Annotated in this window: 233 protein-coding genes, 7 tRNA genes, 9 pseudogenes and 1 riboswitch (2 of these 250 cut by a window edge); of the genes and pseudogenes, 102 read left to right on the top strand and 147 right to left on the bottom strand. The window is 50.6% G+C overall.

What is annotated here, in order from left to right:
* The 10 genes and pseudogenes from OGX95_RS09840 to cmoB all read left to right on the top strand — a co-directional run.
* Window positions 1-336 carry the final stretch of a DNA adenine methylase gene (locus OGX95_RS09840; RefSeq protein WP_286629286.1) on the top strand. Its footprint begins 528 nt before the window's first position, so 336 of the gene's 864 nt are visible here — the last part of the coding sequence; the start codon falls outside the window, past its left edge; the stop codon is at window positions 334-336.
* Window positions 337-339: 3 nt separating this feature from the next.
* Window positions 340-633 carry a hypothetical protein gene (locus OGX95_RS09835; RefSeq protein ID WP_044701466.1) on the top strand — a complete coding sequence of 98 codons (294 nt, stop codon included), beginning with the start codon at window positions 340-342 and terminating at the stop codon, window positions 631-633.
* Window positions 630-1,235, top strand: a complete 606-nt coding sequence (locus OGX95_RS09830; protein WP_286629285.1) for a molecular chaperone DnaJ — start codon at window positions 630-632, stop codon at window positions 1,233-1,235. Before OGX95_RS09835 ends, OGX95_RS09830 begins: the two co-directional genes overlap by 4 nt.
* Window positions 1,217-1,324, top strand: a pseudogene (locus tag OGX95_RS09825) (3'-5' exoribonuclease domain-containing protein); the annotation flags it as partial. The gene OGX95_RS09830 and the pseudogene OGX95_RS09825, both read left to right, overlap by 19 nt.
* Before the next feature lie 39 nt (window positions 1,325-1,363).
* The gene (locus OGX95_RS09820; protein ID WP_003839185.1) at window positions 1,364-1,600 is read left to right on the top strand and encodes an excisionase family protein; all 237 of its coding nucleotides are present in this window, start codon (window positions 1,364-1,366) and stop codon (window positions 1,598-1,600) included.
* A gap of 58 nt (window positions 1,601-1,658) precedes the next feature.
* Entirely contained in the window at window positions 1,659-2,972 is a 1,314-nt protein-coding gene (locus OGX95_RS09815; protein ID WP_286629284.1) for a tyrosine-type recombinase/integrase, read from the top strand.
* Window positions 2,951-3,724: a DUF72 domain-containing protein gene (locus tag OGX95_RS09810; RefSeq protein ID WP_286629326.1), complete on the top strand. Its 774-nt coding sequence runs from the start codon at window positions 2,951-2,953 to the stop codon at window positions 3,722-3,724. Before OGX95_RS09815 ends, OGX95_RS09810 begins: the two co-directional genes overlap by 22 nt.
* 52 nt (window positions 3,725-3,776) lie before the next feature.
* Window positions 3,777-4,172: an MAPEG family protein gene (locus OGX95_RS09805; protein ID WP_003034689.1), complete on the top strand. Its 396-nt coding sequence runs from the start codon at window positions 3,777-3,779 to the stop codon at window positions 4,170-4,172.
* Between the two features lie 40 nt (window positions 4,173-4,212).
* A complete protein-coding gene (gene cmoA / locus OGX95_RS09800) occupies window positions 4,213-4,956 on the top strand; it encodes a carboxy-S-adenosyl-L-methionine synthase CmoA (protein WP_271441785.1) in 744 nt (247 codons plus the stop codon).
* Entirely contained in the window at window positions 4,953-5,921 is a 969-nt protein-coding gene (gene cmoB / locus OGX95_RS09795; protein ID WP_286629283.1) for a tRNA 5-methoxyuridine(34)/uridine 5-oxyacetic acid(34) synthase CmoB, read from the top strand. Before cmoA ends, cmoB begins: the two co-directional genes overlap by 4 nt.
* A 231-nt stretch (window positions 5,922-6,152) precedes the next feature.
* Here cmoB and cutC read toward each other — a convergent pair whose 3' ends face one another.
* The gene (gene cutC, locus OGX95_RS09790; RefSeq protein WP_286629282.1) at window positions 6,153-6,899 is read right to left on the bottom strand and encodes a copper homeostasis protein CutC; all 747 of its coding nucleotides are present in this window, start codon (window positions 6,897-6,899) and stop codon (window positions 6,153-6,155) included.
* Window positions 6,900-6,902: 3 nt separating this feature from the next.
* Window positions 6,903-7,469: a VOC family protein gene (locus tag OGX95_RS09785; protein ID WP_286629281.1), complete on the bottom strand. Its 567-nt coding sequence runs from the start codon at window positions 7,467-7,469 to the stop codon at window positions 6,903-6,905.
* Window positions 7,470-7,707: 238 nt separating this feature from the next.
* On the opposite strand from OGX95_RS09785, the gene argS reads away from it, so the two are divergent.
* Complete coding sequence (gene argS, locus OGX95_RS09780) at window positions 7,708-9,441, top strand: arginine--tRNA ligase (RefSeq protein ID WP_286629280.1); 1,734 nt, start codon at window positions 7,708-7,710, stop codon at window positions 9,439-9,441.
* Between the two features lie 185 nt (window positions 9,442-9,626).
* Entirely contained in the window at window positions 9,627-11,495 is a 1,869-nt protein-coding gene (gene mrdA2, locus OGX95_RS09775; protein WP_286629279.1) for a peptidoglycan DD-transpeptidase MrdA2, read from the top strand.
* Between the two features lie 12 nt (window positions 11,496-11,507).
* Here mrdA2 and flhE read toward each other — a convergent pair whose 3' ends face one another.
* From flhE to tar, 9 genes are all read right to left on the bottom strand, one after another.
* Complete coding sequence (gene flhE, locus OGX95_RS09770; RefSeq protein WP_286629278.1) at window positions 11,508-11,900, bottom strand: flagellar protein FlhE; 393 nt, start codon at window positions 11,898-11,900, stop codon at window positions 11,508-11,510.
* A complete protein-coding gene (flhA, locus tag OGX95_RS09765) occupies window positions 11,900-13,978 on the bottom strand; it encodes a flagellar biosynthesis protein FlhA (RefSeq protein WP_202038384.1) in 2,079 nt (692 codons plus the stop codon). The genes flhE and flhA overlap by 1 nt, the downstream gene beginning before the upstream one ends.
* Window positions 13,971-15,122: a flagellar biosynthesis protein FlhB gene (gene flhB / locus OGX95_RS09760; protein WP_286629277.1), complete on the bottom strand. Its 1,152-nt coding sequence runs from the start codon at window positions 15,120-15,122 to the stop codon at window positions 13,971-13,973. The genes flhA and flhB overlap by 8 nt, the downstream gene beginning before the upstream one ends.
* 168 nt (window positions 15,123-15,290) lie before the next feature.
* The gene (gene cheZ / locus OGX95_RS09755; RefSeq protein WP_286629325.1) at window positions 15,291-15,935 is read right to left on the bottom strand and encodes a protein phosphatase CheZ; all 645 of its coding nucleotides are present in this window, start codon (window positions 15,933-15,935) and stop codon (window positions 15,291-15,293) included.
* A gap of 10 nt (window positions 15,936-15,945) precedes the next feature.
* Window positions 15,946-16,335 carry a chemotaxis response regulator CheY gene (gene cheY / locus OGX95_RS09750; RefSeq protein ID WP_005127682.1) on the bottom strand — a complete coding sequence of 130 codons (390 nt, stop codon included), beginning with the start codon at window positions 16,333-16,335 and terminating at the stop codon, window positions 15,946-15,948.
* A gap of 17 nt (window positions 16,336-16,352) precedes the next feature.
* On the bottom strand, window positions 16,353-17,402 hold the full coding sequence (locus OGX95_RS09745; protein ID WP_286629276.1) for a protein-glutamate methylesterase/protein-glutamine glutaminase: 1,050 nt from the start codon (window positions 17,400-17,402) through the stop codon (window positions 16,353-16,355).
* Window positions 17,399-18,265 carry a protein-glutamate O-methyltransferase CheR gene (cheR, locus tag OGX95_RS09740; protein WP_286629275.1) on the bottom strand — a complete coding sequence of 289 codons (867 nt, stop codon included), beginning with the start codon at window positions 18,263-18,265 and terminating at the stop codon, window positions 17,399-17,401. The genes OGX95_RS09745 and cheR overlap by 4 nt, the downstream gene beginning before the upstream one ends.
* A 19-nt stretch (window positions 18,266-18,284) precedes the next feature.
* Window positions 18,285-19,886, bottom strand: coding sequence for a methyl-accepting chemotaxis protein IV (gene tap / locus OGX95_RS09735; RefSeq protein ID WP_286629274.1), 1,602 nt, complete (start codon window positions 19,884-19,886; stop codon window positions 18,285-18,287).
* Between the two features lie 43 nt (window positions 19,887-19,929).
* A complete protein-coding gene (gene tar / locus OGX95_RS09730; protein WP_286629273.1) occupies window positions 19,930-21,591 on the bottom strand; it encodes a methyl-accepting chemotaxis protein II in 1,662 nt (553 codons plus the stop codon).
* 406 nt (window positions 21,592-21,997) lie between these two features.
* On the opposite strand from tar, the gene OGX95_RS09725 reads away from it, so the two are divergent.
* Window positions 21,998-23,269, top strand: a complete 1,272-nt coding sequence (locus OGX95_RS09725; protein WP_286629272.1) for a dicarboxylate/amino acid:cation symporter — start codon at window positions 21,998-22,000, stop codon at window positions 23,267-23,269.
* Window positions 23,270-23,378: 109 nt separating this feature from the next.
* Here OGX95_RS09725 and OGX95_RS09720 read toward each other — a convergent pair whose 3' ends face one another.
* From OGX95_RS09720 to flhD, 8 genes are all read right to left on the bottom strand, one after another.
* Window positions 23,379-23,480, bottom strand: coding sequence for an autotransporter outer membrane beta-barrel domain-containing protein (locus OGX95_RS09720; protein WP_286629271.1), 102 nt, complete (start codon window positions 23,478-23,480; stop codon window positions 23,379-23,381).
* A gap of 55 nt (window positions 23,481-23,535) precedes the next feature.
* The gene (locus OGX95_RS09715) at window positions 23,536-23,922 is read right to left on the bottom strand and encodes a hypothetical protein (RefSeq protein ID WP_286629270.1); all 387 of its coding nucleotides are present in this window, start codon (window positions 23,920-23,922) and stop codon (window positions 23,536-23,538) included.
* A 258-nt stretch (window positions 23,923-24,180) separates the two neighbouring features.
* Window positions 24,181-24,684, bottom strand: coding sequence for a chemotaxis protein CheW (cheW, locus tag OGX95_RS09710; protein WP_003839146.1), 504 nt, complete (start codon window positions 24,682-24,684; stop codon window positions 24,181-24,183).
* 21 nt (window positions 24,685-24,705) lie between these two features.
* Window positions 24,706-26,757: a chemotaxis protein CheA gene (cheA, locus tag OGX95_RS09705; RefSeq protein WP_286629269.1), complete on the bottom strand. Its 2,052-nt coding sequence runs from the start codon at window positions 26,755-26,757 to the stop codon at window positions 24,706-24,708.
* A 4-nt stretch (window positions 26,758-26,761) separates the two neighbouring features.
* Window positions 26,762-27,691, bottom strand: coding sequence for a flagellar motor protein MotB (gene motB, locus OGX95_RS09700; RefSeq protein ID WP_271442788.1), 930 nt, complete (start codon window positions 27,689-27,691; stop codon window positions 26,762-26,764).
* Window positions 27,688-28,575 carry a flagellar motor stator protein MotA gene (motA, locus tag OGX95_RS09695; protein WP_005127691.1) on the bottom strand — a complete coding sequence of 296 codons (888 nt, stop codon included), beginning with the start codon at window positions 28,573-28,575 and terminating at the stop codon, window positions 27,688-27,690. Before motA ends, motB begins: the two co-directional genes overlap by 4 nt.
* Window positions 28,576-28,699: 124 nt before the next feature.
* Window positions 28,700-29,278: a flagellar transcriptional regulator FlhC gene (flhC, locus tag OGX95_RS09690; RefSeq protein WP_005127694.1), complete on the bottom strand. Its 579-nt coding sequence runs from the start codon at window positions 29,276-29,278 to the stop codon at window positions 28,700-28,702.
* Between the two features lie 2 nt (window positions 29,279-29,280).
* The gene (gene flhD, locus OGX95_RS09685) at window positions 29,281-29,622 is read right to left on the bottom strand and encodes a flagellar transcriptional regulator FlhD (protein ID WP_040232414.1); all 342 of its coding nucleotides are present in this window, start codon (window positions 29,620-29,622) and stop codon (window positions 29,281-29,283) included.
* 792 nt (window positions 29,623-30,414) lie between these two features.
* On the opposite strand from flhD, the gene uspC reads away from it, so the two are divergent.
* Window positions 30,415-30,843, top strand: a complete 429-nt coding sequence (uspC, locus tag OGX95_RS09680; protein WP_271455731.1) for a universal stress protein UspC — start codon at window positions 30,415-30,417, stop codon at window positions 30,841-30,843.
* Here uspC and otsA read toward each other — a convergent pair whose 3' ends face one another.
* From otsA to OGX95_RS09650, 6 genes and pseudogenes are all read right to left on the bottom strand, one after another.
* A complete protein-coding gene (gene otsA / locus OGX95_RS09675; RefSeq protein ID WP_286629268.1) occupies window positions 30,844-32,265 on the bottom strand; it encodes an alpha,alpha-trehalose-phosphate synthase in 1,422 nt (473 codons plus the stop codon).
* Window positions 32,240-33,043: a trehalose-phosphatase gene (otsB, locus tag OGX95_RS09670; protein WP_286629267.1), complete on the bottom strand. Its 804-nt coding sequence runs from the start codon at window positions 33,041-33,043 to the stop codon at window positions 32,240-32,242. Before otsB ends, otsA begins: the two co-directional genes overlap by 26 nt.
* A gap of 175 nt (window positions 33,044-33,218) precedes the next feature.
* The gene (gene araH / locus OGX95_RS09665) at window positions 33,219-34,205 is read right to left on the bottom strand and encodes an arabinose ABC transporter permease AraH (RefSeq protein ID WP_271442710.1); all 987 of its coding nucleotides are present in this window, start codon (window positions 34,203-34,205) and stop codon (window positions 33,219-33,221) included.
* A 14-nt stretch (window positions 34,206-34,219) separates the two neighbouring features.
* Window positions 34,220-35,734: an L-arabinose ABC transporter ATP-binding protein AraG gene (gene araG / locus OGX95_RS09660; RefSeq protein ID WP_286629266.1), complete on the bottom strand. Its 1,515-nt coding sequence runs from the start codon at window positions 35,732-35,734 to the stop codon at window positions 34,220-34,222.
* A gap of 105 nt (window positions 35,735-35,839) precedes the next feature.
* Window positions 35,840-36,829 (bottom strand): arabinose ABC transporter substrate-binding protein, encoded by a 990-nt coding sequence (locus OGX95_RS09655; protein ID WP_202038375.1) that lies wholly within the window; start codon window positions 36,827-36,829, stop codon window positions 35,840-35,842.
* Window positions 36,830-37,147: 318 nt separating this feature from the next.
* Window positions 37,148-37,416, bottom strand: a pseudogene (locus OGX95_RS09650) (type 1 glutamine amidotransferase family protein).
* Between the two features lie 546 nt (window positions 37,417-37,962).
* Between OGX95_RS09650 and OGX95_RS09645 the strand changes: the two are divergent.
* Window positions 37,963-38,466, top strand: a complete 504-nt coding sequence (locus OGX95_RS09645) for a non-heme ferritin-like protein (protein ID WP_286629264.1) — start codon at window positions 37,963-37,965, stop codon at window positions 38,464-38,466.
* Between the two features lie 80 nt (window positions 38,467-38,546).
* Here the strand turns inward: OGX95_RS09645 and OGX95_RS09640 are convergent, their stop codons facing one another.
* Window positions 38,547-38,798 carry a DUF2766 family protein gene (locus OGX95_RS09640; RefSeq protein WP_005127709.1) on the bottom strand — a complete coding sequence of 84 codons (252 nt, stop codon included), beginning with the start codon at window positions 38,796-38,798 and terminating at the stop codon, window positions 38,547-38,549.
* A gap of 131 nt (window positions 38,799-38,929) precedes the next feature.
* Here OGX95_RS09640 and OGX95_RS09635 point away from each other — a divergent pair, with 131 nt between their 5' ends.
* Entirely contained in the window at window positions 38,930-40,351 is a 1,422-nt protein-coding gene (locus OGX95_RS09635) for an MFS transporter (protein ID WP_286629263.1), read from the top strand.
* Between the two features lie 33 nt (window positions 40,352-40,384).
* Here OGX95_RS09635 and OGX95_RS09630 read toward each other — a convergent pair whose 3' ends face one another.
* A complete protein-coding gene (locus OGX95_RS09630; RefSeq protein ID WP_286629262.1) occupies window positions 40,385-41,023 on the bottom strand; it encodes an RpiB/LacA/LacB family sugar-phosphate isomerase in 639 nt (212 codons plus the stop codon).
* A 269-nt stretch (window positions 41,024-41,292) separates the two neighbouring features.
* Here OGX95_RS09630 and OGX95_RS09625 point away from each other — a divergent pair, with 269 nt between their 5' ends.
* A complete protein-coding gene (locus OGX95_RS09625; protein ID WP_286629261.1) occupies window positions 41,293-41,628 on the top strand; it encodes a YecR-like family lipoprotein in 336 nt (111 codons plus the stop codon).
* 192 nt (window positions 41,629-41,820) lie between these two features.
* Window positions 41,821-42,318: a non-heme ferritin gene (gene ftnA / locus OGX95_RS09620; protein WP_005127719.1), complete on the top strand. Its 498-nt coding sequence runs from the start codon at window positions 41,821-41,823 to the stop codon at window positions 42,316-42,318.
* A gap of 45 nt (window positions 42,319-42,363) precedes the next feature.
* On the opposite strand, the gene OGX95_RS09615 is transcribed toward ftnA, so the two are convergent.
* The gene (locus OGX95_RS09615) at window positions 42,364-42,603 is read right to left on the bottom strand and encodes a YecH family metal-binding protein (protein ID WP_005127720.1); all 240 of its coding nucleotides are present in this window, start codon (window positions 42,601-42,603) and stop codon (window positions 42,364-42,366) included.
* Between the two features lie 234 nt (window positions 42,604-42,837).
* On the opposite strand from OGX95_RS09615, the gene tyrP reads away from it, so the two are divergent.
* Complete coding sequence (tyrP, locus tag OGX95_RS09610) at window positions 42,838-44,049, top strand: tyrosine transporter TyrP (RefSeq protein ID WP_286629260.1); 1,212 nt, start codon at window positions 42,838-42,840, stop codon at window positions 44,047-44,049.
* Between the two features lie 91 nt (window positions 44,050-44,140).
* Here the strand turns inward: tyrP and OGX95_RS09605 are convergent, their stop codons facing one another.
* From OGX95_RS09605 to OGX95_RS09590, 4 genes are all read right to left on the bottom strand, one after another.
* A complete protein-coding gene (locus tag OGX95_RS09605) occupies window positions 44,141-44,806 on the bottom strand; it encodes a YecA/YgfB family protein (RefSeq protein ID WP_286629259.1) in 666 nt (221 codons plus the stop codon).
* Between the two features lie 207 nt (window positions 44,807-45,013).
* Window positions 45,014-45,295, bottom strand: a complete 282-nt coding sequence (locus tag OGX95_RS09600; protein ID WP_286629258.1) for a heavy-metal-associated domain-containing protein — start codon at window positions 45,293-45,295, stop codon at window positions 45,014-45,016.
* Complete coding sequence (locus OGX95_RS09595; protein WP_202038371.1) at window positions 45,292-45,648, bottom strand: mercuric transporter MerT family protein; 357 nt, start codon at window positions 45,646-45,648, stop codon at window positions 45,292-45,294. Before OGX95_RS09595 ends, OGX95_RS09600 begins: the two co-directional genes overlap by 4 nt.
* The gene (locus OGX95_RS09590; protein ID WP_286629257.1) at window positions 45,626-46,768 is read right to left on the bottom strand and encodes a transglutaminase-like domain-containing protein; all 1,143 of its coding nucleotides are present in this window, start codon (window positions 46,766-46,768) and stop codon (window positions 45,626-45,628) included. Before OGX95_RS09590 ends, OGX95_RS09595 begins: the two co-directional genes overlap by 23 nt.
* 323 nt (window positions 46,769-47,091) lie before the next feature.
* Here OGX95_RS09590 and OGX95_RS09585 point away from each other — a divergent pair, with 323 nt between their 5' ends.
* A complete protein-coding gene (locus OGX95_RS09585) occupies window positions 47,092-48,111 on the top strand; it encodes a patatin-like phospholipase family protein (protein ID WP_286629256.1) in 1,020 nt (339 codons plus the stop codon).
* Window positions 48,112-48,233: 122 nt separating this feature from the next.
* Here OGX95_RS09585 and OGX95_RS09580 read toward each other — a convergent pair whose 3' ends face one another.
* Entirely contained in the window at window positions 48,234-48,704 is a 471-nt protein-coding gene (locus OGX95_RS09580) for an SRPBCC family protein (RefSeq protein ID WP_286629255.1), read from the bottom strand.
* A 216-nt stretch (window positions 48,705-48,920) separates the two neighbouring features.
* Between OGX95_RS09580 and OGX95_RS09575 the strand changes: the two genes are divergently transcribed.
* Window positions 48,921-49,265: a hypothetical protein gene (locus tag OGX95_RS09575; RefSeq protein ID WP_286629254.1), complete on the top strand. Its 345-nt coding sequence runs from the start codon at window positions 48,921-48,923 to the stop codon at window positions 49,263-49,265.
* A gap of 168 nt (window positions 49,266-49,433) precedes the next feature.
* Here OGX95_RS09575 and OGX95_RS09570 read toward each other — a convergent pair.
* The 6 genes from OGX95_RS09570 to uvrY all read right to left on the bottom strand — a co-directional run bounded on the left by OGX95_RS09570 (window position 49,434) and on the right by uvrY (window position 52,975).
* Window positions 49,434-49,520 (bottom strand) — tRNA-Leu (locus OGX95_RS09570).
* A gap of 12 nt (window positions 49,521-49,532) precedes the next feature.
* Window positions 49,533-49,606 (bottom strand) — tRNA-Cys (locus OGX95_RS09565).
* A gap of 52 nt (window positions 49,607-49,658) precedes the next feature.
* Window positions 49,659-49,734: transfer RNA gene (locus OGX95_RS09560), tRNA-Gly, on the bottom strand.
* A gap of 151 nt (window positions 49,735-49,885) precedes the next feature.
* Entirely contained in the window at window positions 49,886-50,434 is a 549-nt protein-coding gene (pgsA, locus tag OGX95_RS09555; protein ID WP_003030490.1) for a CDP-diacylglycerol--glycerol-3-phosphate 3-phosphatidyltransferase, read from the bottom strand.
* Between the two features lie 55 nt (window positions 50,435-50,489).
* On the bottom strand, window positions 50,490-52,322 hold the full coding sequence (gene uvrC, locus OGX95_RS09550) for an excinuclease ABC subunit UvrC (protein ID WP_286629253.1): 1,833 nt from the start codon (window positions 52,320-52,322) through the stop codon (window positions 50,490-50,492).
* Entirely contained in the window at window positions 52,319-52,975 is a 657-nt protein-coding gene (uvrY, locus tag OGX95_RS09545) for a UvrY/SirA/GacA family response regulator transcription factor (RefSeq protein WP_137381533.1), read from the bottom strand. Before uvrY ends, uvrC begins: the two co-directional genes overlap by 4 nt.
* Before the next feature lie 297 nt (window positions 52,976-53,272).
* Between uvrY and OGX95_RS23005 the strand changes: the two are divergent.
* The 3 genes and pseudogenes from OGX95_RS23005 to OGX95_RS09535 form a co-directional block, all read left to right on the top strand.
* Window positions 53,273-53,359: pseudogene (locus OGX95_RS23005) on the top strand (hypothetical protein); the annotation flags it as partial.
* Entirely contained in the window at window positions 53,326-53,439 is a 114-nt protein-coding gene (locus OGX95_RS09540) for a hypothetical protein (protein WP_137378369.1), read from the top strand. The pseudogene OGX95_RS23005 and the gene OGX95_RS09540, both read left to right, overlap by 34 nt.
* Complete coding sequence (locus OGX95_RS09535) at window positions 53,436-53,660, top strand: DUF2594 family protein (RefSeq protein ID WP_005127733.1); 225 nt, start codon at window positions 53,436-53,438, stop codon at window positions 53,658-53,660. The genes OGX95_RS09540 and OGX95_RS09535 overlap by 4 nt, the downstream gene beginning before the upstream one ends.
* A 66-nt stretch (window positions 53,661-53,726) precedes the next feature.
* Here OGX95_RS09535 and sdiA read toward each other — a convergent pair whose 3' ends face one another.
* The 8 genes from sdiA to OGX95_RS09495 all read right to left on the bottom strand — a co-directional run bounded on the left by sdiA (window position 53,727) and on the right by OGX95_RS09495 (window position 61,275).
* A complete protein-coding gene (gene sdiA / locus OGX95_RS09530) occupies window positions 53,727-54,449 on the bottom strand; it encodes a quorum-sensing transcriptional regulator SdiA (RefSeq protein WP_286629252.1) in 723 nt (240 codons plus the stop codon).
* 231 nt (window positions 54,450-54,680) lie between these two features.
* Complete coding sequence (gene tcyN / locus OGX95_RS09525; RefSeq protein ID WP_286629251.1) at window positions 54,681-55,433, bottom strand: L-cystine ABC transporter ATP-binding protein TcyN; 753 nt, start codon at window positions 55,431-55,433, stop codon at window positions 54,681-54,683.
* On the bottom strand, window positions 55,430-56,098 hold the full coding sequence (tcyL, locus tag OGX95_RS09520) for a cystine ABC transporter permease (protein ID WP_061068102.1): 669 nt from the start codon (window positions 56,096-56,098) through the stop codon (window positions 55,430-55,432). Before tcyL ends, tcyN begins: the two co-directional genes overlap by 4 nt.
* Window positions 56,099-56,119: 21 nt before the next feature.
* On the bottom strand, window positions 56,120-57,106 hold the full coding sequence (gene dcyD, locus OGX95_RS09515; protein WP_286629250.1) for a D-cysteine desulfhydrase: 987 nt from the start codon (window positions 57,104-57,106) through the stop codon (window positions 56,120-56,122).
* 155 nt (window positions 57,107-57,261) lie between these two features.
* Complete coding sequence (gene tcyJ / locus OGX95_RS09510) at window positions 57,262-58,062, bottom strand: cystine ABC transporter substrate-binding protein (protein ID WP_286629249.1); 801 nt, start codon at window positions 58,060-58,062, stop codon at window positions 57,262-57,264.
* A 225-nt stretch (window positions 58,063-58,287) separates the two neighbouring features.
* A complete protein-coding gene (gene fliZ / locus OGX95_RS09505; protein ID WP_040232441.1) occupies window positions 58,288-58,839 on the bottom strand; it encodes a flagella biosynthesis regulatory protein FliZ in 552 nt (183 codons plus the stop codon).
* A 57-nt stretch (window positions 58,840-58,896) separates the two neighbouring features.
* The gene (gene fliA / locus OGX95_RS09500; protein WP_005127740.1) at window positions 58,897-59,616 is read right to left on the bottom strand and encodes an RNA polymerase sigma factor FliA; all 720 of its coding nucleotides are present in this window, start codon (window positions 59,614-59,616) and stop codon (window positions 58,897-58,899) included.
* Window positions 59,617-59,778: 162 nt separating this feature from the next.
* On the bottom strand, window positions 59,779-61,275 hold the full coding sequence (locus OGX95_RS09495; RefSeq protein ID WP_286629248.1) for a FliC/FljB family flagellin: 1,497 nt from the start codon (window positions 61,273-61,275) through the stop codon (window positions 59,779-59,781).
* Between the two features lie 255 nt (window positions 61,276-61,530).
* Between OGX95_RS09495 and fliD the strand changes: the two genes are divergently transcribed.
* The 4 genes from fliD (at window position 61,531) to amyA (ending at window position 65,284) form a co-directional block, all read left to right on the top strand.
* Window positions 61,531-62,934 carry a flagellar filament capping protein FliD gene (fliD, locus tag OGX95_RS09490; RefSeq protein ID WP_286629247.1) on the top strand — a complete coding sequence of 468 codons (1,404 nt, stop codon included), beginning with the start codon at window positions 61,531-61,533 and terminating at the stop codon, window positions 62,932-62,934.
* A 15-nt stretch (window positions 62,935-62,949) separates the two neighbouring features.
* Window positions 62,950-63,357, top strand: a complete 408-nt coding sequence (fliS, locus tag OGX95_RS09485) for a flagellar export chaperone FliS (RefSeq protein WP_005127744.1) — start codon at window positions 62,950-62,952, stop codon at window positions 63,355-63,357.
* Window positions 63,357-63,728: a flagella biosynthesis regulatory protein FliT gene (gene fliT, locus OGX95_RS09480; RefSeq protein ID WP_005127745.1), complete on the top strand. Its 372-nt coding sequence runs from the start codon at window positions 63,357-63,359 to the stop codon at window positions 63,726-63,728. The genes fliS and fliT overlap by 1 nt, the downstream gene beginning before the upstream one ends.
* 68 nt (window positions 63,729-63,796) lie before the next feature.
* Window positions 63,797-65,284 (top strand): alpha-amylase, encoded by a 1,488-nt coding sequence (gene amyA / locus OGX95_RS09475; protein WP_286629246.1) that lies wholly within the window; start codon window positions 63,797-63,799, stop codon window positions 65,282-65,284.
* Window positions 65,285-65,324: 40 nt separating this feature from the next.
* Here amyA and yedD read toward each other — a convergent pair whose 3' ends face one another.
* Entirely contained in the window at window positions 65,325-65,738 is a 414-nt protein-coding gene (gene yedD, locus OGX95_RS09470) for a lipoprotein YedD (protein WP_271450236.1), read from the bottom strand.
* A gap of 137 nt (window positions 65,739-65,875) precedes the next feature.
* On the opposite strand from yedD, the gene yedE reads away from it, so the two are divergent.
* Complete coding sequence (gene yedE / locus OGX95_RS09465) at window positions 65,876-67,129, top strand: selenium metabolism membrane protein YedE/FdhT (protein ID WP_353655423.1); 1,254 nt, start codon at window positions 65,876-65,878, stop codon at window positions 67,127-67,129.
* On the top strand, window positions 67,126-67,359 hold the full coding sequence (gene yedF, locus OGX95_RS09460; protein WP_000790504.1) for a sulfurtransferase-like selenium metabolism protein YedF: 234 nt from the start codon (window positions 67,126-67,128) through the stop codon (window positions 67,357-67,359). Before yedE ends, yedF begins: the two co-directional genes overlap by 4 nt.
* Window positions 67,360-67,413: 54 nt before the next feature.
* Here the strand turns inward: yedF and fliE are convergent, their stop codons facing one another.
* Window positions 67,414-67,728 (bottom strand): flagellar hook-basal body complex protein FliE, encoded by a 315-nt coding sequence (fliE, locus tag OGX95_RS09455; RefSeq protein WP_286629245.1) that lies wholly within the window; start codon window positions 67,726-67,728, stop codon window positions 67,414-67,416.
* Window positions 67,729-67,944: 216 nt separating this feature from the next.
* On the opposite strand from fliE, the gene fliF reads away from it, so the two are divergent.
* From fliF to rcsA, 14 genes and pseudogenes are all read left to right on the top strand, one after another.
* Window positions 67,945-69,633, top strand: a complete 1,689-nt coding sequence (fliF, locus tag OGX95_RS09450; protein WP_286629244.1) for a flagellar basal-body MS-ring/collar protein FliF — start codon at window positions 67,945-67,947, stop codon at window positions 69,631-69,633.
* Complete coding sequence (gene fliG / locus OGX95_RS09445) at window positions 69,626-70,621, top strand: flagellar motor switch protein FliG (RefSeq protein WP_048211311.1); 996 nt, start codon at window positions 69,626-69,628, stop codon at window positions 70,619-70,621. Before fliF ends, fliG begins: the two co-directional genes overlap by 8 nt.
* Window positions 70,614-71,321: a flagellar assembly protein FliH gene (gene fliH, locus OGX95_RS09440; RefSeq protein ID WP_286629243.1), complete on the top strand. Its 708-nt coding sequence runs from the start codon at window positions 70,614-70,616 to the stop codon at window positions 71,319-71,321. The genes fliG and fliH overlap by 8 nt, the downstream gene beginning before the upstream one ends.
* The gene (fliI, locus tag OGX95_RS09435; protein WP_286629242.1) at window positions 71,321-72,691 is read left to right on the top strand and encodes a flagellar protein export ATPase FliI; all 1,371 of its coding nucleotides are present in this window, start codon (window positions 71,321-71,323) and stop codon (window positions 72,689-72,691) included. The genes fliH and fliI overlap by 1 nt, the downstream gene beginning before the upstream one ends.
* Before the next feature lie 21 nt (window positions 72,692-72,712).
* The gene (gene fliJ / locus OGX95_RS09430; protein ID WP_005127756.1) at window positions 72,713-73,156 is read left to right on the top strand and encodes a flagellar export protein FliJ; all 444 of its coding nucleotides are present in this window, start codon (window positions 72,713-72,715) and stop codon (window positions 73,154-73,156) included.
* Window positions 73,153-74,370, top strand: a complete 1,218-nt coding sequence (fliK, locus tag OGX95_RS09425) for a flagellar hook length control protein FliK (protein ID WP_286629241.1) — start codon at window positions 73,153-73,155, stop codon at window positions 74,368-74,370. The genes fliJ and fliK overlap by 4 nt, the downstream gene beginning before the upstream one ends.
* Window positions 74,371-74,474: 104 nt before the next feature.
* Complete coding sequence (fliL, locus tag OGX95_RS09420; protein ID WP_048211308.1) at window positions 74,475-74,942, top strand: flagellar basal body-associated protein FliL; 468 nt, start codon at window positions 74,475-74,477, stop codon at window positions 74,940-74,942.
* Between the two features lie 4 nt (window positions 74,943-74,946).
* Window positions 74,947-75,951, top strand: a complete 1,005-nt coding sequence (gene fliM, locus OGX95_RS09415; RefSeq protein ID WP_003030434.1) for a flagellar motor switch protein FliM — start codon at window positions 74,947-74,949, stop codon at window positions 75,949-75,951.
* A complete protein-coding gene (fliN, locus tag OGX95_RS09410) occupies window positions 75,948-76,361 on the top strand; it encodes a flagellar motor switch protein FliN (protein ID WP_005127761.1) in 414 nt (137 codons plus the stop codon). Before fliM ends, fliN begins: the two co-directional genes overlap by 4 nt.
* Window positions 76,362-76,363: 2 nt before the next feature.
* A complete protein-coding gene (gene fliO, locus OGX95_RS09405; protein ID WP_286629240.1) occupies window positions 76,364-76,738 on the top strand; it encodes a flagellar biosynthetic protein FliO in 375 nt (124 codons plus the stop codon).
* Window positions 76,738-77,475, top strand: a complete 738-nt coding sequence (gene fliP, locus OGX95_RS09400; RefSeq protein WP_005127763.1) for a flagellar type III secretion system pore protein FliP — start codon at window positions 76,738-76,740, stop codon at window positions 77,473-77,475. The genes fliO and fliP overlap by 1 nt, the downstream gene beginning before the upstream one ends.
* 9 nt (window positions 77,476-77,484) lie before the next feature.
* Window positions 77,485-77,754, top strand: coding sequence for a flagellar biosynthesis protein FliQ (fliQ, locus tag OGX95_RS09395; protein ID WP_003030425.1), 270 nt, complete (start codon window positions 77,485-77,487; stop codon window positions 77,752-77,754).
* An 8-nt stretch (window positions 77,755-77,762) separates the two neighbouring features.
* Window positions 77,763-78,606 (top strand): annotated as a pseudogene (gene fliR, locus OGX95_RS09390) (flagellar biosynthetic protein FliR).
* A 229-nt stretch (window positions 78,607-78,835) separates the two neighbouring features.
* Window positions 78,836-79,459, top strand: a complete 624-nt coding sequence (gene rcsA / locus OGX95_RS09385) for a transcriptional regulator RcsA (RefSeq protein WP_286629238.1) — start codon at window positions 78,836-78,838, stop codon at window positions 79,457-79,459.
* Window positions 79,460-79,506: 47 nt separating this feature from the next.
* On the opposite strand, the gene dsrB is transcribed toward rcsA, so the two are convergent.
* A complete protein-coding gene (gene dsrB / locus OGX95_RS09380; protein WP_005127768.1) occupies window positions 79,507-79,695 on the bottom strand; it encodes a protein DsrB in 189 nt (62 codons plus the stop codon).
* A gap of 162 nt (window positions 79,696-79,857) precedes the next feature.
* Here dsrB and yodD point away from each other — a divergent pair, with 162 nt between their 5' ends.
* Window positions 79,858-80,085: a YodD family peroxide/acid resistance protein gene (yodD, locus tag OGX95_RS09375; protein WP_137381521.1), complete on the top strand. Its 228-nt coding sequence runs from the start codon at window positions 79,858-79,860 to the stop codon at window positions 80,083-80,085.
* A 206-nt stretch (window positions 80,086-80,291) separates the two neighbouring features.
* Here yodD and OGX95_RS09370 read toward each other — a convergent pair whose 3' ends face one another.
* Both OGX95_RS09370 and OGX95_RS09365 read right to left on the bottom strand, forming a co-directional pair.
* Window positions 80,292-80,474, bottom strand: coding sequence for a YodC family protein (locus OGX95_RS09370; protein ID WP_061068109.1), 183 nt, complete (start codon window positions 80,472-80,474; stop codon window positions 80,292-80,294).
* Window positions 80,475-80,551: 77 nt separating this feature from the next.
* Window positions 80,552-81,463, bottom strand: coding sequence for a DUF808 domain-containing protein (locus tag OGX95_RS09365; RefSeq protein ID WP_353655421.1), 912 nt, complete (start codon window positions 81,461-81,463; stop codon window positions 80,552-80,554).
* A gap of 178 nt (window positions 81,464-81,641) precedes the next feature.
* On the opposite strand from OGX95_RS09365, the gene yedA reads away from it, so the two are divergent.
* Window positions 81,642-82,562 carry a drug/metabolite exporter YedA gene (gene yedA / locus OGX95_RS09360; RefSeq protein ID WP_286629237.1) on the top strand — a complete coding sequence of 307 codons (921 nt, stop codon included), beginning with the start codon at window positions 81,642-81,644 and terminating at the stop codon, window positions 82,560-82,562.
* Here the strand turns inward: yedA and OGX95_RS09355 are convergent.
* The 3 genes from OGX95_RS09355 to OGX95_RS09345 form a co-directional block, all read right to left on the bottom strand.
* Window positions 82,554-83,021 (bottom strand): very short patch repair endonuclease, encoded by a 468-nt coding sequence (locus OGX95_RS09355; RefSeq protein WP_286629236.1) that lies wholly within the window; start codon window positions 83,019-83,021, stop codon window positions 82,554-82,556. The genes yedA and OGX95_RS09355 overlap by 9 nt on opposite strands.
* Window positions 83,002-84,432 carry a DNA cytosine methyltransferase gene (locus OGX95_RS09350; RefSeq protein WP_286629235.1) on the bottom strand — a complete coding sequence of 477 codons (1,431 nt, stop codon included), beginning with the start codon at window positions 84,430-84,432 and terminating at the stop codon, window positions 83,002-83,004. Before OGX95_RS09350 ends, OGX95_RS09355 begins: the two co-directional genes overlap by 20 nt.
* Window positions 84,433-84,505: 73 nt before the next feature.
* Window positions 84,506-85,201, bottom strand: coding sequence for a phosphohydrolase (locus OGX95_RS09345; protein WP_286629234.1), 696 nt, complete (start codon window positions 85,199-85,201; stop codon window positions 84,506-84,508).
* Window positions 85,202-85,599: 398 nt separating this feature from the next.
* Between OGX95_RS09345 and ompC the strand changes: the two genes are divergently transcribed.
* Together ompC and OGX95_RS09335 are read left to right on the top strand one after the other, a co-directional pair.
* On the top strand, window positions 85,600-86,775 hold the full coding sequence (ompC, locus tag OGX95_RS09340; protein ID WP_286629233.1) for a porin OmpC: 1,176 nt from the start codon (window positions 85,600-85,602) through the stop codon (window positions 86,773-86,775).
* A 266-nt stretch (window positions 86,776-87,041) separates the two neighbouring features.
* Window positions 87,042-87,509: pseudogene (locus OGX95_RS09335) on the top strand (SOS response-associated peptidase family protein); the annotation flags it as partial.
* On the opposite strand, the gene OGX95_RS09330 reads toward OGX95_RS09335, so the two are convergent.
* From OGX95_RS09330 to OGX95_RS09290, 9 genes and pseudogenes are all read right to left on the bottom strand, one after another.
* The gene (locus OGX95_RS09330) at window positions 87,509-88,504 is read right to left on the bottom strand and encodes a hypothetical protein (RefSeq protein ID WP_286629232.1); all 996 of its coding nucleotides are present in this window, start codon (window positions 88,502-88,504) and stop codon (window positions 87,509-87,511) included. The pseudogene OGX95_RS09335 and the gene OGX95_RS09330 overlap by 1 nt on opposite strands.
* A 119-nt stretch (window positions 88,505-88,623) precedes the next feature.
* Window positions 88,624-88,704 (bottom strand): annotated as a pseudogene (locus tag OGX95_RS09325) (DUF4113 domain-containing protein); the annotation flags it as partial.
* Window positions 88,694-88,816 (bottom strand): annotated as a pseudogene (locus OGX95_RS09320) (S24 family peptidase); the annotation flags it as partial. The pseudogenes OGX95_RS09320 and OGX95_RS09325, both read right to left, overlap by 11 nt.
* A 32-nt stretch (window positions 88,817-88,848) precedes the next feature.
* On the bottom strand, window positions 88,849-89,109 hold the full coding sequence (locus OGX95_RS09315; RefSeq protein WP_286629231.1) for a membrane lipoprotein lipid attachment site-containing protein: 261 nt from the start codon (window positions 89,107-89,109) through the stop codon (window positions 88,849-88,851).
* A gap of 24 nt (window positions 89,110-89,133) precedes the next feature.
* Window positions 89,134-89,514, bottom strand: coding sequence for a hypothetical protein (locus OGX95_RS09310; RefSeq protein ID WP_286629230.1), 381 nt, complete (start codon window positions 89,512-89,514; stop codon window positions 89,134-89,136).
* Between the two features lie 1,059 nt (window positions 89,515-90,573).
* Window positions 90,574-90,780 carry a DinI-like family protein gene (locus OGX95_RS09305; protein ID WP_502872773.1) on the bottom strand — a complete coding sequence of 69 codons (207 nt, stop codon included), beginning with the start codon at window positions 90,778-90,780 and terminating at the stop codon, window positions 90,574-90,576.
* 236 nt (window positions 90,781-91,016) lie between these two features.
* The gene (locus OGX95_RS09300; protein ID WP_286629228.1) at window positions 91,017-92,630 is read right to left on the bottom strand and encodes a mechanosensitive ion channel family protein; all 1,614 of its coding nucleotides are present in this window, start codon (window positions 92,628-92,630) and stop codon (window positions 91,017-91,019) included.
* A gap of 413 nt (window positions 92,631-93,043) precedes the next feature.
* Entirely contained in the window at window positions 93,044-93,400 is a 357-nt protein-coding gene (locus OGX95_RS09295; protein WP_286629227.1) for a hypothetical protein, read from the bottom strand.
* 10 nt (window positions 93,401-93,410) lie between these two features.
* Window positions 93,411-93,701 carry a YdcA family protein gene (locus OGX95_RS09290; RefSeq protein ID WP_286629329.1) on the bottom strand — a complete coding sequence of 97 codons (291 nt, stop codon included), beginning with the start codon at window positions 93,699-93,701 and terminating at the stop codon, window positions 93,411-93,413.
* On the opposite strand from OGX95_RS09290, the pseudogene OGX95_RS09285 reads away from it, so the two are divergent.
* Window positions 93,693-93,884: pseudogene (locus tag OGX95_RS09285) on the top strand (hypothetical protein); the annotation flags it as partial. The gene OGX95_RS09290 and the pseudogene OGX95_RS09285 overlap by 9 nt on opposite strands.
* A 66-nt stretch (window positions 93,885-93,950) precedes the next feature.
* Here the strand turns inward: OGX95_RS09285 and OGX95_RS09280 are convergent.
* Window positions 93,951-94,040, bottom strand: a tRNA-Ser gene (locus OGX95_RS09280).
* Between the two features lie 93 nt (window positions 94,041-94,133).
* Here OGX95_RS09280 and mtfA point away from each other — a divergent pair.
* The gene (gene mtfA, locus OGX95_RS09275) at window positions 94,134-94,931 is read left to right on the top strand and encodes a DgsA anti-repressor MtfA (RefSeq protein ID WP_121584795.1); all 798 of its coding nucleotides are present in this window, start codon (window positions 94,134-94,136) and stop codon (window positions 94,929-94,931) included.
* 99 nt (window positions 94,932-95,030) lie between these two features.
* Window positions 95,031-95,106: transfer RNA gene (locus tag OGX95_RS09270), tRNA-Asn, on the top strand.
* Window positions 95,107-95,148: 42 nt separating this feature from the next.
* Here the strand turns inward: OGX95_RS09270 and cbl are convergent.
* Both cbl and nac read right to left on the bottom strand, forming a co-directional pair.
* Window positions 95,149-96,099 (bottom strand): HTH-type transcriptional regulator Cbl, encoded by a 951-nt coding sequence (gene cbl, locus OGX95_RS09265; protein WP_005127780.1) that lies wholly within the window; start codon window positions 96,097-96,099, stop codon window positions 95,149-95,151.
* A 101-nt stretch (window positions 96,100-96,200) separates the two neighbouring features.
* Window positions 96,201-97,118, bottom strand: coding sequence for a nitrogen assimilation transcriptional regulator NAC (nac, locus tag OGX95_RS09260; protein ID WP_005127781.1), 918 nt, complete (start codon window positions 97,116-97,118; stop codon window positions 96,201-96,203).
* A 326-nt stretch (window positions 97,119-97,444) separates the two neighbouring features.
* Here nac and OGX95_RS09255 point away from each other — a divergent pair.
* The 4 genes from OGX95_RS09255 (at window position 97,445) to OGX95_RS09240 (ending at window position 102,418) form a co-directional block, all read left to right on the top strand.
* Window positions 97,445-97,520: transfer RNA gene (locus tag OGX95_RS09255), tRNA-Asn, on the top strand.
* A 214-nt stretch (window positions 97,521-97,734) separates the two neighbouring features.
* A complete protein-coding gene (gene shiA, locus OGX95_RS09250) occupies window positions 97,735-99,051 on the top strand; it encodes a shikimate transporter (RefSeq protein ID WP_286629226.1) in 1,317 nt (438 codons plus the stop codon).
* Window positions 99,052-99,169: 118 nt separating this feature from the next.
* Window positions 99,170-100,624, top strand: coding sequence for an AMP nucleosidase (locus tag OGX95_RS09245; protein WP_286629225.1), 1,455 nt, complete (start codon window positions 99,170-99,172; stop codon window positions 100,622-100,624).
* Window positions 100,625-100,639: 15 nt separating this feature from the next.
* On the top strand, window positions 100,640-102,418 hold the full coding sequence (locus OGX95_RS09240) for an aminopeptidase P family protein (RefSeq protein ID WP_286629224.1): 1,779 nt from the start codon (window positions 100,640-100,642) through the stop codon (window positions 102,416-102,418).
* Window positions 102,419-102,472: 54 nt separating this feature from the next.
* Here the strand turns inward: OGX95_RS09240 and ptsG are convergent, their stop codons facing one another.
* From ptsG to yceD, 14 genes are all read right to left on the bottom strand, one after another.
* Window positions 102,473-103,906, bottom strand: a complete 1,434-nt coding sequence (ptsG, locus tag OGX95_RS09235) for a PTS glucose transporter subunit IIBC (protein WP_005128998.1) — start codon at window positions 103,904-103,906, stop codon at window positions 102,473-102,475.
* 293 nt (window positions 103,907-104,199) lie between these two features.
* Window positions 104,200-104,997 carry a metal-dependent hydrolase gene (locus OGX95_RS09230; protein WP_286629223.1) on the bottom strand — a complete coding sequence of 266 codons (798 nt, stop codon included), beginning with the start codon at window positions 104,995-104,997 and terminating at the stop codon, window positions 104,200-104,202.
* A gap of 10 nt (window positions 104,998-105,007) precedes the next feature.
* On the bottom strand, window positions 105,008-106,012 hold the full coding sequence (holB, locus tag OGX95_RS09225) for a DNA polymerase III subunit delta' (protein ID WP_286629222.1): 1,005 nt from the start codon (window positions 106,010-106,012) through the stop codon (window positions 105,008-105,010).
* Complete coding sequence (tmk, locus tag OGX95_RS09220) at window positions 106,009-106,650, bottom strand: dTMP kinase (RefSeq protein WP_271441744.1); 642 nt, start codon at window positions 106,648-106,650, stop codon at window positions 106,009-106,011. Before tmk ends, holB begins: the two co-directional genes overlap by 4 nt.
* Window positions 106,640-107,662, bottom strand: coding sequence for a cell division protein YceG (gene yceG, locus OGX95_RS09215; RefSeq protein WP_286629221.1), 1,023 nt, complete (start codon window positions 107,660-107,662; stop codon window positions 106,640-106,642). Before yceG ends, tmk begins: the two co-directional genes overlap by 11 nt.
* A 2-nt stretch (window positions 107,663-107,664) precedes the next feature.
* Window positions 107,665-108,474 carry an aminodeoxychorismate lyase gene (gene pabC, locus OGX95_RS09210; protein WP_286629220.1) on the bottom strand — a complete coding sequence of 270 codons (810 nt, stop codon included), beginning with the start codon at window positions 108,472-108,474 and terminating at the stop codon, window positions 107,665-107,667.
* 130 nt (window positions 108,475-108,604) lie between these two features.
* Window positions 108,605-109,846, bottom strand: a complete 1,242-nt coding sequence (fabF, locus tag OGX95_RS09205; RefSeq protein ID WP_005129014.1) for a beta-ketoacyl-ACP synthase II — start codon at window positions 109,844-109,846, stop codon at window positions 108,605-108,607.
* Window positions 109,847-109,932: 86 nt separating this feature from the next.
* Window positions 109,933-110,169 carry an acyl carrier protein gene (acpP, locus tag OGX95_RS09200; RefSeq protein ID WP_000103754.1) on the bottom strand — a complete coding sequence of 79 codons (237 nt, stop codon included), beginning with the start codon at window positions 110,167-110,169 and terminating at the stop codon, window positions 109,933-109,935.
* Window positions 110,170-110,323: 154 nt separating this feature from the next.
* Window positions 110,324-111,058 (bottom strand): 3-oxoacyl-ACP reductase FabG, encoded by a 735-nt coding sequence (gene fabG, locus OGX95_RS09195; protein ID WP_286629219.1) that lies wholly within the window; start codon window positions 111,056-111,058, stop codon window positions 110,324-110,326.
* A gap of 12 nt (window positions 111,059-111,070) precedes the next feature.
* Window positions 111,071-112,000, bottom strand: a complete 930-nt coding sequence (gene fabD / locus OGX95_RS09190) for an ACP S-malonyltransferase (RefSeq protein ID WP_286629218.1) — start codon at window positions 111,998-112,000, stop codon at window positions 111,071-111,073.
* Window positions 112,001-112,015: 15 nt separating this feature from the next.
* A complete protein-coding gene (gene fabH, locus OGX95_RS09185) occupies window positions 112,016-112,969 on the bottom strand; it encodes a beta-ketoacyl-ACP synthase III (RefSeq protein WP_286629217.1) in 954 nt (317 codons plus the stop codon).
* Window positions 112,970-113,047: 78 nt separating this feature from the next.
* Window positions 113,048-114,127 carry a phosphate acyltransferase PlsX gene (plsX, locus tag OGX95_RS09180; protein ID WP_271441739.1) on the bottom strand — a complete coding sequence of 360 codons (1,080 nt, stop codon included), beginning with the start codon at window positions 114,125-114,127 and terminating at the stop codon, window positions 113,048-113,050.
* 122 nt (window positions 114,128-114,249) lie between these two features.
* Entirely contained in the window at window positions 114,250-114,423 is a 174-nt protein-coding gene (gene rpmF / locus OGX95_RS09175) for a 50S ribosomal protein L32 (protein ID WP_003036242.1), read from the bottom strand.
* A 16-nt stretch (window positions 114,424-114,439) separates the two neighbouring features.
* Window positions 114,440-114,961, bottom strand: a complete 522-nt coding sequence (gene yceD, locus OGX95_RS09170; protein ID WP_003036239.1) for a 23S rRNA accumulation protein YceD — start codon at window positions 114,959-114,961, stop codon at window positions 114,440-114,442.
* A gap of 197 nt (window positions 114,962-115,158) precedes the next feature.
* Here yceD and OGX95_RS09165 point away from each other — a divergent pair, with 197 nt between their 5' ends.
* Window positions 115,159-115,743 (top strand): Maf family protein, encoded by a 585-nt coding sequence (locus OGX95_RS09165; RefSeq protein ID WP_286629216.1) that lies wholly within the window; start codon window positions 115,159-115,161, stop codon window positions 115,741-115,743.
* A gap of 82 nt (window positions 115,744-115,825) precedes the next feature.
* Here the strand turns inward: OGX95_RS09165 and rluC are convergent, their stop codons facing one another.
* The gene (gene rluC / locus OGX95_RS09160; RefSeq protein WP_286629215.1) at window positions 115,826-116,779 is read right to left on the bottom strand and encodes a 23S rRNA pseudouridine(955/2504/2580) synthase RluC; all 954 of its coding nucleotides are present in this window, start codon (window positions 116,777-116,779) and stop codon (window positions 115,826-115,828) included.
* A gap of 698 nt (window positions 116,780-117,477) precedes the next feature.
* On the opposite strand from rluC, the gene rne reads away from it, so the two are divergent.
* On the top strand, window positions 117,478-120,720 hold the full coding sequence (gene rne / locus OGX95_RS09155) for a ribonuclease E (protein WP_286629214.1): 3,243 nt from the start codon (window positions 117,478-117,480) through the stop codon (window positions 120,718-120,720).
* A gap of 41 nt (window positions 120,721-120,761) precedes the next feature.
* On the opposite strand, the gene OGX95_RS09150 is transcribed toward rne, so the two are convergent.
* Complete coding sequence (locus OGX95_RS09150; RefSeq protein ID WP_286629213.1) at window positions 120,762-121,697, bottom strand: LysR family transcriptional regulator; 936 nt, start codon at window positions 121,695-121,697, stop codon at window positions 120,762-120,764.
* Between the two features lie 111 nt (window positions 121,698-121,808).
* Here OGX95_RS09150 and OGX95_RS09145 point away from each other — a divergent pair, with 111 nt between their 5' ends.
* Window positions 121,809-123,008, top strand: coding sequence for an MFS transporter (locus OGX95_RS09145; RefSeq protein ID WP_286629212.1), 1,200 nt, complete (start codon window positions 121,809-121,811; stop codon window positions 123,006-123,008).
* Window positions 123,009-123,086: 78 nt separating this feature from the next.
* Here the strand turns inward: OGX95_RS09145 and flgL are convergent, their stop codons facing one another.
* From flgL to flgB, 11 genes are all read right to left on the bottom strand, one after another.
* Window positions 123,087-124,040 carry a flagellar hook-associated protein FlgL gene (gene flgL, locus OGX95_RS09140; RefSeq protein WP_286629211.1) on the bottom strand — a complete coding sequence of 318 codons (954 nt, stop codon included), beginning with the start codon at window positions 124,038-124,040 and terminating at the stop codon, window positions 123,087-123,089.
* Window positions 124,041-124,054: 14 nt separating this feature from the next.
* Entirely contained in the window at window positions 124,055-125,713 is a 1,659-nt protein-coding gene (flgK, locus tag OGX95_RS09135; protein ID WP_286629210.1) for a flagellar hook-associated protein FlgK, read from the bottom strand.
* Between the two features lie 64 nt (window positions 125,714-125,777).
* Window positions 125,778-126,728, bottom strand: a complete 951-nt coding sequence (gene flgJ / locus OGX95_RS09130; protein ID WP_286629209.1) for a flagellar assembly peptidoglycan hydrolase FlgJ — start codon at window positions 126,726-126,728, stop codon at window positions 125,778-125,780.
* The gene (locus tag OGX95_RS09125; protein WP_137383046.1) at window positions 126,728-127,804 is read right to left on the bottom strand and encodes a flagellar basal body P-ring protein FlgI; all 1,077 of its coding nucleotides are present in this window, start codon (window positions 127,802-127,804) and stop codon (window positions 126,728-126,730) included. The genes flgJ and OGX95_RS09125 overlap by 1 nt, the downstream gene beginning before the upstream one ends.
* 33 nt (window positions 127,805-127,837) lie before the next feature.
* Window positions 127,838-128,536, bottom strand: coding sequence for a flagellar basal body L-ring protein FlgH (gene flgH / locus OGX95_RS09120; protein WP_003836756.1), 699 nt, complete (start codon window positions 128,534-128,536; stop codon window positions 127,838-127,840).
* Between the two features lie 57 nt (window positions 128,537-128,593).
* Window positions 128,594-129,376 (bottom strand): flagellar basal-body rod protein FlgG, encoded by a 783-nt coding sequence (flgG, locus tag OGX95_RS09115; protein ID WP_005129045.1) that lies wholly within the window; start codon window positions 129,374-129,376, stop codon window positions 128,594-128,596.
* Window positions 129,377-129,389: 13 nt separating this feature from the next.
* The gene (locus tag OGX95_RS09110; RefSeq protein WP_045441661.1) at window positions 129,390-130,145 is read right to left on the bottom strand and encodes a flagellar basal body rod protein FlgF; all 756 of its coding nucleotides are present in this window, start codon (window positions 130,143-130,145) and stop codon (window positions 129,390-129,392) included.
* 20 nt (window positions 130,146-130,165) lie between these two features.
* Complete coding sequence (flgE, locus tag OGX95_RS09105; RefSeq protein WP_286629208.1) at window positions 130,166-131,377, bottom strand: flagellar hook protein FlgE; 1,212 nt, start codon at window positions 131,375-131,377, stop codon at window positions 130,166-130,168.
* Between the two features lie 26 nt (window positions 131,378-131,403).
* The gene (gene flgD, locus OGX95_RS09100) at window positions 131,404-132,102 is read right to left on the bottom strand and encodes a flagellar hook assembly protein FlgD (RefSeq protein ID WP_286629207.1); all 699 of its coding nucleotides are present in this window, start codon (window positions 132,100-132,102) and stop codon (window positions 131,404-131,406) included.
* 11 nt (window positions 132,103-132,113) lie between these two features.
* A complete protein-coding gene (flgC, locus tag OGX95_RS09095; RefSeq protein WP_045441655.1) occupies window positions 132,114-132,518 on the bottom strand; it encodes a flagellar basal body rod protein FlgC in 405 nt (134 codons plus the stop codon).
* Window positions 132,519-132,521: 3 nt separating this feature from the next.
* On the bottom strand, window positions 132,522-132,938 hold the full coding sequence (gene flgB, locus OGX95_RS09090) for a flagellar basal body rod protein FlgB (protein ID WP_003036189.1): 417 nt from the start codon (window positions 132,936-132,938) through the stop codon (window positions 132,522-132,524).
* Between the two features lie 157 nt (window positions 132,939-133,095).
* On the opposite strand from flgB, the gene flgA reads away from it, so the two are divergent.
* The 3 genes from flgA to flgN all read left to right on the top strand — a co-directional run bounded on the left by flgA (window position 133,096) and on the right by flgN (window position 134,568).
* Window positions 133,096-133,755, top strand: coding sequence for a flagellar basal body P-ring formation chaperone FlgA (gene flgA / locus OGX95_RS09085; protein ID WP_286629206.1), 660 nt, complete (start codon window positions 133,096-133,098; stop codon window positions 133,753-133,755).
* Window positions 133,756-133,848: 93 nt separating this feature from the next.
* Window positions 133,849-134,142, top strand: coding sequence for a flagellar biosynthesis anti-sigma factor FlgM (gene flgM / locus OGX95_RS09080; protein ID WP_005129057.1), 294 nt, complete (start codon window positions 133,849-133,851; stop codon window positions 134,140-134,142).
* A gap of 3 nt (window positions 134,143-134,145) precedes the next feature.
* Window positions 134,146-134,568 (top strand): flagella biosynthesis chaperone FlgN, encoded by a 423-nt coding sequence (gene flgN / locus OGX95_RS09075; protein WP_286629205.1) that lies wholly within the window; start codon window positions 134,146-134,148, stop codon window positions 134,566-134,568.
* Window positions 134,569-134,656: 88 nt separating this feature from the next.
* Here the strand turns inward: flgN and murJ are convergent, their stop codons facing one another.
* The 4 genes from murJ to rimJ form a co-directional block, all read right to left on the bottom strand.
* Window positions 134,657-136,192, bottom strand: a complete 1,536-nt coding sequence (gene murJ, locus OGX95_RS09070; RefSeq protein ID WP_286629204.1) for a murein biosynthesis integral membrane protein MurJ — start codon at window positions 136,190-136,192, stop codon at window positions 134,657-134,659.
* Window positions 136,193-136,413: 221 nt separating this feature from the next.
* Window positions 136,414-137,337 carry a Gfo/Idh/MocA family protein gene (locus OGX95_RS09065; protein ID WP_286629203.1) on the bottom strand — a complete coding sequence of 308 codons (924 nt, stop codon included), beginning with the start codon at window positions 137,335-137,337 and terminating at the stop codon, window positions 136,414-136,416.
* A gap of 1 nt (window position 137,338) precedes the next feature.
* Complete coding sequence (locus OGX95_RS09060) at window positions 137,339-137,986, bottom strand: YceH family protein (protein WP_286629202.1); 648 nt, start codon at window positions 137,984-137,986, stop codon at window positions 137,339-137,341.
* Window positions 137,987-138,021: 35 nt separating this feature from the next.
* Window positions 138,022-138,606: a ribosomal protein S5-alanine N-acetyltransferase gene (gene rimJ / locus OGX95_RS09055; RefSeq protein ID WP_271450131.1), complete on the bottom strand. Its 585-nt coding sequence runs from the start codon at window positions 138,604-138,606 to the stop codon at window positions 138,022-138,024.
* Between the two features lie 260 nt (window positions 138,607-138,866).
* Between rimJ and mdtH the strand changes: the two genes are divergently transcribed.
* From mdtH to OGX95_RS09010, 9 genes are all read left to right on the top strand, one after another.
* On the top strand, window positions 138,867-140,075 hold the full coding sequence (mdtH, locus tag OGX95_RS09050) for a multidrug efflux MFS transporter MdtH (RefSeq protein ID WP_286629201.1): 1,209 nt from the start codon (window positions 138,867-138,869) through the stop codon (window positions 140,073-140,075).
* A 116-nt stretch (window positions 140,076-140,191) separates the two neighbouring features.
* Window positions 140,192-140,752 (top strand): lipoprotein, encoded by a 561-nt coding sequence (locus tag OGX95_RS09045; RefSeq protein ID WP_137383041.1) that lies wholly within the window; start codon window positions 140,192-140,194, stop codon window positions 140,750-140,752.
* Window positions 140,753-140,857: 105 nt separating this feature from the next.
* Window positions 140,858-141,904, top strand: coding sequence for a dihydroorotase (pyrC, locus tag OGX95_RS09040; RefSeq protein ID WP_286629200.1), 1,047 nt, complete (start codon window positions 140,858-140,860; stop codon window positions 141,902-141,904).
* Window positions 141,905-141,978: 74 nt separating this feature from the next.
* Window positions 141,979-142,224, top strand: coding sequence for a DNA damage-inducible protein I (gene dinI / locus OGX95_RS09035; protein ID WP_006685106.1), 246 nt, complete (start codon window positions 141,979-141,981; stop codon window positions 142,222-142,224).
* A 339-nt stretch (window positions 142,225-142,563) separates the two neighbouring features.
* Window positions 142,564-142,818, top strand: a complete 255-nt coding sequence (gene bssS, locus OGX95_RS09030; RefSeq protein ID WP_003036154.1) for a biofilm formation regulator BssS — start codon at window positions 142,564-142,566, stop codon at window positions 142,816-142,818.
* A 254-nt stretch (window positions 142,819-143,072) separates the two neighbouring features.
* Window positions 143,073-144,188 (top strand): N-methyl-L-tryptophan oxidase, encoded by a 1,116-nt coding sequence (gene solA, locus OGX95_RS09025; protein ID WP_286629199.1) that lies wholly within the window; start codon window positions 143,073-143,075, stop codon window positions 144,186-144,188.
* Between the two features lie 55 nt (window positions 144,189-144,243).
* Complete coding sequence (locus tag OGX95_RS09020; RefSeq protein WP_003846814.1) at window positions 144,244-144,357, top strand: YceO family protein; 114 nt, start codon at window positions 144,244-144,246, stop codon at window positions 144,355-144,357.
* Between the two features lie 261 nt (window positions 144,358-144,618).
* The gene (locus OGX95_RS09015) at window positions 144,619-145,185 is read left to right on the top strand and encodes a cytochrome b (protein ID WP_286629198.1); all 567 of its coding nucleotides are present in this window, start codon (window positions 144,619-144,621) and stop codon (window positions 145,183-145,185) included.
* 1 nt (window position 145,186) lies between these two features.
* On the top strand, window positions 145,187-145,762 hold the full coding sequence (locus tag OGX95_RS09010) for a YceI family protein (protein WP_286629197.1): 576 nt from the start codon (window positions 145,187-145,189) through the stop codon (window positions 145,760-145,762).
* Between the two features lie 47 nt (window positions 145,763-145,809).
* Here the strand turns inward: OGX95_RS09010 and trhO are convergent, their stop codons facing one another.
* Window positions 145,810-146,862, bottom strand: coding sequence for an oxygen-dependent tRNA uridine(34) hydroxylase TrhO (gene trhO / locus OGX95_RS09005; RefSeq protein WP_040230660.1), 1,053 nt, complete (start codon window positions 146,860-146,862; stop codon window positions 145,810-145,812).
* A 219-nt stretch (window positions 146,863-147,081) separates the two neighbouring features.
* Between trhO and OGX95_RS09000 the strand changes: the two genes are divergently transcribed.
* Both OGX95_RS09000 and mdtG read left to right on the top strand, forming a co-directional pair.
* A complete protein-coding gene (locus tag OGX95_RS09000) occupies window positions 147,082-148,002 on the top strand; it encodes a Kdo(2)-lipid IV(A) acyltransferase (protein ID WP_286629196.1) in 921 nt (306 codons plus the stop codon).
* A 154-nt stretch (window positions 148,003-148,156) separates the two neighbouring features.
* Window positions 148,157-149,377, top strand: a complete 1,221-nt coding sequence (gene mdtG, locus OGX95_RS08995) for a multidrug efflux MFS transporter MdtG (RefSeq protein ID WP_286629195.1) — start codon at window positions 148,157-148,159, stop codon at window positions 149,375-149,377.
* 147 nt (window positions 149,378-149,524) lie between these two features.
* On the opposite strand, the gene OGX95_RS08990 is transcribed toward mdtG, so the two are convergent.
* Window positions 149,525-150,856: a sensor domain-containing diguanylate cyclase gene (locus OGX95_RS08990; protein ID WP_286629194.1), complete on the bottom strand. Its 1,332-nt coding sequence runs from the start codon at window positions 150,854-150,856 to the stop codon at window positions 149,525-149,527.
* A 697-nt stretch (window positions 150,857-151,553) separates the two neighbouring features.
* On the opposite strand from OGX95_RS08990, the gene OGX95_RS08985 reads away from it, so the two are divergent.
* Window positions 151,554-151,925 carry a MysB family protein gene (locus OGX95_RS08985; protein WP_410750023.1) on the top strand — a complete coding sequence of 124 codons (372 nt, stop codon included), beginning with the start codon at window positions 151,554-151,556 and terminating at the stop codon, window positions 151,923-151,925.
* On the opposite strand, the gene OGX95_RS08980 is transcribed toward OGX95_RS08985, so the two are convergent.
* The 3 genes from OGX95_RS08980 to mdoG all read right to left on the bottom strand — a co-directional run bounded on the left by OGX95_RS08980 (window position 151,926) and on the right by mdoG (window position 156,284).
* Window positions 151,926-152,153, bottom strand: a complete 228-nt coding sequence (locus tag OGX95_RS08980) for a YceK/YidQ family lipoprotein (protein WP_061068836.1) — start codon at window positions 152,151-152,153, stop codon at window positions 151,926-151,928.
* 74 nt (window positions 152,154-152,227) lie between these two features.
* Window positions 152,228-154,756, bottom strand: a complete 2,529-nt coding sequence (mdoH, locus tag OGX95_RS08975; protein WP_286629192.1) for a glucans biosynthesis glucosyltransferase MdoH — start codon at window positions 154,754-154,756, stop codon at window positions 152,228-152,230.
* Window positions 154,749-156,284 (bottom strand): glucans biosynthesis protein MdoG, encoded by a 1,536-nt coding sequence (gene mdoG, locus OGX95_RS08970; RefSeq protein ID WP_286629322.1) that lies wholly within the window; start codon window positions 156,282-156,284, stop codon window positions 154,749-154,751. The genes mdoH and mdoG overlap by 8 nt, the downstream gene beginning before the upstream one ends.
* 271 nt (window positions 156,285-156,555) lie before the next feature.
* Between mdoG and mdoC the strand changes: the two genes are divergently transcribed.
* Window positions 156,556-157,716 carry a glucans biosynthesis protein MdoC gene (gene mdoC, locus OGX95_RS08965; RefSeq protein WP_286629191.1) on the top strand — a complete coding sequence of 387 codons (1,161 nt, stop codon included), beginning with the start codon at window positions 156,556-156,558 and terminating at the stop codon, window positions 157,714-157,716.
* 20 nt (window positions 157,717-157,736) lie between these two features.
* Here mdoC and OGX95_RS08960 read toward each other — a convergent pair whose 3' ends face one another.
* From OGX95_RS08960 to csgB, 6 genes are all read right to left on the bottom strand, one after another.
* On the bottom strand, window positions 157,737-159,224 hold the full coding sequence (locus tag OGX95_RS08960) for a phospholipase D family protein (RefSeq protein ID WP_286629190.1): 1,488 nt from the start codon (window positions 159,222-159,224) through the stop codon (window positions 157,737-157,739).
* Window positions 159,160-159,702: an O-acetyl-ADP-ribose deacetylase gene (ymdB, locus tag OGX95_RS08955; protein WP_286629189.1), complete on the bottom strand. Its 543-nt coding sequence runs from the start codon at window positions 159,700-159,702 to the stop codon at window positions 159,160-159,162. The genes OGX95_RS08960 and ymdB overlap by 65 nt, the downstream gene beginning before the upstream one ends.
* A 100-nt stretch (window positions 159,703-159,802) precedes the next feature.
* Window positions 159,803-160,123: a YmdA family protein gene (locus OGX95_RS08950; protein ID WP_286629188.1), complete on the bottom strand. Its 321-nt coding sequence runs from the start codon at window positions 160,121-160,123 to the stop codon at window positions 159,803-159,805.
* Between the two features lie 151 nt (window positions 160,124-160,274).
* Window positions 160,275-160,607, bottom strand: a complete 333-nt coding sequence (csgC, locus tag OGX95_RS08945) for a curli assembly chaperone CsgC (RefSeq protein WP_137383204.1) — start codon at window positions 160,605-160,607, stop codon at window positions 160,275-160,277.
* A gap of 60 nt (window positions 160,608-160,667) precedes the next feature.
* Entirely contained in the window at window positions 160,668-161,120 is a 453-nt protein-coding gene (csgA, locus tag OGX95_RS08940) for a curli major subunit CsgA (RefSeq protein WP_286629187.1), read from the bottom strand.
* Window positions 161,121-161,161: 41 nt separating this feature from the next.
* Window positions 161,162-161,617 (bottom strand): curli minor subunit CsgB, encoded by a 456-nt coding sequence (csgB, locus tag OGX95_RS08935; protein WP_048211206.1) that lies wholly within the window; start codon window positions 161,615-161,617, stop codon window positions 161,162-161,164.
* A 760-nt stretch (window positions 161,618-162,377) separates the two neighbouring features.
* Here csgB and csgD point away from each other — a divergent pair.
* Genes csgD through csgG form a run of 4 tightly spaced genes read left to right on the top strand, consistent with a single transcriptional unit; the run spans window position 162,378 to window position 164,729 of the window.
* On the top strand, window positions 162,378-163,028 hold the full coding sequence (csgD, locus tag OGX95_RS08930; RefSeq protein ID WP_005129125.1) for a biofilm master transcriptional regulator CsgD: 651 nt from the start codon (window positions 162,378-162,380) through the stop codon (window positions 163,026-163,028).
* 4 nt (window positions 163,029-163,032) lie between these two features.
* Window positions 163,033-163,431 carry a curli production assembly/transport protein CsgE gene (gene csgE / locus OGX95_RS08925; protein WP_271442620.1) on the top strand — a complete coding sequence of 133 codons (399 nt, stop codon included), beginning with the start codon at window positions 163,033-163,035 and terminating at the stop codon, window positions 163,429-163,431.
* Window positions 163,432-163,456: 25 nt separating this feature from the next.
* Complete coding sequence (gene csgF, locus OGX95_RS08920) at window positions 163,457-163,870, top strand: curli production assembly/transport protein CsgF (protein ID WP_005129126.1); 414 nt, start codon at window positions 163,457-163,459, stop codon at window positions 163,868-163,870.
* Between the two features lie 25 nt (window positions 163,871-163,895).
* Complete coding sequence (gene csgG / locus OGX95_RS08915; protein ID WP_005129128.1) at window positions 163,896-164,729, top strand: curli production assembly/transport protein CsgG; 834 nt, start codon at window positions 163,896-163,898, stop codon at window positions 164,727-164,729.
* A gap of 45 nt (window positions 164,730-164,774) precedes the next feature.
* Here csgG and OGX95_RS08910 read toward each other — a convergent pair whose 3' ends face one another.
* From OGX95_RS08910 to ghrA, 4 genes are all read right to left on the bottom strand, one after another.
* Window positions 164,775-165,257, bottom strand: a complete 483-nt coding sequence (locus tag OGX95_RS08910) for a DUF1097 domain-containing protein (RefSeq protein WP_271450548.1) — start codon at window positions 165,255-165,257, stop codon at window positions 164,775-164,777.
* Window positions 165,258-165,358: 101 nt separating this feature from the next.
* A complete protein-coding gene (locus OGX95_RS08905; RefSeq protein WP_005129133.1) occupies window positions 165,359-165,913 on the bottom strand; it encodes a TorD/DmsD family molecular chaperone in 555 nt (184 codons plus the stop codon).
* Between the two features lie 23 nt (window positions 165,914-165,936).
* A complete protein-coding gene (locus tag OGX95_RS08900; protein WP_286629186.1) occupies window positions 165,937-166,674 on the bottom strand; it encodes a phosphatase in 738 nt (245 codons plus the stop codon).
* A 116-nt stretch (window positions 166,675-166,790) separates the two neighbouring features.
* A complete protein-coding gene (gene ghrA / locus OGX95_RS08895) occupies window positions 166,791-167,729 on the bottom strand; it encodes a glyoxylate/hydroxypyruvate reductase GhrA (protein WP_286629185.1) in 939 nt (312 codons plus the stop codon).
* 236 nt (window positions 167,730-167,965) lie between these two features.
* Between ghrA and OGX95_RS08890 the strand changes: the two genes are divergently transcribed.
* A tRNA-Ser gene (locus tag OGX95_RS08890) sits at window positions 167,966-168,053 on the top strand.
* A gap of 169 nt (window positions 168,054-168,222) precedes the next feature.
* A complete protein-coding gene (yegS, locus tag OGX95_RS08885) occupies window positions 168,223-169,122 on the top strand; it encodes a lipid kinase YegS (RefSeq protein ID WP_286629184.1) in 900 nt (299 codons plus the stop codon).
* Between the two features lie 21 nt (window positions 169,123-169,143).
* Here the strand turns inward: yegS and fbaB are convergent, their stop codons facing one another.
* Window positions 169,144-170,196: a class I fructose-bisphosphate aldolase gene (fbaB, locus tag OGX95_RS08880; RefSeq protein ID WP_286629183.1), complete on the bottom strand. Its 1,053-nt coding sequence runs from the start codon at window positions 170,194-170,196 to the stop codon at window positions 169,144-169,146.
* Between the two features lie 252 nt (window positions 170,197-170,448).
* On the opposite strand from fbaB, the gene OGX95_RS08875 reads away from it, so the two are divergent.
* From OGX95_RS08875 to OGX95_RS08865, 3 genes are read left to right on the top strand one after another with little or no spacing between them, the layout of a single operon-like run.
* Entirely contained in the window at window positions 170,449-171,726 is a 1,278-nt protein-coding gene (locus OGX95_RS08875) for a nucleoside permease (RefSeq protein WP_286629182.1), read from the top strand.
* A complete protein-coding gene (locus OGX95_RS08870; protein WP_286629181.1) occupies window positions 171,723-172,727 on the top strand; it encodes an ADP-ribosylglycohydrolase family protein in 1,005 nt (334 codons plus the stop codon). The genes OGX95_RS08875 and OGX95_RS08870 overlap by 4 nt, the downstream gene beginning before the upstream one ends.
* Window positions 172,724-173,689: a PfkB family carbohydrate kinase gene (locus OGX95_RS08865; RefSeq protein WP_286629180.1), complete on the top strand. Its 966-nt coding sequence runs from the start codon at window positions 172,724-172,726 to the stop codon at window positions 173,687-173,689. The genes OGX95_RS08870 and OGX95_RS08865 overlap by 4 nt, the downstream gene beginning before the upstream one ends.
* Here OGX95_RS08865 and OGX95_RS08860 read toward each other — a convergent pair.
* Genes OGX95_RS08860 through thiM form a run of 3 tightly spaced genes read right to left on the bottom strand, consistent with a single transcriptional unit; the run spans window position 173,663 to window position 176,046 of the window.
* Complete coding sequence (locus OGX95_RS08860) at window positions 173,663-174,409, bottom strand: GntR family transcriptional regulator (protein ID WP_286629179.1); 747 nt, start codon at window positions 174,407-174,409, stop codon at window positions 173,663-173,665. The two genes, OGX95_RS08865 and OGX95_RS08860, sit on opposite strands and share 27 nt — an antisense overlap.
* Window positions 174,410-174,460: 51 nt before the next feature.
* Window positions 174,461-175,261 (bottom strand): bifunctional hydroxymethylpyrimidine kinase/phosphomethylpyrimidine kinase, encoded by an 801-nt coding sequence (thiD, locus tag OGX95_RS08855; protein WP_048211195.1) that lies wholly within the window; start codon window positions 175,259-175,261, stop codon window positions 174,461-174,463.
* Window positions 175,258-176,046 carry a hydroxyethylthiazole kinase gene (gene thiM / locus OGX95_RS08850; RefSeq protein WP_286629178.1) on the bottom strand — a complete coding sequence of 263 codons (789 nt, stop codon included), beginning with the start codon at window positions 176,044-176,046 and terminating at the stop codon, window positions 175,258-175,260. Before thiM ends, thiD begins: the two co-directional genes overlap by 4 nt.
* 31 nt (window positions 176,047-176,077) lie before the next feature.
* Window positions 176,078-176,174: riboswitch (TPP riboswitch) on the bottom strand.
* Window positions 176,175-176,408: 234 nt separating this feature from the next.
* On the opposite strand from thiM, the gene OGX95_RS08845 reads away from it, so the two are divergent.
* The gene (locus tag OGX95_RS08845) at window positions 176,409-176,741 is read left to right on the top strand and encodes an RcnB family protein (protein WP_286629177.1); all 333 of its coding nucleotides are present in this window, start codon (window positions 176,409-176,411) and stop codon (window positions 176,739-176,741) included.
* A 56-nt stretch (window positions 176,742-176,797) separates the two neighbouring features.
* On the opposite strand, the gene OGX95_RS08840 is transcribed toward OGX95_RS08845, so the two are convergent.
* From OGX95_RS08840 to apbC, 6 genes are all read right to left on the bottom strand, one after another.
* Entirely contained in the window at window positions 176,798-177,778 is a 981-nt protein-coding gene (locus OGX95_RS08840; RefSeq protein ID WP_286629176.1) for a fimbrial protein, read from the bottom strand.
* Window positions 177,779-177,789: 11 nt separating this feature from the next.
* Entirely contained in the window at window positions 177,790-180,276 is a 2,487-nt protein-coding gene (locus OGX95_RS08835; protein WP_286629175.1) for a fimbrial biogenesis outer membrane usher protein, read from the bottom strand.
* Window positions 180,277-180,290: 14 nt separating this feature from the next.
* Window positions 180,291-180,971, bottom strand: coding sequence for a fimbrial assembly chaperone (locus tag OGX95_RS08830; RefSeq protein ID WP_286629174.1), 681 nt, complete (start codon window positions 180,969-180,971; stop codon window positions 180,291-180,293).
* A 63-nt stretch (window positions 180,972-181,034) separates the two neighbouring features.
* A complete protein-coding gene (gene yehD, locus OGX95_RS08825; RefSeq protein WP_286629173.1) occupies window positions 181,035-181,574 on the bottom strand; it encodes a fimbrial protein YehD in 540 nt (179 codons plus the stop codon).
* A gap of 274 nt (window positions 181,575-181,848) precedes the next feature.
* The gene (locus tag OGX95_RS08820; protein ID WP_286629172.1) at window positions 181,849-182,130 is read right to left on the bottom strand and encodes a DUF2574 family protein; all 282 of its coding nucleotides are present in this window, start codon (window positions 182,128-182,130) and stop codon (window positions 181,849-181,851) included.
* 265 nt (window positions 182,131-182,395) lie between these two features.
* Entirely contained in the window at window positions 182,396-183,505 is a 1,110-nt protein-coding gene (apbC, locus tag OGX95_RS08815; protein ID WP_286629171.1) for an iron-sulfur cluster carrier protein ApbC, read from the bottom strand.
* A 164-nt stretch (window positions 183,506-183,669) separates the two neighbouring features.
* On the opposite strand from apbC, the gene metG reads away from it, so the two are divergent.
* Window positions 183,670-185,703 (top strand): methionine--tRNA ligase, encoded by a 2,034-nt coding sequence (gene metG / locus OGX95_RS08810; protein ID WP_286629169.1) that lies wholly within the window; start codon window positions 183,670-183,672, stop codon window positions 185,701-185,703.
* Between the two features lie 106 nt (window positions 185,704-185,809).
* Here metG and OGX95_RS08805 read toward each other — a convergent pair whose 3' ends face one another.
* From OGX95_RS08805 to OGX95_RS08795, 3 genes are read right to left on the bottom strand one after another with little or no spacing between them, the layout of a single operon-like run.
* Window positions 185,810-186,280 carry a YehS family protein gene (locus OGX95_RS08805; RefSeq protein WP_286629168.1) on the bottom strand — a complete coding sequence of 157 codons (471 nt, stop codon included), beginning with the start codon at window positions 186,278-186,280 and terminating at the stop codon, window positions 185,810-185,812.
* Window positions 186,281-186,326: 46 nt separating this feature from the next.
* Window positions 186,327-187,046, bottom strand: coding sequence for a two-component system response regulator BtsR (gene btsR / locus OGX95_RS08800; RefSeq protein WP_005129174.1), 720 nt, complete (start codon window positions 187,044-187,046; stop codon window positions 186,327-186,329).
* Window positions 187,043-188,728, bottom strand: coding sequence for a sensor histidine kinase (locus OGX95_RS08795; protein ID WP_286629167.1), 1,686 nt, complete (start codon window positions 188,726-188,728; stop codon window positions 187,043-187,045). The genes btsR and OGX95_RS08795 overlap by 4 nt, the downstream gene beginning before the upstream one ends.
* A gap of 225 nt (window positions 188,729-188,953) precedes the next feature.
* Here OGX95_RS08795 and mlrA point away from each other — a divergent pair, with 225 nt between their 5' ends.
* Window positions 188,954-189,685, top strand: coding sequence for an HTH-type transcriptional regulator MlrA (gene mlrA, locus OGX95_RS08790; RefSeq protein ID WP_048211186.1), 732 nt, complete (start codon window positions 188,954-188,956; stop codon window positions 189,683-189,685).
* Window positions 189,686-189,736: 51 nt separating this feature from the next.
* Window positions 189,737-189,844 carry a protein YohO gene (locus OGX95_RS08785; protein ID WP_003027354.1) on the top strand — a complete coding sequence of 36 codons (108 nt, stop codon included), beginning with the start codon at window positions 189,737-189,739 and terminating at the stop codon, window positions 189,842-189,844.
* On the opposite strand, the gene OGX95_RS08780 is transcribed toward OGX95_RS08785, so the two are convergent.
* The 5 genes from OGX95_RS08780 to bglX all read right to left on the bottom strand — a co-directional run bounded on the left by OGX95_RS08780 (window position 189,825) and on the right by bglX (window position 196,107).
* Window positions 189,825-190,556, bottom strand: a complete 732-nt coding sequence (locus OGX95_RS08780) for an ABC transporter permease (RefSeq protein ID WP_286629166.1) — start codon at window positions 190,554-190,556, stop codon at window positions 189,825-189,827. The genes OGX95_RS08785 and OGX95_RS08780 overlap by 20 nt on opposite strands.
* Window positions 190,540-191,487, bottom strand: coding sequence for an ABC transporter ATP-binding protein (locus OGX95_RS08775; RefSeq protein ID WP_286629165.1), 948 nt, complete (start codon window positions 191,485-191,487; stop codon window positions 190,540-190,542). The genes OGX95_RS08780 and OGX95_RS08775 overlap by 17 nt, the downstream gene beginning before the upstream one ends.
* Window positions 191,480-192,673: an ABC transporter permease gene (locus tag OGX95_RS08770; protein WP_286629164.1), complete on the bottom strand. Its 1,194-nt coding sequence runs from the start codon at window positions 192,671-192,673 to the stop codon at window positions 191,480-191,482. The genes OGX95_RS08775 and OGX95_RS08770 overlap by 8 nt, the downstream gene beginning before the upstream one ends.
* On the bottom strand, window positions 192,661-193,578 hold the full coding sequence (gene osmF, locus OGX95_RS08765; RefSeq protein WP_286629163.1) for a glycine betaine ABC transporter substrate-binding protein OsmF: 918 nt from the start codon (window positions 193,576-193,578) through the stop codon (window positions 192,661-192,663). Before osmF ends, OGX95_RS08770 begins: the two co-directional genes overlap by 13 nt.
* A 231-nt stretch (window positions 193,579-193,809) precedes the next feature.
* Complete coding sequence (gene bglX / locus OGX95_RS08760) at window positions 193,810-196,107, bottom strand: beta-glucosidase BglX (RefSeq protein WP_286629162.1); 2,298 nt, start codon at window positions 196,105-196,107, stop codon at window positions 193,810-193,812.
* 232 nt (window positions 196,108-196,339) lie between these two features.
* Here bglX and dld point away from each other — a divergent pair, with 232 nt between their 5' ends.
* On the top strand, window positions 196,340-198,052 hold the full coding sequence (gene dld, locus OGX95_RS08755; protein ID WP_286629161.1) for a D-lactate dehydrogenase: 1,713 nt from the start codon (window positions 196,340-196,342) through the stop codon (window positions 198,050-198,052).
* Window positions 198,053-198,115: 63 nt separating this feature from the next.
* Here the strand turns inward: dld and pbpG are convergent, their stop codons facing one another.
* Complete coding sequence (pbpG, locus tag OGX95_RS08750; protein ID WP_286629160.1) at window positions 198,116-199,063, bottom strand: D-alanyl-D-alanine endopeptidase; 948 nt, start codon at window positions 199,061-199,063, stop codon at window positions 198,116-198,118.
* Window positions 199,064-199,242: 179 nt separating this feature from the next.
* On the bottom strand, window positions 199,243-199,830 hold the full coding sequence (locus tag OGX95_RS08745; protein WP_271456631.1) for a Yip1 family protein: 588 nt from the start codon (window positions 199,828-199,830) through the stop codon (window positions 199,243-199,245).
* A gap of 162 nt (window positions 199,831-199,992) precedes the next feature.
* On the opposite strand from OGX95_RS08745, the gene OGX95_RS08740 reads away from it, so the two are divergent.
* Entirely contained in the window at window positions 199,993-200,568 is a 576-nt protein-coding gene (locus OGX95_RS08740; protein WP_286629159.1) for a DedA family protein, read from the top strand.
* 30 nt (window positions 200,569-200,598) lie between these two features.
* On the opposite strand, the gene mdtQ is transcribed toward OGX95_RS08740, so the two are convergent.
* Window positions 200,599-202,038 (bottom strand): multidrug resistance outer membrane protein MdtQ, encoded by a 1,440-nt coding sequence (gene mdtQ, locus OGX95_RS08735; protein WP_286629158.1) that lies wholly within the window; start codon window positions 202,036-202,038, stop codon window positions 200,599-200,601.
* A 168-nt stretch (window positions 202,039-202,206) separates the two neighbouring features.
* On the opposite strand from mdtQ, the pseudogene OGX95_RS08730 reads away from it, so the two are divergent.
* A pseudogene (locus tag OGX95_RS08730) lies at window positions 202,207-202,290 on the top strand (SAM-dependent methyltransferase); the annotation flags it as partial.
* 144 nt (window positions 202,291-202,434) lie between these two features.
* Here the strand turns inward: OGX95_RS08730 and dusC are convergent.
* Window positions 202,435-203,379: a tRNA dihydrouridine(16) synthase DusC gene (gene dusC, locus OGX95_RS08725; RefSeq protein WP_286629157.1), complete on the bottom strand. Its 945-nt coding sequence runs from the start codon at window positions 203,377-203,379 to the stop codon at window positions 202,435-202,437.
* A gap of 215 nt (window positions 203,380-203,594) precedes the next feature.
* On the opposite strand from dusC, the gene OGX95_RS08720 reads away from it, so the two are divergent.
* The 7 genes from OGX95_RS08720 to preA all read left to right on the top strand — a co-directional run bounded on the left by OGX95_RS08720 (window position 203,595) and on the right by preA (window position 209,570).
* Window positions 203,595-203,993 (top strand): CidA/LrgA family protein, encoded by a 399-nt coding sequence (locus OGX95_RS08720; protein WP_005129194.1) that lies wholly within the window; start codon window positions 203,595-203,597, stop codon window positions 203,991-203,993.
* A complete protein-coding gene (locus OGX95_RS08715) occupies window positions 203,990-204,685 on the top strand; it encodes a CidB/LrgB family autolysis modulator (RefSeq protein ID WP_271440062.1) in 696 nt (231 codons plus the stop codon). Before OGX95_RS08720 ends, OGX95_RS08715 begins: the two co-directional genes overlap by 4 nt.
* Window positions 204,686-204,833: 148 nt before the next feature.
* On the top strand, window positions 204,834-205,718 hold the full coding sequence (gene cdd / locus OGX95_RS08710) for a cytidine deaminase (RefSeq protein WP_286629156.1): 885 nt from the start codon (window positions 204,834-204,836) through the stop codon (window positions 205,716-205,718).
* 186 nt (window positions 205,719-205,904) lie between these two features.
* Window positions 205,905-206,624 carry an outer membrane permeability protein SanA gene (gene sanA, locus OGX95_RS08705; protein ID WP_286629155.1) on the top strand — a complete coding sequence of 240 codons (720 nt, stop codon included), beginning with the start codon at window positions 205,905-205,907 and terminating at the stop codon, window positions 206,622-206,624.
* Window positions 206,625-206,626: 2 nt separating this feature from the next.
* Window positions 206,627-206,866: a DUF2542 family protein gene (locus tag OGX95_RS08700; protein ID WP_137382289.1), complete on the top strand. Its 240-nt coding sequence runs from the start codon at window positions 206,627-206,629 to the stop codon at window positions 206,864-206,866.
* A 233-nt stretch (window positions 206,867-207,099) separates the two neighbouring features.
* The gene (locus OGX95_RS08695) at window positions 207,100-208,341 is read left to right on the top strand and encodes an NAD(P)-dependent oxidoreductase (RefSeq protein ID WP_286629154.1); all 1,242 of its coding nucleotides are present in this window, start codon (window positions 207,100-207,102) and stop codon (window positions 208,339-208,341) included.
* Entirely contained in the window at window positions 208,335-209,570 is a 1,236-nt protein-coding gene (gene preA / locus OGX95_RS08690) for an NAD-dependent dihydropyrimidine dehydrogenase subunit PreA (RefSeq protein ID WP_286629153.1), read from the top strand. The genes OGX95_RS08695 and preA overlap by 7 nt, the downstream gene beginning before the upstream one ends.
* 58 nt (window positions 209,571-209,628) lie before the next feature.
* Here the strand turns inward: preA and mglC are convergent, their stop codons facing one another.
* From mglC to folE, 6 genes are all read right to left on the bottom strand, one after another.
* Window positions 209,629-210,639 carry a galactose/methyl galactoside ABC transporter permease MglC gene (gene mglC, locus OGX95_RS08685; RefSeq protein WP_005129205.1) on the bottom strand — a complete coding sequence of 337 codons (1,011 nt, stop codon included), beginning with the start codon at window positions 210,637-210,639 and terminating at the stop codon, window positions 209,629-209,631.
* 15 nt (window positions 210,640-210,654) lie between these two features.
* The gene (gene mglA, locus OGX95_RS08680; RefSeq protein WP_061068162.1) at window positions 210,655-212,175 is read right to left on the bottom strand and encodes a galactose/methyl galactoside ABC transporter ATP-binding protein MglA; all 1,521 of its coding nucleotides are present in this window, start codon (window positions 212,173-212,175) and stop codon (window positions 210,655-210,657) included.
* Window positions 212,176-212,246: 71 nt separating this feature from the next.
* A complete protein-coding gene (gene mglB / locus OGX95_RS08675) occupies window positions 212,247-213,245 on the bottom strand; it encodes a galactose/glucose ABC transporter substrate-binding protein MglB (protein ID WP_043016958.1) in 999 nt (332 codons plus the stop codon).
* Between the two features lie 295 nt (window positions 213,246-213,540).
* Window positions 213,541-214,563: an HTH-type transcriptional regulator GalS gene (gene galS / locus OGX95_RS08670; RefSeq protein ID WP_286629152.1), complete on the bottom strand. Its 1,023-nt coding sequence runs from the start codon at window positions 214,561-214,563 to the stop codon at window positions 213,541-213,543.
* A gap of 143 nt (window positions 214,564-214,706) precedes the next feature.
* Window positions 214,707-215,864, bottom strand: a complete 1,158-nt coding sequence (gene yeiB / locus OGX95_RS08665; RefSeq protein ID WP_286629151.1) for a DUF418 domain-containing protein YeiB — start codon at window positions 215,862-215,864, stop codon at window positions 214,707-214,709.
* Between the two features lie 14 nt (window positions 215,865-215,878).
* Window positions 215,879-216,547, bottom strand: coding sequence for a GTP cyclohydrolase I FolE (folE, locus tag OGX95_RS08660; RefSeq protein ID WP_003027410.1), 669 nt, complete (start codon window positions 216,545-216,547; stop codon window positions 215,879-215,881).
* Window positions 216,548-216,868: 321 nt separating this feature from the next.
* Here folE and fghA point away from each other — a divergent pair, with 321 nt between their 5' ends.
* Together fghA and OGX95_RS08650 are read left to right on the top strand one after the other, a co-directional pair.
* Window positions 216,869-217,705, top strand: a complete 837-nt coding sequence (gene fghA / locus OGX95_RS08655) for an S-formylglutathione hydrolase (RefSeq protein WP_286629150.1) — start codon at window positions 216,869-216,871, stop codon at window positions 217,703-217,705.
* A gap of 274 nt (window positions 217,706-217,979) precedes the next feature.
* Window positions 217,980-219,965: a ligand-gated channel protein gene (locus OGX95_RS08650; RefSeq protein ID WP_286629149.1), complete on the top strand. Its 1,986-nt coding sequence runs from the start codon at window positions 217,980-217,982 to the stop codon at window positions 219,963-219,965.
* Between the two features lie 659 nt (window positions 219,966-220,624).
* On the opposite strand, the gene lysP is transcribed toward OGX95_RS08650, so the two are convergent.
* Window positions 220,625-222,094: a lysine-specific permease gene (lysP, locus tag OGX95_RS08645; protein ID WP_137383673.1), complete on the bottom strand. Its 1,470-nt coding sequence runs from the start codon at window positions 222,092-222,094 to the stop codon at window positions 220,625-220,627.
* 195 nt (window positions 222,095-222,289) lie between these two features.
* On the bottom strand, window positions 222,290-223,171 hold the full coding sequence (gene yieE / locus OGX95_RS08640; RefSeq protein WP_048211165.1) for a DNA-binding transcriptional regulator YeiE: 882 nt from the start codon (window positions 223,169-223,171) through the stop codon (window positions 222,290-222,292).
* Window positions 223,172-223,304: 133 nt separating this feature from the next.
* Between yieE and OGX95_RS08635 the strand changes: the two genes are divergently transcribed.
* From OGX95_RS08635 to OGX95_RS08625, 3 genes are all read left to right on the top strand, one after another.
* Window positions 223,305-224,354 carry a YeiH family protein gene (locus tag OGX95_RS08635; RefSeq protein ID WP_286629148.1) on the top strand — a complete coding sequence of 350 codons (1,050 nt, stop codon included), beginning with the start codon at window positions 223,305-223,307 and terminating at the stop codon, window positions 224,352-224,354.
* A gap of 194 nt (window positions 224,355-224,548) precedes the next feature.
* Entirely contained in the window at window positions 224,549-225,406 is an 858-nt protein-coding gene (nfo, locus tag OGX95_RS08630) for a deoxyribonuclease IV (protein ID WP_286629147.1), read from the top strand.
* A 2-nt stretch (window positions 225,407-225,408) separates the two neighbouring features.
* Window positions 225,409-226,497, top strand: a complete 1,089-nt coding sequence (locus OGX95_RS08625; RefSeq protein ID WP_137383676.1) for a sugar kinase — start codon at window positions 225,409-225,411, stop codon at window positions 226,495-226,497.
* Window positions 226,498-226,603: 106 nt separating this feature from the next.
* Here the strand turns inward: OGX95_RS08625 and OGX95_RS08620 are convergent, their stop codons facing one another.
* The 4 genes from OGX95_RS08620 to hypT form a co-directional block, all read right to left on the bottom strand.
* Window positions 226,604-227,854 carry a NupC/NupG family nucleoside CNT transporter gene (locus OGX95_RS08620; protein ID WP_286629146.1) on the bottom strand — a complete coding sequence of 417 codons (1,251 nt, stop codon included), beginning with the start codon at window positions 227,852-227,854 and terminating at the stop codon, window positions 226,604-226,606.
* A 95-nt stretch (window positions 227,855-227,949) separates the two neighbouring features.
* Window positions 227,950-228,885, bottom strand: a complete 936-nt coding sequence (locus OGX95_RS08615; protein ID WP_286629145.1) for a pseudouridine-5'-phosphate glycosidase — start codon at window positions 228,883-228,885, stop codon at window positions 227,950-227,952.
* Window positions 228,873-229,814 carry a pseudouridine kinase gene (locus OGX95_RS08610; protein ID WP_286629321.1) on the bottom strand — a complete coding sequence of 314 codons (942 nt, stop codon included), beginning with the start codon at window positions 229,812-229,814 and terminating at the stop codon, window positions 228,873-228,875. Before OGX95_RS08610 ends, OGX95_RS08615 begins: the two co-directional genes overlap by 13 nt.
* Window positions 229,815-230,115: 301 nt before the next feature.
* On the bottom strand, window positions 230,116-230,686 hold the 3' portion of the coding sequence (hypT, locus tag OGX95_RS08605; RefSeq protein WP_286629144.1) for a hypochlorite stress DNA-binding transcriptional regulator HypT. 341 nt of this gene lie beyond the right edge of the window; the window shows 571 of its 912 coding nt (coding positions 342-912); its start codon lies beyond the right edge, outside the window; the stop codon is at window positions 230,116-230,118.

Raw genomic sequence — 230,686 nt, 5'->3', positions numbered from 1 at the left:
ATGCGCGCCCATGACGCTGAAACCACCCTTCATTACATCGATCCGCCTTACGTTCCAGAAACACGTGTCCAGGGTAATCGCTATTACAACCACGAAATGACCGTTGAAGGCCATGAACAATTGCTCGCTGTGGCCAGAACGATGACAGGCATGGTGATGATTAGCGGGTATGACACTGAGATTTATAACGACATGTTAACTGGCTGGACTAAGACAGAAAAAACATCACGAATCAGCGCAGGGCGCGGTACAAAAGTCCGCACCGAATGTCTCTGGGTTAACCCGGTAGCGCAGCGTAAATCCAGCGCCGCTGGCATTGGCGTGAAGGGGGAGTGAGATATGTGGCGAGGAACGAATCGCGGCGGTAGCCAGATGATACTCACTGCCTATGAATACGACCCGGAAAACAAAAAATCAAAGTCGGTTTACCTGCTACGGCATCACAGCAAAGTTAAGCAGACCACGCTTGAGCAAAAGCTTGTTGTTGAGAACGATGCGTTTGGTCGGTTTAAACCGATGGTCGAGCTTGCCGACTTTCCCGAAAGATTAAGCGAGCGAGAAGCGATGCTGAAGCTGGCCGACTGGCTTCATCGGCTTGGTGTGGCAATTGAAGATAACTGGAGTACACCATGACAACAAACAAACTAACAGACGAGCAGTTGCAGGAAATCTACGGTGAAGCGGTATCGTGCGAACTGGCAGAGAAAAACGGGGCGTATATGGCCTCTTTCGACTTGCTTTGCAAAATGGACGATGTAGGCGGCACGGCGCATGTTGTCCGAAAGCTTATTGATATGCTCCGGGCGGAGCGGGTAGAGCTACAGGAACGCCGCAAGGCTGATAGCCAAGCGCAAGCCACGCTAAATCGCCTTGCTGTGATTCTTCACGGCTCAGAGGTTGATTTAAACCTGCTAACGGTAACGGCCCAATCGCTGATGGATCGTTGCAAGGCTGCCAACTCTCCGGTAGCTCCGGATGGTTGGGTGATGGTACCTATGAGGTTAACAGCAGAGAACGGCGCAAAAGGTCTGCTATCAGGTGAGTTTTCGGAAACAAAGTTCATAAACTGCCCAGAGTGTTTTGGTGATGATGAGTGCGAAACATGCGACGGTAGCGGAAGAATTGAAATCACCGTTCCTGTCACATGGACGACCATCAAAGAAATTTGGGCCAAGGGCATTGAGCATTTTGCAGCAGCACCAAAACAGGAGAATGTATGCCATTCGATGGGATAGCACATAACGCACTGGCTGATGCCCGCCACCAGGCGAAATATGTTTCAGCGATTTGGCAGAAACTAATACCAACCACCAGCAACAGCTAAAGTTTCCCCGGGTGCAGCCGGGATAATGGAGAAATAACTATGAGCAATATTTTCCAGTTAGCTCCCAACGATTGGGTTTGTGAAAGCGTTCTGATCGCGGTTACCGGGCTCAAACCCGGAACCATCCTCCGTGCCAGAAAAGAATGCTGGATGATTGGGAGGGAGTATATCCACGTATCGCCTGACGGAAATCCTAAACCTTCCAGTGAGTGTATGTATAACAGAAAGGCTGTAGATGCCTGGGTCGCTTCAATGAAAAGCAAGCAGCCAGGGTGATTTGATGCCATGAAAAAGGTAAGCTCGTATCGCTCTTGGGCGTCTGGAGGTAACACCAATGGATAAAGTCACATATCCAACAGGCGTCGAAAACCACGGTGGCACTTTACGCATCTGGTTTAATTTTAAAGGTAAGCGAGTCAGGGAAAGTCTCGGTGTCCCTGACACCGCTAAGAACAGGAAGATAGCCGGGGAACTGCGGACATCAGTATGTTTTGCCATCCGCACAGGAACCTTTGATTATGCAACCCAGTTTCCTGACTCCCCTAACCTCAAGGCTTTTGGTGTAAGTAAAAAAGACATTACAGTGAAAGATCTTGAAGAAAAATGGCTGGATCTGAAACGGATGGAAATCTGCGCGAACGCATTCAATCGCTATGAGTCTGTCGCAAGGAATATGGTGCCGAGGATCGGAGGCAATCGCCTGGCGTCAGCAGTAACCAAAGAGGAATTGCTGTATCTCAGGAAAGACTTGCTAACTGGTTACCAGAATCCGACGAAAAACAAATCCCCGGCAAAAGGGCGAAGCGTTGTTACTGTGAACTATTACATGACGACAATGGCCGGAATGTTTCAGTTTGCTGCGGATCACGGTTACTTAGAGGTGAACCCATTCGAGGGAATTAAGCCTCTGAAAAAAGCCAGGGCAGAACCAGATCCTCTTTCTCGTGATGAATTTATTCGCCTGATAGATGCATGCCGGCATCAGCAGACGAAAAACCTGTGGTCATTAGCAGTGTACACAGGAATGCGTCACGGGGAACTGGTCTCCCTGGCCTGGGAAGATATCGACCTGAAGGCGGGAACAATTACCGTCAGGCGTAATTATACGAAACTTGGTGAGTTCACTCTACCGAAAACCGAGGCAAGCACAGATCGAGTGGTGCATCTTATCCAGCCCGCAATCAGTATCCTGAAAAATCAGGCTGAAATGACAAGGCTGGGCAGGCAACATCACATTGAAGTTCAGTTACGTGAGTATGGCCGTTCGGTGAACCATGAGTGTACATTCGTCTTTAACCCGCATGTGGTCAGACGCAGTAAGCAGGTCGGATTTATCTACCGTGTCGATTCAGTAGGCGACTCCTGGGAAGCGGCACTAAAGCGCGCGGGGATCAGACACAGAAAGGCGTACCAGTCACGACATACCTATGCGTGCTGGTCATTATCTGCTGGTGCAAACCCGAGTTTTATTGCCAGTCAGATGGGGCATGCGAGCGCGCAGATGGTGTTCAATGTTTACGGTGCATGGATGGCTGACAGCAGCGCAGAGCAGATCGCAATGCTGAATCAGAAGCTGGCAGATTTTGCCCCATTGATGCCCCATAGCCACGAGAACAGTACGGGAGGATTATTAAAATCAGTAAGTTAAACCCTAACGCCCGTCATGTTAACTGTGTGGAGGGTAATACCACGCTGTACGCCATGCCGAAAGCCGAGATTGTTAACCGCTGGTTTGCACAAACCAGCGACGATTTTCGCTTCTGTTTCAAATTCCCGGCCACCATCTCGCATCAGGCCGCACTGCGGAATTGCGATGATTTGGTGCAGGCATTCTTTACGCGCATGTCACCACTGGATGCCCGCATCGGACAATACTGGTTGCAGCTACCTGCCACGTTCGGCCCACGTGACCTCTCTGCTCTGTGGCAATTCCTCGATGCCCTCCCTAAAACGTTTACCTACGGTGTCGAGGTTCGTCATCCGGATTTCTTTGCGAAAGGTGAATCAGAGATTCAGCTCAATCGGGGTCTGCATGAACGCGGGGTTAATCGGGTCATTTTAGACAGTCGTCCGGTCCATGCCGCGATCCCACACACGGAAGCGATACGCGATGCTCAACGTAAGAAACCAAAGGTCCCGGTCCATGCGGTCGTCACGGCAAACCACCCGATGGTCCGTTTTATCGGTAGTGATAACATGACACAGAATAGGCAGTTCTTTGCCGCCTGGCTGGCAAAGTTGTCACTCTGGCAGCAGACCACCACGCCATATCTGTTTTTGCACACGCCGGATATCGCACAGGCTCCTGAGCTGGTAGACACGCTATGGGCGGATTTACGCAATGCCCTGCCAGAGATCGGATCAGCACCCTCGATTCCACAGCAATCTTCTCTTTTCTGAAAATGCCACCTATCATAGACAGTGCCAGCAGCCATTTTAAAAGGGAGTTTGTATGGTAAGCGCGCTTTATGCCGTCCTGGGTGCGTTGTTGTTGATTAAGTTCTCCTTTGACGTCGTTCGCCTGCGCATGCAATACCGCGTAGCCTATGGCGACGGCGGTTTTAGCGAACTACAAAGTGCAATTCGCATTCACGGTAACGCGGTGGAATATATTCCTGTCGCACTGGTGCTGCTGTTATTTATGGAAATGAACGGCGCAGAAACGTGGATGGTGCATCTTTGCGGGCTGATGCTGATAGCCGGGCGACTGATGCATTATTACGGATTCCATCACCGTCTTTTCCGCTGGCGTCGTTCCGGCATGAGCGCCACCTGGTGTTCGCTGTTACTAATGGTGCTGGCGAATCTTTGGTATATGCCCTGGGAGTTGGTTTTCTCCCTGCATTAGCGCACAATACGCCACTTTATTTTTCCCGGATTTTTACGTTATGTCTCACCGCGACACGCTTTTTTCTGCGCCTATCGCCAGTCTGGGTGACTGGACCTTTGATGAACGGGTAGCTGAAGTCTTCCCTGATATGATCCAGCGTTCCGTTCCCGGCTATTCCAATATCATCTCCATGATTGGAATGCTGGCCGAACGTTTCGTACAACCCAACACGCAGGTCTACGATCTGGGCTGCTCTCTGGGTGCCGCGACGCTCTCAGTACGTCGCAATATCCATCATGAGAATTGCAAAATTATCGCTGTTGATAACTCGCCGGCCATGGTTGAACGCTGTCGTCGTCATATCGATGCCTATAAAGCCCCTACGCCTGTTGACGTGGTCGAAGGCGATATTCGCAACATCACTATCGAAAACGCCTCGATGGTGGTGCTGAATTTTACCCTGCAATTCCTTGAACCACCTGAGCGCCAGGCATTGTTGGATAAGATTTATCAGGGGTTGAACCCCGGCGGTGCGCTGGTGCTGTCAGAGAAGTTCAGCTTCGAAGATGCAAAAGTTGGCGAACTGCTGTTCAACATGCACCACGACTTCAAACGCGCCAATGGCTACAGCGAACTGGAAATCAGCCAGAAGCGCAGCATGCTGGAAAACGTGATGCTAACTGACTCTGTTGAAACGCATAAAGCACGTCTGCATCAGGCAGGTTTTGAGCACAGCGAATTGTGGTTCCAGTGCTTCAACTTTGGGTCACTGGTAGCGTTGAAATCTGAGGTTCCTGCATGACAGACTTTGGTAACTTTTATCAGCTGATTGCCAAAAACCATCTTTCCCATTGGCTGGAAACGCTCCCGGCACAAATCGCCGCCTGGCAACGCGATCAACATGGGTTGTTTAAGCAATGGTCGAATGCCGTGGAGTTTCTGCCGGAACTGACGCCACATCGTCTTGATTTACTGCATAGTGTGACTGCCGAAAGCGAAGAGCCGCTCAGCGAAGGGCAGATCAAACGGATTGATACGCTGATGCGTCATCTCATGCCGTGGCGCAAAGGTCCATATTCGCTGTACGGCGTCAATATTGATACCGAATGGCGTTCCGACTGGAAGTGGGATCGCGTTCTGCCGCATTTATCCGATCTGACCGGGCGTACCATTCTCGACGTGGGCTGTGGTAGTGGCTATCACATGTGGCGCATGATTGGCGCGGGTGCTCATCTGGCCGTCGGTATCGATCCTACGCAGTTGTTCCTGTGTCAGTTTGAAGCGGTACGTAAATTGCTGGGTAACGATCAGCGGGCTCACCTGCTGCCGCTGGGTATCGAACAGCTTCCGGCGCTGAACGCGTTTGATACCGTATTCTCTATGGGCGTGCTCTATCACCGCCGTTCTCCACTGGAACATCTCTGGCAGTTGAAAGACCAACTGGTAAAAGACGGAGAGCTGGTGCTGGAAACGCTGGTGGTCGAAGGTGATGAAAATACCGTTCTGGTACCAGGCGACCGCTACGCGCAAATGCGTAACGTCTACTTTATTCCATCCGCGCTGGCGCTTAAAAACTGGCTGGAAAAATGTGGATTCGTGGATGTCCGTATCGCCGATGTCTGTGTCACCACCACAGAAGAGCAGCGTCGGACTGAGTGGATGATTACCGAATCACTGGCCGACTTCCTCGACCCGAATGACAGCAGTAAAACGGTTGAAGGCTACCCCGCCCCACTGCGTGCGGTTTTGATTGCGCGTAAACCCTAGTCATTTTTGCCGGGTGGCACATTTTCTCCAAAATAGTTCGGTTTGCAACAAGGCGGCGACGCAGCAAATCCCCGGGAGCGTAGATAACTACGTGACCGGGGTGAGCGAGAAAAGCCAACACAGTTGCAGGCCGAAATATGCAGGAGAAGGAGAAAAAAAGGCCCCTGTTGAAATTGCAGGGGCCTGGTACGAGCAAGCATCATATTGGGCGACATGATGCAACGGTAAAAATCAGCTGGCCTGGTGGTGCGCAATGATTGCCTTCATTTCAGCAACCGCCGCCCCGTCTACCGCATAGCGGGAATATTCATCCGCCTGCGTATCCGAAGACATCGACAACCCCGAATTGCGATACCGCATGGGTGAAGCCAGCCATACTCCGGCAGAACTGTGGACTTCCTGCACTCCAGCGTTGAGGAACTGGGATAAATTCGCGGCGCGAACCCCCGCTCCGGCCATAATGATTGGAGCATCCACCTGCGCAATAAGTTCCATTATTTTTGTTAAACCTTGCGCTGCATCTGATTTTTGCCCGGAAGTCAGCACTCTGTCGACGCCCAAATTGGACAATTTATTCAGCGCATTTAATGGGTTGGCGCACATATCGAAGGCCCGATGAAACGTGACATTTAGCGGGCCCGCAGCAACCATTATTTTTTCCATACGTGGCATATCGACATTTCCGTCCACATCAAGAATGCCGGTCACCAGCCCTGAAAAACCTAAATCTCTGACCATCGCGATATCATCAAGCATCGCAGAAAATTCACCGTCGGTGTAACAAAAATCGCCCCCGCGCGGGCGGATAATGGGATGAATAGGAATAGAGACATGCTGGCGTACAGAGCGCAACACCCCCAGCGACGGCGTTAACCCCCCTTCTTTAGGCGCCGAGCACAGTTCAATACGATCGGCACCCTGAAGTTGCGCGGTGCGTGCGCACTCCATGCTGTAACAGCAGATTTCCAGTAATGCCATCACTCACTCCTGTTGCTCGCTTGCTACAATCGCTTCAATTGACCACGGATGAAATTTGATGGTGATGCTGCCATCACTGACCGCCAGTGTCGGATTCGGTAAACGCTCACGCTCTCCTTTTGGCGAGCTGGTTTTCACGAAAATCCCCGGCTGACTCAATCCGTCATCAGAAAGCAGCGCCAGCGCACGCGTGTTCAGCGTTTCTGGCGCACCGGGCAGAACGATTTCGATATGCTCCCACCCCTCATGCGGGTAACGCTTTTCACCCGGCCATGGCAACTCAACCACCGAAAACTGCCAGTGCGCGACACAAACCGGCTCATCCAGTCTGAACAGGCAAATCGGTCTGCCATTAATGATATTTTCCGATAACAGCGCACCACACTGTTCAAATCCCCGACGCCAGCGTTCTGCGGTGGTATTTTGATGACAACGCAGAGAAATGTGATCGGCTTCAAGCGATGAGACATCCAGGCCAAGACGGGTGGAAAGCGACGTTAACGCCTGAGTGAAATGCGGTAAATCTGCGGAAATATCATGCAGTTCTTCAACTGCCTGCCAGTTAGCCATATTGAATGCTCATATCCATATTCAAAGCCGCTAATTTACTCTGTTGCGCAGCCCCATCCAACTGCTGATTTTTTCACATGTCGCATGAATAATTATACGTAATGACATTGTTTATATTTCAGGCAGCTGGCGGTACTCGTAATGCTGACGGCAACGGGCATTTGCAGTATACTCCCGCCCTAAATTCTTAAACTGGTGCGGTGAATTTTATCCCGCTTCATAAATGTAAGGTATTCCGGTGAATATTCAGGCTCTTCTCTCAGAAAAAGTTAGTCAGGCCATGATTGCTGCAGGCGCGCCTGCAGATTGCGAACCGCAGGTTCGTCAGTCAGCAAAAGTACAGTTCGGCGACTATCAGGCCAACGGCATGATGGCAGTTGCTAAAAAACTGGGTATGGCGCCGCGACAACTGGCAGAGCAGGTGCTGACTCATCTGGATCTCAGCGGGATTGCCAGCAAAGTTGAAATTGCAGGCCCAGGCTTTATCAACATTTTTCTCGATCCGGCATTCCTCGCGCAGCATGTTCAGCAGGCGCTGACCTCCGATCGTCTGGGCGTCACTCAACCGGCTAAACAAACGGTTGTTGTTGACTACTCCGCGCCTAACGTGGCGAAAGAGATGCACGTTGGCCACCTGCGTTCCACCATCATCGGTGACGCTGCGGTACGTACGCTGGAGTTTCTCGGCCATAACGTGATCCGCGCAAACCACGTCGGCGACTGGGGCACCCAGTTCGGTATGCTGATCGCATGGCTGGAAAAACAGCAGCAGGAAAATGCAGGCGAGATGGCGCTGGCAGACCTGGAAGGCTTCTACCGCGATGCGAAGAAACACTACGACGAAGATGAAGCCTTCGCCGAGCGTGCCCGTAGCTATGTCGTGAAACTGCAGGGCGGGGATGAATATTTCCGCGAGATGTGGCGCAAGCTCGTCGACATCACCATGTCGCAGAACCAGTTAACCTATGACCGTCTGAACGTCACCCTGACCCGTGACGACGTGATGGGCGAAAGCCTGTATAACCCGATGCTACCGGGCATTGTTGCTGACCTGAAAGCCAAAGGTCTGGCTGTTGAGAGCGAAGGCGCTACCGTCGTATTCCTTGATGAGTATAAGAACAAGGAAGGCGAACCGATGGGCGTCATTATTCAGAAAAAAGATGGCGGCTATCTCTACACCACGACCGATATCGCCTGCGCGAAGTATCGTTACGAAACGCTGCACGCCGACCGCGTCCTCTATTACATCGACTCCCGTCAGCATCAGCATTTAATGCAGGCATGGACTATCGTGCGCAAAGCCGGTTATGTGCCGGACTCCGTACCGCTGGAACACCATATGTTCGGCATGATGCTGGGTAAAGACGGTAAGCCGTTCAAAACTCGCGCTGGCGGTACCGTAAAACTGGCCGACCTGCTGGATGAAGCGCTGGAGCGCGCGCGTCGTCTGGTGGCCGAGAAGAACCCGGATATGCCCGCTGATGAGCTGGAAAAACTGGCGAATGCCGTCGGTATCGGTGCGGTGAAATATGCGGATCTGTCGAAAAACCGTACCACCGACTATATCTTCGACTGGGACAACATGCTGGCGTTCGAAGGCAATACCGCGCCGTACATGCAATATGCCTACACCCGCGTACTGTCCGTGTTCCGTAAAGCGGATATCGACGAAAATGCGCTTGCCAGCGCACAGGTTATTATCAGTGAAGATCGCGAAGCTCAGCTGGCCGCCCGCCTGCTGCAGTTCGAAGAGACGCTGACCGTTGTGGCACGTGAAGGTACGCCGCACGTGATGTGCGCTTATCTGTACGACGTTGCCGGCCTGTTCTCTGGCTTCTACGAACACTGCCCGATCCTCAGCGCTGAAGATGAAGCGATTCGTAACAGTCGTCTGAAACTGGCGCAACTGACGGCAAAAACGCTGAAACTGGGTCTGGATACACTGGGTATCGAAACCGTAGAACGCATGTAAGCATATTAAAAAATACCAGGCCTGAGTTCGTAATCCGGACTCAGGCCTTTTTTATTTCCGGACATGCTGGTCTGAAACAATTCACAAGGAATGACACATTTCCGTAGAGGGATGGAACATTTTTTGCCTGTTATCCCGTTTACGCCTCCGTATCATTAGGCGGCGAATTAATCGGGTACGGGTCAATGACATTCAGAGATTTTGAGGCGGAAGAAAAACTTTTCCAGCGGCGTGTAATGGTGGCCTTTGGCCTGGTGGTCATCTGTTTTGGCATCCTGATTTATAACCTCTATAACTTACAAATCCGTCAACACCAGTATTACACCACCCGATCGGATGCCAATGACATCAAAATGCTGCCCGTCGCCCCAACACGCGGTATCATTTACGATCGCAACGGTATCCCGCTGGTACGAAATGTCACCTGGTACGACATTTCTGTGACGCCATATAAAATCAGCGATATGGACGCCCTGCTGAAGCAACTCACGCCGATTGTTGACCTCACGCCAGATGATATTGACCAGTTTCGCCATGAGCTGAAGGCCAGTAGCCGCTATCGCCCGGTAGTACTTAAAAATGCGCTGACCGATGTAGAAATTGCCCGTTTTTCTGTGAACCAGTTCCATTTCAGCGGCGTGACCATCAATAGCTACGAAGATCGCCAGTATCCTTATGGGGCGGAGCTGGCACATGTACTTGGCTACGTATCAAAAATCAACGATAGCGATCTAAGAGTACTGGATAAGAAAGGGCTGGCAGAGAACTACGCCGCCGACCACAACATCGGTAAGCAGGGCATTGAGCACTACTACGAAAATGACCTGCACGGCAAAACGGGTTATCAGGAAGTGGAAGTTGATAATCACGGGCGTATTGTACGTTTGATTAAAGACGTCCCCCCTGTCGCCGGAAAAGATATCCATCTGACGCTGGATTTACACTTGCAGGAATACATTGAAAGCCTGCTGGTGGGACAGCGCGCCGCGGTGCTGGTTGAAGATCCCCATGATGGCTCCGTGCTGGCAATGGTCTCAAACCCCAGCTACGATCCGAACCCGTTTGTAAAAGGCATCAGCTACCAGGATTACAACGCCCTGTTGCAGGATAAAGATCTGCCATTAATTAACCGTGTCACCCAGGGGTTATATCCGCCTGCCTCAACGGTAAAACCGTACATGGCGATGTCAGCCTTATTAAACGGGGTGATCACACCACAAACCCACTTCTTCGGCGCCCCGACATGGACACTCCCCGGTACCGAACGGCATTACCGCGACTGGAAAAAAACAGGACACGGCATGCTGGATGTGACCAAAGCCATTGAAGAATCAGCGGATACATTCTTCTATCAGGTGGCGTACATGATGGGGATCGACCGTATTAACAGCATGCTTAGCCAGTTTGGCTACGGCAAACCTACCGGTATCGATCTTGATGAAGAGTACAACGGCCTGCTGCCAAGCCGCGACTGGAAACAGCGGGTGCATAAAAAAGCCTGGTACCAGGGAGACACCATTTCGGTCGGCATTGGTCAGGGTTACTGGATTGCCACGCCGATTCAGATGGTAAAAGCGATGGTAGCACTGATTAACAACGGGAAAGTTATTTCCCCTCACCTGCTACAGGATGAAGAGAGCGGAAAAACCATCACGCCGTATCAAGCTCCCGAAGCATCAACACAAATTGCTTCTGCTTCATCACCCTATTGGGGACTGGTGCGTCAGGCGATGTTTGGCATGGCGAATGAACCGAATGGCACGGGTTACAAATTCTTCCACACCGCGCCCTACGGTATTGCCGCGAAAAGTGGCACATCACAGGTCTTTAGCCTGAAAGAAAATCAGACCTATAATGCGAAAATGATTCCGATACGACTGCGCGACCACGTGTTCTATACCGCATTTGCGCCGTATAAGAATCCAAAAGTCGCCATCGCATTGATTCTGGAAAACGGCGGCAGCGACGGGGTTACCGCCGCGCCGGTCATGCGACAGATTATGGATCATCTGTTTGTGCCGCAGAGTAGTGCCACACAACCAGTGCAGGGTTAAGCCTCCGGAATACTAGCGATAGTTCACAATCACCTGATTGCTCTGAACCTGCAAGGCTGGGATCAGGCGACCGCCACCAGGCACTTCCCAGACAAAGTGCATTGGCTCAATCGCAGGGACACTATTAAAGCCATTGGTGGTACCGCTTTGTCCATCCAGTTCAACACAACGGGACTGAGAGCATAAGCGCACACGTAACCCTGCAGGCGTAGGCCCATTTAATTCATAGCGCCAGGCGACCAGCGTCATCAGGCCTGAAACGGGCTGGCTGGGAACCAAAGGCGAAGATGAAGCCGACTCCCCACGATAATTTAAGGTAATCCCCATTCCGCTTGCCTGCCATGTCCCTTCCCCGGCAGCCTGTACAGTCAGTGGGAAAAGCAACAGCCAAAAAAATTTGCGCATTATTTACCTCCAATGGTCGCGGTCATACGGATATGGCGGTTATCGGAAAGCTCCATATTCGACAACACCACTAACTGCGGAATACTGCGGCGTAAAAAACGCGCCAGGAGAGGTCGCAGCGCATGATTCACCAGCAATACTGGCGGCGCACCCAACATTTCCTGACGAGACAGCGCTTCCTGCGTCTGTGCCAGCAACCGGTCTGCCAGACCAGGTTCAAGGCCCCCACCGCCCTGTAACGCTTGTAACAACAGGCGCTCAAGCGGTGTATCGAGTCCGATAACCTGAACTTCCTCGTTACCCGGGAACCACTGCTGAGTAATCGCCCGTCCAAGCGCCACACGCACCACTGCGGTGAGTTCATGCGGATCGTTCTGTAACGGGGCATGTTCCGCCAACGTTTCAAGAATGGTGCGCATATCACGAATAGGGACTTTTTCATCCAACAGGTTCTGCAGCACTTTGTGCAGAGTGGTCAGTGTGACCACTCCCGGCACCAGATCTTCTGTCAGTTTTGGCATCTCTTGTGAAACACGATCCAACAGCTGCTGCGCCTCCTGGCGACCAAACAGCTCTGCGGCAAACTGGCCAATCAGATGGTTCAGATGTGTGGCAACCACCGTACTGGCTTCAACAACGGTGAAGCCCTGAATTTGCGCCTGCTCTTTTAGCGCACTTTCAATCCAAATAGCATCCAGACCAAAGGCAGGATCAACCGTTTTCTCCCCTGGCAACGATCCGGCCGCGGTACCAGGATTGATAGCCAGCCAGCGTCCTGGGTAAGCATCACCACTACCAATCTCGACCCCTTTCATCAGAATACGATAGCGGGCAGGTTGCAGATCCATATTGTCGCGAATGTGTACCACTGGCGGCAGGAACCCCATATCCTGGGCAAATTTCTTACGAATGCTGCGAATACGCCCCAGCAACTCGCCATCCTGTTGGAAGTCCACCATCGGAATCAGGCGATACCCAACCTCCATTCCCAGCGTGTCTTCCAGCTGTACATCACTCCACGTCGCTTCTACCACCGAGTTATTTTCCGGCATTTTCACCGGCTGAGCTTCTTCGGGTGCTTTTTGCTCGCGTCCGCGCATCCACCAGGCCAGCCCCAGCAATGCCGCGGTAAACATCAGAAACACCAGGTTTGGCATTCCCGGTACCAGCCCCAGTAAACCGAGGACCGCCGCACTAAGCAGCATCACGCGTGGGTTGCTGAACAGTTGGGTGACCATCTGTTCACCCACGTCCTGATCGGTACTCACGCGGGTGACGATAACCCCCGCCGCCGTTGAGATAACCAGCGCAGGGATCTGTGCTACCAGCCCGTCACCGATAGTCAGCAGGGTATAGCTTTCTGCCGCGCTGCCCATGCTCATACCGTGCTGCAACACCCCAACCAGCAAGCCGCCAACCACGTTAATGACCATGATCAGAATACCGGCGATGGCATCCCCACGAACAAATTTACTCGCACCGTCCATGGAGCCGTAAAAATCGGCTTCCTGCGTCACTTCAGAACGGCGTTTTTTGGCTTCATCTTCACCAATCAATCCCGCATTCAGATCGGCGTCAATCGCCATCTGCTTACCCGGCATCCCGTCCAGCACAAAGCGCGCACCCACTTCAGCGATACGCCCCGCACCTTTGGTGATAACCATAAAGTTAATGATGACGAGAATGACGAAGACCACGATACCGATGGCAAAGTTACCGCCGACCAGGAAGTGACCAAAGGCTTCCACCACTTTACCTGCCGCCGCTGCACCTGTATGCCCTTCCATCAATATGATACGTGTTGACGCGACGTTCAGCGCCAGGCGCAACAAGGTGGTGAACAGCAGAATCGTTGGGAATGCGGCGAATTCAAGCGTGCGCTGAGTGAACATCGCCACCAACAGCACCATGATCGACAGCGCAATGTTAAAGGTGAACAGTAAATCGAGGATGAAGGCCGGAAGCGGCAACACCATCATCGACAGGATCAGCAGAATGAGGATCGGCCCGGCAAGAATTTGCCATTGCGTGGATTTCAGGTTGCCGGGCAGACGCAGCATCGCGACCAGATTAGCCATCAGTATTCTTCTCGTTCATAAAATCCAGTGCTTCAGGCACCGGAAGGTTTCCAGGTTGTGGTGGCGGCGTGCCGCCAGCCAGACGCCAGCGTTTTAGCTGCCATACCCATGCCAACACTTCGGCAACGGCGGCATACAATTGGCCAGGTATTTGCTGACCGATCTCAGCATGGCGATATAACGCACGAGCCAGCGGCGGAGCTTCTAACGTTGGGACTCGGTGCTCCGCGCCAATCTCCCGAATACGCAATGCCACCAGTCCGGCCCCTTTAGCCACAACTTTTGGCGCGCTCATCTTGTTTTCGTCGTACTGCAAGGCAACCGAATAGTGCGTAGGGTTGGTCACAATAACATCCGCCTTCGGCACATCTGCCATCATGCGACGCTGTGCAGCCGCACGCTGCATCTGGCGAATTTTGCCCTTAACGTGCGGATCACCTTCGCTTTGTTTAAATTCGTCACGGATATCCTGACGCGACATCCGCAGTTTTTTCACATGGCTATAAATCTGGAAAAAGACGTCAAACCCCACCATCGGAATGACGCCAAGCACCACCAGTAATGCGCACATACCGACTAAATCCAGCGCATTACCCATCGCCGTAATCGGGGATTCGGCCATCAGGCGCATCATCTCTGGCCAGTTATGCCAGAGATAGAATCCCGCCACGCTACCCACCAACGTGGATTTCAATATGGCTTTAAGCAGTTCCGCCCCGGTTTGCGCCGAGAACATACGCTTAATACCCGGCAGCGGATTCAGCTTTGAGAATTTGGGTTGCAGCGATTTACCACTGAAGATCAAGCCGCCAAGCATCACCGGGGAGATCAAGGCCACCAGCACCACGCCTGTTATCAGCGGTAACAGCGCAATCATGGCGTCTTTAATCAACAGAATGATTTGACTCAGGATCAGGTTAGGGTCATTGACCATACTGTGGTCAAAGCGTAATCCGGTTGACAGCATGCCTGCCAACCGACGGGCGAGCGACTCCCCACCAATCCAGATAACGCACACGCCCACCAGCAAAATAAGCAGTGAGGTTAGCTCCTTGGATCGGGGTATCTGCCCTTCTTCCCGTGCTTTTTCAAGTCGGTGGGGTGTGGGGGCTTCTGTTTTGTCGTCGTCGCTTTCTTCTGCCACGCATCAGACCCTGGGTAGAGATATAGGCGTGAATGATGCCAGAACAGACATGCAACAATGGGAAGAGTAAGCGGTAAAAAAGACGGGATTTATGGCTTTAACGCCAATTGCCGATGAATAACATGTAAGCCGGATGAGAAGTTTCCTTCCGCATCCGGCAAATCCACATCAGAAACCGAGGCTATCCAGCAGGTCGTCGACCTGATCCTGGCTTGCCACTACGCCAGCTTTTGAGGTGTCAACCTGCGGACCATTCAGCAAACTTTCGTTCTCGCGTTTTGGTCGGGCGCCCTGCTCCGGAATGTTTTCCAGCAGCACCATCAGCAGTTGACGCTCAATCTCCTGGATAACATCCATCATGCGCTTGATAACCTGACCGGTGAGATCCTGGAAATCCTGCGCCATCATGATGTCCAGCAATTGGGCATTGGTAAAGCTGGTATGACCGGGGACATCACCAAGGAACTGGCGGGTATCAGTGACCAGTTCACGGGCATCGGACAGTTCAATCGGATTTTCGAACCATTCATCCCAGCGTTTGGTCAGGTTTTTTGCCCCTTTTTCCATGGCATCCTGGTGTGGCTGTGAAGCTTCTACGCTGTTCAGTGCGCGCTCTGCCGCCTGTGCAGTCATTTGTACAACGTAGTCCAGGCGATCGCGCGCGTCAGGAATGGCTTCCGCCGCTTCGGCAATGGCCTGATCCAGCCCCAGTTCACGCAGGCTGTCGCGCAGCATTCGGGTTAAACTACCGATGCGCGCAATGATGTCCCCTGCTGAGTGTTCGTCAACAGGTTTAATTTGTGGTTGCATCATCATCACATCCTCACATGCCCAGTTTCTCAAAGATCTTATTGAGTTTTTCTTCCAGCGTCGCCGCGGTAAACGGTTTTACAACATAACCACTGGCACCCGCCTGTGCTGCCGCGATAATGTTTTCTTTCTTCGCTTCTGCCGTCACCATCAGCACTGGCAGAGCAGACATACTGCCGTCAGCACGAATGGTTTTCAGCAGTTCAAGGCCGTCCATGTTAGGCATGTTCCAGTCGGAAATCACAAACCCGAATCCCCCTGCCTGCAGTTTGTTCAACGCGTCCACGCCATCTTCAGCTTCTTCAACGTTGTTGAACCCCAGTTCCTTCAGCAGGTTACGCACAATGCGACGCATGGTGGAAAAGTCATCCACAACCAAAAACCTAAGCTCTTTATCCGCCATAAAAATAAACTCCTGATTCAAATACGTATTGCCTGTCCGGCACTGATTTTCGCCAGCATTTGCTGGCTTACCTGGCTAAGATCGACCACTTCGCTTACGCCACCCATATTGATGGCCTCGCGCGGCATGCCGAACACCACACAACTTGCTTCGTTTTGCGCAATAGTCCAGGCGCCAGCCTGGTTCATCGCTAACATTCCGGCGGCCCCATCGTTGCCCATACCCGTCAGGATCACCCCAACGGCATTGCGCCCCGCATGTTTCGCCACCGAATGAAACAGCACATCCACTGAAGGCCGATGCCGGTTAACCGGCGGACCATCATGAATTTTAATCTGGTAGTTCGCCCCGCTACGCGCCAGTTCCATATGCTTGTCGCCAGGGGCGATATACGCATGCCCTGGTAGCACACGTTCTCCGTCTTCTGCCTCTTTCACGGTTATCTGACACAGTTTGTTCAGACGTTCGGCGAACGAACGGGTAAATCCTGGCGGCATATGCTGGGTAATAAGAATACCGGGACTTGAAAGCGGCAATGGCTGGAGTACATGACGAATTGCCTCTGTTCCTCCGGTTGATGCGCCGATGACCAGCAGTTTTTCCGAACTGAGTAACGGCCCCGCCTTCAATGTCGCTGGCGCTGCCGTGGGTTTGTGGGCGGCCAGCTTTGCACGTGATGCAGTGCGGATTTTCTCCGCAATCATCTCGCTATATGCCAGCATTCCTTCGCGGACCCCCAACTGAGGCTTGGTAACAAAGTCAATCGCCCCCAGTTCCAGGGCCCGCAGCGTGACCTCAGAACCTTTACCAGTCAGTGAAGAGACCATCACCACGGGCATCGGACGCAGACGCATCAGCTTTTCAAGAAAATCGAGGCCGTCCATGCGCGGCATTTCAACATCCAGTGTCAGAACGTCGGGATTAAATTTTTTGATGAGATCCCGCGCAACCAAAGGATCAGGCGCTGTCGCAACCATCTCCATATCGCTGTGGCTGTTAATAATCTCGGTCATGATTTGACGCATCAATGCAGAATCATCAACCGACAGTACCCTGATTTTACTCATGCTTTATCCTTACCTAGCGCATACACCGTCTGCCCGCGCAGGCTAAACTCGCGCACGAGGTTGCTAAAGTTTTCTGAATGACCGGCAAACAGCAGTCCGTCAGGTTTAAGGAGTGGAACAAAACGGTGCAAAATGTCCTGCTGAGTCGTTTTGTCAAAATAGATCATGACGTTACGACAGAAAATGGCGTCAAACGGGCCTGGCACGTTGTATTTTTTGTCCAGTAAATTCACGCTGGAAAATTCAACATGGCTTGCCAGTTCTTGCCGTACGCGTACCAGCCCTTCATGAGGCCCGGTACCGCGCATGAAATAGCGTTGCAGCTGCTGTGGCGACAACGTTTTTAGTTCGTCAAGACGGTAAATACCGCTTCTTGCCTTTTCCAACACCTCAGTATCGATGTCGCTGGCAAAAACGCGCCAGCGACCCGGCGTCATACCCAGGGTATCGGCCAACGTAATCGCAATACTGTAAGGTTCTTCTCCGGTAGATGCTGCCGCGCTCCAGACGCGATATTCACCGCTGCGTCGACGGGCGTGGTCAGACAGCACCGGAAAGTGATGCCCTTCGCGAAAAAAAGCGGTCAGGTTGGTGGTCAGGGAGTTAATAAAAGCCTGCCACTCAGCACTGCTCTGGTTGGCTTCCAGCATGCTGAGATAGCGACCAAAATCATCCAGTCCCAGGGTACGCAACCGGCGAACCAGGCGGTTATAGACCATGTCCCGCTTGTGGTCGGCCAGCACGATCCCCGCGCGCTGGTAGATTAATTGACATATCCGACGAAAATGCGCGTCAGACAGCGCGAGGCGCTGTGTCATCTGTAACAATAATGACGTTTGCCCGGAGGGCAGAGATGATGTCATAGCGCCTTCTCAATCACATTCAGGATACAACGGGCACAACCTGCGGCTGCGCCAATTCTTGTTGTGTTACGGTTTGCTCTTCAAGCTTAAAAAACGCGACACAGGCGGAAAGATTATCTGCCTGGGTAGCTAACTGCTCAGTGGCGGCTGCCGCTTCTTCCACCAGTCCGGCGTTCTGCTGTGTGACAGAATCCATCTGGCTGACGGCTTGCGCCACCTGCTCAATGCCTCTGCGTTGTTCATCGGAGGCCGAGGCAATCTCCCCCATGATGTCGTTAACCCGGGTAACCGAGCTAACAATCTCTGTCATCGTGCGCGCCGCCATATCCACCAGTTGCGATCCCTGGTGAACGCGGGTGACAGACTCTTCGATCAGTCCTTTAATTTCTTTCGCTGCCTGCGCGCTACGGCTTGCCAGATTGCGGACCTCTCCGGCAACCACGGCGAAACCGCGGCCCTGCTCACCGGCACGGGCAGCTTCAACCGCGGCGTTTAACGCCAGGATGTTGGTCTGGAAGGCGATACTGTCAATCACACTGGTGATGTCACCTATCTTCTGCGAGCTGGCAGAAATCTCATGCATCGTGCTGGCAACCTTTGCTGTCTGTTCCCCTCCTTTATGCGCTGTATCGGCTGCACTTTTGGCAATGCCCGAGGCTTGTCGCGCGTTATCCGCATTTTGCCCGACGGTGGCGGTAAGCTGTTCCATACTGGCTGCCGTTTGCGCCAGCGATGCCGCCTGCTGTTCAGTTCGCGAGGACAGGTCGTTATTACCCATCGCAATTTCCGCGATCCCGGTATGCATTGCCGAGCTCCCCTGGCGCACCTCACTGACCGTCTCACGCAGTGCCTGTTGCATCGCTTTCAGGCTGGCAAAAATGGCTGAAATCTCATTACGGCCATATACCGCTATCGGTCGCGCCAGATTACCCGCCGCAATGCTGTCGAAATGGCTACCGATGATAGCCAGTGGCTGCACAATCATTTTGCGCGACCAGTACAGCGCTGCAGTCGTTAATAGCGCCGCCAGTACCAGCATGGTGGCGAAAATCACTCCGGACATATGGTAACTACGCTGGCTGTGGTCCTCTGCTCTTTGCAATACCTGGTTGATGTTGTTCTGCCACGCCGTAAAATTTGCATCAAAGGCATCCTGTGAAGCCTGTACCGGCGCGGTCAAAAAATCCGACAGCTGATTATTTTCCAGCCAGGTTGCCTGGTGAACCAGATCGCTATGCCATTGACTGAAACTTTTCGCGGTTGCGCTTTGCAGCGCCTTCCCCTCTTCTGCCGTCTCTGTCGTCGCCATAAAGCGTTTAAACACCGATTCGGACTGGGCCAGGCTGTCCTGTGCAATCGTCATCAGCGCTTTGATATCCTCTGGCGGATAGCTCAAAGCCGTCAACGTTCCTGCTTTATTCAGTGCAGTACTGGCCTGTAATAACACAGCGCGGGTTTGCGCCAGCGCAGCGCGTTGCTGATTACTCTGTTCGACCTGGTTCAGGTTCTGAAAACCATCCCGAAATGCCCAGAAGGACAAGCCATTACTGCCAATCTGCAAAACACCACAGAGGATTAAAATCAAAAACAGCGTGGTCGAAATTCGAATACGATTAAACATCAACGCTCCCATCAGGCGGCGCAGGCCGCGGTTTAGCTGTCAGTCAAAATGTTTCCCAATGCGTATCTTGTTCGGTGGCTAGCTGGCGCGGTTGTGACGCCGGAGTCGCTGTTGCAGGTAGTCGTGTTTCTCGCGTCTTTGATGATGAAGGACGCGACGCGAGGCGGAATGTCGATACCGACTGGGTCAGGCGACTGGCCTGCTCTTCGAGTGCGGCAGCGGCAGCAGCCGACTCCTGCACCAGTGAGGCGTTCTGTTGCGTAACCCGGTCCATTTCAGACACCGCGAGCGCAACCTGATCTATTCCTCGACTTTGTTCATCGGATGCCGAGGCGATTTCCCCCATGATGTCGGTCACACGCGTGACCGCATTAACGATGTCATGCATGGTTTCCCCGGCGCTTTCTACCAATACAGAACCGGTATCCACCCGCGATACAGAATCTTCAATTAGCGCTTTAATCTCTTTTGCTGCCTGCGCACTGCGGCTTGCCAGGTTACGCACTTCACCGGCAACGACGGCAAAACCACGGCCTTGTTCACCGGCACGCGCAGCTTCTACCGCCGCATTCAACGCAAGAATGTTTGTCTGGAATGCAATGCCATCAATAACGCTAATAATGTCGGCAATTTTCTTCGAACTATCGGCGATTTCGTGCATGGTATTCACAACGCTATCAACCACTTTGCCGCCATGTTGTGCGGTATCGGAGGCGCTTTTCGCCAGTTGAGAGGCCTGACGTGCATTGTCCGCATTTTGCTTCACGGTAGCCGTCAACTGTTCCATGCTGGCTGCTGTTTCTTCCAGCGCGGAAGCCTGTTGTTCAGTACGGGATGAAAGATCGGTGTTACCGCTGGCAATTTCACTGGTACCGGAATAAATCGCATCCGAACCTTCGCGCACCAGGGTTACCGTTTCGGTCAGCGAACGCTGCATATGATCGACCGTGCTGGCCAGTTCGCCAATTTCATTACGACCGCTTACAGCCAGAGTTGCGGTTAAGTTACCGCTGGCAATTTCACGGATGTGCGCAATGACGCGGGACAAAGGGTTCAGCAAGGCATGACGGATGCCATACCACACCACCACCAGAATCAGTACCAGCACGACAGCCAGAATGCCGAGTTGCCATTGGGCAAAGTGGTAATCGCTTGCGCTTTGATCAAAGGCTTGTCGGTAGAGTTTCTCGCTAACATCTGCATATTTACCTAACGCTTCACCGAGGGCGTTTTGCATGCCCTGAGTGGGTTGTGCAAAAAATGCATCCATGTTGCCGTTTTCAAGGAACTGAATGAGTTCCACCAGGGCCGCATGGTACTGCTGATATTTTGCATCGACGTTGCCGCTGGCATCCGTCACATCAGGCAACGGCGTGATTTTTTTGAAATTAGCGTAATGCGTTTCGGCTTGCGCCAGCGACGTTTTCGCATTCTTAAGCAGATCGTTCTTCGCGCTGCTCTGCTGGTTGGACGCATCCATCATCATGCGCGCAGAGGAACGACTCAAATTGATGCGTGTTTGCAGCATCAAGTCCCATGTTGAGGTGAGTTCACTTTGCTGCTGTCGTAAATCGTTAGAAATAACAAAACTTTGCTGATTCTGCTGCAATGAAGAAAACAACAGACCACCGGAAACAAGCTGTAGCAGTGCGAAAACCCCCAGCACCATCATCAGCATTGTGACAACGCGGATACGGTTAAACATAAGGCACCTTCCTGAAAACGAGTTATCAACATTATCGGCATTCACTGAGATAACTTTACGTTTGCAAAAAGGAAATCCAGCAGGAAAGTAAGGCCCGGCGAGAGAAGGGAAAAACAGCAGAACAGAAACCACAAGTCATTTACATAAAAACATCATAATTATCATGCAAATAACATTTTCAACCCGCCTGGTTGACCACTATTTGTATTCCCCCCTCCCTTTTCGTGTGACACCGATCACATAACCATCCGCCGAACACCACAACAAAATGGATAAAAAATTAAAAAAAGTTGTATCTGCCTGGGCTTTAATTCAATTTATATGATGAATATTTCGTTACCACTTAATAAGTATAAAAAATGAGTAACTGATGAATAAATGTTAAATCCTTACTGAGGGCTTTTTAGTGGCAAATGCAAACAAACTCACGCTCTTTATCGTGATCTTCATGCTGGCGGGGATCCTTTCGGGTGCGGTGATCCACACCTATGCCTCCCCCGGCGTCGTTACCGCCTGGGCTGATAATATTACGCTGCTCACCGACATCTTTTTGCGGCTGATTAAAATGGTCATCGCACCGTTAGTCTTCAGCACTCTGACCGTCGGGATCATGCGTCTGGGAGAAACCTCCACCATCGGACGCGTTGGCGGCAAAGCGATGATCTGGTTTATCAGTTCGTCCGTGCTGTCTATTTTGGTTGGCCTGTTTGTTGTCTCGCTTGAGCAACCCGGAAGCGGACTGAATCTGGCCATTCCGCTGGAAGCTACCGACACCGGACTTGCCGTCGGTGGTATGAGCCTGAAAGGTTTTCTGTCCCATACCATACCTACCAGTATCGCCGAAGCGATGGCGAATAATGAGATCCTGCAAATTGTTGTGTTCTCAATGTTCTTCGGTATTGGTGGGGCATCGTTGGGAGAGAAATTTAACGCGCCGCTGGTCGCCGCACTGGATGTGGTTTCACATATTATGTTGAAAGTGACGGGCTATGTTATGTACGTCGCACCGCTGGCAATTTTCGCCGCTATCTCTTCCGTTATCTCCACGCAGGGCCTGGGTATTCTGCTCAACTACGCGTCATTTATTGGCGGCTACTACGTCGCTATTCTGCTGACCTGCCTGGTCCTGTTGGCAGTGGGCTATCTGGTGCTGAAGAAAGAGGTGTTCCGCTTGGTCAGTATGCTCAAAGATCCGGTGCTGGTCGCTTTCACTACCAGCAGTTCGGAAGCTGCCTACCCTAAAACGCTGGAGCAATTAACCAAATTTGGCTGCTCACGCAACATCGTGTCGTTCGTGCTGCCGATTGGCTATTCGTTCAACCTGGTCGGTTCGATGGTGTACTGCTCGTTCGCCTCTATGTTTATCGCACAGGCTTATAACATCCACCTTTCCTTCGCGGAAATTACCGTGCTGATGCTGACATTGATGCTGGCGTCAAAAGGGATTGCTGGCGTACCGCGCTCAGCGCTGGTGGTGCTGGCGGCAACCATTCCAAGCTTTAATATTCCTGTTGCAGGGATCCTGTTACTGATGGGCATCGACCATTTCCTTGATATGGGACGCTCAGCGATTAACGTATTGGGTAACGGAATTGCGACAGCGATGCTGGCGCAGAAGGAAGGGTTACTGGAAGAAAGCGAGTCTTCAGAAAACATTACAGAACAAATTAAGGTTTAACTCTTTTAAGACAAGAGCGAGCTAAGTCAACAAGAACAGCAAATCAACAAAGATTACCCCAGCCATAGACTGGGGTATTTCAACAACACCAGGATGAAATTTACATCAATTACCAGCTGTAACGTACGAGCAAACTACCGCTGAGATCGCCATAGTCATTACGTCCTTTTTGACCCGCCACTTGTCCAGTGATGCTCCACTGGCTATTCATATTCGCCTTGAATTGTCCGTTCTGTGAAGGAGTATCAAATGCAATATCTCCGGCATTATTTAATTGAGTTAAAGAAGAATTTCCGCTCGCGGGTATCACCTGTCCCAATACTATAATCCGCTTCAGTTATTGTTGTAATAGAACTTCCACTACCCAGATCGACGTTACTGTTTTTGCCTGTATGTTTAAATCCATAAACATTATTTCTTCCCGAAACATCGATATTAATATCGGATGCTGTTACTTCTGTACCCGGATTGTTACCTGAAATCAAAATTCCGGTGGAATTTTTACTTGGAGTTTGGATCGATGCACCATTTTGTGGGCCTAACTCTGCAGCATTGACAACAGCAGTACATATTAATGTTGCCAGGCCTGTTATTTTGATGCTATTACGCATTCCATTATTACCGCAGGAAAACTCACCGGCGACCACAAACATATTACGTGCCGTACTCCAGGTTATATTATATATACCAGAAAACGACAGACACTATAAAGATCTTCCGGTTTCACTTAAAGAAAAAATACAAATGAACCAAGCAAATGAAATAACAATAAACATTAAAAACTAAAATCAAACAGCCATTATCACTTCGTTTTCCCACGCGCAAAATTAAAAGCAAAACGCCCTCTATATTGCGGAGGGCGTTTAATAACTGTCAGCTAAATATTACAAAAATGATAATATTGACTACTTTTATGCCATATGCGAAGCCGCGATATCTAACAGCGCCATCTCTTCGCTGTTCAGCAATTTCTCAATGTTAACCAGAATCAGCATCCGGTCTCCCAACGCGCCCAGTCCCGTCAGATATTCCGTTGACAGCGTAACCGCGAATTCCGGTGCCGGTCGGATTTGATCGGTTGTCAGCGACAGCACGTCAGATACGCCATCCACCACAATCCCAACCACACGCTGACCCAGATTCAGGACAATCACGACGGTGTTTTCGTTGTAATCCACATCGCTCTGGCTGAATTTCACACGCAGATCAACAATCGGCACAATCACGCCGCGCAGGTTAGTCACACCTTTAATAAAGGCTGGCGTATTGGCAATACGCGTAACCTGATCGTAGCCGCGGATTTCCTGCACTTTCAGGATATCGATACCGTACTCTTCATCCCCCAGCGTAAACACGAGGAATTCCTGACCTGACGGTTCGCCGGCCAGTTTAGTTACATTACTCATACCGGTCATATTCTTCCCTTTCTTACTCAATCAGGCGGCTGTGATTGCCACACGTTGTTCGCGGTTTAACCCCTGCAATGCAGAGACATCGACAATCAGCGCGACGCTACCGTCGCCGAGGATCGTTGCTGCGGAAATGCCTGGCACTTTGCGGTAGTTGCTTTCCAGGTTTTTTACCACCACCTGGTGTTGACCAATTAACTGATCGACCAGCAACGCGTAGCGACGCCCTGCACTTTGTAAAATCACTACAATACCCTGAGTTGCTTCGGTTTTTGCACCTTCAACTTCAAAGACTTTCCACAACTCAACCAGCGGTAAATACTCACCTCTCACTTCCAGGACTCGCTCTCCCCCGGCCAGCGGATGGAGATCTTCTTCCCGAGGTTGCAGAGACTCCATCACCGCATTCAGCGGCAGGATAAACACTTCATCGGCGACACGAACAGACATGCCATCAAGGATAGCCAGCGTCAGCGGCAGCAAAATACGGATGGTAGTGCCCTGGCCCTGTTTCGACTGGATCTCAACGTGACCGCCCATCTCCTGGATATTTCGCTTCACCACGTCCATACCGACACCACGCCCGGAAACATCCGTTACCTGCTCGGCGGTTGAGAATCCCGGAGCGAAGATCAGCATGCCGACTTCGTCATCGCTCATGTTTTCGTGGATTGGCATCCCCTGGGAAATAGCCTTCGCCAGGATACGTTCGCGGTTCAGACCAGCGCCATCGTCGGTCACTTCGATACAAATATTCCCGCCCTGGTGTTCGGCAGAAAGTGTCAGATTACCAATCGGATTTTTTCCTGATTCGATGCGTTTTTCCGGCAGTTCAATACCGTGATCGAGGCTGTTACGCACCAGGTGCGTCAACGGATCAATAATGCGTTCGATCAGGCTCTTATCCAGTTCGGTGGAGCTACCGACCTGGGTCAGTTCAACCTGTTTACCCAATTTACCCGCCAGATCGCGCACCAGACGCGGGAAGCGGCTAAAAACATATTCCATCGGCATCATACGAATCGACATCACCGATTCCTGCAGATCGCGGGCGTTACGTTGTAACTGCCCCATGCTGGTGATGAGATCGCCATGATTTACCGGATCCAATTCGTTCGAACGCTGAGCCAGCATTGACTGTGTGATGACCAGTTCACCCACCAGGTTAATCAGCTGATCGACCTTCTCAACCGCCACGCGGATACTGGTCGATTCACTGGCCCGGGCAGGTTTCTCACGCTCTGCTCGCCCATGCGGTGCTTCGTTGGCGGCCGCTTTGACCACCGGCGCAGGTGCTGGTGCAGCAACCGGCAGTGGCTGTGGTTCCACGTCATCAGCGACGGCTGGCGTTTCTGCAGCAGTCGGCGCGGCAGTGATGGTTTCGAACTCAATCTGATCCGCTTCAATGACGAAGCAGAGCACAGCAATAATGTCATCTTCAGCGAGGCTACCGTCGATCGTAGCCGACAGCGTATCGGCACCTTTGACCACATCGCTTAAGGTCGCCAGATTCCCCAGTTCCTCTTCCAATAAATCGACTTCACTGGCTTTCAGGCGCGAGAGAATGATCCGCTTTTTGATCTCTTCAGCGACAGGGGCGACTTGTGCTACCACCTCGTCTTGTATCGCCGTGCTATCAACAACGCTCAGTTTGGCGCTATTGACCACCGGGGGCGCGGTTTCACCTTTTGCTTCGAGCGCTAACTGTCGTAACGCATTACAAATGTACTCAAAGCTGGCGGCATCCGGCTCCTCTGAGTTTTTATAGGCGTCGAGCTGTTCCTGCATAATATCTTTCGTTTCCAAAAACAGGTTGATAATGTCGGCATTGAGCTGCATCTCGCCACGCCGCGCTTCATCCAGCAGGTTTTCCATCAGATGGGTCGTTTCCTGCAAAATGGTAAAGCCGAAAGTGCCCGCCCCGCCTTTAATCGAGTGCGCTGCACGAAAAATGGCATTCAGCTGTTCGGAATCCGGGGCTTCAGGTACCAGATCCAGCAGGTGCTGCTCCATGTCAGCCAACAGTTCGTCAGCTTCATCAAAAAATGTCTGATAAAAATCGCTAATATCCATGCTCACGCTATCACCTCGGATTGGCTGGTGGCGATGTGGGAACGCTTGCCGGCGGCACCGCCGCTGGCTGTTGTAAGACACTTACCGGCTCATTCTGGCTTTCAGCGTTTTCATGCAAAATGGCCTCTTCGGCCTGCTTATTCAGAACCAGCAGGCTTATACGGCGGTTGATGGCGTCCTCGGGACCGCGATCGCTCAGACGCATCGTGGCGGCCATACCTACCACCCGTAATACTTTTCCATCATCCAGTCCGCCGCTGACCAGCTCGCGACGCGATGCATTGGCGCGATCGGCAGACAGTTCCCAGTTGCTATATCCCTTCTCACCGTTGGCATAGGGATAATCATCTGTATGACCCGAAAGACTGATACGGTTTGGGATCCCGTTCAGTACGGGCGCAATCGCCCGCAAAATATCACGCATGTAAGGTTCAACCTCTGCGCTTCCGGTTTTAAACATCGGGCGGTTCTGACTGTCGATAATCTGTATCCGCAGCCCTTCCTGAACCAAATCAATTTTCAGATGTGGGCGCAGTGCACGCAGCTTAGGATCGGATTCAATCAGCTGATCGAGATCGCCACGAAGCTTGCTCAGGCGGCTTTGCTCCATACGCTTTCTCAGATCATCAATATTGGGCTGTTTGTTTACTTCCCCCTGCTGCTGGGTGTAATCATCACCCCCACCAGGAATTGGGCTTTGGCTGTTCGAGATCCGATTTCCACCCGTCACCGCAGTGGCCAGCGGAGTACGGAAATATTCGGCAATTTGAATCAGTTCTTTAGGGCTGGAGATGGAAATAAGCCACATCACCAGAAAGAAGGCCATCATCGCGGTCATAAAATCGGCGTAGGCAATTTTCCACGAACCATGCGCCCCACCACCGTGATTTTTATGTTTACGTCGCTTTACGACGATAATGGGATGGGCCTGATTTTTCATGCGTCCTCGGTCGTCTGCTGCGCTGCTGGATTTCTCACCGCACGAACATGCTCTTCCAGTTCGATAAACGAAGGACGCTCGCTGGAATACAACGTCTTACGACCAAACTCAACCGCTATCGGTGGCGCGTAGCCATTCAGATTGGAGAGCAGAGTGATCTTCACACACTGCATCATCTTGGTTGTTTCAGCGCTTTTCTGCCGCAGGACGCTGGCGAGTGGGGAAATAAATCCATAGGCCAGTAAAATACCGAGGAATGTTCCTACCATGGCATGTGCAATCAGGGCGCCCAGTTCAGCCGCCGGACGATCGGCAGAAGCCAGCGCATGCACAACCCCCATCACCGCAGCCACGATCCCGAACGCCGGTAATGAGTCACCGACCATCGCAAGACTGTTAGCCGGAACTTCGGCCTCACTTTCATGCGTCTCAATCTCTTCGTCCATCAGCGCTTCAATTTCAAACGTATTCATGTTGCCACTGATAATCAGACGCAGATAATCGACAATAAAATCAAGCATCACTGCATCCGCAAGAATACGCGGATAGCTGGCGAAAATTTCACTCTCTTTTGGATTTTCGATATCGCGTTCAAGCGAGAACATGCCTTGCTGACGTGACTTAGCCATCAGTCGGTAGAGTAACGCCAGCAGGTCCATATACATGGCTTTGGTGTATTTCGAGCGCCGAAAAAGCAACGGGATCGCTTTCATCGTCCCTTTGATGGCTTTACCGTTGTTGCCAACGATGAATGCCCCGATACCTGCGCCACCGATGATCACCAGCTCAGCCGGTTGATAGAGTGCCCCAAGGTGTCCGCCGGTCATCATGTAACCGCCGAAAACTGTACCAATAACAACCAGGTAACCTAATAAGATAAGCACGACATCATCCTTTCGCAATTGACTATGACAGGATGCGCAGTCGGGCAGTTAACTCATGGTCAGGACAAAAAAAAGCAGCGGTAATCGCTTACCGCTGCTGGAGTGTTTATCCACACCGTATCAGTTAAACAGCCTGTTCGATCTGTTCATCCAGCAGTTGTGGAATAATATCGGCAGCATTCTGGGAAAGTTTACGTCTTTTTACGGCTCGCGATGGCGGCTGACATAAACTGCAGGCAAAGCTGCCTGCGGGTTGGTGCGCGTGGGTAATAAAATTTCCGCCGCAGCAGTTACAGGCAGACAATTCAAGCAAACCACTGTCAACAAAACGGACAAGAGTCCACGCACGAGTAAGCGCCAACAATGGCCCTTCTTCTGGCTGCGGGCACTGCTCAAGATATAACCGATACGCCTTAATCACAGCATCTACGCCGCTGCACAAACCGGTTTTAAGCAGAAATTGCCATGCATTACAAAACATCGATGCATGAATATTTTGTTCCCACGTCATAAACCAGTCGGTGGAAAACGGAAGCATCCCTTTTGGCGGAGGACTACCGCGTAATTCTTTGTACAGCTTGATGAGTCGGCCACGGCTCAATTGCGTTTCGCTTTCCAGCATTTGCAAACGGGCGCCCAATGTGATTAATTCCATCGCTAACTGGATATCACGCGCTTCCTGAACAATGCTTTTTTCGCTCATCATCAAGCCCTTTTCTTACGCGCTGCGTCATCAATGTCGTTAAGCAGGCGTGTTGAAAGCATGATACCGGTATGAATTTGCTGAAGATCGTCAACGCGGGAATCTTGCGTCAAACGCGTTACAGTCTGATGATCGTCGAAACGGAAATGGCATACCAGTTGATTGGTTTCAGCCAATTTGACCATTTGAGGAAGTGTTAATGTTGCCAATGTATCCGCCATCTCTTCGCTGATACCCAAGCGGAACATTGCAGATGCTTTGTCCTGAACGATCAAACGCTGTGCAAGCAATAAATACGACAAATTGATGTCATAAATGTGTTTCAGCAACTCGGATGTATGCATTATTTGCATCCATAATAACCAACATTATTTTCATGCGGCAGAACCGCACCCCGTGATGTCGCCGGGAAGGCCCGGTAAAAAAAAAGCAAAAGGTCAAATACATAGCAATGTGATGGCGCTTCCGCGTTGTCTAAACATTCCTTTCTTAGAATGCCGCGTCCCTTACAAGCTCACATCATTTCTTACAAATGTCTAAGATTTTTCCTAATTCGACGCAACTCTACCCGCCACCCGTTACACATACAACGTAGCCATGCTGCGAATTTAAAGAATATGTGACGCAGATCACATAATCAAGCTAAACACTTAACATAAATCCATCAGCCCAGCTTTTATTTTGGCTATTTTTTAAACCATCGCTATCTCATTCAATTCCAGACATACGAATAATCTTGCAATAAAAGCGAATTGTACTCTGTTCACGCACGTTAATATCACGCCCTGAAATAGCGAACTGGATCACAGATTTAATATGAAACACCTTTTCAATAAAACCCCTTTACAAACAACAACTTAAATATTAAGACCGATTAATTAATACCGGGCTGTGATAACCGTTTAAATGTTAAGAGATGTGTGTTTTTTATTAACAGATTGTTTTTATTAGCGAGCAGTTTAACTTAAATCAACCGAACAGATTTACAGCTTATATGAAGTGATTATTCTATTTATAAGAATAATTAATGAATAATCATGATGACATTCACACAATTACCCTGCGAAACGTAGCAGTATGGTGGCATACGATTAAACTGATGAGTTCTCATAATTCATGAACAAAAGGAGCGAGTTATGAGCTATGCGCACATTCTTGTCGCTGTTGCCGCTACCCCCGAAAGCCACCAGCTGTTAGCAAAGGCTGTTTCAATCGCTCGCCCTGTCAACGCCCGCATTAGTCTGATAACCCTGGTCTCAGATCCCGAACTGTATAACCAGTTTGCCGCCCCAATGCTGGAAGATCTGCGTGAAGTCATGCAAGAAGAAACCCAGAATTTTATCGATCAGTTAAGCAAAGAAGCGCAGTACCCCATTGAGCACACGTTTATTACCTATGGAGCATTGAACGAACACATTCTGGATGTATGCCGCAAACACGCGGTTGATCTGGTGATTTATGGCAACCATAACCACAGTTTCTTTTCGCGAGCCTCCTGCTCAGCGAAAAGCGTTGTCAGCGCAAGCCAGGTTGATGTGTTGCTGGTGCCGCTTGCGGGCGATTAATCACGCCAGTTTGCTGCATGCTGTCTGCGGGTCAGACGACAGGTTTTCCGTATGACGTGATGCGACGTTTTTCAGATCGCAAATGAATCTCGCCTGCCAGTTGTTGATATCATTTTTAACGATAGTCTGCAGCATTGCCGCATGACGGGAAATGCGCTCGGCAAGCGGCATCGTCAGAGCCTGGTTTAATGCGCCTGCGACATCATCCCGATCATAAGGATTTACAATGAGTGCAGAAGTCAGCTCATTCGCAGCCCCGGCAAACTGCGAGAGCACCAGGACGCCGGGATTGGCAGGGTCCTGTGCGGCGATAAACTCCTTTGCCACCAGATTCATACCATCGCGCAGTGGCGTCACTAGTCCGACATCAGAGTAGCGAAAAACCTTCATCAGTAATTTACGGTCAAAATACTGATTCAGATAGTACAGCGGCGTCCAGCCCAGTTGCCCGTATTTACCATTGATCCGCCCGGCCTCGGTCTCTAACTGGTGACGGATATCCTGATAAGCCTGAACCTCCTCACGCGAGGTAGGTGCTATCTGCGTATAACGAATCTTACCGTGATGCTGTGGAAACTGTTCCAACAGCGCCTCGTAGGCCTGAAAACGTTCCGGCAGGCCTTTAGAGTAATCCAGCCGCTCAACAGAGAAGATATTTTTCACATTTTTAAGTTCTGCTTTTAACTGTGCCAGTTTCGGCGGTAGCGGTCCTGATGCTTGCCGAGCAATCTCCTCAGGTGCAATACCAATAGGATAAACTTCCGTGCGGAACGCTTTTCCCCAGGCCAGATGCTGTTTCTCTCTGGGCGTAGTGACCTGAGTTTGCGCCGCCAAACAGTCAAGAAAGGCCTGGCGATCGTTGTCGGTTTGAAAGCCCAATAAATCAAAGTCGCACAGTTGCTCAAGCAACGCCTGGTGTGGCGGCAACGCATTGAAAATTTCGGGTGTCGGAAAAGGAATATGCAGAAAAAAACCAATGCGATTATTCACACCACGTTTGCGTAGCTCGCTGGCAAAAGGTAACAAGTGATAATCGTGAACCCAGATAATATCGTCATCACTAAGCAGTGGCAGCAGCTTATCAACGAGTAAGGCATTAACCCGCTGGTAGCCTTCCCAGGCACTACGCTGAAACTGTACCAGGTCCAGTCGATAATGGAACGCAGGCCATAACACGGCATTCGAAAACTGGCAGTAATACTCTTCATAATCCTGTTCACTCAGATTAAACGAGGCCCAGGTGATGTTGCCACGGGTCACTTTTTTTAATGGCTGATCCCCATTGCCTGTATCACCGCTCCAGCCAAACCACAGTCCGCCAGCAGCCTTCAGTGCGCCCAGCACACCTACAGCAAGACCACCAGCGCTGCCTTTGTCATCCGGTGAGGCAATGCGGTTAGATACTACGACTAAACGACTCATAGCCACCTCTCCTGTCATTCGTTGCTTCTTGTTCCTGCTGCGGACAGTTGATTTGTTCCAGCCAATGCCAGACGTCTCTGACAGCAGCCAGACGCCACGTCGCCTGAGTCTCCCCGCTTCCCACTTTTACCGAGATACCGCCGGCGCGATTGACCACGGCAAAACCTGTTTCATCGGTCAGATCATCACCAACAAAAACAGGGGTCCGACCGTCAAACGGTGCTTCCTGCAGAAATGCCGCAATTGCGTCTCCTTTGTTGGTGTCCTGAGATTTGATTTCCACAACACACTTTCCAGGCTGCAATGCCAGTTGTGGCCAGATATGGGTAATGCTTTCAGCCAACGCCAGCAGCGCGGCCTCATGCTCAGGCGCCTGCCGGTAGTGCAGAGCGAAAGCCATGCCTTTTGTTTCAAGCGTTGTCCCCGGTAACGTCGCCAGCGCCGCATGCAATAACGCCCCCACTTCTCGCTCAACCGCCGCAGGCAGATGCACAATATGAGTTTGACCATTGATGTCACGGCGTTCTGCCCCATGCACTCCGGCAAGCGGGAAACGATAAGGGGTGGTGAGTGCGTCAAGCTCTGCCATTGAGCGCCCTGAAATCAATGCCAGAGCACCCGCATTTTGCGTGGCCAGGCGATGTAATAACTGCAGAATTGTCTGTGGAACAACAACCTGGTCAGGATGCGGTTTGATTTCAGCCAGTGTTCCATCGAGATCGAAAAAATAAGCACAATTAGTGGGATGCTCAGGGGGTAAAGTTAGCGATGCTGTCACCCGATTCTCCTCCTCGTCATGGTCTGTACGCCGCGCGGATCGCGCCGTATATAGGATGTATGACGGGTATAAGTATAGACAGTGTGACCGTGCTCGCCATTTAGAAAAACAATCGCCAGCCGGGTAGCGGCTGGCGATATGCAGAAGCTAGACTAAAAAGTTGGGATTTAAATCATCAAACAGTACGCTTGGCTTTTTGTTTGTAGCGGTCGAAGATCACCGCTGCCAGCAGGATCAAACCTCGCACCACATACTGTGCGAATGGAGAGATATTCAGCAGGTTCATCGCGTTCTCGACCGTCCCCAGAATTAACACCCCAGCGACGACATATGAGATTTTTCCGATGCCGCCTTTGAGCGAAACGCCGCCTAACACACAGGCAGAAATCACGATCAGCTCATAACCAATAGAGGTCATCGGTTGGCCGCTGGTCATACGTGATGCCAGGATAATCCCCGCAACGGCGGATACCAGACCAGAAAGAATGAAGATAATAATCTTAGTGCGGACGACCGGTACTCCAGCCAGACGTGCAGCTTCCTCATTGCCCCCAATCGCCAGCGTATTGCGACCAAAAGTGGTTTTATTCAACAGCAGGCCAAAAACAATAAAGCAGCCCACGGTTAACCAGATCGGTGCAGGCAGCCCTAACCAGTTGGCATAACCGAGAGTAAAGAAGCGCTCGTCTTCGATACCCACCGCTTTACCGTCGGAGATAATGTAGGCCAGACCACGAACAATTTGCATGGTAGCGAGCGTCGTGATCAGCGCATTAATTTTTAAACGCGCAATCACGAAACCATTCACCAGGCCGCACAGAACGCCGAGCAACAACCCAGCCGCCACGCCAATCCACAGGCTTTCGGTCATATTAATGACCACTGCAGTCGTCACCCCTGCGCAGGCAATAACGGAGGCTACCGAGAGATCAAAATCGCCGGATGCCAGGCAAAATAACATCCCGCACGCAACCATACCCGACATAGATACCGCCAGCCCCAGCCCCTTCATGTTGATGAAAGTCGCAAAATTCGGCACAAAAATAGCGCAAACCAGGAACAACACGGCAAATACCACCAGCATCCCGTACTGATCCCAAATTCGGCCAAGATTTAACGCCGACTTCGCAGCGCCTGAACCCGATGTAGAAACGGAAGACATCATATTCTCCTTATTCAGGCGACTGCCTGGCTGACTTTAGGCATAGCAAGGCTCAGCGCCTGGCGTTCATCCGCCTGTTCATGAAGTAATTCACCTGCGATCTCACCTTCTCTCATCACCACAATGCGGTCGGCGACGCCAAGAACTTCCGGCAGGTCACTGGAGGCAAACAGCACGGCAACACCGCGCGCAGCCAGGGTATAAATCACGTTATAAATTTCATGTTTTGCGCCAACATCAATGCCGCGGGTGGGCTCATCCAGCAAAATGACTTTCATCTCTTCCGATAACCAACGCCCCAGGATGGCCTTTTGCTGATTCCCGCCAGAGAGGTTCATGATCAGTTGCTCTGCACCAGGCGTTTTGATGTTGAGTGAGCGGATATGATGGTCAGCATTGGTCTCTTCCCAGCCGTTGTTGATCAGACATCCCCCCATGACATGTTTACGGCGCGCACTAATATTGATGTTGTTGCGTACCGAATGGACCGGGATGATCCCTTCGGCTTTGCGATCCTCCGGACACAGCATCATGCCTGCTTCAATGGCGTGACTGGGTTTGCGAATATCTATCGCTTGTTCGTCAATAAACACCTGACCTTGTGTGATGCGCGTTCCGCCGAACAGACCTTTCATTAATTCGCTACGTCCGGCACCAACCAGGCCAAACAGTCCGACAATTTCGCCACTACGCACCGATAAGCTGATCGGGGTGCGCACGCCTGGGGCTTTTACCTCATGCAAACGCAGGCGCTCAGCACCATAAGTTCTGGCTTTCCAGCCATAGATGTCCCCAAGATCACGCCCCACCATCGCCTGTACCAGTGCGTCGTGATCAACCTGCTGCATATCCGTAAACGTTTTGACGTACTGACCATCCTTAAACACCGTTATGGCATCGCTGAGGGCGAAAATCTCCTCCATACGGTGCGAAACGTACAGAATGATGCGGCCCTCGTTGCGTAGCTCACGAATCACGCGAAACAGATTTTCAATCTCCCTTGCGGAAAGAGAGCTGGTGGGTTCATCAAAAGCGATAATTTTGGCGTTACGCGCCAGCGCCTTAGCAATCTCCACCATTTGCCACTGACCGATGGAGAGATATTTCAACGGAGTATCAGGATCGATATCCATCCCCAGATGTTTTAACTGCAGGCCCGCTTCGTAGTTCAACAGCGAGCGGTTCACAATCCCACCCTTATGCGGAAGCTGACCTAGGTAAATGTTCTCGGCGACGGTCATTTCCGGCACCAAATGCAATTCCTGGTAAATAATGGCGACACCGGCGTTCAGCGCAGTGGTTGTGTCCGCAAATGAAACCTCCTGTCCGTGGATCGCTATAGATCCCGTGGTTGGCGCGTAGTTCCCGCTGAGAATTTTTAATAATGTTGATTTCCCGGCGCCATTTTCACCCATCAGCGCATGCACCTGACCGGCATAGCAGTCGAAACTGATATCCGTTAGCGCTTTTACGCCAGGGAAGGTTTTGCCGATGCCGCGAAATGAGAGATACGGGGTAGACTGTTGCATAACGTCTCCGTGGATCTAAACTGTTGCCGGATGGCGGCGTAGCCTTATCCGGCCTACTAAGGGCGTTATTTGTAGGCCGGATAAGATCGTTTTACGGCAATTGAGTTATTTGCCGCCTAAGCCTTTTTTCGCCAGTTCTTCTTTGAAGTTGTCGCGAGTAATCAGCACCACATCCGTAACTTCAGTAAACGCCGGCGGCTCTGCGCCTTTAGTCACCCAGTTGTAGAGCATTTCGCTGGATTTATAACCGTGAACATCCGGACTAGGCAGCAGTGAACCGTAGAATCCAGTCGCTTCGCCTTTAGACAGTTCGCTAATAGCATCGACACCGTTAATACCGATACCAATCACATTTGCTGCTTTAAAACCCTGCCCTTCGGTAGCACGCACACCACCCAGCACGGTGTTGTCGTTCATCCCGACAATCAGCCAGTGTTTAACTTCAGGATGCTGAACCAGCATGGAGTTTGCGGCGTCGAATGCGCCAGGGATATCATTAGATTTGGTTGGGACCTGGTAGATCTGTTTTTCCGGGAAGCCTGCAGCTTTAAGCGCTTCCATCGAACCCGAGGTACGACGGCGCGCGGTATCCAGTTCGTTTGCGGTAATCGCCATTACAGCGGAAGATTTCACATCCCAGCCACGTTTCTGCATCTCTTTGTACAGTTCCTGGCCCTGGCGTTCACCAATTTTGGTTGCTGCCATCATCACCAATGGCACAGTATCCATCGGCTTACCTTTCGCATTGGCGAACTGATCGTCAACCGCGATGACTTTCATGTCATAGCCTCGCGCTTTTGCCATAATAGCAGGCCCGAGTTTTGGGTCCGGCGTACAAATTACAAATCCTTTTGCACCGCTTGCCGCCAGGCTGTCGATAGCATTCAGGGTTTTCTCGCCGTCTGGAACGGCAATTTTAATCACCTCAAACCCAAGGTCTTTACCGGCTTTATCAGCAAACTTCCACTCTGTCTGGAACCAGGGCTCTTCCGGTTGTTTGACCAGGAAACCGAGCTTCATGGATTCAGCGATAGCGGATTGTGACATAATGGCGGCCAGACCGATGGCCGCCAGCGCTTTAGTGAATTTGTGCATGGCTAACTCCAGCTTTAACGTTCTTTTATGTAGGGTAAAATCAAACGATTTTTTGTAATCCGGACGTAAAACAAGGCATTACCTTTTATTGATAAGATCAATGCCAGTGCTGAGAGTATTTTTAGCGGGAAATTGATTCTCCATAAGAGAGCGGCATCACACCACAGAATTACAGTAATTGCGTACATAAATTCAGCGGGAAATGACATAAAAAAACACAGTTTCCAGAGCAGGAAAAACAAGAAATAGCAGATTAGTCCATAACATCAGCCAGTGAATCCTTGTTCCCGAATATCGAAACATCCGGGAGTCCAGTGATTACCAGGGGTAATAAATATGGTCAGCGCGATCGCGAACAGGAATATCATCTTCTAACAGACGTGCAGAAAGCGTAAACGCAAAATCAAAAATATGGCCCAGCCCTTTACCGCTGACAAGATTGGCATCTTCGACAACTACCCTGTGGTCCCCCTGGCAACACGATTGCATCATAGAGAACATCCCGACAGGCGACATAGAATATCAATAGTCACAATGGCTTCAGCCTCTTCAAAACCGGGTGCCGGCAACACCGCCACCTTTTTCATATACAACTCCTCGATTTATCCACCGATATCCAACAACAAATGCCGAATAATTCATTCCGTTAAATTTATTAAAACTGATCTGGCGCAAGAAATTAGGTTGCAGATAATTTCCAGACACATCACTTCACTGGGAAATTCCCATCAAAACCAACAGTGATAATCATCAGACGGCACAGAATACCGCGACCTGAAATTTAATTTTTACACATGAAACATCATTTCATTATCATGATTTTTCATAAATACATTATAAATCAGTAAATTACATTCACATCACTTATATACACAAACGGCATGACTAAGAATATTGTTATGCCAATATGTAAAAAAACATAAATAGGCAGTTTTAAGGATTTTCTTAATGCCAGGCACGCGCTATGCTGATTTACGATCGGAAGCGAATAGAATTCGTGATCATCTAAAGGACCGGCGGAACGGATTTATTCTGCTAACAGTATTACTCGTACGTAGATGTGAAGTGCAACGGCAGCCCGTTGTACTGGCGTTGGTGACGTACTTCTCCTTTCTGGAAATAAGGATATTGATATGGCTGCAGTTGGAATTGTTCACAAACTCAACACGCAAATGAACCTTGAGTTTTACGCATCGAATCTCTACCTTCACCTCAGTGAATGGTGCCACGAACACAGCCTGACAGGCACGGCGACGTTTCTGCGCACTCAGGCGCAGGGAAACGTGACGCAAATGATGCGTATGTTTAATTTTATGAAAAGCGCAGGGGCTAACCCCATCGTCAAGGCCATCGATGTTCCCGGTGATGAGCTAACTTCGCTTGAAGAACTGTTTCAGAAAACACTGGAAGATTATCAGCAGCGTTCCCGTACGCTGTCGCGTCTGACGGATGAAGCAGAAGCGTTGAACGACGCGCCAACCGTTGATTTTCTTCATGATCTGGAAAAAGAACAGCAGCAGGATGGCGTGCTGCTACAAACGATTCTTGATGAAGTTCGTAGCGCTAAACGCGCTGGACTGTGTATGGTGCAAACGGATAAGCATCTGCTCAACGTCGTAAACTACCAACATCACTGATATCCGGTCGCGACAAATCTGCGCCTCCCGTTCTGAGAGGCGCAAAAAAACCTTTCTAAAACCTGAAACAACGGTTTATTTTAGTGAGACTCATTCTGCGGGGTGAATTTCAGCTCGATCAACGCAACCGCTTTTTGAATTGCGCGCATCGTAACGGGATCAGCGCCCGCGGGATGGCTGGAAAAATCGATGCTTTTCAGTTGACTGGACATTTTTTCCCGAACTTCTACCGGGGCAATAACATCAATAACATCCAGGATTTGCTTGATAACCAACTGGCAGGCAACAACGTCCGAGAGCAGTTCCTGATCGGCATTCAGTGTTTGGGACATAGTGAGCTCCTTATAGAAAGGTCGTCATAGTACCCATTCATCGCTCGAAACGGTAGCGGCGAAAGCAGTACAGCCGCGCTGAAAATAAAAAAACAGATCCTGTTAATTTCGTTTGAGATGGCAAGCACAACATGAGTGAACATTTAGCGGTTGAGAATAAGCGGGGTCTTTCTCCGGCTGCACTACTGGTCGCCGGGGCCTTCTTTATGGAGTTCATCGATGGCACGGTGATTGCGACGGCCCTGCCCGATATGGCAAAAAGCTTCGGCGTGCAGGCCGTTGATCTGAATATCGGCATCAGTGCTTATCTGATCACGCTGGCGGTTCTCATCCCTGCCAGTGGCTGGATTGCCGATCGTTTTGGTGCCCGAAAAGTGTTTACCCTGGCACTGGCGATCTTTACCTTCGCTTCAGTCTTATGCGGACTCGCCACCAGCATGGAAGGCTTTGTGGTCATGCGCATTTTACAGGGTGTCGGGGGGGCACTCATGGTGCCGGTCGGCCGCCTCGCCGTTCTGCGTACCACGCCTAAACATCAGTTGATCACCGCAATCGCCACCCTGACCTGGCCTGCCTTAGTGGCCCCAATAATTGGCCCACCCTTGGGCGGATTTATTACCAGTTATGCCAACTGGCGCTGGATCTTCTTTATTAATGTGCCACTGGGGGTGTTGGCGATAGCGCTGGCGCTGCGTTTTATCCCGGATATTCATGATGACGAGCGACGCCCGTTCGATGTTCCCGGTTTTATTGCCACATCAGTCGCGATGGTCAGTCTGGTATATGCGATGGAACTGCTGGGAACCCAACAGCCGCAGAGCTGGTTAACCGCGGGACTTCTGGCACTGGGAATCGCCACGTTCCTGTTTGCCTTGCGTCATTTTCGCCAATCCGCGTGGCCGATGATTCGTCTGGATGCCATGCGCGTTCCTACATTTCGTGTCACGATGTACGGAGGCTCTCTGTTTCGTGCCTCTATCAGTGCGGTACCCTTTCTGTTGCCACTGATGTTTCAGGTTGGGTTTGGTATGAATGCTTTTCATGCCGGTTCCCTGGTACTGGCCGTGTTTGTTGGCAACCTGACGATTAAACCCGCTACTACGCCGTTAATACGCTGGTTAGGCTTTAAAAAACTGCTGTTGATAAATGGCGCGCTTAATGTGCTGGCGCTATTGGCCTGTGCGCTGATCACGCCGCAAACTCCCGTATGGGTAATTTTACTGGTGCTGTATCTGGGCGGCGTTTTTCGCTCAATTCAGTTTACCGGTGTCAGCACGTTGGCATTTGCGGATGTTCCTGCATCGCAGATGAGCTATGCAAATACACTGTTTAGTACAGCGACGCAACTGGCGGTTGGATTAGGGATTTCGTTGGCGGCTATCGGGATCCGTATCGGGGATCAAGTGAGTGAATGGTTATCACTGGAGGCGATACCCGGCATCAGTTTCCGGCTGGCATTCGTCGTTATCGCCATGATTTGCCTGATAGGAATGGTTGATACGCTGCGGCTTACCCGCGATGCTGGAAGCGCAGTGTCAAATAAGCGTCGTTAAGCCCGATAGTTCACGCTATCGGGCTAACCAGCTTTAGCCAATAACGTCACGGACAAAGGCTTCGATCGCTTTGTCCTGGCAGTTTTCAAAGAAACACTGCTGGAAACGTGGACCTGAAACGGCAGTTTTCACCAGTTCAGGATCGATAGCCCGCAAGGTATCAAGATAATTTTCTTTTACTACTGCCGCTTTCACCTGGTTCAAAATCCCCGCGTTACGCACCTGCGGCTCTTTCCGTTCCGGCGGATAACCTTCACCATTACGACCGGTAAACGCTTTTTCAAACATATACCGGACGTTCAGTTCAGCCCCCCAGCCAAACCCTTTCGCAAAGGCCAGCGAGAGTGCATTACCGTTGTTGATCTGCGCAAACAGGAACGCATCCGCAGGATCAAGACAGTAGCCGCACACCACGCCAGGATGAATATTCAGTGACATCATTGCCCCCTGACCCGTACCGCAGCCCGTGATAACGAAATCAACCGCTTTCGAATTGAGCAGAATGCTGGCCATGATACCCAGGTGGATGTAAGTCAGATGGTGATCATTTTCATCGCTCATCCCAACATTGAACACAGGAAAACCTTTCTCATCCGCAACAGACTTAAGCTCATGGTGAATGATCGCGTTTTTGCTTGCCTGGCTGTTTTCCATCATCAATGCAATTTTCATTGTGTATTCTCCTGAATGCGCCGCGGAGGTCCCGCCGTAAGTCATGACATTTCAGTCACATTACTATTTAGCAAATCAGCTTTCAAATTTTATGAAATTAAGTTTCATAAAATATCGAGATGCTCACGGTTTTTGCGCCAGCCTTCAAATTTGACTCATAAACAGGGTGTCGTTGTGATTAATCGCAGGTGATCTTCTGGCTATTCAGGCCATTGATTAGCCGTGATGTATGTCAGGATAGCGTATCACCGATTTTTCAGAGCGATTTCATGAAGACCTTTATTCTTGCCCTCTTACCGCTCATGCTGACGGGATGCACCATCGCTAAGCAGGCTCAGGTCAGCGAAGCCAGCAGTATTACCGGCGTGGTTCGTCTGACTTACAACCAGGCCATGCTACAAACAGCACGTACCGACGACTATGTTGCTCAGGGAACGGCGACAAAAGAATGTCAGCGCATGGGTTATGCCAGTGCAGTCGGATTTGGTCAGCCAGTTGCGACCTGCAGCGTTTATGCCGGTTCTCTGTGTTTGAATACCAAAATCACGCTGTCCTGGCAGTGTCACGGTGTTGCCGTTCCACAAACTTCCACTTTCCATTATTAATCATTCCGACCAGCACATCTGCTGGTCATCTATTCTATTTTTATTTATATCACCAATTTAATAGCGTTAATGCGTTTTATTCCCATTCGCATTTTTAATAAATAAATTTATTATTTTACCTTTTGCAAATAATTAAATAACAAATTATAGTGACGCCACGTCAATATATAATAACGTTCGTGGAGCAGAACCATGCTGAAAACAGAAATGATCGACAAACTGAATGAGCAAATGAATCTTGAATTATATTCATCCCTGCTCTACCAACAGATGAGTGCGTGGTGCAGCTATCACAGCTTCGAAGGTGCCGCCGCGTTTCTGCGTCGCCACGCCCAGGAAGAAATGACGCACATGCAGCGTCTGTTCGATTACCTGACGGATACCGGCAGCCTGCCGCGTATTAATACCGTTTCTTCACCGTTTGCAGAATATGCGTCCCTGGATGAACTGTTCCGTGTAACCTATGAGCACGAACAACTGATCACGCAGAAAATTAATGAACTGGCGCATGCGGCAATGACCCACCAGGATTATCCAACCTTTAATTTCCTGCAATGGTATGTTGCTGAGCAGCATGAAGAAGAGAAATTATTCAAATCTGTTATCGATAAGTTATCGCTGGCAGGTAAAAGTGGCGAAGGTCTTTATTTCATCGATAAAGAACTGGCAACCCTTGATACACAGAATTAATGTTGTTGGGTAACGGTGGCAGTTTGCCACCGTTATTCGAGAATCTTAGTGGCGGCAGATCTTGCTTTCATGCGTGGAGAAGCCGTCTTCTTTGGCAATAAACTTGCCCTTCGCCGCTAAAAACGCCACCAACTCGCCCGCCGTCATACCTTCTGCTGAACAGGTGTGAAAACGTGCCTGCTCACCGAAACGCGCGGTAATCGCCGCCTCAAGGCTGGCATGTGAATACTGCTCACCAGATTCAATCATCATGTTGAGCACTTCGTGACCGTGAATCGATTCCATACTACCTCCTCAATAAAGCCCGTAGCCTAATGTGAACCGTACAACGCTGCTTTGCGCTAACGCAGGTTTATGCGGGCAGAGGGCAGATAAATATCATTTTTAATACACCTTAACCCTCACACATATGTAAACATTAATATACACCACTTGTAACGGTGATTTGACGAAAATACCGTTATGCCTTAACCTGCGCCGCAGATATAACCGTTGATTATCTCTGGGACAGAGGAAAGCGTGAAAAACAGAACCCTGGGTAGTATTTTTATCGTGGCGGGAACCACGATTGGTGCCGGTATGTTGGCAATGCCGCTGGCGGCGGCAGGCGTGGGGTTTAGCGTCACGCTGGTGTTGTTGGTTGGGCTATGGGCCCTGATGTGCTACACCGCGCTGTTGCTGCTTGAAGTGTACCAGCATGTACCGGCAGACACCGGGCTTGGCACACTGGCAAAACGCTATCTTGGTCGATATGGGCAGTGGGTAACGGGCTTTAGCATGATGTTCTTGATGTATGCCCTGACCGCCGCCTACATCAGTGGTGCAGGCGAGCTATTGGCCTCCAGCATCAGTGATTGGACCGGAACCAGCATCTCGCCCACTACAGGCGTATTGCTGTTCACCTTTGTTGCCGGTGGTGTGGTGTGCGTCGGGACCTCACTGGTTGATTTGTTTAATCGTCTGTTGTTTAGCGCCAAAATCATCTTCCTGGTGGCAATGCTCGCGCTGTTGATGCCGCATATCCATAAGATGAACTTGCTTACCCTGCCGCTTCAACAAGGCCTGGCACTCTCCGCGATCCCGGTTATTTTTACCTCATTCGGTTTTCACGGCAGCGTACCCAGCATCGTCAGCTACATGAACGGCAACATCCGTAAACTGCGCTGGGTGTTTATCAGCGGTAGCGCCATCCCGTTAGTTGCCTATATTTTCTGGCAACTGGCCACGCTCGGAAGCATTAACTCGTCGACGTTTATGGGACTTTTAGCCAATCACGCTGGCTTAAACGGTTTGTTACAGGCATTACGTGAAGTCGTGGCTTCGCCGCACGTCGAACTGGCCGTGCATCTGTTTGCCGACCTCGCACTGGCAACCTCTTTCCTCGGTGTCGCTCTGGGGTTATTTGATTACCTGGCAGATCTCTTTCAGCGCCGCAATACTGTGGCTGGCAGAATGCAAACCGGTGTCGTGACGTTCCTGCCACCGCTGGCATTTGCGCTTTTCTATCCGCGGGGTTTTGTCATGGCGCTGGGATATGCAGGCGTTGCCCTGGCCGTGTTGGCTCTGTTGATCCCCTCCATGCTGGCCTGGCGGAGCAGAAAACACAACCCGCAGGCAAACTACCGCGTAATGGGTGGCACGCCGGCGCTGGCGCTGGTCTTTATTTGCGGCATCGTGGTGATAGCAGTGCAATTTTCTATTGCTGCAGGGCTGCTACCTGAAGTTGGTTAACGGGGATTTTTCCTGATGGCGCTTCGCTTATCCGGCCTACCATTGACTTTGCCAGAAGTGTATTAAAGTAAAAGGGGCTTACGCCCCTTTCTTAATGCAGGCAACACTGTTTATATTTTTTACCACTGCCGCACGGGCATGGGTCGTTACGCCCTACTTTGGCATCCACTTTTACCGGGACGTTAGCCGGAGCTTCCTGCGGATGGGCCATCCAGTAAGCATGCAGATCCAGAGCCGCCAGACGAATGGCATCCACGCTCTCTTCAAATGCCTCTGGTGTCAGTTTCTCCACCACCTCGAAGTTTTCTTCTGTCCCGTGTAACGCAATGGCATCGAGAGCGGGTTTCAGTGACTCAGGTAGCATTGACCAATCCGACAACGCGACGCCTCGCATATAGCCAAAGCACCACTCTTCTACGATAGTCAGCTCATGCTCTTCAATTTCACGCAGGCCGAACAGCGGTTCAAACTGCTCGGGGAACTCATCCAGACGATCGGCCGTATCCGCCATATGCTGGAACGCCAGATTCATGAAACGCGCCATTTCTTTTTCGGAGGACCAGCGCGGAACATACTGCGCACCGCCCCAGATAGCGACCAGCCACTGCTCCGGTTCGATCTCATACGGTGAACTGAGCACCGCCGTCAGTAAGCCATCCAGCTCTGACACATCCAGAATAGACTTGTCCGTATTGTACTTAGTCAGCACATCATCCAGCCATTCCAGTTCGCTCTCGTTTAGTGGTCCCGTTTTCATAACGCTTTTCCTTAGTAAAAATTCTTGCCTGTGATTATCTTACATGGCTGGTGGGATAACAGATCCAAATGGGCATGAGCGGCTTACAGGTACCGCCAATTCAGGTTAACAGGAAACGAGGGGAATTCCGGTAGTTAACGCACAAAAGGGAGCATCAGCCGCCGGGCATCATACGCGGAAAACAGAACAAAACCACCCGAAGGTGGTTTATTGTGGCTCAATACGGTTCAACGTTGCGGTATATCCCGTTTTCGCCACCGCGTTAAGTAGCGTATCGGTAGAAAATCCCTCCGGGACGATAGCCTCTGCCTGCCGGGTCTTGAGCGAAGATTTGGCTTTAATCACCCCATCGGTTTCACGTAGCGCCTGATTGACCGAAATGACACATAGCGAGCAGGTCATATTTTGTATATCCAGCACCACTTTCTGATTGGCAGCCTGAGCCCACAATGGCAACAGTAAACATGCGATTAACGTAATAATCTTCACTCAAACACCTCATAAAACCAGGCCACGATCGTAGGGTAAAACAACACGGGCAGGATCAGCGCCAACGCACACCAGTAGAGGACGCGCGCTTGCTTCAGGGACAGCCATCCGGAACACCACAGTTTTTTAGAGAAGTAGAGTCGCCAGAAAACGCGTAACAATAGCCCTAAGGACAGCAACATCAGGGGAATGCGCAAAAACTCAAACTGAGTGAACACGGCAAAGCTCGCCGCCGAAATACCAAACAGCAGATACAGCAGCGGTCCCACGCAACATAAGCCAGCAGTGACGGCAGCCGCGGCGGCCGTCAGCAGGGTCAATCCCGCTCCTTTAGCGTTGTTCTGTTGCGACATAGCTGTAAGAGAACGCTTTCGGGTCATAGAAATTGATAGGGTCACCGTCTACTTCGGCATAAGGATAACCAAAGTTGTTCATCGCTCCCTGCTCAGTAGCCGGGTACAGTTCAAAGTCACGACCATAATTGAAGCCAACCCAGTTCATTTCCCAGTTGCCAAACAGATAGGTATTCACCGCCTGGACGTCCGCATCCTGATGCGTTTTTTTCTCTGCCAGACGCATTTTGGTCACATCGGCCGGATCACACGGTAGCCAGCCGTAGCCAGCCAGGTAGAACTCCGCACGGCAATGCTGCCCCCCGCTTACATCGGCAACACCTGCACTATCGGCTTTGCCAAATGCGCTTTTCGAGTAGCGCTCCAGCTTGTTTGCTTTCCCCAGACGAATCCCGAACAATTCGCGTGCAGGAATGCCGCTGGCTCGTGCCAGGGCGACAAAAACGGAGCTCATATCGGTGCATTTGCCCTTGAGCTTTCCGCTTTTCAAAATCTCCGCTACATCCCCGGTTCCGCAGCCGATAACGTCATTATCACGCTCCATATGACTGCTCACCCATTCGTATATCAGGCGAGCTTTTTTCAGCGGGTCTTGTTCATTACCGGTAATTTTACGCGCTGTTTCCAGGACCAGCCCATCAATCGGGGTGTGCGTTGTTGGTAGCAAATAAGGTTTTGCATCCAGTGGGTAAGTAATCTGTTCCGGTGCTTGCCAATTTTTTAACGCGTCATGCTGCAATGGTTCCCAATCAGCTGTCTCAACGTCGATGTCAACCTTGATCAGCAGTTCTCCCTGTGAGTCGGGCCAACTGGCAAACAACGTTTTCGCGCCATAGATATTGTTGGTTGTGACATACGCCTGCTTATAATTGCCGCTAAAAGCAAGATTTATCATTTGCTGAAACGCAGTATCAACCGGCAATGGGATCCACAACTTCACGACACCACTTGAACCCTTTGGTGGGTTGAGCTTATACGTTTGCGATAGCACAAAGCGCCGACGTGCCACCGGCATGATTGAAGGCTCAGCAGCCTGTACCGTCCGGCTAACAACCGAAGGGCCGACTATACTGGCGGCGGAAAGGAGAACGCTATTTTTGAGAAATTGTCGACGTTGCATTACTGTCTGTCCATATTGTGAAAATTAAGCGACGGCTGAATAGAAAAAAACCGTATGCGATCATCACAGCAGACAGATGCTGACATAAAAAGGCGAGTCGATGGAGGTTATTCATCAATAACAGACCTGTTAACTGTGAATGAAATAAGAAACTATATGGCCGCCATTAAGCCACTTACTGGCGAGAAAGTACAGTAATGACGGCATGAGGATCCCCCATTCTTATTAAGGATACACCACCCAAAACCTGTCTATATTTAAACGCAGGCATTTCCACATGTAGTATCCCGCTTTCATGTTTCATACGCTGAGAGGAAGTCAAAATGGCGATGAGAATACTGTCTATTGATGGCGGTGGCATCAGAGGCATCCTGCCAGGTATGTTATTGGTCGCACTGGAGAAGAAGTTACAAGATAGAGCCAAAAAACCGACAGCAAGAATCGCTGACTACTTCGATTTAGTCGCAGGCACCAGCACTGGTGCCATCCTCTGTTCCGCCTATGTGTGTCCCGACGCGACAGGAAACCCAAAATTTTCCGCTCAGGAAGCCGTCAACTTCTATCTTCAGGACGGCGATGAGATTTTTGACGTCGGCATTTGGAAAACCATCAGTTCATTAGGCGGTGTAAGTGATGAAAAATACCCGGCAACAGAACTGGAACGAGTATTAAAAACAGCCTTCGGTGATACAAAACTGAGTGAATTATTAAAACCAACCTGCTTTGTTGCTTATGATGTCAGCAGTCGTCTTCCGGTGATCTTCAAACAACACTCTGCCGTAGCCAAAAAACGCGATTTTCTGGTCAGAGATGTTTTACGTGGTACCTCTGCAGCACCGACGTACTTCGAAGCAGCGCGTATTTACTCACTTCCCCCATTGCCGCAAAAGTATGTCCTGGTCGATGGTGGTGTCGTGGCGAACGATCCAGCACTGTGTGCCTATTCCGAGGCGATTAAGTTCTCAAACGTCGCTGGCATCAAAGACATGATCATTGTCTCTCTGGGTACCGGTAAAAAGCTGCAGGGTTATTCATACTCAGAGGTTAAAGACTGGGGACCCTTTGGCTGGGCGAAACCCGCTATCGATATCGCACTCGAAGGCGGTCCGCAGATGACTGCCTACTATTTACAACAAATCGCCTCAACGGTAAAAAACGCGAAATATTACAGGCTTCAACCCGAATTATATGGTGCCGATCCAACACTGGATAACGCATCGCGTGAGAATTTAGAACTGCTGCGTAACGCAGGAGTGCAAAATGCAGCGGCATTCGACAAGACGTTAAATGAAATTGCCGCATTGTTAGTTAGCAACGGCGGGGTGTTTAACTTTCAGGGATAAAACTGCCCCTGAGAACAGAGGACTAAGAACCTATTCCAGCAGACGCCATTGGCGCAAACAGTTTGAGCACTGCCCGGCATCGAAATGGCAAGCAAAATAGCTCTAATGGGATAGGCTCTGAATCAAAAGATATACACATGGGTGCCAAGTTTCCGGGCTAATCCCTTCGCCCCCTCGCGCATTATCGTATCGTGGTTCCAGCGAAATAACGGTGCCGCCAGTGGGGCAAGTATATTCATCCAGCGAATCGTGGTTCGTACATTCCAGTCGTACCTGACAATAGTCTCCCTACCGGTATCAATAAAAGACCATACCCCGTGCCCTTCAACCTCGCCGCTGGCAGCACCTTCAAGAAGAGAATACTGCAAAATACTTAATACATTGATATCAAAGGTTAAACGATACGGAAGCACGCCCTTCCAGGTGTAACGATGCAACGCGCCGACCCCCTGTATATCGCCTCTCTTGAGCTCAACAACACGCTCAAGGCTTCTCCACCATTCTGGCCACTGATCCGGGTGGGAGAAAACATCCCAGACATCCTGCAGTGAAGCCTCAACCCGCCAGACTGTGGAAAACTGATAGTCAGCCATCACCTTCTCTCCCCTGTGGGGTGAAAATCTGCGGCACCTGCCTGTGCGACGAACAGGCATAATCACCTGTGAGCTGTTTTTATTATAGTGCTTAATTACATGGGCAGGCCTCCCGGAATCACCGCCTCCGGTGCCTGAAAATGGTTGTTTACCGCCCGGATAAGCGCGTCATCAAACGCTATACTTTAATAGCCACATTATTTATGAGTATTTATCATGAAACTGCCACGGGTATTTTCATGCGCCGTCCTTGCGCTACTGCTGTTGATGTCTTCATCTGTTGCAGCCGGTACATTGCAAAGTCAGGCCCAAAGAGAGCAAGAGTTGAGTGCCGCGTTAGCTGCCGGCAATGGCGTTATCGTGATTGGCGGAGCAGATGATTTTGCGTTTACGTTCCGAGCCCGTAACCGGATCCACAGATCCTTTGCGATTCAGGATGGCATTAACGATCCCTTCATAATGAGCGGTTTTCAGAACCACAACTATAACCCCGCCCGTGATGGGTTCATGAACAACCCGGCCCGGGGAGGGTTTATGCTGAGCACGCCTATACGCCGATAAACGAATGGGCTAATTCATGTTGGTGAATTGGGCGTTTTGGCGGTTTTGCGTTATTGGTGGGTATGGTGACGCAAGCTATTTGTTGTCAGTAAATCTCAGGCACAAAAAAACCACCCGTAGGTGGTTTCACGACACTGCTTATTGCTTTGATTATTCTGTTCTTTCCCATGGTACCCGGAGTGGGACTTGAACCCACACAGCGCGAACGCCGAGGGATTTTAAATCCCTTGTGTCTACCGATTCCACCATCCGGGCTCGGGAAGAAATTGGAGGCGCGTTCCGGAGTCGAACCGGACTAGACGGATTTGCAATCCGCTACATAACCGCTTTGCTAACGCGCCGAAATCTTCTGGCTTTTCAGCCAAACATCCGCAAATGCCGATGTTTTAAATTTGGAGCGGGAAACGAGACTCGAACTCGCGACCCCGACCTTGGCAAGGTCGTGCTCTACCAACTGAGCTATTCCCGCATCACCAAGTAACTTTGTTAATCACTTGATTTTGTTATCGTCTGGCAATCAGTGCTGCCGTTCGATGCGTTGCATTCTACTTACCTGACGCAATGAGTCAACGATATTTTTCACCACTGACGATCGTTTGCTGAAATTTGCGGCGAAACGATCACTGATCAAGCAAATCTCCCCGTGCAGCGCTCAAATACTGGAACATTGACCATAAAGTCAGAATCGCGGCGACAAAGAAAAGTGCAATCCCGGCATACTCTACCCAGATATTTGGACGCCACAGCAGCCATGCCAGAGCCGCCATTTGCGATGTTGTTTTGACTTTACCGATCCAGGACACCGCCACACTGCTACGCTTGCCAAGTTCTGCCATCCATTCACGCAGTGCTGAAATGATAATTTCACGCGCGATCATCGTGGCGGCAGGCAATGTCACCCACCAGCTGTGGTAGTGCTCCGTCACCAGCACCATCGCGATAGCCACCAAAACCTTATCTGCCACTGGATCGAGGAAAGCCCCGAAACGCGTGCTTTGGTTCCAGCGGCGTGCCAGAAAACCATCAAACCAGTCTGTAACGGCTGCGATACAGAAAATCAGCGCACAAACGAAGGGAGCCCAGGTAAATGGCAGATAAAACGCCAATACAAAGAATGGGATCAGAATGACGCGAAACAGCGTGAGCAATGTAGGGATATTAAATTGCATATGACGGATAACTATCTGTTGTCAGTGAAATTACCCCTATGTTGCTACAGAGGACCTAATGTTTCAACGAGTAGAAGATCTTTTCTGCCAGAGCTTGCGAAATACCCGGCACTTTTGCAATTTCTTCGACACTGGCGTTACGAAGCCCTTGCAAACCCCCCATATACTTCAGCAACATTTGTCGGCGCTTAGGTCCAACGCCTTCGATGGTTTCCAGCGTGCTGGTGCTTTTCACCTTCGCCCGTTTTTTACGGTGTCCACTAATAGCATGATCGTGAGACTCATCGCGGATATGCTGAATAACGTGCAACGCAGGGGAGTCTGGCGGCAGGCTAAAACCCTCACCTTCCGGTTCAAAAAAAAGGGTTTCCAGGCCTGCTTTGCGATCTGCCCCTTTTGCCACCCCCAGTAACAGAGGGTGCTGTTTATCCCAGGGCACGTCCAGTTCAGCAAAAACCGCTTTCGCCTGCCCTAGCTGGCCTTTACCGCCGTCGATCAAAATAACATCCGGGATCTTACTTTCTTCTATTGCCTTACCGTAACGCCGACGCAGTACCTGGTTCATCGCCGCGTAATCATCACCCGGCGTAATACCCGTAATGTTATAGCGACGATACTCTGCGCGCAGCGGCCCGTTAGCGTCAAAAACCACGCAGGAGGCAACGGTCTGCTCCCCCATCGTGTGGCTAATGTCAAAACACTCCATGCGTTTCACCGCAGGCAGTTTCAGCACGGATGCCAGCGCCGTCAGACGCTGGGTAATCGTTGACTGCTGGGAAAGCCTGGTCGTTAACGCCGTAGCCGCATTGGTACGCGCCAGCTTCAAATATCGGGCGCGATCGCCTCGCGGCTTCGTCTGGACGTTAATCTTCCTCCCGGCCAGCTCAGACAAAGAGTCAGCCAACAGCGTCTTATCGCTAAGATTGAAATCAAGCAGGATCTCACCAGGCAAAGTACGCACCTGGCTACCCTGCAAATAGAACTGCCCAACGAAGGTTTCAACCACTTCGCCCAGTTCCGTTCCCCCTGGTACTTTAGGAAAATAGCTGCGACTGCCTAACACTTTGCCCTGACGAATGAACAAGACGTGTACGCAGGCCATTCCGGCATCAAATGCCACCCCGATAACATCCAGATCGTCGCCAGTATTGGAGACAAACTGTTTTTCAGTGACACGGCGAACGGCCTGAATTTGGTCACGGATGCGTGCGGCCTCTTCAAACTCAAGGTTCTGGCTGGCCTTCTCCATCCGGGCGATCAATTGCGTTAATACCTGATCGTCTTTGCCGGATAAAAACAGCCGTACATAGTCAACCTGCTGCGCGTACTCTTCTTCACTCACCAGACCGGCGACACATGGCCCAAGGCATCGGCCAATCTGATATTGCAAGCAGGGGCGTGAACGGTTGCGATAAACGCTATTTTCGCACTGACGTATTGGGAAAATTTTCTGCAATAACGCCAGCGTTTCACGGACGGCATAACCGTTAGGAAAGGGTCCAAAGTATTCACCTTTAGCATGCTTCGCACCGCGATGCGTCGCCAGACGCGGGTGGGTATCACCACTCAGGAAAATAAAGGGATAGGATTTATCATCGCGCAGTAATACGTTATAGCGCGGTTGATACAACTTGATGTAATTGTGCTCAAGCAATAATGCTTCAGTTTCGGTGTGCGTCACCGTGACATCAATCTGTTGAATTTGTGCCACCAGCGCTTCGGTTTTACGCGACGCGAGGTTGCTGCGGAAATAGCTGGAGAGCCGTTTTTTCAGGTCTTTCGCTTTACCGACATAGATAACCGTCCCGGCGGTATCGTACATACGATAGACACCAGGCTGGCTGGTCACAGTTTTCAGAAACGCTTTCGCATCGAACTGATCGGTCACAGGCTTGTTAATGTCTCCGCATTACACAGGCCATGGCGAATTGCCAGGTGAGTCAGCTCCACATCGCCATGAATGTTTAATTTACTGAACATTCGATAGCGATAGCTGTTCACTGTTTTGGGACTAAGATTCAGTTGCTCTGAGATCTCATTGACCTTCTGGCCTTTGGTGATCATCAGCATAATCTGCAACTCGCGTTCAGACAAACTGGCAAACGGGGTTTCCGTTTTCTCTGGCTCAATCTGGCTAAGCGCCATTTGCTGAGCAATATCGGAAGCAATGTAGCGCTGTCCGGAAAAAACCGAACGAATCGCACTCACGACTTCCTGAGGGGCAGCCCCCTTACTGAGATAGCCCGCGGCTCCCGCCTGCATAACTTTTGCCGGCAACGGGTTTTCGGTATGAACAGTCAACATGATCACTTTAATGTCAGCCGAAGAACGCGCAATTTTGCGGGTCGCCTCCAGACCGCCAATACCGGGCATATTCATGTCCATCAGCACAACATCGACGGCGTTAGCGCGGCACCATTTGACCGCATCCTCGCCGCAGCACGCCTCGCCGACAACTTTAATGCCTTTTATATCTTCCAGAATGCGTCGTATCCCTGCGCGCACCAGTTCGTGGTCATCAACAAGAAAAACGTTGATCAAAGGAATATCTCCAGAATAGGGATAACGCTACCGATAGTTAATCGGTCCTATGTTAACGGGTTTTATCTCAACTTTGAAATCTAAAAAACACCCGACTTTCGATTTTGCTCTCGTTTTTGGAAATTAGTTTGTACGAACCGTGGAAACTTTCATGACTGAAGGGCTTTTGCCCACGGTTATATCTGCATAGCTGTTTCAGAATAGTGACAAAAAATTCATATTCTTACGCTGAATGCTAAATAGGAAGGTAAGCTTGTAACAATAATTAACGAGTAAAATACTCGAAATAAACAAAGAATGGAGAAAATATATGCACTGCAACATCTTGTTTATTTTAATCTCATTGGGTTTTGTTTGCGCAAAAAACAACCTCAGATATTTTTAGCCGAGCTTATGGTATACTCCGCCGCCTTGACGTTTGCCATCGCACTTTTTCATTGAAACATAACGAGGAAAATAAATGAGTACGCCTGATTTTTCCACTGCTGAGAATAATCAAGAACTGGCTAATGAAGTCACCTGCCTGAAGGCCATGTTAACGCTGATGCTGCAGGCAATGGGACAAGCCGATGCAGGACGCGTGATTCTTAAAATGGAAAAACAGATCGCGCTGATTGAGGATGAAACACAGGCCGCGGTATTTACCAGCACTGTTAAACAAATTAAACAGGCCTATCGTCAGTGATAAGAAACCGGCTGACAGCGATGCTCTCAGCCGGTTTTGCGTCTGACACTCAGAACGACATTTTATTCAGATAAGTCCCGTTGCGGCGGCATAACAGGCAATCTGTGTTTTGTTTGGCGCGTTAAACTTCTTCTGCATATTCTTCTGATGAAAGTTAACGGTATTTTCAGAGATCGACAGAATCATTGCTATCTCGGAAGAGGTTTTCCCCTCAGCGGTCCATTTCAGAATCTCTTTTTCGCGCTTGCTAAAACGCATCTCCGGCGCCATAACCATGTCATCTTCCAGCCGCATAAGTACTGACAGACTTTCTCGTACCAGCAGTTGCATCCTGAGCTCGACTTCATCCTGCGCAAAGCGACTATTACGCAAACTCGCACGTGACACAGACAAAAAGCCCAGCGCCCGGTTTGGCAACATCAGGCACTGCGTCATCCCCTTGCGCAGACCGTGATTACGTGCAGCATCCCACAGCGGCTGTGCGTCACGGAACAAGGTGTCATCCCACGGTAAGTGGCCCTGACTGAAGTTTTCGGGTTTCAGTACCGGATCGATAGCGAAATAATTTTCTGATTGATAATGTGCGACCCATGCTTTGGGATACGTCGTATGAAGTACCGTTTTAGGTCGGGTAAAGGGTACGGGATGCCGGACGCAGAGCGCATAAAAGTCGAACTCTAAGTGCTGCGTCTGATGTTGTAATTCGTTATAGACATCCTCTGCCGCCGCCATTTCCTGAAAGCGTAACAGCATGCTCCGTCGCCAGGTGAAGAAATCATGATCCTGCATACTAAGTGGTAATGCCCCTGAGATTGATAATCATCCAAATGTATGAAACAAGCTAACACATAAATGTATTTTATATATGCAAATTATCGGACAAATAAGAAATTACTTGAGTGTAACGTAACAGCCCACAATGCTGGCAGGATGAAGCAATAATAATAAATCAGCAATTATAAATAGTTATGCAACAAGCACTCACCAAAAAAATAATTTCGATGAGTACTCTCTAACCGTTTATTGCATCAGGAACTTTTCAAGAAACTGACGGGTTCGTGGTTGCTGTGGATGCGTAAATAAGGATTTTGCAGGCCCCTGTTCCACTATCTTGCCCTGATCCATAAATATCGCCCGGTCAGCAACGTCACGCGCAAAGCTCATTTCATGTGTCACAATGACCATGGTGCGTTTTTCCAGCGCCAGTTGACGAATAGTATTAAGCACTTCGCCAACCAGTTCCGGATCAAGCGCAGAGGTAGGCTCATCAAAAAGAATCACTTCCGGACGCATAGCCAGCGCCCGTGCAATGGCGACGCGCTGCTGCTGACCGCCGGATAACCGGCGAGGATAGCTGCTCTCTTTACCCGCAAGCCCAACCTTTGCCAGAAGTTCACGCGCACGTGCTGTCGCTTCCGCCTTCGGTTCTCCCTTCACAATTACCGGACCTTCAATAATGTTTTCCAGCACCGTGCGATGTGGAAATAAATTAAAGTTCTGGAACACAAACCCGACATGCTGGCGCAACTGGCGAATCAGTCCTTTCTGCTGGTTTAAGGAACGTGCGGTATCAATGATAATGTCTCCAACCTTGATGGTGCCCGCCTCTGGCTGTTCCAGCAAATTTATACTGCGCAGCAGCGTGGTTTTGCCTGAACCGCTCGGCCCAATAATCGCCACGACTTCACCAGGCTTAACGTCCAGATCAATGCCGTGCAGTACCGTTTGCCCGTGAAATTTTTTCACCAGGTTTCTGACTTCAATAGCACTCATTTCGGATCTCTCTCCTGGCGGTTGAGCTGTTCTTCAAAATAGTTCTGCAGCGCAGAAAGCACCGTCGCCATGACCCAGTAAATCAGCGAGGCCGCCAGATACATGGTAAACACCTCCAGCGTGCGTGAAGTAATCAGCTGCGCCTGGCGGAACAGTTCCGGTACCTGGATGGTCGCGGCCAGTGATGTGTCTTTCACCAGACTGATAAAACTGTTGCTCAGCGGCGGTAATGCCACGCGTGCAGCCTGCGGTAGAATCGCCCTGCGCATCGTCTGCCACGGCGTCATACCGATACTCGCCCCGGCTTCCCACTGACCTTTGTCAATGGAGGAGATAGCTGCACGCAGCGTTTCTGCCGCGTAAGCCGCGGTATTCAGCGACAGACCGATCATTGCTGCCGGGATCGGATCCAGCTCAATACCAAACTGCGGCAGACCGTAATAGATCATAAACAGCTGGGCAATTAACGGTGTGCCGCGAAAGATAGAGATATAAAAGCGCGCCAGCCAGCGCACCGGCAACAGTGACGACAAACGCATTAGCGCCAGGATGAACCCCAGCACCAGGCCAAAAAACATCCCGCCGATACTCAGTTGGAGCGTAAATACCGCCCCTTTCAGCAGATACGGCAGCGAATCAATGACCAGTTGGATACTTTCTTGCATGTATATTTTTCTACCTGGTTGTCATACATGTGGATGGTAGGCAAACAACGCAGGTGCCCCACCGGTATGAATAAAGAGGATTGGCCCTTCATCTTTAAAGCGTTTCTGGCTGATACCGTCAATCAGGCCTGCCATCGCTTTACCCGTATACACCGGATCCAACAAGATGCCTTCCAGACGTGCCAACAGTTTTACTGCCTCCATGCCTTCTTCATTTGGCGTACCGTAACCCGGCGCAAAGTATTCATCCCACAGTAAAATATCTGCCGCCGCGGTCAGCTCCAGTTCACTGGCAATTGCCTGCTGAAGCGCAACGACTTTTGGTTTTTGGTCAGCAACGCTGCGTGAAACGGTGACACCGATAAGCTCAACGTTCGGCATCAATTGTTCCAGCCCTACCGCCAACCCGGCGTGCGTTCCTGCACTGCCCGACGCCACCACGACGGATGAAAGTTCTACTGCACCTTCACACTGTTGAGCAATTTCCAGCGCACTTTCGACATAACCCAATGCGCCCAACGCGTTAGAACCGCCAACCGGGATCACATACGGGCGGAACCCCTGCGCTTCAATCCGCGTCGCCAGTTCCTGAAGCTGCGCATTCGGATCGGTCAGCGCATCACACATTTCAATCTGGGTATTGAACAGATCCAGCAGCAGGCGGTTACCGTTGCTGAGATAATTTTCCGCAGTCGTACCTATCGGGTTTTCCAACAGCGCCACACAGTGAAGCCCAAGTTTCGCCGCGACCGCCGCCGTCTGGCGCACGTGGTTCGACTGGATAGCCCCTGCGGTGATCAGTGTGTCTGCGCCTTCACGCAGTGCGTCCGCCGCCAGGAATTCCAGTTTGCGCAGTTTATTGCCGCCCATCGCCATCGGCGTGACGTCATCACGTTTAATAAAAATATCGCGACCGAGATAATCAGAGAAACGCGGGAGATATTCGAGCGGCGTTGGCGCGCCAATAAATTCCAGACGGGGAAAGCGCGTTAAGTTATGCAGTGGCATAGAGCCTCCGGTGTTTACTCATCATCTTGTGGGCGACAAGCAGCCCAAAAGCCTGAGAGTAGAAGTTGTTGTGATGTTCTTTTTATTATGCACGTTCAGGCGCAATGGAATAAAAAAAGGCGCTGTTAAAGGCGCCTTTTTTATCCGGATGATGATTATTTCGTCACATCCGCTCCAAACCATTTTTCGGACAGGGCTTTCAGCGTGCCGTCTTTTTGCATATCGGCAATGGCTGCATCCACAGCTTTCAGCAGATCTTCATTGCCTTTACGCAGCGCCACACCAGATTCCTGGCGGGAGAACGCTTCACCGGTCACGGCCAGTGTGTCTTTGGTTTTCTTCACCAGATCCAACGCGGCCAGACGGTCAACCAGAATGGCATCAATACGGCCTACGCGCAGATCCTGATATTTGGTCGGGTCATCATCATAGGTACGAATATCTACGCCCTGCACGTTCTGACGCAGCCACTCTTCGTAGTTGGTCCCCAGACCCACACCGACTTTTTTACCTTTCAGGTCCGCAGCGGTCTTAATAACGCCTTCGTTACCTTTCTTCACCAGCGCCTGGATACCAGAAACCGTATACGGGGTAGAGAAATCGTATTTTTTCTTACGTTCGTCAGAGATGGTGACCTGGTTTATCACCACATCGATACGTTTGGAATCTAACGACGCCAGCATACCGTCCCATTTGGTCGGCTTGAGCGAAGCTTTCACACCCAGGTGGTTAGCCAGCGCCTCGGCAAACTCTACTTCAAAACCGGTCAATTTGCCGTCGTCACCCTGGAAACTAAACGGGGGATAAGTCCCCTCCAGCCCCACCAACAGCGTGCCACGCTCTTTCACTTTATTTAGCAGACCTTCGTCCGCAAATGTTTTTGCGCTCATACCCGCGACAAGTGCAACAGCCATTACACCCATCAGCGCCTGACGTCCCAGAAGTGCTAATTTCATAGTTACCCCGAATATTGTCATGAGTGACTGCTATTTATACACAAAATCATTCGAGTTGCATCAAGGCGGCAAGCGAGTGAATCCCCAGGAGCTTACTAAAGTAAGTGACTGGGGTGAGAGAGTGCAGCCAACACAGAGGCAACTTGAAGGATGACGTGTATATGAGCGTAGTGTAGAGCGTTCGCCGTAATTCACAAACACGACTCTGTTACACCTTATTCGTTTTTAATATATATCAGAACTGGCTGTCCAGGCGGATTTCTGCATATGCCCCATATGGGTATGGGCTTTAAACTGCTCATATTTACGTAGCGCAATGCGGTAATTGTTGGTGCTGGTTTCTGGCAACCACGGGGCGAGGTTTTCGTCGAGGAACCCTTCCTGCAGCAGGTCATGAGAAATCTTTTGTTCGGTCAGATGATTGCCGAGACGACGCAGGCGAACAACATATTCGCGCACCGTACCATGGCTCATTTCGGTTTGCTCAAACAAAAATTGTTTAAAGCCGATGATGTCAAAGAAGTCGCTTTGTTCTTTGCAATGCAAATCGCCGCAGAAACGGCATAACGCCACCCACTCTTTTTTCTCCTGCGCCCATTCAGCATCATCAAGCAGCGTGTCCAGGCGGGAGATGGCTATCTTATTCACAATCTGCCCGCGACGAACCAGCGTGATCCTGTCAAGCAACTTAAAGCAATGGGCGCAATGCGTCTGGCTGTGTTTGAAATCTTTGAGGTAGCGGCTTAGTGGCCGTCTTTTTGATTGCTGCACCGTCATGAGAACTCCTGGTAGTCAATACGTTATGCGGCATTGTTCAGGGGCAAAGCTTACCCCTTATAGCTTACCCAGCTTGGTGCGTAGACGTTTGATAGCCTGGCTGTGCAACTGACTGACCCGTGATTCGCCGACTTCCAGAACAGCACCAATCTCTTTCAGATTCAGCTCTTCCTGATAGTACAGCGTCAATACCAACTTCTCGCGCTCCGGCAATGCGTCAATCGCATCCATCACGCGCTGACGGAGGTTCCCCTCAAGAAGCTGTTGTAACGGGTTTTCTTGCTGATGTTCTTCTGTCACCAGCTCAATACTATCGCCATGCTCTTCCCGCCACTCGTCGTATGAGAAGAGTTGGCTGTTATTGGTATCAAGCAACATCTGACGATACTCTTGTACAGGGATACCCAGACGCTCCGCCACTTCAGTTTCCGTCGCGTTGCGCCCTAATTCCTGCTCCAGTTGCCCCATCGCCTGTGCCACTTCGCGGGCATTGCGCCGAACGCTACGCGGCACCCAGTCCCGGCTGCGTAGTTCATCCAGCATAGCCCCACGAATACGCTGCACTGCGTAAGTGGTAAATGCCGTTCCTTGCAAAGCGTCATATCGGTCAACTGCATTCAATAACCCGATGCCGCCCGCTTGTAGCAGGTCATCCAGTTCCACGCTCGCCGGCAAGCGCACCTGAAGGCGCAATGCTTCGTGACGCACCAACGGTACATAACGCTGCCACAGCGAGTGTTTATCCATTACACCTTCAGCGGTATACAGTGAATTCACGATAAACAGCCCTGCGTTAAATGAGTTATCGGCATGATTATCCGTTTCTGCAGGGGTTTTAATCGGGTGAATAGTGGGTGAAATGGGGGGTTATTTGGGGGTTACGGGTAAAGCGGAATGTAAAAAACCCCGCCGGAGCGGGGTTTGCGCGATAAGTGTAAATTAACGCAGCAGAGACAGGACGTTCTGCGTGGTCTGGTTTGCCTGCGCCAGAACAGAAGTACCCGCCTGCTGCAGAATGTTTGCACGAGACATGTTGGACACTTCGGTCGCGTAGTCAGCATCTTCGATACGGCTACGGGCTTCAGACAGGTTGTTTACGGTGTTACCCAGGTTGGTGATGGTAGAGTTGAAACGGTTCTGTACCGCACCCAGGTCGGAACGCAGGTCAGCAACTTTCGCCAGCGCCGCGTCGATTTTCGCCAGCGGGCTGTCGGTTTTCGCAGTAGCAATTTCGTTCAGCGCTGTACCTGATTTAAAGTTGTGATCTTTTACGCTGGATGCCAGATACTGTTTTCCACCTACGGTGGCAATTTCAGTTTTACCGTTCACGCCACCAAACTGAACAGCAGCTTCTTTGCTAACACCTTTATCGTCAGTGTATGCAACAGTTTTAGCAGTGATTTTGCCATCTTTATAATCAGCAGCATAGTATTTGCCGTTGTTTTCCAAGGCATAGCCACCATCAATCACTTTACCGTTTTTGTCTTCAAAAGACATTTTCACCAAAGTGGTATTGGTATCAGTTGCACCAGTAACACCTGCATCAGCCAGCGCTTTTGCTGCATCTGTTGTATCTGGTTTAGCTGCCGGGGAATCGACCACCTGCTTTTTGGTAACGGTTGTAGTTTCTGCTTTGGTAATGCCTGTTGCATCTTTAGCACCAAAGGTTACTGCACCTGATCCATCGATTACCGCCGCGTACATGCCGTCACCTTTAGTTGGGTCCGTTTCATCCGAACCAGTGACGCTTATATAATGCTGACCATCTTTAAACTCAATTGTCGCCTTACCTTTACCAGCAGTTCCCCCAACTGCAGTATCAATTAACCCTTGAGCAGGTCCAGTAAGAGCGACATCGTCTTTATAGGTCGCTGCACCTACAACTGTAGCGCTAGTCTTATAACCATCCTGCACGCTCAGGCTATCCAGCCCCAGAGTTTTGGAGTTGATTTCTTTCAGGTTGATATCGATGGTTTCGCCATCGTTGGCACCGACCTGGATGGTCAGGGTGTTGTCTTTCGCCAGCACTTTCACGCCGTTGAACTGAGTCTGACCGGAAACGCGGTCGATTTCGTTCAGACGCTGAGTGATTTCAGCCTGGATGGAGTCGAGGTCAGACTGGGAGTTGGTACCAGTAGAAGACTGAACCGCCAGCTCACGAACACGCTGCAGGTTGTTGTTGATTTCAGACAGAGAACCTTCAGTGGTCTGTGCGATGGAGATACCATCGTTAGCGTTACGGGACGCCTGAGTCAGACCTTTGATGTTAGAGGTGAAGCGGTTAGCAATCGCCTGACCAGCAGCATCGTCTTTCGCGCTGTTGATACGCAGACCGGAAGACAGACGCTCAATAGCGGAGCTCAGAGAAGACTGAGATTTGTTCAGGTTGTTCTGGGTCAACAGCGACAGGCTGTTTGTATTGATGACTTGTGCCATGATCTTTTCCTTATCAATTACAACTTGATGTTATTGGGCTGTTGCCCACGGTTTCTGACCGTAACCCATGTATCGGCACCTTAAATTCGAACTTTAGAAAATTTTTACTTTCCGCCCATTTTTTTCTTAGCCCCGGAAATACCCGCTATATGCACCACTATTCCGCGCATTATTTTTGCAAAACTATTATTAAACTTTGCGCGCAGATTGCCGATAAAGCGGTTAACTACTGTTTGCAATCACAAGGAATTAGGCATGCCTTCATTTACATCACTGGGCGTTGGTTCGAACTTACCGCTGGATACATTGCTGACAAACTTAACCACGGCTGAGAAAAAGCGTTTAACGCCGATTACCCAGCAGCAGAGCGCTAACACCTCGCGTCTGACCGCGTACGGTACGCTGAAAAGTGCATTAGAAAAATTTCAAACGGCGAATACCGCACTGAACAATGCCGACCTGTTTAAAAGCACCACGGCCACCAGCAGCACAGAAGATTTAAAAGTCAGCACCACCGCAGGCGCTGCGCCCGGTAAATATACCGTCAGCGTGACCCAACTGGCACAAGCACAGTCATTATCGACTACGGCAAAAATTACCTCGACCAAAGAGCAGTTGGGCGATACCAGTGTTGATGAACGCACCATAACGATTTCACAACCGGGCCGTAAAGAACCTCTGGAAATCAAGTTAGGCAAAGGCGAAACCTCTCTGGAGGATATTCGTGATGCCATTAACGATGCGGACAGCGGTATTTCGGCCAGTCTGGTGAAGGTTAAAGAAGACGATTATCAGCTAGTGTTAACCGCGGAAAGCGGCACTGAAAGCGAAATGACCATCTCAGTATCGAATGATTCTAAACTGAGTGATTTACTGTCCTATGACAGCAAAGCGGGCAGCGGGAAAATGAAGCAACTGGTCGGTGCGCAAAATGCGCAACTGACCGTCAATGGCATTGATATTGAACGTCAAAGCAATACCGTAACCGACGCACCGCAGGGCATCACGCTCCAGCTGACCAAAGAAGTAAAAGATGCCTCTATCACGGTAACAAAAAGTGATGAAAAGGCCACAACGGCAATCAAAGCCTGGGTGGAAGCCTATAACTCACTGGTCGATACCTTTGGTACGCTGACTAAATATAAAGAAGTTGAACCGGGTGAAGCGGCCAGTGCAGATAACGGCGCGTTACTGGGCGACAGCGTTCTGCGTACCATTCAAAACGGTATTCGTGCGCCATTTGCTAACAGCGGCAGCGAGTCTCCGTTTAAAACCATGTCTGAGATTGGCATTACTCAGGATGGCGGCACTGGCAAGTTAAAAATTGATGAAGAAAAACTGGCTAAGGCACTGAAAGATAACACAGCAGCTACCCGTGAACTGCTGGTTGGTGACGGCAAAGAAACCGGTATTACCACCAAGATTGCCACCGAAGTAAAAAGCTATCTGGCCGATGACGGTATTATCGACAATGCGCAAGACAATATTAACGCCAATCTGAAACTGCTGACTAAGCAGTATCTGACCGTGAGTAATAGCATTGATGAAGTCGTGGCTCGCTATAAAGCACAGTTTACCCAACTCGATTCCATGATGAGTAAGCTGAACAGCACCAGTACCTATCTGGGCCAACAATTTTCAGCGATGAATAATTCCTGATAACACGAGGTAAGCATGTATACCGCGAGCGGTACCAAAGCCTATGCACAGGTCAGCGTGGAAAGCGCCGTGATGAGCGCCAACCCGCATCAGTTGATCGAAATGTTGTTTGATGGCGCCCATAGCGCCCTGGTGCGCGCTCGTCTGTTTATGCAGCAAGGCGATATCGTTGCCAAAGGTGAAGCATTAAGCAAGGCAATCAATATCATCGATAATGGTCTGAAGGCGGGCCTGGACCACGAAAAAGGAGGAGAGATCGCCACCCATCTTTCTTCGCTGTACGACTATATGGTTCGCCGTTTATTGCACGCAAATCTGAATAATGATTGTCAGGCGATTGAAGAAGTCGAAGGGTTACTCGGAAACATCGCGGATGCCTGGAAACAGATCTCACCAAACGCGTCGTCCCAGGAGTCCCGTTAATGACCTCAGCCGTGGAGTTTATCAACCGTTGGCAGCGCATTGCGCTGCTCAGTCACTCGCTGCTGGAACTGGCACAGCGAGGTGAATGGGACCTTTTACTGGAACAGGAAGTTACCTATCTGCAAAGTATTGAAGTGGTCATGGAAGAACAAACTCCATCAGGCATTACGCGAAGCGTTCAGGATTTGATTGCCGGGTATATTAAACAGACGCTGGATAACGAACAGTTGCTCAAAGCATTACTGCAGCAGCGTCTGGATGAACTCAGCACGCTGATCGGTCAGTCAACCCGCCAGAAGACGCTAAATAACGCCTACGGTCGGCTTTCCGGTATGTTGCTGGTTCCGGATGCCCCGACTGCCCCACAATAATTTCTCGTTACGTCTGAATAATCTTCCATACTCCAGAGGTCGGCCAAACGACTTCTGGAGCACGGAAGATGAAAAATCCCACCTTATTGCAGTACTTCCACTGGTATTACCCTGATGGCGGCCAGCTCTGGTCGGAACTCGCCGCGCGCGCGGACGGACTTAACGATATCGGCATCAATATGGTATGGCTACCTCCCGCCTATAAAGGTGCGTCCGGCGGATACTCCGTTGGCTATGACACCTACGATCTGTTTGATTTAGGCGAATTCGACCAGAAAGGCACTCTTGCCACCAAATACGGCGATAAAAATCAGTTACTGGCGGCAATCGACGCGTTAAAGCACAACGATATCGCGGTACTGCTGGATGTGGTGGTCAACCATAAAATGGGCGCGGATGAGAAAGAGCACATTCAGGTTCAGCGCGTAAACGCCGATGACCGCACGCAGATTGACGATCAGATCGTCGAATGCGAGGCCTGGACCCGCTACACCTTCCCTGCCCGTGCGGGTCAGTACTCTCAATTCATTTGGGACTACAAATGCTTCAGCGGCATCGATCATATTGAAAATCCCACCGAGGACGGCATTTTTAAAATCGTTAATGATTATACCGGCGAAGGCTGGAACGATCAGGTCGATGACGAACTGGGCAACTTTGACTACCTGATGGGCGAAAATATCGATTTTCGCAATCATGCCGTGACCGAAGAGCTCAAATACTGGGCGCGCTGGGTGATGGACCAAACCCATTGCGATGGTTTTCGCCTGGATGCCGTCAAACACATCCCGGCGTGGTTCTATAAAGAGTGGATCGAGCACGTCCAGGAAGTCGCGCCCAGGCCGCTGTTTATCGTGGCGGAATACTGGTCCCATGAGGTCGATAAACTGCAAACCTATATTAACCAGGTCGAGGGGAAAACCATGCTGTTTGATGCCCCTTTGCAAATGAAGTTTCACGAAGCGTCCCGCCAGGGACGTGATTACGACATGAGCCAGATTTTCACCGATACGCTGGTGGAGGCCGATCCCTTTCATGCGGTGACGCTGGTTGCGAACCATGACACCCAGCCGTTACAGGCGCTGGAAGCCCCGGTCGAGGCGTGGTTTAAACCGCTGGCCTACGCGCTGATCCTGCTGCGCGAAAACGGCGTGCCGTCGGTGTTCTACCCCGATCTCTACGGTGCACACTATGAAGATACTGGCGGGGATGGCGAAACCTACACCATCGACATGCCGATTATCGAACAACTTGATGAATTGATCCTGGCCCGCCAACGCTTCGCCCACGGCGTACAGACACTCTATTTTGATCATCCAAACTGTATCGCCTTTAGTCGCAGTGGTACGGATGATGACCCCGGGTGCGTCGTCGTGCTGTCCAATGGTGATGACGGTGAAAAGAGCATCGCGCTTGGCGCAAATTACGGCAATAAAACCTGGCGTGATTATCTGGGGAATCGCGAAGAAAGTGTAGTGACCGATGAAAACGGCGTGGCGACGTTTTTTTGCGATGGCGGCAGCGTCAGTGTGTGGGTGATTGAAGACGTGTTGTAGCACTTAACCCCGGTGGCGACAGGCTACCGGGGCGCCACGCTTATGGCAGTGGTGTGGCTAACGGCGTTTTCTTTAACACCTCGGCACACTCCAGCGTCGGGCGATCTACCCGTTGCAGCGTCATACCGTCATAATCCAGCGTATTGCCATCGCGATCAATTTCATACAGCTCGCGTTTCACCGTCACGTTGGTGAGATCACCGGAGAGCATGGTCAATTTTCCGGGGACGGCAATCACTCGCTGCCACTGACGGCAATCCAACGTATCCCCCTCTTTCGTGACAATCAGACTGGCGATCGCTTCCGGGCTCACCAGCGCGCGCTGCGGACCTTTAGACTGCCAGTATCCTGCCAGACCGGCAGGGGCTGGTGTTTTCACCACATCATTATAATTTTGTACCTCGGCGCAGCCGGCAAGCACCAACAATGCACCAACGATTGCTAATTTTTTCATCATTCATCCTGCATGCGAAGAAAAGGGGATTGTGGCATTAAAGCCTTGATGTCGCCAGCCTTTCGGCAGCCTGGAGAAAGATTGATCCAGGCGGTGTTACCTCTTATTACTCATAGTCAAAAATTCTGATCGGTGTAATATCCACGCTTCTTGTTACATACCTTCTGAGTTCAGAGGCAAAACGCATGTCATGGCAACACTTCAAACAGGCCTGGTTAATTAAATTTTGGGCCCCTGCCCCTGCGGTTATCGCAGCGGGTATTCTCTCCACTTATTATTTCGGCATTACGGGAACCTTCTGGGCCGTTACCGGCGAATTTACCCGCTGGGGTGGGCAAATCCTGCAACTGTTTGGCGTGCACGCCGAAGAGTGGGGATACTATAAACTGATCCACCTCGAAGGCTCGCCCCTGACGCGTATCGACGGGATGATGATCCTCGGTATGTTCGGCGGCTGTTTCGCTGCCGCACTGTGGGCCAACAACGTCAAATTACGCATGCCGCGCAGTCGGATCCGCATTCTGCAGGCGGTAGTCGGCGGGATGATCGCCGGGTTCGGTGCCCGCCTGGCAATGGGCTGTAACCTTGCCGCGTTTTTTACCGGTATTCCACAGTTCTCGCTGCATGCGTGGTTCTTCGCACTGGCGACGGCAATGGGCTCATGGTTTGGCGCGCGCTTTACTCTGCTACCGATGTTTCGTATTCCGGTCAAAATGCAGAAAGTTTCCGCCGCCTCCCCACTGACGCAAAAACCGGAACAAGCACGTCGTCGTTTCCGCCTCGGTATGCTGGTCTTTATCGGCATGATCGGCTGGGCGCTACTGACCGCAATGGACAAGCCGAAGCTGGGTCTGGCCATGTTGTTTGGCGTTGGGTTCGGCCTGCTGATTGAACGGGCGCAAATCTGCTTTACCTCGGCCTTCCGCGATCTGTGGATTTCCGGGCGTACCCATATGGCAAAAGCCATTATCTTCGGCATGGCGGTGAGCGCCATTGGTATCTTTAGCTATGTGCAACTGGGCGTTGAGCCGAAGATTATGTGGGCCGGTCCCAATGCGGTGATCGGCGGCTTACTGTTTGGTTTCGGTATCGTGCTGGCGGGTGGGTGTGAGACCGGCTGGATGTACCGCGCGGTTGAGGGCCAGGTGCACTACTGGTGGGTGGGGCTGGGTAACGTTATCGGCTCGACCCTTCTGGCTTACTACTGGGATGACTTTGCCCCTGCCCTTGCCACCCGCTGGGATAAAGTGAATCTGCTCGACACCTTTGGGCCGCTCGGCGGGCTGTTGGTGACTTATCTGCTGTTGTTTATCGCATTGATGCTCATCATCGGTTGGGAAAAGCGTTTCTTTCGCCGTGCCGGGCTGACGTCTGCTAAGGAATCCGCATGAAAAATATCGTCCCTGATTACCGTCTCGACATGGTGGGTGAACCGTGTCCCTACCCGGCGGTCGCCACGCTGGAGGCGATGCCGCAGCTGAAGAAAGGTGAAATTCTGGAAGTGGTCAGCGATTGCCCGCAGTCGATCAACAATATTCCGCTGGATGCGCGTAACCATGGGTATACGGTGCTGGATATTCAGCAGGATGGGCCAACTATTCGTTATCTGATTCAAAAATAAATGTAGGCCGGATAGCGCTGCGCTTATCCGGCAAACATTCTTTGCACGGTACACCTACACCTGCATCGACATCACTTCCTGGTAGGCTGATACCAGTTTGTTACGCACCTGAATGCCCATCTGCATCGAAACCGACGCTTTCTGCATATCGGTCATCACGTCATTCAGCGCAATGCCTGGTTCACCCAGGGTAAATTTTTCAGCCTGAACGCGAGAGGCGGTTTGCACATCGCTGATTCTGTCCAATGCCGCATGCAGCTGACCGGCAAAGCTTACGGTCGATTGTGGCTGCAAATCCTGCATTTTGGCTGACATTGCCGTGGCCTGTAGCTGGCTGATAACCCCTTCAATCCCCTGTATTGCCGACATTCTGATCCCCTGGATGATTTTTTACGTAGCAGAGATTACCAGTTCGTCAATAAGATAAAGGCGCTAAATAACGATAAAAAACCTCGGTTTTTAACGCATAGAAAAATTCGAAACCGCAAATAATGAGACCGTCAATTTTTCGAGTTTGCTGACCCGGGAGTGAGTCTTGTTCCACTTTGCAAAAAACGCCGTCCACGATAAGCCACGAGGTGCGAGATGAGTGCGACAGCATCGACTGCAACCCAACTAAAACCTCTCGAGTGGTTAAATCGCCTGCGCGCGAATCCCAAAATCCCTCTGATTGTGGCGGGTGCCGCTGCCGTCGCCATCATCGTTGCGATGGTCCTGTGGGCCAAAACACCTGACTACCGCACACTGTTCAGCAACCTATCCGATCAGGACGGTGGCGCTATTGTCACGCAGCTGACGCAGATGAACGTTCCTTATCGTTTCACTGAGGGAAGCGGCGCCATTGAAGTCCCAGCTGATAAAGTTCACGAACTGCGTTTACGTCTGGCACAACAAGGGCTGCCGAAAGGTGGCGCGGTAGGTTTTGAGTTGCTGGACCAGGAAAAGTTTGGTATCAGCCAGTTTAGCGAGCAGGTCAATTACCAGCGAGCTCTGGAAGGCGAATTATCCCGTACCATTGAAACACTGGGACCGGTAAAACGCGCCCGTGTCCATCTTGCGATGCCCAAGCCGTCACTGTTCGTCCGTGAACAAAAGGCCCCTTCTGCCTCCGTCACGGTAAACCTGGAACCGGGTCGAGCTCTGGACGAAGGTCAGATTAGCGCAGTAACGCATCTGGTCTCCAGCGCTGTCGCAGGCTTGCCGCCGGGCAACGTGACGCTGGTCGATCAGGCCGGACATCTGTTAACCCAGTCGAACACCAGCAGCCGCGACCTGAACGATGCGCAACTGAAATATGCCAGCGATGTTGAAGGTCGCGTTCAGCGTCGTATTGAATCAATCCTGTCGCCAATTGTCGGTAATGGCAACGTACATGCGCAGGTTACTGCACAGCTGGATTTCGCCAACAAAGAACAAACCGAAGAAAAGTACAGCCCAAACGGCGACGATTCACAAGCGGTACTGCGTTCACGCCAGCTTAACGTCAGCGAGCAGATAGGAAGCGGAGCGCCTGGCGGCGTACCGGGCGCACTGTCTAACCAGCCCGCACCGGCGAATACGGCCCCGATTAATACACCACCGGCAAATCAGCAAAATGCGCAGAATGCGCAAACCGCGCAAACCGCCCAAACGGCGAATAACGCCAATGCCGGCCCGCGCAGCACGCAGCGTAATGAAACCAGCAACTATGAAGTTGACCGTACCATTCGTCACACCAAGATGAATGTGGGTGATGTACAGCGCCTGTCGGTGGCGGTAGTGGTCAACTATAAAACGTTACCGGATGGCAAACCGCTGCCATTAACCGCTGACCAAATGAAACAAATTGAGGACCTGACCCGCGAGGCCATGGGCTTCTCTGAAAAACGCGGCGATACCCTGAATGTCGTGAACTCACCCTTCACCGCAAGTGATGACACGGGTGGAGAGCTTCCGTTCTGGCAACAGCAGTCCTTTATTGAACAGCTGATGGTAGCCGGTCGTTGGTTACTGGTTCTGCTGGTGGCCTGGATCCTGTGGCGTAAAGCGGTTCGTCCGCAGTTGATGCGTCGCAGCGAAGAGGTCAAAGCCGCACAAGAACAAACCCGTCTTCGCCAGGAAACGGAAGAAGCGGTTGAAGTTCGCCTCAGCAAAGACGAGCAGACCCAGCAGCGCCGCAACAACCAGCGTCTGGGTGCTGAAGTCATGAGCCAGCGTATCCGTGAAATGTCAGATAACGATCCGCGCGTCGTGGCGCTGGTCATTCGCCAGTGGATAAATAACGAACATGAGTAATCTTAGCGGCACCGATAAAAGCGTCATCTTATTGATGACCATTGGCGAAGATCGCGCGGCGGAGGTCTTTAAGCACCTTTCCACGCGCGAAGTGCAGGCCCTCAGTACGGCAATGGCCAACGTGCGTCAGATTTCCAACAAGCAGTTGACGGAGGTTCTGGCCGAATTTGAACAAGAAGCCGAGCAGTTTGCCGCACTGAACATCAACGCCAACGAATACCTGCGCTCCGTGCTGGTAAAAGCGTTGGGCGAAGAACGTGCCTCCAGCCTGCTGGAAGACATTCTGGAAACTCGAGACACCACCAGCGGCATTGAAACGCTCAACTTTATGGAGCCACAGAGCGCCGCCGATCTTATTCGCGACGAGCACCCACAGATTATCGCCACCATTCTGGTTCACCTCAAACGCGGCCAGGCCGCCGATATTCTGGCGCTGTTCGACGAGCGTTTACGCCACGATGTCATGCTGCGTATCGCTACTTTCGGCGGCGTACAGCCTGCCGCGCTGGCAGAACTGACCGAAGTGCTGAACGGATTGCTCGATGGCCAGAACCTCAAGCGCAGCAAAATGGGCGGCGTGAGAACAGCAGCAGAAATTATCAACCTGATGAAGACGCAGCAGGAAGAAGCGGTTATTACCGCGGTGCGCGAATTCGACGGCGAGCTGGCGCAGAAAATTATCGACGAGATGTTCCTGTTCGAAAATCTGGTGGATGTCGACGATCGCAGCATCCAGCGTCTGTTGCAGGAAGTGGATTCCGAATCGCTGCTGATAGCCCTGAAAGGTGCCGAGCAACCATTGCGCGAGAAGTTCCTGCGCAACATGTCGCAGCGTGCCGCCGATATCCTGCGCGACGATCTTGCCAACCGCGGTCCGGTGCGTTTGTCGCAGGTGGAAAACGAACAGAAAGCGATTCTGCTTATCGTACGTCGTCTGGCCGAAACCGGCGAGATGGTGATCGGCAGCGGCGAGGATACCTATGTCTAACGATCTGCCATGGAGAGTCTGGACGCCTGACGACCTCGCCCCGCCAATGGCGGAGTTCGTATTGGCCGATCATACCGACGATCAGCCGTCCGACGAGACAGAAGTGCCACAGCTATCTGCTGAACAACAGCTTGAGCAGCAGTTGGCGCAAATGCAGCTCCAGGCCCATGAGCAAGGATATAACGCCGGCCTGGCTGAAGGTCGGCAAAAAGGACACGAACAAGGTTATCAGGACGGACTGGCCCAGGGGCTGGAACAAGGTCAGAACCAGGCTCGCGCCCAACATGCGCCGATTCATGCCCGCATGCAGCAACTGGTCAGCGAGTTTCAGAATACACTGGATGCCCTGGACAGCGTCATTGCATCGCGCCTGATGCAAATGGCACTGGAAGCGGCGCGCCAGGTTATCGGCCAGACACCCATTGTGGATAATGCTGCACTCATTAAGCAAATCCAACAGCTGTTGCAACAGGAGCCGCTGTTTAGCGGTAAACCGCAGTTGCGCGTCCATCCGGACGATCTGCAGCGGGTGGAAGAGATGCTGGGGGCGACCCTCAGCCTGCACGGCTGGCGACTGCGTGGCGATCCAACGCTGCATCATGGTGGTTGTAAAGTCTCTGCTGACGAAGGCGATCTGGACGCCAGTGTTGCAACCCGCTGGCAAGAGCTCTGCCGTCTGGCAGCGCCGGGAGTCGTGTAATGACCACTCGCCTGACTCGCTGGCTCAACACGCTGGACAACTTCGAAGAGAAAATGTCGCTGCTGCCTGCGGTGCGTCGTTACGGGCGTCTGACCCGCGCCACCGGGCTGGTACTGGAAGCCACGGGTCTGCAGTTACCGCTGGGCGCCACCTGCGTTATTGAGCGTCAGGATGGCAACGAAACCCAGGAAGTCGAAAGCGAAGTGGTTGGCTTTAATGGTCAACGCCTGTTTCTGATGCCGCTCGAAGAGGTCGAAGGCGTTCTGCCGGGTGCGCGCGTTTACGCGAAAAACATCGCCGGCGAAGGGCTGCAAAGCGGGAAACAATTACCGCTGGGCCCTGCCCTGCTTGGGCGTGTTCTCGATGGCAGCGGGAAGCCGCTTGATGGGCTGCCAGCACCCGACACCACGGAAACAGGGGCGCTAATCACCCCGCCGTTTAACCCTCTACAACGTACCCCGATTGAGCACGTGCTGGATACCGGCGTGCGTCCCATCAATGCGCTGTTAACCGTCGGTCGCGGTCAGCGAATGGGGCTTTTCGCCGGTTCCGGTGTGGGTAAAAGCGTCCTGCTCGGCATGATGGCACGCTATACCCAGGCTGACGTCATTGTAGTCGGTCTGATTGGCGAGCGTGGACGCGAAGTTAAAGATTTTATTGAAAATATTCTTGGCGCCGAGGGACGTGCGCGATCGGTGGTGATTGCCGCCCCGGCGGACGTTTCCCCACTGTTGCGTATGCAGGGAGCAGCCTACGCCACTCGCATCGCCGAAGATTTTCGCGACCGCGGTCAGCACGTGCTGCTGATTATGGATTCCCTCACCCGTTATGCGATGGCGCAGCGTGAAATTGCCCTGGCGATCGGCGAACCTCCGGCAACGAAAGGCTATCCGCCGTCGGTGTTTGCTAAATTACCCGCACTGGTTGAACGGGCCGGAAACGGTATTCATGGCGGCGGTTCCGTAACCGCATTTTATACCGTACTGACCGAAGGCGATGACCAACAGGACCCTATTGCTGACTCCGCCCGTGCCATTCTCGACGGCCATATTGTCCTGTCCCGTCATCTGGCAGAAGCGGGTCACTATCCAGCCATTGATATTGAAGCCTCAATCAGCCGCGCAATGACCGCATTAATCAGCGAGCAACATTATGCGCGGGTGCGCAATTTTAAGCAGCTACTGTCCAGTTTCCAGCGTAACCGCGATCTGGTCAGCGTAGGAGCCTACGCCAAAGGCAGCGATCCCATGTTGGATAAAGCCATTGCCTTATGGCCACAGCTGGAAGCATTTTTACAGCAAGGCATCTTTGAACGAGCCGACTGGGAAGACTCCCTGCAGGCTTTGGATCTGATTTTCCCTGGTGTGTGATTAAGCAGGAGAGCATAGGTCATGGCACAACATGGTGCGCTGGCAACACTTAAAGACCTGGCTGAAAAAGAAGTCGATGATGCGGCAATCTTATTAGGCGAGATGCGCCGCGGATGTCAGCAGGCGGAAGAGCAGTTGAAGATGCTGATCGATTATCAGCATGAATATCGCAACAACCTTAATAGCGATATGGGTCAGGGTATTACCAGTAATCGCTGGATTAACTATCAACAATTTATTCAGACGCTGGAAAAAGCGATTGAGCAACATCGCCAACAACTCAACCAATGGACGCAGAAAGTAGATCAGGCGTTGAGCAGTTGGCGCGATAAAAAGCAGCGACTGCAGGCATGGCAGACGCTGCAGGACAGGCAAACCACAGCCGCTTTACTGGCTGAAAACCGCCTGGATCAGAAAAAAATGGATGAATTTGCTCAGCGTGCAGCTATGAGGAAACCCGAATGATTACTTTACCCCAACTGATTACCACCGACACCGACGTAGCCGCAGGTCTTCAGTCTGGCAAAGCGGTAGGTTCCCCCGAAGATTTTTTAGCGCTGCTGGCAGGTGCACTAGGTGCAGGCGATGCACAGGGTAAAGACGCCCCGCTGTCACTGGCCGATTTACAGGCCGCAGGTAGCAAACTGCAAAAAGGGGTATTGCAAAAGAATGGTGATACCACGCAGACGGTAAACTTAGCCGATCTGCTGGCACAAAAAGAGGTCCAAACCGAGGCATCGCTGGCCGACCTGACTGATGCACAACAGTTGCTGTCTGCACTCACGCCGTCATTGAAGGTTAATGCCCTGACGACACTGGGCAAAACCGCACAGCAGGATGAAAAAATAGCCCGTCTGAGCGATGACGATCTCGCCAACCTGAGTGCGCTGTTCGCTATGCTACCGGGGCAACAGATAACCACTCCGGCCGTTGATGCAACGCCAGCCCCGGCGGATGCGACGCTGTCAGTGCTGTTACGGGGTAATACCCCCAGCACGACTGCCGATAGCGCCAGTGAATTACTGAGCGGTGAAGGGAAAAAAGGTAAAGCAGATACAGCGATGCATGCCAGTGGCGTGGATCAGACCAACAATGCTGGTTTAACCCCATTAACGGCAGCGGCAGCCACGCGGGCGGAGATTGAAAGTTCACCATCACCAACAAGCGTTGGCGCAACAATAGCTCCGCTGGCTGGCACACAGACACATGCGCAGCCGTTACCGATCGCCGCGGCACCGGTATTGAGTGCCCCGCTGGGAAGCCATGAATGGCAGCAATCACTGAGTCAGCACGTCACGCTGTTCACCCGACAAGGCCAGCAAAGTGCGGAACTGCGCTTGCATCCGCAGGATCTGGGGCAAGTGCAGATTTCCCTCAAGCTCGATGACAACATGGCGCAACTGCAAATGGTCTCGCCTCATAGCCACGTTCGCGCGGCGCTGGAAGCGGCATTACCCATGCTGCGCACGCAGTTGGCTGAAAGCGGGATCCAACTGGGGCAAAGCAGTATCAGCAGCGAAAGCTTCGCTGGCCAGCAACAGTCGTCTTCACAGCAACAACAGGCTGGGCGTGCGCATGGACAAGATATTTTTGCGCCCGAAGATGATGCTGTTCTGGCCACACCTGCTGCACTGCAAGCCGCAGCTCGCGGTGATGGTGCAGTAGACATCTTCGCCTAACGCCAGAGGTAGCATGATTATCCGCGTCTTTTCCACGCTTTGTCGTGGTCAGGACACGGGATAATCAGCCTATAAGCTGTACCGAAACAGGAAGCCCGTATCTGATGACTGACTCCGCGATTAACAAAAAGAGTAAACGCGCTATTTGGATCCCTCTGCTGGTGTTAATTACTCTCGCCGCCCTCGCTACTGCGGGCTATAGCTACTGGCGCATGCAGCAGCAGCCGTCCGCCAGCGTAAAAGCGGAACCGGCTCCACCGCCTGCCCCAGTGTTCTTTGCACTGGATACGTTTACCGTCAATTTAGGTGATGCGGATCGCGTGCTGTATATCGGTATCACACTGCGTATGAAAGACGAGGCGACACGTTCACGTCTGAACGAATATCTGCCAGAAGTGCGCAGCCGTCTGCTGTTATTGTTCTCCCGCCAGAACGCAGCCACGCTCGCAACAGAAGAAGGCAAACAGCAGCTGATTGCCGCTATCAAAGAGACGCTCGCGACTCCGCTCGTTGTCGGGCAGCCGAAACAGGTTGTCACCGACGTTCTTTATACAGCTTTTATTCTGCGGTAAAGACATGGGCGACAGTATTCTTTCTCAGGCTGAAATCGACGCGTTGCTTAACGGCGATAGCGAAACTAAAGACGAACCCATTTCCGGTATCGCAAAAGAAAGCGATATTCGTCCTTACGATCCCAACACCCAGCGCCGCGTCGTTCGTGAACGTTTGCAGGCGCTGGAGATCATTAACGAACGCTTTGCGCGCCAGTTCCGTATGGGGTTATTTAACCTGCTACGCCGCAGCCCGGATATTACCGTGGGCGCGATCCGTATCCAGCCCTACCACGAGTTTGCGCGTAACTTACCGGTTCCGACCAACCTGAACTTAATCCACCTGAAGCCGCTGCGCGGTACGGGTCTGGTGGTGTTCTCACCGAGTCTGGTGTTTATCGCCGTAGATAACCTGTTTGGCGGCGATGGTCGTTTCCCGACGAAAGTTGAAGGCCGTGAATTTACGCACACTGAACAACGCGTGATCAACCGTATGCTGAAACTGGCGCTGGAAAGCTACAGCGACGCGTGGAAAGCGATCAACCCGCTGGAAGTGGAATATGTCCGTTCCGAGATGCAGGTGAAGTTTACGAATATCACCACCTCCCCGAATGACATCGTGGTGAACACCCCGTTCCACGTTGAAATCGGCAACCTGACGGGTGAATTTAACATCTGTCTGCCATTCAGCATGATTGAGCCTTTACGCGAACTGCTGGTAAACCCACCGCTGGAAAACTCGCGTAATGAAGATCAGAACTGGCGCAATAATCTGGTGCGTCAGGTTCAGCATTCTGAGCTGGAACTGGTAGCAAACTTTGCTGACATTCCGTTGCGGCTGTCCCAGATTTTGAAACTGAAACCCGGCGATGTACTGCCAATTGAAAAACCCGACCGCATTATTGCTCATGTGGACGGCGTGCCTGTGCTGACCAGCCAATATGGCACCGTAAATGGTCAGTATGCGCTACGCGTAGAACATTTGATAAACCCGATTTTGAATTCGCTGAATGAGGAACAGCCCAAATGAGTGACATGAATAATCCGTCCGATGAGAACACTGGTGCATTGGACGATCTGTGGGCTGACGCGTTAAACGAGCAAAAAACGACGACCACCAAAAGTGCGGCCGATGCGGTATTCCAGCAGTTAGGTGGCGGCGACGTCAGCGGTGCGCTGCAGGATATCGACCTGATCATGGATATTCCGGTCAAGCTGACCGTTGAATTGGGCCGCACCCGCATGACCATCAAAGAGCTGCTGCGCCTGACGCAGGGTTCGGTCGTCGCGCTGGACGGTCTGGCGGGCGAGCCGCTGGATATTCTGATCAACGGTTATTTGATTGCTCAGGGTGAAGTTGTGGTAGTCGCAGATAAATACGGTGTACGTATTACCGACATTATTACCCCATCTGAACGTATGCGCCGTCTGAGCCGTTAACGATGAACACCCAGGCCACCGTCTCTCAGCCTGCTACTGTACCAGGTTCACCGTTAGTGCAGGTCAGCGGTGCGCTGCTGGGGATCATTGTGTTGATCCTGGGCGCCGCCTGGCTGATTAAGCGCCTGGGATTTGCTCCCAAAAGCGTCAGTACGCGTGGACTGAAAGTTTCAGCCAGTACCTCATTAGGCCCACGTGAGCGGGTGGTAATTGTAGAGGTCGAAGACGCACGTCTGGTGTTGGGCGTTACAGCGTCGCAGATCAACGTTCTGCATACCCTTCCCCCGGCACCTGCCAGTGCAGAAGAAAAAGCGGCCTCCCCTGCGGATTTCCAGGCCATGATGAAGAGTTTGCTGAAGCGTCCTGGGAGATCCTGATGCGCCGTTTGTTATCCCTCACGCTGACGGGTTTGTGGCTTTTCAGCCCAGCAGCCCTGGCCCAACTACCGGGTCTGGTTAGCCAACCGCTGCCCGGTGGCGGACAAAGCTGGACGTTGCCCGTCCAAACGCTGGTGTTTATCACCTCGCTGACGTTCCTGCCTGCTATTTTGCTGATGATGACCAGCTTCACCCGTATCATCATCGTGTTTGGTCTGTTACGTAATGCGCTGGGAACACCGTCAGCACCGCCGAACCAGGTTTTACTTGGACTGGCGCTGTTTTTGACTTTCTTCATCATGTCGCCGGTGATCGACAAAATCTACGTTGATGCGTATCAACCCTTCAGCGAAGAGAAGATCTCCATGCAGGAAGCCATGGAGAAAGGGGCACAGCCGTTGCGTGAGTTTATGCTGCGTCAGACCCGTGAAGCCGATCTGGCCCTGTTCGCCCGCCTGGCAAACAGCGGCCCGTTACAGGGGCCTGAAGCCGTGCCGATGCGCATTTTGCTGCCAGCTTATGTTACCAGTGAGTTGAAAACGGCATTCCAGATAGGTTTTACCATTTTCATTCCATTTCTGATAATCGATCTGGTTATCGCCAGCGTGCTGATGGCGCTCGGGATGATGATGGTGCCTCCTGCTACCATTGCACTCCCATTCAAGCTCATGCTGTTTGTGCTGGTTGACGGTTGGCAGTTGCTTGTCGGCTCGCTGGCACAAAGCTTTTACAGTTAGAGGCGCGAAATGACTCCTGAATCGGTCATGATGATGGGCACTGAGGCGATGAAAGTCGCCCTCGCCCTTGCCGCACCTTTGTTGCTGGTTGCCCTCGTCACGGGTCTTATCATCAGTATCCTGCAGGCGGCAACCCAGATTAACGAAATGACGCTGTCCTTCATTCCGAAAATAGTCGCGGTCTTTATTGCCATCATCGTTGCAGGTCCGTGGATGCTTAACTTGCTGCTCGACTACGTGCGTACGCTGTTCAGCAATATCCCCTACATCATCGGGTAAGCGACGCTATGTTGCAGGTGACCAGCGTTGAGTGGCTCCACTGGCTGAATCTTTACTTCTGGCCCCTGCTGCGCATACTGGCGCTCATTTCAACGGCTCCGATACTCAGTGAACGCGCCATCCCCAAGCGAGTAAAACTGGGGCTGGGGTTGATGATTACCATGGTTATCGCTCCGCTGCTTCCCCCCGTAAACGTGCCTATCTTTTCTGTCGGCGCGATATGGCAGGTGATGCAGCAAATCCTGATTGGCATCGCGTTAGGGTTCACCATGCAATTTGCGTTTGCCGCGGTGCGTACCGCCGGGGAAATCATCGGGCTGCAAATGGGTCTCTCCTTCGCAACCTTCTTCGACCCGGGCAGTCGCCTGAATATGCCCGTTCTGGCACGTCTGATAGATTTGCTGGCGATGCTGCTGTTCCTCACTTTTAATGGTCACTTGTGGCTTATCTCACTGTTGGTGGATACCTTCCATACTCTGCCTATCGGTGGCCATCCGGTTAATAGTAATGCCTTTCTCGCGCTGGCGCGGGCGGGAGGGCTTATCTTCCTCAATGGCCTGATGCTGGCTCTGCCGGTGATGACACTGCTGCTCACACTCAACCTCGCACTCGGTTTGTTAAACCGTATGGCGCCACAGCTATCGATATTTGTCATTGGTTTCCCACTCACCCTGACCGTGGGTATTTCATTAATGGCCGCGCTAATGCCATTAATTGCGCCCTTCTGTGAGCGCTTATTCAGTGAGATTTTTAATTTGTTGGCTGACATCATTAGTGAAATGCCTTCAAAATAATAACCCTTATTTTTTATCCTGTTTTACTAAGGATTGTCCTAAATCCAAATACAGGTAACATCCACCAGGATAACGCTGTCGCGGTTTATTTGTTTTTGCCTCACTCACATAACGCAACATTTACTTTACTTTAAGATGTTTCCTGGCAAATTATACGCAACTTTACGGGATAGTAAATTCGCCTGAAAACAGCGAAAGCGTCATATTGGGTCGTTATTATTCCGTTTAGTTGTGATGAAATAATCAGGTAAGGGGAATTATCGTTACGCATTGAGTGAGGGTATGCCATGTCAACGATTATTATGGATTTATGCAGTTACACCCGACTAGGGTTGACCGGATATCTGGTAAGTCGAGGGGTGAAGAAAAGGGAAATCAACGATATTTCAAGCGTTGATGAGCTCAGCATCGCCTGTGTCTCACTGCAGCCGTCTGTGGTGTTTATTAATGAAGACTGCTTTATTCACGATCCGGACAACAGCCAGCGAATTAAGCAAATCATTAATCAACATCCCAGCACTTTATTTATTGTGTTTATGGCAATTGCCAATGTCCATTTTGATGAGTATCTCTTAGTAAGAAAGAATTTATTAATCAGCTCTAAGTCGATTAAACCAGATTCACTGGATGAACTTCTTGGCGATATTCTGAAAAAGGAAGTGGATATTATCATTGATGTGAACCTGCCAACACTATCATTAAGCCGCACCGAATCCAGTATGCTACGTATGTGGATGGCCGGTCAGGGAACAATACAGATATCCGATCAAATGAATATCAAAGCGAAGACAGTTTCATCTCATAAGGGGAATATAAAACGAAAGATCAAGACACATAATAAGCAAGTTATCTATCACGTTGTACGACTCACGGATAACGTCACCAATGGTATCTTTGTGAACATGCGTTAGGACGTTCTGACTGGTGGGTTCGCCACCAGTCAGAATCAGCACCTGAATTACTCCACCTTTTCCACAAAGATACCATCCTGATGGCCTGACTCATTAAAGAACCAGATACCGAGCGGGTAGTCTTCCAGAGAAACCAGGTACATGGTGCCTTCACTAAACTCTTCAATCGCCAGTACCCGGCCTGGCCGACGCGGCCCGCCGTCCGTTTTGACTGTAACCCGATCATTCACCTTCATCGTTTTCCTCCTGTGGCTTTGTGCCAGTGTAGAACAAATTCCTTTTCCTGGCAGCGCCCTGCTCGCGTGATTGCGGGTTTTCTCGACGGTCTATACTTAACTTGTACGTATCAGAGATTCTGATACGTGCTCCGGTATCCTTAACGGTTGAGAGGTATGAGGATGAAAACCGCGAAAGAGTACAGCGATACGGCCAAACGTGAAGTCAGCGTCGATGTGGACGCACTATTGAAAGCTATCAACGAAATCTGCGAAAGCGAAATTCACCGCAGCCATGATGACCCCGATCGTGTCAGCGTTGATGGCCGGGATTATCATACATGGCATGAACTGGCCGACGCGTTCGAGCTTGATATCCATGATTTTAGCGTGACGGAGATCAATCGCTGACTTTGGGCGAAAAAAATCCCGGCCCTTATCGGGCCGGGATCAAGCTTGCTTATGCAAGAAGCACTTGAAAATTCGTTACACCAGGAAATCTGATGCGAAACCAACCTTATCTGCAATTTTTTTGCCTGACAAGTAAATAATTCTCACCAAAATGATAAATATAACTAATGGTTGAGAGATCACCAGGTTACGCCAGCCTGTGATATTCAGGCATCCTGGCGTAGCGGACTGCGTTCGCCAGGAACCAGTTCATCTTCACGAAATGCCTCCCGTTTGACGCCAAAACCGTCATACCAGCGGCACTCCACCATTCCACTGGCATACCCGGTAACGATCATGCGTGGGCCACCCTCTTTCGCGGTGACTTCCTCACTGACAGAAAAGACCATACCTGCCTCCTGTATCAAGAGAAACCTTTTCACCTTAGACGACAAAGAGACGTTTTGCGTAATCTACCACGCGACAATTAGTGCGAAACTCCGCGTAATCTGGCCACCATGTTTACCAGCATTACCACGATCCCACCAATAATAAAGCCGAGCACCAGATTAAGCAGGGTCGGAAGCATGAGTGCAATGAATGAACTCTGTTGCTGGGCAAAATGCTCAATCGCATGATGCAGCGGTGCAATGCCGTGTACCACAATGCCGCCGCCAACTAAAAACATCGCCAGCGTGCCAACCACGGAAAGTGATTTCATGAGCCAGGGAGCAACCACCAGCAATCCCTTCCCCAGAGCCTGAGCAAGTGCGCTGCGCTTTTCTGCCAGCCAGTAGCCAATATCATCGAGCTTCACAATAATACCGACCAGACCATACACGCCAACGGTCACCACCAAAGCGATACCCGACAAAACCAGTACCTGATTCAACAACGGTGCATCCGCCACAATACCCAGCGTAATGGCCACAATCTCCGCAGATAAAATAAAGTCAGTACGTACCGCCCCTTTGATTTTATCTTTCTCAAACGTCAGCGGGTCCTGTGCGGCAAGAGATGTCAGACGCTGCTGTCGTTCTTCTGGCGTTTCCTGGTGTTTTCGCGCTTCCAGGGTGTGAAGCACTTTTTCCACCCCCTCAAAACAGAGGAACGCCCCACCAATCATCAATAAGGGCGTGATCGCCCATGGAATAAAGGCGCTGATCAATAGCGCCAGCGGCACCAGGATAACTTTGTTGACGAAAGATCCTTTAGCCACACTCCAGACCACCGGAAGCTCGCGGTTCGCCCGCACGCCCGATACCTGTTGCGCGTTAAGCGACAAATCGTCTCCCAGCACACCCGCCGTTTTTTTCGCGGCCAGTTTTCCCATCATTGAGATATCGTCCAGAAGCGTGGCGATGTCATCAAGCAAGGTGAGTAAGCTACTTCCTGCCAAAATTTTAATCCTCAATATTATTTTTTTGCAGTCATAAGTATGAAGTAAAACACGCCATGCTGAAACTGGCCTTTCTGGTCAACAAATATTTAACAACGGCAGGCAATTATAAATCTCGCCAGCATGATAGTTTTGACGTTTACTATGTTGCACCTTTTTATTTCCACCGTGAGGGATTATGCGTTTCAGGCAATTGTTACCACTTTTCAGTGCGCTCTTCGCGCTGTACATCATTTGGGGTTCCACGTACTTCGTTATTCGCATTGGTGTTGAAAGTTGGCCGCCGTTGATGATGGCTGGCGTGCGCTTTCTCTCTGCAGGCATTTTATTAACCGCATTTTTACTGATTCGCGGACATAAGCTGCCACCACTGCGCCCGCTCCTGAATGCGGCACTGATTGGTATCCTGCTATTGGCGGTGGGCAATGGCCTCGTTACTGTCGCAGAACATCAAAACGTCCCTTCCGGTATTGCCGCTGTGGTGGTTGCTACCGTCCCGCTGTTTACCCTGTGCTTTAGCCACTTTTTTGGCATCAAAACACGCAAACTGGAATGGATAGGGATCGCCATTGGACTCGCCGGGATCATCATGCTTAACAGCGGTGGTAACTTGAGTGGTAATCCCTGGGGGGCGGTATTAATCCTGATTGGTTCAATGAGCTGGGCGTTTGGCTCCGTGTACGGCTCACGTATCACCTTACCCGTTGGCATGATGGCCGGTGCCATTGAAATGTTAGCCGCGGGTATTGTGCTGATGTGCGCATCGCTGCTCTGTGGAGAAAAGCTGACCACGATGCCAACCTTCTCCGGTTTTATGGCGGTGGCATACCTCGCTCTGTTCGGATCAATTATTGCGATTAACGCTTATATGTTCCTTATCCGTAATGTAAGCCCGGCTTTGGCGACCAGCTATGCCTACGTCAATCCAGTGGTGGCGGTTCTGTTAGGTACGGGCCTGGGAGGTGAAAACCTGGCGTTGATCGAGTGGCTGGCGCTCGGGGTCATTGTTTTTGCCGTGGTATTGGTGACGCTGGGGAAATACTTATTCCCTGTCAAAGCGGACGCGGTCGCAGCCTCATCGGAAAAGTCGTTACAGTAAATGAATACCCTGAGTGTCGATCTGCGCGGTGGCTCCGCCGCCGCAGATCCATTCGATAACCCGTTCAGACAGTGCCTCGTTACCCAATTTCTCACGCCCACGCAGGGCGCATTCCCAGACAATCAAGACCCGCCATCCCAACGCCTGCAATTTATCGCAGTCCCGCTTATCACGTTCCACGTTTTTTCCAATCTTCTCCAGCCAGAACGCCGTACGGGTTGCCGGGACTTTAAAGAGATAGCAGTTGTGATGATGCCAGAAACAGCCATGGGTAAAAATCACACACTGATAGTCATCCACCACAAAATCGGGACGACCAGGTAACGTCGCATCCTGCACACGAAACGTTACCCCTTGATCCGTCAGTATGTTGGCCAGACGTTTTTCGATCGCCGTATCGCGGGTCCCTATCGCCCGCATATTTTTACTGCGCGTCGCCTTATCGTGAACGTCTGCCATGCTGCTGTTCTTTCTCGCGTAGCGCAACCGCCTGTTTGATCTTCGGCTCCAGCAGTTTGGCTACCGCCGCAAATGCCGGGACGACCACCGAATTACCGAACTGGCGGTAAGCCTGGGTATCTGATACCGGAATGCGAAACTGGCACCCCTGAGGAGACTCAAACCCCATCAGGCGTGCGCACTCTCTGGGCGTTAATCGACGAGGGCGATGTCGCTGATTGGCGGGATCATCGAAATCCTGTTCACCCAGCGCCATATCCCAGCCGCGGTCTATCAAAATTTCTGCCCCATCCTTATAGTAACGTGCGGATAATGTACGCGTTACGCTATCGGGGTTGCCGGGATAGACCATACCGTAACCAAACCCATTACCCCGTGCCTGATGTTTTTTCGCATAGCGATACAGGTATTTCCACAGCACCGGTGTCAGCACATATTTCGCATCAACGGTCGGTTCAAGCAGCTCTGCGAGCGTCGTTCGACGCTGAGGGTAGCGGCTGACAATATCGCGTAACGTAAAGTCTGACTTCAGGTTCAGATCCCGGCGAAAACCGACGAGCACAATACGTTCGCGATGCTGGGGTAAAAAATGTTGCCCATCGATAATTTTCGGGTCATCCGGGCCATTATCTGCTGCATCCGCCACGTCATAGCCCAGTTCATCCAGCGTTTGCATGATGATGCGAAAGGTTTTCCCCTGATCATGACTTTTCAGATTTTTGACGTTTTCGAGCACAAATATCGCTGGTCGACGCGCATCAATGATTCGCACCACGTCAAAAAAAAGTGTGCCTTGCGTATCGCACGCAAAACCGTGGGCGCGTCCTAACGCGTTTTTCTTTGATACACCCGCCAGAGAAAATGGCTGGCAAGGGAAGCCGGCCAGCAGGACATCATGATCGGGAATGTGTTGACGAATATGCTCTGCAGCCTGCTCGTCACTTACCCCCTCATGATGGCTGAGGGTGATATCGCGAATATCTTCATTAAAATGGTGCTGCTCAGGATCACAATAGTTGTTCGCTTTATAGGTGCGAACAGCATGTTTGTTCCATTCACTGGTAAACACACACTGCCCGCCTATCGCTTCGAAACCACGGCGAATCCCGCCTATTCCGGCAAAAAGGTCGATAAAGCGAAAAGCATACTGCGGATGATGTGCAGGCGGCGTCGGTAGTAAGGTCTTCAGGTGGGCAAATTCACGATCGCTCAGGCGGTGCCATGTCTCGTTCGCAACCACGCGCTTGAAGATGGCCGGGCTCCAGTGATGCTCACCAACGCCATTAAGATGAGCCACCAGCGTTTTCACGTCATAAATCTCAAGCAATTTAGCCAACATCACCTGCACGGGGATCCCGGTATCATCTGTCATCAAGTTCATGGTGCCTGTTACTGAAAAATTATCCTGCATACGTTTAACCGGCCGAAATGGATAGTCGACAGGTTAACATAAATTGGCGCGATTGACGTTTCAGCCGTGATGACTACTGATATGCTTTAAAGGGTTGAATCGCCGCAAGATCCAACATTTCATATTCTCCTTTTAATTCTGCACTGAGTTTCGCCATATACGTCAATAAGAAGTCAGCATTATGCTGCGCCAGATGCCGCCCGTGTTCGGTTTGCATTGTCAGTGGCAACGTCAGCAGTTTGGTCTGGAAATGATCGAGCGCGTACTGTTTATCATCCAGGTTGCGCTGCCGGGCAAACGGATCCTCCGCATCAAACAATGCCACACCCAGCGAGCCAGAAACGGCGAACACACGCGCCAGACCGATAGCACCGAGCGCCTCAAGTCGATCGGCATCCTGAACGATTTTGGCTTCAAGGGTAGTGGGCGTAATTTTTGCGCTAAAACTGTGCGCAGCAATAGCATGACTCACCGCATGTAGCCGATCCTGAGGAAATTCAGGAAATTCCTGTGACAGTACACGACAGGTTTCCTGCGCGGCCAGTAGCGACGAACGATGACGATCGGGATGGTTTTTCGGCAAACTGATAAGGTCATGGAAATAACATGCGGTCAGAACCACCAGCCAGTCAACGGTTACATCCGTACTCAGCTGCTGTGACGTCATCCACACCCGACGAAAATGAAAAATATCATGGGCAGCATCCTGCCCGTGATGATTTTTGCGCAACCATACTTCAAATTGCGACTGCCAGTAGTGTAACTCCATGCTATTCCTCACGAACGCGACGGGCATATATATACAATATAAATTATCTTACAATTTTCATAATATCAAATTATTAATCATGATGAATCTTCACCAGAACCTTTTGATTATAAATACGACCAGACAAGCCATAATAAAATCGAATTTAATACAAATTAAATATAAACCATAAAAAATCATAAGCTACTGATAGATATTTAATTTACATGGCAAATGCAAAAATAAAAAACATATAAAATAAATATAAAAAAACCAAATAGAAACATTTTGAAATCTTTTAAATACATTTGTTACACGTTATATTTCAAAACAAATGAACTTCATAGAATAGTATCCAAATATAGCTTTTCGGATAAAGCTATACATTCACATTAATTATTATCATAAGGAAATTCATAATGAAAAGAAAAGTTCTGGCACTTCTTGTTCCGGCTTTATTAGCCGCTGGCGCAGCAAATGCAGCTGAAATTTATAATAAAGATGGCAATAAACTGGATCTCTACGGAAAAGTTGACGGACTGCATTATTTCTCTGACGATGCAGGCAGCGACGGCGATCAGACCTATGCGCGTATCGGCTTTAAAGGTGAAACACAGATCAATGATATGCTCACCGGTTACGGCCAGTGGGAATATAACATTCGAGCCAACGGCACCGAAGGTAATAAAGGCGATTCCTGGACTCGACTGGCCTTTGCCGGTTTAGGCTTTGGTCAGAACGGTACCTTAGATTACGGTCGTAACTATGGCGTGGTCTACGACGTTGAAGCCTGGACCGATATGCTGCCAGAATTTGGTGGCGATACCTACGCCCAGACCGACGTGTATATGACCGGTCGTGCTAACGGTGTTGCCACTTATCGTAACAAAGGCTTCTTTGGTCAGGTTGATGGTCTGAATTTTGCTCTGCAATATCAGGGTAACAATGAAGGACACAGCGGAAATCAGGAAGGTTCTGGTAATGGCAACGGTCGTAAACTGGCGAAAGAAAACGGCGACGGTTTCGGTATGTCGACCTCCTATGACTTCGACTTCGGTTTAAGCCTGGGTGCGGCGTACTCCAGCTCAGACCGTACCAATGATCAAGTTGCTCGTGGCCGTGGCGATCGTACTCATGCCAATAGCTACGCTGGCGGTGAAACAGCTGATGCCTGGACCATTGCTGCGAAATATGATGCCAATGATATCTATCTGGCTGCGATGTATGCAGAAACCCGCAATATGACCTATTACGGTTCAGGTGATGGATTTGCTGGCGGTATCGCTAACAAAACACAGAACTTTGAAGTTGTGGCTCAGTACCAGTTTGATTACGGTCTGCGTCCGTCCGTATCTTACCTGCAGTCCAAAGGTAGTGATTTAGGTGGTCAGAAGGTCAGTCATGGTAATTGGCGTTACGTTGACAAAGACCTGGTCAAATATGTTGAAGTGGGTGCGACTTACTACTTCAACAAGAACATGTCCACCTACGTTGATTATAAAATCAACCTGCTGGATGAAGATGACAACTTCTATGAAAACAACGGTATCTCAACTGACGATATTATTGCCCTTGGCTTAGTCTACCAGTTCTAATTTTGTACAATACGTATCGGGCCTGCTTCATATGAAGCGGGCTTTTTGTTTATTTGAGGGGGATTTGCCCCCCGGCATAGCTGCCCGTACTCCAGTTTTCGAGACGATTTCATTGGTAATATTTTCAATATGTTAACTTTTTTAGCTGGTATACCCGCAATATTTCCACTTCATAAAATTCAACTAGTTACTCGTTTACCCATACTTAATATACCAACACGTTCTGAGCTAAAACCTATACTTCAAAGTACAGCCTGGAGGTGAAAATGTGTGGAAGATTTTCCCAGTCAATGTCGCGTGAAGACTATCTCGCCCTGCTCTCTGAAGAAGCTGAACGCGACATTCCATACGACCCAGAAGCCACCGGACGTTTCAACGTAGCGCCAGGCACTAAAGTTCTGCTTCTGAGCGAACGTGATGAACAACTGCATCTTGATCCTGTGCTTGGGGGTACGGCCCCTGGATGGTGGGATAAACCGCCGCTAATTAACACACGCTCTGAAACAGCAGCCACCAGCAGAATGTTTAAGCCACTCTGGCAACATGGCCGTGCTATTTGCTTTGCTGATGGCTGGTTTGAGTGGAAAAAGGAAGGAGACAAGAAACAGCCCTACTTCATTCATCGGGCCGATGGTCAGCCGATATTCATGGCAGCGATTGGCAGCACACCATTCGAACGTGGAAATGAAGCAGAAGGATTTCTGATAGTGACGGCTGCCGCCGATAAAGGACTTTAACGTTTACATAATCGAGGATGCGTCCATGTCCAGTCGTCATTGAATCTCCCCCCTTTTCCAACATTGTTACTATAATCTGAATTGTGCATTATCCAACCTACCACTCCCTGGCTTGTCCAGCCATCTGGACAGTTCTCTGTATTAGTAACTACCACAAACTTCAACGCAACTTTTTCTTTATTCGAATCATTTTCTAAAGATAATGTTTTTGCGGAAAGTGCAAAGCTACTTGCCTCAAGCTTGTCCACTCGGTTTGAAATGTTTTGAGCCATATCTATTGGCATTCTTTCATCTTGTGGTAAAAAAACAGTGTAGTTACCTAGATTGGTGGCCAGTGTTATTACTTGCTCTTCATACGTTTTAACCCCTGAACTTTGTGCCTTAGCAGTTCTCGAACAAGAAATACTAATGCTTGGTTCAACTTTGGTGTACGTTTCTTCAGTTATATTTTTAAGCTGTCCATCAACTTGTGATTTACATAAAACACCATCATCAGGAGTAGGGAACAATCCTTTTAACTCTAATTTCGTTGCTGAACCGCTTTGCAAATAAAATACGACGGATTTTGCGTTTGGTATTTCATGCGTCACCACTGCTCCAGTCGCAGCGATCCGCAAGCATGAATCTATTGTTTCCAAAGACTTGGTAGCTATCTTCTCTTCGTACGAGAATTTTCTCTCGGCAGCAGTTGCTACTGACGAGTAATTTTTACAAAAATTTCTAAAGCCTTCTTCTGTCGAAGAATAACTCCCAGTAAATTTAATTGGAATGGCTTTTATCACCATATCTAACCCAATCCCGCCACCAGATGTTTTTGTGGAACCACTCTGGTCACAATATTGGTCAAATGCACTATTTAGAAATGCTGATGACTGGCTCGATATATTATATTCTTTTAGAGTGTTGGCTAACCCAACACAGCTATTCATATCTGCAAATGAAATGAGTGGAATGAAAGCCAAGCTTATAGAAAATATTTTTTCTGTTTTCATCGACTCACCCATGACATTGATTGCAAATTTAAAAATACTTCATTATATAATCGTTCACATTTCAATTACTGGAATAGTAGTTTTGTATGAATTTTATGAGCACCTTAAATACTCACGCGCTATCTAATGCATAATAAATCAGAATATCTCATTGTATACCGGGGCGAGAACATCTCCCTCTTCATCTGCCATTGTTGCTTCGATGTTTATCCTGATGGGTGCATCGGCACTGTTTTCAGGAACAAGAATAACTACCGGGTTTAACTGCAGACGTTTAACAGTAAACTCGCCATCAATGGCAGCAATCACAACAAAAAGATATTCTGACTGAAAGAATTACAGCCTTACCTGTACCAGCAGCGTCCACCATTATCCGCCTGACTGGCATCGGGCAGTTCCTCACAATCAGGAAGAGTTACACCTTGCTTAGTGATCATGCGATATCCATCGGAACTGGTATAATCGTCATTCTGCCGTTCATGATGGTGATGATGGTGTTCCTTACGGTCTTGCTCACGTTTCGCATCAGCGTAACGTTGTGCAAAATCTGCAGAACAGCCAGACAATAAGGCTGTGAGTGCAATAAATGTGATTGTCTTTTTCATGTGTTGTGTCTCTCTTATTATTAATCAGCGAACAACTACCGATGCAACAGCATCGTCCTGTCCCCAGACCAGGGTCACGTAATGTTCCCCCTTACGATATTTAGTGCCGTCCTGAGAAATGCGCGTCCATCCGTCAGACTCCATTACATCGACAGCCTCTCCACGGAAAGATCCAACCACCATCTGATTTAAATGAGTGCGGATTACATCCGGAGAATTATTGCCACCATGGCGACGGGTATTTCGTTCATTCTGTTCCGCAGTTTTGTGAATATCACAAGTGGTTCCTGCATTCATTTCAGTACAACCGGAACGCTCAAGCTGAGCTCGGTAATGAGCATTAATAGCTAATGCAGGTGATGAATGAATTACAGCAACAATGGCAAAAACAATTAACTTTTTCATGGTTTACCTCTTACTGGATTGTTAGTACTTACAACACCCGTGCGATATGCCTGAATTTCCGTTTCTGTACAGGCTAATAATGTCAGGCGTAGTAACTCTTCCGCCTTTTTACCTTCCGTTTTTTTGACATACCTCTTGAACTCATAACTGAATTAAACCCAGCAAGAGCTGTATCCGTATCTTTATTAGCCTTTACTATTACATCTGAAATTGATTTCCCTTCTGCTTTTGCCTTACGCCCATTAATGCTACATTCATCAAGCAAGCTTGCTGTTGATTCAAGTTCGACAGAGCCTGGCTTTATATTTGCTTCTTTGAATATATTTTGTACTTTTTCCTGCGACGTTTCCTCGCCAGATTGTTGTGAACAGACCAGATAAGTCTTTAAAAAAACCCACTACTGCGCGGGGCGTGGGAGTTAAGTCCACAAAGAACAGTTGGCTAATGGTTTTCTCAATGTATATCTTTAATATTTACTTTCATAACAACCTCGCAATTAAAACATTATAAAATGATGCTTAAATGTATACCGCCGTTATTGAAACCCAATGATAAAAAAGGTTACCACGCATGCAGTCACAGCATATTAGCTCACCTATCAAACCCATTAAGATGCAAATCATGCACATGTTTAGATATGTGATAAATATCACTATTTATATGAGGCATGCAAATTATTTTAATCACCTGCTACTTAATAGGAATATTCTGACTCTATATTTTACGTGCAAGCCAAAGTAAACATTCACTCATAATCATAAAGTCATAACCATTGGCCACATAAAAAGTTGAAGGTAATTTACAGCGAGGTTACTAAATTATTAATGGAAGGCTGACATATATATCACCGAGTTGTTTCAGTGATGTATTGCAAATGAAGTGATATTGTATCTCAAGCCTGTTACCTTTCGTTAAGGCCACACACCCCAATGGCATAAGTATACGACTGGGGTTAATAGTTTTATGATAATTAATTCATAGTATAACAATACTCATTACCACATTTAAGAGCAGCTACCTACTCCCAGGTAAACACGATAACCAGCTCTTTCTAACTAATTAATAAAACCAGTCGCCAGCGCTTTCCCTGGTATCCTGAAGGATTGATTCAATTTTCTTTTTGTCGTCCTTGTCACCGCCAAAAATACTTACCCCATCCGACCCGGCACGGCGAATTGTGAGCCTGCAATTGTCATAGTGATCATTCAGGTGCTTAAGCAATTCTTTCTCCAGTGCTGGTACTGCGTCCACGGAAATGGTCACCATTTTAAGAGCACAAATTGTTAATTTCCTGTCAGTAGCAAAAAGAAAGGGACCCAGGACCAGATGATTGAATTTACTATACTTTTGTAAAAATTATTTTCTTTCTGCTGACATAATTCAGGTAAATTAGCGCATGCTGGATTTCGACGAATAAAGACTACATTTTCCATCTGCAGGAGATCATCGTCGGGAACCGAATTTAAACCCAGATAGCGACATCACAATATCAAGGCAGCAAGTCATTCCTTACCTTGCGGTGGCATAGCCGGTGGCATATACCAGTTCTCTTTGGCCACCATCACACTATTTTCCGGTTGCAGCACAAAGTTAGGGGACATAATCTGCACATTAAATTCATTGAAGACATCCTGAATATTGCTGTGTAGTTCGTTACGGGCATCTGCCAGCGACACACCCGGTAACAGGCATACCTGCAACTCGTAGGCAATATACCAGTCCATCAGATTCAATTGACGAACCAACGGTGGCTGTGAAAGATCAACGCCATTGGCTCGCTTGCCCGCCAACTCCAGCATTGCATGGACCTGACGCCAGGGAGTGTCATAACCAATAGTGACACCAACAGTTAGGTTGACACCTCCGTTAGCGCTTTGTGAGCTCAAATTAGTAATTTTCCCGCTTACCACTACCGCATTAGGTACTGTGACCACATAATTTTCACGGGTGATGATTTTTGTCGCCAGCATACCGATTTCGCTTACTTGCCCCTCGTTATCAGCCACCCGAATCATGTCCCCTTTTCGCAGAGCACGAGAGTAGATCAATACCAGCCCACTCATTGCGTGGTTCATAACCCCGGCCGAACCCAGTGTAAGCATCAGTCCAAAGAATACACTGATTCCTTTAAATGCCAGGGAATTGGCCCCGGGTAAGAAAGGATAAGCTGCTGATAACGCAAAGAGCCATACCACTACGGATATCAACTTACGGGTGGCTCCTACTGTCTCTGGATGAATACCCGGCAATTGTAAACGCCCTGCTTCCACTTGGTTGAGTACCGCCTTTAACAGCTTCAGGATTAATGCTGTGATGAAAAAAATGATTACTACGATCATTAACCCCGGCAGGGCCGAGACGATAGACAGTGCAATCCCTTGCACCACGCGTACAGGCCAGTCACCCAATGATTCACCCCAGACGCGCGTCCAGGGAAACAGGCCGAACACCCAACTGAGCCAGACATACAATGCCACGATGCCGATCAGAATTATTAGGATGGTATATAGGCGTGTTTCGATTGGGCCAATAAAGCGTCTCCAATGTTGGGGGATCACGCTACGGTTCTCAATAATGCGCCGACGATACACACGGCTCACCCAGCGACAGGAACGGTATGAACAGTACCAGAACAAAACCAGTCCCAGGAATCCCACTGCAGTCTTCACTGCTGAAAGTACCAGCCAGCCACTGTTAAACTGATCGCTCAGCGCTTTTCGTTGCTTCTCCATGCGCACCAACACACGATTTGCCGCCTGATCGAGTGTGAGATCATCCCCTTCATCCAGGTCACCAGCGCTCAGCAACATCACTGGTTTACCGTTCATCACGATAAGCCTTCCCGGTTGGTTATAACGGGTGACAGAAACGATTTTTAGCGGCTCACGCACATCGGTTTCAGTGAAGTTTCGCAATGTGTTACGGATACGTAGCACCCGCTCCTCCGGCGTGCTCAAACCAAACTTCGCCTGAAGCATTACTATCGGTTGATGGAAGATATACACGGTGCGGGCACGTTCTTGCTCAGAAGGTTGCTGCCGGGGTTCAGCGGCAATCGAAGTAAAAGCGATCAGAGTAGTAAAGCAGGTTAAGAAAGCGAGCAGGATCCTTTTCATCACAAGCACCCCAAAGGCTAATTATCTTGTTATTATCTGAATCGAAATACGGTTTCATCCTCTCTTGAGCATAGACTAGCGTTTTGCTTATGCAACGCCTGTAAGAAATGGTTTTACTTGTATTATCGATGAAGTTAACTCAGCAGTTTGAGGGGATTTAACGCAATCATTCCGTACAGTCATTCAACCTGAATATAACTCAATGCCTACCTCCGTCCTTTCTGATACACACTGAAAACGTGTTGATTGTTGTCACTCAGAATGAAGTCGAGTTAACCTCACGTTTTCGCAAGTACGTTCACTCCTGGCTCCATCGAACAACTTTGCAGCAGAATAATTGAACTTGGGGTAGGTAAGCATAAAGCAGAATGAATGAAAAACATGCTGGTTGGTTATTTGTCGCGGTACTGTCGTTACATGATGCTATATTCAGATGGCTCGACAAGGATGGTATGGAGAGAACCACGCTCAGTTTCCGGCAGACGTTGTTTCATGATGCGATGAGCGCTCCCGCCAGACAATCCAGGCAACTGCCGCTTCCCATGACATATATCCGTTATTGCCATGTTTTGCCCTGCGAAGGTCAACTGCATCACCAAACCTTTCAATGATGAATTTTTCAAATTCTCTGCGTTTTTCTTCGTCGTTTGTTGAATCCATGTTCTCCCCAGCAGCATCCTACTACTCGCTCTTAATGCATAAAAAATAACATATCCGTTAGAGAGTGAAAAACCCGCCATAGCGGGTGTGATTTTGATGGTGAGTGCCATTTTTCGGCAACTATTTCTGACAAACCTTCTTAGATTTGCTGACAGAGCCATCATTACAAACAAACTTTTCGCCCGCGTACAGATATTCATCTTGATTGATGTATTCGTTATGGTTCTCGCTAATGTCGGTGAGAAGGTGCAGCACCTGTCCGTTCTCCGCCGCCAGCTCCCTGCGCTTGCTCTCGGCGTTAGCTAGCTGTATAGCCAGTTCTTCGTTTTGGGATTGCAGCTCTTCAATACCAGCTTTTGCAATATCACTGGCAGGAAAAAAACAGATAGAAAACTGCCGTGTACTTTTCATGATCTCAAAGCCAGGGGAATATCTGATTACGAAGGTTCGAGTAAGGACAAACAACTATTCTCAGGTCACAAAACTGAAAGCCAAGTTGTGGTTTATGACAGAAAAGTGAAAATTTCTCCCACACTGGATCTTCCAGTATTGGGTAAATCAGAAGATGATGATGGCGAGTTTTATACCAAGTGAATATACCAACACTATACCAAGTGTGACATGAGTCGTTGAATGGAATTTAGCTAAGTGTTTGAATAGTGGCGGAGAGAGGGGGATTTGAACCCCCGGTAGAGTTGCCCCTACTCCGGTTTTCGAGACCGGTCCATTCAGCCGCTCTGGCATCTCTCCGTTCTGGTGGTTGCCATGATGCCAGGTAATTTGGCATTTTAACAGACCCAGTTCCGTCAATTTCGTTCAAGTGACGAGTTTGCGAGCAAAACGATGATTAAGTGGCCCTGGAAAGAGCAAGAAACAGCCCGGAATGATGACTGGCCCTGGGATGACGCCCTGGCAATTCCTCTTCTGGTGAATCTTACTGAACAAGAACAAGCCAGGCTTATTGCCCTGGCCGAGCGTTTTTTACAGCAAAAAAGATTGGTTGCACTACAAGGATTTGAACTGGACGCACTGAAAAGTGCACGAATTGCTCTGCTTTTCTGTTTGCCTGTTCTGGAATTAGGCATCGAGTGGCTTGATGGTTTTCATGAAGTCCTCATTTACCCTGCCCCGTTTGTCGTGGATGACGAATGGGAAGATGATATTGGGCTGGTGCACAATCAACGGATTATTCAGTCAGGCCAAAGCTGGCAACAGGGTCCGGTGATCCTGAACTGGCTTGATATCCAGGATTCCTTCGATGCTTCCGGCTTTAATCTGATTATTCATGAAGTGGCACATAAACTTGATATGCGTAATGGCGATCGCGCCAGCGGCGTTCCGGCTATCCCACTGAGGGAAATTGCGAACTGGGAGCACGATCTCCATGCCGCTATGAACAACATCCAGGATGAAATCGATCTGGTGGGTGAAACGGCCTGCAGTATAGATGCCTACGCAGCAACCGATCCTGCAGAATGCTTTGCGGTATTATCCGAGTATTTCTTCAGCGCCCCCGAGTTGTTTGCACCACGCTTTCCGGCATTGTGGCAACGTTTTTTCCAGTTCTATCGCCAGAACCCAATGCTTCGGTTGCGCGATAGCCAGGAAGAAGACCATTTTCGCTCATCAAATGTGCATTAATACCGAATTTGAAGATTAATTAACCAATTGATATGACGTATTAATTTTACTGTTGACACGTCATGGTGAGGTCAGTAATATGCGCCTCGTTCACACGATTCCTCTGTAGTTCAGTCGGTAGAACGGCGGACTGTTAATCCGTATGTCACTGGTTCGAGTCCAGTCAGAGGAGCCAAATTTAAGAAGCCTGCTCAGGAAACTAAGCAGGCTTTTTGCTTTATATCTGATAATCAATCATCACTTCATCAGGTTCCATTGCCTGGCGTTTAATCTCTTCCACCGATAAACCTGCGTTGCATAGCTCGATGAATCGCCAGACGTAATTACGTTGCAACTGACCGCGTTTGAGCCCCAGCCAAACGGTGTTTGCATCAAATAAATGCCGGGTATCAAGGCGGGTTAACGTCCCCTCCTCCTGCTCGCCACTGGATTGCTCCGCCACCAGCCCGATTCCCAGCCCCAGCGCGACATACGTTTTAATCACGTCCGAGTCCTGTGCACTGAGAATAATATCCGGTACCAACCCTTTACGTGCAAATGCCTCATCAATACGTGAGCGCCCCGTAATGCCCTGCCGATAGGTAATGAGCGGCCAGTGAGCAATAGACTCAAGCGTAAGCGGGGAAGCCTTAACTAATGGATGATCGTGTGGAACGAGCAGGCTGTGCTGCCAACGAAACCAGGGAAACGCCACCAACAACGGATCGCTACTGAGTCGTTCACTGGCAATACCAATGTCAGCGCCACCATTTTGCAGGAGAACATCAATTTCTTGCGGTGTCCCCTGGATAAGCTCCAGGCGAACCTCCGGGAAGAGTTCACGAAATGCTTTGATCACCGCAGGCAGACTATAGCGTGCCTGCGTGTGCGTAGTCGCAATAGTCAGCACACCAGACGTGTCATTGGTAAACAGGTCCGCCAGTCGGCGAACATTGCTGGCTTCATTAAGAATACGCTCAGCGATCACCAGCAGTGCCTTCCCCGGTTCGGTCATGCCAAGTAAACGCTTACCACGGCGAATAAAAATTTCGATGCCAAGTTCATCTTCAAGTTCACGAATATGCCGACTTACCCCCGACTGCGAGGTATAAAGAATATTCGCGACTTCCGTCAGGTTGTAATCCTGACGGGCCGCCTCGCGGATTATTTTAAGTTGCTGGAAATTCACTTTTCGCTCCGGGTACATCAGACATTACGCTATTGTTAAAGTCTGACGCCCGGCATAACAAATAATAAAAACCTGCATCTTATTCCTGGCTGGAATAAGGTTTAACTCACCAGCTGTAGCTCACGATTTTCCAGAGCCGGACGGCTAACCAGCGACAACAGAATCTCTTTCACCGCCTGAGCCTGTGGTGTCAAACTGCCTCTGGCTGACATGTTAAGCGAGAGGGGCAGATTCATTGAGGGCGTTGTAATCCGCGCCATCCAGCCATTCGCTGCATGACATAATGCCCGGGCTGCCGATTCAGGCAACACCGTCACCCCCATACCGCTGGCAATCGCGGCCGTTAAGGTGGAGATAGAATCAATTTCACCTATTACTTTGGCCGTTAAACGGCGCAGTGAGAAGGCTTCGTCAACACGGAGGCGAACCGCACTGTAGTCCCGAGGCAGAAACAAATTCATCTGCGCGACTGCAGTTAAATCAACACTTGGCCCAGGACATTCACGCGTCCCCACCAGGAAAAGGTCCTCTTTGAGTAACGGTTGACTGGAAATACCAGCGATCGGCGAGCGCTCATAGAGCACCGCCATATCTAATTGACCACTGAGCAGTTTATCGTTCAGCACCGCCCCGCTGTTTTCATGCAAATAGACCAGTACATCGGGCAGCTCTGCGCGAACGGTCTGTAATAACGGCATGGTAATTGATGATGCCGCAGTGCCAGGTGCCAGACCAATAGAAACGTGTCCACTCAGGGTCTGCCCTACATTATTGACCGCAAGCTGCGCCTGTTCACACTGACGTAATATCGTCCGGGCGTGCGTATACAACACTTTCCCTGCTTCTGTCGGCGTAACCCCACGTTTGGTGCGGATCAACAACTGTTGATCCAGTTCCCCCTCCAGCGTAGCAACCTGCTGGCTCAGCGCGGGTTGAGCGATATGCAATACTTCCGCGGCCTGGGTCAGGCTACCAATATCGACGATTTTTACGAAGTATTTCAGTCGTCTGAAGTTCATTTTGCCTCCTGTCGGAATACCAGAACCCATGCTGGCAGTCATGGAACTCAGGAGTGCAAGATACTTGCCAGTTTCATCTGCAGACGATTATTTAATGTTAAGCTCCCGTTAAGTAAGGGATGGTGCTGGAAAGTGATAGCTTTTACTGATTCCGCCTTTTTCCGGGCTGCCCCACAAGAGGTAGACACGCACCAGAATGGGGCAAATGTCTAAAAAGCATGAAAGATCGCCGCTTTGTTGAATTTGTCAGCAAACGAACACACAATTGCATTTACCCCTTTGACAACCCCCATCGCCCTCGCTAATATGCGCCTCGTTCACACGATTCCTCTGTAGTTCAGTCGGTAGAACGGCGGACTGTTAATCCGTATGTCACTGGTTCGAGTCCAGTCAGAGGAGCCAAATTTAAGAAGCCTGCTCAGGAAACTAAGCAGGCTTTTTGCTTATTAATTTCTTCAATCGTCTTATTTTTCATCTTGCCCTCTTGTAAGGGATAAAATCGTTTTATCTTCTCGTCTGTCGCGGTAGTCTCATTACAGTCGTTTATATCCCGACTGCAATGTGCGTAACCTCACTCCAATACTAATAATGAAAAAACAGTACAGACAGGATAACTATGGATTCCACCCTCACCTCCACGGGTCCCCAGCAGGACACCTCATCGCTTAACCGTGCCCGACGTGCCGCACTCGGCAGCTTCGCAGGTGCTGTGGTCGACTGGTATGATTTTCTGCTTTATGGCATCACCGCCGCGCTGGTATTCAACCGCGAGTTTTTTCCGCAGGTTAGCCCAGCGATGGGGACGCTCGCTGCCTTCGCCACCTTTGGTGTCGGGTTTCTGTTCCGCCCACTAGGCGGGATCATCTTCGGCCACTTTGGCGATCGCCTGGGCCGCAAACGTATGTTGATGCTTACCGTCTGGATGATGGGTATTGCAACTGCACTGATTGGTATCATTCCCTCTTTCGACACCATCGGCTGGTGGGCGCCAGTCCTGCTGGTGACGCTACGTGCCATTCAGGGTTTCGCCGTCGGCGGCGAGTGGGGTGGCGCGGCATTACTCTCTGTTGAAAGTGCCCCGAAAAATAAAAAAGCCTTCTACAGTAGCGGCGTTCAGGTAGGTTACGGCGTTGGGCTACTGCTCTCTACGGGGCTGGTCTCGTTGATTAGCTCGCAAACAACCGATGAGCAGTTCCTGAGCTGGGGCTGGCGTATTCCGTTCCTGTTCAGCATTGTGCTGGTTCTGGGCGCGTTGTGGATGCGCAACAGAATGGATGAATCGGCTGAATTCGAACAGCAAAAACAGGAACCCCAACCGGTGAAAAAGCGACTGCCGGTTATCGAGGCACTCACCCGTCACCCGGGGGCATTTCTGAAAATTATCGCCCTGCGTCTGTGTGAGCTCCTGACGATGTACATTGTTACCGCGTTTGCTCTCAACTACTCCACGCAAAACCTGGGACTGCCGCGCGAACTATTTCTAAATATCGGGTTACTGGTTGGTGGGCTGAGTTGTTTGACTATCCCCTGCTTTGCCTGGCTTGCCGATCGCTTTGGCCGTCGGCGCGTCTATATTACCGGGGCACTGGTCGGTACACTCAGCGCCTTCCCGTTCTTCATGGCCCTGGAAGCGCAGTCCATCTTCTGGATAGTGTTCTTCGCGATTATGCTGGCCAACATCGCGCACGATATGGTGGTCTGCGTACAGCAGCCAATGTTTACCGGCCTGTTTGGCGCAAGCTATCGCTACAGTGGTGCGGGGGTGGGTTATCAGGTCGCCAGCGTTGTCGGCGGCGGTTTTACGCCTTTTATTGCCGCTGCATTAGTGACTTTCTCCGGTGGCGACTGGCACAGCGTTGCCATTTACCTGATGGCCGGATGCCTTATTTCGGCCGTCACCGCAATGTTGATGACAGATAAGCAACACGCGTAAATCTTTATGCGAAGGCCATCGGGTCTTCGCATAATCTTCCTCAACGTCTGACTTTTGTTTCACATTCCTGTGACATACTATCGGGAGAGCAGTACACCTGTGGAACAAGGAGACAGACATGAATAATAAGGGCTCCAGCCTGACCCCCGCTCAGGCACTGGATAAACTGGACGCGCTGTACGAACAGTCGGTGAAGGCTCTGCGTAGCGCCATTGGTAAGTATATTGAAACAGGGACGCTCCCTGACGACATCGCCCGCCAAAACGGTCTTTTTGTTTACCCATCGCTTTGTGTCACCTGGGATGGCAGTGCCACAAACCCACCGAAAACGCGCGCATACGGGCGTTTTACCCATGCAGGCAGCTATACCACGACCATCACCCGCCCGTCGCTTTTTCGCCCTTATCTTGAAGAACAACTGACGCTGCTGTATCAGGATTATGATGCGCATATTTCCGTCGAGCCATCACAGCATGAAATCCCCTATCCCTATGTGATTGATGGTTCTGAGTTAACGCTTGATCGTTCGATGAGTGCCGGACTAACGCGCCATTTCCCTACTACCGAACTCTCACAAATTGGTGACGAAACGGCTGATGGTACCTACCATCCGGCAGAGTTTTCTCCACTGTCGCACTTCGACGCCAGACGGGTAGATTTCTCTCTGGCGCGTCTGCGTCATTACACAGGAACACCGGTTGAGCATTTTCAACCCTTTGTGCTGTTCACCAACTACACCCGCTACGTGGATGAGTTCGTACGTTGGGGCTGCAGTCAGATCCTTGACCCGGACAGTCCCTATATTGCGCTGTCATGCGCAGGCGGGATCTGGATCACTGCAGAAACCGAAGCACCGGAAGAGGCCATCTCCGATCTGGCATGGAAAAAACACCAGATGCCTGCCTGGCATTTAATTACCGCCGACGGTCAGGGGATCACGCTGGTGAATATCGGCGTCGGCCCCTCTAACGCCAAAACCATTTGCGATCATCTGGCCGTGCTGCGTCCGGACGTCTGGTTGATGATTGGCCACTGTGGTGGTCTGCGCGAAAGTCAGGCCATTGGCGATTATGTTCTGGCTCATGCCTATCTGCGCGACGACCATGTACTGGATGCCGTGTTGCCGCCGGATATTCCGATTCCCAGCATCGCCGAAGTTCAGCGTGCACTGTATGACGCCACCAAAGAAGTCAGCGGCATGCCTGGTGAAGAGGTTAAACAGCGGCTGCGTACCGGCACCGTCGTCACCACCGACGATCGTAACTGGGAATTACGCTATTCCGCTTCTGCGCTGCGGTTTAACCTCAGCCGTGCCGTCGCTATTGATATGGAGAGTGCCACTATTGCAGCCCAGGGCTACCGCTTCCGCGTCCCTTATGGCACGTTACTTTGTGTTTCCGACAAACCACTGCATGGCGAGATCAAACTGCCAGGTCAGGCCAACCGTTTTTATGAAGGGGCCATTTCTGAGCACCTGCAGATTGGCATCCGGGCTATCGATCGACTGCGTGCCGAAGGTGACCGGCTGCACTCCCGCAAATTACGTACATTCAATGAACCGCCGTTCCGTTAAGGCCTGAAGGTAACTATGCACAACTCAACTCCCCTTTCCGCCCTGCGCAGTCTGCTGTTAACGCAGGGACTGGATGGCATGATTGTTCCCCGCGCCGATGCTCATCAGAGCGAAGATTGCACACCGCACGACAATAAACTGGCCTGGCTCACCGGCTTTAGTGGCTCCGCTGGTCTTGCATTGGTACTTCGCGATCGCGCGCTGATGTTTGTCGATGGGCGCTATCAGGTCCAGGTGCGTAACGAAGTCTCTCTTGATGATTTTGAAATCCATCATTTGCACGATGAACCTCTGGCCGACTATTTGCAGGCTTACGTCACCTCGGGTGCGCGTATCGGCTTTGAACCTCTGCTGATGGTCAACAGCCAATTTGAAGCACTGTCGGCCACTCACTGCAAACTGGTTCCGATGGAACGCGATCCCTTCGACCAGATCTGGCTCGACCGTCCAGCCGCCCCCTGTGGTGTTATTCGCGAAATGCCCATTGAGATAAGCGGTGAAAGCAGCGCGCATAAGCGCGTAAGAATAGTGGAGCAACTGACTCAGCATCAGGCCGACGTACTGGCGATCACGCTGCCGGATAACATCGCCTGGCTACTCAATGTACGTGGTGCCGATCTTGCGATGGTTCCGGTTCCTTTTTCGTTTGCCCTGCTACATCGCAGCGGCGAACTGGAGTGGTTTGTTGATAATAATAAGACGCAGCAGCTGCCTGCATCATTGCTGGAGACAGTCACGCTGGCCCCGCAAGAAAACTTTATCTCTCGCTGCCAGCAACTTGCCCAGGGAAAGCGTTTCCTAGTTGATAAAGACTATGCGCCAGTCGCGCTGCGGTTTGCCATTGAACAAAACGGGGGTGAGGTTCTCTGGGTCCCCGATCCCATCACGTTGATTAAAGCTCATAAAAATGACGTTGAACTGGCAGGGTATCGGGAATGCCATGAACAGGATGGCGCCGCATGGGTCAACTTTCTGGCCTGGCTGGCGCATGAAGTGCCATTGCGTGAGGCGGCAGGTAATCCTGTCACTGAACTGGAAGCACAAGCCAAACAGCTGGCGTTTCGCCAGCAGCAGCCCGGATTTATAGAACAAAGTTTCGGTACTATTTCCGCCTCTGCCAGCAATGCGGCGATGTGCCATTACCATTCGAGTGAGAAAACAAATACGCCCATCACCACACAGGCAATGTATCTGAATGATTCCGGCGGCCAGTATCAAAATGGTACTACGGATACAACCAGAACACTCGCCTTTGGTCCACAGGATCCGCAGCGACGGCTGCATTACACCGCCGTACTGAAAGGGTTTTTATCACTGATCTCATTGCAATTCCCCAGCGGTACGCAGGGTCACCAATTGGATGCGTTTAGCCGTCGGGCGCTTTGGGAGTTGGGTCTGGATTTTGACCACGGCACAGGACACGGCGTAGGCCACCAGCTACTGATCCACGAGCAACCGCACCGCATTGCGAAGAAAGTGAATCCCTGGCCTTTGGTGGCGGGTAACATTATCACCATCGAACCTGGCTATTATCTGGCTGGACAATATGGGATCCGCATTGAGAATCAGGTGGAGATTATCAATAGCCGACCCGGTTTTTGCCGCTTCTCTACCCTGACGCTGGTCCCCATCGATCTGAACCTTGTTGAATTACATCTGCTGAGTGATGCAGAGAAACAGTGGATTGATGATTATCATCAACAGGTAAGAGAAACGCTATCGCCACGCGTGGGCAGCGACGCGCGCCCGTGGCTGTTTGCTGCGACGGCGCCAATTCGCGTTCAGGCTAATTAAGGCATAAAAAAGGCAGCCCGCAGGCTGCCTTAGTTCTCCCCAACATCTTACTGCTTAGCTGTTACGGATGTACTCATCCATTTCAGTTTTCAGGTTATCGGACTTGGTACCGAAGATAGCCTGAACACCAGAACCCGCGACCACAACGCCCGCCGCACCCAGTTTTTTCAGGCCAGCCTGATCCACTTTGGCAACGTCAGCAACGCTGACGCGCAGACGCGTGATGCACGCATCGAGGTTAGTGATGTTTTCTTTACCGCCAAACGCGGCAACCAGTGCCGGAGCCATTTCGCCAGTCGCGCCCGCTTTGTTGTCTTCAGTCGCATCTTCACGACCCGGAGTTTTCAGGTCCAGCGCTTTGATCAGCACACGGAAGATGGTGTAGTAAACAATCGCGTAACCAATACCGACAATCGGGAACAGCCACAGTTTGCTGCTGTTACCGGACAGAACGATAAAGTCGATCAGACCATGAGAGAACGACGTACCGTCGCGCATACCCAGCAGAATACAGATTGGGAATGCCAGGCCTGCCAGAATCGCGTGGATGATGTACAGGATCGGTGCCACGAACATGAAGGAGAACTCGATCGGCTCAGTGATACCGGTCAGGAACGAGGTCAACGCAGCGGAGATCATGATACCGCCCACTTTCGCACGGTTTTCCGGTTTAGCAGAGTGCCAGATTGCAATAGCGGCAGCAGGCAGACCGTACATTTTAAACAGGAAGCCACCGGACAGTTTGCCCGCAGTCGGGTCACCAGCCATATAGCGAGGGATGTCGCCGTGGAATACCTGACCCGCAGCGTTGGTGTATTCACCGATCTGCATCTGGAATGGAACGTTCCAGATATGGTGCAGACCAAACGGCACCAGGCAGCGTTCGATGAAACCATAGATACCAAATGCGACGACTGGGTTCTGGTACGCCGCCCATTGGGAGAACGTCTGAATAGCAGTACCGATCGGCGGCCAAATGAAGGACAGGACCACACCCGTGAAGATGGCAGCCAGACCAGAAATAATAGGAACGAAGCGCTTACCGGCAAAGAAGCCGAGGTACTCAGGCAGTTTGATTCGGTAGAAACGGTTGAACATATACGCTGCAATCGCACCGGAGATAATCCCCCCGAGAACACCCGTATCAGCAAGGTGTTTAGCGGCGATCTCTTCAGCAGGTAAATGCAGAACCAGCGGCGCAACAACAGCCATGGTCTTGACCATGATGCCGTAGGCAACAACTGATGCCAGAGCCGATACGCCGTCGTTGTTGGTGAAGCCTAACGCAACACCGATAGCAAAAATCAGCGGCATGTTCGCAAAAACAGATCCGCCTGCTTCTGCCATTACGTGCGATACAACGGCTGGCAGCCAGCTGAAGTTAGCGGAACCGACACCCAGCAGAATACCTGCGATCGGGAGTACGGATACCGGTAGCATCAGCGATTTACCGACCTTTTGCAGGTTAGCAAATGCATTCTTAAACATAATTGAGAGTGCTCCTGAGTATTTGTGCTTTTCTACGTTCTCACGCATTGGCGAGGGGGGAGAACCTCGCCGTGGACAGGGCATCTAAGTACCCTTTATTTATTACACAGAGTAAAATAATTCAGTTCATTTTTGTTTGACGGCTATCACAATTCAGCTGTGGATAGCCGAAAAACCCGCACATTCCGATAAAATGAGTATCTGAATGTTTCCAACTGGTTATTCACCGCCCATTTTGTGGCGGTGAACTTTACTCGCTTTATTTATTAATTACGAGCTTTAAAAAAACTCAGTTAGCGGGCTGATTGCAGGCGAGAAGCGTCGATGTGAAACAGGCGGGCAAAGTTATCTGTGGTGATTTGCGCCAGTTCTTCAACGGCAACACCTTTCAATACGGCCATGTACTCTGCGACATCCCGAACCATGGCTGGCTGATTCTCTTTTCCGCGATGCGGTACAGGCGCAAGGTATGGGGAATCAGTCTCAACCAACAAACGATCCAGAGGAACATAACGCGCGGCATCGCGGAGCTGCTCAGCATTACGGAACGTGACGATGCCAGAAAACGAAATATAAAATCCGAGATCCAGCAATTTACCCGCAGTTTCCCTGTCCTCTGTAAAACAGTGTAGTACGCCGCCACAATCCGTCACGTTTTCTTCGCGCAGAATCGACAGCGTATCGGCACGCGCATCGCGGGTATGAACGATAACTGGCTTGTGTAACTCACGGCCAATCTGGATATGGTGGATGAATGATTCCTGTTGGCGAACTTTAGTTTCCGGAGTGTAAAAATAGTCCAACCCCGTTTCACCCAGCGCAACTACGCCCTCTTCAGCGGCAAAGCGACGCAGGTCCTCGACGTCATAGGTTTCATCCTGGTTTAGTGGATGAACGCCACATGAGAAAACCACATTGTCACGCTCGCCAACCAGTTTACGCATACTGCGGTATCCTGGTAGCGTGGTGGCAACAGCAAGACAGAACTTCACATCACGCGCGGCCGCTTTCGCCAGCACGTCATCCACGTCCTTATGCAAAGATTGATAATCCAGACCATCAAGATGGCAGTGTGAGTCGACTAAAAACATAATGTCTCTCTCAAAGATGGGGAACAGGCAGTATGGTGCCTGGTTGCAGGTAATGCTCAGTACGGAGAATAAGATCGGTTAATACCAGTTCACGGTTTACGCCGGTCACGTTAAGCAATTGCTGACGACAGTGACAAACATCACCGAGTATCGCCTGTATCTGCGCAACGGATAACTGCGCAGCGATTGACGATATCAACGCCAGAGCATCAGGATTGGTTAAATGAGTAACGCCATACGGGCGTTTGAGAGCATCTGTAAACAGCGTTGCCAGCCAGTGTAAACGGGTCGCAGCGTGCTCATGATTAAGTGCCGCCAACAGGATATACCAGTCGCCGGATTGTAATGTGTTCGCCAGTGCGGCACAGAAGTCAGTCCGGTGCGCCCAGCTTTCGGTTTGTAGCAACGTTAATGCCGCACCGGGCGATCCGGCACTCAGCCGTAATGCGCTCAGTAGCGCCTCCTGAGATGCCGTCACTTCGCGGGCAAGCCAGGAAATGGCATACGATTCTGCCGGAGGAGCAAGATGATGTAACCGACAGCGGCTGCGTAGCGTCGCCAATAATCTTGCCGGCTCTGTGCTGGCGAGGAAAAACCAGGTCTGTGCCGGAGGCTCTTCCAGAGTTTTCAGCAAGGCATTGGCTGCTGCATCGGTCAACTGAGCCGCATCGGGGATCCATACCACCTTTGCCCCTCCCAGACGTGAGTGCTCGTAGAGCTTCTCGCTGACTTCACGTACCGCATCAACACCCAGCGTACTTTTTCCTTTTTCTGGCAACAGCGAATAATAGTCCGGGTGTGTACCTGCCTGCATCAACTGACAGCCACGGCAATGCCCACAGCTTTTGTGTCCTTCCGGCTGCTGGCACATTAAATAGCGGCTAAGAGCGTAAATCAGCGCGTCGTCACCCATTCCGGGTAACGCCTGAATCAGTAGCGCATGGTGACCACGACCCGCCTGGTAGCTGGCTACCAGTTTCTCAAAATCCGGTCGTAACCATGGATACCATTTCATGCGCCCTGCTCCTTCACCCACTCGGTGATGGTATTGCGGATATCCTCCATCACGACATCAAGCGGCTGTGTTGCATCAATCGTACGAATACTGGCGTCTTTGGCAGCCAGTTCAAGGTAGCGTGCACGGGTGCGATTGAAGAAATCAAAAGACTCCTGTTCAATACGATCCAGTTCGCCACGTGCCCGAGCACGTTTTAACCCTACCTCGGGTGTCACATCCAGATACAGGGTCAGGTCAGGGCGAAAATCGCCGAGCACGGCATCCCGCAGTGTTGCCAGCATGTTTTGATCGATCCCACGGCCACCACCCTGATAGGCCTGAGTCGACAGATCGTGACGATCGCCAATAACCCAGCGGCCTTTTGCCAGCGCCGGCTTAATCACGGTTTCAACCAGCTGTACGCGCGCGGCATAAAACATCAGGACTTCGGCTTTATCGGTAATCACTTCATCGCCGACCGATTTGATGTCCAGCACCAAACTTCTTAATTTCTCTGCAAGCTGGGTCCCACCGGGTTCACGGGTAAATACCATGTCGCGAATCCCGAGCTGCTCAAGTGTCTCAACCACTACGTCACGTGCAGTGGTTTTTCCGGCGCCTTCCAGACCCTCGATGACGATGTAATTACTGCCCATTTTTTTCCTTAAGCACTTTCAGATAATCCTGCACGGAGCGGTTGTGGCTGACAAGATTAGTGTTAAACGTGTGACCGCCTTTACCGTCAGCCACGAAATAGAGATACGGAGTCTTTGCCGGATGCGCGGCCGCCTGCAGCGAAGCCTCACCAGGCATGGCAATCGGACCCGGCGGCAAACCGGTGATGGTATAAGTGTTATAGGCGGTCGGCATTTCCAGATCTGCACGCGATAATTTGCCATTATACCGTGCCCCCATACCGTAAATCACGGTCGGATCGGTCTGTAAGCGCATACCGATACGTAAGCGGTTAATAAAGACCGAGGCCACCTGGTCACGCTCGCTGGCAACGGCGGTCTCTTTCTCAATAATAGAGGCCATCGTCACCAGTTGATTTTTGTCTTTATACGGCAGTCCGTCAGCGCGCCCTTCCCAGACCGTATCCACGGCTTTAACCATCTTTTGATTCGCACGCTTCAGCAACGCCACATCGGTAGTATTCGCGGTATACATCCAGGTATCTGGCCAGAACCAGCCTTCCACCCACTCCGGGTTTTCCAGCTTCAGTGCTCTGGCGACGGTTTCGTAGCTATCATCGCTCAGCGTATGCTTCATATACGGTGCATCGCGCAATTGTTTCAGGTAATCGCTCAGGCGCATCCCCTCAACCAGACGTAACGGAAACTGCGCTTCTTTGCCGCTTTCCAGCAATTGCAGCATCTCGCGTACGGTCATATCAGGTGTTAAACGATAGGTTCCGGCTTTAAAATGCGAAAGATCGGGTTCAACACGTAACAACCACTGGAATACCCGCGGACGATTGATAACCTTGTCCGTATACAGTTGTTCCCCCAGTGCCAGACGGCCCGTCCCCGCTTTCAGCGTAAAAATCGTCTCTTCTTTGATCAATAACTTACTGTCCGCCAGATGGCGAACTTTCCACATTCCCACTCCCGCGGCAATGCCCAGCACAACCAGCAATAACAGGACAACGAGTAACAATTTTTTCATGACTAATTTGGATGCTCACAAAGTGGGGCTAAAAAATTGAATAACAAACGTGAAGACAACGGCCTGTCATCACAGGTACGCACGGGGATAACAGGCATTAATGCATTGCAGACGACGATTTCTTCGGCCTGCATAACCTCCGCCAACCCGGCATACACTTCGACAACCCTGAAAGGCGATTGTGCCAGCATACGTATACAGAATTGTCGCATAATGCCATTCACACCTGCCTGATCCAGCCGGGGCGTATAAACCACGTCGTCTTTTCGCCAGAACAAATTAGCCGCACAGCATTCCGTAACCCATCCCTCGCTGTCAAGAACCAGCGCTTCATCGGCGTCCGTCTGTTCAAGATGAGAGCGGATCAGCACCTGCTCCAGCCGATTCAGATGCTTAAGCCCGGCAAGCATCGGGTTGCGCCCCAGACGAACAGGACTTAACGCCAGCACGATGCCTTGCTTTCGCCAGCTATCATAATGTGCAGGGTAAGCTGATACAGAGAGAATACGAGTCGGCTCATGACAACTAGCCCCACTGTAACCACGACCGCCGCTGCCACGGCTGATAATCACTTTCAGTACGCCACCTGCATGCATTGCTGCCAGTTTTTCCATTTCAGCTTGCAGTTCTGGCCACTTATCGAAGGGGATAAACAATGTTTGGCATGCGTCCTGCAAACGCTGGAGATGCGCGGCAAAAAAGCAAATTTTGCCGTCGGTAATACGCGCAGTGGTAAAGCAGCCATCACCAAACTGTGTCGCCCGATCGCTTGCAGCCAGCACATCCTGCTCACGGCCATTAATTAAGAACATAGTGGCTCCTTATTCGTGGTCCGCTAGTTTGGCAGGATGAGTCACCCAGGACAAGGATTGAAAACTGAATAAAAAAAGGCCCGACAAGCGGACCTTTTCTCTTAGAGCCTGGTAAGTCACCTGCTGGTACTTAGATCTTTTTGAAGATCACAGAACCGTTGGTACCACCGAAGCCGAAGGAGTTGCACAATGCGTATTCCATACCGCTAACCTGACGCGCCTCGTGCGGAACGAAGTCCAGGTCACAACCTTCATCCGGGTTATCCAGGTTGATGGTTGGCGGAACGGCCTGATCGCGCAGCGCCAGAATAGAGAAAATAGACTCTACCGCGCCCGCAGCACCCAACAGGTGCCCGGTCATGGATTTGGTTGAACTGACCATCACGCTACGTGCAGCATCACCAAACACCGATTTCACGGCCTGGGTTTCTGCTTTATCACCTGCTGGTGTGGACGTACCATGCGCATTGACATAGCCAATACGACCTGGTTCAATCGCCGCATCACGCAGTGCATTGACCATCGCCAGCGCAGCACCTGCACCGTTTTCCGGAGGTGATGTCATATGGTAAGCATCGCTGCTCATACCAAAGCCAACCACTTCAGCATAGATTTTTGCGCCACGCGCTTTCGCATGCTCGTACTCTTCCAGTACCACCATACCTGCGCCGTCGCCCAACACAAAACCGTCACGCTCTTTGTCCCACGGACGGCTTGCCGCTTGCGGGTTATCGTTACGCGTAGACAGCGCACGTGCTGCGCCAAAGCCACCCACACCCAGCGGTGTACTGGCTTTTTCTGCTCCCCCCGCAACCATCGCGTCCGCATCGCCGTATGCAATGATACGCGCGGCATGACCGATGTTGTGCACGCCTGAAGTACAGGCCGTGGCGATGGAGATGCTTGGCCCTTGCAGGCCGTACATGATGGTCAGATGACCCGCCACCATGTTAACAATCGTCGACGGAACGAAGAACGGGCTGATCTTACGCGGTCCACCATTTACCAGAGAGGTATGGTTTTCTTCGATAAGACCGAGACCGCCAATACCGGAGCCGATAGCGGCGCCAACACGGTGAGCGTTCTCTTCCGTAATTTCGAGGCCAGAATCCTGCATGGCCTGAACGCCAGCGACAATTCCATATTGAATGAAGGCATCCATCTTGCGCTGTTCTTTGCGCGAGATAATGTCATCACAGTTAAAATCCTTTACTAAGCCAGCAAATTTCGTTGCATAGGCGCTAGTATCGAAATGGTCGATCAGGCTGATGCCACTCTGACCGGCAAGGAGAGCTTTCCAGGTAGACTCTACGGTATTGCCGACAGGAGACAACATGCCCAGTCCGGTCACAACTACACGACGCTTAGACACGGTTGTCCTCCAGGGAGGGAAAAATAATTCAAGTGGGAAAAAAAGATAAAACTCAGGCGGTCGAGTGACCGCCTGGAGATGTTCACTTACGCCTGGTGGCCGTTGATGTAATCAATGGCAGCCTGAACGGTAGTGATTTTCTCAGCTTCTTCGTCCGGAATCTCAGTATCAAACTCTTCTTCCAGAGCCATTACCAGCTCAACGGTGTCAAGAGAATCCGCGCCCAGGTCTTCAACGAAGGAAGCATTGTTGGTAACTTCTTCCTGCTTAACGCCAAGCTGTTCGCCGATAATTTTCTTAACGCGTTCTTCGATAGTGCTCATACTCTTAAATTTCCTATCAAAACTCGCTTTCGCGATGGTTTTCGTAGTGTATAAAATGTTGAAAAATTTGCAACTAAATCCCGGCAGGTCTTACCACGATTTTACGTTATTTTGAGGCTAATCCCTACAATAACGCAAATCTTTTTCATCGTGGTTAAACCATGTACATCCCGCCGTTGACGTGCAAAGTCTCACCAGTGATGTAACTTGCTTCGTCGGAAGCTAAAAATGCAACCGCGCTGGCGATTTCCTGAGCGCCACCAAGGCGACCCGCAGGAACCTGCGCCAGAATACCCGCACGCTGATCATCAGACAGCGCACGCGTCATGTCCGTTTCAATAAAGCCCGGAGCAACAACGTTTACAGTAATACCACGGGACGCGACTTCGCGCGCCAGTGATTTACTGAAGCCAATCAGACCCGCTTTCGCCGCAGCGTAGTTAGCCTGACCCGCATTTCCCATGGTACCAACCACAGAACCGATAGTGATAATACGACCATGACGCTTTTTCATCATAGCTCGCATTACCGCTTTTGACAGACGGAAAACAGATGACAGGTTGGTTTCGATGATATCGTTCCACTCGTCATCTTTCATGCGCATTAACAGGTTATCACGAGTAATCCCGGCATTATTGACCAGGATATCGACTTCACCAAATTCTGCACGAATATTTTCCAGAACAGATTCGATAGATGCAGGATCGGTCACATTCAACATCAGACCTTTACCCTTTTCACCTAAGTAATCGCTGATGGCCTGCGCGCCGCTTTCGCTTGTTGCAGTGCCGATAACGATCGCGCCACGGGCAACGAGTGTCTCTGCAATTGCGCGGCCAATGCCACGGCTTGCACCGGTAACCAGCGCGATTTTTCCTTCAAAACTCATGGTTTTCCTCTTTTATTGCTCTAGCGCCGCAGACAACGCCGCCGGCTCATTCAGTGCCGAAGCAGTCAGGGTGTCAACAATACGTTTCGTTAAACCGGTGAGGACTTTACCCGGACCGACTTCATACAGGTGCTCTACGCCCTGAGATGCCATAAATTCAACGGTTTTAGTCCACTGAACCGGGCTGTAAAGCTGACGAACCAGCGCATCGCGGATAGCATCGGCGGTGGTTTCGCACTTCACGTCAACGTTGTTCACAACGGAAACAGTCGGCGTGTTAAAGGTAATTTTCTGCAGTTCAATAGCCAGTTTCTCGGCTGCAGGCTTCATTAGCGCACAGTGAGATGGAACACTAACCGGCAGCGGTAACGCACGCTTAGCGCCAGCAGCTTTACAGGCCGCGCCTGCACGCTCTACAGCTTCTTTGTGTCCGGCGATAACCACCTGACCTGGTGAGTTAAAGTTTACCGGTGAAACCACCTGACCTTCAGCAGACTCTTCACACGCTTTCGCGATAGCGGCATCATCCAGACCAATGATAGCAGACATGCCACCTGTGCCTTCAGGAACGGCTTCCTGCATAAATTTTCCACGCAGTTCAACCAGGCGCACGGCATCAGCAAAATTGATAACACCTGCACACACCAGCGCAGAATATTCACCCAGACTGTGACCTGCCATCAGCGCTGGCGTTTTACCCCCCTGCTGCTGCCATACGCGATACAGCGCGACAGATGCCGTCAACAGTGCTGGCTGCGTCTGCCAGGTTTTATTCAGTTCTTCTGCCGGACCTTGTTGAGTCAGAGCCCAAAGATCATAGCCCAGCGCTGCTGAAGCTTCAGCAAAAGTTTCTTCAACAATTGGGTAGCTTGCTGCCATATCAGACAACATTCCAACGGTTTGAGAACCCTGACCCGGGAACACAAATGCAAATTGCGTCATATTAAAATCCTTATACTAGAAACGAACCAGCGCGGAGCCCCAGGTGAATCCACCTCCGAAGGCTTCAAGCAATACCAACTGGCCTGCTTTAATTCGCCCGTCGCGGACGGCTTCGTCCAACGCGGACGGTACGGAAGCCGCTGACGTATTGCCGTGTCTGTCCAGCGTGACGACGACATTATCCATCGACATGCCCAGCTTTTTCGCTGTTGCGCTGATAATGCGAAGGTTTGCCTGATGTGGCACCAGCCAGTCCAGCGCAGAACGGTCGAGATCATTTGCTTCCAGCGTTTCATCAACGATATGAGCAAGTTCGGTAACCGCAACTTTAAATACTTCGTTACCCGCCATCGTCAGGTGAATCGGGTTTTCCGGATTCACGCGATCGGCATTTGGCAGCGTCAGCAGTTCGCCATAGCTACCGTCAGCGTGCAGATGGGTGGAGATAATACCCGGCTCTTCTGATGCGCTCAGTACAACCGCACCCGCGCCATCACCAAAAATAATAATCGTCCCGCGATCGGTTGGATCACAGGTGCGCGCCAGCACATCTGATCCGACAACCAGCGCATGTTTGACCGCGCCAGATTTTACATACTGATCGGCAACGCTAAGTGCATAGGTAAAACCAGCACAGGCTGCTGCAACATCAAACGCTGGGCAGCCTTTAATCCCCAGCATACTTTGGATCTGGCACGCCGCGCTTGGAAATGCGTGGGTTGATGACGTGGTAGCAACCACAATCAGACCAATTTGCTCTTTGTCGATGCCGGCCATTTCAAGTGCACGGTTAGCGGCAGCAAAGCCCATCGTCGCAACTGTTTCATTTGGCCCAGCAATATGGCGTTCGCGGATACCTGTACGACTGACGATCCACTCATCAGACGTCTCGACCATTTTTTCCAAATCGGCGTTAGTACGCACTTGTTCAGGCAGATAGCTGCCAGTACCAATAATCTTCGTATACATGTACGCTCAGTCACTTTTTGGTTATATACCGCCACGAGCAAATCACTGGTACGTTGACAGCACCCTCAGCCGGCACTGTTACCTGTGCACTCGTGAGTTGATACTTTCGCCACCGTCCAGCAGTTCGAATCCAGCTGGGTATACAGATTCCAGGCGAGCGGCAATTCGCTGAGGAACTTGTCGCTGCACCGCCTGCACTGCCTGTTCAATCGCGACTTCAAATGCTCGCTGATTGGCAGCACCATGACTCTTAATCACCGTGCCGCGCAATCCTAACAGACAGGCGCCATTATACTGGTCGGGGTTGAGGTGACTAAATCGCCTTGTCAGGCTTTTTTGTAACCAACGTTTTAATAACAGCAGCCACCACGACCGTTTTTTGCCCTCACCCTGAGATTTCAGCAGTGAAAGGAACATTCTGACAACACCTTCCATCGTCTTTAATGTGACATTACCTGTAAAGCCGTCACAGACCAACACATCTGTTTTGCCAGTCAGCAACTCATTGGCTTCAAGATAGCCGATATAATTGATAGAAGGGATTGTTTTTAGCACAGCAGAAGCATCCCGAATACTGTCGAGACCCTTAGTTTCTTCTTCACCGATATTGAGTAACGCAACGCGAGGATTGGCAATCCCAACCACCTCTTCTGCCAACACGGAACCCATGACGGCAAATTGCACCAACATCGTACTATCGCAATCCACGTTGGCACCTAAATCCAGCACCACCGTTTTGCCCTTTTGCTGATGTGGTAAAACCGTAACCAGCGCAGGACGCTCAATACCCTCAAGGGGTTTGAGCAAGAGTTTCGCAAGTCCCATTAATGCGCCCGTATTACCAGCGCTGACACAGGCTTGTGCTCGACCTTCTTTCACGAGCTCCAGGGCGACACGCATTGAGCTTCCACGACTGGCGCGGATGGCTTGCGAGGGCCGGGCATCACTGGCAATAACTGACTGAGCAGGGATAATCTGCAGACGTGAACGTTGTTCGAAGTCAGCTTTGGCAAGTAATGGCGTGATTGTATCGGGATCCCCGACTAAAAGAAGAGTGAGTTGCGAATTAGAATTCAGTGCCTGCAATGCTGCAGGCACTGTCACGGTAGGGCCAAAATCTCCCCCCATGACATCTAACGCCAGGGTTAGACGTGTCAAGGTATCGTCGCTGCCCGGTTAGGTATTTCCCCAGTTACCCAGGGAAAGCCTCACTAAGCTTCATCACGCTTGTGCTCTCTGTCTTTCTCACCGAAGTGGGAAATTCATTGAGTCATGCGTGATTACTTAGCGATTACCTTACGGCCACGGTAGAAACCGTCGGCAGTGATGTGGTGACGCAGGTGTTGTTCACCAGAAGTTTTGTCTACAGACAGGCTGGTGACTGCGGTCAGAGCGTCATGAGAACGACGCATGCCACGTTTGGAACGGGTTGGTTTATTCTGTTGTACGGCCATGGACCTTACTCCTCAATTACTTACGCTTTAAGCTGGCTAATACGGCAAATGGGTTTGGTTTTTGCGCTTCATCAGGCAATTCGCCAAAGACCATGTCCGCCTCGGACACTTCACAGTGTTCAGAATCATGCACCGGAACTACCGGCAAGGAGAGGATAATCTCATCTTCAACCATTGCAAGCAGATCGATTTCACCGAATTCGTTAACCTCAATCGGCTCATACGCTTCCGGGAGTGCTTCAGCCTGCTCGTCAGAACGGACAGGACTAAAACAATATGTTGTGTGAACATGAAGTGGGAACGGTTTCCCGCAACGCTGACACTCGAGCGTAACCGAAACCTTCGCATCACCGGTTATAACGGCAAGGCGCTGGTTATCGATAGCGAACGACATGGAGCATTCCACATCACTGTCCACACTGACTACAGAATCGGCGACGCGCTCAACCAGATCAGAAGTATAGATACCTTCATAATCGAGGCGTTTTTGAGCCGTACGAACCGGATCAAGAGTCAGGGGTAATTTTACCTTTTGCATAGGGCGCGCATATTAACTTTGTAACGTCATATAGTCAAAGAAAAAGGCAGCCTGTGGTTGCCTTTTGCCAATAATTCGCACACATTGCGGGTCATCGACTTAAAATCGATCACGACAAGCCATCGCAGCCAGCTTGAAGGACGAAGTCCATAGTTTAAAATGGCTCTCATCATTACGCTATATGCGGGGGAAAAAATATGCCTCAACTTATTCTTGCGTCCACCTCTCCCTGGCGTCGCGCTTTGCTCGAAAAATTGGCCATCCCGTTTGAATGCGCAGCCCCGGAGGTTGATGAAACCCCCTTACCCGGCGAAACACCTCGGCATTTAGTGTTACGCCTGGCACAAGAAAAAGCGCAATCCCTTGCGCATCGGTTTCCATCACATTTGATAATTGGGTCTGATCAAATTTGTGTTCTTGATGGTGAAATAACCGGCAAGCCGTTAACGGAAGAAAACGCCAGACAACAATTAACCAAAGCCAGTGGAAATATTGTCACTTTTTACACCGGACTGGCGCTTTATAATTCAGCTAACGGTCATCTACAAACCGAAGTTGAACCGTTCGATGTCCATTTTCGCCATTTAAGTGACATGGAAATTGAAGATTACGTGCGTAAAGAACGCCCGTTACATTGCGCAGGTAGTTTTAAAAGTGAAGGATTAGGGATAGCGCTCTTTGAGCGTCTGGAAGGCCGCGATCCTAACACACTGATTGGCTTGCCGTTGATCGCGTTGTGTCAGATGCTGCGCCGGGAAGACATGAATCCGTTAAAAGCCTAGTTAATCTGCCTGATGGCGACGCGGTGCGTCTTATCAGGCCTACGGCGCATAGCGCGATTGTAGGCCTGATAAGCAACGCGTATCAGGCTTTGCTGCGCAATACCTCAAGGCAGCGCTTCAGTTGATTATCCATCGGCGCTTCAATACGCATAACCTCACCCGTACCGGGATGGGTAAACTTCAACGCAGCAGCATGCAGGAACAGCCGGTTCAACCCCGTACCCGACAGTTGCTTATCAAACTCACGGTCGCCATAGCGGTCATCAAAAGCAATCGGATGCCCGGCAAATTGCGTATGGACACGGATCTGGTGAGTACGACCGGTTACCGGGCTACAGCGTACCAGCGTGGCAAACGCATAGCGTTCTTCTACTTTAAAACGGGTTTCCGACGGTTTCCCTTCCTGATTCACCCGCACGATACGCTCACCGCTTTGCAGAATGTTCTTTAACAAAGGTGCCTGCACAGTTTTGACATGCGATTGCCACTGACCCCTTACCAGCGCCAGATAGTCTTTTTGCATGCCTTTTTCACGCAATTGTTCATGCAGTGAACGCAGCGCTGAGCGCTTTTTGGCGACCAGCAGCACACCAGAGGTATCACGGTCCAGACGATGCACCAGTTCAAGGAAACGCGCTTCCGGACGTAAAGCACGTAAACCTTCGATCACACCAAAGCTTAATCCGCTGCCACCATGAACGGCAGTGCCAGAAGGTTTGTTAAGCACCAGTATATGGTCATCTTCATACAAAATGACATCAGTCAGCGCAGCGACCTTCTGCAAATTCGGAGAAATCGCTTCTTCTTCACGCTCAGCGACACGCACAGGCGGAATACGCACAATATCCCCGTCTTCGAGTTTGTACTCGGGTTTGATGCGTTTTTTATTCACCCGCACTTCGCCTTTACGCAAAATGCGATAAATCATACTTTTCGGCACACCTTTGAGCTGGGTGCGCAAAAAGTTGTCGATGCGTTGCCCTGCTTCATCGGCAGTAATGGCAACTATTTTTACGGCTGGAGTCTCTGTTTTCATGGGGGCCGATTTTAAATAGCCATCAAGATTCGCGCCACACATTTTTCTATGCTTATATTAACTGCTATACCCTATTACTTAAGTTTGACATAACCGATTTGGTGGTTATTAAAGCAATCACCAGGCGGAAGTGTAAAAACTGTGAGTAACCGGGTGATAAATGGCAAAAGTCATCTTGCTATAACAAGGTTAGCAGTGGAATAATGGTCTTGTTTCCGTGTTGAATCTTGTTAAAACAAGAACTTTTCCGGAATGACCCAATTTTGCCCGACCGATCATCAACGCAGCAATGGCGTAAGACGTATTGATCTTTCAGGCAGTTAGCGGGCTGCGGGTTGCAGTCCTTACCGGTAAGTGCTCTATGGATTTCGCGTTGTAGGAAGGCGGCAAGTCTGGAATTCCCAGCTGCTTACTCCTGTAAGTCGCTGGGGTGAGAAGATGAAGCCAACGCACCAACAGCGTGAAAGACGACAAGCACAATGGAAGCTTCTCTGGAGAGTAATACCCAGACTGTTCCCCTGATAATTGCGCTGTGTTTCCGTATGAAATACAGGCAACCGACACTCTGCGCCTCTTTGAGCTGACGATAACCGTGAGGTTGGCGACGCGAATAGACACGAGGCCATCGGTTCACACCCGGAAAGGCATTTCTCTGCCCGCAGCTTAGTCGTCAATGTAAGAATAATGAGTAAGTTACGATGAAAAGAATGTTAATTAACGCGACTCAGCAGGAAGAGTTGCGTGTCGCCCTTGTAGATGGGCAGCGTCTGTACGATCTGGATATCGAAAGTCCTGGACACGAGCAGAAAAAAGCCAACATCTATAAAGGTAAAATTACCCGTATTGAACCGAGTCTGGAAGCCGCTTTTGTTGATTACGGCGCTGAACGTCACGGTTTCCTCCCGTTAAAAGAAATTGCCCGCGAATATTTCCCTGCAAACTACAGTTCCCATGGCCGTCCCAACATTAAAGATGTGTTGCGTGAAGGTCAGGAAGTTATCGTTCAGATAGATAAAGAAGAGCGCGGAAATAAAGGCGCGGCACTGACAACCTTTATCAGTCTGGCTGGCAGCTATCTCGTTTTGATGCCAAACAACCCGCGTGCGGGTGGCATCTCTCGTCGCATTGAAGGCGACGACCGTACCGAATTAAAAGAAGCGCTGGCAAGCCTGGAACTGCCTGATGGCATGGGGCTTATCGTGCGTACCGCGGGTGTTGGCAAATCTGCTGAAGCGCTGCAGTGGGACCTGAGCTTCCGTCTGAAACACTGGGAAGCTATTCAAAAAGCAGCTGAAAGTCGCCCCGCCCCGTTCCTGATCCACCAGGAAAGCAACGTCATCGTTCGTGCTTTCCGTGACTATTTACGTCAGGATATTGGTGAAATCCTTATCGATAACCCGAAAGTGATGGAGATGGCGCGTCAGCACATCGCTGCGCTGGGTCGTCCGGATTTCAGCAGCAAAATCAAACTGTACACCGGCGAAATCCCACTGTTCAGCCACTACCAGATTGAATCGCAGATTGAATCTGCCTTCCAACGTGAAGTGCGTCTGCCTTCCGGCGGGTCAATCGTTATCGACAGCACTGAAGCGCTGACGGCTATCGATATCAACTCCGCACGCGCAACCCGCGGCGGCGATATTGAAGAAACGGCGTTTAACACCAACCTTGAAGCTGCCGATGAAATTGCGCGTCAGTTGCGTCTACGTGACCTTGGTGGCCTGATCGTCATCGACTTTATCGATATGACTCCGGTTCGCCACCAACGTGCGGTAGAAAACCGGCTGCGCGAAGCCGTTCGTCAGGACAGAGCGCGTATTCAGATCAGCCATATTTCTCGCTTCGGTCTGCTGGAAATGTCCCGTCAGCGTCTGAGCCCGTCTCTGGGTGAATCCAGCCACCACGTCTGCCCGCGTTGCTCCGGCACCGGTACCGTGCGTGACAACGAATCGCTGTCGCTCTCCATTCTGCGTCTGATCGAAGAAGAAGCGCTGAAAGAGAATACCCAGGAAGTTCACGCAATCGTCCCGGTACCCATTGCGTCTTATCTGCTCAACGAAAAACGTACTGCGGTCAATGCCATTGAGACGCGTCAGAATGGTGTACGCTGTGTGATCGTGCCAAACGATCAGATGGAAACGCCGCACTATTCCGTACTGCGTGTACGTAAAGGGGAAGAGACGCCAACTCTGAGCTATCTGCTGCCGAAACTGCACGAAGAAGCGATGGCATTGCCGACGGAAGAAGAATACGTCGAGCGTAAGCAACCTGAACAACCGGCACTCGCAACGTTTGCGATGCCTGATGTTCCGCCTGCCCCGGCGCTACAAGAACCCGTTGCGAAACCTGCCTCTGCGCCAAAAGTTGCCGCAACAGCTGCCGCAACAGCCGCACAGCCTGGTTTGATTAGCCGTTTCTTCGGCGCGCTGAAGTCTATCTTTAGTGGTAGCGAAGAAGTGAAACCGGTGGAGCAACCCGCACCGAAAGCCGAAGAAAAGACTGAACGCCAGCAGGATCGTCGTAAGCCGCGCCAAAACAATCGTCGCGACCGCAACGAACGCCGTGATAACCGCGACAACCGTGGCGATCGTGACAACCGCAACGAACGTTCAGAAAATGGCGAAAACCGCGATGAAAATCGTCGTAACCGTCGTCAGGCACAGCAGCAGAATGCTGAAGCGCGTGACAACCGTCAGCAATCCAGCGAAGTTGCAGATAAAGCAAAATCCGGCGACGAGCAGCAGGCTCCGCGTCGTGAACGCAATCGCCGTCGCAACGATGATAAGCGTCAGGCGCAGCAGGAAGTTAAAGAGCTGAACCTGGCTGAACAACCTGCACAGGATTCCGAGCAGGAAGAACGCGTGCGTCAGCCGCAGACTCGTCGTAAACAGCGTCAGTTGAATCAGAAAGTTCGATTCACCGACAGCGCGCCGGTTGAAGCCGAAGTGGCTACTGCAACCATCGTTGCTGAAACCGCCGTTGCTCAACCTGTTGAACAGTCCGCACCGGCTCAACGTACCGAACTGGCTAAAGTCGATTTACCAGCAGTCGTTGCACCAGAGCAAGAAGACAACAACGAAGCACGAGATAACAACGGTATGCCTCGTCGCTCGCGTCGTTCTCCTCGCCATCTGCGCGTAAGCGGGCAGCGTCGTCGTCGCTATCGTGACGAACGTTATCCGGTTCAGTCGCCGATGCCGTTAACGGTTGCCTGTGCTTCTCCTGAATTAGCATCCGGCAAAGTCTGGATTAGCTACCCTGTTGCCCGTGCTCAGGACATGCAGGTTGAAGAACAGCGCGAACAGAAACTGGATCAGGAACAAAACACGCCTGTGGCAGTAGAGCCTCAAGTCGCTGCTGCTGTCGTAGAGCACATTGCGGATGTCCCTGTACAGGAAAACGTCGTGCAACCTGATGTTAGCGTAGCGGAAACGCAGACTGTTGTGGCTGAAACGGCACATCCGGAAGTGATTGCCGCTCCGGTTGCTGAACAACCGCAGCTTATCGCCGTCGCTGATGCACCTGTTGCCGAAGAGATTGCAGCACAAGCTGAGCCTGTTGCTGACGTCGCACCAGCAGCAGTAGCCGAAGAGCCTGTTGAAACCGTAGCTTCCCAGCCAGAAGTGGTTGAAGAGGTTAGTGAGGTTGCGCCGGTTGTTGAGGCAGCCCCCATTGTTGAAGCGCCGAAAGATGCGATGAGTGCCGTAGCGCCCGCCACAGTGGCCGAAGTCGCGACAGCCAGCGTAGACGCTGAACTGATTCACAGCCATGCGACCGCACCGATGACTCGTGCACCAGCACCGGAATATGTACCAGAAGCACCGCGTCATAGCGACTGGCAGCGCCCTGCTTTTGCCTTTGAGGGTAAAGGTGCGGCAGGTGGACACAGTGCCAGCCATCAGGCAACCGCGCCAGCAACGCGCCCGCAGCCTGTTGAGTAAGTCATAAGCAATGAAAAAGCCGACCTCAGGGTCGGCTTTTTTTATACGTCGTGAACGCCCCTCATCCCCGTTACCTGTGGCATAACATCTTTCATCAGTGCCAGAAATTTGCGTAAGCGGGTTGGATAATAACGCGCCCAGGGGTAAACCAAATGCACGGGCAATGACGACGCATGCCAGTCAGGTAATAGCGTAATCAATCTTCCACAGGCTATATCGTCTTCAACCATCCAGCTTGAGACAAGGGTAACCCCCAGCCCCGCAAGCGCAGCATTTCTGGCGACATAAATACTGTCGGTACTTAATCTGGGAGAAATATTCAACGTGATAGCTTCGTTACGCTGGTGATGAAGTAACGACACGCTGTGCTGATAAAATGTATTTACCGCGATCCAGGGCAGCGCCGATAGCTGTTCAGGGTGAGCCAAAATCCCAAATTGTGCGAGAAGCTCAGGACTTGCCACCATACTTCGCGGGACTTCAGCCAACAATACCGAAACCGTTGCCGGATCAACCTCAGCCCCAACCCGGATAGCGCAGTCGATATTATCGCTGAGAAAATCAACGGTCTTATCATTCAGCATCCACTCAACGGATAACTGTGGATAGCGGGAAAGGAATTGCAGAAGCGGTTCAAGGAGTTGCTGTTGGCCGAACGCATGCGGTGCCCGAACCCGCAACGTCCCCACGGGCTCATCCTCCGTGACGTTCAGTCCATCCTCCAGCGCCAGCCAGGCATCAATAATGTGTTTGGCGTGCTGATACCCTCGCTCGCCATCATCAGTCAGTTTCATTGCATGGGTGGTACGCATAATCAGCTTAACGCCCAACAGCGTCTCAAGGGATTGCAGTCGTCGACTGACGGTTGCCTGGGTGGTACCCATTTGCTTTGCCGCCGCTGAAAGCGAACCAGCCTCGACGATGCGCACAAACGTGCGCATCAACTCCACCCTGTCTATACGTTCGGTTTTTATCATTTAGTCATTATTCATACGTGTAGCGTATAACTGTTTTACCACTGCGCGCGCTACCGTGCTACCGCTTGAAGGATAAAAATAGCCGCACATCCTGTGATTGAGGAATCATTTGTGAACACACACACCGCACTTTCCCGTTGGGTTATTTTTGTTCTGGCACTGGGCGCTGGGTTCAGCGTTGCAGCAATCTATTATGCCCAGCCTCTTTTGCCTTTAATGGGCCAGGACCTGGCCTTAAGCATCACCGGCATGGGTCTGGTGCCTACGCTCACCCAGGCAGGATACGCGCTGGGCATTTTGTTTTTGTTGCCGTTGGGCGACCGTTATGACCGCCGGACATTAATCCTGCTAAAAAGCGTCGCTCTTGCCGCACTGCTGTTGGCGTGCAGCTTTACCGGACAGTTACATTCGCTACTGCTGGTTAGCTTATTGATGGGAATGGCAGCGACCATGGCTCAGGATATTGTGCCTGCCGCAGCCATCCTTGCACCTGAAGGTAAACAGGGGAAAACGGTGGGTGCCGTCATGACCGGTCTGCTGCTGGGGATCTTACTCTCACGGACCATCAGCGGGCTGGTAGGTGAGGCCTATGGCTGGCGGGAAATGTATCAACTCGCCGCCGTCAGTATTGCTGTGATTGCCGTACTGATGTGGACAATGCTGCCCCGCTTTACGGTCCATTCCACGCTGAGTTATCCGGCATTACTGCTCTCCATGGCGCAACTGTGGCGTCGTTATCCTGCACTGCGCCGGGCGGCGTTGGCGCAGGGCTTTCTGTCTGTTGCCTTCAGCGCCTTCTGGTCAACACTGGCGGTTATGCTATCTGAGCATTACCACATGGGCAGTGCGATGGCGGGAGCATTTGGTATTGCAGGGGCAGCCGGAGCGCTGGCAGCCCCGATGGCAGGCCATCTGGCAGATAAAGTCGGTGCCGGACGGGTAACACAATTGGGCGCTCTGTTAGTCACGCTTTCTTTTGCACTTATGTTCCTGCTTCCGGCCTTACCAGTACAGGGGCAATGGTTGCTGATTGCCCTGTCGGCGATAGGCTTTGATCTCGGGCTGCAGTCAAGCCTGGTCGCCCACCAGAATCTGGTTTATAGCCTGGAGTCTCAGGCACGAGGTCGTCTGAATGCGTTGCTATTCACTATGGTGTTTATCGGCATGGCGCTGGGTTCTGTACTCGGAAGTCAGGTCTATGCGCTGGCAGACTGGGAAGGCGTGGTGACGCTAGCCACGTTCAGCGGCGTTGTTGCACTGGTAATTAGACTGACGGGTAAATTGCCGGTTAGCCAGACAACGACAGCCTAAAAAAATGCCCGCTCCGGGGTGTATGTGGAGCGGGCAGACAAACATATCCAGTTTCATGATATGTTTCAAAAATGATCGTTACCGGTTGAGCTGGAACAGTGACATTCCCTGCATATCGGTAAACGTTTTATATGACGCCTGTAGCGCAGCCTGCTGCATAACATAAGAAGAAATCGCCGCATTCCAGTCAACATCAACCAGATTGCTCATCTGTTGCGTTTGACCCAACGCACGATCGGCCCCCAACGAGTCCAGAGCGCTAAGTTCACTGAGTTGCGTACCGAGCTCAGCGCGAACAGACAACACATTATTCAGTGAGTTCTTCAGACCACGGTTGGACTTATCGATGGCTGCTTTGGCTGCATCTTTGGCCGCATCATTGCCTTCAATCGGCGTATTCAGGGCTGCAATAGCGGTATCCAACATGACGAATAGGTTCGTTTCTGGCTTGCTACCGTCTGGCTCTGGAACCGCGTTGCTGGTCACCGAGTTAAAAATCTTATCTCCGGTATGACCAATCACCATTGACCGGGCAGCATCGACCTGTTGGGTGATATTTTGAGTTCCACCACTATAAGCACCATCAGTCTGGGAAAATGGTGGCGCTTCCGTTTTGTAGCCGCCAAAGATATAGCGACCATTACCGTCAGTACTGTTCGCCAGATTCATTAACTGATCGCGGATCCCTTGTAAATCAGTTGCTAACGATGCCCGGTTATCATCACTCAATGTACCGTTGCCTGCGTTGACAATCTTTTCCTGCGCAGCGGTAATCGCGGTCGTCGCCCGACTTAAAACGTTCTCTTCCAGTGACACTTTTTGCGTCGCGAAAGTACGCGCCAACGTATATTGGCTGTTCTGCGCCTGAGCCTGTGAAAGTACCACGGCCTGTGATGCGGCAATCGGATCGTCAGACGGGTTGTTCACGCGTTTCCCCGTTGACATCTGCTCGCCAAATTTCAACCATTCAGCCTGAGAGTTGGTGATGCCCCGCATGTTCTGCTGGTACATCATCTGAGTACTGATACGCATTGAGTTCCTCTCCCTTAGCGAATATTCAGCAGTGCATCAAAGAGCGAATTCGCCGTTTGCAGCACCTGAGCGTTGGCCAGGTAATACTGCTGATAACGCTGCAAATTCCCGTACTCTTCGTCGAGGTTAACCCCGGAAATAGACTGTTGCTGATTTGAAAGCTGCGTGACTACGTTGTTTTGCGTAGTGCTGCTGGTTTTTAAGGTCGCCGTTTTGTTCCCGACATCGCTCACCAGCGTAGCGTAAGCATCGTTAAAGGTTTTATTCCCGATGGTTGCCTTGGTTTGCAGATCCAGCAGTTTCTGGCCGTTACGGTTATCGCTCTTTCCTTTATCGACATTGGGATCAGTATCATTTTTGGACACCTCAGCCATGGCGATTTTCGACTCATCGGTCACCGCCACTTTCATATTAATAATGGCGTCACCCACGGGTTTCACCGTGAAGCTGTCATTTGCCAGCGCACCATTTTTGACGGTGATTTCCAGCCCATCAAAAGACATTTTTCCGTTAGTGACCGCCGGCTTAAAGCTGGTATTGTCAGCCAGGCGGGTTACCTGCCAGTCAGTGCCATCAAAGGTAATTTTATAGTCGGTTGCCTGCACCGACGAGCTATCCGTCATTTTAACGTCAAGCGCACCTGCCCCTTTATTCTTTGTATTGCTAAGGACTGCCGGGCCACCAATTTCGAAAAAGTCTTTGCCTTGAACGCCGTTGGCATCAAAACCTTCTTTGTGTTGCGTGTTAAACCTATCAGCAAAGGCGAGAGCCAACTGGCCAAGGGTATTACGCGTCTGGTCGAGTTCCTGCGAACGGAACGTCAACAGCCCGCCCAGCGAGCCGGTCGTGATCAGCTTTTCCGGGATGGCAACTTCTCCGGCCACGCCGTCAACATAAGCGACGGTCGTGCGAGAGGGATCATCGCTGGAAGGTACAGCGGCCAGTTGGCGAGCATTGCTGCCTTGTACCAGCGAATAGCCATTCGCCATGGTCACGTTATAGGTGCCGCCGTCCTGAATACTGACTTCCACGCCGACAATCTTATTCAGCTCACTCACCAGTTGATCGCGCTGATCGAGCAGATCGTTAGGTGATGCACCCGCGCCAACGCCGGTCAAGCGGGAGATTTGATCGTTAAGGCTGGCAATTTGCTTCGAATAGTTGTTGATCTGATCGACGCTGGCTTTAACAGCAATATTGACCTGCTTATCCTGATCGCGCAGATATTGGTCAGTCGTTCTGAACTGATTGACTAAGCCATCAGCTTTACCGATAAGTGCCTGACGCGCCGCCGGATCTTCTGCGTTGCTCACCAACGTCTGCAGACTGGTAAAAAAGCCCTGCATCGACGTTGAGATCGAACTGGTTTTGCTGGCAAGCAGGTTGTCGATTTTTGACATTTGCTCATAACGTGTCGTCAGACCGCTGCTCTGGTTCTGCGCCGCACGTAACTGATTAGTGATAAATGAGTCATACTCACGCTGTACGCCAGAAACATAGACACCATTGCCGACCCAGCCCCCCGCACCCAGCGTGCTGTTCGCCTGCGCCATAATTGTCGTTTGTCGGGTATATCCGGCAACGTTATAGCTGGAGATATTATTACTGGCAGTGTTCAACGCGGCCTGCGCTGCGCTGAGTCCACTCATCGCGTTATTAATCAAGCTGGACATGGAGGTTCCTTGTAATCCTTCAATACTCGGTATTATCGGCAGCAGGTCAGCAGACTTGAGCTATTTAAAAGAGATTATCGAGATTCGTGCTGTAGGTTTTACTCACCTTTTCGCTCATCGATTTTAGCTGCTGGATCATACTGGTTAATTTGCGCGCATAGTTAGGGTCGGTGGCGTAACCGGCATTCTGCAATGCCTGGGCACCCTGCTCAGCGGTCGCGGCACCGGTCACCGCTGCGTAACGCGGATTGCGGGATATCAGACCGACATAATCCGACAGTGCTTCAAGATAGGAGCTATAAACACGGAATTTCGCTTTCACTTTTTTCGCCTCACCGTTTTCGTATTCGGTGGTGGTAATTTCAGTGGTCGGCCCTTTCCAGCTTCCCGAGGCTTTTACCCCAAAAATGTTAAAGCTCGGCTCGCCGTTCTCCCGTCGAATTTGTCGTTGCCCCCACCCGGACTCCAGCGCAGCCTGCGCCAGAATCAGATGATGAGGAACCCCGCTCTGCTGACTGGCCAGTTTTGCCGGCAACGAAAGTTGAGCCAGGAAGTCTTTGCTGTCACCCGACAGCGGCTCATCATAGCTTTCTGTGGTTCTGGGCATGGCTTTACGGACCAGTTGCGTCAGCGTCTGGTTTTGATAGCTGGTCACCGTTTCCAGCGAGAACTTCATCGGCACCTGCGGCGCATCATCCGCAGGTTGCCCCTGTCCTTGCGTCATCTGCTTGACCATCATTTCTGCCAGTCCCAGTCCTTTTCCTGCCGTCATCTGCTGGGCGATCTGTTGGTCATACATACTGGTGTATAAACGCGTGGAGTCGCTGCTAAACACACCGTCTTTTGGTAGCGCCTCACGCATGCTTTTCAACATCATCTGCACGAACATCCCTTCAACCTGGCGGGCGACCGGGCGGATATTTGCCGCCGGGTCCTGACCCGCTTTTGCTTTCAGTTCGTTCAGTGATTGTGCGTCCCAGGCTGCGCTGGTCAGCAGTTTGCTATCACCAATCATCAGATGATTTCCAGTTTGGCGCGCAGACAACCTGCACTTTGCATGGACTGCAGGATAGACATCAGGTCCATCGGAGTTGCCCCCAGCGCATTCAATGCACGTACGACATTGTTCAGGTTGGCGCTGGAACGAACGCTCTGCAACGAACCACCGCTCTGGCGCAAATCGATCTGCGTTTGTGGCGTCACCACAGTTTGTCCACCACCGAACGGGGTATCCGGCTGGCTGACATTCGCCTGGCGGTTAACCGTAATCGACAGGTTGCCTTGTGCTACAGCGCAACTATCCAGCGTCACTTCACGGTTCATTACCACCGATCCCGTACGGGAGTTAATAATCACCTTCGCGTCCTGCGGCGTGACGTTCACTTCCATATTCTGGATATCCGCGAGGAAACGTACCTGCGAGCTATTGCCACTCGGGACGCGTACCTGAATCGTGCGTGCATCCAACGCAGTCGCACTGCCAAATCCGCGAGAACGGTTGATGGTGTCGGTTATCTGCTGCGCCATAGTGAAATCTTCATTATTCAGCTGCAGATTAATGGTATTACCGCCACCAAACTGGGTGGGTAACTCACGTTCAATAATGGCACCGTTGGTGATACGTCCGCCGTTAAGTTGGTTCACCTGGACACTACTTCCACCCGCTGCGGCACCTGCACCGCCGACCAGAATATTCCCCTGCGCCAACGCATACACCTGGCTATCGACCCCTTTCAGCGGTGTCATCAACAACGTCCCACCACGCAGGCTTTTGGCGTTCCCCATCGAAGAGACCACCACATCGATGGTTTGTCCCTGACGACCAAACGCCGGGAATGACGCGGTCACCATCACCGCCGCCACGTTTTTCAACTGCATATTGGTGCCCGTCGGCACGGTAATACCCAGTTGCGAGAGCATGTTATTCAGCGTTTGCGTGGTAAACGGTGTCTGGGTGGTCTGGTCACCCGTACCGTCCAGTCCCACCACCAGCCCGTAGCCTATCAGCGAGTTTTCACGCACCCCCTGAACACTGGTCAGATCACGAATGCGATCGGCATGCGCAAAGGTGGTAGCCAGTACCAGTACCATTCCAACAAGAGTTTTAAACACTGGATACCTCGCTTACATCGGCGATAAATTAAGGAAGAAACGCTGCAACCAGCCCATATTCTGCGCCTCGTTGATATAGCCGTTACCGACATATTCAATACGCGCATCCGCAACCTGCGTTGACGGTACAGAGTTGCTGCCGCTAATGGTGCGCGGGTTAACAACTCCAGAGAAGCGAATGAATTCAGTACCCTGGTTAATGGCAATCTGTTTTTCACCCACTACATGTAAATTGCCATTCACCAGTACCTGATCAACCGTCACGGTCAACGTACCACTGAAGGTGTTTCTGGCGTTCGCGCCGCCTTTACCGTTAAACGAGTTGCCGCCAGAAGCCTCTACGTCGGCACGCTCGTTGCCAAACAACCCCTGCAGGTAACGTGGTACCGTGTCAAAACCAAAGTTAGTTTTGCCATCACGACTGGCATTCGCCGAGGAGCTTTTGCTCGCACTGACGTTTTCCTGCAATACGATAGTCAGCGTATCGCCAATATTGCGCGGACGGCGGTCTTCAAATAACGGCTGGTAGCCATAATTAATCGGCTGCGCAGACTGAAATATTGATCCATTCGCCACCGGCGTCGGGCCTGGAACTGGCTGAGCAGTCGTCGCGCCCTGAACGAGCGGAGTAGCCGGGATCCAGGCACATCCTGTCAGTGAAACCACCAGCAGGGCCAAAATCGGGTATGGGTGAAGCGCGTATTTTCGCATTGCCTTCATCTTCAAAATCAGTGCGCCGGTGAGGCTTTCACCCCACCGGACATCACTTTAGAGTTGCGTCAGTTTCTGCAGCATCTGATCGGTGGTCGATACCGCTTTACTGTTGATTTCATAAGCACGTTGAACCTGGATCATGTTGACCAGTTCTTCCGCCACGTTGACGTTAGAGGTTTCCACATAACCCTGGTACAACAGGCCCGCGCCGTTCAGCCCCGGCGTACTTTCGTTCGGTGCCCCGGACGATTGCGTTTCGGTGTACAAATTTTCACCAATACTTTCCAGGCCAGTATCATTCATGAAGGTCGTCAGGTTGAGTTGTCCCACCTGAACAGGCGCAGCCTGACCCTGCTGAGTCACACTGACAATACCGTCTCGTCCAATGGTGATGCTCAGCGAGTTAGCCGGGATAGTGATTGCAGGCTGAACCTGAAAACCACCCGCCGTGACCAACTGACCGTTCTGATCCACCTGGAAAGAACCATCACGTGTATAGGCTGACGTCCCATCCGGTAACATGACCTGGAAAAAGCCCTGGCCTTTAATCGCCACATCTTTGCTGTTATTGGTCTGAGACAGATTACCCTGGCTGTGCAAACGTTCGGTCGCTACCGGCCGTACACCGGTACCAATCTGCAAACCGGACGGCAGTGTTGTCTGTTCAGAAGACTGCGCTCCCGGTTGACGAATCGTCTGGTACAGCAGATCTTCAAACACCGCACGCTGGCGTTTAAAACCATTCGTACTGACGTTTGCCAGGTTGTTGGCAATCACATCCATGTTGGTTTGCTGCGCGTCCAGGCCGGTTTTGGCGATCCATAATGAATTGATCATAAAATGTCCTGTATTAACTCATCGACAGCAGTTGGTTGGCGCGGCCCGCGTTATCATCCACGCTACTGATAATCTTCATCTGCATTTCGAAGCGGCGAGCGCTGGCAATCATATCGCTCATCGCCGCAACGGGTTTGACGTTACTGCCTTCCAGTACGCCTGACATCACGCGGATGCTGGGGTCGGCTTGCAGTGTCGGTCCCCGGGTAGCTTGCGCTGCCGCATTCAGACGGAACATGCCATCATCACCACGTTGCACTTCACTTCCCGTCGCTTTAACCAGCTTCAGACGTCCTACCGGCGCCACCGTATTCGCGGGATCGCCTGGGTTGAGCGCCGAAATCGTTCCGTCAGCGGCGATAGTCACTTCCGACCCTTCCGGTACCGCTATCGGCCCAGCTTCGCCGATCACCGGATGTCCCTGAATGGTCAGTTCACCGGTTGGGCTCACCTGAATAGCGCCATTGCGGGTGTATCCTTCGCTGCCATCAGCGGTCTGCACAGCCAACCAGCCATCCTGCTGCAAGGCCACATCCAGCGGACGGGAGGTATAATCCATCTGGCCTGGCGTCATATCGGCCCCAGGCGTGGAAGCAACCACCAGCGTACGTGTCGGCAGTGAAAGCCCTTCTACGGGAACCGCGCGCAGCGCGTTGAGCTGAGCACGAAAACCCGGTGTGGAGGCATTTGCCAGGTTGCTGGCCGTCACCGCTTGTTGATTCAGCGTCTGACTGGCCGCGCCCATGGCGGTATATATTGCGTGATCCATTAAGCCATCCCGTCAGGCGCTTAGCGCAGGTTGACCAGTGTGTTAAGGATCTGATCCTGGGTTTTGATAGTCTGCGCATTCGACTGATAGTTACGCTGAGCGACAATCATATTCACCAGTTCTTTACTCAAATCCACGTTAGAAGCTTCCAACGCACCATTGGTCAGCTTGCCGAAGTTCCCCGTACCCGCGGTACCCAGCAGCGCCACACCAGAGGCCTGAGTTGCTGCCCAGACGTTATCGCCCTGAGATGCCAGACCTTCGTTGTTGGCAAAGTTTGCCAGCACGATCTGTCCCAGAACCTGTTTCTGTTCGTTGGAGTAGTTACCGACTACGGTACCGTCATTGTTAATCTGGTAGCTCACCAGATCGCCTGGTTTGTACCCGTCCTGATTAGTGGCAACAATGTTGTTTGCACCGGTGTTCTGCTGCATGGAGTTCTGGAAACTCATGGCGAAGGTGACTGCGGGTGCGCCATTAAGAGCGGCTGTGGTGATATTGAATGTACCGCCGCCGATTAACGACCCATTGGTATTAAATTCCAGCGTGGACGTTGGTGCGGTTGGCACAGCAGCCTTAGGGTCGCTGCTATCAATGGTATAGACAGCCCATTTGTTATCAGGCTGCTTTACAAAATAGGCGTTAACTTCGTGGGCATTGCCCAGGCTGTCATAAACGGTGACAGGACCTTTTTTGTTATAGCTGTCAGCATCTTTCGGATCGAACGTTGTCGTTGTCGGGATTTTATCCGATGAGTTCAGGTTGATCTGCATTGAGGCCTTGCTGGTTGCCTGTGCCGCCATCAATGTATTAGGGATCGTGATCGGCCCTGGGTTCGCACCCTGCTGAACTGTCGGCGGCGTACCGGTCGCCGGATAGCCCGTCAGCTTCAGCCCCTGCATGTTAACGATGTTACGGTTTTCATCGAGTTTGAACTGACCGTTACGACTGAAGAAAACAGAACCATTGCTGTCAACCATACGGAAAAAACCGTTCTGGCTGATAGCCACATCCAGCCCGCGTCCGGTGTTGGTGGTGGTACCATCGGTAAAGTCCTGGGTAATACCCGCCACTTTAACGCCCAGGCCCACTTTAGAGCCGGCAAACATATCGGCGAAGGATGCCGTGCCGGATTTAAAACCGTAAGTGGCGGAGTTGGCGATGTTGTTACCAATGACATCGAGGTTGGTCGCTGCAGCGTTCAGACCGCTGACCGCTTGTGAAAAGGCCATGACTTACTCCTGATAAGTGTGAAGGCTTAGATTATCTGCCGTACTTCGTCGAGGGTGGTGGTTCCATAGGTGCCCAGATCCAGCGTGTTACCGCCGTTACTGCGGATAACACCCTGCACCAGCGCAAACTGTAGAGGCTGCGCCACAAGCTGCGTTCCGCCATTACTGGCCGCAATCGAGACGTTATACGAACCGCTCGGTGCATCCGTGCCGTCCGTCATCGTGCCGTCCCAGGTAAAGGTATGCACACCCGCTTTCAACCCGCCAATATCAATGGTGCGTACCACCTTGCCGTCTTTATCGGTAATGGTTGCGGTAACCTTATCTGCCGGTTGCTGCAGCTCAACGCCAAACGGTGTCGTGGTCGTCGTTGCCCCTTCTTCCGCACCTTTACCGGTCAGAATGGTGGTTCCCGGGATCATGACACCATGGCCAATCAGAGTACTGGCCTGCAACGACTGGCTGCTATCGATCTGTCCAGAGATCGAACCCAGCGTGGTATTCAATTTTTCAATGCCGCTTACGGTACTGATTTGCGCTAACTGGGTAGTCAACTCATTGTTTTGCAGCGGGTTGGTCGGGTCCTGGTTTTTCAACTGCGCAACCAGAAGCGTCAGAAAGCTGCTTTGCAGATCAGCCGCGTTGCTCCCTGTCAGCGAACTTTTGCCAGTGGCAGCATTAACACCCGACGTACTCGGGTCATTCATTTTTACAGCAACGGACATGTGCGCCTCCTTTACTGGCCCAGCGTCAGCGTTTTAAGCATCAAGCTTTTCACGGTATTGAGCACTTCAACGTTTGCCTGATAACTGCGTGAAGCAGACATGGTGTTAACCATCTCGCCGACCACGTCGACATTCGGCATTTTTACGTAGCCATTCGCATCCGCCAGCGGATTGCCCGGCTCATAAACCAGCTTGTCCGGCGCCTGACTTTCAATGACGTCAGCGACTTTTACGCCACCGGTTGCTGCGCCTGGTGCTGCATCGACCTGAAAAACAACCTGCTTTGCGCGATACGGCTGACCATCAGGTCCGGTCACGCTATCCGCATTCGCCATATTGCTGGCTGCCACATTCAGACGTTGAGACTGAGCCGTCAGCGCAGAACCTGCGATATCAAAAATATTGAGCAACGCCACGGGTTAGTTCCCTCCTTGCAGCACGTTCATCATGCCCTTGATTTGCCCACCTAATGCGGTAAGCCCCATCTGGTACTTCAGGCTGTTATCCGCAAACTGCGTACGCTCCCTGTCCATATCCACCGTGTTGCCATCCAGAGACGGCTGGTCAGGAATGCGATAGAGCAACTCCGTAGAAGGCGCCGAGACAGTCTGAGCAGGAATGTGTTGTGCAGAGGTCAGCGTCAACGAAACACCGCCTGTTTCTTCCCGCCCTCGCACCATGACTTTTTTTAATTCACTGGCGAAATCCAGGTCGCGCGCCTGATACCCCGGCGTGTCCGCATTGGCAATGTTGGCCGCTAATATTTCCTGGCGTTGGGCGCGCAAATTCAGCGCTTCCTGTTGAAAACGTAAGGCGGCGTCGAGCTTATCGAGCATATCTCCTCCGCAAATGACAAAATTCAGCCGACAGCTTAAATCCCATCACGCGCGCGTTATCGCCGGAATAAACGCAAAATGCGTCGCTATTTGTTGCGTTGATGACTGCGTCACACAGGTAGAATCCTGCCACTACCTGAAAAAGCGCGAGGTTTTGATGCAAACGTTTAAACGTGGAATAGTCGTGGCAGCACTGCTGTTCAGCCCGATGACGCTGGCACAAGACCTGAATTCGCAGTTAACAGCGTGGTTTTCCCAGCGCCTGGCTGGGTTTAGCGATGAGGTGGTCGTCACTGTCCGTACGCCGCCAAACTTGCAACCCAGCTGCGATCAGCCTGCTCTGAGCGTGTCCGGCAGTGCGAAACTGTGGGGTAACGTGAACGTGCTGGCCCGCTGCGCCAATGAAAAACGCTATCTGCAGGTAAATGTGCAAGCCACCGGCAACTATGTTGTCGCAGCGGCCCCTGTTGCCCGTGGAAGCGTCCTGAACGCGACCAGCGTAACGCTAAAACGCGGTCGCCTGGATCAACTGCCGCCACGCGCCATACTGGACATTAATCAGGTTCAGGATGCCGTGAGCCTGCGCGACCTGGTTCCTGGTCAGCCCATCCAGCTCACAATGTTGCGCCAGGCCTGGCGAGTAAAAGCGGGTCAACGCGTGATGGTTATCGCCAACGGAGAGGGTTTTCGGGTCAATGCCGAAGGTAAAGCGCTCAACAATGCAGCCGTCGCGCAAAACGCACGAGTGCGGATGATTTCTGGTCAGGTGGTGAGTGGAATCGTCGATTCTGATGGGAATATTCTTATTAACCTATAATAGGTTAAAGATTTTTTAGCGAGTGCCGATAGATAATCAACCAATGATTAAAGCGGGCCGCTATAGCGTAACCCCTCGATGAGGATAGAAAAAATGAGTATTGATCGTACCTCACCATTGAAGCCAGTAAGCACTGTCCAGCCACGCGAAACCAGCGACTCGCCGGTACAAAAAGCGCGGAAGGAAAAAACAGCAACGACAAACAGCACCAGCGTAATGCTGAGTGACGCTCAGGCCAAACTGATGCAGCCCGGCACCAATGACATCAATATGGAACGTGTCGAAGCGCTGAAAACCGCGATCCGTAACGGCGAGCTGAAAATGGATACCGGAAAAATTGCCGACTCGCTGATCCGCGAGGCACAGAGCTACCTACAGAGTAAATAAAGTATGACTCGTTTGTCAGAAATACTTGATCAGATGACGACCGTCCTCAATGACCTGAAAACGGTCATGGATGCTGAGCAGCATCAGCTTTCTGCAGGGCATATCAACGGTAGCCAGCTACAGCGAATTACAGAAGAAAAAAGTTCTTTGCTGGCCACCCTCGATTATCTGGAACAACAGCGCCGCCTGGAAAATGACGCCACGCGCAGCGCCAACGATGAGATTGCCGAGCGCTGGCAGACAATCACTCAGAAAACACAGCATTTGCGCGATCTCAACCAGCACAATGGTTGGCTGCTGGAAGGGCAAATCGAACGCAATCAACAGGCAATTCAAGTGCTGAAACCGCACCAGGAGCCGACGCTGTATGGCGCGAACGGCCAGACCTCTGCGGCACATCGCGGCGGGAAAAAATTCTCTATTTGATCATTGCCTGATGGCATTGTGCTTATCAGGCAACGCTATTCTGTTGACCGGATGCGGCGTGGTACCGCCATCCGGCATAAGATGTCCATTACGCCGTCCGGCGAACGAACTCTTTCACTTTAAAGCCCAGCATAGCAAGAGCGGCAAAGTAGGCAACGATTCCCACGACCACCACTGCCATCAGACGCATCACACGCCACACCATTGTCCCTTGTGACCAGTCCGGCATAATGTAAAGCATCCCTACCAGCGCAGCAGACATCACCAGCACTGAAATCACCAGACGCGTCACGAACCAGGCCCAGCCCGGCTGTGGGGTGAATATTTTCTGTTTACGCAGTTGCCAGTAGAGCAGTGAAGCATTCAGACACGCCGCCAAACCGATCGACAATGACAGTCCGGCATGCTTCAACGGCCCGATAAACGCCAGGTTCATCACCTGGGTCAGAATCAGCGTCACAATGGCAATTTTTACCGGCGTTTTTATATCCTGACGCGAGTAAAAACCAGGCGCCAGTACTTTCACGATGATAATACCAATCAGCCCAACCGAATACGCCACCAGCGCGCGCTGGGTCATCGCTGCATCAAACGCGGTAAATTTTCCGTACTGGAACAGCGACACCGTCAGCGGTTTCGCCAGGATACCCAACGCCACGGCACTGGGTAACGCCAGCAGAAAGCACAGGCGCAGCCCCCAGTCCATCAGGCGACAATACTCATCATGATTACCGCTGGAAAAACTTTTGGACAGTGATGGCAGCAGGATTGTCCCAAGAGCTACCCCCAAAACACCGGAGGGAAACTCCATTAGACGGTCAGCATAGTACATCCATGACACCGAGCCGGAGGCCAGAAACGAGGCGAAAATCGTGTTAATAATCATTGAAACCTGGCTGACGGAAACCCCAAGGATCGCCGGCCCCATTTGCTTCACGACGCGCATCGCCCCTTCGTCGCGGAAGTTGACACGCGGCAGTACCAGCATGCCAATTTTCTTCAAATGTGGAAGCTGATAAACCAGTTGCAGCACACCGCCCACGGTGACAGCCCACGCCAGCGCCAGCACCGGCGGATGGAAATAAGGTGCGGCAAACAGGGCAAAACCGATCATGCTGATATTCAGAAACGTCGGCGCAAACGCTGGAATGGAGAAGCGATTCCATGTGTTAAGGATTGCACCTGCCAGCGAGGCCAGCGAAATCAGCAGAATATAAGGAAAGGTTATGCGCAGCAGTTGGGTGGTCAGTGTGAACTTATCTGCAGTATCAGCAAACCCTGGCGCGGTGACCATTATCACCCACGGCGCAGCAAGCATCCCGGCCACCGTGACGACGGCCAGCGCCAGCGTCAATAGACCAGAAACATAGGCGACAAACACGCGGGTGGCGTCTTCACCCTGCTTACTTTTGTATTCGGCAAGAATCGGTACGAACGCCTGAGAGAACGCACCCTCAGCAAAAATACGGCGCAGCAGGTTAGGCAGTTTGAATGCCACAAAAAAGGCGTCGGTCGCCATCCCTGCGCCAAAGATTCTGGCGACAATCGCGTCACGCGCAAAACCCAGCACACGTGAGAACATCGTCATCGAGCTGACGGCTGCCAGCGATTTTAATAAATTCATCTATGTTGTATTCCAGACTCTGAGGCAGAACCCCGCATAGCCAGTCCATAGGCCGGAGAAGGCGTTAAGCCCTCATCAGGCAATGTCGCAGGGCCTGATGCCGACGCTAAAGCGTCTTATCAGGCCGACAAACTGGTCTATCGCTTGAAAAGAGGTGTTTTTTGAGTGGGCATATAGTACCTGGATTACCGTGAATTACTACCGCCAGATGTTACAGGGGGTTATTCCGCCATCGCCTCCCGCCACAGTTTTTCAACCACACGCTGCGCCAGAATCGCCTGCTCGCCCGCCGTCTCAGGAACCATCTGATTTTGTACGCAGGCTATAAAATGACGTGCGCATCCGGCAAACCCACGTTGTTCTAACGTCGTTTGCCATCCTGCAATTGGCTTATGTACCACACCCTGCCCGCGTTCCTCGCGCCATTCCCGCATATCCGTCACATCAATCAAGCCCCCCTCCGTCACGGCCTGGATGCACTCGCGCTGGCTACCGGCACGGCGGTGCATACTGGTAGTTATCTGTAGCTGGTCGGCAGAAAAATGATGTTCAGCATAAAGCATCTCACCGGTGTCATTTGTTAACAGCGTGCCGCCATTAAGTTGAACCTTTCCTCCTGCCAGCCACAGCGCGGTGTCTACCACGTGCAGATAATCATCCAGCAGCGTAAAACGCAGATCGTGCGGCCCAACGCTGTCCGTACGGTGCTTGTCCATACGAACAGACGCCGCATTGCCCAACTGCACCTTGAGATCCTGGTACAGCGGCGCAAAGCGACGATTAAACCCAACCATTAGCGTCAGCTTTCTCCGTGCCGCCAGCTCCACCAGTTGTTCAGCTTCGCGCAGATTTTCTGCCAGCGGCTTGTCCACGCAAACGTGAACGCCGGCATTCAACAACTCACTCACTACGGCATAGTGGGTGGCGGTACTGGAATGAACGAAAACGGCATCGCAGGTTGCCGCTAAATTCTGTACGGAATCAACGTATGGCATTCGCCAGGTTTCACAAATACGCTGTGCTTTTTCCCGCGAGGGCGACCATGCGCCCTGCAGTGTCCAGTCCGCAGATGCGCCCAACACAGGCAACCATGCCTTTTGCGCGATACTCCCTAACCCGACCACGCCGATACGCAATTTTCCCACGTTAGTCTCCCAGATGTGCCAATAACGAATCGAGCCGCTGTTTCAACTCTGCCACTTCGGTTTCCAGCGCTTCAACACGCGCCTGCAAATCTCCAGACGCCGTCTGCGGTTCATCTGCCGGAGCGAGTGACTCATCAACCTCGCCACAAAACAGGTGCATATAACGACTTTCTCGTTTTCCAGGTTCACGCGCCAGGCGAACCACATAAGGGCCATCTTCCCGGGTAGCCAGTTTTTCCAGCGTCGACTCCACTTCCGCCATATCGCTGAACTCATACATTCGGGATGCGCGGCTACGCAATTCACCCGGCGTCTGTGCGCCACGCAGTAACAGCGTGGTGATCAATGCCACTTCACCCGCACTAAGCTTAAGATTGCCAAACTCTGAATTACAGAACCGCTGTTCGTATTTAGTCACACGATTACCAAAGCCGCTCACCGTACGCAGAAAATGCCTTTTTACCAGGTTATCAAGCTGATCCTGCACCTCGGCTTCCGATAGATTCATCACCGGTTCACGGTTGGTTTTTTGATTACACGCGGTCACCACACCATTCACGGAAAGGGGATATTGTTCCGGTGTAGTAACCTGTTTTTCTAATAAGCAGCCAATAACACGTGCTTCGGTGGCGGTTAATTCGTATTTCATCGTCTTCTCCATTATTCAGGCCGCGCGCCTGAAACTTAGCGACCGGGGGTCCATTCTGATGTTGTCAACGCCGTAAGCACATGATCGCGCCACTGCCCATCAATCAGCAGATAGTCTTTTGCATACCCTTCTTTCTCAAAGCCAAGTCGCGCAAGCAAATCGCCGCTACGCTTATTGTGTGGCATGTAGTTCGCCATAATGCGGTGAATATGTTGCGTCCGCTGCATATAACGAATAGCGGCGGTCAGGGCTTCGTACATCAGTCCCTGCCCTTGCCACTTCTGCGCAATGGAATAACCGAGATAACAGGCGTGGAAAGATCCACGCACCACGTTCGAGAAGTTCGCAACGCCGATAATTTCTTTTTCGTCTGGATCGAGCAGCGCGAAATACCAGGCCGTGCCTTGTTTATGAAATTCAGAGATCATGCTCAGACGCGCCTGCCAGCCAGAGGGGTAGCAGTGGCTTTCATCGCGAATAGGTTCCCAGGGCTTTAAGAAATGACGGTTTTCTGCGTAATAATCTGCCAGACGCCAGGCATCACGCTCATGCACCAAACGCACGACCAGGCGGTCCGTGGTTAAGCGCACTTTTGGCACGTTACTGCGATAGCCAAACATTCTATACCTACTCCTTCCCGTAACGTCTTCAATACGCAATTCGCATTACTATACCTGTGCAAATACACCCTGTGAAAAGAGCAAAATGCCATTTTTTGAATTATTCACACATTTTGATGAAAACTCTCTATCAAGACTGACTTTTGATAAAAAAATATTGTCCAGCCAGGGGTGGGAAAAGCGCAAACGACACCGCAGAATAGAAGGTGCTTATCTTTTAAACTCTCCACCGAGTGACGAGTTTTTTCCCTGGAGGGGAAATGTCGCAAGTCTCGCAGGCAAGGAACCTGGGTAAATATTTCCTGCTCATCGATAATATGCTGGTCGTGCTGGGTTTCTTTGTCGTTTTCCCACTGATCTCTATCCGTTTCGTCGACCAAATGGGCTGGGCCGCCGTGATGGTCGGCATCGCACTTGGATTGCGCCAATTTATTCAGCAAGGGCTGGGGATTTTTGGCGGCGCAATTGCTGACCGCTTTGGTGCCAAACCCATGATTGTGACCGGCATGTTGATGCGTGCTGCCGGGTTCGCCACGATGGGAATTGCTCACGAACCCTGGCTATTGTGGTTCTCCTGTTTCCTCTCCGGCTTAGGCGGTACATTATTCGACCCGCCCCGCTCGGCACTGGTGGTCAAACTGATCCGTCCGGAAAAGCGCGGACGCTTTTTCTCTATTCTGATGATGCAGGACAGTGCGGGCGCCGTTGTTGGTGCATTACTCGGCAGCTGGCTGTTACAGTACGATTTCCGCCTGGTTTGTGCCACGGGTGCGATTCTGTTCGTTCTGTGCGCTGCGTTTAACGCCTGGCTGCTTCCGGCATGGAAGCTATCCACCGTGAAGATTCCCGTGCGCGAAGGCATGAGTCATGTGATGCATGACAAACGGTTTGTCACCTATGTCCTGACGCTGGCGGGGTATTACATGCTGGCGGTACAGGTTATGTTAATGCTGCCGATTATGGTTAATGACATTGCCGGTTCGCCGGCCGCCGTGAAGTGGATGTATGCTATCGAAGCGTGTCTCTCTTTAACGCTGCTCTACCCTATCGCCCGCTGGAGTGAGAAACGTTTTCGTCTTGAACATCGACTGATGGCGGGCCTGCTGATCATGTCTCTTAGCATGATGCCCATCGGTCTGGTCGGGAATTTACAGCAGCTTTTCACCCTGATTTGCACCTTCTATATCGGTTCTGTCATCGCGGAACCGGCACGCGAGACGCTGAGCGCGTCATTGGCAAATGCGCGCGCACGGGGCAGTTACATGGGCTTTAGCCGCCTCGGATTAGCCATCGGCGGCGCCATCGGTTATATCGGTGGCGGTTGGCTGTTTGACATGGGTAAAGCATTGTCACAGCCAGAGCTCCCGTGGATGATGCTCGGCATTATCGGCTTTATCACCTTCCTCGCGCTGGGTTGGCAGTTTAGCCATAAACGCCCGTCACGCGGCATGCTGGAACCTGATGCCTGATAGCCGATCAGACGTCCCGGACTCAATTTCAGTTTTTTCTGCTGGTGTCCGGGCCGCTGGTGCTTGATGCTGCTTTGTGTCACGATTACGCCACAAGCATCATGTTGAGGAACCCCATGAAAAAGTTTTTTTTTGCTGCTGCACTAATTGTCAGCGGCCTGTTGGTTGGTTGTAATCAACTCACACAATACACGGTTAGCGAGCAAGAAATTAATCAGGCATTGGCTAAGCATAACGACTTTTCGAAAGATATTGGTCTGCCTGGCGTGGCGGAGGCCCACATCGTACTGACCAATCTCGCCAGCCAGATTGGTCGCGAAGAACCGAATAAAGTGACGCTGACAGGCGATGCCAATCTGGATATGAATTCCCTTTTTGGTAGCCAGAAAGCGACCATGAAGTTGAAGTTAAAAGCATTGCCAGTCTTCAATAAAGAAAAAGGCGCGATTTATCTGCAAGAGATGGAAGTGGTAGATGCGACCGTCACACCAGAGAAAATGCAATCTGTACTGCAAACTCTGATGCCCTACTTAAATCAGTCGCTGCGGAATTACTTTAACCAGCAACCAGCCTATATTCTGCGTGAAGACAGCAGCAAAGGCGAAGCGTTGGCGAAAAAACTGGCGAAAGGGATTGAAGTTAAACCGGGCGAAATCATTATCCCGTTCACCGATTAATAAACAACAGGGCGCTAATGCGTCCTTTTTTTTCGTGCAAACGAAAACGTTTCCGCTTATCCTTTGTTTCCGGCAAAAAAGACTATCCTCAGCCGGAGCATATTGATGACTGCACCATCCCAGGTTTTAAAGATCCGCCGCCCAGACGACTGGCACCTTCACCTTCGCGATGGCGACATGTTAAAAACTGTCGTGCCTTATACCAGTGAAACTTATGGTCGCGCGATTGTTATGCCAAACCTCGCTCCACCGGTCACTACCGTTGACGCAGCTATTGCGTACCGCCAACGCATTCTGGACGCTGTACCCGCCGGACATAACTTTACTCCGTTAATGACCTGCTACTTAACGGACACGCTGGATCCTAATGAACTTGAGCGTGGATTCAACGAAGGCGTCTTTACTGCCGCTAAACTTTATCCCGCCAATGCAACAACCAACTCTACACACGGTGTAACCTCAGTCGATGCCATTATGCCGGTACTGGAGCGCATGGAGAAATTGGGGATGCCCCTGTTGGTGCATGGTGAAGTGACGCACGCTGATATCGATATTTTCGATCGCGAGGCACGTTTTATCGAAACGGTGATGGATCCCTTGCGTCAGCGTTTAACCGCGCTAAAAGTGGTGTTTGAACATATCACGACCAAAGATGCCGCCGAATACGTTCGCGAGGGCAACGAGCTTCTTGCAGCAACCATCACACCGCAGCATTTAATGTTTAACCGCAACCATATGCTGGTCGGCGGAATTCGTCCGCACCTGTACTGTCTGCCGATACTCAAACGTAATATTCACCAGCAGGCGCTGCGTGAACTGGTTGCCAGCGGATTCAGCCGTGCATTCCTTGGCACCGACTCCGCACCGCATGCACGCCATCGTAAAGAGTCCAGTTGCGGCTGTGCTGGTTGCTTTAACGCGCCGACAGCACTGGGAAGCTATGCTACCGTATTCGAAGAGATGAATGCTCTGACGCATTTTGAAGCCTTCTGCTCACTGAACGGTCCACAGTTCTACGGTCTCCCCGTCAATGATACCTTCATTGAACTGGAGAAAATTGAACATCAGGTACCGGATAGCATCGCACTGGAAAATGACACGCTGGTGCCATTCCTTGGCGGTGAAACCGTACGCTGGTCAGTAAAACGCTAAAAAAGTGTAGCCCACTGTTGTCAACTGGCGCAGTTAACTGTATAAATAACCAGTATATCCAACAGGGGGCTATTATGCGTATTGAAGTCACTATTGCCAAAACTTCACCTTTACCAGCCGGTGCTATCGACGCGCTGGCAGGTGAACTCTCCCGCCGTATTCATCATCATTTTCCGGATAACGAAGGTAACGTTACCGTTCGCTATGCCGGGGCAAACAATCTGTCGGTTATTGGCGCAACAAAAGAGGACAAAGAACGCATCAGCGAAATCCTACAGGAAACCTGGGAAAGCGCAGATGACTGGTTCATCAACGAATAAAAAATGATATGCAGTGATGTTTGTTTGCCGGGTCGCCCCGGCTTTTTTATACGTGCAGCCTTTAAATCAATCTTGCATTTACTACGCTAGCAGACAATTTATATTAAACACCTTGATTATCTTTTAATCAGAACACCAAAATAATTGCACAACATGCTAAAAAAAAATGAATAACATGTTGTTTTATTAGTCAGATACCACTGAAAACAAAAAATTTATGCGCCGCCCTCTTTAAATTTTCAATGAATACCCTTATTTATTGATATACTGAAGTTGCTTCAGAAAAAAACGCATTGAACCTCGAAAACCGTTGTCTAGTAACACGAATTAGGGGGCATGATGGAAAAGAATAATGAAGTCATTCAGACTCATCCACTTGTAGGATGGGACATCAGCACTGTTGATAGCTACGATGCGCTGATGCTGCGTTTGCACTACCAGACCCCGAATCGTCCGGACCCGGATGGGACTGAAGTCGGTCAAACGCTCTGGTTAACCACTGATGTTGCCAGGCAATTTATTTCGATATTAGAAGCCGGAATCGCCAAAATTGAATCCGGTGATTACCAGGTAAATGAGTATCAGCGACATTAAACCTGATACATCCAACCATCAAAAGGCACCTTCACGGTGCCTTTCTTATTTGCAGGTTGAATATTCCGGTTCAGTTATTTACCCTGCTATACCTGTCATACTTCAAGTTGCATGTGCGTTGGCTTTATTACTCGGCCCCTCCCTGGGCCTCGCCCTTTCAGGGCCGCTGCAAGTAGCGTTCAAAACGGCCGGGGCGTTTTGTCCTGCAACTCGAATTATTTAAGGTATACTATCGCGATTGCAGAGAGAAGCGGATGAAATACGACTTAATCATTATTGGCAGCGGTTCCGTGGGCGCCGCAGCCGGATACTACGCCACGCGCGCCGGTCTCAACGTTCTGATGATCGACGCTCATATGCCACCGCATCAGCAAGGCAGCCACCACGGCGATACACGATTAATTCGTCATGCTTATGGCGAAGGTGAAAAATACGTCCCACTGGTCCTGCGTGCGCAGAGCTTGTGGGATGAACTTTCCGCACAAAATGAAGAACCTGTTTTTGTTCGCTCTGGCGTTATCAACCTGGGTCCCGCAGATTCAACCTTCTTAGCAACCGTGGCGCAAAGTGCAAAACAGTGGCAGCTCAAAGTCGAACAGCTGGATGCAGAAGCCATCATGGCTCGCTGGCCAGAAATTCGCGTACCTGAAAACTATATCGGACTTTTTGAAGCCGAATCCGGTTTTTTACGCAGTGAGTTAGCCATTAAAACCTGGATTCGCCTGGCTGAAGAGGCGGGTTGTGCACAACTGTTTAAATGCCCCGTCACGGCGATTCATCACCACGATGATGGCGTAACGGTTGCAACAGCCGATGGTGACTACCACGCGAAAAAAGTCGTCGTCAGCGCCGGTACCTGGGTCAAGGCATTACTGCCTGAACTGCCGATACAACCGGTGCGTAAGGTATTCGCATGGTACCAGGCTGACGGACGCTACAGTGTCAAAAACAAATTCCCGGCATTCACCGGCGAACTGCCTGATGGCGATCAATACTACGGTTTTCCAGCTGAAAATGACGAGTTAAAAATTGGCAGGCATAACGGCGGACAGGTCATTCATTCACCTGAAGAGCGTAAACCGTTTGCCGCTGTCGCCAGCGATGGTTCTGAGGCCTTCCCATTCCTGCGCGCTGTTTTGCCTGGCATCGGCTGTTGTCTGCATGGCGCATCCTGTACTTATGATAACTCGCCAGATGAAGACTTCATTATCGATACGCTGCCAGAACATGACAACACGCTGGTGATTACCGGACTCAGCGGACACGGTTTTAAGTTTGCTTCCGTACTGGGCGAAATTGCAGCTGATTTTGCCCAGGGTAAACCGTCAGCCTTTGACCTGACGCCATTCCGTCTGTCCCGTTTTAAGTGATAATTGATCAACGGCCTCGTTGGTGAGGCCATTTTTAATAACAGGAATAACATTGATGCGTCGCATCTTTCACTATCTGGTTAATAATATTCGCGAGCATTTCATGCTCTACATTATTTTATGGTCGCTGCTGGCGATTATGGACGTCATATATATTATGTTTTTCTAACCTATTTGCGCTGACATTAACTGACAAAAACTGATAATTACTTAATCTCACTGCAATAAACTGAATAACTTAACGTCCACTCCTTCTTGTTATCAAGCCCTTCTCCTTATCCACTCACACTAACAGCTTGATGATTACGCCTTTATTTAATCAATTTTATTGAAATAAAAATAAATATCATCACCATTGTTATTTATTAGTTGCATTAATGTCTTTTCCGCGCCATTTTCATTCACTTCTGAAATATCTAACGGTGTGTTTATGCAATTCAATAATAGTCCACAGCGCTATGGCGTGGTGTCTGCAGCATTACACTGGCTGGTCGCTATTGCCGTCTATGGCATGTTTGCTCTGGGTTTATGGATGGTAACACTCAGTTATTACGATGGTTGGTATCACCAGGCGCCTGAACTGCATAAAAGTATCGGTGTGCTGCTGATGATGGGACTGGTTGTCCGCATTGTCTGGCGGGTTGTTTCCCCTCCCCCTGCCGCGCTGAAAAGCTATTCCCGTCTGACCCGCATTGCGGCGGCATTGGGCCATCTCACGCTATATACCCTGCTTTTTTCTATTGTCATCAGCGGCTATCTGATCTCTACCGCAGACGGTAAAGCAATAAGCGTATTTGGTTGGTTCGATGTTCCCGCCACGTTTGCCAACGCCGGCGTACAAGCCGACATCGCCGGTAACGTGCACCTGTGGCTCGCGTGGGCCGTGGTGGTTTTATCACTTCTGCATGGGCTAATGGCCCTGAAACATCACTTTATCGATAACGACGATACCCTTAATCGCATGTTGGGAAAATCGTCATCTGACTATGGAGCTTAAAATGAAAAAAAACCTGCTGGGGCTCTCACTCGCCTCTTTATTATTCACGACCGGCTCTGCCATCGCGGCGGATTACAAAATTGACAAAGAGGGACAGCATGCCTTTGTTAATTTCCGCATTCAGCATCTGGGATACAGCTGGCTGTACGGCACATTTAACGACTTCGACGGTACATTTACCTTTGACGAGAAAAATCCGGCTGCCGATAAAGTCAATGTCACCATCAACACCGACAGTGTTGATACCAATCATGCCGAGCGTGACAAACACCTGCGTAGTGCAGAATTCCTCAATGTGAGCAAATTCCCGCAGGCCACTTTTACATCCACCAGCGTGAAAAAAGCGGGTAACGATCTGGATATCACCGGTAACCTGACCCTGAACGGTGTCACCAAACCGGTTACATTGGACGCGAAGCTGATGGGTCAGGGTGGCGATCCATGGGGTGGCACACGCGCCGGTTTTGAAGCGCAAGGGAAAATAAAGCTGAAGGATTTCAACATTACCACCGATCTCGGTCCCGCTTCGCAGGAAGTCGAATTAATTATCTCGGTGGAAGGCGTACAGCAGAAATAACGTCCTGTTGATGCCGGATGAGGCTTTTGCCACCATCCGGCATAGTGTTATTGCGCAGGATCGGGAATACCGAGCTTAGTATTTAAACGACCACGCGATTTATTAAAGATCTTATTGCCATTCTCACGCCCCGCGCGACGGCGACGCTGCTCTTCTTCTGGCAGTTCGCTCTCTTCACAACACAGTTCACTACAGCAGCCTTTATACTTTTGCGCACAGGCTGGACACTGAATAAACAACAGATGGCAGCCATCGTTTTTGCAATTAGTATGACTGTCACATGCGGTACCGCACTGGTGACAATGCGAAATCACATCGTCAGAGATCCTCTCCCCCATGCGTTCATCGAAAACAAAATTTTTGCCGATAAAACGCACAGGCAACCCCTGCTCACGCGCTTTGCGGGCATACTCAATAATGCCGCCTTCAATGTGCCAGACTTTGCTAAACCCGTTATGTTTCATCCAGGCACTGGCTTTCTCACAACGGATCCCCCCGGTACAATACATAACGATTTTTTTATCCTTATGCTCCTGCATCATTTCTACCGCTTTCGGCAGCTGATCGCGGAAGGTGTCTGCCGGGATCTCCAGTGCATTTTCGAAGTGACCCACTTCATATTCGTAGTGGTTACGCATATCAATAAACACCGCATCCGGATCGTCCAGCATGGCATTCACTTCAGCAGCCTTCAGATAATCACCCACGTTGCTGGCGTCAAAATCAGGATCATCAATGCCATCCGCGACAATTCGCTCACGGACCTTCATGCGCAGAACCCAGAATGATTTGCCGTCATCATCTAATGCAATATTGAGACGCAACCCGGATAATGCAGGATCAAATGCGTATAACTGTTGGCGAAACGCATCAACGTTACTTTGCGGTACACTGATTTGCGCGTTAATGCCTTCCCGCGCAAGATATACGCGGCCAAACACATTCAGTGTAGTGAACAGTTGATACAGTGCATCACGCGTTTGCTGAGGATCAGCAATGGTGAAATATTTATAGAATGAAATCGTCGTGCGCGGCTCAGATTCCGCCAGCATTTTAGCTTTGAGCGCGTCATTCGAAATGCGGTTGTGTAACACTGGCATGGTGTACGTATCCTGCAATCAGTAAAAATGAAAATCGGCCGGCATGATAAAGCAAACATCGCCAATTTACATCCACACATTTTACGCTACATTTCATACTTCACGATAAAAACGCAACAACAATTGATGGTTTAATCACCGTTCTCCCGTCGTAAATTTTAGATACGCGCAAAAAAATGCGACAATACAGGGAATTGGTCGTTAGAAGACAGGATAGACATGACGAATTTACCCAAGTTTTCGGCTGCACTCCTGCATCCGCGTTATTGGTTAACCTGGCTGGGTATTGGCATCCTTTGGTTAATCGTGCAGTTACCTTACCCAGTGCTCTATAAATTGGGATGTGCATTAGGCCGTCTGGCACTGCGTTTGATGAAACGTCGGGCAAAGATTGTTTCCCGCAATCTGGAACTGTGCTTCCCGCAAATGAGCAAGCAGGAACGCCAGCAGATGCTGGTAAAAAACTTTGAGTCTGTCGGTATGGGCGTAATGGAAACCGGTATGGCCTGGTTTTGGTCAGACAGGCGAATATCACGCTGGACTGAAGTTATCGGAATGGAGCATATCCGGGACGTTCAGGCACAAAAGCGTGGGATCCTGTTAGTTGGTCTGCACTTTTTGACCCTCGAGTTGGGCGCACGCCAGTTTGGTTTACAAGAGCCAGGAATTGGCGTGTATCGTCCTAACGACAATCCGCTGCTCGACTGGCTACAAACCTGGGGGCGTATGCGCTCCAATAAATCAATGCTCGATCGTAAAGACCTGAAAGGGATGATTAAAGCGTTGAAGAAAGGTGAAGTGGTCTGGTACGCGCCGGATCACGACTACGGCCCTCGCGCCAGTGTATTTGTGCCTTTGTTCGCCGTTGAACAGGCTGCAACAACGTCCGGGACCTGGATGCTGTCACGAATGTCGAATGCCTGCCTGGTGCCATTTGTTCCCCGCCGCAAACCTGACGGCAAGGGGTATCAATTGATCATGCTGCCACCGGAGTGTTCGCCACCGCTGGACAATGCTGAAACAACGGCGGCCTGGATGAATAAAATCGTTGAAAAATGCATCATGATGGCCCCCGAGCAATACATGTGGCTACATCGACGCTTCAAGACACGTCCTGAAGGCTCCCCCTCTTTGTACTGAGTCTTTGTTGCAGTCCTGTGGACTGCAACACCTTCTCTCCCCTTTTAGGTTTAACTGCTATCCGCATTGCAGCAACTATCAACCAGGCGCATAATTAGCCTGCTTATTTATATTTAATCGATAGCGCAAACAGCGCATCACACTGCGGATCGCTATGTCACCCTCTGATGCCCCCATAAACTGGAAACGCAACCTTACCGTTGCCTGGCTGGGCTGTTTTTTAACCGGCGCAGCATTTAGCCTGGTCATGCCATTTTTACCCCTTTACGTCGAGAGTCTTGGCGTGACGGGTCACAGCGCCCTGAATATGTGGTCAGGGCTGGTATTCAGTATCACCTTCCTGTTTTCAGCGATTGCCTCACCTTTTTGGGGCGGGCTGGCCGACCGTAAAGGCCGGAAAATTATGCTCTTACGCTCGGCGCTGGGCATGGCCATCGTCATGCTGCTGATGGGGTTGGCGCAAAATATCTGGCAGTTCTTGATCCTGCGCGCCCTGCTGGGTTTGCTCGGTGGATTTATTCCTAATGCCAACGCACTGATCGCAACCCAGGTGCCACGCAATAAAAGCGGTTGGGCGTTGGGAACACTTTCCACCGGCGGCGTCAGCGGTGCTTTACTTGGGCCACTGGCAGGCGGATTACTCGCCGATCAGTATGGTCTGCGCCCCGTATTTTTCATCACAGCCACGGTGCTGTTGATCTGTTTTATTCTGACACTCTTTTTTATCCGTGAACGCTTCCAGCCAGTGAGTAAGAAAGAGATGCTACACCTTCGCGAAGTCGTGACGTCGTTAAAGAATCCAAAGCTGGTGCTGAGCTTGTTTGTCACTACCCTGATAATTCAGGTTGCAACCGGCTCCATTGCGCCAATCCTGACGCTGTATGTACGGGAGCTTGCGGGCAATGTCAGCAATATCGCGTTTATCAGCGGGATGATTGCCTCTGTACCAGGTGTTGCGGCCTTAATCAGTGCACCAAGGCTCGGCAAATTGGGTGACAGGATTGGTCCGGAGAAGATCCTGATCGTTGCATTGGTTATCTCGGTACTGCTGTTGATCCCTATGTCATTCGTACAAACACCCTGGCAGTTAGGCGTGCTGCGCTTTTTACTGGGTGCCGCTGATGGTGCATTGCTGCCTGCCGTACAGACCTTGCTGGTGTATAACTCAACCAACCAAATCGCCGGGCGTATCTTTAGCTACAACCAGTCGTTTCGTGATATAGGCAACGTTACCGGGCCGTTAATGGGGGCTGCTATATCGGCAAATTATGGCTTCCGTGCCGTCTTCTGCGTAACCGCTGGTGTTGTGTTATTCAACGCGATCTACTCATGGAACAGTCTGCGCCGCCGCCGGGGATCTCATGTCCTGGGATGATTTTGTGTATTCATTCTCAACGCTCCCCCCAATATATCAATTGGTTTAATTGTGGGGGGACCGTTGAGTGAACTCAAAAATAATTCTGGTCGCACTGGCCAAATGCCTTTTTAAACGTCATGACATTCAATACCGCTACATATTATTCTAACTGTTATAGTAAACCACTTTATTTCTTCCGGAGTTTTTTGCTTCATACAACGCAGCATCAGCATATGATACGACTTTATCAGCTGAATAATCATCAGATTTACTACAATATACACCGATACTGATCGTCATTTTCTCTTTCAAGCCATAAACATTGGGCACTGCTGTTTCAGCCTCAACATTTTTTCTTATTCTTTCCGCAACAAACACTGTTTCAGCTTTATCTTTACACTTAATCAGGATCCCAAACTCTTCCCCACCAATTCTCGCAAAGATATCTGAGTCCCTGATCGATTTATTGACAATATCAACAATGCTCTTTATAACGCGATCGCCTTCCTGATGACCATAAGTATCATTGATGCGTTTGAATTTATCTATATCCAGTATCATTATACAGACAGCACCTTTTACTAACGATGATTTCAGTGCCTTATAGAATAATTTCCGGTTATATATCTTAGTCATCGCATCTTTTATTGCTGAATCCGTCTCTCTCTTAAGAATAATGAACGTGTTGTACATTAATATAGATATGATACATAAGGTGCTGATAACTTCGATTCCCCGACTGACATACCAAATATACATACTATATTCATCCAGACTTAACAGTAGAACATTCGTCAGGATTGCAGAGCAACACAATAATGCTATGCTTTTCCATAATATACCATACATTTTGGTTTTCACTGCCAGATACAATAAAACCATTCCCCATGCGATAATCAGCGAATATATGTAGCCAATATGCCAGTGCACCGTTTTATTGTCAGCTTTTAAACTGGTAATTTTAATCGTGACATCAGTATTATAACTGGATAAGTTATGTGAAAGGAATGCAATTGCCAGCATAATCAACAATGCTATAATTATGTAACATGGTTTTCTTTCTTTAGTCTCAATAACTGTGGTAGTCGCTTTATAAGATTTCAATGATACAAAAAGCAATGCAATAAAACTAAGTTGTCTAAAATAATAGAAGATAGCAATATCATTTGTACGTTTTTCTATCAAAACGCTATCATTAATTAAACCCTGAACTATATATATAGTTTCTATAAAATAGAGATTATTACTAAGAAATGCCATTCCTAATATCATCAGGTAGGTTAAATCTTTCCTGCAAAGGTATTGAAAAAGCATAAAAAGAAAAATAATGGCGTAAAGAAAAAATAGCCCAACAATAATAATTAAATATGTTGTTTGAGGTACCCTCTGCACTTCTAACTGATACTGAGAAAGACACACACCAACAATAAAATAGCTGACTAAGCAAGTAATGTAAAAGCTCATCAACCTGCTATTGTTTGAATTACTATTATTCATGACAGCCCTGGCAAGAATCCTATTTCGAATTTTATATATTAAGTTATTACTTTTTGCAAATTAATAATTCACATCAAAAGCAGTAATATAATCATTTTTCTTTCAATAATAATTATACCATTTATAACACATGTTATTATTCATTAAATATTATGGATACTCTTTTATACTTCTCTACATATTAACATATCCATCACATATATAATGATTAGCAATATCCTTTATAGATATCTGGCTTAAACAAATATCGATATTTTCAGGCGTAATATTCACACGCGTCACTTTTAATTTTAATCTTTATTTTCAATTAGTTACAATGAATAGCTTTATATAATTTATATTATTTCACCCGCTGCAAAGTATGGCTTGCCGTCTATTCAATCATCCCCTTTAAACGATAACATCCTCACTCATGATGCTCCTGCCATAACTGCTTGAGTTTAATACACAACAACCGATTCTTAAAAACTTAAGGTTTGCTGTTTATGAATCGTATTGCCGGTAGGGTTTCCCCGTGTTTTTTGTTGTCTCAGGAAGCACCACAACCGTGTGGATATGGTGAGAAACCCCCGATGCTTCAAGCCGTTGCATGCCTGAAACTTCGCGATAAACGAATGCTTTGACAGTTCTCACCACACCACCTATATCTTTTTATTAGGCCACTCACCCATGCGATCAGGATGCGACTATGAATGCCATGTACCCCACCCTTGAAGAAGCCATTGATGCAGCCCGTGAAGAGTTTCTGGCTGATAATCCAGGCCTTGAATCTGACGAAGCCAGTGTCCAGCAGCTGAACGTACAAAAGTACGTGTTACAGGATGGCGATATCATGTGGCAAGCTGAATTTTTTATCGACGAAGATGATGGTGAAGGCGAATGTTTGCCCATGCTGAGCGGTGAAGCGGCACAAAGCGTTTTTGATGGTGACTATGATGAGATTGATATTCGCCAGGAGTGGCAGGAGGAAAATACGCTCCACGAATGGGATGAGGGTGAATTTCAACTGGAGCCTCCCCTTGATACGGAGGAAGGGCAGACCGCAGCCGATGAATGGGATGAACGATAGTTACTCGTAAGGCCCATGGTGTATATCGAGCGGTAATAGCAATGTATCAAACACCAGCGAAAACGGCAGATCCAGGATGGTGACATAACGCCACGCAGAGTCCCGGACATCCCACTGCACGCCTGGATAGTATTGATTTCCGTGTCCTTGTCCAGGGATCGTCCGGCTAATAATGCTGCCGCATCCGCTAAGAAGAAAGACCATCATTCCCACAGCCAGTATTCGCACTGGATACCTCGTAACGTTTATATTCAGTATAAAAAAATACCGGCTCCAGGCCGGTATTTTTACGTTTCACAGGCTTATTTTTTCCTGAGCGCCAGTGGGTTCAGAGAGATCCCCTGATAATAATTAACCCATGAAGAATACTTATCTGGTGAATTCCAGACGCGATAATGTAAACGCGCCATGGTCACCGGATCGCTCAACAGAACCAGGCGGCGATCGCGATTCAGTTTCTCCGGCGTTTCATTCAACGCCTGCTCAACATGGCGATCGCGTGCGATTTCAAGCACGTTACTCGCACGATGGCGCGCAGTAGCCATTGCCGTTGCCAGCGCGTTAAACGACGGGTTAAACACGGCGTGCATGAAACCGTCATCCAGCGAACGATTACGGTTCAGCTCCAGATAGTTATCCGTGTCCACCAGCACCTTCGGCGGAGAATACTCTTCCGGGATCAGGAACAGCTTCCAGCGTTTGGTACGTAACCCAACCGTTGAACGGCTGGAAATGACGGAAACAAACGGCGACAGGATGAGTGAAAAGACAATCGGAGCCAGCCAGAACAGGAAACGCAGATCCAGCCAGGCCATCCCTACTGCCCACACCAGGCCCAGCAACAGCTGAGAGCCGTGACGCATAAACGCCTCACCCCACGGAGTGGAGTCGTCATCGCGTTGCGGCGAGTTCCACACCACTTCCCATCCGAGGAAGGCACTCACCACGAAAACGGTGTGGAACAGCATACGTACTGGCGCCAGCAGCACGGAGAACAGAACCTCCAGCAGCAACGACAGCGTGACGCGAATAAATCCACCGTACTCTTTCGTGCCTTTGCACCAGATAAGCAGAATACTCAGCAGCTTCGGCAGGAACAGCAGCACCATCGTTGAGGCAAACAACGCGATAGCCAGCTCAGGACGCCACTGCGGCCAGACCGGGAACAGCTGACGTGGCTGCAGGAAGTACTGCGGTTCCGTCAACGCATGGACCACCTGTAAGGCGGTAGAAAGGGCAAGGAACATGAACCATAACGGTGCTGACAGATAGGACATCACACCGGTCAGGAACACCGCACGATGAACCGGGTGCATCCCTTTAACCAGGAAAAGACGGAAGTTCATCAGGTTACCGTGGCACCAGCGACGATCACGCTTGAGCTCATCCAGCAGGTTCGGTGGCAGCTCTTCATACGAGCCCGGCAGATCGTAAGCAATCCACACGCCCCAGCCCGCACGACGCATCAATGCCGCTTCCACGAAGTCATGGGAGAGGATCGATCCCGCAAACGAGCCTTCGCCCGGTAGCGGTGCAAGCGCACAGTGCTCAATAAACGGTTTCACACGAATAATCGCGTTATGACCCCAGTAGTGCGACTCACCCAACTGCCAGAAGTGAAGTCCGGCGGTAAACAGCGGGCCATAAACGCGGGTAGCAAACTGCTGGCAGCGCGCGTACAGGGTGTCCATGCCAGACGCTTTCGGCGAAGACTGGATAATCCCGGCATTCGGATTCGCTTCCATCAGGCGTACCAGACCGGTCAGACAATCTCCGCTCATCACGGAGTCAGCATCCAGCACTACCATATAGCTGTACTGGTTGCCCCAGCGACGGCAGAAGTCATCAATGTTACCGCTTTTACGCTTCACGCGGCGACGACGGCGGCGGTAGAAAATCTGTCCTTCGCCCTGCACTTCGGCAATCAACTCCATCCACGCCTTTTGTTCCGCGACGCAGATATCGGGGTTGTAGCTGTCACTCAGAATGTAAACATCGAAATGCTCCGCATTCCCCGTGGCTTTAACTGACTCCCACGTAGCGCGCAGGCCCGCGAATACGCGGTCAACGTCCTCGTTACAGATAGGCATGATTAGCGCGGTACGGTGCTCGGGATTCAGCGGTTCATCCCCTACCGTTGAGGCAGAAATACTGTACTTGTCACGCCCAATAAGCAACTGCAGGAAACCCATCAGCGCAGTCCAGAAACCGGCTGATACCCAACAAAAAAGCACGGCAAACAAAATGAGGATACCGGTCTGTAGCACATAAGGCAGCAACTGCATAAAGGAAACCCACAGGTCCTGCCCCACCATATCCGCCGGATTAATGAACGCCCATCCCTGATAAGGAAGGATCGTCTTCATATACCAGGTCGCTACGACCGTTTGCGCCAGCGTTAAGATCAACAGCGTATAACGGCGGATCGTGCCGACGGTACGCCATTTCTGCTCACTCTCTTGTTCTTCTTTCGTCAAACGAGAAAGATAACGCGGCGTGACATCGCGCCCACGCAGGCGATCCCAAAAACGACCAACCGGGTTAGTACGCCAGGGATCGGGGAACATTGAGGTACGCGTTGCTTTCGGCATTGCCTGCAGCTGGTCACGCCCTTCATCATCCTTTATCAACTGATCTTTGGCCAGAGAGTCTGGCCAGGCTTGCTCAAGGCGAGCTTTTACAGACCCCTGCGGTGAATCATCTTCGCGCGAGTAAGTACGGTGCTCGGCATCCAGCGCCTGATGAACGGCGCGGATGTCAGTTTTCGGCAGTGCCGCTTTTTCGATATCCGAAAGCGGCATTGCGTCAATATACTCAGTTGTCTTATTCATTGGCAGGTAACTGGTAGCTCCAGGTTTCACTCAACGGCTGATCGGCATTGGCCAACGCAGCACGCATTTCAGTGGTTTTCTTCGCATCTTTCACTTTCACGCGCAGCATCAAACGCCAACCTTTCGTAACCGGGTTGTAACGTACGGTGTTTTCCACGATTTCACCGTTGTCACCAATGCTGGTTTGCGCGGTAATCGGGGTGTCCTGCGGCAGCTTCTTCATCTCGGTGCCAGTGAAATCCACCACAAACGCGATAGTACCGTCAGGCTGACGAATGAGATTGGATTGTTTGACATCCCCTGTGGAACGGCGAGTCTGCTGTACCCACGCATTTTCTGGCGCATGGAGCTTATCTTCATCACGCGTAAACGTCAGGGTGTACTTAAAGTTCATCTCTTTGCCTGCTTCCGGCAGTTGATCCGGCGTCCAGTAGGCAACGATGTTATCGTTTGTTTCGTCGTTAGTTGGGATCTCAACTAATTCAATTTTGCCTTTACCCCAGTCGCCTTTTGGCGTGATCCAGGCACTTGGGCGCAGGTCATAACGGTCGTCGATATCTTCGAAACGGGAGAACTGACGCCCACGTTGCAACAGGCCGAATCCTTGCGGGTTTTCCATAGCAAAGCTGCTCACCGCGAGATGTTTCGGGTTATTCAGCGGACGCCAAATCCACTCGCCGTTACCCGCGTGGATAGACAATCCGTTTGAGTCGTGCAGTTCAGGACGATAATTTGTCGTCGGAGAAGGCTGGTTCGGCCCGAACAGGAACATACTGGTTAACGGCGCTACACCCAGTTTGCCCACTTTATCGCGCAGATAGACTTTGGACTGAACATCCACAACCGTGTCACGGCCTGGAATAATCACAAAGCGATACGCCCCGGTCGCGCGCGGGGAATCCAGCAGGGCATAAATGGTTAAACGTTTGTCAGTCGGTTTTGGACGTTCGATCCAAAACTCACGGAAGCGGGGAAACTCTTCACCAGAAGGCAGAGCGGTATCTATCGCGAGACCGCGCGCAGACAGACCATAGACCTGGCCTGCACCAAGAACGCGGAAATAGCTGGCACCGAGCATGCTGACGATTTCATCGTTTTTATCTTTGCTGTTGAGCGGATACAACACCTTAAACCCGGCGAATCCCAGATCTTTTACGGTGTCTTTATCGTGCTGCACATCGCCAAAATTAAAATAATCCGGGCTGTATTTGATTTTTTTCACCGCAGTCGCGGTAACTTCGTTAATCTTGACCGGCGTGTCGAAGTACATACCCTGGTGGTAGAATTCGAGCTTAAATGGGGTCTTGAGATTGCTCCAGTATGCTTTGTCGCGATTAAACTGGATCTGCTGATAATCCGCATATTTCATGTCGCGGAAAACGGAGGGCAAGTTACTTTTTGGCGCCTCGTAGCCTTTATCGGCTAAGGATTGAGCTTGCTTTGCAACATCATCAATACTGAACGCCCAGCTCGATGATGTGTACAGCGTTAACATTACTGCTGCACCCAACCAACGCATTTTCATCATTTGTAGTTTATGTTTCATAATTAGTAAGCACTTCCCCCTTTGTGTGCTTATATTGATCCGATCCATTTTAATGGATAATCGGGTATTCCGACAACTGAATCCCTGTATTGTTCGCGTGCTGGCTCATGGTTTAAGCAGGTTCGTCTACCTGTTTTCACTTTGAGTGCTTATCCTGGAGACAGGTTGTTGGACTTCGTGTAGGGTTGCCGTCGAATGTAACCATAATTCGTCTTAGGGATAAGACGAAAAGTCTGAGAATACGTAACTGTCTATGAGCTCTGTATCTCCACCGCGTGAATATTTTCTGGATTCCATCCGTGCCTGGCTGATGTTGTTGGGGATTCCCTTCCATATCTCGCTGATCTACTCCACACATACCTGGCATGTGAACAGCGCAGAACCGTCATGGATATTGACCCTCTTTAACGACTTTATTCATGCATTTCGCATGCAGGTCTTCTTTGTTATTTCGGGTTATTTTTCATACATGCTGTTTTTGCGCTACCCCTTAAAGCGGTGGTGGAAAGTGCGTGTTGAACGCGTGGGGATCCCGATGCTGACCGCAATCCCGCTACTCACACTGCCGCAATTTATCATGCTGCAATATGTGAAAGGCAAAGCCGACAGCTGGCATACTCTCAGTGGATACGATAAATACAACGCCCTTGCCTGGGAGCTGATTTCTCATCTGTGGTTTTTACTCGTCCTTGTCGTTTTAACAACCGTGAGTATGTGGGTATTTAGCCAAATGAAACATCGGTTGACGAGCCCCGATGCCGCCAGCAACTCCACGGTATCGATGACGAAACTGACGTTGATATTTTTGTTGCTTGGTGTCGGATACGCCGCCGTCAGAAGAACAATTTTTATCGTCTACCCTTCTATTCTCAGCGATGGCATGTTTAATTTCATCGTCATGCAAACGCTGTTCTATGTGCCGTTCTTTATGCTCGGCGCACTGGCGTTTATCAATCCCAAGCTGAAAGCACTGTTCACAACGCCCTCGCGCGGCTGCACGTTAGGTGCGGTATTCGCTTTTGTGGCTTATCTGCTCAATCAACGCTATGGAAACGGCGATGCCTGGATGTATGAAACCGAATACGTGATAACGATGGTGATGGGACTATGGATGGTGAACGTCGTTTTCTCGCTCGGCCACCGTTTATTGAATTTCCAGTCAGCCCGCGTCACCTATTTTGTCAATGCATCACTGTTTATCTATCTGGTGCATCATCCGTTAACGCTGTTTTTCGGTGCCTATATCACACCGCACATCACATCAAATCTGCTGGGTTTTCTCTGTGGGCTGCTGTTTGTTGTCGGGATTGCAGTGATATTATACGAAATCCACTTGCGGATACCGGTGCTGAAGTTCCTCTTTTCCGGGAAACCCATCGTTAAGCAGGATAAAAACAAAGCCATTGCCGGATAGCAGGCCTGTGATTGCATGGTTCAGAGCAACCATTCAATCGGTAATACAGAGGCAAGTCTCACCAAAACCCGCTTCCAGAATCCTGTGGCGGGTTCTTTTTTCAATACCCGCTCACTGCCGCCAGGACGATCCACCCAGTTTATCCGGCCCCAGCGGTCCAGGCGCAATTGCCAGGCCACATCACGCTGGCTTTGCATAAAGCGTTTATGAATCAATGACGCCAGCACTTCACTCTCAATCACAAATCCCATTTCCGTATTGAGCAACGTTGAGCGCGGATCAAAATTAAGCGAGCCGATGAAAACGTTGCGACCATCAATACTGAAGGTTTTCGCATGCAGGCTGGAGCCTGAATTCCCGGTCAACCCGCGATCATGCACCACAGCGCCGCGATCGCGGGTGGGTTTTAGCTCATACAGTTCTACACCATAGCGCAGCAATTTTTTCCGCCAGCGCGCATATCCTGCATGCACAATTGCCACATCATTCGCTGCCAACGAGTTAGTTAAAATAGCAATCTTTACCCCTTTTCTGACCAGGCGCAGGAGCTGTGCGACACCGGCTCGTGTCGGCACAAAGTAAGCAGAAATGATATCAATGCGCTCAGTGGGTGAGCCCATGACGTCAAACAAACGCTGCGGTAATAGTGAGTGACGCGGTGCCTTCCCCTCTCCTTTTGCTGGATCGTCACTGAGCAGCCGCGTTTTGGCCCAAATCAGCGACAGTGACCCCTGATCGAGATGCGTCATAAACTGGCTGGTCTCCAGTTTGTGCAAATAGCGCCGGGTAATATCGTCGTTATACCAGGATTCAGGCAGTTCAATGCGTTGAGTCGTTTCTGGCTCAGACAACGCCAGGACTTTTTGTAACGTTGAAACTGACTGACATTGCCAGTATCGCTCAAAATCATCCGCGACTTCTTTCACCACCGGACCAATGGCCATCACGTCAAGATCGGAAAACAGCGGTTCTTCACCCGCACCAAAATAGGCATCTCCGATATTACGCCCGCCAACAAGCGTCACTACACCGTCTGCGGTATAACTTTTATTGTGCATGCGGCGATTGAGCCGGGCGAAATCGGTTAAATACCCCAACGCGCGAAGGATGCGAAATGAGAAGGGATTAAACAGGCGGACTTCAATATTCGGATGGTTATCCAGCAGACGCAGCGTGTCATCAAGGCCCGGCGTGTTGTTATCATCCAACAGCAAACGAACCCGTACCCCACGTTTTGCAGCTGCCAGCAGAACAGAAAACAGCAGCAGCCCGGACATGTCGTTCTCCCAGATGTAATACTGCACATCCAGCGTTCGTTCCGCCATTTCTGTCAGCCGATAACGGGCTGCGAAAGCATCCAGACTATCATCCAGTGCCAGAATGCCGCACTGGTCAGGATGGCTTACGCACAATGGGGTAATGGCACGCTCAAGTCGCGTCATATCAGGCCGTATTATCATCGCCTTGTTGGGTGAGTAATCTCCTGTATAGTCTGGCATTTTCCTCATCAAAACACACGAAGTAGATTTGATCAGGTAGCGCACGGCGGGTGATAAATTTCAGCACCGTATTCACCGCTATCTCCGCCGCCGCCGCACGTGGATATCCGTAGGCTCCGGTGCTGATAGCCGGGAACGCAATGGATTGATAACCATTGGCCAGTGCCAGTTGTAATGAATTGAGATAGGCCTCTTCAAGACGTTCAGCTTCATGATGATCGCCACCCTGCCAGACGGGCCCAACAGTGTGGATCACCGCTTTGGCGGGAAGATTTCCCGCCAGGGTGATAACCGCATGACCGGTTGGACATTCGCCCTGTTGCTGTAATACCTGTTTGCAGGCTTCCAACAGTGCAGGCCCAGCTGCGCGATGAATCGCTCCATCAACGCCGCCGCCGCCCAGCAGCGAGGAGTTGGCTGCATTGACAATCACATCAACGGCGATTGCCGTAATGTCGCCCTGTAAAACATGAACACGCGATTGCATAAGTTCCCCCTGACAAAACACTCTCTGTTAAGTGTACAGCAGGGTTTTCAATGAAATCTCACTTTTTAACCTTCCAGGTGCATATCTACGCCGGAACGATTCATTTATATTCAATATTAAGAATCGCCATATTTTTCTGTTCATTAAGGTACTGCATTTTCACACTGGCAATTTGCTGGAGGCTTTCAGGGGCCATCGCTATCTGTTGTGTGTTATAGCGACGACTCCGTAACTTGCCATCACGTATACATGACAATTCAATCTGTTGTTGTTGCGAGTTCACCTCACAAGGTGATTCAACTATTGCGCCACGGAAATGGATAATCCCGCCAGGTGTGATTTGTTGCGCCGTTGCGGGGAACATAAAAAAAGAAGTCACACACAAACTGGTACTTAAAATACGTTTTAATAAGGTGCTCATAAGGGTTCCTCAATGATAAACCATCCTTGAGGGATCGACGTGATCCTTCACCGCTGCGATTAATGACCAAATAAAAACGTTTTCACGTCTCTATATTCATAGAACAGCACCGCTTTCCCAGCCACACCCTTAAAGCAAATACAGTAAAAAATCATGAGCGACTGCTTGAATCAGGCCACTGCTGGGACAGATGCAATGACTGCCCATCCGAAACGGTAACAACAATGTTGACCGTATCCTCAGGTGAAATATTAAAGCTCAGTTTTGTTAATTCAATCGGCCGATTAGCAGGGATCGACAGGCTTGTTTTCTGTTGTGTTTGGCTTTGCCCCCCCGACCCTTTACGTATGGCAAGAACTTGAACCTGGCACACGCAGGGTTGAGATAACGTCACCTGAGGAATAATGGTATACATCTCACCTTGCTGAGTTGTATTAAAGGTTATTTGATTTGAAAGCGCGGCAATGAGTAATAGCGTATGCATAATATGCTCCCGAAAAAAAACAGGGCTTTCGCCCTGTTTATTATCAGTCATAAAACTGAATTAGTGCTGGTTAGCTGTTGCATTGTTGCCATAACCAACCTGCTGAATCAGAACATTCGAGTCAGATGCAGTCTGATTAACCACTGCACCGTTACGACCACCGAACTGAGTTACACTGATGTCAGCATTTTTTGCATTCCACTGATTGATATCAGCACTGTTCTGGAAGCCAGTCTGTTTCAGGCTAATGGTACTGTCATCAGCACCTTGCCCGACGGTAGCACCGTTACCATGTCCGTGTTGTGTGATGGTCACGTCTGATTTACGTGCATCACTTTGCAGCGCATTCGCAACGTTACTTGACCCATATTGGTAAATACTCAATGAAGAGTCCGGGCCATAATTACTACCACCGTTATGGTGACCATTGCCGTTCAATTGCGGAACAAGGCCTGCCAGAGCACTGCCAGAAACTACGATTGCTGCGAATGCTGCCACTTTTAAAAGTTTCATGGTAAAACCCCCATCGGATTGATTTAAACGTCGTTTACGGATTAGCGTTGAGTAACGCGAATTGCCATTTGCGACTGTCTCTGCACCACAACTGCTGTTTTTTGTGTACCGTACTGGGTAATATTTGCTTTATTACCAGAACCTTTCTGGATAATCATCGCTGTATTACCGTAAGAACTTTGTTTAATACTCGCATCATTGGAGCTGCCCGTTTGATCAATATATGCAAAATTATATGATCCTGTCTGATCTGTTCTCGCCCGGTTACCTGAACCTTCTTGCGAAATGACCGACAATAACTTGCTGCCCTCCTGGCGAGTATTTGCACTGTTAGCAGTGCCAACCTGACCAATAATGGCTGCCTGATTAAATGAAGACTTACTTAATTCATTTACCGCAAAGTTATATTCTGAATTAGCTAAATCATAACTGGTTGCGGATGCAATCCCAGGCACACCCAGTATTGTAAACATCATAAATAACAACTTGTTTTTCATGCTGTCACCCTGGACCTGGTCGTACATGAAGTTAAATTAGTTACCACTCAAATTGTTGTTAACATGGCTTACATTTGTTAACGCCGCGTTACGATGAAGAGTATGTCCGTTGAAACATTTTAAATAACTCACCCGCGAGTGGTATTTTTATATCCAGATTCACACCAAAGTACTAATTAACAGTGAATAACACCGCAACAGGTATAGGTTTTATTTTTATTTCGCCATCCGGAATGAATTTCTATGCAGTCACTGAAAAAGTGCGTTTTCCACGATTTCAGGGCTTCGCAGCACCACGTCGCGATAGTCATCGATGCAAGTCGTGACAAAGGTCAGTTTTTTCTCTCTAAAATTGTCCAACGTAAAGTGGGACAAAGAATTTAGAATTCATTAGAAATCTAAAACTTGTTAATTATTAATTTAAACCTTAAGAATCAATGGATTATTATAATTTGTATGATTTTTTAAATCTATGCAGCAACGGCAAAATGTACAACTTTCCTATCAAATCTAAACTCCAACAAAACCTAAAAATCACATTTAAATATATAATTTTACATCTTGTTACATGTTTAACACTTGCTTTAAGATTTGTAATAGCTAGATTGAAATCAGTTGAAGTCCATTTGTTTTAATATTTTCACCCCGTTGGGTCGATATTTTATTTCTACGCAGCAGTGCAACATCTGTCAGTACTTCTGGTGCCTCTATTTTAGTAGAGACAGCTGTCAGGTGTGCGACTAAAAAGTGGAGTTTCATCATGTTTAATGAAGTCCATAGCATTCATGGTCATACATTATTGTTGATCACGAAACCTTCTTTGCAGGCAACTGCATTATTGCAGCATTTAAAACAATCACTGGCGCTAACCGGAAAACTACATAATATTCAACGTTCTCTGGATGATATTTCCTCCAGCTGCATTGTTTTACTGGATATGATGGAGGCAGATAAAAAACTGATCCATTACTGGCAAGATAATTTGAGCAGAAAAAACAACAATATAAAGACGTTATTGTTGAATACCCCTGATGACTACCCTTATCGGGATATCGAAAACTGGCCACATATCAATGGTGTGTTTTACGCAACTGAAGACGAACAACGTGTCGTTAGCGGCTTGCAGGGTGTCTTACGCGGTGAATGCTACTTCACGCAAAAGCTTGCCAGTTATCTGATCACGCATTCTGGAAATTATCGTTATAACAGCACGGAATCAGCGCTGCTGACACACCGTGAAAAAGAAATACTTAATAAATTGCGTATCGGCGCCTCAAATATTGAAATCGCTCGCTCACTATTTATCAGTGAAAATACGGTAAAAACGCATCTTTATAATCTTTTCAAAAAGATAGCTGTCAAAAATCGTACGCAGGCGGTCTCATGGGCCAATGATAACCTCAGGCGATAAAGCCATGAAACGCTATTTAACCTGGATTGTGGCAGCAAATTTATTCTTTGCTGTCGGGAATCTGCACGCAGCGACAAGCGTGGAGGTGGAGGTTCCCGGACTGTTAACTGATCACACTGTCTCTTCAATCGGGCATGATTTTTATCGTGCATTTAGTGACAAGTGGGAAAGTGAGTACACAGGAAATTTAACTATCAATGAAAGACCCAGTGCGCGTTGGGGAAGTTGGATCACCATAACGGTCAATCAGGACGTTATCTTCCAGACTTTTTTATTCCCCACGAAAAGAGACTTCGACAAAATTGTCGTCTTCGCATTGGCACAAACTGAGGAAGCATTAAATCGCCGGCAAATAGATCAAACACTATTAAGCACGAGCGATTTAGCGCGCGATGAATTCTAAAACATGATTTTGTCCGGAGGCTTTCATGCGTGTCAAACATGCAGTGGTTTTGCTCATGCTAATTTCACCATTAAGTTGGGCCGGAAACATGACGTTCCAGTTCCGAAACCCCAACTTTGGTGGCAACCCGAATAACGGGGCTTTTTTGTTGAACAGTGCTCAGGCACAGAACTCCTATAAAGATCCGAGCTATAGCGATTACGGAATTGAAACACCGTCTGCTCTGGATAACTTTACTCAGGCGATTCAGTCACAAATTCTCGGCGGCCTGCTCACCAACATTAATACCGGTAAGCCGGGAAGAATGGTGACCAATGATTTTATCATTGATATCGCTAACCGGGACGGGCAGTTGCAGTTGAATGTTACCGACAGGAAATCGGGAAAAACATCAACGATCGAAGTGTCGGGTTTACAAACACAGTCAACCGATTTCTAAGCCATAGCCACGAAAGGAAAAAATCATGCAGCGCTTACTTATAATGGTTGCAGTATTTTTACTCAGCGGATGCTTAACGTCACCACCGCAAGAAGCTGCTAAACCGACATTAATGCCTCGCGCCCAAAGTTACAAAGACCTGACGCATCTCCCGATGCCTACGGGTAAAATATTTGTATCGGTTTACAATATCCAGGATGAAACTGGTCAGTTTAAACCTTATCCGGCAAGTAACTTCTCCACTGCCGTACCGCAAAGTGCCACGGCAATGCTGGTTACCGCACTGAAAGATTCGCGTTGGTTCATCCCGCTGGAGCGTCAGGGATTACAGAACTTACTGAACGAACGGAAAATCATCCGTGCGGCACAGGAAAACGGCACGGTTGCCATTAACAACCGAATTCCGCTGCAATCATTAACCGCGGCTAACGTGATGGTGGAAGGTTCAATCATCGGCTATGAAAGCAACGTTAAATCAGGTGGTGTCGGCGCGCGTTATTTCGGTATTGGTGCAGATACGCAATACCAACTCGATCAGATTGCGGTAAACCTGCGTGTGGTTAACGTCAGTACCGGTGAGATCCTTTCTTCGGTAAACACCAGTAAAACCATCCTGTCTTATGAAGTGCAAGCAGGGGTATTTCGTTTCATTGACTACCAACGACTTCTGGAAGGGGAAATTGGTTATACCTCTAACGAACCCGTCATGCTTTGCCTGATGTCAGCCATTGAAACTGGCGTTATCTTCCTGATAAATGACGGTATCGATCGCGGCTTGTGGGATTTGCAGGATAAGAAACAAGTTGATAACGACATTCTGGTCAAATACCGCCATATGTCGGTACCTCCAGAGTCCTGAGAATAAAGAGAGAATAAAAAGCGTGAGGGAGGCCTCACGCTTTTTTTATTTACTGGTCAGTGTGGATGAAGCCGGGTTTTCGCGACGTGATGCCAGCCACAGACCACTGTTTTTCATCGCATAGCCAAACACCAATCCCAACCCCAGAGAAGGCAGAACCAACTGCCAGTCTCCCTGCCCTGCAAATGTTGCACATGCCCCCATAAATGTGCCCGGGACAAATGAAAGCAGCCATTGCTTTGCCTGGATACACATCATAAATGCGACAATTCCCGTTATGACATAACCAAGGATGTCCATATGCGGGGCAAGTGCACTACCATTAATAATCACCAACGCCCACACCACACCGCTAAGCAGCGTACACGCCGAGATCCACAGCCCTTTCAGTCCACCTTGTGGGCAGGCAAAATAAGCCGTACAGCCCAGGAAGCCAGCCCAACTGAGTAAACCAAGAGAAACGGCCACCCATCCCCATAGTCCGGAGAGAATGCCCGTTGTGATTGCAATAGAGAGAAGTATGTTCATGCCGCGCATCTTAGCAGAAAAACGGCATAGTAATGAGATCGTGCACACAATTTATGCAAGATGATAAATTGCGTTGCAGTATATAGTGATTTAGATCACATTTATTCGTCTGTATCTTCCTGCAATTCGTCCCACATTGCGCTAATGGCATCGCGCGTCAGCGGTGCCATAGTTCGCCAGAAAGCGGTATTCGCATGCGCCTCAACTTTACCCAGAAACGTGTCGCACCAGGGAAGCAGGTAGTCAACAAACAGGGTTTCCAGCGCTTCGCTCTCATCTTCTGCGGACTGGTCTTCAAGCCAGGATGCCGCCAGCAACAAGGTACCAATATGATCGGCTGGTGTATCCGCCAGCGGCATTCCACGTGCTGACAGGAATGCTCGAACGTCCGCTTCCTTCGCCCCTTCTACCCAGGCGCTACGATAAGGCGGCACTGAACACTCTTTCCCGACAAACAGAGCGTTGTAATCTGCAGCAAGCTGAGGCATATCACAGCTTTTCTGCAAACGGGCCAACAGCTCATCCTGTTCCAGTGGCCAGTTAGCAGACAGTTTACCTTCGCTAATCAGGGTAAACAGGGGAACCAGTAAAGGGTCCTGCGGTTGGCGGTAAAACAGCGAGCCCAGTACACGGCACAGGATAGAAAACTCGTTCATTGATATATTCCAGTAAGTAACAATTAAAGTTCAGCAAATTCCGCGATAGGCTCCATGCCCCGCGATTCCAGAAACGTCAGCAAGCGTTTTGGTGAAACGTTCAGAATTCGGTCTTCCGGGAAGTCCACATCATCCAGAATCTTACGGCATTCACCGAACTCTCCCAACGTAAATGCGGTATGGGAATCTGAACCCAGGGCAACCCAGCCACCTGCATCACGTACTGCAGCGGCCACAGCGCGACAGTTATCTTCACTGCCTTTACGCGAATGCAAAAATGAGGAATTATTGATTTCCAGTGCAACATGATATTTTGCCGCCGCCTGTGCAATTGCGGTGATATCGACGGGATATTTTGGATTTCCTGGGTGGCTGATAATATGCACATTGCCACTCGCCATCGTGGCGATCATCGCCTGCGTATTGGTTTCTTTATCGTGAGGGGCAAAAACCGGCTCATGGAAGCCCGCAATAATCAGATCAAGTGAGTCAAACATCGGCCCTGAACAGTCGATCTCACCTTCAATATTCTTAATGTTTGCTTCTATCCCGCGCAGGATCCCCACGCCGTTCACCACGCGCGGCCAAATACGCATGTTAATAAAATGCCAGTGATGTGGTGCATCCGCCATGTCCGGTCCATGATCGGTGATAGCAAACAGCTTGATGCCCTTGCGATGGGCTTCAGCGATATAATCACTCAAGGTGCTGTAAGCGTGGGTGCTGGCAACGGTATGCATATGCAGGTCAACGGGATACATAACTCTCTCCTGTAGTCGTTTTCCGTCAAGGATAGCAGGTATCGCCGCCATTAATACCCTAAATAATTCGGGTTGTATTTAGTCGAAACCCGGCGCTGGCCGGGTTGATATTGATATCAATAGCCCCGAACGCGATCGACCTGACCGGTAACAGCTTTGCCACTTTCCAGGTTCAGGATTGTACGAGAGATATAATCCACCGCTTCCGCCGGGCGCGTTACCGCTGCAATGTGCGGCGTCATCGCCACACGCGAGTGTTTCCACAATGGGCTGTCTTCCGGTAGCGGTTCCCGACTATAGACATCCAGCATCGCACCTTTCAGTTTTCCGCTATTCAACGATGCCAGAAGATCGTCTTCATTGAGATGTACGCCACGCGCCAGGTTAAGCACATAGGCTCCATCCTGTAACTGATTCAACAGCCCGGCATTAATAATGCCTACCGTTTCTGCCGTATTGGGCAGAAGATTAATCAGCACACGCGTCTGGCTTAAAAACGCACTCAACTCTTCGGTGCCCGCAAAACTTTCCACACCAGGCCAGGATTTACGGGTACGGCTCCAACAGCGTAACGGGAATCCCCATGCCTGCAGGCTCTCTGCCACTTTAGCCCCTAATACACCAGCGCCCATGATACCGATGGTAAATTCATCACGGGTATACTCTTGCAACGGCTGCCACTTCGCCTGGGATTTTAATGCCTGATAGTCATCAAAGCGGCGGAACCAGTGCAACACCTGACTCACCGCATACTCCTGCATTTGCAGACCCATACCGGTATCTTCCAGACGGAAAAGTGGAATCGAGGTATCCAGCATCTCCGGGTGTGCTTTTAGCTTACTGAGGATGGAGTCCACTCCGGCTCCCAATGCAAAGACGGCTTTCAATTTTCGTCCTGCCAGCATTTCAACCGGCGGATGCCAGACCAGCGCATAGTCGGCATGGGCGTTATCACCCGCTTTCCACTCGCGAACGTTAGCACCAGGGATTGCTTTCGCCAGCGCCTTTAGCCACCAGGCCGTATCAAATGTAGGGTGATAGAAAATTATTTCCATATTGTCTCCTGAACATTGTTATGCGGAACGTTCTCGCACTTATTATCATCATTTTCCGAGGGAATATCAGATTAGCAAATTTTAGGGTGCTGGCAAAAAAAACAATTCCCGCTCATTTAAGCTCCACGTTGCTTGAAGTTTGTGTAAATGCACGTTTTTTTGAAAAAGTAGATTGACGCCGGGGCGGTATTTCCCCTACATTAGCGCCCGTTCCAGCAGTACAGGAACAACAATATGGTGAGGTGTCCGAGTGGCTGAAGGAGCACGCCTGGAAAGTGTGTATACGGCAACGTATCGGGGGTTCGAATCCCCCCCTCACCGCCATATTTAAGAGAGAGCTCGTACGGAAGTACGGGCTTTTTTCGCCTCTACCCCACACAGACTATCAACCTCCTGCAGAACCCGTCGATAGGTCTTCGCTTTCAGTCAGTTCCTACGCCATAAACGCATTCCTGACATACACTAGTTAAAACGATAAAAGTGAGGCAACAGGATGATAGCATTCCCGGCCAGCTTACTGATCCTGAATGGGAAAAGTGCTGATAACCTTCCCCTGCGTGACGCTATTACTCAACTGCGCAACGAGAGTGTCGAAATCCATGTTCGCGTTACCTGGGAAAAAGGCGACGCGCAACGTTACGTTGATGAAGCGCTCCGGTTGGGCGTGGCAACGGTAATTGCCGGCGGTGGTGACGGTACCATTAACGAAGTATCCACAGCGCTGATCCACTGCCAGGGGGAGAATGTTCCCGCACTCGGGATTTTGCCATTGGGAACGGCAAATGATTTTGCTACCAGCGTTGGCATTCCTGAAGCGCTGGACAAGGCATTAAAGATGGCTATTGCCGGGAACTCGGTAGAGATTGATATGGTGCAGGTCAACGATAAAACCTGCTTTATCAATATGGCGACCGGGGGGTTCGGTACGCGGATCACCAGCGAAACACCGGAGAAACTCAAAGCCGCACTGGGCGGTGTGTCGTATTTTATTCACGGATTAATGCGCATGGATACGCTGAAGCCAGACAGTTGTGAAATTCGCGGCGAAAACTTTCACTGGCAGGGGGATGCGCTGGTGATTGGCATTGGCAACGGGCGTCAGGCCGGTGGCGGACAGCAACTTTGCCCGACAGCGCTCATTAATGACGGTCTGCTGCAACTGCGAATCTTTACCGGTGAGGAGCTGATTCCGGCACTGCTGTCGGCGATAACTCAGTCCGAAGACAATCCGAATATCATTGATGGCGCATCATCATGGTTTGATATCCGTGCGCCACATGAAATCACCTTCAATCTGGATGGTGAACCGCTCAGCGGGCAAGAGTTTCATGTTGAAATCCTGCCTGCAGCCCTACGCTGCAGGCTACCGCCGGGTTGCCCATTATTGCGATAATCCGACGGTACTCTACTGACATCAGGCAATCGTGACTTTGTTATCCAGATAAACATCCTGGACGGCATTAATCAGCTTCACGCCGTCAGCCATGGTTTTCTTGAACGCTTTACGTCCAAGAATTAACCCCATACCACCGGCGCGTTTATTAATCACCGCAGTACGCACCGCATCGCTGAGATCGGTTTCTCCACCGGCCGCACCACCGGAGTTAATGAGTCCGGCGCGTCCCATATAGCAGTTCGCCAGTTGATAACGCACCAGGTCAATCGGGTTATCACTGGTTAGCTTGCTATAGACACGATCGTCCGTATAGCCGAAGTTAACCGCTTTATACCCGCCGTTATTCTCCGCCATTTTCTGTTTAACGATATCCGCGCCGATAGTCGCCGCCAGATGGTTTGCCTGCCCGGTCAAATCAGCCGAAACATGATAATCCACACCGTCTTTCTTAAACGCAGAGTTGCGCAAATAGGCCCACAGTACCGTTACCATGCCCAGCTCATGGGCTCGCTCAAAGGCCGCAGAGATCTCTTCAATCTGGCGGCGCGACTCTTCTGAGCCGAAATAAATGGTTGCCCCCACCGCGACCGCGCCCATATTGAACGCTTGCTCCACGCTGGCATACAGCGTCTGGTCAAAGGTATTCGGATAGCTGAGCGTTTCGTTATGGTTAATTTTCACAAGGAATGGAATGCGATGCGCATAACGGCGGGAAACAGACGCCAGCACGCCATAGGTTGACGCGACGCAGTTGCAGCCAGCTTCAATCGCCAGCTCAACAATATTTTTGGGATCAAAATACAGTGGGTTTGCGGCAAACGATGCCCCAGCAGAATGTTCCACACCCTGGTCTACAGGCAGAATCGACAAATAACCGGTCCCGGCGAGCCGTCCGGTGTTGTACAGCATCTGCATATTACGCAGCACGGCGGGTGGACGGTTATTGTCAACCATCACGCGGTCGACGTAATCATGTCCTGGCAGGTAAAGTTGGTCAGAAGGAATGGTCATACAACGATGCTGTAAAAGGTTGTCGGCATCTTTGCCAAGCAACTGCGCAATATCAGTCATAGCTATGCTCCCGTAAGTTCCGATTTGATATCGGAAGTGGATTGTCCTGACCCGCCTGGTGGCGGGCAGCAATAAGCCTGGTACTGACTGCGTATTTTTTCCATCTTTAGCGCACTTTTCAGCGATTTCCGCTGGCTCGATTCAGGCATCAAAAAATGATACAGCGGTCAAACTTAGACCACAAAGGTATTTTAAAGGTATTACATAATGGTACTATCCAGCCGTACCTTACCTGTCATGAAGGATTTAAAGATGAAAACTACAGTTAAGCTGTCGTTCATGATGTTTGTGGAGTGGTTTATCTGGGGCGCCTGGTTTGTACCGCTTTGGCTCTGGCTGAGTAAAAGCGGCTTTACTGCCGGTGAAATTGGCTGGTCTTATGCCTGTACCGCTATTGCCGCGATCCTCTCCCCTATCTTCGTCGGTTCGATCACTGACCGCTTTTTCTCTGCGCAAAAAGTACTGGCAGTGCTGATGTTTGTCGGCGCAATTTTGATGTATTTTGCAGCGCAACAGACGACGTTCGGCGGATTCTTTCCGCTATTGCTGGCGTATTCACTCACCTATATGCCGACAATTGCACTAACCAACAGTATCGCCTTCGCCAACGTCCCGGATGTCGAACGTGATTTTCCGCGCATTCGCGTAATGGGAACGATCGGCTGGATTGCATCCGGCCTGGCTTGTGGGTTCTTACCGCAAATGCTCGGCTATAACGACATTTCACCAACCAACATTCCGCTGCTCATTACAGCCGCAAGTTCCGCATTACTGGGTATCTTCGCTTTCTTTTTACCGGATACGCCGCCGAAAAGTACCGGCAAGATGGATGTCAAAGTCATGTTAGGTCTGGATGCACTGATCCTGCTGCGTGATAAGAACTTCCTGGTCTTTTTCTTCTGCTCTTTTCTGTTTGCCATGCCGCTGGCGTTTTACTACATCTTCGCCAACGGGTACCTGACAGAAGTTGGGATGAAAAATGCGACCGGCTGGATGACGTTGGGCCAGTTCTCTGAAATTTTCTTCATGCTGGCGCTGCCGTTCTTCACCAAACGCTTTGGCATTAAAAAGGTATTATTGCTTGGTCTTATTACTGCAGCGATCCGCTACGGATTTTTTGTTTACGGTGGCGCGGAAGAATATTTCACCTACGCCCTGTTATTTCTCGGCATTCTGCTGCATGGCGTTAGCTACGACTTCTACTACGTTACGGCATACATCTATGTCGATAAAAAAGCGCCAGTGCACATGCGCACCGCTGCGCAGGGGTTAATCACTCTCTGCTGTCAGGGATTCGGCAGCCTGCTCGGTTACCGCCTGGGTGGGGTGATGATGGAAAAAATGTTTGCTTATAAAGAGCCGGTTGATGGCCTCACCTTTAACTGGGCTGGCATGTGGGGATTTGGCGCGATCATGATCGCCGTTATCGCCGTGCTGTTTATGATTTTCTTTCGCGAGTCAGACAAAGAAATCACCGCCATTAAGGTGGACGACCGCGATATCGCATTGCAACAAGGGGAAGTTAAATGAAAGCAGAACGTATTCTCGGTGCTCTTTATGGGCAGGCGTTAGGGGATGCGATGGGTATGCCGTCGGAACTGTGGCCGAGAACCCGTGTAAAGGCACACTTTGGTTGGATCGACCGCTTTTTACCGGGCCCAGGCGAAAATAATGCAGCATGTTATTTTAATCAGGCAGAGTTCACTGATGACACCTCCATGGCGCTGTGCCTGGCGGACGCCCTGCTGGAATGCGACGGGGAAATAGTGCCAGACGTCATTGGGCGCAATATCCTGGCCTGGGCGGAAAATTTTGACGCCTTCAATAAAAACGTACTCGGCCCCACGTCGAAGATTGCGCTCAACGCCATTCGCGACGGCAAACCTGTCGCTGAGCTGGAAAACAACGGTGTCACCAATGGGGCAGCTATGCGTGTGTCGCCGTTGGGATGTCTACTACCGACAGGCAATCTTGATGCGTTTATTGACGACATCGCGCTGGCCTCCAGCCCGACACATAAGTCGGATTTAGCTATTGCGGGCGCGGTGGTCATCGCCTGGGCGGTATCTCGTGCTATCGACGGAAGAACATGGTCTGAGATTGCCGGGGCACTTCCCGCGATTGCTCTCCACGCTCAGCAAAAACGGATCACTACGTTTAGCGCATCGCTTGCAGCCCGCCTCGAACTGGCATTGAAAATCGTTCGCGAGGCCAACGGTGCGGAATCTGCCAGCGAGCAGCTGTATCAGGTGATTGGCGCCGGGACCAGCACCATTGAATCCGTGCCCTGCGCCATCGCGATGGTCGAACTGGCACAAACCGATCCTAACCGCTGTGCCGTACTGTGTGCGAATCTCGGCGGCGACACTGACACCATCGGGGCAATGGCAACCGCTATTTGTGGGGCACTACACGGCGTAAGCGCGATTAGTCCGACGTTAAAACAGGAACTGGATGCGGTGAATAAGCTCGATTTCACCCGCTATGCCAGTGCGCTAGCGCGGCTGCGCGAGCAACGGGAGGCGCTATGAGTGCTACGCGTCTGCAAACGCTTCTCCCACAGTTGCACAGCCAGCGACCGGTAACGGTAGTCGGTGCGGCGGTTATTGATGTGATTGCCGATGCGTATGCTCTTCCCTGGCGCGGCTGTGATATTGAGCTTAAGCAACAGGGCGTGAACGTGGGCGGTTGTGCACTCAACATTGCCGTCGCCCTAAAACGTCTGGGCATTGAGGCCAGTAATGCCTTACCGCTGGGTCAGGGCGTGTGGGCCGATATTATCCGCAACCGTATGGCGAAAGAAGGATTGCACAGCCTGATCGACAATGCCGAGGGCGATAACGGCTGGTGTCTGGCATTGGTAGAGCCGGACGGTGAACGCACATTTATGTCCTTTAGCGGCGTCGAAAATCAGTGGAATGCTGACTGGCTGGCACAGCTGACTATCCCCCACGAGAGTTACGTCTACCTTTCCGGCTACCAGTTGGCCTCACCATGCGGTGAATTGCTGGTGCAGTGGCTGGAGAGTCTTACGACGGCTACCCCCTTCATCGATTTTGGCCCGCGAATTGGTGATATTCCCGATGTCCTGATGACGCGGATCATGGCCTGCCGCCCGTTGGTGTCACTAAACCGGCAGGAGGCCGCCATTGCAGCCGGGCGATTCGCATTAAGTCACGACATAGAGGGTTTTGGGGCCGCATGGCTGAAGCGCTTTGCCACACCCGTGGTGGTGCGTCACGATAAAGATGGGGCATGGTATTTTACTGAGCACACATCCGGTTGCGTGCCCGCCTTTCCGACCACCGTCGTTGATACCATCGGTGCGGGAGACAGTCACGCAGGCGGCATGCTGGCTGGTCTGGCATCGGGCTGGTCGCTGGGCGATGCCGTCCTGCTCGGCAATGCGGTAGCATCCTGGGTGGTGGGTCACCGCGGTGGCGACTGCGCCCCCTCACGCGAGGCGTTACTCCTCGCACACAAAGACGTATAGGTCGCTTCGACAGTAACTGATACTGTATTCAATAGGCCGTTGCTGCTGATCAAGCGCTACTTGCTTTATCACCAGTACCGGCACTTTGCTGTCCATCTGGATATGGGACTGGAACTCTGCGTCCGGCATTCGCGCACTGACGCGTGAGCGCGTGCGCTGTGGAAAGATATGCTGGCTGCGGAAATAGTCGTACAGTGAAACGCCAATCGCATCCACGTCATGGATAAGATGGGCGGGTACCCATGATTCTTCAATAGACACAGCATCTTCATCAACATAGCGAATGCGCTTCAGCAAGAAGACCTCACTGCCGACAGCAACAGCCAACTGCTGAGCCACCTCTTCCGGGCAGGGCACCACGCGTTTATTCACCCATAGCGTATCCGGCTTTTTACCGCGCAACACCACCTGTTGTGAAAAACCGCGCGCTTCTTTGAGCGAATACTCGAAGATGTTATTGATTTGCGTCCCGTAGCCACGCGCACGCGTCACCACCCCCTCTTCTTCCAGCGCCTGCATCGCTTTCCGCACCGTAATACGTGAAACGCCAGTCAACTGGCTGAGGTCACGCTCACCCGGCAGGATATTACCATGCTCCAGGATCCCACTGCGCACAGCGTTCTTAACCGTTTGAGCGAATTTCATATACAGCGGCGTATTGTCCGCCGCTGAAATACGTTCATTCAGTTGCGCGATAAGCTGGGTATGCGCTTGTTCCATTTATCTTTTTCCTGGCAGCCGTTTCTGTCGCCAGTATACCATTTCTGCTCATCACCACCACGCGTGGAAATGATGCACCGGACCAATCCCCTCGCCCACTTCCAGCGTATCTGCCTGCGCCAGCGCCGCAGAGAGCCACAACTTAGCCTCCTGTACCGTATCAGCCCAGTTAACATGACGTGGACGCAGTGCCGCCAGCGCCGCCGACAGCGTACAACCTGTTCCGTGCGTATTTTTGGTCACTACCCTTGGCGCGGTGAAACGCTGTTCGCCATCACGGGTAAAGAGCCAGTCAGGGCTTTGCTCATCATCCAGATGCCCCCCTTTCATTAATACCGCCTCACAGCCCAGCGCCCGCAGCGCCCGCCCCTGTTCTAACATTTCCTGCTCTGTTCGGGCATGCGATGCCCCGAGCAACGCCGCCGCCTCCGGCAGATTAGGGGTAATAATCGACACTTGCGGTAACAGACGGGTACGCAGCGTTTCAACCGCAGAGGAAGACAACAGCGGATCGCCGCTTTTAGCCAGCATTACCGTATCCAGTACGACGTTTTGTACCCGGTGACGCTGTAAACGTTCGGCAACGGCTTCGACAATATCGGTTTCTGCCAGCATGCCGATTTTGGTGGTATCGATGCGCACATCGCTGAACACCGAGTCCAGTTGCGCCGCCACAAAATCGGGTTCAATCCGGTATACCGACTGTACTCCGCGCGTATTTTGCGCCACCAGTGCCGTGATTACTGAACAGCCATAAGCGCCGAGTGCCGAAAAAGTTTTTAAGTCGGCCTGAATCCCTGCGCCACCGCTCGGATCGGTTCCAGCAATGGTTAAGGCGTTAATCCGTTTCATGCGTGCTCCTGGGGGTTCAGATTATAGAGGGCATCAAGAAATGCCGGAATAAAGCTTCCCGGTCCCGTCGATTGTTCAGTGGCGCGTTGTCCGGCTTGCTTCATCCAGCTACAGGCAGAAGCAACATTGTTCAACCGGTCCCCCTCCAGGGCGCAACTGGCTGCAACTACCGCTGACAGTGCGCATCCGGTCCCCACTACCCGCGTCATCAGCGGGTCGCCACCATGAATACCCACTGTCCGCTGACCATCGGTGACGTAATCCACTTCTCCGGTAACAACGACAATGGTTCCGACCTCGCGTGCCAGTGTTTGTGCGGCCGGAATCGCAGCCAATGCTGTATCGGTGGTATCCACACCGCGCCCACCGGCGTTCATCCCAGCCAGGGCGAGTATTTCTGACGCGTTGCCACGAATGGCAGCCGGGCGCAGCGTAAGTATGTCCAGACAAAAGCGACGACGAAAATCCAGTGCGCCAACGGCAACAGGATCCAGCGTCCAGGGGGTTTTCGCCTGCTGCGCCTGCTCAACGGCGGCACGCATTGCCGTGGCTCGCGTCTGGGTCAGTGTCCCAACATTAATGAGCAGCGCCTGGGCAATAGCAGCAAACTGGCTGGCTTCTTCAGGTTCAATCACCATTGCGGGGGATGCCCCTAAAGCCAGTAGCGTATTGGCGGTAAAACTCTGCACAACGTCATTAGTCATACAGTGTGTCAGTGGGGAAAGCGTTCTAAATTGCTGTAAGGTGTGAGCCGCAAGGGCACGGCTGTGCAGGTCAGGCTGCATGGTTCAACTCCTGCCCGCGTGAAGAAGGGACACGAGCAGTGTCAGACTTCCCTACGCTGGCATTATCCAGATCAGGTGGTACGGGTATTTCTCAGCCTTCACCAGGAAGGGCACCCCGAGTCGTTGAAACACAAATATAATATTCAGGTTTCAGCAACAGGATACTGCCTGCTCTTAACGATGTAAATTGGCGCGGAACAGGCTTTGGCGGTGAAACCGCTGGTTACGGTTGCCGAGTTTCCGTACGTTCATTTACACTTTTTACGAAATGACTGGAGTAATCACAAAATAGTGCTTGTCAAATGTCCTGTTAGCCAGGAATCATACAGGGCTAATTTTGATGACCCGAACAGGTAGAGAGGATGGGTATGAAGAAGAAAATGTTGCTGGGTGCACTACTGCTCGCAAGCAGTGCGGTCTGGGCCGCGCCGGCTGCAACCGCTGCCCCCACAGGTATTGATAAATATGAGTTGAGCAGTTTCATTGCCGACTTTACCCATTTCAAACCTGGTGACACTGTCCCGCCACTGTACCGTACTGATGAATACGCGATTAAACAGTGGAATCAGCGCAACTTACCAGCGCCTACTGCAGGTACCCACTGGACTTACATGGGCGGCGCATATGTCCTGATTAACGATGCCGACGGCAAAATCATTAAAGCCTACGACGGCGAGATTTTTTATCACCGGTAACGAAAATGTACCTTCATAACGAAGGTACATTTTTTAAGCGGATTACATCAGGCTAGTTAGTCATAAGATACTGAAAATATGACTTTGCTTTGTACTTCACCCGGTCGTAGTGATTCCCCTGTCACGTGAACATATTTCGCAATAATAGGGAAAGTGTACTGATTGTTGATTGTCTCCAGTTTAGCTATTCTGTCCATCAGAGTATCCCCCTGTTTTAGGGGAGTCGTCTTGGTACCGTTGTAAATCTGGAACCCGACCCCTTTTGCACCATTCGTCGCGGTATTTTTCAGTATCTTCCCGCTTTCATCCCAGTCACCTCGCGCAACCTTAAAACTTACGGGATTGGTGGTGACGTTATATATACCTTCACAATTTAATACCAGATCTACGTAACCTGTTTCATTATTATTTCCTATCAGGTTACTTAACGTTATATCTTTCATATTAATATAGTATGTCGGTTTTGAAAAACGGCAGGTTGTGGGTTTATGCGTTACTGTAAAGCTTAAATTCTGTGTAAAAGCAGAATTTCCCGACAAACGCCCGGTAATCCAGCAATAAAGATAAGCTAACCAGTTTGATGTACATGAGTTCTCAGATGTAATACTGACTGCCGGGTCACTCAGACTAAACGCATCACCGGAGACTGTCTGCTTAGCCGTCCCTGAATTGACATAACCTGCTGTAATCGTGAGTTTTTTGGTATTCAGTGTTTCACCGGCGCTAACTGTTTTCCTTCCAATACTAACGGGAAAATCACTGCTCGTTAGATTGATATTAATTAAAACCTTCTTGCCGCTGCTACTCTGAATAGCAACAATATAATTCGTTAATGGCGTTGTAAAATATAAGCTATCACTATTGGCAGTACACGTTATATCGCCACTGGAATTGAGATTCAGTTGGTTCGTCGCTGTTCCGGATGTCATATCCAGATTAATTGCCGTCAACCCGCCATTTTTTGTCTGAAATGTACATCCAGCCTGAGCTCCAAAGGATGACAACAGCAGAAATATTAAAAATACGTATCCTTTCATATCTTGCATCCTTAGCGGCAAATATAGGCTTTATTCTCATCAATCACCTTGTCGAAGGTAATCGTACAGAACTGCCCCTGCTGTTTATTAACTGCGACGCGTACCGAGGCAGGAATGTCGTTGGTGCGAATAAATAACCGGCTCCCCTGCCCCACCAGGCCAACATTATTACCGATATTATCTTCCACTTCATAACCGAACGATAACGGAGAGCCGTCCGGACGCTCGGCAAGGAAGTACCAGGGTTTACGCCGATCGGTTTCAAACTCCATCATTACGACCGCGCCACGATAGGGTACAGCGCCTTTTCGATTGCCCAGTAACGCCACATCGCTATTACTGTCGGAAAGATCCAGCATCAGCATATTTTCACGGTACGGCGTCAGACTGTCATAAACCGCGTAACCTTTGCTGTTGGTTGTCAGGTAACGATGTCCCTGCACCGCCGCGCCCTGTAATCCAGGCGCTTTAACAATGGCAAATGTATCGGAAAGCCGAGGAGCTAACGCGACACCCTCTGACCACACCACCAACCCCCCCTGAATATTGCCGCTGACCTGCTGATATTTATTCGATTGGCTATAACTGCTGCCAATGGTTGCCATAGGCGCGCGCCAGGCCAGGTTACCCCCCACCGTTGTCTCGCTCCCCTGCCGCTGATGACTGAAGTTAGCGCCGTAGCTGAATTGATCACGACTACCTGCTACGCCGCTTAAGCTGGTGTTATTCGACTGATAACCATCATCATCAAATGTTGTCGAGTTGGAGACAAACAAATCGCGCCGCGGCGTAGAAATGCCATCCCCCCACGAAAACGGAATGGAGATATACAGGTTAAAACGCTTATCCGCGTGGTTATCCTCATCGTACGTCTGGCTAACGGAAAAGGTATAGCTGATACGTTGCCAGGCGTTCGAATAACTCAACTGATAATCTTTGCCCGTCCCGCTACGTTGCCAGTAGTCGCGCCACAGGCCACTGACCGCCAGGAATCCCCAGTTTTCGGGTAATGCTTGATTGATATTAAGCGAAAAACTGTTCTTACGACCAAAGTCGTCCTGGTAGTAATCCGCAATGTCATAAACATCGTTTTCATCGCGGTCATAACTATTTTTGTTATTCGCCCACACGTGATCGTTGAAGGTACGATAATCCTGCGAAGAGTAGCGATAACCCGCCAGCGCAAACTGCGTTCCGGTCTGTGTGACATATTTGTTCCACGCCACCTGATAACTCTGCCCGTCAAAAACGCCGTTATCCTGTTCGCTGTGCGAGTGCGTTCCATCTACAGAAACCGCACCAATCGGCGTGTTCCATCCCGTGCCGAGTACAAATGAAGAGTAGTTATCCGACAACATGGAACCGCCATATATCGTTAGCAGATTATTCAGTCCATACTGGTAACTACCCTGTATAAAATCAGACTGGTTGCTCGCGCCTTCGATGTTGCTACGTCCGGCGGCAACATCATATTTCGCGCCCCCCGCCTGCAACATATTGGGTACCGATGAATAAGGCACCAGGTAATGCCTTATCGAACCATCAGCCTCTTTAACACTAACGTCCAGATCCGCACCGCCACCCGCAAGCTGCAAATCATCAATGGCGAATGGCCCCGGGGAGACCTCTTTCTGATAAATAACAAAACCGTTTTGTTCAATAGACACCAGCGCATTGCTCTGGGCAATTCCGCGTACTACTGGCGTAAAATTCTGTTTTGAGTTCGGTAACATTTGCATATCGCGCCAGATACGCACACCACGAAACCGTACGGCGTCAAAAATATCCGAGCCGGTATATATGTCCCCGGCACGCAATGTACCAAAGATGGACGGGATACCCCGTTCCATATATAAGGTATTACTTTTCCATTCGCCGCTACCTTCATTGCCTTTCGTATAGTTGGCATTTGAATGCAGTTGCCAGTCCAGCAAATTCAATCCGCTGTTCAGATTGACATAGCTGCTTTTATCATTTCCGCCGAGTTTATAATTACTGTAATACTGGCTGGCATAATAGGAGGTATAAAATGCGTTAATTCCGCGATCCCAGGTTTCAGGCGGCATATATCCTGATTCATATTCAACCACATATGCCTGAGGCACGCTTAAATTCAGGATAAATTGCCCAATGTCATAACCAATACTGCCGCCCTGCACTGCTGCACGCAGCGGTACACAATCTACGCCTTTATCTGCTTTAATACCTTCAGTACGAATACCAATTTGCTGCAACTGCGTCCAGGATAAGCATGTTGAATCCGGTTCGGATTTAATATTAATATCGTAATGACCGCGCCAATGGTTATTTAGATAAACATCCATTTCATATATGCCGGGCATCGGCTTGTCGCCATCAATGTGATAGCGAGAAATTTTCTCACCGTTCAAACCACCGATCATAAAGTGGGTATCAAACGTTTCTTCTTCAGCCCATGCAGATAATGAAGTTGCCAGCACCGACAAGATGGTCAGTGTAATCGAATTGATCTTTGACATAGCCAGTCCTTGAGCTATTTTTCAGTTTTTATTTTTTCACTCAAATAATTACCGTAATCGTCAATAAGCGTGATTTTGTAATGACTAACCATAGCGGTGGTGCTCAACTTTTTATCTGACCACGGAGCAAGTAACACTGTCTCGCTATTTATTTTAGTATGACCTACTAATTCAGGTATCGTTATCCAGTTGGCGGAATTGTTTTTGATATTAATACCACCACTGGCATATTTGATACTTAAGCGAGAAAAACTTTTTTCGTCCACACTGGTAATACCTTGCGGGCGATAAATAAATTTGATGCGATTCTGCATAGCAAATTTAATCATATTCTTACCTTCTGATTCCGCAGAATTAGGAGGAATATCTAACACATTAAGAAAAAAAAGACTTTCACGATCTTTTGGCAGCGTATTTGCCAGTTGCTTAATCTTTAGCTGCTGGCCGGAACTACCGCTAACTTTTGCCACCGGTGGCGTCATCACAAACGGTACGTGAATTTTCTCCGGTGGCAGGCTGGCGTCACCATCGTCAATCCACGATTGGACCAGCGCACTACGATTGCCTTCATTCATTAACTGCACGGTAATTTCTTTTTTCTGTGCCGGATAAATGACACGCGTGCCGTAAATGTAAACGCCTCCCCACGCAGGCAATACTGTGCCAGCCAATAATAATATTATTATTTTTTTCATTATAATTATCCTTACTACGGAAATAATCGGCGACCAGAGCCGCCGACAAACAGGATAGTAATCTTAATCAGTAACAACGGTCATCGTCAGCGAAGAGGCAACATCACCCGCAGAGACAGCGGCTGAACCAATTTTCGCGTAACGTGCACTAAAATTCAGCGTATATTTATTATCTGCTGTTTTAGTTAACTCAATACCTGTATCGGGGTTAACCTGTTTTGTAAAATCATCACCATAGTAAACGGAGAAGCCTGCACCATTATTTGCTGCGGTATTTCGTGTAATATATTTATTAGTGCTATCAAATTGAGAACTGGAGAAAGTAATTTTCGGTGCTTTATCCCCCGTACATTCAACAGTTAATGGCACGGTGGTTTTATTTGAGTATCCGTCATAAACACCTCCAGCACTTAAGGCATTTAGTCTGTCAGCACCAATCTGGTTCATACCAATGGTCGCAGTGGTATCACCCGTAAATTTACAGGTTGTCCCAACGACCTTACCAGTAATAATCAATTCACCCTGATCAGAATCAGCAGCAAACGCCCCAGCGCTCATAAATACAGTGGACAAAATAGCAACAGAAATAATTGAACGTTTCATAGTACCTTCCTTAGTGAATTAATTTCTATTTATTAAGAGGGGTTAACCCTTTAAATTAAATTCTCACACCAGAAACGTTACCGCAATGTAAACGCATTGTTTTATTGATTTAAAGCAAATTACAAATGCAATATAATTACAACAAATGAATTGAGATTAGTCTTATTTTGAAAATTAATAAATTCAGGGAATTAACTGTTTGATAGGAATTCTTTAGGAAAATACCAAACCACGTACCATTCACCAAAACAATGCGTGGTTGGTAAAAATTCGATTAGTCGTAACGAGTCAGCACAATTTGTCGTGTAGCGTCACCAGCGACAGTAACAATTTCAGTCACCGCACTTTTTGTTGAATTGGAAACGCCCTCTTTGACGTTTGAAAAAGAAACGGCATTGCCGCAGCGTTGCTGCACTTCGTTATTTACAACATCAGCGCTACAGGTGGGTTCAGTTACTCGACCACTGATATTCAAGGTAGCAGTATCTGTGGCGAAAACAGAAGCGCTCATTCCATAAGCCAAAGTAATAACTCCCAAGAATAAACTTCTTTTCATTACGTTCATTATTCCTGTATTGGTTGGAATACAGCATACAAGCCGCCCTTCCAGTAGATTATGGATTAACTGCCTCGCTAAAACCAATTGAAATTGTAGATTAATGGGATAGATTTGATCAATTCAAATGATGCATTGATGCTATTCATTAGGAAAAAGGTATGGATTTTACAGGCAGGATAAACAATATTGCGGCGCTTTTCACTCTATATATTCACCACATCAATATATTATTGATGTGGTGAATAATATTTAATGCGATAAATTACACTGCGCGAAAAGCTATTTCCCCCGGAATAACCTCTCCCTGCCAGTAGAGCTGGGCGGCGACACGGCCGGCCAGATCGCGATAAATCGCGGTAAACTCACTGTCAGGACGACTGATAACCGTCGGCATACCGCGGTCGAGATCTTCACGCAAGGAAATATGCAGCGGCATCTGTCCCAACAGTTGGGTGTGATATTGCTCAGCCAGCTTTTGTGCGCCACCCGTGCCGAAAATCGGTTCATGATGACCGCAGTTGCTGCAAATATGCATGCTCATATTTTCCACAATACCCAGCACCGGTACTTCCACTTTTTCGAACATCACGATGCCTTTTTTCGCATCGATCAGCGCGATGTCCTGCGGCGTCGTGACCACTACCGCGCCGGTTACCGGAATGTTCTGCGCCAGCGTCAGCTGAATGTCACCCGTACCCGGCGGCATATCCAGAACCAGATAATCAAGATCCGGCCATAAGGTCTCTTGCAGCATTTGTAACAACGCTTTGCTGGCCATTGGTCCACGCCACACCATCGCATTGTCATCGGTTACCAGATATCCAATGGAATTGGTTGCCAGGCCATGAGACATAATCGGCGCCATATGGGTGCCATCTGGCGAGGTTGGGCGCTGATTTTCCGCACCGAGCATGGTCGGAATGGACGGACCATAAATGTCGGCATCCAGAATACCTACTTTCGCCCCTTCGGCTGCCAGCGCCAGAGCCAGGTTCACCGCAGTGGAGGATTTACCCACACCACCTTTGCCGGAACTCACAGCAATGATGTTTTTCACACCATTAATACCCGGCTGGTTTTTCACGCGTTTCAGCGTCGCGATATTGTGCGACAGCTTCCAGTCAATGGCTTTCGCGCCGGTGATGCGCAATAGATCGGCACTGCATTGCTCTTTTAACACTTCAAACGCGCTGTGCCAGACGAACGGCATCACCAGCTCAACGTGCAACGTGTCATCCATCCAGGCGACATGGTGCAACGCTTTTAACGTCGTCAGATTATGCTTCAGGGTTGAATGCTGAAAATTCGCCAGCGTCCCGGCGACCATGGCGCGCAGGGTTTCTGGTGATTTGGCCTGGGATTGTGCGTTCATCCCGACTCCTTTTTGTTGTTCTGAAAAGACGATTGTCAGCGAGTAGTTTACTCCAACCGCAACAATTATTCATTTAAGGATAAATGCCCTTATCACTTGGCGCAGTAATTACCATTTTGGTACTATCAAAGCCCTTTTCACTACAAAAGAAGTAATTGCCCACTATGACTCAAGTCGCGAAGAAAATTCTGGTAACGTGCGCGCTGCCGTACGCCAACGGCTCAATCCACCTCGGCCATATGCTGGAGCACATCCAGGCTGATGTCTGGGTCCGTTACCAGCGAATGCGCGGCCACCAGGTTAACTTCATCTGCGCGGACGACGCACACGGTACGCCAATCATGCTGAAAGCCCAGCAGCTTGGTATTACACCTGAGCAGATGATCGGTGAAATGAGTCAGGAGCATCAGACTGATTTTGCAGGTTTTGACATCAGCTATGACAACTACCACTCTACGCACAGCGAAGAGAACCGTGAGTTGTCCGAGCTTATTTACACACGCCTGAAGGAAAACGGTTTTATTAAGAACCGCACCATCTCTCAGCTTTACGATCCAGAAAAAGGCATGTTCCTGCCGGATCGTTTTGTTAAAGGTACCTGCCCGAAATGTAAATCTCCGGATCAGTACGGCGATAACTGCGAAGTGTGCGGCGCAACCTACAGCCCGACCGAACTTATCGAACCGAAATCCGTTGTTTCCGGTGCGACACCGGTAATGCGTGACTCCGAGCACTTCTTCTTCGATCTGCCGTCGTTCAGCGAAATGCTGCAGGCGTGGACGCGCAGCGGCGCGTTGCAGGAGCAGGTTGCCAACAAAATGCAGGAGTGGTTTGAATCTGGCCTGCAGCAGTGGGATATTTCCCGCGATTCTCCGTACTTCGGTTTTGAAATTCCGAATGCGCCGGGTAAATATTTTTATGTCTGGCTGGATGCGCCAATTGGCTATATGGGTTCGTTCAAAAACCTGTGCGACAAACGTGGCGACACCGTCAGCTTTGATGAGTACTGGAAGAAAGACTCCGATGCGGAGCTGTATCACTTCATCGGTAAAGATATCGTTTACTTCCACAGCCTGTTCTGGCCTGCCATGCTGGAAGGCAGCAACTTCCGCAAACCGACTAACCTGTTCGTTCACGGGTATGTCACAGTAAACGGCGCGAAGATGTCCAAGTCTCGCGGGACCTTCATTAAAGCCAGCACCTGGCTGAAACACTTTGATGCTGACAGTCTGCGTTACTACTACACCGCGAAACTCTCTTCGCGCATTGATGATATCGACCTGAACCTGGAAGATTTTGTTCAGCGTGTTAACGCCGATATCGTCAACAAAGTCGTGAACCTGGCTTCCCGTAACGCAGGATTTATTGCTAAACGCTTTGACGGTATTCTGGCCACCGAACTGGCCGATCCGGCGCTGTACAAAACCTTTACCGACGCAGCTGCAGTCATCGGTGAAGCGTGGGAAAGCCGCGAATTCGGTAAAGCAATCCGCGAAATTATGGCGCTGGCCGACGTGGCGAATCGCTATGTTGACGAACAGGCACCATGGGTTGTGGCTAAACAGGAAGGCCGTGACGCCGACCTGCAGGCAATTTGCTCCATGGGTATTAACCTGTTCCGCGTCCTGATGACATACCTGAAACCGGTACTGCCGACGCTTGCTGAACGTGTTGAGGCATTCCTGAACAGTGAGCTGACCTGGGATTCCATTGAGCAACCACTGCTCGGTCACAAGGTCAACACCTTTAAGGCGCTCTACAACCGTATCGACATGAAACAGGTTGAAGCGCTGGTGGAAGCGTCCAAAGAAGAAGTGAAAGCCGCAGCCGCACCGGTGACCGGCCCGCTGGCGGATGACCCTATCCAGGACACCATCACCTTTGACGATTTCGCCAAAGTTGATCTACGCGTGGCGCTGATTGAAAACGCCGAGTTCGTGGAAGGTTCCGACAAACTGCTGCGTCTGACGTTGGATCTCGGTGGTGAGAAGCGTAACGTCTTCTCCGGTATTCGCTCTGCCTACCCGGATCCCCAAGCCCTGATTGGCCGCCAGACCATTATGGTGGCGAACCTGGCTCCGCGTAAGATGCGCTTCGGTATCTCTGAAGGGATGGTGATGGCAGCAGGCCCTGGCGGAAAAGACATCTTCCTGTTAAGCCCGGATGACGGTGCTAAACCAGGTCAGCAGGTGAAATAACAAAAAAGCCGGAGATAATCTCCGGCTTTTTTTCCGGCTGGCGGCTTCGCCTTTCCCAGCCTGCAAATCCCGTAGGCCCTGCAAACGCAACGCCACTGGGCAAAATTCACGACTTCGCGTTATGTACTCGTGCAGTTAAACCACGCAAGAAATAGCGCAAAAATTGGTCGCCACATTCGCGATAGTTCTTATGCTCCGGTGCACGCATCATCGCGGTAATTTCCGGCATCGATACGCGAAATTTCTGTTCGGTCATGATGGCCAGAATATCATCGGTTTTCAGTGAAAACGCGATACGCAGTTTTTTCAGCACCGTATTGTTGTTAACACGACGTTCAATCGCCAGCTCCGGTGCGGAATCATCTTTGCCACGCAGATGATAGATAAGGCCGTTCAGGAAACCGGAGAGGATGATATCCGGGCAGCGAACAAACCCGTCTTCATCTTCTTTTGTCATCCAGGTGTCAAAACCTGCCGAGGTGGATTCCATCTCAGCAAGCGCAAGAATGCGCACCATGTCGTTATTGTTCGCTTTCAGGGTGTAGCGCAGGCTACGAAGAATATCGTTACTTAGCATAGAGCCTTCAACTGTCGATGATGCAATGGCGCGCAGTGTACCAGTTTTACAGGCCAATCGCCTCTTTTAGACTTTTGAGATAACGACGGCTCACCGGGACAGTCAGTCCGTTACGTAAAATCAGCTCAGCCTGGCCATTATCTTCCAGACGAATCTCCTGCAAATGGGCCATGTTGACCAGGTATTGTCGGTGGCAGCGCAGCAGCGGAGTACGGCTCTCCAGTGTTCTAAGCGTCAGCTCGGTGAATCCTTCTTTGCCATCGCTACTGGTCACATAAACGCCGCTCATACGACTGCTGACAAACGCCACATCATCCATTTGCAGCAGATAGATTCGGCTATGACCACTACATGGAATGAACTTAAGCGCCTGCTGATGTTCCGGCAGTAACGACACATCCTGCTTCGTGCGCTCCTGACGTAAACGGATCAGCGTTTTCTCCAGCCGCGTTTCTTCAATCGGCTTAAGCAGATAATCAAAGGCATGCTCCTCAAAGGCTTTCACTGCATATTCATCAAAAGCGGTGAGAAAAACGATATACGGGCGATGCTCGGGATCAAGCATACCTACCATTTCCAGGCCGCTAATACGCGGCATCTGGATATCGAGGAACAGCACATCCGGTCGCAGCTTATGTACTGCACCAATGGCCTCTACCGCATTCGAACACTCTCCGACTATCTCGATGTCGCTTTGCTCCTGTAACAGGATCCGCAGGTTCTCCCGCGCTAACGGTTCATCATCGACGATCAGCACTTTGATCATGCCAGTTCCTCCAGAGGAAGTCGTAAAGTAATCCGGGTAAAGAGGTCAGGCTCACAGGCTACGCTGATACCAAAATCATCGCCAAACCGTTCCCGCAGGCGTTTGTCCACCAGACTCATTCCAAGCCCACTGGACTCAGTCGTAGGCTGATACAGTCCGGCATTATCTTCAATATCCAGCATCAGATACTGCCCTTCCTGACGAGCAGTGATAGAGACTTCTCCGGTATCAAGTAGCTGGGAAGTGCCATGCTTAATCGCATTCTCAACTATCGGTTGCAGAGTAAACGCAGGCAATTGCTGATGCGAAAGCGCTTCCGGGACCGTTAAGGTTACCTGCAGACGCGACTGGAATCGTGCCTTTTCAATTTGTAGATAGGCATTTACGTGTTCGATTTCATCAGCCAGCGTCACAATTTCCGACGGACGTTTTAAATTCTTACGAAAGAAAGTCGAGAGATATTGCACCAGTTGGCTGGCCTGTTCGCTGTCACGACGGATCACAGCTTTAATCGTATTCAACGCGTTAAACAGAAAATGGGGATTAACCTGAGCGTGCAGAAGTTTGATTTCAGACTGAGTCAGCATCGCTTTTTGTCGCTCATATTGTCCGGCCAGAATTTGCGCGGAAAGCAACTGGGCAATCCCTTCCCCCAGCGTGCGGTTAATTGAGCTAAAGAGACGGTTTTTGGCTTCATACAGTTTAATCGTCCCCATCACCCGTTGGTTTTCACCACGCAACGGGATCACCAACGTCGACCCTAATTTGCATTGCGGATGCAGTGAACAGCGATAAGGCACTTCATTACCGTCGGCATACACGACCTCTCCGGTTTCAATCGCCCGTTGGGTGTATGAAGAAGATATGGGCTTGCCTGGCAGATGGTGGTCATCACCAATGCCGGTAAAGGCCAGCAACTTCTCGCGGTCAGTAATCGCCACCGCACCGATATCCAACTCTTCATACAGCACCTGAGCAACCTTCATGCTGTTAACCTCGTTAAATCCCTGTCGCAGAATCCCCTCCGTAGAGGCAGCAACTTTTAGCGCAGTGGCAGAAAACGCCGAGGTGTATTTTTCAAACATCGCGCGTTTGTCGAGCAGAATACGCATAAACAACGCAGCGCCAACGGTATTGGTCACCATCATCGGCGCGGCAATGTTACTGACCAGATGCAATGCATTCTCAAAGGGGCGCGCAATCAGCAAAATGATGAGCATCTGCACCAGCTCGGCAACAAAAGTAATCGCGCCAGCCGTCAGCGGGCTAAACACTTTATCAGTACGGCCTCGTCGAGTGAGTACACTGTGTACCAGCCCCCCAAGCAGGCCTTCCACTATGGTCGAAATCATGCAACTGAGTGCCGTCATGCCCCCCATCGAATAGCGATGAAGACCGCCGGTCAGGCCAACCAGTCCCCCAACAACAGGCCCGCCAAGCAGCCCGCCCATCACCGCGCCGATGGCACGGGTGTTCGCAATGGAGTCTTCAATATGCAACCCAAAGTAGGTGCCCATAATGCAAAAAATGGAGAAGGTGACGTAGCACAGAAGTTTGTGCGGCAGTCGAATAGTGACCTGCATCAGCGGGATAAACAGACGCGTCTTGCTCATTAACCACGCGATAACGAGAAACACGCACATCTGCTGAAGCAGCAGCAACACCAGATTAAACTCGTACATACCCGCCAACCACACATTTCTTAAAAGCGCGTAACATACATGGGCTGCGCATAACTTTCTTTGAACTGTTGCAAAAAAACAGGAATTTGTGAGAACGATCACTCGAAAGCGCGGGTATGACGACAATCTCACCCTTCTTCTGATCAAAAAACAGACAAAACTACCTGGTTCGCAAAAGAGCGTCTAAAGTAAAACTGGGACCTCGCGAGCAAGAGTGAGACAACGATGGCGCTTTACACGATAGGTGAAGTGGCTTTGCTTTGTGATATCAACCCTGTCACTTTACGTGCATGGCAGAGGCGTTACGGATTACTAAAACCTCAGCGTACTGACGGGGGGCATCGCCTGTTTAACGATGCGGACATTGACAGGATCCGTGAGATAAAACGCTGGATAAATAATGGCGTTCAGGTCAGTAAAGTTAAAATGTTACTCAGCAATGAGAACATTGATGTGCATAATGGCTGGCGTGAGCAACAAGAAACGCTATTGAGCTATTTGCAAAGTAACAATTTGCACAGCCTCAGGTTGTGGATCAAAGAGCGTGGTCAGGATTACCCTGCGCAAACGCTCAATACACATTTGTTCATTCCTCTGCGACGACGTCTGCAATGCCAGCAGCCCATTCTCCAGGCGCTGTTGGGGATCCTTGACGGTGTGCTCATCAATTATATTGCAATTTGCCTTGCCTCGGCGCGTAAAAAACAGGGTAAAGATGCCCTGGTAGTCGGCTGGAATATCCACGATACCACCCGCTTATGGCTGGAAGGTTGGGTCGCCAGCCAGCAAGGATGGCGTGTTGATGTACTGGCCCACTCGCTCAATCAGCTACGGCCCGAACTGTTTGAAGGGCGCACCCTGCTCGTCTGGTGTGGAGAGAACCAAACCCCTGCACAACACCAACAACTGGATGAGTGGCGCGCGTTAGGTCACGATATTTATCCACTCGGTATTTAATATTTTATTAACAAACGTGTACAATCCTTGAATTCACATAAGGAGTACAAAATGAGCGCAGCTAAAATCGGTGTTATAACCCTCTTCCTGCTGATGGCTATCGGTGGTATCGGCGGCGTGATGCTGGCAGGTTATACTTTTATTTTACGTGCCGGGTAAGGTAGTTCGCGAATCGCTCAAACCCGCGATCGATAATGACTGCGGCCAATGCGACCAGCAGCGCCCCCTGGATCACATAGGCGGTATTAAACCCGCTTAACCCAATAATAATCGGTGTTCCCAGCGTATTCGCACCAACAGTAGAGGCTATCGTTGCGGTGCCAATATTAATAATCACTGATGTGCGAATCCCGGCCAGAATAACCGGTGCCGCGAGCGGAAGTTCGACTTTGCGTAGCTGCTGCCCATGACTCATGCCCATCCCGCTGGCAATCTCTATTACGCTGGCAGAGATCCCTCCCAGCCCTGCCAGTGTTGCCTGTAAGATCGGTAACACCCCATACAGGATCAGCGCGATAATCGCAGGCTCCGGGCCAAACCCCATCACCGGTACAGCGATCGCCAGCACCGCAACCGGCGGAAAAGTTTGCCCCACGGCGGCAATCGTTTCGACCAAAGGTCTGAACTCTACTCCCCATGTTCGGGTTACCGCCACCCCGGCCCCAACCCCAATAACGACAGCAATCAGGCTTGAAATACCCACCAGTGTGAAATGCGCCAATGCGAGCGCCGTAAAGCTCTCTTGCTGATAAACAGGACGCGGTAATTGGGGAAACAACGCGCTGAATAGTGCCTGGCTGTGGGGCAATCCCACCAGCAACACCAGGAACAGCGCAATGAGCCACAGCAGAGGATCACGCAGATGTTTCACCGTGCGGTGTCTCCGAAAGCAGATCGTGGAAATGCAGCGTACCGCGGGCCGCACCCTGAGCATTCACTACCGGCAACACATCACAGCCACGGGCGACAAAAACAGATAACGCATCACGTAACGTCATCTCGTCCACCAACGGCTCACCCGCCAACTGCTCACCACGACGGATAAAATCCCCCACCGTACGCAGCGACAGCAGCCGTACCCCCAGCTCAGTGTGGCCAAAAAAGGTCCGCACGAAATCATTAGCAGGCGCAGTCAACATCGACAGCGGCGTGCCTTGCTGCACCACCTTGCCCGCATCCATTAACACCAGGTGTTCCGCCAGTCTCAGCGCTTCATCAATATCATGCGTCACCAGCACGATGGTACGACCCAACAGACGATGGATACGGCTCATCTCCTGCTGTAGCGCACTGCGTGTTACCGGGTCCAGCGCGCCAAAAGGTTCGTCCATCAGCAGGACCTGAGGGTCAGCCGCCAGCGCGCGTGCTACACCGACTCGCTGCTGTTGACCGCCGGAAAGCTGATGCGGATAACGGTGACGCAAATCCGCTTCCAGCCCCAGCAACGCCATCAGTTCTTCTGTTCGGTCATCAATACGTGCACGTGACCACTTTTGCAGCTGTGGTACGGTGGCAATGTTCTGGGCGACAGTCCAGTGTGGAAATAAGCCAATCGACTGGATGGCATAGCCCATGCGTCGCCTTAGTTCCAGCACCGGCAAACTACGGATCTCTTCTCCGGCAAAACGAATCTGACCACTGTCATGCTCGACCAGCCGGTTGATCATTTTCAGCGTAGTGGACTTCCCCGACCCGGAGGTCCCAATTAATACCGAAAAACTACCTTCGCCTAAATGCAGATTGAGATCGCTCACGGCCTGTTGCTGGTTATAGGTTTTATTGACATGGCTAAATTCAATCATCGTTTGTCACCTTCAGCAGCGCTAAGCCTAAATCAAACAGTGCATCAATCAGCACTGCCAGTACCACCACCGGAATCACGCCCAGTAGCACTAAATCAACGGCGCTACTGAGCAGCCCTTGAAAGACCAGCGCACCAAATCCGCCTGCACCAATCAATGCGGCAATGACCGCCATCCCCACCGTCTGAACCATCACCACCCGCAAACTGCGCAGGAAAATGGGTAGCGCTAACGGAAGTTGCACCGAAATAAAACGCTGACGCGCGCTCATCCCCATAGCCCGCGCACTCTCCAGCACATCACGCGGAACCTGATTCAGCCCGGCCACCACGCCACGAACCAATGGCAATAATGCATACAGCACCAGCGCAATCAGTGCGGGCGTCAGGCCCGTTCCCGCTACGCCGAGCGAGCCAAGCCACGGGAAATGCTTAACCAGTCCGGCAAGCGGCGCGATCAACAAGCCAAACAATGCGACGGAGGGGATCGTCTGGATGACATTCAGCACGGCAAATATTGGCCCCTGACGCGAAGTAGAAAAGGTGCACCAGATACCCAGCGGTACGCCAATACACAGCGCAGGCACCACAGTACCGAAAAGAATAGTGAGGTGCTGCACCAGAGCATCATCAAAGACATCCTGGCGGTTGGCATATTCTTTGAGCAAAGAAAGATCGTTAAGGGCACCGGACAGCAGCAGCGCCACTGGCACAATGACAATTTGTGCATGCAGTACCCAGCGCCACAGCGGCTGAGCGGTGATACGCCGAATGGCGTCGCTGCCAGCGAGCAACAACACCCCTAACCCAAGCCAGAAACCGCTCCCCAGACTGGTTCTGGCGACAGAAGTTCCTGTCTGAGCCAGATGCGTTGCCATTTTCCCGGCCATAAACAACGCCGCAATCACCAGTAACTGGACAACAACCAGCGTCAATACATTGCCGAATTTACCGGGTATGAAGCAGAGAACCACGAGCAGTAAAAGGGTTGCCGCCAGTCCCCACACCATGTTGGGCCAGACCTCCCAGAGTTGGCGACCTTCACCGGAAACCAGACGATTAGGGGCATAACTGATGAAAGGAAGCGCGGCTGCGGCCACGGTCAGAACCACCAGCAGCAACAGCACACGATTAACTGATATCTTCGACACAACACTCACCTGCTGCAAATCCGTTACTTCACCCATCCTTTTTGCTTCAGGTAATCTGCAGCGACTTTTTTCGCATCCAGCCCCTCAACGGCAATACTGGCGTTGAGCTGCTGCAGCGTTTTTTCATCCAGACTGGCAAAGACTGGCTGTAGCCATTCCCCCATTTGCGGGTAATCCTTGAGTACCACGTCACGCACGACTGGCGCAGGTGCGTAAATGGGCTGAACCCCTTTGGGATCACTTAATGTTTGCAGCCCCAGCGCAGCAACGGGACCATCGGTTCCGTAAGCCATTGCGGCATTAACTCCGGAGGTCTGCTGCGCCGCAGCTTTAATTGTCACCGCCGTATCGCCCCCTGCCAGTGACAACAATTGGTTCTGATTGAGCTTGAAGTCATACGCTTTTTCAAATGCGGGCAGCGCATCTGCACGTTCAATAAACTCAGCAGAGGCAGCAAGTTTGAAAGTCCCCCCCTCTTTCAGGTAACGGCCTAAATCCGCAAGAGAGACAAGTTTGTTTTTTTCAGCGATATCCTGACGTACTGCAATGGTCCAGGTATTATTGGCTGGCGCAGGCGTAAGCCAGATCAGCTTATTTTGCTCAGCGTCCAGTTTTTTCACTTTCTCGAAACCTGCCTGCGCATTTTTCCACGCGGGGTCGTTTTCATCTTTAAAAAAGAATGCGCCATTGCCGGTATATTCCGGATAAATATCCAGCTCACCGGAAGTGATGGCCCCACGCACCACGGGCGTAGTGCCCAGTTGTACTTTATTGACAGTTTTCACGCCGTGGCTTTCAAGCACCTGCAAAATAATATTGCCGAGCAGCGCCCCTTCGGTATCAATTTTTGACCCCACAGTGACGGGTGACGCGGCCTGTAAAGGCAAGCTTATCGTGGCCAGCAACGCCAGCGAACCCACCCATACCTTTGAGATTGTCATGCTGCTCTCCTCATCCTTTTGCTGCCCTTTTCAGAGACTTGAGGAAAAAGCATAGTTGAAAAATCCAGTCTTAACCTGGCTATTGGGGGGTAACACTGAGAGTTATTAGCGGTAAAGCGAGAACAAAATAAAAAAATCCGGCAACCCCAACGTGAATTTACCGGATGATACGATTTCGCAGGCCTGATAAACGTAGCGCTATCAGGCACTGCGCGTGGCGTTATTCACCAATTACAACAATTCAAACTCGCCCTGCTTCACTCTGGCGGAGTCTACGCCGATAAAGACGTTAAATTTGCCCGGCTCCGCATCGTATTTCATATGCTGGTTCCAGAACTTCAGCGCGTCAATATCAATGGGGAAACTGACGGTCTGGGTTTCACCTGGCTTGAGGTTCACTTTCTCAAAGCCTTTCAGCTGTTTGACCGGACGACTCATCGAGGCCGTCACATCCTGTAAATACATCTGAATGACTGTCGCACCTTCACGCTTGCCGGTGTTGGTTACCTGCACGCTGGCAGTCACGGTTCCGTCACGTTTCATTGTTGGTGCAGAGAGCTTCACATCAGACACGGTAAACGTGGTGTAGCTCAGGCCATAACCAAAGGGATATAGCGGGCCATTCGCTTCATCAAAGTAGCGCGACGTATATTTGTTCGGCTTATCGGCGTTATATGGGCGACCAGTATTAAGATGGCTGTAATAGACCGGGATCTGCCCCACCGATCGTGGGAAAGACATCGGCAGCTTACCTGACGGGTTATAATCGCCAAACAGCACATCAGCAATGGCGTTACCGCCTTCGGTCCCGGCAAACCAGGTCTCGAGAATCGCATCAGCCTGCTGATCTTCCTTCACCAGGGCCAGGGGACGACCGTTCATCAGCACCAGCACCAGCGGTTTCCCGGTTGCTTTCAGAGCAGCAATCAGATCACACTGGCTTTGCGGGATAGTGATATCGGTCCGACTAGAGGCTTCATGTGCCATCCCCTGCGCTTCACCCACTACCGCAACAACCACGTCAGACTGTTTCGCCGCGTTAACGGCTTCATCAATCATCTCCTGCGGCGAGCGTGGGTCAACTTTCACCGCCTCTTCGTACAGGTTAAGGAAGTCCACAATACCTTTATCGTTGGTGATATTCGCCCCTTTGGCGTAGACCACTTTACCTTTATCACCTATGGCATTTTTAATACCTGTCAGCACCGTGACCGACTGATCGGCAACACCCGCCGCAGACCAGCTTCCCATGACATCACGTTTGCTGTCTGCCAACGGTCCGACAACTGCCACAGTTGCTGTTTTTTTCAGAGGCAATGTTTCCAGACGGTTTTTCAGCAATACCAGGCTTTCACGCGCCACGTCACGGGCTTCTTTGCGATGCAAACGGCTTTCCGCGTTGGTGTCCTGTGGATCAGACTCTTTCGCCCCCAGGTGGCTGTACGGGTCGTTAAACAGACCCATATCATATTTTACATTCAGTACATGGCGCGCGGCATCGTCGAGTTCCGCCATCGTAACCTTGCCCGACTTAATCAGTCCAGGCAGATACTTACTGTAGTATTCATCGCTCATACTCATGTTAATACCGGACGTGATCGCCACGCGCACAGCATCTTCGGGATCGGACGCGGTTCCGTGCTTAATCAATTCTTTAATTGCACCGTGATCGGAAACCGTTATGCCTTTAAAGCCCCACTTATCGCGCAGCACGTCTTTGAGCAGCCAGGCATCAGAGGTCGCAGGCGTCCCATTCAGTGAATTAAGCCCCACCATTACCGCACCGCTACCGGCATCTAGTCCGGCCTTGTACGGCGGCATATAGTCGTTGAATAAACGCTGCGGACTCATATCCACGGTGTTGTACTCTTTTCCGCCCTCAACTGCGCCATAAGCAGCGAAGTGCTTGACGCTGGTCATCACGGAATACCTGTCGGCCGGGCTTTTCCCCTGCATCGCTTCCACCATGGTTTTGCCCATGATGGCAGTTAAATAGGTATCTTCACCAAAACCTTCGGACGCACGGCCCCAGCGCGGATCGCGCGAAACATCGACCATCGGCGCCCAGGTCATGTTCAGACCATCGTCTGCGGCTTCATATGCAGAAATCCGGCCAACTGTTCTGACCGCATCAAGGTTAAAAGAGGATGCCAGTCCAAGGCTTATCGGAAACACGGTACGTTGACCGTGCAGCACGTCATAGGCGAAAAAGAGAGGGATTTTCAGGCGGCTGAGTTCCATAACCTGATCCTGCATCTTACGGATATCCTGGCGAGTGACGGTATTAAAAATCGCCCCAACCTGTCCGTCTTTGATCATCTCACGGATGGCTTCTTTCGGGTTATCAGGTCCGACGCTTATCAAACGCAATTGCCCAATTTTCTCATCCACGGTCATCTGTTTGAGTAAATCGGTCACAAACGCATCCCGCGCTTCAGGCGTCAGTGGATGGTTACCAAACAAGGTGTCCGCCAGCGCTGGTTGCAACGCCAGGCCCACCGCGACACCTACAGAACATAGCCATTTCATGTTGATTCTCTCTTAATTTCTACCCGACGAGGCAGCGAAAATATAACAAAAACCGCAGCTTGCCGTAAGCCTAAACGGGAGTGGGGAAGAAAGCTAAGGATATTCTCTGAATTTTCAAAACCAGCATGAATCAGTGGGATACAACACAGAGACAATGCGAATGAGAAAGCGTATTGTCATACATAGCGCTATGCTTGTTCCTGATATTGAGTCCCACCACAAGGAGTGGAGAATGTCTTCCATTACAACAACTGATAATAAAGCGTTTCTGACTGAATTGACCCGCCTGGTCGGCCATTCACACCTGCTCACCGAACCGGCCAAAACTGCCCGTTATCGTAAAGGCTTCCGCTCGGGCCAGGGCGATGCGCTCGCCGTCGTTTTTCCCGGCTCGCTACTAGAACTGTGGCGTGTCCTCAACGCCTGCGTCTCGGCTGACAAAATAATCCTGATGCAAGCCGCCAATACCGGTCTGACCGAAGGCTCTACGCCTAGCGGCAATGATTACGATCGCGACATCGTTATCATCAGCACTCTGCGCCTCGACAAGCTGCACGTCATCGGCAACGGTGAACAGGTACTGGCTTATCCCGGTACGACACTTTATTCGCTGGAAAAGGCGCTCAAACCTTTTGGTCGTGAACCGCATTCGGTGATCGGCTCTTCCTGTATCGGTGCTTCCGTTATCGGCGGTATCTGCAACAACTCTGGTGGCTCGCTGGTACAACGTGGTCCGGCATACACAGAAATGTCGCTCTTTGCACGCATTGATGAGCAGGGCAAGTTACAGCTGGTTAACCATCTGGGTATCGAGCTGGGTCAGACTCCGGAGCAGATCCTCAGTAAACTCGACGACGAGCGGATCAAAGATGATGATGTCCAGCACGATGGGCGTCATGCACACGATCATGATTACGTTACCCGCGTCAGAGATATTGAGGCCGATACGCCGGCACGCTATAACGCAGACCCTGAGCGTTTGTTTGAATCTTCTGGTTGCGCCGGAAAGCTTGCGGTGTTCGCCGTGCGCCTGGATACCTTTGAGGCTGAGAAAAACCAGCAGGTCTTTTATATCGGTACCAACCAGCCTGAAGTGCTGACAGAAATCCGTCGTCATATTCTGGCCAAATTTGAACATCTGCCGGTCGCAGGTGAATATATGCACCGCGATATCTATGACATCGCCGAAACCTATGGCAAAGATACGTTTCTGATGATCGACAAACTCGGCACTGACAAAATGCCGTTTTTCTTTACGCTGAAAGGCCGCACCGATGCGATGCTGGAAAAAGTGAAAATTTTCCGCCCGCACTTTACCGACCGGGCGATGCAGAAGTTTGGCCATTTATTCCCCAGCCATTTACCGGCACGGATGAAACGCTGGCGTGATAAATACGAACATCACCTGCTGTTAAAAATGGCCGGTGACGGTGTAGCAGAAGCACAGAGCTGGCTGACTGAGTTTTTCAAAACCGCCGAAGGTGATTTCTTTGCCTGTACACCGGAAGAAGGTAGCAAGGCATTTTTACACCGCTTCGCAGCGGCGGGCGCGGCCATTCGCTATCAGGCCGTCCATGCGGATGACGTAGAAGATATTCTGGCGCTGGATATTGCGCTGCGCCGTAACGATACCGAATGGTATGAGCACCTGCCGCCGGAAATAGACAGCAAGCTGGTGCACAAACTCTACTACGGCCACTTTATGTGCTACGTCTTCCATCAGGATTACATCGTGAAAAAAGGCGTGGATGCTCACGAACTGAAAGAGCAAATGCTGGTGTTACTGCGTGAGCGCGGGGCACAATATCCTGCAGAACATAACGTGGGGCATCTGTATAAAGCACCAGAAACATTGACGCGTTTTTATCGCGAGAACGACCCGACCAACAGCATGAATCCGGGCATCGGCAAGACCAGTAAGCAGAAGTTCTGGAAAGAATCGTAGGCCCGATAGCGTAAGCGCCATCGGGCACGTTGCCCGGGGCGCTTCGCTTACCCGCCCTGCGGTTTAATCGTTTTGCGCGGTTTGCTCACCTGTCGCTGAACCCGCTGCCGCCATCTGTGCGGCTTTTTGTTTTTTATAGCTCAGCGCTGCGGCCGGAACAGGCATCACCTTGCCGGTTTCGATCCAGGTGCGTAAACGGCTGGCATCGGCAAAGTGGGTATATTTGCCAAAGGCATCCATCACCACCAGCGCAACCGGCTTGTTGTTAATGACCGTGCGCATCACCAGACAGTGACCCGCCGCGTTGGTAAAGCCGGTTTTGGTGAGCTGAATGTTCCAGTTATCACGGTACACCAGATGGTTGGTGTTACGGAACGGCAGCGTATAAGCCGGATTAGCAAAGGTCGCCATGTCTTCACGCGTCGTACTCAACTGCCCTATCAGCGGATACTGCTTGCTGGCAATCAGCAGTTTAGTTAAATCACGCGCCGTCGAGACGTTATGAATCGATAACCCGGTCGGTTCCACAAAGCGCGTCTGGGTCATCCCCAGTGATTTCGCCTTCGCATTCATTGCTTTGATAAAGGCGTTATAACCGCCCGGATAGTGGTGCGCCAGGCTTGCCGCCGCACGGTTTTCTGAGGACATCAGTGCCAGCAGCAGCATGTCTTTACGGCTGATTTCGCTGTTCAGTCGCACACGAGAATAGATGCCTTTCATTTCCGGCGTCTGGCTGATATCAACGTTCAGTTTTTCATCCAGCGGCAGTCGTGCATCAAGCACCACCATCGCCGTCATTAATTTGGTAATCGACGCAATCGGGCGCACGAGGTCCGGGTGGTTCGAATAGATAACTTTGTTGGTATTCAGATCAACAATCATCGCACTACCGGAAGCAATCTCAGGTTGAGATGCCACTGCGGTAGTCGCCGTTTTCGCTACGGCTTGGGGTGCAAAAGGAACTGCCAGCACCAGGGCAAGACTTAATAATGAAACTCGGAATTTCAGCATGATGAGGTTTCTGATAATGGTTCACGCACGTCACAACGCACACCGCCTGAAATAAGGATTATCTCAAGCTAGCTCTGGCATCATAGCGATCCGGCAGGTTTGCCGCTACAGAAGAATCATCTCGAAATGCTGCGTTGCTGACTTTTACGTCAACAACGCAGCGCAGACAGGTTGTACGCCTAGAACAATCGGTATCCGTACCCCCACAGGATCACCGTAATCGCCAGCAGAACCTCCAGCACCAGAACGCCGATTGCCAGCGTTGAGCTGGAAAAGCTCAGCCCTTCTTCTTTAGTGATATTCAGGAACGTTGGAATACCGAGATAGAGTAAATAGCCGGTGTAAAACAGCGCGATGGTTCCCACGAGCGCACACAGCCAGACCAGCGGATACAGCGCCACCAGCCCGCTTAAAAACAGCGGCGTGGCAACATATCCGGCAAAGACCATGCAATGCGCCAGCGACGGGCGTCGCGGGTAATTACGCGCCATCCACCAGATAACTCTGCCCATGATGGCCACACCCGCCAACATCACGCCGTAAAACAGAATTGCCATCGCAAATCCGGTAAACAGGGATAACTTCAGTATATTGCCGTCGCCAAAATTCCAGCCAATTTGCGTGGTGCCAATAAACGCACAAATCACCGGGATTGCCGCCATCAGCAGTACATGGTGGGTATAGTGATGCGAAACACTTTCGTTTTCGCTGTTGATCACGTGCATTTCACGATCGGGATGGGAAAACAGCCCCCAGACATGGTTCATACCGCCCCCTTCTTGTCAGCTCCGGACCTCAACACTTCAAGTATAATTCAGCTTTTGATTATTTTATGTACACATGAAAAATACCGATGCGCTGAGTTACTGCTTTTCCGGCATGAACAATTCACTGGGTGTATGCTATGGAGCGTGGAGGTCATACAACGTATGGATATAACGCATTATGTTGAGCAATACGGCTATGCGGCGCTGATTATTGGCAGCCTTGCCGAAGGCGAAACCATTACCTTGCTAGGCGGTGTTGCTGCGCATCAGGGAATTCTTAAATTTCCGTTGGTGGTGCTCTCCGTCGCGTTGGGTGGGATGATTGGCGATCAGTTACTCTTTTTACTTGGGCGCCGTTATGGCGGTAAAATTTTACGTCGTTTCTCGCGTCATCGGGCAAAAATCCACTACGCACAGAAGATGATCCAACGGCGACCCTATCTGTTTGTAGTCGGCACACGCTTTATGTACGGCTTTCGCGTCATTGGCCCGTTGCTGATTGGGGCCAGCCACCTACCGCCGAAGATTTTCATCCCACTGAATATCCTGGGGGCGTTTGTCTGGGCTTTGCTGTTTACCACGCTCGGCTATGTGGGCGGTGAAGTGATTGCCCCATGGTTGCATAGCCTCGACCAGCATATTAAACATGGGGTCTGGTTGGTTCTGGTTATCGGCGTTGTGGTGGCTGCTCGCTGGTGGATGAAACGGCGAAGTAAACACAAAGAACACTCGAATTGACCCGACATAAGCTTCTGCCGGGTCAGACTATCAGGAAGCGCGGTAACCGCCGCCCAGTGCGCTGGTCAGCTGTATAGAAGCATCCAGCCACTGTCCCTGTAGAACCAGACCATTAAGCTGTTCGCGTAATGCCGGAACTTTGGCCTCGCTAACCCGGGAACCCGCAATGATACCGGCGCTATATCGTGCCTGTGCAAGCCCCACGACGCGCTGTGCGTCATGTTCAATTTGCTGCTGGTGCTGGTTCTTCTGCGCCAGCGTTTCTACCTGTGATGCCGCACGCGCCACATCATTCACCGCATCGACCACTGCCTTGTTGTAATTTGCCACCGTCAGGTTGCTCTGCGCTTTCGTGATATCGAGATTCGCATTCAGTCTGCCGCTATCAAAAATAGGCAGCGTCAGTCCAGCCGTCACGCCCATCTGCTGTGCGAAATGGCGGAACAAATCGCTCAGATGCAGCGCATCCTGCTGTAAAAACGCCATCAGGTTAACGTCCGGATAGAATGCCGCTTTTGCCGCATCAATGCTGCTCAGCGATGACTCAATGTACCAATGTGCGGCCTGTAAATCAGGGCGGCGGGCCAGCAGCGAATAACCAAGCTGGGACGGTAGCTGGCTTTCTACCGCCGGTAGCGTCGTCGCTTTAAGCTTCATGACGGAAGATTGCGAGTTGGTCAGTGCGCTCAGCCGCGCTTCTATTACTTTCATTTTGCCGCTGACATCGTTCAGCTGCTGCTCCGTTTTACTGGAGTCGATATCCGTTTCAACACCTTCGACAGAAGAGGTAATCCCGTTTTGATACAGCTGACGATCGACAGTGATGACGTTCTGCTGCTCGTTTTTAATCTGCGTCAGCACGGTTTTCAGCGCCGCCTGAGTCTGCCACTCCCAGTACAGACGCGATACACCGCTCGCCAGTAACTGGCGAGTTTGCTCACGTTCAGCTTCGCGCGCTTTCACCTCACCAATACGCGCCGCCACTTCAGCCCGGTTTTTACCCCACAGATCCAGGTTCCAGCCTGCGGTTAAACCAAAGGTTCCATTGGTGTACCACGGCCCGGTAGTGCCTGCCGCAGGATCGGTAATGGCAAACGGTCCCATTAAACCTTCTGCCGACATTCTTTGACGTTCAACGTCTGCGGAAAAATCAACCTCTGGACCATCCTGTGCCTTAACCGCTTTAGCCTGCGCTTCTGCCAGTTGAATGCGCTGTTCTGCTACCTGCATGTCTGGAGAATTCTTGAGTGTGCTGTCAATCAACGCATTCAGCTGTGGATCGTGATACGCCTTCCACCATTGGCTATCCGGCCAACCATTTTTTAATGCCGCAGGCAACGCGGAGTCAACGTTCATAGCGGGCGTCTGCTGTGACAGCGATTGACGATTGTCATGCATAGGAGCACAACCGACCACCCAAATAAGCAGCGGCAAACATGCTGTTGCAACAAGAACAGAGTTACGATTCATGGGAATATACAGGTAAGAAAAGATGCACAGAGAGTACGACTTACCGCATTCTCTTTTTTAGTTACGCGTGGCAATACATCTTTTGAAATAAAACCACATTATTAAGAAACATATACATAGCAAATGATTCTGTCAAAATAATTCCATTGAATTATAAATGGAGGCGTAATGCCACAAAATATCTATGATGACCCGACATTCTTTGCCGGATATGCCACGCTGGATATTTCACAGAGGATGTTATCCAGGGCGCGCAGCATGACACCCGCGGATGAGATTGTTTATCAGCGTACGTAAGCCTGTGTAATCCTGATGGCGCTGCGCTTATCCGGTCTACGAATTACGCATCCGCTCCGTAGGCCGGATAAGGCGGTTACGCCGCCATCCGGCAATAAATCAGGCAGCACTTGTGATGGCCTGAATCGCGCGTGCAATATCCGGTGAATTATTCAACGCCCTAATTTTCTGAAACAGTTCTGTCGCTTCAACATATTCTTTACGAAGATATCCCAGCCACTGTTTGATACGTGCCACATGATACAGCCCGGTATCACCCTGTTTTTCCAGTCGGGTATATTTTTGCAATAATGTCACGACCTCAGGCCACGGCATACGTGGTTCGTTATATTTCACCACGCGACTCAAATTCGGGATATTAAGTGCACCGCGCCCTATCATGACGGCGTCGCATCCGCTAATGGCCATACAGTCCTGTGCGCTTTGCCAGTCCCAGATCTCACCATTCGCGATAACCGGGATATTGAGACGCTGGCGAATCTCGCCAATAGCCTGCCAGTTAATGTGCTCGGCCTTATAACCTTGCTCTTTAGTTCGACCGTGCACCACCAACTCGCTGGCTCCGGCCTGCTGGACGGCATCAGCAATTTCGAACTGCCTGTCACTGCTGTCCCAACCCAGACGCACTTTTACCGTCACCGGTAAATGGGCCGGAACCGCGTCACGCATGGCCTTCGCGCCACGGTAAATCAGTTCGGGGTCCTTCAGTAAAGTTGCGCCACCGCCGCTGCCATTCACCAGCTTCGACGGGCAGCCACAGTTTAGATCGACGCCATACGAACCCAGCTCAACCGCGCGGGCTGCATTTTCTGCCAGCCACTGCGGAAACTGCCCCAGCAGTTGTATACGCACCGGTGTACCGGATGTTGTGCGGCTGGCGTTAAGCAGCTCTGGGCAAATGCGGTGAAAGACTTTTACCGGCAGCAGTTGATCCACCACGCGAACAAATTCGGTGATACAGAGATCATAATCATTCACTTCAGTCAGCAACTCGCGCACCAGTGAGTCGAGCACGCCTTCCATCGGCGCCAGTAAAACACGCATATTGTTACCCGCAAAAAAGAGAGGCGCTATGGTAACGTCTCTATGCAGGAGATTAAAGCGTCTCAGCGCCGGGCACAGGTTTGGTTATGCTGATTGGGGGCATTGCCTGATGTTCCTGATATCTATTTCCACTATGCTTAGAATTCATGATGTGATCGGTAGCACGTTTTAAAGTTTAATTGTATGATGAATCAGTCTCGTCAAGGGTTTCAATTATGAGCAAGTCACTGAACATTATCTGGCAATATTTACGCGCGTTCGTCCTCATTTATGCCTGCCTCTATGCAGGTATTTTTCTTGCATCACTGCTGCCGATAACGATTCCGGGCAGCATTATCGGCATGCTGATTCTGTTTGTATTACTGGCATTACAGATCTTACCGGCAAAATGGGTAAACCCGGGTTGCTACGTACTGATACGTTACATGGCCCTGCTGTTTGTCCCGATTGGCGTGGGGATCATGCAGTACTTTGACTTGCTTCGCGCACAATTTGGTCCGGTCGTGGTGTCCTGCACCATCAGTACGCTGGTCGTATTCCTGGTAGTGAGTTGGAGCTCGCACATTGTTCACGGCGAACGCAAAATCGTTGGCCAAAAAGGGTCTAAACAATGATGTCGTATATCTGGTGGTCGTTACCCCTCACCCTGGCGGTATTTTTTGCTGCACGTAAGCTGGCAGCGCGATTTAAACTGCCGTTGCTGAATCCGCTGCTCGTCGCGATGGTGGTGATTATTCCCTTTCTGATGCTGACCGGTATCCCCTACGATCACTACTTCAAAGGCAGCGAGGTGCTGAACGATTTATTGCAACCTGCTGTCGTCGCTCTGGCCTATCCGTTATATGAACAGCTGCACCAAATCCGTGCCCGCTGGAAATCCATTATCGCAATCTGTTTTGCCGGCAGTGTCGTGGCCATGGTCACGGGCACGTCCATTGCCTTGCTGATGGGAGCTTCACCGGAGATTGCCGCCTCTATTATGCCTAAATCGGTAACCACACCTATCGCGATGGCTGTGGGAGGAAGTATCGGTGGTATTCCAGCAATCAGCGCAGTGTGCGTCATTTTTGTCGGTATCCTCGGTGCCGTATTTGGCCATACCCTGCTGAATGCAATGCGCATTCGCACTAAAGCAGCACGTGGACTGGCAATGGGTACGGCTTCACACGCCCTGGGCACGGCTCGCTGTGCTGAACTGGACTACCAGGAAGGGGCATTTAGCTCACTGGCGCTGGTGATTTGCGGGATTATCACCTCATTGGTTGCCCCCTTCCTGTTCCCGGTTATCCTGGCAGTAGTAGGCTAATCTGTATTTTTAAGCTGTTTATTTGCGATGCGTTGCACATTTTTCATTTAAGTTTCATAAGTTGCATACACAATGAGATTTGGATCACATATAAAGCCCTGCCAGGCCCGTAAACTACGGTTCCATTACATTGTTATGAGGCAACGCCATGCATCCACGTTTTCAAACTGCTTTTGCCCAACTCGCGGATAACTTGCAATCAGCCCTGGCCCCTATTCTGGCGGATGAACATTTCCCCGCCATGCTGACGGCTGAGCAGGTATCTTTGCTTAAACGCGAATCGGGACTGGACGAAGACGCGCTGGCATTCGCTCTGCTGCCTTTAGCTGCGGCCTGCGCACGCACCCCGCTGTCCAACTTCAACGTTGGCGCAATCTCACGAGGTATCAGCGGAACCTGGTATTTCGGTGGGAACATGGAGTTTCTTGGTGCAACAATGCAGCAAACCGTTCACGCCGAGCAGAGCGCGATTAGCCATGCCTGGTTACGTGGCGAAAAAGGACTCGCCGCGATTACCGTCAACTACACCCCTTGCGGGCACTGCCGTCAGTTTATGAATGAGCTGAACAGCGGACTGGATTTACGTATTCACCTGCCAGGGCGTGAACCACACGCACTACGCGACTATCTGCCGGACGCTTTTGGGCCAAAAGATCTCGACATCAAGACGCTGCTGATGGACGACCAGGATCACGGCTTCGCGCTGCAAGGCGATGCGCTCACCCAGGCGGCGATTGCCGCAGCAAACAGATGCCATATGCCCTACAGCAACTCCCCGAGTGGCGTGGCGCTGGAGTGTAAAGATGGTCAGATTTTCAGCGGCAGTTATGCTGAAAACGCCGCCTTCAACCCAACGCTGCCACCGTTGCAGGGTGCATTAAACCTGTTGAGTCTGAACGGTTACGACTATCCGGACATTCAACGTGCGGTGCTGGCAGAAAAAGCGGATGCGGCGCTTATCCAGTGGGATGCGACGTCTGCCACCCTGAACGCGCTGGGCTGCGATAATATCGAACGCGTACTGCTCGGTTAAGTCGTGACGCCCGGTGGTGTTGCACTTACCAGGCCTACAAGCCAACCGTACAGTATGTTGGCCCGATAGTCGCTGCGCCATCGGCAACAGTGACTAAAATCCCCTCAATCAGACTGCTGTTTCTTGCGCTCCGTCGTTGGGTACAGTAGCCTGATTGAAATTCCATCCAATTATCGAGTTTTCTGCATGTTAAAGCGCGTGTTTTACAGCTTGTTAGTCCTGGCAGGCTTGCTGCTGTTGACAGTGCTTGGACTCGACAGATGGATGAGCTGGAAGACGGCCCCCTACATCTATGACGAATTACAGGATCTCCCTTACCGTCAGGTTGGCGTGGTCCTGGGCACGGCAAAATACTACCGTACCGGCGTCATCAATCAGTATTACCGCTACCGCATTCAGGGCGCATTAAATGCGTATAACAGCGGCAAAGTAAACTATCTGCTACTTAGCGGCGACAACGCGCAGCAAAGCTATAACGAACCGATGACGATGCGTAAAGACTTGATTGCCGCGGGCGTCGATCCTGCTGACATCGTGCTTGATTACGCAGGGTTCCGTACGCTTGATTCAATTGTACGCACCCGCAAAGTATTCGATACCAACGATTTCATCATCATTACTCAGCGATTCCACTGTGAGCGCGCGTTGTTTATTGCGCTACATATGGGCATTCAGGCTCAGTGCTATGCGGTACCCTCGCCAAAAGATATGCTTACCGTGCGGGTGCGCGAATTTGGCGCTCGCTTTGGTGCGCTGGCCGATCTCTACCTTTTTAAACGCGAGCCACGTTTTTTAGGTCCGCTGGTGCCCATCCCGACCATGCATCAGGTACCTGATGATGCTCAGGGATATCCGGCAGTCACTCCGGAACAATTACTCGAATTACAAAAGAAACAAGGAAAATAGGCATGGATGTACAAACTCTCTTCGTGGTATTGGCCTTTTTGCTCATTCCCCTCTTTTGTTTCCGTGAAGCCTGGAAAGGATGGCGCTCCGGGGCCGTAGATAAAATTAAGAAGAATGCGCGCGAACCGGTTTACGCTTATCGCTCTCAAGAGCCTTTGCAATTTTGGTCCTATGTGCTGGTTTATGCCGGGTGCGGATGTTTATCATTAGGTATGGTTGTTTATTTAGTGTTTTATCGTTAACAATATTGCCTTTATATTAGCGTTTGCGAATAACTAATATTATGATAACGGTTACCATTCCAATATAAGGGATTAATGCTGCCTGTCAGCATTTCCCTCACACCTTCTTCTATTTGTGAATCCTTTCACAGAATACTCTTCCTGCAGTGCTTAGCCTTAAGAATAGCCTTTCAATTTTTATATTTTGTTATTAACGGTTTGCCTTAATTTACTCAAGCATTAAGGAAGAAAATATGCCACAACAAAATTATCTGGATGAGCTCACGCCTGCTTTCACCCCATTATTAGCGATAAAAGAGGCTTCTCGTTGTTTATTATGTCACGATGCCCCCTGTAGCCAGGATTGCCCGGCACAAACTGACCCAGGGAAATTTATTCGCTCCATTTATTTCCGCAATTTTAAAGGCGCGGCTGAAACTATCCGGGAAAATAATGCGCTTGGTGCGGTGTGCGCCCGGGTATGCCCAACCGAAAAATTATGCCAGCGCGGATGTACACGTTCAGGAATTGACAAGCCTATCGATATCGCACGTCTGCAGCGATTTATTACCGATTTTGAACAGCAAACCGCAATGAAAATCTATCAGCCCGCAACAAAAACGCTGGGCAAGGTAGCCATCATCGGTGCAGGTCCGGCCGGATTACAGGCCAGCGTAACGCTGAGTAATCTTGGCTATGATGTCACCCTGTTCGAAAAGCAGGCCCAGCCTGGTGGCTGGTTGCGTTATGGCATTCCAGAGTTTCGTCTGCCACAGACGGTTTTAGATCATGAAATTGCCCGTATTGTGGAAATGGGCGTGACCATCAGATGCAATTGTGAAGTTGGCAATGCCCTCTCCCTTGAGCAACTCAAAACAGAATACCGCGCCGTACTGGTGACCGTAGGGATGTCTTACGGTTCTACGTTGCCTCTGTTTGACCAGGCGAATAATGTCGAAATTGCCGTCAACTTCCTGCAACGGGTCCGGCAGTCAGGCGGCGATATTACCGTAGCGCAAAGCGCATTGATCATCGGCGGTGGCGATGTGGCAATGGATGTTGCCAGTACACTGAAACTGCTGGGCTGCCCGTCTGTCACCTGTGTCGCGCGTGAAGAACTGGCCGAATTTCCTGCCAGCGAAAAAGAGTTCAACAGTACCCAGGCGTTAGGGGTATCGATTATTGACGGTTTCACTCCTGTGGCGGTTAGTGGAAATCGCGTAACTTTTAAGCACGTACGTCTGCCGGGAGAACTCTCGCTTGAAGCCGAACATATTATTCTTGCCGTCGGTCAACATGCGCTGCTTGATGATTTTGCCGCGTTAAAGCCACAGCGCAATCTTATCGATACGCACAATTACCAAACCGCCGATCCGGTTATGTTTGCCGCGGGCGATATTGTTAAAGGCGATAAAACCGTTGTATACGCCGTGAAAACCGGAAAAGAAGCCGCTCAGGCCATTCATCACTATTTAGAGGGAGCTTGCTCATGTTAACGAAAGATCTTTCTATTACTTTTTGCGGCGTCAAATTTCCCAACCCGTTCTGCCTCTCTTCTTCTCCGGTGGGCAACTGCTATGAGATGTGCGCCAAAGCCTATGATACCGGCTGGGGTGGTATTGTTTTTAAGACCATCGGTTTCTTTATTGCCAATGAAGTCTCCCCACGCTTTGACCATCTGACCAAAGAAGATACCGGTTTTATTGGCTTCAAAAACATGGAGCAAATTGCCGAGCACCCGCTGGAGGAGAATCTGGCCGCAATTCGCCGACTGAAACAGGACTACCCAAACAACGTCCTGATTGCGTCGATCATGGGTGAAAACGAAGAACAGTGGCAGGAGCTGGCTCGTCGGGTTGAAGAGGCAGGTGCAGACATGATCGAATGCAACTTCTCCTGCCCACAAATGACCTCACATGCCATGGGCAGTGATGTCGGGCAAAGCCCTGAGCTGGTCGAAAAGTATTGTCGGGCAGTTAAACGCGGCTCAGCCTTACCAATGCTGGCTAAAATGACACCGAATATTGGTGATATGTGTGAAGTAGCTCTGGCGGCTAAACGCGGAGGCGCCGACGGTATCGCGACCATCAATACGGTTAAATCCATCACCAATATCGACCTGAACCGAAAAATTGGGATGCCGGTAGTCAACGGTAAATCCAGTATTTCTGGTTACTCCGGCAAGGCCGTGAAACCTATTGCTCTGCGCTTTATTCAGCAACTGCGCATGCACCCTGAACTGCGCGATTTCCCGATTAGCGGCATTGGGGGAATTGAAACCTGGGAGGACGCCGCCGAGTTTCTGCTGTTGGGTGCTGCCACGCTGCAGGTAACCACCGGGATCATGCAGTATGGCTACCGAATCGTGGAGGACATGACCAGCGGGCTGTCACATTACCTCGCCGATCAAGGGTTTGATTCGCTGGAGGAGATGGTTGGTCTCGCCAATGCCAATATCATCCCCGCAGAGGAGCTTGATCGTAGCTACCTCGTCTATCCGCATATCAATCTCGAAAAATGTGTTGGCTGTGGCCGCTGCTACATCTCCTGCTATGACGGTGGGCACCAGGCGATGGAATGGAATGAAGAGACCCGTACACCACACTGCAACACGGAAAAATGCGTGGGCTGCTTGTTGTGCGGTCACGTTTGCCCGGTAGCCTGTATCGATCTCGGTGAGGTGAAATTTAAAACCGGCGAGAAAGCGCATGCGCTAACGTTGTAACGCTCACAAAAAAGCCCGGTGCAGATTGCGCTGCACCGGGCTTTTAGCGTTTTAATCGTTACTTTTTACGTGCGTATTTCAGTGAATCCAGCGCGACGGCGAAGATAATAATGCCGCCCTTAATAATATACTGCCAGTAAGGGTTCACGCCGATGTAGGTCAGACCATAGTTGATGACGGTGAAGATAATCACACCGGTCACCACGCCGAAAACCGTCCCTACGCCACCGCTGAACGATACGCCGCCTACCACGCAAGCTGCAATGGCATCCAACTCGTACATAAAGCCGAGGTTGTTGGTCGCGGAACCGATACGCCCGGCCTCCAGCAATCCACCGAAGGCATAGAACACACCAGACAGCGCATAGATAATCAGCAGGTTCAGCGCCACGTTTACACCGGACACTTTCGCCGCTTCCGGGTTACCGCCGATGGCGAAAATGTTTTTACCAAAACGGGTCTTGTTCCACAGCACCCAGACAAAGGCCACGGCAATCAAGGCATAGAAAGTAATGTAGGAGAGCCGGAAACTACCCAGCGCAATAAAGCCCTGCGCAAAGGTTGAGAACCCGCTGTCAAAGCCAGAAATTGGCGATGCCCCAACAAAGTCGTAATACAGGGAGTTAATACCGTAGACAATAATCATCGTGCCGAGAGTGGTAATAAATGGCGTCACATTCAGATAAGCAATGATGATGCCGTTTACCAGACCGATGACAGCACCGATAACGCAGACAATCAGCACAACCACAATAATGGGCATCGTCGCCATTTCCGGGAATACCTTGTTGGCATTCTCCATCGACTGCAACAAGGTTGCCGCAACGACCGCCGCCAAACCTACCTGGCGCCCTGCTGACAGGTCCGTCCCTTGTGTAACAATCAGCCCGGCAACACCCAGCGCGATAATAATACGCACGGAGGATTGCGTCAGAATATTACTCAAGTTCAGTAAACTTAAGAAAGTGGGATCCTGGAAAATAATAATGGCCAGCAAAACCAAAAGAACAACGTAAATTCCGCCTTCTTTCAGGTAAGTAAGAAAACTTTTCTTATTTAACGCACTCATGAGGAGCCCCTAATCTTAAAGGTGCAAAGACGCAAGACGGAGGATTTCGTTTTGCGTTGTTGTTTTAGTGTCAACAATTCCAGCGACGAGGCCATTGCTCATCACCAGAATACGATCGGTAATACCTAGCAACTCCGGCATTTCAGAGGAAATAATAATGATCCCCTTTCCTTTTTTCGCCAGTTCAGCAATCAACTGATAAATCTCAAATTTCGCGCCGACATCGATACCGCGTGTAGGTTCATCCAGCATCAGGATTTCAGGCTGCGTTAACAACCAACGGCCAATGACCACCTTTTGCTGATTACCACCAGAAAGCGAACCAATTTGCGTACGATGCCCTGGTGTTTTTACCCTCATCGAGTCAATTACCCACTGGGTATCACTCTTCATGCGGGAGTTATCCAGCAGGCCGACTTTATTTTTATAGTTTTGGATATTGGAAATTAACGAGTTAAAACCAATGTCCAGATAGGCATAAATACCGGTTGAGCGACGCTCTTCGGTGACCAGCGCAAAACCATGGTTAATCGCTTCATTCGCGCTGTGGTTATTGATTTTCTTGCCGTGGAGCGTAATCGTGCCCGATGATTTCTCACGAATGCCAAACAACGTTTCAACGATATCGGTGCGTTTCGCGCCAACCAGACCGGCAATGCCGAGAATTTCCCCTTTATGGAGATCAAAAGAGATATCACGAATCGACGGCTGACGCAGAGACGTCAGGTTACGCACTTCCAGAATCACTTCTCCCGGCTTGTTCTCTTTATCCGGGAAACGTTGGTTCAGTGAGCGTCCGACCATCATGGCGATGATCTTATCCATGTCCAGCCCTTCCAGCGGCTGGGTCGCAATCCATTGACCATCGCGCAGCACGGTAATTTCATCGCACAGTTGAAAGATTTCTTCCATTTTGTGAGAAATATACACGATCCCACACCCACGCTCTTTCAGCTTACGGATGATGGTAAACAGATGATTAACCTCTTTCTCGGTTAACGATGAGGTCGGTTCATCCATAATGACGATTTTGGCGTCATACGAAAATGCTTTCGCAATTTCGATCATCTGCATTTGCGAAACAGATAATGTTCCGACGCGCGCACGCGGATCGATGTCAATATCCAGTTCATCAAAAATCGCTTTGGTATCGCGGTACATTTTTTCCTGATCGACAAACATACCTTTGGTGGGATAGCGCCCCAGCCACATGTTGTCCATTACAGAACGTTGTAATACCAAGTTTAATTCCTGGTGTACCATTGAAATACCATTCTCAAGCGCTTCTTTAGCAGAATGAAAATCGATTTCTTTACCCTGAAATAAAATACTACCGGAATCTTTTTGATAGATCCCAAAAAGACATTTTAATAATGTTGACTTTCCTGCGCCATTCTCGCCCATCAGAGCATGAATAGAATGTGGGCGGACTTTTAAATTGACATTATCAAGAGCCTTAACGCCGGGAAAGGACTTGTTGATGCCGCTCATTTCCAACAAGTATTCGCCTGACGACTGAGTATTAGTGCTGACCATAATTATACCTTGTTGGCCTTGCAGAGTGCGTAATTAAGGGCGCAATGAAATTGCGCCCACAGACGGAGTATTTATTTGTTGGTGAACTCTGCCAGATTATCTTTATCGACACCTACATATGGAACGCGAACAATTTTGTTCTCAATTTTCCAGTTGGTGCCGTCTGCCGCGCCTTTGCCGTCCGCCAGGTTCCTCGCCAGATCGAAGGTCGCTTTCGCCTGGTTGTTTGCATCGTTCAGCACGGTACCGGCCATGGCACCCGATTTCACCAGCGCCAGTGCTTCAGGCAGCGCATCGACGCCAAATACCGGGACGCTGGTTTTGTTGTGCGCTTTCAGCGCTTCAACTGCACCCATCGCCATGGCGTCATTGTTGGCGATAACCACTTCAATTTTGTTTGCGTTAGGACCAGACATCCACGCATCCATTTTATCTTTCGCCTGAGCGGTATCCCACATTGCGGTATCTAACTGCAACTGCTCAGTTTTAATGCCTTTATCGTTCAGCTCTTTAATCACGTAGGTCGTACGTGCTTCGGCATCCGGATGTCCCGGTTCGCCTTTCAGCAGTACAAACTGAATTTTGCCGTCTTTATTCAGATCCCAGTTCGGGTTAGCGGCCCAGTGCTTGGCAATCAAATCACCCTGAATAATCCCGGACTCTTTGGAGTCAGTACCGACGTAATAGGCTTTGTCATAGCTGTCCAGCGCTTTACGGGAAGGCTCTTTGTTGAAGAATACAATCGGTACGTTCTGACCACGTGCTTTTTCAATTACCGTTCCTGCTGCTGCCGGGTCAACCAGGTTGATGGCCAGTGCTTTAACGCCTTTTGCCAACAACACATCAATCTGATCGTTCTGTTTGGACTGATCGTTTTGCGAGTCATTCATCAGCAACTGTACATCCGGCGCCGCTTTGGCATCTTTTTCAATAGCCTTACGTACCACAGACATAAAGTTATCGTCATATTTATAGATAGTCACACCAATGCGGGTATCAGCAGCGTGCGCAGCCGCGCCGAATAACATGCTTGCCATTACAGCAGACAGGGTCAACACCTTCTTATTCATGGTATCTCCGGTTTTATTATGCAGGGTAGTGCTTGAGATAAATGCTCGGCAGGCAGAACGTTACTGAAGTGTTACTGAACGCCGAAGCTCACTTTTAAAAATATTTCTTCCGTGTCTGGCAACGCTCCAAAAACAGGCTTTAATTTTTGTTTAAGACGCCTATACCTCGATGAAAGTGATTATTCACCGTTACATAGTAGTTACAGCGCAGCAAACAGTGTCATCATAGCTATCGCATTGTTAAGATACTGTGAATTTACTCACATATTGAAAGCGGTTACATAACCCAACATTATCAGTTAGTGATCGGTGCCGCATTCTGCCGCAAAGCCACAGAATGGCGCCGCACCAGTGTCGGCATAAAGCAATGTGTTGCATCAGGATCCAGCGTTCCCACCGCGCCTTGTAGCGCAAGCTCAGTGGCCATTTTTGCCATAGAAGCAATAGGATAGCGCACCGTTGTCAGCTGCGGGTCGGTGTAACGCGCGATGGGGATATCGTCGAAACCAATGATAGACAGATGTAATGGAATGGCGATGCCGTTGTCTTTTAGCGCCGTTAGCGCGCCAGCGGCCATATTATCGTTGTAAGCGAAGACAGCCGTCAGTTGCAGGTTGCGTCCCAGCAGTTCCACCATTGCGGACTCTCCACCCTGCATATCCGGTGAACCAGTACCTATCCAACTGTCGGCTGGGGTAACCCCCTGTTCTTTCAGGGCACTTAGCCACCCTTCTTTACGCATTGCGTCGTCCTCAATGCGGTGACTTGATGCCAGGTAACCAATACGTTGATGCCCATTATTCATCAGCATGCGGGTTGCCATTTTAGCGCCGCTAATATTATCCAGACAGACACAACGATGCGCATAGCCCGGCACAATGCGGTTGATCAGCACCATACCGGGGATCTGATCCATAAACTCCGCCAGCTCGCGATCGCTCAACGCTTTCGAGTGAACAATCAGTGCGTTACAACGCTGACGGATCAGTACCTCAATGGCGTGACGTTCTTTTTCAGCTTCGTGGTAGCTGTTGCCAATCAGGACGTACTTCTGATGCTGCTGGGCAACCAGGTCCACGGCTTTGACCAGCGCGCCAAAAAATGCATCTGAAACATCCATCACCACGACCCCAATCGTGTCGCTTACCTGCGTCGCCAGCGCTTGTGCATTGGCGTTAGGGCGATAGCCGAGCTGAGTCACTGCTTTCATTACCGCTTCACGCGTGTCAGGACTCACCAGCGCGCTGTTGTTGAGTACGCGGGAAACCGTCGCAACCGAAACGCCGGACTGCCGTGCCACATCACGTATGGTTACCATATTCACTACCCTGTTTAAGATGCGGTTACCCGCAGACACCCCAGGCTGTGTATTTTGTCAGCACAACGCAGCGGACTGCGTGAGTGATGTCACAGGAATGAAAGCGCTTACATCCACTTTGTTAATGAATGTGATCCAGATCGTTATCTGGATGTTCGCGGTAATGATGTCCCTGACGCACGCAGGGTTAATTGACGCCATAGCCATTCTACCGGGCCTTGCCGGTAAAAACGCAACCAAATGACGGAGAAAAGCAGGTTAACGGCCCAGACCGGAATGACAAATAACAGCAGCGCCAGTCGGTCATATTTCATAAATAAGCCGAATTGATAAAACAGCGTGGTGCAAATCAAGGTTTGTAACAGATAGTTGGTCAACGCCATGCGCCCAACGCAGGCTATCGCAACAACCCATTTTAAGCGGCTAAGCTGCGGCCAGAAACCAAACAGCAACGCGGCATAGCCAATTGTCTGAAACGGCGCTCCCAGCTCGCGCGGAGCCTGCAACAAAAAAGCGCACCAGCGATATGCCCAATCCAGATGCCACTGCGCAACGATAGCAGGCAGGTTAATCGCAATGCCAATAATGACCAATAACGCGCCGGTACGTCGATAGTGCTGCAAACTGTACTGCCCTTTCAGCCAACCACTGCGCATCAATGCCGCTCCCAGCAGCATCATCCCCGCCAACTGCCAGCCGTACTGTGCCCCCAGCGCCAGTAAGCTGCCTGACAGCATATCTACGCGATTGCTGACCGCTTCCATACCGCCGTTAATCTTCCAGTATTTCTCATACAGCAACGCAGAAGCATCCGGTGTCCAGGCCCGACTGGTCTCACTTCCGGAAATAAATCCCAGCAATAACAGCACACCAACGCCCACCAGATAGAGCAACACGCCGGTATTAAACAGACTTTTGACTGAAGGGGCATCACGAACCAACCGCCAGCAAATCAGCCCGATGAGGCCATACGCCAGCAGGATATCGCCATCCCAGAACAGCAAACCGTGAATAAACCCCAGCAAAACCAGCAAAGTGAGTCGCGACTGGATCCAATGTTTGCCTCGCGGTAGCAGCATCTGCAAACCTGCGCCAAACAGCAGCGCAAACAGCGTGAGGAATTTCACCTGCGCAAAGAGATCAAGCACAGCCCAGGTCCAGGCATCTGACGGAGTAATATTGCCGTACCAGGCAGGATTCAGATAGGCCGCCTTTGGCAGACCAAAGGCGCTAATATTGAGAAGCAGGATACCGAGGATGGCGACGCCACGAATAAAATCCAGCGTGACATTACGCTCCATGGCCCCTGCCCTGATCAGTTGTGGTGACGCACGGCGCGCAGGAATTCCTGACGCGTATTCTGGCTGGACTTAAACAATCCGCCAAGCGAGGTAGTGGTGGTGGCGCTGGTCGCATCACGGATACCACGCGCTTTCACACAGTAATGCACAGCATCAATTGAAACCGCCACATTATTCGTCCCGAGCAGCGTTTGCAGCGCGGTTAGAATTTGCTGAGTCAGCCGTTCCTGGACCTGCGGGCGCTGGGCGAAGAACTGCACAATGCGGTTAATCTTCGACAGGCCGATCACCGAATCTTTCGGGATATAGGCCACCGTCGCTTTGCCATCAATCGTGACGAAGTGATGTTCGCAGGTGCTGGTCAGCGTGATATCACGAACCGTGACCATCTCATCAACCTTCATCTTATTTTCAATGACGGTGATTTTAGGGAAATTGGCGTAATCGAGGCCGGAGAAAATCTCATCGACATACATTTTTGCAATGCGATGTGGAGTTTCCATCAGACTGTCATCGCTCAAATCAAGATTGAGCAATTGCATAATCTCGGTCATATGTCCGGAGATAAGACGTTTGCGCGTTTCGTTATCCATCTCTTGCACGGGCGGGCGTAGTGGTGTTTCGAGACCACGCGCGACCAGCGCTTCATGAACCAGGGCCGCTTCTTTACTGAGTGATGACATTTCTTTTTCTCCTGCAGGTGTGGCGCCTCTGCCCTGCGTGGGGCAAAGTTTTTAGGCTGTATCACAGCCAGAACATTGTGCGTGAGGCGGCGCACATAATCCAGTATTCACCGCGATAATTATTGAAATTGGTGCTGCCTTTTAGCGCACGTATTCCATACGCCGTTCATCCGGGTGAATTCGAGTGTTAATGTAAAGTTATATAGATGATGAAGTATGTTTGCTCAATGCGGAAGTGAAAGTTACTCACAGTGCAATGAATAATCTGTATTATGGTGAATTCGCAAACAGATTCAGGTTCAACACAACAAGGAGCCACGCATGGAAATGCTTGAAGAGCACCGCTGTTTTGAAGGCTGGCAGCAACGCTGGCGTCACGACGCCATCACGTTAAATTGCACCATGACCTTTAGTATTTTTCTTCCACCCCCCCAGGATAACACCCCGCCTCCGGTGCTGTACTGGCTGTCAGGTTTGACCTGCAATGATGAAAACTTCACCACTAAAGCCGGGGCACAACGTATTGCGGCTGAACTGGGCATCGTTCTGGTGATGCCCGATACCAGCCCGCGTGGGGAACAGGTCGCCAATGATGAAGGCTACGATTTAGGCCAGGGTGCCGGATTTTATCTCAATGCCACGCAGCAGCCGTGGGCCTCACATTTCCGCATGTATGACTATCTGCGTGATGAGCTGCCGGCACTCATTCAGTCACACTTTAACGTCAGCGATCGCTGCGCCATCAGCGGGCACTCAATGGGGGGGCATGGCGCACTGATTATGGCGCTGAAAAACCCTGGCAAATACACCAGCGTTTCTGCCTTCGCCCCCATCGTTAATCCATGTCGCGTACCGTGGGGTGAGAAAGCCTTTAACGCCTATCTGGGCACGGATAAGTCGCTATGGGCAGAGTGGGATAGCTGCGCGTTGATGTTAGCCAGTAAGCCAGAAGATGCGATTCCAACGCTGATTGATCAGGGTGATAGCGATCAGTTTCTTGCCGATCAGCTGCAGCCCGCGGTGCTGGCCGAAACGGCGCGTCAGACCGCATGGCCGATGACACTACGCATCCAGCCAGGCTACGATCACAGCTATTACTTTATTTCATCGTTCATTGAAGATCATCTGCGCTTTCACGCTCAATATTTGCTGAAGTAATCCTGGAGGGCGTTAGCCCTCTTTACTTCTCCATCTTTTCTTCACTTTTTCTCCTTTTTTATTTAACTGCTATCTCACTGAATCAAAAAGACTTTCCTCGTTAATCACATCAAACATAAATGATTTCTATTATCATTTGTGTTTACAAAGATTCATACTTTTGTACAATCCTCCCGCTTCTTTACTGAAAAGAGTCCTTAAAAGACAAATACATACAATTGTCATGGCCTTTCATATGACACGCAGTTTGATTCATTTAAATGGAATGATACAAATGACTATACCTCACGTTAAGGCTGTAGCTGCCGCAGTATGCGTCGCCAGTCTCCCATCACTCGGCCATGCCGCTGAACAAGACACCGTAGTTGTTACCGCTACCGGCTTCGAGCAGAAGATTCAGGATGCTCCCGCCTCGATATCTGTTATTACCAAACAGCAGATTGAGGACAAAGCCTATCGAGATGTTACCGATGCGCTAAAAGATGTCCCTGGCGTTGTCGTCACCGGTGGGGGGAGCAGCAGCGATATCAGCATTCGCGGTATGGCTTCGCAATACACGCTCTTCCTGGTTAACGGCAAACGTATCAGTACACGCGGTACGCGCCCGAACAGCGACAACTCAGGTATTGAGCAAGGCTGGCTACCGCCACTGGAATCCATCGAGCGTATAGAGGTGATCCGCGGCCCGATGTCATCCCTCTACGGCTCCGATGCGATGGGCGGCGTCATTAACGTCATCACCAAGAAAGTGTCGAATACCAAAGCCTGGACTGGCTCTCTACACGGCGATGCCACTTTCCAGGAAGACAGAGATTCCGGCGATATTTACCAGACTAACGCCTATGCGTCTGGGCCATTGATTGACGGATTACTCGGCGCGAAGGTGACTGGCTTATTCTCCCACCGGGCCGAAGATAAAATCGTTAATGGCTACAATGAACAGCGTATGCGTAACGGGGGGTTAACCCTGAACTTTACGCCAGATGATAAAAATGACATCGACTTCGATGTCGCGCATGAACTACAGGATCGCAACAGCACACCGGGCGAATCGATGGCGGCAGAAAACTGCCGTAACGGTGTTTGTAAGCCAAACAGCAAAAGCTACAACCGCTATGAACACACGACGTATTCATTAACCCACAGCGGTTATTACGACGATTTCAACAGTACCAGCTATGTTCAGCAGGAAGAGACCAAAAACCCTGGTCGTCAGATGAAGTCCTACAACACGATCTTCAATAACCAGAACCAGGTCTTCCTCGGGGCACACACCCTGACAGTTGGCGGGCAATACCGTTATGAAAAACTGCGTGATAACGGCAACCAACTGCAAGCAGCTGACGGTCTGAACAAACTGACCCGCTGGAGCTGGGCGCTGTTTGCCGAAGATGAATGGGCGGTTACCGATACTTTCACGCTGACCGGTGGTCTGCGTATGGACAAGGATGAAAACTACGGTGACAACTGGACGCCGCGCGGCTATGGCGTATGGCACCTGAGCGATCAGTGGACCTTAAAAGGAGGTGTTTCTGCGGGCTATCGCGCCCCGGATCTGCGCCAGTCTTCTGCAAGCTGGGGGCAAGTGACCGGTGGCGGTCGTCTTAACGGTATCATCGTCGGCAACCCGGATCTGAAACCAGAAAAAAGCCTGAGCGAAGAGATCGGTTTACTGTGGGATAACGGCAACGACCTCAACGCAGGCGTTACGTTGTTCAATACTGACTTCAAAAACAAAATCACCGAAGTTCGCCGCTGTAACAGCAGTGCCGATCCGGCCTGCACCATCGGCAATACCCATTATGACTTTGTCAGCGATCGCGTTAACGTTGATAAAGCCAATATGCGCGGTGTCGAATCCACCTTCGGCTGGAAAATCACCTCCGACGTCAACTGGACAGCGAACTATACCTATACGGAATCTGAGCAGAAAAGCGGTCAGTTCTCCGGCCAGCCGTTGAACAAAATGCCGAAGCATATGTTCAACACCACGCTGGACTGGCAGGCCACCCAGGATCTCGGTTTCTGGAGCCGTTTGAATCTGCGCGGGAAAACGTCTGAATACCTGAGCCGTACCTCCATGGCACAAGGTACTCCTTCCTATACCCAGGTGGATATTGGTATGCGTTACTATGCAACTAAAGATGTACTGCTTACTGCTGGCGTGTATAACGTGCTGGATAAACAAATCGATTACGATACCTACGACACCGTTCTTGATGGACGTCGTTACACGGTTGGCCTGACTTACAACTTCTAAGTTTTGGACAATAAATAACCCCGGCACTCACCATGCCAAATGCTGTTCAGTTAACATTTTAGTTTCAGAAAGCATCAACATGTATTGGCGAGGTAATGAACATGCTCTCTCAGAGAAAGGGTTCCGTTCACCTCATGTTCATCGCTTCTCTGTACACTGAACGCCAGTGAACGTGTTAAGGGTGCTATCGCCGCACCCTTAACAATCCCGGCTCCCGGCGGGAAAATTGCCGCTCCGCGGTCCCCTCCGCTTATTCCTCCAGGCTACCGGGCCGGGCGCGATGCAACATCCCTGTCGCACGCCCCCTGAACCCGCATCCCTGCGGGTTCTCCCGGCCTTACGGAAACACGTCGGCAATTTTCAGCCGGGCCAGCCTCGCCTGACCACCTGTATTTTTATTTGAACAGGTTTGAACAGCAAAACAGATTTAACTGAAAATCAGAGAGTTGAAGCGATGTCTCCGGTCCGGCTGAAAATCGATGAGGTGTTGACGGCTGACCGGGGCTGCCCGCAGGGATGCGGGCAGAGGGGACGGCCTGCAGGGACGCAGGCTCGGCCCCGAGGGAGGGTTATCGTCTGCCGGATGGCAGCACGGAGGCCTTACCCGACCTACACTATCTTACGTAGGCCGGATAAGCACGGTGCCATCAGGTACAAGATTACTTCTTCACACGTTTCGGAAAGTGCATTTCGCTGTAACGAACGAAACGGGTTCCCTTGGTCAGCTTATAGCCAAACCAGATGATCAGGAACAGCGGGATACCAATGTAGGTTGCCATTACGCCGCCCCAGTCAATGGTATCTTTCAGGAACGCTTCGTAGTTTTGACCCAGGGTAATGATCAAGCACAGGACAAAGGCAAAGATCGGCCCCAGAGGGAAGAAGCCAGAACGATACGGCAGATCCTTAATATCATGGCCCTGCAACACATAACCACGACGGAAACGATAGTGACTAATTGCAATTCCCAGCCAGGCGATAAAGCCCGTCATCCCGGAGGTGTTCAACAGCCACAGGTACACAGTCTGGTTACCAAACATGGATGTCAGGAAGCACAGACCTGCCACGACAGTCGTCGCGTACAGCGCGTTACGCGGTACGCCACCACGAGACAGTTTAGAGAAAATACGCGGCGCTTTACCGTCACATGCCAGGGTGTAGAGCATACGTGTTGATGCATACATGCCGGAGTTGCCCGCCGACAGCACCGCCGTCAGGATAACGGCGTTCATCACCGCCGCTGCAGACAGCAGACCCGCGTGCTGGAATACCAGCGTGAACGGGCTGACGCTGATGTCTTTTACATCATTGCGCAGCAGGCTCGGATCGGTATACGGGATAATCAGGCTGATAATCAAAATCGCGAACACATAGAACAGCAGGATTCGCCAGAATACCTGGCGCACCGCGCGTGGAATGTTCTTCTCAGGATCTTCAGATTCTCCCGCGGCGATACCAATCAACTCGGTTCCCTGGAATGAGAAGCCGACGATCATCGCCACACCGATCATGGCTGCAAAGCCGCCAGCAAAGGGGGCATCACCTGTAGTCCAGTTACTCCACCCCACCGGTTGAGCACCTTTGAAGATACCGATAATCATCATCACGCCAACCACGATGAAGATAATCACGGTGGTAACTTTGATCAGTGAGAACCAATACTCCGCTTCGCCAAATCCACGTACCGAGATGTAGTTCAGCAGGAAGATAACGCCAAGGAACAACGCACTCCAGATCCAGCCTGGCGTATCCGGGAACCACCAGCTCATTACCAATTGTGCGGCCACCAGGTCCACGGCGATAGTCACCGCCCAGTTGTACCAGTAGTTCCAGCCGAGCGCGAAGCCAAAGCCTTCTTCTACATAGTTCTGACCGTAGGTAGAGAACGAACCGGAAACCGGCATATAGGCTGCCAGCTCACCAAGACTGGTCATCAGGAAGTACACCATCAGGCCAATCAGAATATAGGAAAACAGCGCGCCGCCAGGACCCGCCGCAGAAATGGTTGCACCAGATGCAACGAAAAGACCCGTTCCGATGGAACCACCAATGGCGATCATCGTCAGGTGACGCGCCTTCAGTTCACGGCGTAGCGTGGGCGCTTCTGTGGTTTTAGTTTCGGAAACCATGTGAAAATGCTATCCATCCAAAAAATGAGGCGCGATTGTAGCAGACGAAATGGCATTCTTCCGGCACAAATGCGCTGTTATAAGAGACCTTCATGACTGGCCGCGGATTATAAGTAAAGCAGAAACTGGGCAACCTATAACGATTGCCCTCAGTTGAAGATGGGGTGTTCATTGCAGGTGCGACGCATCCGCGTCTTATTCAACCTGCTCTACCTGGTCGCTATAACGTAAAAAACGCAGCAGCGAGTTTGAAAGATGTTTTTGCCGATGATGGACGCGCCAAAGCGTGCGGACCAGACGTGGCAACGGCACCGGAACTTCGCTTAACGTTCCTGCCTGCAGTTGTTCTGCAATAACCCGACGCGACAAGCAGCTGATCCCCAGGCCATGACGAACAGCATGTTTAATAGCCTCAGAGTTACCCAACTCCATTGCCATCTGAAATCTTGGTAGATGAGACAATAGCAGGTAATCCACCAACTCACGGGTACCGGACCCTCGTTCGCGCAGGATCCAGGGCGAAGCCGCAAGTTGTTCCAGCGTCACGGGACCTGTGGTTAGCGGCGATGACGGCGCAGCAAACACCACCAGTTCATCTTCCAGCCACGGTTCAGAGATGATCTCTGTACTGTGACATGGCCCTTCGATAAGCCCGATGTCGACCCGAAAATCCAGCACTGCATTGATAACATCCTGGCTGTTGCCCACGCTGAGTTCCAGCGGCAAATCGGGGAAATCACGCCGATAACCTGCAATCATGGCAGGTAAAATATAGTTGCCGATGGTGCTACTGGCATAGACGCGAATCGCGCCATTATCTTCACGAAAAAGCTGTTCGATTTCTGTCGTCTGCTCAAGCAATGCCAACGCACGCGGATAGAGTAAACGCCCGTGCTCATTGACCACCAGCCGCTTACCGACGCGGTCAAACAGTTGCACGCCAAGTTGCCCCTCTAAATCGGTCAGCGCCGCGCTCACCGCTGATTGCGACAATGACAGCATGACAGAAGCCTGGGTCGTCGAGCCGCTTTTCAGTACCTCAGCAAACACTTCAAGTTGTCGCAGGGTGATATGCATAGTCGTTTTCCACCGGGTAGCCCGTGCTTACCACTTATAAAGATTAATTATAAATATATAATCAATTTTATTTTTAAGCCACTTCACCTTACAATTTTTGCCAAGAAATCATTCAAATTGTTCAGGAGGGGTTATGACTGAACTCGCCCTACAGAATCATCGTCGTACAGTGTGGCATTTTATTCCGGGACTTGCCCTGAGCGCAGTTATCACCGGAGCCGCCTTATGGGGAGGTTCCATTCCCGCCGTCGCAGGTGCCGGGTTCAGCGCCCTCACCTTAGCCATCTTATTCGGGATGGTTATCGGCAACACCGTGTATCCACAAATCTGGAAAAGCTGTGACGGTGGCGTGCTGTTTGCCAAACAACATTTACTGCGTCTGGGGATCATCCTTTATGGTTTCCGCCTCACCTTCGCCCAAATAGCCGACGTGGGTGTCAGCGGTATCGTCATCGATGTCCTGACGCTCAGCAGCACCTTTATGCTGGCCTGCTTCCTCGGGCAGAAAGTATTTGGTCTGGACAAACACACCAGTTGGCTGATTGGCGCGGGGAGCAGCATTTGTGGTGCTGCTGCGGTATTAGCCTCCGAGCCGGTGGTGAAAGCTGAAGCCAGTAAGGTAACGGTCGCCGTTGCTACCGTGGTCATCTTCGGGACCATCGCTATCTTCCTGTACCCGGCGATGTACCCGTGGCTTTCGCACTGGTTTAGCCCGGAAACCTACGGGATTTATATTGGCTCCACGATGCATGAAGTCGCACAGGTTGTTGCTGCCGGGCATGCAATCACCCCGGAAGCTGAAAACGCAGCCGTCATTGCTAAAATGCTGCGTGTCATGATGCTGGCTCCATTCCTCATCATCCTGGCGGCACGTGTTAAACAACTGTCTCCGGCAACCGGCGGAGAGAAAAGCAAAATCACCATTCCGTGGTTTGCCATCCTGTTCATTGTGGTCGCGATTTTTAACTCGTTCCACTTTCTGCCGCAGTCGGTAGTGAACATGCTGGTAACACTGGATACCATTTTGCTGGCAATGGCGATGGCCGCGCTGGGGCTGACCACTCACGTTAGCGCCCTGAAAAATGCCGGTGCTAAACCGTTACTGATGGCCCTGCTGCTGTTTGTCTGGCTGATTGTTGGCGGTGGCGCGATTAACCTCGCTATCCACGCACTGATGGCATAAACGAGCACGACTATCCCCCGATGACCCGCTATACTCTTCCCTTTTGCAGTTGAGTATGGCGGGTTTTTTCCGTCATATTTCAAGTTGCAGGCACGTTGGCTGCGCACGTTCACCCTAGTCAGGTACTTAAGTACGCTCCCGGGGATTCTCTTTCTTGCCACCTTCCTGCAACTCGAACTATTTAGGGAATCATTATGAAATACATCGGAGCGCACGTAAGCGCCGCTGGCGGTCTGGCTAACGCCGCTATTCGAGCTGCAGAAATCGAAGCGACCGCATTCGCTCTGTTCACCAAAAATCAGCGCCAGTGGCGCGCCGCACCATTGACCACTGAAGTCATTGATGACTTCAAGTCAGCCTGCGAGAAATATCACTTTTCCTGCGCACAAATCCTGCCACACGACAGCTACCTGATTAACCTCGGCCATCCCGTCAGCGACGCGCTGGAAAAATCACGCGATGCTTTTCTTGATGAAATGCAGCGCTGCGAGCTGCTTGGTTTATCCCTGCTTAACTTTCACCCGGGCAGCCACTTAATGCAGATCCCGGAAGATGAATGCCTGGCGCGTATTGCCGAATCAATCAACATTGTCCTTGCTCAGACTCAGGGCGTGACGGCAGTCATTGAAAACACCGCCGGGCAAGGCAGTAATCTTGGTTTTAAGTTCGAGCATCTGGCGGCAATCATCGACGGTGTCGAGGATAAATCCCGTGTAGGTGTCTGCATCGACACCTGCCACGCCTTCGCGGCCGGTTACGATTTGCGTTCCGCTGACGAGTGTGAAAAGACATTCGCTGAATTTGAACGTATTGTCGGCTTTAACTATTTACGCGGTATGCACCTGAACGATGCCAAGAGCGCATTTGGCAGCCGCGTGGACCGCCACCATAGCTTAGGGGAAGGCAATATCGGTCACGATGCATTCCGCTGGATCATGCAGGACAGCCGTTTTGACGGCATCCCACTGGTACTGGAAACCATCAACCCTGATATCTGGGCCGAAGAAATTGCATGGCTGAAAGCGCAGCAAACTGAAAAGGCGGTCGCATAATCATGAACGACAGGGAAAAGCAGATCCTTAAGATCCTGCGTCGCAATCCGCTAATACAGCAAAATGAAATCGCAGATATTTTGCAGATCAGTCGTTCGCGCGTCGCCGCACATATTATGGATTTGATGCGCAAAGGAATGATCAAAGGTAAAGGTTATATCCTTACCGAACAAGATTATTGCGTCGTCGTCGGCGCAATTAACATGGATATTCGTGGTGTCGCTGACATCCACTATCCTCAAGCTGCATCTAACCCCGGCAGCATCCACTGTTCAGCAGGCGGCGTGGGACGAAACATCGCCCACAACCTGGCGCTACTGGGCCGTGACGTGCATTTAATTTCCGCTGTTGGTAGCGATTTCTATGGTGAAACGCTGCTGGAACAGACCCGTCAGGCTGGTGTTAACGTTTCCAATTGTATTCGTCTGCATGGACATAACACCTCCACCTACTTGTCGATCGCGAATCAGCAGGAAGAGACCGTACTGGCGATTAACGATACCCATATTCTGCAACAGCTAACGCCGCAGTTACTGAACGGTTCACGGGATCTTATCCGCCATTCCGGCGTCGTGCTGGCAGATTGCAACCTGACTGCTGAAGCCATCGAGTGGGTATTTACTATTGCTGATGACATTCCGGTATTTATTGATACCGTTTCAGAGTTCAAAGCAGCAAAAATGAAGACCTGGTTTACACGTATTCATACGCTCAAACCCACGCAGAAAGAGTTGGGCATTTTATGGGGTAAGCCTGTCCAGTCGGATGCAGATCGCGTTCAGGCCGTCAACGACCTCCATCAGCAGGGGGTAAAACGCATCTTTGTGTGTCTGGAAGACGAATCCGTTTTTTGCAGCGAAAAGGACGGAGAGCAATTTTTGCTGACATCGCCGAAGCATACAGTGATAGACAGCTTCGGTGCCGATGACGCATTTATGGCGGGATTGTTATACAGCTTTCTGGAAGGCAGTGAGTTCCGCGAAAGCGCGCAGTTTGCAATGGCCTGTGCAGCATTATCACGCGCCAGCGTCAGTATTAACAACCCGACGCTCTCCGCCGATAATGCCCTGTATTTGCTGAAAACCGCTTAGATGTAATGCCGGATGGCGCAACGCTTATCCGGCCTACAAACTACAAGCAACAACGCTTCCTCGTAGGCTGGATAAGACGTTAGCCGCCATCCGGCAAAACATCCGGCTACGCTAAACCAATAAAGAAACCGGCTATTGTGGCGCTCATCAGGTTAGAAAGCGTTGCCGCAGCCAGTGCTCTCATCCCAAGCTGCGCGATTTCCGGTGCGCGCTGTGGCGCAATGGCTGAAAACGCCCCGACCACGACGCCAATTGAACCAAAGTTCGCGAAACCGCACAGCGCGAACGAGATAATCGCAATGGTCTTTACATCCAGCGTCCCGCCCGTTTGCAAATACGGAGAGAAGTTGAGATAAGCGACAAATTCGTTGATTGCCAGCTTCTGTCCGATCAGGCTCCCCGCCAGCGTTGCATCGCTCCAGTCCACCCCCATAATCCACGCCAGCGGAGCCAGAATATAGCCAAAAATGCCTTCCAGGGTTGCGTGACCGAAGCCAAACCAACCGCCAACGCCACCAATAATGCCGTTAATTAACGCAATAATGGCGACAAATGCCATGACTACCGTCGCAACGCCTGCGGCAATCTTCAGCCCGGTCATCGCCCCGCTCGCCGCCGCTTCGATGATGCTTTTCGGTGGTGTCTCAGTAAATGACAGATTCTCGAAGGTAACGCGAGACTCTTCTGTTGCCGGGCTCAACATACGCGCGAACAAAATCCCACCAGGAATTGCCATCAACGATGCCGCCAACAAATAATCGATGGGTACACCCATTCCGGCATAACCAATCATCATTGAACCCGCAATAGACGCCATCCCGCTACAAATTGCAGTAAACAGCTCATTGCGATTCAGGCGCTCAATAAAGGGTTTCACGATTGCCGGAATTTCGTTTTGCCCGAGAAAAATCGTCGTCACCGCAACAAACGATTCGATTTTACTGATGTTCAGCGCTTTCTGGAAAATACCACCGAGAATACGGATCAACAGTCCCATTACGCCAATGTAGTAAAGCAGGCTTATCAGTGCGGTAACAAAAATGATGGCGGGGAGAACCCGGAAGGCAAAGATAAAACCGGCACCGTCAAACAGCACATCCATTTTAGGACCTACCAACGAGCCAAAAATAAATGCACTTCCTGCATCGCTATATGACATAACCTTGTGGACACCGAGTGCAGCCTGTTCAACCAGCCATTTCCCCGGAGGGAAATACAACATGATACCGCCAATGGCGATTTGCAGAACCAACGCAGCGCCAACGGTACGCAGGCTAATACGTTTTTTATTTACTGACAGCAGAAACGCGATGGCCAGTAATACCACCATACCCACAACACTTCTCATTATATCCATAATGAAATCCCTTCATGCCAGGAAACCCGGCGCTAACGCCAGGTTTTGGTAGGTCTGATATGCACGGGCGACCGCTTTCTGCCCGGAAAATTCGGTCAGGCGAGGCGTTGATATTCCTTCGCAATCTCGCAAGCCAGTACGGCGTTGTTGAACACCAACTGAATGTTAGATTTCAGACTGTCGCCTCCGGTCAGTTCCGCAACCCGTGCCAGAAGGAACGGTGTGCTATCTTTGCCCACAACGCCCTGCTCTTCAGCTTCTTTCACTGCCCGATCGATTGCCGCGTTTATTTTTTCTTCTGCCATTGCAAACTGTTCAGGGATTGGGTTTGCGACAACCAGGCCGCCGTTCAGGCCGGTTTGCCATTTCACCGCCATTGCGCGGGCAATTTCTTTTGCGCTGTCCAGACGAATACTGACGTCAAACGGGCTGGTGCGGCAGAAAAATGCTGGCAGTGATTTTGTCTGATAACCAATGAGCGGCACACCGAAGGTTTCTAAATATTCGGTTGTTAATCCGAGATCGAGAATAGATTTTGCCCCTGCGCAAATAACCGTAACATTGGTATGTGCCAGTTCTTGCAGATCCGCAGAAATATCAAATGTATGCTCAGCCCCGCGGTGAACACCGCCGATGCCACCGGTTGCAAATACTTTAATTCCCGCCATGGCGGCAATAATCATGGTAGAGGCAACGGTAGTCGCGCCATTTTTCCCCGCCGCTACAACAAACGGTAAATCTCGACGGCTAACTTTAGCAACGTTATGCCCTTCGCGTCCTAAAAGGTCAATTTCGTCTTTACTCAAGCCAACTTTCATTACTCCGCCAATAATGGCAATGGTTGCAGGCACAGCACCATGTTTGCGAATAGTTTCTTCTACTTCAATTGCTGTCTGCGCATTTTGTGGAAATGGCATTCCATGAGAAATAATGGTTGACTCAAGTGCAACAATCGGTTTTTTACTGTTTAATGCTTCCTGAACTTCTGGAGATATTTGTAATAATTCAGAGGAAAGAGTTAATTCAGACATTCTGTGTTCTCCACTATTGAGCTAACATTCGCAACAGACAAATCAGGGTTATTGGTATATTCACAGGCCAGTGCCATAGATGAGCAACCCTGCGCAAATCGAACCGAATCAATAAAGGGCAAACCGTCTACCCAGCAGGAAGCCAGTCCCGCCATCATGGCATCACCAGCTCCCGTTACATTGATGACGTGAGTTTTAATGGGCAGCGACCAGCCGCGACTCCCTGATATATCACTATAATAAACACCGTCCCCCCCCATGCTGAGCACCAGGCGGTTTAGGCCACGTTCATGAAACCACGTGGCAACTTTGCCAACATCCTCTCGCCCGGAGAGTGCAATACCACTCAGGGTTTCAGCTTCAAGTCGATTAGGTTTTAAGGTATGGATTTTGCCGAGTTGCTCGCGAATTTTAACGCACTTCCATGCCGATACCGGGTCAACAAACACCGGTACCTCACCCGCATTTTCCAACACCCATGTCAGCGCGTCTTCACTGATATTACAGTCAGCGACAATGACTTTTGCTGCACGAATAAAATCACGATGTTGCGATAAAAAATCTGCTGAAATGTGGTCGGTAATACTCATATCATTAATGGCAACCAGCATCTCACCGGTATTATCTAGCAGCGACAAATAACTTGATGTATTTTCTCCAGCAACAATCAGGCATTTTTCGACATGAACACCAGATTGATTAGTTTGTGCCAGCAGTGATTGCCCATAAAAATCGTTACCAACGGCAGTCAGTAACCATGAATTTTTCCCCAGCAGCGCTAAATTATGAGCGATATTGCGTCCCACACCGCCTGGCGTAAATTTTATTTTCCCCGGATTCGAGTCCGCATAATTCAGAGAAGCATGCGAATACCCGGCAACATCCATATTGGCCGAGCCAATGGTTACTATGTATTCCTTTTCACGCATAGCACGTCCCCTGGCAATATAATTACCACTAAAGAGTTCGTCAGAAATAATCCTTACCACATGAAGGATTATTAGAGCACATGTTCACTATCAAACATGTGTTCATGTTAGCCAGGTTTTTTGTAAAGTAAATCCATCCACAAGATCTAAAACAAATAGATATGAACAGAGTCACAATTTTTTATAGATACAGTTTGCAAGGGAGCGAAAAAATGAGAGGCAGAACACAAATCGAGCAAACCAGAAAAAAACCTCCGGATAACCGGAGGTTTTTCAGATGCGTCAGGCAGACGGGTGTGTATTAACTGAGCGAAACCAGATCCTCCGGCATGTGGTTGTACAAAATCCGCCAGAAGTGCTCAGCCGTTTTATTCAAGCGGGTATCCATCCGGTAAATATAGGCCTGAATAGGTACCATCAGTTCCGGCGTCTGCAGACAAACCAGCCGCTTGTCACGCAGTTCGTTTACGATAGTCCACGCCGGCAGCCAGGCGATACCATGCCCATCTAATGCCATATTTTTCAATAACTCACTCATCGAAGACATAAACAGTGTACGAGCAGAAATGCCCCCCACTTCCGCCAGATGACGGTTTACCAATCTTCCCATGTAGGATGTGCTGGTATAGTTCAGAATCGGCACCTGCGGCTGATAGATATCAAACAACGCCCTCCCCTGCGCGTCAGCCGCACAGACGGGATACAGCTCAGACTCAAAAACCTTCAAACCGCAGAAAGGTGACTGCATTAAATCTTCATCCCGAAAGGAGATAATAAAATCACTTTTCCCTTCACGCAGGGTATTCACCGCTTGCACCACATCAATCGCCTCGACGTGATAAACAAACTCTTCCCCCCAGGCCGCCATTGAG

Source organism: Citrobacter sp. Cu233 (assembly GCF_030332225.1).
In the GTDB taxonomy this organism is placed as follows: Bacteria; Pseudomonadota; Gammaproteobacteria; order Enterobacterales; family Enterobacteriaceae; genus Citrobacter.
The sequence above is the reverse complement of the archived record's forward strand: the minus strand, read 5'-3'. Positions and strand labels throughout refer to the sequence as shown.

Coding starts and splice junctions, on each gene's coding strand:
- murJ (WP_286629204.1), bottom strand. CDS start 136,192: ATGAATTTATTAAAATCGCTGGCAGCCGTCAGCTCGATGACGATGTTC.
- OGX95_RS09745 (WP_286629276.1), bottom strand. CDS start 17,402: ATGAGTAAAATCAGGGTACTGTCGGTTGATGATTCTGCATTGATGCGT.
- OGX95_RS09240 (WP_286629224.1), top strand. CDS start 100,640: ATGCACAACTCAACTCCCCTTTCCGCCCTGCGCAGTCTGCTGTTAACG.
- pyrC (WP_286629200.1), top strand. CDS start 140,858: ATGACTGCACCATCCCAGGTTTTAAAGATCCGCCGCCCAGACGACTGG.
- yegS (WP_286629184.1), top strand. CDS start 168,223: ATGATAGCATTCCCGGCCAGCTTACTGATCCTGAATGGGAAAAGTGCT.
- OGX95_RS09575 (WP_286629254.1), top strand. CDS start 48,921: ATGAAACTGCCACGGGTATTTTCATGCGCCGTCCTTGCGCTACTGCTG.
- ftnA (WP_005127719.1), top strand. CDS start 41,821: ATGCTGAAAACAGAAATGATCGACAAACTGAATGAGCAAATGAATCTT.
- dusC (WP_286629157.1), bottom strand. CDS start 203,379: ATGCGTGTTTTACTGGCGCCGATGGAAGGCGTGCTCGACTCACTGGTG.
- OGX95_RS09110 (WP_045441661.1), bottom strand. CDS start 130,145: ATGGATCACGCAATATATACCGCCATGGGCGCGGCCAGTCAGACGCTG.
- fliP (WP_005127763.1), top strand. CDS start 76,738: ATGCGCCGTTTGTTATCCCTCACGCTGACGGGTTTGTGGCTTTTCAGC.
- fliN (WP_005127761.1), top strand. CDS start 75,948: ATGAGTGACATGAATAATCCGTCCGATGAGAACACTGGTGCATTGGAC.
- OGX95_RS09720 (WP_286629271.1), bottom strand. CDS start 23,480: ATGAATAGCCAGTGGAGCATCACTGGACAAGTGGCGGGTCAAAAAGGA.
- OGX95_RS09615 (WP_005127720.1), bottom strand. CDS start 42,603: ATGGAATCGATTCACGGTCACGAAGTGCTCAACATGATGATTGAATCT.
- OGX95_RS09805 (WP_003034689.1), top strand. CDS start 3,777: ATGGTAAGCGCGCTTTATGCCGTCCTGGGTGCGTTGTTGTTGATTAAG.
- tcyJ (WP_286629249.1), bottom strand. CDS start 58,062: ATGAAATTAGCACTTCTGGGACGTCAGGCGCTGATGGGTGTAATGGCT.
- OGX95_RS09020 (WP_003846814.1), top strand. CDS start 144,244: ATGCGTCGCATCTTTCACTATCTGGTTAATAATATTCGCGAGCATTTC.
- csgG (WP_005129128.1), top strand. CDS start 163,896: ATGCAGCGCTTACTTATAATGGTTGCAGTATTTTTACTCAGCGGATGC.
- fliD (WP_286629247.1), top strand. CDS start 61,531: ATGCCTTCATTTACATCACTGGGCGTTGGTTCGAACTTACCGCTGGAT.
- folE (WP_003027410.1), bottom strand. CDS start 216,547: ATGTCATCACTCAGTAAAGAAGCGGCCCTGGTTCATGAAGCGCTGGTC.
- OGX95_RS09150 (WP_286629213.1), bottom strand. CDS start 121,697: ATGATAAAAACCGAACGTATAGACAGGGTGGAGTTGATGCGCACGTTT.
- OGX95_RS09830 (WP_286629285.1), top strand. CDS start 630: ATGACAACAAACAAACTAACAGACGAGCAGTTGCAGGAAATCTACGGT.
- yedA (WP_286629237.1), top strand. CDS start 81,642: ATGCGTTTCAGGCAATTGTTACCACTTTTCAGTGCGCTCTTCGCGCTG.
- pgsA (WP_003030490.1), bottom strand. CDS start 50,434: ATGCAATTTAATATCCCTACATTGCTCACGCTGTTTCGCGTCATTCTG.
- osmF (WP_286629163.1), bottom strand. CDS start 193,578: ATGACAATCTCAAAGGTATGGGTGGGTTCGCTGGCGTTGCTGGCCACG.
- fliH (WP_286629243.1), top strand. CDS start 70,614: ATGTCTAACGATCTGCCATGGAGAGTCTGGACGCCTGACGACCTCGCC.
- OGX95_RS09350 (WP_286629235.1), bottom strand. CDS start 84,432: ATGCAGGATAATTTTTCAGTAACAGGCACCATGAACTTGATGACAGAT.
- amyA (WP_286629246.1), top strand. CDS start 63,797: ATGAAAAATCCCACCTTATTGCAGTACTTCCACTGGTATTACCCTGAT.
- flgE (WP_286629208.1), bottom strand. CDS start 131,377: ATGGCCTTTTCACAAGCGGTCAGCGGTCTGAACGCTGCAGCGACCAAC.
- OGX95_RS08835 (WP_286629175.1), bottom strand. CDS start 180,276: ATGTCAAAGATCAATTCGATTACACTGACCATCTTGTCGGTGCTGGCA.
- OGX95_RS08785 (WP_003027354.1), top strand. CDS start 189,737: ATGAGCGCAGCTAAAATCGGTGTTATAACCCTCTTCCTGCTGATGGCT.
- OGX95_RS09230 (WP_286629223.1), bottom strand. CDS start 104,997: ATGTTTTTAGTCGACTCACACTGCCATCTTGATGGTCTGGATTATCAA.
- rpmF (WP_003036242.1), bottom strand. CDS start 114,423: ATGGCCGTACAACAGAATAAACCAACCCGTTCCAAACGTGGCATGCGT.
- OGX95_RS08865 (WP_286629180.1), top strand. CDS start 172,724: ATGAGTGCTACGCGTCTGCAAACGCTTCTCCCACAGTTGCACAGCCAG.
- rne (WP_286629214.1), top strand. CDS start 117,478: ATGAAAAGAATGTTAATTAACGCGACTCAGCAGGAAGAGTTGCGTGTC.
- OGX95_RS08875 (WP_286629182.1), top strand. CDS start 170,449: ATGAAAACTACAGTTAAGCTGTCGTTCATGATGTTTGTGGAGTGGTTT.
- araG (WP_286629266.1), bottom strand. CDS start 35,734: ATGCAACAGTCTACCCCGTATCTCTCATTTCGCGGCATCGGCAAAACC.
- yedF (WP_000790504.1), top strand. CDS start 67,126: ATGAAAAATATCGTCCCTGATTACCGTCTCGACATGGTGGGTGAACCG.
- OGX95_RS08625 (WP_137383676.1), top strand. CDS start 225,409: ATGAACGACAGGGAAAAGCAGATCCTTAAGATCCTGCGTCGCAATCCG.
- OGX95_RS08615 (WP_286629145.1), bottom strand. CDS start 228,885: ATGTCTGAATTAACTCTTTCCTCTGAATTATTACAAATATCTCCAGAA.
- mglC (WP_005129205.1), bottom strand. CDS start 210,639: ATGAGTGCGTTAAATAAGAAAAGTTTTCTTACTTACCTGAAAGAAGGC.
- rimJ (WP_271450131.1), bottom strand. CDS start 138,606: ATGTTTGGCTATCGCAGTAACGTGCCAAAAGTGCGCTTAACCACGGAC.
- ptsG (WP_005128998.1), bottom strand. CDS start 103,906: ATGTTTAAGAATGCATTTGCTAACCTGCAAAAGGTCGGTAAATCGCTG.
- csgF (WP_005129126.1), top strand. CDS start 163,457: ATGCGTGTCAAACATGCAGTGGTTTTGCTCATGCTAATTTCACCATTA.
- mdtH (WP_286629201.1), top strand. CDS start 138,867: ATGTCGCAAGTCTCGCAGGCAAGGAACCTGGGTAAATATTTCCTGCTC.
- OGX95_RS09625 (WP_286629261.1), top strand. CDS start 41,293: ATGAAGACCTTTATTCTTGCCCTCTTACCGCTCATGCTGACGGGATGC.
- fliK (WP_286629241.1), top strand. CDS start 73,153: ATGATTACTTTACCCCAACTGATTACCACCGACACCGACGTAGCCGCA.
- yodD (WP_137381521.1), top strand. CDS start 79,858: ATGAAAACCGCGAAAGAGTACAGCGATACGGCCAAACGTGAAGTCAGC.
- mglA (WP_061068162.1), bottom strand. CDS start 212,175: ATGGTCAGCACTAATACTCAGTCGTCAGGCGAATACTTGTTGGAAATG.
- flhE (WP_286629278.1), bottom strand. CDS start 11,900: ATGCGCAAATTTTTTTGGCTGTTGCTTTTCCCACTGACTGTACAGGCT.
- fliZ (WP_040232441.1), bottom strand. CDS start 58,839: ATGACGGTGCAGCAATCAAAAAGACGGCCACTAAGCCGCTACCTCAAA.
- mdoG (WP_286629322.1), bottom strand. CDS start 156,284: ATGATGAAAATGCGTTGGTTGGGTGCAGCAGTAATGTTAACGCTGTAC.
- fliJ (WP_005127756.1), top strand. CDS start 72,713: ATGGCACAACATGGTGCGCTGGCAACACTTAAAGACCTGGCTGAAAAA.
- thiD (WP_048211195.1), bottom strand. CDS start 175,261: ATGAAACGGATTAACGCCTTAACCATTGCTGGAACCGATCCGAGCGGT.
- mtfA (WP_121584795.1), top strand. CDS start 94,134: ATGATTAAGTGGCCCTGGAAAGAGCAAGAAACAGCCCGGAATGATGAC.
- OGX95_RS08985 (WP_410750023.1), top strand. CDS start 151,554: ATGTACCCCACCCTTGAAGAAGCCATTGATGCAGCCCGTGAAGAGTTT.
- OGX95_RS09245 (WP_286629225.1), top strand. CDS start 99,170: ATGAATAATAAGGGCTCCAGCCTGACCCCCGCTCAGGCACTGGATAAA.
- tar (WP_286629273.1), bottom strand. CDS start 21,591: ATGTTTAACCGTATCCGCGTTGTCACAATGCTGATGATGGTGCTGGGG.
- OGX95_RS09715 (WP_286629270.1), bottom strand. CDS start 23,922: ATGTTTGTGGTCGCCGGTGAGTTTTCCTGCGGTAATAATGGAATGCGT.
- OGX95_RS08820 (WP_286629172.1), bottom strand. CDS start 182,130: ATGAAAAGAAGTTTATTCTTGGGAGTTATTACTTTGGCTTATGGAATG.
- fabD (WP_286629218.1), bottom strand. CDS start 112,000: ATGACGCAATTTGCATTTGTGTTCCCGGGTCAGGGTTCTCAAACCGTT.
- csgA (WP_286629187.1), bottom strand. CDS start 161,120: ATGAAACTTTTAAAAGTGGCAGCATTCGCAGCAATCGTAGTTTCTGGC.
- acpP (WP_000103754.1), bottom strand. CDS start 110,169: ATGAGCACTATCGAAGAACGCGTTAAGAAAATTATCGGCGAACAGCTT.
- OGX95_RS09355 (WP_286629236.1), bottom strand. CDS start 83,021: ATGGCAGACGTTCACGATAAGGCGACGCGCAGTAAAAATATGCGGGCG.
- OGX95_RS08845 (WP_286629177.1), top strand. CDS start 176,409: ATGGGTATGAAGAAGAAAATGTTGCTGGGTGCACTACTGCTCGCAAGC.
- csgB (WP_048211206.1), bottom strand. CDS start 161,617: ATGAAAAACAAGTTGTTATTTATGATGTTTACAATACTGGGTGTGCCT.
- flhC (WP_005127694.1), bottom strand. CDS start 29,278: ATGAGCGAAAAAAGCATTGTTCAGGAAGCGCGTGATATCCAGTTAGCG.
- preA (WP_286629153.1), top strand. CDS start 208,335: ATGTTAACGAAAGATCTTTCTATTACTTTTTGCGGCGTCAAATTTCCC.
- cheR (WP_286629275.1), bottom strand. CDS start 18,265: ATGACATCATCTCTGCCCTCCGGGCAAACGTCATTATTGTTACAGATG.
- OGX95_RS09165 (WP_286629216.1), top strand. CDS start 115,159: ATGCCTCAACTTATTCTTGCGTCCACCTCTCCCTGGCGTCGCGCTTTG.
- OGX95_RS09290 (WP_286629329.1), bottom strand. CDS start 93,701: ATGAAAAGTACACGGCAGTTTTCTATCTGTTTTTTTCCTGCCAGTGAT.
- fliM (WP_003030434.1), top strand. CDS start 74,947: ATGGGCGACAGTATTCTTTCTCAGGCTGAAATCGACGCGTTGCTTAAC.
- fliI (WP_286629242.1), top strand. CDS start 71,321: ATGACCACTCGCCTGACTCGCTGGCTCAACACGCTGGACAACTTCGAA.
- OGX95_RS09330 (WP_286629232.1), bottom strand. CDS start 88,504: ATGAAAACAGAAAAAATATTTTCTATAAGCTTGGCTTTCATTCCACTC.
- mlrA (WP_048211186.1), top strand. CDS start 188,954: ATGGCGCTTTACACGATAGGTGAAGTGGCTTTGCTTTGTGATATCAAC.
- OGX95_RS08830 (WP_286629174.1), bottom strand. CDS start 180,971: ATGAAAAAAATAATAATATTATTATTGGCTGGCACAGTATTGCCTGCG.
- OGX95_RS08770 (WP_286629164.1), bottom strand. CDS start 192,673: ATGGGTGAAGTAACGGATTTGCAGCAGGTGAGTGTTGTGTCGAAGATA.
- sanA (WP_286629155.1), top strand. CDS start 205,905: ATGTTAAAGCGCGTGTTTTACAGCTTGTTAGTCCTGGCAGGCTTGCTG.
- OGX95_RS08775 (WP_286629165.1), bottom strand. CDS start 191,487: ATGATTGAATTTAGCCATGTCAATAAAACCTATAACCAGCAACAGGCC.
- cmoA (WP_271441785.1), top strand. CDS start 4,213: ATGTCTCACCGCGACACGCTTTTTTCTGCGCCTATCGCCAGTCTGGGT.
- yceD (WP_003036239.1), bottom strand. CDS start 114,961: ATGCAAAAGGTAAAATTACCCCTGACTCTTGATCCGGTTCGTACGGCT.
- solA (WP_286629199.1), top strand. CDS start 143,073: ATGAAATACGACTTAATCATTATTGGCAGCGGTTCCGTGGGCGCCGCA.
- OGX95_RS08805 (WP_286629168.1), bottom strand. CDS start 186,280: ATGCTAAGTAACGATATTCTTCGTAGCCTGCGCTACACCCTGAAAGCG.
- rluC (WP_286629215.1), bottom strand. CDS start 116,779: ATGAAAACAGAGACTCCAGCCGTAAAAATAGTTGCCATTACTGCCGAT.
- otsA (WP_286629268.1), bottom strand. CDS start 32,265: ATGAGTCGTTTAGTCGTAGTATCTAACCGCATTGCCTCACCGGATGAC.
- OGX95_RS08870 (WP_286629181.1), top strand. CDS start 171,723: ATGAAAGCAGAACGTATTCTCGGTGCTCTTTATGGGCAGGCGTTAGGG.
- csgE (WP_271442620.1), top strand. CDS start 163,033: ATGAAACGCTATTTAACCTGGATTGTGGCAGCAAATTTATTCTTTGCT.
- OGX95_RS09640 (WP_005127709.1), bottom strand. CDS start 38,798: ATGTCCCAAACACTGAATGCCGATCAGGAACTGCTCTCGGACGTTGTT.
- OGX95_RS08740 (WP_286629159.1), top strand. CDS start 199,993: ATGGATATAACGCATTATGTTGAGCAATACGGCTATGCGGCGCTGATT.
- yceG (WP_286629221.1), bottom strand. CDS start 107,662: ATGAAAAAATTGTTACTCGTTGTCCTGTTATTGCTGGTTGTGCTGGGC.
- OGX95_RS08795 (WP_286629167.1), bottom strand. CDS start 188,728: ATGTACGAGTTTAATCTGGTGTTGCTGCTGCTTCAGCAGATGTGCGTG.
- dcyD (WP_286629250.1), bottom strand. CDS start 57,106: ATGCCACTGCATAACTTAACGCGCTTTCCCCGTCTGGAATTTATTGGC.
- flgM (WP_005129057.1), top strand. CDS start 133,849: ATGAGTATTGATCGTACCTCACCATTGAAGCCAGTAAGCACTGTCCAG.
- ymdB (WP_286629189.1), bottom strand. CDS start 159,702: ATGCAATCGCGTGTTCATGTTTTACAGGGCGACATTACGGCAATCGCC.
- OGX95_RS09125 (WP_137383046.1), bottom strand. CDS start 127,804: ATGGTACTGGTACTGGCTACCACCTTTGCGCATGCCGATCGCATTCGT.
- OGX95_RS09595 (WP_202038371.1), bottom strand. CDS start 45,648: ATGTCGCAACAGAACAACGCTAAAGGAGCGGGATTGACCCTGCTGACG.
- OGX95_RS09655 (WP_202038375.1), bottom strand. CDS start 36,829: ATGCACAAATTCACTAAAGCGCTGGCGGCCATCGGTCTGGCCGCCATT.
- ompC (WP_286629233.1), top strand. CDS start 85,600: ATGAAAAGAAAAGTTCTGGCACTTCTTGTTCCGGCTTTATTAGCCGCT.
- OGX95_RS09495 (WP_286629248.1), bottom strand. CDS start 61,275: ATGGCACAAGTCATCAATACAAACAGCCTGTCGCTGTTGACCCAGAAC.
- OGX95_RS08900 (WP_286629186.1), bottom strand. CDS start 166,674: ATGTATCCCGTTGACCTGCATATGCATACCGTTGCCAGCACCCACGCT.
- fbaB (WP_286629183.1), bottom strand. CDS start 170,196: ATGACTGATATTGCGCAGTTGCTTGGCAAAGATGCCGACAACCTTTTA.
- OGX95_RS09045 (WP_137383041.1), top strand. CDS start 140,192: ATGAAAAAGTTTTTTTTTGCTGCTGCACTAATTGTCAGCGGCCTGTTG.
- bssS (WP_003036154.1), top strand. CDS start 142,564: ATGGAAAAGAATAATGAAGTCATTCAGACTCATCCACTTGTAGGATGG.
- OGX95_RS08610 (WP_286629321.1), bottom strand. CDS start 229,814: ATGCGTGAAAAGGAATACATAGTAACCATTGGCTCGGCCAATATGGAT.
- fliT (WP_005127745.1), top strand. CDS start 63,357: ATGACCTCAGCCGTGGAGTTTATCAACCGTTGGCAGCGCATTGCGCTG.
- tmk (WP_271441744.1), bottom strand. CDS start 106,650: ATGGGCAGTAATTACATCGTCATCGAGGGTCTGGAAGGCGCCGGAAAA.
- mdoC (WP_286629191.1), top strand. CDS start 156,556: ATGAGCTCTGTATCTCCACCGCGTGAATATTTTCTGGATTCCATCCGT.
- cutC (WP_286629282.1), bottom strand. CDS start 6,899: ATGGCATTACTGGAAATCTGCTGTTACAGCATGGAGTGCGCACGCACC.
- cdd (WP_286629156.1), top strand. CDS start 204,834: ATGCATCCACGTTTTCAAACTGCTTTTGCCCAACTCGCGGATAACTTG.
- OGX95_RS08650 (WP_286629149.1), top strand. CDS start 217,980: ATGACTATACCTCACGTTAAGGCTGTAGCTGCCGCAGTATGCGTCGCC.
- pbpG (WP_286629160.1), bottom strand. CDS start 199,063: ATGCTGAAATTCCGAGTTTCATTATTAAGTCTTGCCCTGGTGCTGGCA.
- fliS (WP_005127744.1), top strand. CDS start 62,950: ATGTATACCGCGAGCGGTACCAAAGCCTATGCACAGGTCAGCGTGGAA.
- OGX95_RS09535 (WP_005127733.1), top strand. CDS start 53,436: ATGAGTACGCCTGATTTTTCCACTGCTGAGAATAATCAAGAACTGGCT.
- OGX95_RS09370 (WP_061068109.1), bottom strand. CDS start 80,474: ATGGTCTTTTCTGTCAGTGAGGAAGTCACCGCGAAAGAGGGTGGCCCA.
- flgH (WP_003836756.1), bottom strand. CDS start 128,536: ATGCGAAAATACGCGCTTCACCCATACCCGATTTTGGCCCTGCTGGTG.
- yeiB (WP_286629151.1), bottom strand. CDS start 215,864: ATGGAGCGTAATGTCACGCTGGATTTTATTCGTGGCGTCGCCATCCTC.
- fabG (WP_286629219.1), bottom strand. CDS start 111,058: ATGAGTTTTGAAGGAAAAATCGCGCTGGTTACCGGTGCAAGCCGTGGC.
- flhD (WP_040232414.1), bottom strand. CDS start 29,622: ATGCATACATCCGAGTTGCTGAAACACATTTATGACATCAATTTGTCG.
- cmoB (WP_286629283.1), top strand. CDS start 4,953: ATGACAGACTTTGGTAACTTTTATCAGCTGATTGCCAAAAACCATCTT.
- OGX95_RS08960 (WP_286629190.1), bottom strand. CDS start 159,224: ATGAGGAAAATGCCAGACTATACAGGAGATTACTCACCCAACAAGGCG.
- OGX95_RS09585 (WP_286629256.1), top strand. CDS start 47,092: ATGGCGATGAGAATACTGTCTATTGATGGCGGTGGCATCAGAGGCATC.
- holB (WP_286629222.1), bottom strand. CDS start 106,012: ATGAAATGGTATCCATGGTTACGACCGGATTTTGAGAAACTGGTAGCC.
- OGX95_RS08700 (WP_137382289.1), top strand. CDS start 206,627: ATGGATGTACAAACTCTCTTCGTGGTATTGGCCTTTTTGCTCATTCCC.
- metG (WP_286629169.1), top strand. CDS start 183,670: ATGACTCAAGTCGCGAAGAAAATTCTGGTAACGTGCGCGCTGCCGTAC.
- fliE (WP_286629245.1), bottom strand. CDS start 67,728: ATGTCGGCAATACAGGGGATTGAAGGGGTTATCAGCCAGCTACAGGCC.
- OGX95_RS09630 (WP_286629262.1), bottom strand. CDS start 41,023: ATGAAAATTGCATTGATGATGGAAAACAGCCAGGCAAGCAAAAACGCG.
- OGX95_RS09635 (WP_286629263.1), top strand. CDS start 38,930: ATGAGTGAACATTTAGCGGTTGAGAATAAGCGGGGTCTTTCTCCGGCT.
- OGX95_RS08635 (WP_286629148.1), top strand. CDS start 223,305: ATGACTGAACTCGCCCTACAGAATCATCGTCGTACAGTGTGGCATTTT.
- trhO (WP_040230660.1), bottom strand. CDS start 146,862: ATGCCAGTGTTACACAACCGCATTTCGAATGACGCGCTCAAAGCTAAA.
- fliG (WP_048211311.1), top strand. CDS start 69,626: ATGAGTAATCTTAGCGGCACCGATAAAAGCGTCATCTTATTGATGACC.
- flgL (WP_286629211.1), bottom strand. CDS start 124,040: ATGCGTATCAGTACTCAGATGATGTACCAGCAGAACATGCGGGGCATC.
- flgK (WP_286629210.1), bottom strand. CDS start 125,713: ATGTCCAGCTTGATTAATAACGCGATGAGTGGACTCAGCGCAGCGCAG.
- OGX95_RS08720 (WP_005129194.1), top strand. CDS start 203,595: ATGAGCAAGTCACTGAACATTATCTGGCAATATTTACGCGCGTTCGTC.
- araH (WP_271442710.1), bottom strand. CDS start 34,205: ATGTCTTCCGTTTCTACATCGGGTTCAGGCGCTGCGAAGTCGGCGTTA.
- OGX95_RS09310 (WP_286629230.1), bottom strand. CDS start 89,514: ATGAAAAAGTTAATTGTTTTTGCCATTGTTGCTGTAATTCATTCATCA.
- OGX95_RS09605 (WP_286629259.1), bottom strand. CDS start 44,806: ATGAAAACGGGACCACTAAACGAGAGCGAACTGGAATGGCTGGATGAT.
- flgG (WP_005129045.1), bottom strand. CDS start 129,376: ATGATCAATTCATTATGGATCGCCAAAACCGGCCTGGACGCGCAGCAA.
- mglB (WP_043016958.1), bottom strand. CDS start 213,245: ATGAATAAGAAGGTGTTGACCCTGTCTGCTGTAATGGCAAGCATGTTA.
- OGX95_RS08695 (WP_286629154.1), top strand. CDS start 207,100: ATGCCACAACAAAATTATCTGGATGAGCTCACGCCTGCTTTCACCCCA.
- OGX95_RS09645 (WP_286629264.1), top strand. CDS start 37,963: ATGGCTGCAGTTGGAATTGTTCACAAACTCAACACGCAAATGAACCTT.
- csgD (WP_005129125.1), top strand. CDS start 162,378: ATGTTTAATGAAGTCCATAGCATTCATGGTCATACATTATTGTTGATC.
- shiA (WP_286629226.1), top strand. CDS start 97,735: ATGGATTCCACCCTCACCTCCACGGGTCCCCAGCAGGACACCTCATCG.
- OGX95_RS09315 (WP_286629231.1), bottom strand. CDS start 89,109: ATGAAAAAGACAATCACATTTATTGCACTCACAGCCTTATTGTCTGGC.
- tcyL (WP_061068102.1), bottom strand. CDS start 56,098: ATGCAAGAAAGTATCCAACTGGTCATTGATTCGCTGCCGTATCTGCTG.
- fghA (WP_286629150.1), top strand. CDS start 216,869: ATGGAAATGCTTGAAGAGCACCGCTGTTTTGAAGGCTGGCAGCAACGC.
- nac (WP_005127781.1), bottom strand. CDS start 97,118: ATGAACTTCAGACGACTGAAATACTTCGTAAAAATCGTCGATATTGGT.
- flgN (WP_286629205.1), top strand. CDS start 134,146: ATGACTCGTTTGTCAGAAATACTTGATCAGATGACGACCGTCCTCAAT.
- mdtQ (WP_286629158.1), bottom strand. CDS start 202,038: ATGAATCGTAACTCTGTTCTTGTTGCAACAGCATGTTTGCCGCTGCTT.
- OGX95_RS09000 (WP_286629196.1), top strand. CDS start 147,082: ATGACGAATTTACCCAAGTTTTCGGCTGCACTCCTGCATCCGCGTTAT.
- thiM (WP_286629178.1), bottom strand. CDS start 176,046: ATGCAGCCTGACCTGCACAGCCGTGCCCTTGCGGCTCACACCTTACAG.
- fabH (WP_286629217.1), bottom strand. CDS start 112,969: ATGTATACGAAGATTATTGGTACTGGCAGCTATCTGCCTGAACAAGTG.
- tap (WP_286629274.1), bottom strand. CDS start 19,886: ATGTTTAATCGTATTCGAATTTCGACCACGCTGTTTTTGATTTTAATC.
- OGX95_RS08950 (WP_286629188.1), bottom strand. CDS start 160,123: ATGAGCACCTTATTAAAACGTATTTTAAGTACCAGTTTGTGTGTGACT.
- OGX95_RS08620 (WP_286629146.1), bottom strand. CDS start 227,854: ATGGATATAATGAGAAGTGTTGTGGGTATGGTGGTATTACTGGCCATC.
- bglX (WP_286629162.1), bottom strand. CDS start 196,107: ATGAAATGGCTATGTTCTGTAGGTGTCGCGGTGGGCCTGGCGTTGCAA.
- dinI (WP_006685106.1), top strand. CDS start 141,979: ATGCGTATTGAAGTCACTATTGCCAAAACTTCACCTTTACCAGCCGGT.
- galS (WP_286629152.1), bottom strand. CDS start 214,563: ATGGTAACCATACGTGATGTGGCACGGCAGTCCGGCGTTTCGGTTGCG.
- dsrB (WP_005127768.1), bottom strand. CDS start 79,695: ATGAAGGTGAATGATCGGGTTACAGTCAAAACGGACGGCGGGCCGCGT.
- cheZ (WP_286629325.1), bottom strand. CDS start 15,935: ATGATGCAACCACAAATTAAACCTGTTGACGAACACTCAGCAGGGGAC.
- rcsA (WP_286629238.1), top strand. CDS start 78,836: ATGTCAACGATTATTATGGATTTATGCAGTTACACCCGACTAGGGTTG.
- OGX95_RS09015 (WP_286629198.1), top strand. CDS start 144,619: ATGCAATTCAATAATAGTCCACAGCGCTATGGCGTGGTGTCTGCAGCA.
- OGX95_RS09820 (WP_003839185.1), top strand. CDS start 1,364: ATGAGCAATATTTTCCAGTTAGCTCCCAACGATTGGGTTTGTGAAAGC.
- btsR (WP_005129174.1), bottom strand. CDS start 187,046: ATGATCAAAGTGCTGATCGTCGATGATGAACCGTTAGCGCGGGAGAAC.
- mdtG (WP_286629195.1), top strand. CDS start 148,157: ATGTCACCCTCTGATGCCCCCATAAACTGGAAACGCAACCTTACCGTT.
- ghrA (WP_286629185.1), bottom strand. CDS start 167,729: ATGGAAATAATTTTCTATCACCCTACATTTGATACGGCCTGGTGGCTA.
- dld (WP_286629161.1), top strand. CDS start 196,340: ATGTCTTCCATTACAACAACTGATAATAAAGCGTTTCTGACTGAATTG.
- fliQ (WP_003030425.1), top strand. CDS start 77,485: ATGACTCCTGAATCGGTCATGATGATGGGCACTGAGGCGATGAAAGTC.
- flgA (WP_286629206.1), top strand. CDS start 133,096: ATGCAAACGTTTAAACGTGGAATAGTCGTGGCAGCACTGCTGTTCAGC.
- yieE (WP_048211165.1), bottom strand. CDS start 223,171: ATGCATATCACCCTGCGACAACTTGAAGTGTTTGCTGAGGTACTGAAA.
- fliF (WP_286629244.1), top strand. CDS start 67,945: ATGAGTGCGACAGCATCGACTGCAACCCAACTAAAACCTCTCGAGTGG.
- pabC (WP_286629220.1), bottom strand. CDS start 108,474: ATGTTCTTAATTAATGGCCGTGAGCAGGATGTGCTGGCTGCAAGCGAT.
- yedD (WP_271450236.1), bottom strand. CDS start 65,738: ATGAAAAAATTAGCAATCGTTGGTGCATTGTTGGTGCTTGCCGGCTGC.
- motB (WP_271442788.1), bottom strand. CDS start 27,691: ATGAAAAATCAGGCCCATCCCATTATCGTCGTAAAGCGACGTAAACAT.
- OGX95_RS08910 (WP_271450548.1), bottom strand. CDS start 165,257: ATGAACATACTTCTCTCTATTGCAATCACAACGGGCATTCTCTCCGGA.
- mdoH (WP_286629192.1), bottom strand. CDS start 154,756: ATGAATAAGACAACTGAGTATATTGACGCAATGCCGCTTTCGGATATC.
- OGX95_RS08860 (WP_286629179.1), bottom strand. CDS start 174,409: ATGGAACAAGCGCATACCCAGCTTATCGCGCAACTGAATGAACGTATT.
- OGX95_RS09785 (WP_286629281.1), bottom strand. CDS start 7,469: ATGGCTAACTGGCAGGCAGTTGAAGAACTGCATGATATTTCCGCAGAT.
- apbC (WP_286629171.1), bottom strand. CDS start 183,505: ATGAACGCACAATCCCAGGCCAAATCACCAGAAACCCTGCGCGCCATG.
- flgD (WP_286629207.1), bottom strand. CDS start 132,102: ATGTCCGTTGCTGTAAAAATGAATGACCCGAGTACGTCGGGTGTTAAT.
- fliL (WP_048211308.1), top strand. CDS start 74,475: ATGACTGACTCCGCGATTAACAAAAAGAGTAAACGCGCTATTTGGATC.
- flhA (WP_202038384.1), bottom strand. CDS start 13,978: ATGGCTAATCTGGTCGCGATGCTGCGTCTGCCCGGCAACCTGAAATCC.
- OGX95_RS08745 (WP_271456631.1), bottom strand. CDS start 199,830: ATGAACCATGTCTGGGGGCTGTTTTCCCATCCCGATCGTGAAATGCAC.
- OGX95_RS09835 (WP_044701466.1), top strand. CDS start 340: ATGTGGCGAGGAACGAATCGCGGCGGTAGCCAGATGATACTCACTGCC.
- OGX95_RS09010 (WP_286629197.1), top strand. CDS start 145,187: ATGAAAAAAAACCTGCTGGGGCTCTCACTCGCCTCTTTATTATTCACG.
- flgB (WP_003036189.1), bottom strand. CDS start 132,938: ATGCTCGATAAGCTCGACGCCGCCTTACGTTTTCAACAGGAAGCGCTG.
- cheY (WP_005127682.1), bottom strand. CDS start 16,335: ATGGCGGATAAAGAGCTTAGGTTTTTGGTTGTGGATGACTTTTCCACC.
- OGX95_RS08840 (WP_286629176.1), bottom strand. CDS start 177,778: ATGAAAGGATACGTATTTTTAATATTTCTGCTGTTGTCATCCTTTGGA.
- uspC (WP_271455731.1), top strand. CDS start 30,415: ATGAGCTATGCGCACATTCTTGTCGCTGTTGCCGCTACCCCCGAAAGC.
- fliO (WP_286629240.1), top strand. CDS start 76,364: ATGAACACCCAGGCCACCGTCTCTCAGCCTGCTACTGTACCAGGTTCA.
- lysP (WP_137383673.1), bottom strand. CDS start 222,094: ATGGTTTCCGAAACTAAAACCACAGAAGCGCCCACGCTACGCCGTGAA.
- nfo (WP_286629147.1), top strand. CDS start 224,549: ATGAAATACATCGGAGCGCACGTAAGCGCCGCTGGCGGTCTGGCTAAC.
- OGX95_RS08905 (WP_005129133.1), bottom strand. CDS start 165,913: ATGAACGAGTTTTCTATCCTGTGCCGTGTACTGGGCTCGCTGTTTTAC.
- OGX95_RS09580 (WP_286629255.1), bottom strand. CDS start 48,704: ATGGCTGACTATCAGTTTTCCACAGTCTGGCGGGTTGAGGCTTCACTG.
- mrdA2 (WP_286629279.1), top strand. CDS start 9,627: ATGACATTCAGAGATTTTGAGGCGGAAGAAAAACTTTTCCAGCGGCGT.
- OGX95_RS09060 (WP_286629202.1), bottom strand. CDS start 137,986: ATGAAATACGAATTAACCGCCACCGAAGCACGTGTTATTGGCTGCTTA.
- OGX95_RS09295 (WP_286629227.1), bottom strand. CDS start 93,400: ATGGCACTCACCATCAAAATCACACCCGCTATGGCGGGTTTTTCACTC.
- OGX95_RS09590 (WP_286629257.1), bottom strand. CDS start 46,768: ATGCAACGTCGACAATTTCTCAAAAATAGCGTTCTCCTTTCCGCCGCC.
- cheW (WP_003839146.1), bottom strand. CDS start 24,684: ATGACCGGTATGAGTAATGTAACTAAACTGGCCGGCGAACCGTCAGGT.
- csgC (WP_137383204.1), bottom strand. CDS start 160,607: ATGCATACGCTATTACTCATTGCCGCGCTTTCAAATCAAATAACCTTT.
- yehD (WP_286629173.1), bottom strand. CDS start 181,574: ATGAAACGTTCAATTATTTCTGTTGCTATTTTGTCCACTGTATTTATG.
- OGX95_RS08715 (WP_271440062.1), top strand. CDS start 203,990: ATGATGTCGTATATCTGGTGGTCGTTACCCCTCACCCTGGCGGTATTT.
- flgJ (WP_286629209.1), bottom strand. CDS start 126,728: ATGATTGGTGATAGCAAACTGCTGACCAGCGCAGCCTGGGACGCACAA.
- OGX95_RS09345 (WP_286629234.1), bottom strand. CDS start 85,201: ATGGAGTTACACTACTGGCAGTCGCAATTTGAAGTATGGTTGCGCAAA.
- OGX95_RS09300 (WP_286629228.1), bottom strand. CDS start 92,630: ATGAAAAGGATCCTGCTCGCTTTCTTAACCTGCTTTACTACTCTGATC.
- OGX95_RS09305 (WP_502872773.1), bottom strand. CDS start 90,780: ATGGTGACCATTTCCGTGGACGCAGTACCAGCACTGGAGAAAGAATTG.
- sdiA (WP_286629252.1), bottom strand. CDS start 54,449: ATGCAGGATCATGATTTCTTCACCTGGCGACGGAGCATGCTGTTACGC.
- OGX95_RS08990 (WP_286629194.1), bottom strand. CDS start 150,856: ATGAATAATAGTAATTCAAACAATAGCAGGTTGATGAGCTTTTACATT.
- OGX95_RS09815 (WP_286629284.1), top strand. CDS start 1,659: ATGGATAAAGTCACATATCCAACAGGCGTCGAAAACCACGGTGGCACT.
- tcyN (WP_286629251.1), bottom strand. CDS start 55,433: ATGAGTGCTATTGAAGTCAGAAACCTGGTGAAAAAATTTCACGGGCAA.